The organism is Microbacterium sp. SORGH_AS_0969 (genome assembly GCF_030818255.1).
Classification (GTDB): domain Bacteria; phylum Actinomycetota; class Actinomycetes; order Actinomycetales; family Microbacteriaceae; genus Microbacterium.
Genome location: NZ_JAUTAG010000001.1, coordinates 1486293 through 1714814 on the forward strand (window position 1 = coordinate 1486293; position 228522 = coordinate 1714814).

Here is a 228522-nt window from a genome sequence, read left to right on the forward strand (position 1 = left end):
AGACCTCGACGCCGAGGGTTGTCCAGGCCATGACGTAGAGCCAGACGATGGCCGTGTGCAGGCCTTCCCAGCCCTGTATGCCCCAGGTCAACTCTTGGGGGTGCCAGCCGCCGCTGAGGAGAGGGAGGACGATGAAGACCACCAGCGGGATCATGAGGATGCCGGCGGTGATGTAGACGAACGTCATGGTCACCCGCACGCCGACGGCGTTGATGCCGTAGAGCACGAAGATGACGATGAGGCCGACGACGATGGGGAAGCTCAGGTGGATCGGTCCCCAGCTCCACGTCCATGTCTGGTCGGGGAACCACTGCGATTGGATGAGCAGACCCGTCAGGGCACCGTAGGTGGCCAGGTTGGATCCCCACGGGAGCCAGTAGCCCACTCCGGCCACGGGAGCGAGCCATGGTGCGCGGCTCTTCCATGCTTCGGCCGCGAAGCCGGCGATTCCGCCCGAGGACTCGGGGAACATCGTCGACAGCTCGATGTAGATCCAGTTGACGCCGAGCGCGATGATCATCGAGATCGCCCAGAGCGCGGCGGCACCCCATCCGCCCAGCCCCGCGATCGAAGCGCCGAGGGTGGCGAAGAGCGCGGCGGGCATGGTCATCGACATCGCGAACGCGTCGTACCACCGCAGTTTGCGCGGCAGCTTCTCCTCCGCGAGGGGCGGTTTCTCTTCGACGGACATGGCGGTTCTCCTTTGCGGGTTCGTGTGGTGCGGGAGGTCAGGGGTGGGCGGATCCGGTCTCGACCAAGAGGACGCCGCCGATGATGACGACGATTCCGACGGCGCTCATCACGGACAGGTGATCGCCGAAGAGAACGCGTCCGAGGACGGCGGTCGCGGCGACACCGATCGAGGCCCACGTGGCGTAGGCGACGGCGACCGGCATACCCAGAGCCAGGACGGCGCCGAGCAGCGTGAACGCCGTGATGTAGCCCAGGACGATCGAGGGGATCCAGCGGCGGCGGCGTCCTCCCTCGGACGCGCGTAGCGACAGTGTCGCCGTGACCTCGGCCGCGATCGCCAGGCTCAGCAGAACGATGCTCACGCGCGGCCCTCCTTTCGCGCGCCGGCGGCGGATGTCGCCCGATGGCCGAGCTCGACGAGGAGGACGCCGACGATGATGACCGCGATGCCCCCGATGCCCACGACGCTGAGCTGCTCTCCGAAGACGACGGCACCGAGGACGGCCGTGGCGGCGACCCCGATGGCCGACCAGATGCCATACGCCACTCCCACCGGCATCCGCCGATCGAGGACGACCGCCAGCAGGGCCAGCGAGCCGGCGTAGCCGGCGACGACGAGGATCAGCCACGCCGGATGCGTCAGCCCTTCGGCGGCGCGCAACGACAGCGTGGCGGTCACCTCCAAGGCCACGGCGGCGAGCAGTGGCGGCCAGGGGCTCGCGGGGTGACGTTCCATGTCGATCCTTACCGGCCGCCACGATGGCGACCGAATGAACAGCATTGTTCGCTCAGGATTGTGTAACTTGCAAGTAAGTCGCAGGATATTTAACATTCCGGTCACGTACAACCCTGAATTCTGACGATGGGAGCTTCGATGGGCACCACGGTCTTCGAACGGCGGCGGGCCGACCCCGCGCAGGTGCAGCGGTCGCTGGCCGGCTCGCGGCACGACGTGTTCTGGCTCGACGATGTCCGGCGTCCGCGGTATCCGGCCCTGGGCGCGAACGCCCGCACCGATCTCGTCGTCGTGGGTGGCGGGTACAACGGGCTGTGGACCGCGATCCGCGCGAAGGAACGCGATCCGGGCACTCGGGTCATCCTGGTGGAAGCGAACCGGATCGGCTGGGCCGCGTCCGGGCGCAACGGTGGCTTCTGTGAGGCGACCCTGACCCACGGCCGCCAGAACGGGCTCACGCGCTGGCCTGACGAGATGACGACGTTGGACCGTCTCGGCAACGAGAATCTCGCCGCGATCATCGCCACGGTGCGTCGGTACAGTCTCGACGTCGACCTGGAAGAGACCGGAGTGCTGAAGGTCGCGGTCGAGCCGCACCAGATCCCCTGGGTGCGCGACGAGCACTCCGATGCGGACCACGTGTATCTGGAGGGGGCGGAACTGCAGGCGCAGGTCGCCTCACCGACGTATCTCGCCGCGTCATGGGACCGCCGCGGGAACGTGCTCGTCCACCCGGCCAAGCTCGCGCTGGAGCTTGCACGTGTGGCGGAGAAGTTGGGCGTGGAGATCTTCGAGCACACGCCGGCTCACGACGTACGCCGCGACGGGGGCGGTGTCACCGTCCAGACCGACGGGGCGACGATCCGAGCCGATCGCGCCGCGATCGCCACCAACGTGTTTCCCTCGTTGATCCGGCGAACTCGATTGCTGACAGTGCCGGTCTACGACTATGTCCTGGCCACCGAGCCTCTCACCGCGGAGCAGCTCTCCCGGATCGGGTGGGCCGAGCGGCAGGGCATCGCCGATCTGGCCAATCAGTTCCACTACTACCGACGCGCGGCAGATGATCGGGTCGTCTTCGGTGGATACGACGCCGTCTACCATCCGGGGGGCCGTGTGCGCGCACGCTACGAAGACCGGGCAGCGTCGTTCGAGCGTCTTGCGGCGCACTTCTTCACGACGTTCCCCCAGCTCGCCGACGTGCGGTTCAGCCACCGTTGGGCGGGACCGATCGACACGTGTTCGCGCTTCTGCGCGTACTTCGGGACCGCGCGCGGCGGCCGCGTCGCGTACAGTGCCGGCTTCACCGGCCTGGGTGTCGCCGCGACGCGATTCGCCGCCGACGTCCTGCTCGATCTCTTGTCGGGCGAGCGCACCGAACGTACGGCCCTCGAGATGGTGCGGCGAAAGCCCATCCCCTTCCCGCCGGAGCCCGCGGCATCCATAGGGATCGCCGCAACGAAGTGGTCGCTCGACCGAGCCGATCACGACCGTGGTCGACGCAACCTCCTGTTGCGGGCGATGGATGCCGTCGGCATGGGCTTCGATTCGTGAGCGGCGGGGTGGTGTGGACGGACGCATCCGTGCGGGTGCCCCATGCGGCGTTGCCGGTCGGCGACGTCGTCGCCGGCGCTCCGACCTCCGGCTCTGTGGAGATCGGCCGCTTCGGTGCCGTGCGGTTCGGCGTGTGGGAGATCACGCGCGGGGTGGTCGCCGACGTCGAGGTGGACGAGGTGTTCGTTGTCTTGGCTGGGCGCGGACGCGTGGAGTTTCTCGCCCCGGCGGCACCGACGATCGAGCTGGCGGAGGGAATGGTGGTTCGGCTGTTCGCCGGTGCCCGGACACGCTGGATCGTCGACGAGACGATCCGCAAGGTCTACGCCGTCTGAGCGTGGCTCTGCACCACGGCGACGGCCGCGAGCTGGCCGGCGGCGATCGCGTTCGCGAGCGACGCCATCGGCCCCGGGAAGTGATCGGGCTGGGCCATGTCGCCCACGGCGTACACGCCGTCGACGCTCGTGCGTCCGAACGGGTCGACGCGGACGGCACCCGACTCCTGCCGCTCCAGGCCGAGCTGGTCGGCGAAGGGCGCTCGCTGCCGTGAGGTGGGTGCCACGAACGCCCCGGCGACCTCCTCGGTCGTGCCGTCGTCGAGGTGCAGCCGCAGCCCCGCCGGGAAATCGCCCACCTCCCGCACCCGAACCGGGTCGAGAACGACGATCTCGGATGCCACGGGCTCGAGCATCGCGGCGAGCATCCCCGCGTGCCCGGTGCCGTTGAGCACCGCGACGCGCTGGCCGGCGAACTCGTGGCCGTGGCAGAACGGGCAGTTCGCGACGCGGTCGCCCCAGCGGTCGGCGAGCCCGGGGATCGGCGGCAGATCGTCGGCGAGTCCGGTCGCGAGGATCACGGCTCGGGTCCGCACCGGCGCGCCGGCGACCGTGACCACCAGGTTCGCGTCGACCCGAGTGATCTCGGTGGCCGCGGCATCCTGGATCCGGACCGTCTCGTACGCGGCGATCTCCGCGCGTCCGAGTCGGCGGAGCTCGGCCGGGTCGCGCCCGTCGTTGGTGAGCAGGTTGTGGGCGTGCGGCACCGTCCCGTTGCGGTACTCGCCGGAGTCGAGCAGCAGGGTCCGCCGGTGCATGCGCCCGAGGGTGAGTGCCGCCTGCAGCCCGGCGGGGCCGCCTCCGATGATGATCGCGTCGTACACGATGAACTCCTTCGCTTGCGTTCGAGACCATCGTGTGACTTCATGTCGACATGAAGTCAAGGCCACTCTTTTCGCATAAATATACGAATGTCGAGCAAGCGTTCGCAGAGCCCTCGGCGGGGCGCGCCCCGGACATATGATCGAAGCTCGCCGCCCGAGGGGAGGTGGGACGTGCTATCGTCAAAGCATCACGATCAGCCCGCTCGCCTCACGGCTCGGGCTGATTTTCTTTTGCGGGGATTGATGCGGTACGGCAAACCCTGGCTGCCGCTGAGCGACCAGATCGACAAGCTGGAGCGTCGCGGCGTCGGCATCGACGATCGAGCACGCGCAGAACGCCTGCTGTGCGAGGTGGGCTACTACCGGCTGACGGGATACCTGCATCCGTTCCGGGCGGTCGATCCCGCGATCGGATACCTTCCCGGAACCCACATTTCCCACGCGGCGGCCCTCATCGACTTCGACCGACGACTGCGCCTGCTCGTCCTCGATGCCCTCGAACGCATCGAGGTGTCTCTACGAATGCGAGTCGGGTACGTCTTGGGTGAGGTTTCCGCCTTCGCCCATCGAGACGCATCGACGTTCATGCCCGACTTCACCCGTCGGCCCGAGCATGTGGCTGACAGGACCATCACGACGTTGCTCCCGCCGGAGATCTCGATGAGCAAGCACGACCTGTGGCTGCTGAAAGTAGCCGAACGGCAGAGTCGCTCGAGCGAGAACTTCGTGCAGCACTTCCGAGAGAAGTACGCGAACCAGATGCCGATCTGGGCGCTGACCGAGATTCTCGAGCTCGGTCAGCTCGTCACGCTCTATCGGGGTCTGAACACGCGGCTATCGCAGGCCATCGCCGACGCGTACGAGGTTCCGACGAAAAAGCTCTTCCTCAGCTGGTTGGCCACACTCAACTACGTCCGGAATGTCGCGGCGCACCACGCACGTCTGTACAACCGCAAACTCGTGACAGCGCCCAAGCGTCCCACGCCATCGCGCGTACCTCTTCTCGCTCATCTGAGTGAGAGCGCCCTACCGAAGGAGTTCGGGCTCTACAGTGCGTTGGCTGTGGTGCAGTACCTTCTGCTCGTTGTAGATCCGCTGTCGTCATGGGGCGCCGATCTCGGGGGCCTTCTGCGCGAGTTCCCCTCCGCCGGACCCGTCTCTGTCCGCTCCCTCGGCGTCCCCGATGGATGGGAGAGACTGCCCCTCTGGACAGCCACGAGGGAGGTGGCAGCGCAATGACCTCCGCGGGGGAGTCAATCGGGGAGGCCGCGGCGCGATTCGGGCTCGACACGCACGTGCTGCGCTACTGGGAGGACGAGGGGCTGTTGCATCCGGATCGGGATGCCGGCGGCCGACGCCGCTACTCGGACGACGACAGCGTCCGGATCGCGATCATCCTGCGCAACAAGGCCGCGGGAATGTCGCTCGAGCAGATCCGCATACTGCTCGAGCGGGACGCGCCGGATCGGCACCGCGTGCTCGAGGAGCACATCGCCGAGCTCGATCGTCGTGCCGCCGACATCGCGGAGGCCAGGGCGATGACCGAGCATGCGCTGCGATGTCGGTCGCACGACATCACGCAGTGCCCGCGCTTCCGCAGCCATGTCGCCGACGTCCTGTCGGGAGAGGCGCAGTGGCTGCTTGTCCACACCGAGCCGCCCCGCGAACGTCCCGCGAACTAGCATGAATCGGTGACCACCCCGCCTCTTTCCGCCGAGCAGCAGGCGCTGTTCCGGCTGATCGAAGACACGCGGGAGCACGTCTTCGTGACCGGGCGCGCGGGGACGGGCAAGTCGACTCTGCTGCAGCACCTCGCGTGGAACACGCAGAAGCAGATCGCCGTGTGCGCGCCGACGGGCGTGGCGGCGCTCAACGTCGAGGGGCAGACGATCCACTCGCTGTTCCGTCTGCCGATCGGCCTGATCGCGAACGGCGACATCGACCAGAACGACGCGACCCGCAAGATCCTGAACGCGATCGACACGCTCGTGATCGACGAGATCTCGATGGTGAACGCCGACCTCATGGATGCCATCGACCGCTCGCTCCGTCAGGCGCGGGGCCGGCGCGCCGAGCCGTTCGGCGGCACCCAGATCGTCATGTTCGGCGACCCGTACCAGCTCGCCCCCGTTCCCCCGCGCGGTGACGAGGCGCGCTACATCCGCGACCACTACCGCTCGTTCTGGTTCTTCGACGCGAAGGTGTGGTCCGGCGAAGCGGCGAGCGACGGGCTGATCGACATCGGGCGCCACGGGGCCGACCTGCACGTCAACGAGCTCGTCGAGATCCACCGGCAGTCCGACCCGGGCTTCAAGACCCTGCTCAACGCGGTGCGCTACGGGCGCGTGACGGCCGAGATGGCCGGCATCCTGAACACCGCCGGAGCCCGTACGCCCCCGCACCCGGCCGACGGCGAGCACCCGATCATCACGCTGGCGACGCGCAACGATCGCGTCAACAGCATCAACCGGCGCCATCTCGAGGAGCTCGTGGGGCGCACGCAGACCGCGAACGCCGAGATCTCGGGCGACTTCGGGCGCGGTGAGGCGAACTATCCCGCCGAGATGGAGCTCACGCTCAAGGTGGGGGCGCAGGTGATGTTCCTGCGCAACGACTCCGCGCAGTTCGGCGAGGCGCCGCGGTGGGTCAATGGCACGATCGGCACGGTGACGCGCATCGCGGGCGACAGCGTGCGGGTCGAGGTCGACGGCATCCAGCACGATGTCGAACCCGCCGTGTGGGAGAGGTACCGCTACGCATACGACCCGGGGACGAAGAACCTCTCGCGCGAGATCGTCGCGGAGTTCACGCAGTTCCCGCTCCGGCTCGCGTGGGCCGTCACGATCCACAAGTCGCAGGGCAAGACGTACGATCGCGCGGTCGTCGACCTGGGTGCCGGGGCCTTCGCCCCCGGGCAGACCTACGTCGCACTCAGCCGGTTGACGTCTCTCGACGGTCTCTACCTGTCACGGCCGCTGCGCCCGAGCGACATCCGCGTCGACGAGGACGTGCGCCGCTTCATGAAGCAGGCGTGGCTCGGACGCCAGCAGGGCGATCGTGCTCAGGCGACCTGAGCCGCCTTGGCTCGCGCGAGGTCGGCGAACAGCTCGGTGTTGAACCGGTACGCCACCAGTACCTCGTCGATGACGCGCGCCTTCTCGTCGTCATCCCACGGGACCGCGTCGAGCTGCTCGCGGTAGACGTTCTTGAACGCTCTCGGGTCGGCGATGTCGCCGAACAGGAAGAACCCGATCCCGTTGGTGTCGAATCCGAAGCGGCGCTGCATGAGGCGACCGATGAACGGTCCGCCCGACAGGTCGCCGAGGTAGCGCGTGTAGTGGTGAGCGACGAAGCCCCCCGGCCAGGTCGCGGCGACGCGGCGGATCCGCGACACGTACGCCTGCGTGGTGGGCAGGGGGCTGATCTGCCCGCGCCAGTCGGCGCCGAGGAGGAACGCGAGGTCGGCCTCCAGCGCGGGAAGGCGGGTGAGCTTGTCGCTGAGGAACACGGATGCCACCGGGTCGTGGCGCATGCGCTCGCCGGCCGTCTCGAGGGCCTCGTAGATGAACCACTGCTGCGCGATGAGGGCGATGTAGTCGTCGCGGGATCCCGTGCCGTTGAGGAGGTCAGTCATGAAGCCGTCGCACTCGCTCGTCGAATGCGCGCTGGTGGAACAGCGCTCGCGCAGAGCGGCGGAGAACGGGACGACGGCGTTCATGGGGACATCATACGCACAGGGTTAGGTGAACCTAACCCCCGATTTCCTGTGGTTTCGCCGCTGATCGACGCACCGCCGAGCGCTCGCGGCGAGATGTGATGCAGACGTGACGCCGCCCGGGCGCAAGCGGCAAGTCGCTTCGGGCGGCGTGTGTTTGAATTCTTGGAGCGCGCGATTCGTCGCGCGCGGATTCCAGGGGGTTCGATATGGGGACATGGCGTCGGTCTGCTGCGGCCGCGATCGCCGGCGCGAGCGTCCTCGCGGTGATCCTGAGCGGGTGCACCGCCGAGAACTCCGTGTCCATCGACGTCCCCGCCCAGGTCGACGCGCCGTTGCCCGACCAGACGGTCACCGAGCTGCGCGACGCCGTCACGACCGCCATGGCGGCGACCGGGTCGAGCGGCGCCATCGTCGGCGTGTGGGCGCCCTGGAGCGGGAGCTGGGTGTCGGGCGTGGGCACGCAGGGACCGGGCGGCGCCGAGGTCTCGGCCGACCTGGACTTCCGTGCCGCCGATGTCACCGGCGCGATGACCTGCGACGTGCTCTACGAGCTCGCCGCCGACGGCACGGTCAAGCTCGACGACCCGGTGACGACGTGGGTCAGCAACCTCCCCGGGTACGACGACATCACCCTGCGCATGCTCTGCAACGGCACCTCGGGGCTCGGCTCCTACTCGTCCGTGCTGCAGGGGACCGAGCTGAACAACCCCGACCGGGCGTGGAACCCGCGGGAGCTGCTCGCGTACGGCATCGCGAGCCCTCGTCTGAACCCTCCGGGGGCGGCGTTCGCCGACTCGGACACGAACTACCTGATCGCCGGGCTCGCCGCCGAGCGCGCGACCGGTGAGACGCTCTCGGACCTCATCCGCGACCGCGTCGCCGAACCCCTCGGGCTGTCGAACACGAGCCTGCCGGGGTCGGCCGCTGCCGCGCCCTCGTCGACCGCCCTCGAGGGGTTCCGCTCGCAGCAGCTCCCCGAGGGCGGATGGACCTGCGATCAGCCCCAGGACGTCACCGTGACCTCGTCGAGCTTCGGCGGTGCCGCCGCGGGAGCCGTGACCGACATCACCGACCTCGGCCGCTATACGCAGGCGCTCGCCGCCGGCTCCCTGCTGCCCGAGGGGAGTGACAGGTTCTCGTCGCCCCTCCCCGTGAGCGCCGACGACCCGACGTGGTTCACCGCGGCGGGCGGCGCGTACCAGGCCGGTTCGCTCATCGGACAGTTCGGTGCGACGGCGGGTTACATGGTCGGCTCCTTCGCCGACCCCACCACCGGCATGGCCGTCTCGGTCGTGCTGAACAACTCGGCCGGTAACCCCAAGACGGCCGCGTGGCTCAGCTGGGAGCTCGCGGCGATCGCGTCGAAGGCTCCGGCGGCTTCGGGGCAGACCGCTCCCGAGGCGGGACTGCCCTGGACGGCCCAACAGATGCGTGACGGTATCGTCGGCAACGCCATCTGCACCGTCCCCGCACAGTGACGCCGGCATGAGGGCGGCCGGCGGGCCGCGGTCGGCCGCGGCGCTGGTGCTGATCGGGCTCGCGTGCCAGGAGGTCGGTGCCTCGTTCGCCGTCATGCTGTTCCCGCAGACGGGGCCGCTCGGCATCGTGATGCTGCGTCTGCTGTTCTCGGCGACGCTCCTGCTGATCATCGCCCGACCGCGGTGGCGGGGTCACTCGCCGGCGCACTGGCGCGAGGTCGTGGCCTTCGGTCTCGTCCTCGCCACGATGAACGGACTGTTCTACCTCGCGCTCGAGCGACTCCCCCTGGGCGTGACCGTGACCATCGAGGTGCTCGGCCCTCTCGCGCTCTCGATCGTCACGGCGACGGGCCTGGCGCGCTGGCTCTGGGCGGGACTCGCGCTCGCCGGCGTCGTGGCGCTGGGCGCGGGCGGGTGGGACCGGCTCGACCCTCTCGGCGTGCTGTTCGCGCTCGGCGCGGCCGTGAGCTGGGCGCTGTACATCCTCGCGTCGGCGCGCGTCGGGCGAGCCTTTCCCCGCCTGGACGGCCTCGCGCTCGCGATGGCCATCGGGGCGATCGCGGCCCTGCCGTTCGGGATCGCGCAGGCCGGCGAGGTGCTCCTGCGCCTCGACATCCTCGCCCTCGGCGCCGCCGTCGCCGTGCTGTCGTCGACCGTGCCCTATGCGCTCGAGCTCATCGCTCTCCGACGCCTGCCGGCTTCGGCCTTCGCGATCCTCATGAGCCTCGGCCCCGCGACGGCCTCGACGGCGGGATTCCTCCTGCTCGGTCAGCACCTCTCGTGGCTCGAGGTGGGCGGCATCGCCCTGGTCATCGCGGCGAGCATCGGAGCCGTGACGGCGGCCGCCCGGCACGCGCCCGGTGCGCGGCATCCGGGATCCGACCCGAACGAGCCGCTGAGCGAGCCCGTCGGCTGAGCCCCCTCGGCTGCGCCCTGTCGGCTGTGTCGCGGATGCCACGTGCCACGGGGTCGCGCAAGGGGTCCGGCGGCACGCGGTTCGACGGTCAGCATGGGCGTATGAGCGAACGCAGCGATGACGACGAACAGACCCGCGCCGAGTTCGGGGAGGCCGTGAACATGACGGCCGGTGAGCTGTCGGATTGGCTCGACACCGACGAGTCCCGCAGCGTCGGGCAGAAGAAGGACGGCGGGGAGTCGACCGGGCACGAGAGCGGTCGGCACATCGTGCGCATCCTCAGAAAGAAGAAGGCCGACCTCACCGACGCCGACATCGCGCACATGCGGAAAGTGGTCGGGTACGTCAAGCGGCACGGAGCCCAGCGCCCGAAGGGCGAGATCACCGACACCGATTGGCGGTACTCGTTGATGAACTGGGGTCACGACCCGAAGAAGGACTGATCCCGCGGCCCCGGCGATGACTGGGGCGCTATGACTCCCGTCTGAGTCGGCGCACCACGTCATCGCCCGTCCACCTGCGGGGCGTAGAACTGATACATGCCCATCATCGACAGCGCCGTGTACGTCGACGGCCACCGCATCGAGAACCCCGCCAGCCTCGACCAGACGTTCGAGTACATGGAGGCTCACGGCGGGATGGCCTGGATCGGGCTGTTGCGCCCCTCGCCCGAAGAGCTCGAACGCGTCGCGGCGGAGTTCTCGCTGCACCCCCTCGCGGTCGAGGACGCGCTGGCCGGGCACCAGCGCTCGAAGCTCGAGCGGTACGGCGGCAATCTCTTCGCCGTCCTGCGTCCCGCCCGGTACATCGACGAGACCGAGACGGTCGAGTTCGGCGAGCTGCACGTGTTCGTCGGCGAGGACTACGTCGTGACCGTGCGCCACGCCGAGGTGCCCGACCTGGCGCGCGTGCGGCATCGGCTGGAAGAACAGCCCGAACTGCTCGCCCGCGGCCCCGAGGCGGTGCTCTACGCGATCCTCGACGAGGTCGTCGACCAGTACGACCCCGTCGCGCGCGGGCTGCAGAACGACGTCGACGAGATCGAGGACCAACTCTTCGGAACCGGCGGCGCGGAGCTGACACAGCGCATCTACGAGCTCGCTCGCGAGGTCATCCACTTCCAGCGTGCGACCGAACCCCTGCGCGACATGCTCCAGGCGCTGTTGCGCGGTGCCGAGAAGTACGGCGTCGACATCGAACTGCAGCGGTCGCTGCGCGACGTCCTCGACCACGTCCTGCGCCAGTGCGACAAGCTGACGTCGATGCGTTCGATCCTCGACAACGCCCTGACCGTCAACGCGACGCTCGTCACGCAGCGGCAGACCGAGACGTCGCTCGAGCAGAACGAGCAGGTCAAGAAGATCTCCGGATGGGCGGCGATCCTCTTCGGGCCCTCACTGATCGGCGGGATCTATGGCATGAACTTCAAGAACATGCCCGAGCTCAACTGGGAGTTCGGCTACCCGATGGCGCTCGTGCTCATGGTGCTCGTATCGGCGGGGCTGTGGCTGACGTTCAAGGTGAAGAAGTGGCTGTGAGCCGCGGCATCCGGAATCCCGACACTCGGCGCGCTTGCTGGACAGGGGCTGCGTGAAACGAATGATGGGTACGTGAACGACTCCACCCCCCGTGCCGGCGACGCTGCCGAGCAGATCCACACCTCGACCGTTCAGCTCGAGGACGCCGGGTACCACAAGCGGCTGACGTCGCGTCAGGTGCAGATGATCGCGATCGGCGGGGCCATCGGAACCGGTCTCTTCCTCGGTGCCGGCGGGCGCCTCGCTCAGGCCGGACCCGCGATCGTGCTCTCGTACGCGGTCTGCGGGCTCTTCGCGTTCTTCATCCTCCGGGCGCTCGGCGAGCTCGTGCTGCACCGCCCGACCTCGGGCTCGTTCGTCTCGTACGCCCGCGAGTTCTTCGGCGAGAAGGCGGCGTTCGTCTCGGGCTGGTTCTACTGGATCAACTGGGCGACGACGACCATGGTCGACATCACCGCCGCCGCGCTCTACATGAACTTCTTCGGCAAGTACGTGCCCTGGATCGCCGCGGTGCCGCAGTGGGCCTGGGCGCTCGCCGCGCTCGTCACGGTGCTCGCGGTCAACCTCGTGTCGGTGAAGGTGTTCGGCGAGCTGGAGTTCTGGTTCGCGCTCATCAAGGTCACGGCGCTCGTCGCGTTCCTGCTCGTGGGCATCTACTTCGTCGTGTTCGGCACCCCCAACGGCGCCCCCGTCGGGTTCTCGCTTATCGCCGACAACGGAGGCTTCTTCCCCAACGGCATCCTGCCCGCGATCATCCTGATGCAGGGCGTCGTGTTCGCGTATGCCTCGATCGAGCTCGTCGGAACCGCGGCGGGCGAGACGAAGAACCCCGAGAAGGTCATGCCGCGGGCGATCAACTCGGTCATCTTCCGCGTCGCGATCTTCTACGTCGGCTCGGTGCTCCTGCTCGCGCTGCTGCTGCCGTACACCGCGTACTCGAAGGACGAGAGCCCCTTCGTGACCTTCTTCGCCTCGATCGGGGTTCCGGGCGTCGACGTGATCATGAACCTCGTCGTGCTCACCGCCGCCCTGTCGTCGCTGAACGCGGGGCTGTACTCGACCGGTCGCATCCTGCGCTCGATGGCGGTGGCGGGATCCGCGCCGAAGTTCGCGTCTCGCATGAACAAGGCCGGCGTCCCCTACGGCGGCATCGCGATCACCGCGGTCGTGGCCCTGTTCGGTGTCGTGATCAACTACGTCAACCCCAGCGACGCGTTCGAGACGGTGCTGAACGTCGCCGCCGTCGGCATCCTGGTCACCTGGGCGACCATCATGCTCTGCCAGATGAAGTTCAAGCGCTTGGCCGATCGCGGGGAGCTGGTCCGCCCGACCTTCCGGCTGTTCTGGGCGCCCTACACGGGGTACGCGACGCTGGTGTTCCTCGCGATCGTGCTGGTGCTGGTGTTCATCGACTCGCCCGCGACGCTGGTCGTCGCGATCGTCGCGAGCCTGCTCATCACGGCCGGATGGTTCGCCTGCCGCAAGCGCATCGCCGAGCTCGCCGCCGAGCGCGAGGGCTACACGGGGACGGTGCCGGTGGTGCCGAGCCCCTTCCCCCAGCCGCGCGACAAGAACGCACGCGGCAAGAAGGACTGAGCCCCTCGCGGGGGTGACGCGGCGCTCGGGCTCCGGCTCGGGCGCCGCGCTCGTGCGGGGCTCGGGTCCGCGCGGGGCGGGGATGCCGGCAGCCCCACCGTTGAGTGTCCAGAACACGCCGTTATGCCGGGGGTGGTTACGGCGTGTCTTGGACACTCAACGGGCGGGAGCGCCGCGATGCGGCGGCGAGTCAGGCGTCGAAGGGCCAGCCGCAGTACGCCTCGGCGAGGTAGGCGCGGCCGTGCTCCGATTCCACGACGGTGCGCAGCTCGCCGAGCTGGCGGCGGCGGTCGAAGTCGGTGGCATCCGGAGCCACGTGGAGGAGGTTCGTCATCCACCACGAGAAGTGCTGAGCCTTCCAGATGCGCCGGCTCGCGGTCTCGGGGTAGGCGTCGAGCAGCCGCTCGTCGCCCTCGAGCAGCAGGGCGCCGAGGGCGGCGGCGAGCAGGCGCACGTCGGCGATCGCGAGGTTCATGCCCTTGGCTCCCGTCGGCGGAACCGTGTGTGCGGCGTCGCCCACGAGCGCGACGCGACCGCGGCGGAGCTCGTGCGCGACGAAGCTGCGGAAGCGCAGGACGTCGCGCTGGAAGATCGGGCCCTGCTTCAGCGTCGTACCGGGGACCCGCTTCTGCAGCTCGTCCCACAGCTGCTCCTCGCTGAACGCCGCGGTGTCGGTCTCGGGGTCGCACTGGAAGTACATCCGCTGCACCGTGTCGGAGCGCTGGCTGACGAGCGCGAAACCGTCGGGGGAGTTGCTGTAGATCAGCTCCTCGCTGCTCGGCGGGGCTTCGCACAGGATGCCGAACCAGGCGAAGGGGTACTCGCGGAAGTACCCGCCGGTGCTCGACCCGGTCACGGTGGCACGGGCGACGCTGCGCGAGCCGTCGGACCCGACGACGAAATCGGCCTCGATCTCGAGGGGGTTCCCTTCGGCATCGCGCGCGATCACCCGCGGGCGCTCGCCGTTCTCGATGCCTTCCGCGGTGACGCCGAAGCGCAGATCCTGCCCCGCGGCGAGGCGCGCGGCGATGAGATCCTTCAGCACCTCGTGCTGCGGGTACAGCCACACCGCGCGGCCGACGGTCGTGGCGAAGTCGATGCGGTGTCCCTCGCCCTCGAAGCGCAGCTCGATGCCGTCGTGGCGGTGGCCGACCGTGCGTGCGCGTGAGGCTTCGCCGATCGTGTCGAGCAGCTCGACGGTGCCCTGTTCCAGGATGCCGGCACGGATCGTGCTCTCGATCTCGTCGCGCGAGCGCTGGTCGATGACGACCGAGGTGATCCCCGCCTGGTCGAGCAGGTGCGACAGCAGGAGGCCGGCGGGGCCGGCGCCGACGATGGCGACACGGGTGCGGACGGTGGTGGTCATGGCGTCTCCTTCGACGGTGGCTGTGTCGATGGTGGCCTCGCGGTCGTCGTGCGACGGCGCGACTCTCGTTGAACGGGATGTGGGTCTCAGTGGTTCATTTGTAGGACCGGTCGGGGTCGGGAGTGCCGCACGCGTCACTTTGGACACCACCCGCCCCAGCGATCATGCAGATGGACGTGCCTCGTTCGCGTCGGACCTCCTCAGCGGCGATAACCCAGCGTGCGCTCGATGTCGCGGGAGGCACGGTGCAGCTCGACCAGGGCGAACTGCGTCTCGGCGTCGCGCGGGAGCACGACGGAGAGAGCGGCGATGACGGCTCCGGTCTCGTCGCGCACGGGCACGGCGACGCCGGTGGACACCTCATCGACGTACCCGGGGGCGATCACGCGGCCCAGTGTGCGGATCTCGGCGAGCGTGCGCCGGAGCGCCGCCGGGTCGACGATCGTCTCGGGGGTGACGCGGGGGAGAGGGCCGGCGAGCACCCGCTCCTGGAGGTCGCGCGGGGCGAAGGCCAGCAGCACGAGGCCGGACGACGAGGCGTGCACGGGAAGTCGCCCCGCGACGCGTGTGATGTTGGCGCCCGAGTCGGGAGCGCTCAGGCGCTCGAGGAACAGCGCCTCGTCGTGCTCGAGGATCGCGAGCTGCGTGTGCTCGCGCACGCGTTGCTGCACGCGCTCCATGTAGGGCAGCGCCGCCTGGCGCAACCGGAGCGCGTGCGATGACCGCGTCGCCAATTCCCACAGGCGCATCCCCACGCGTACACGTCGCTCATCGTCGCGCTCGAGGAGGCCGGCATCCACCAGCTCGTTCACGATCCGGTGCGCCGACGAGCTCGGCAACCCCGCACGTCGGCCGATGTCGGCGGTCGTCTGCGCGGTGCGGGTGGGCGTGAAGGTCTCGAGGATCCGCACCAGCCGGTCGGTGACCGAGTCGCCCGAGGGGGAGTTCGCCATGAGCTCAGGATGCCACGATTCCCATTGAGCGGGAACAGGTCGCCGTCCCGCAGGTCGGTGACGGACGATGGTCTGGTCGAAGGAGACCCCATGACGCACACCCCCGCCGCGGCGCCCGAAACGCTGCTCGCCGCTCCCGACCAGGCCACGCAGGACCAGATCGTCGCCGAGATGCGCACCCGTCACGCCGAGCTCGATGCGCTCGAGGCGGCAGGAGAGCGGGTCGCCGCGACCGCCCACGACTTCCCCGCCTACCGCTCGAGCGTGCTGCGGCACCCCACCAAGAACCCGAAGCTCGTCGATCCCGAGACGATCGAGCTGTTCTCGCCCGCGTTCGGACAGCGCGACGTCGCCGCGATCGAGTCCGACCTCACCCTGCAGCACGCCGGTGAGCCGCTCGGCGAACGCATGAGCGTGCAAGGGCGTCTGCTCGACTCGTGGGGGCGACCGATCGCGAACCAGCTCATCGAGATCTGGCAGGCCAACTCGGCGGGTCGCTACATCCACCAGCGCGATCAGCACCCCGCCCCCCTCGACCCCAACTTCACCGGGGCGGGCCGTGCGATCACGAACGAGAACGGCGAGTACCGCTTCACGACGATCAAGCCCGGCCCCTACCCGTGGAAGAACCACCGCAACGCCTGGCGCCCCGCGCACATCCACTTCTCGGTGTTCGGCTCGTCGTTCACGCAGCGCCTCGTGACGCAGATGTACTTCCCGGGAGACCCGCTCTTCGCGCTCGACCCGATCTACAACACCATCCACCGGCAGAAGGACCGCGACGCCCTCGTCGGCGTCTACGACCACGACCTCACCTCGCCCGAGTGGGCGACGGGCTACCGGTTCGACATCGTCGTCGACGGCCCCGACCAGACGTACTTCGAGCCAGAGGACGAGTGACATGACGACGACATCGACGAACGGCTCGGTTCCTGAGCCTGTCGGAGGACGAGCAGGAGGGCGACGAGTGATGAGCACCCCCGCCAAGACCCACCGCGCCACCCCCGGCCAGACCGTGGGCCCGTTCTTCGCGTACGGCCTCGAGTACCCGAAGCAGCACGAGGTCGTGTTCCCGCACTCGCCGGGGGCGATCGTGCTGGGCGGCACCGTGTTCGACGGGGCGGGAGCGCCTGTCCCCGACGCGCTGGTCGAGATCTTCGGGGCGGATGCCGACGGCTCGGTGCCGCGGGCGCGCGGCGCGTTCCGCCGCGACGACCACACGTTCACCGGTTTCGGGCGCGCGTTCACGAACGACGAGGGGCACTTCGAGTTCTGGACGCGCGAGCCCGGTGGCATCCAGGGCCGTCCCGGCTTCTACGCGGCGATCGTGTTCGCGCGGGGTCTGCCCGACAAGCTCCACACGCGCATCTACGTCCCCGGCGACGACGCGGCGCTCGCCGCGGACCCGCTGCTGTCTTCGCTTGACGCGGGCGAGCGCGCTAGCCTCGTGGCGACGCGAACGCCCGACGGGAACCTCCACCACGACATCCGGTTGCAGGGCGAGAAGGAGACGGTCTTCCTTGCCTTCTGATCCCCCCGTGCCCATCGATCTCGGGCTGCTGTCGCCCGTGACCGTGGGGCACGACACGTTGGTGTCGGACTCGTTCGTGCTGAGTGCGCTCGTGCGCGCGGAATGCGCTCTCGTCGCCGCGTACGAGGAGGTGGGCGTCGCCCCGCGCGAGGCCCGTCGCGACATCGACCACGCGTTCGGCATCGACGAGAAATACGGCAAACCGGCCGCGGGTCTCGACGTCGACCGTCTCATCGCGGAGTCGGTGAGCGGGGGCAACCCCGTGATCCCGCTCGTGGGCATGCTGAAGGCGCAGGTGCCGGCCGAGCATCGGGCGTGGATCCACCGCGGGGCGACCAGCCAGGACATCCTCGACACGGCCCTCATGATCGTCGCGCGGCGGGCGATGGACCAGGTGCGCTCGTCGCTGCGGATCGCGGGCGAATGGGCGCGCCACCTCGCCGTCGCTCACGTCGACGACGTCTCGGCCGCACGCACCCTCACCCAGCACGCCGTCCCCACCACCGTGGGCGCTCGCGCCGCGACCTGGGCGCGCGGCATCGAGCGGGCGTCGCGTCGGCTCGAGACCCTGGAGTACCCCGCGCAACTCGGCGGAGCGGGCGGCACGCTCGCATCGTTCGTCGAGATCACCGGCTCGAAGGACATCGCCGCGGGGCTCCCCGCCGCCTTCGCGCGGGCACTCGATCTCGACGTCCCCGACGCGCCGTGGCACGTGACGCGCTGGCCGATCACCGAGCTGGGCGATGCGCTCGTGCAGGCCATCGACGCCCTCGGCAAGGTCGCGGGCGATGTGGCGACGCTCAGCCGCACCGAGATCGGCGAGGTGTCGGAGGGCGTGGGCGGCGGGTCGTCGGCGATGCCGCAGAAGCAGAACCCCGCCGAGGCGGTGCTCATCCGCTCCGCCGCCCTGCGCGCGCCGCAGCTCGGCGCGACGCTGCACCTCGCGGCATCCCTCGCCGTCGACGAACGCCCCGACGGCGCGTGGCACGCCGAGTGGCCGACCCTGCGCGAGCTGCTGCGGCTCGCGCTCGGCACGACGCGGCATGCGGCCTCGATGCTCGCGCACCTGCGGGTCGATGCCGCGGCGGCGCAGAGCAACGCCGACCTGACCGGGGGGCGCCTCGTGAGCGAGCGTCTGCGTGGCGTTCTCGTGCCGCTCATCGGGACCGATCGCTTCGCGGAGCTGCTCGCGGGAGACGCCGACCTCGGCGATGCCCTGCGGGCGATGCCCGAGGCCGCGGGTCTCGACGTCGACGAGCTGCTGGACCCGCGCGCGTACGTGGGCCTGGCGCCGTGGTTCGCCGCGGGGGCCGAGGCCGAAACACGTCGCCGAGACCGCACGGGATCGGCCGCACATCGAGACGAGGGAGAGCAATGAGTGCAGTTTCGCTGATTTCGCTGACGGCGCCGGTCGGGCCGGAGGGCGCGCCGGTCGTCGTGCTGGGGCCGTCGCTGGGCACATCGACGATCGTCTGGGACGACGTCGTTCCGCTCTTGGTCGACGAGTACCGCGTCGTCGGCTGGGACCTGCCGGGTCATGGCGCGGGGCCGATCACCCATGAGGCCTTCACCGTCGGCGACCTCGCGGATGCCGTGGCGGCTGCCGTCCCTGACGACACGTTCTTCTACGCCGGTGTCTCCCTCGGAGCGGCGACCGGACTGGAGCTGGCGCGACGGCACGGTGACCGGGTGCGTGCCGCCGCGATCGTGGCATCCGGAGCGCAGCTCAGCGACCCCGAGGCGTGGCACGACCGCGCTGCACAGGTGCGAGCGCAAAGCACCTCGAGCCTCATCAGCGCCTCCGCCCAGCGCTGGTTCGCTCCCGGCTCGATCGAACGACGCCCCGAGCTGACCGGGCGCCTGCTGCACGCGCTGCAGGATGCCGACGACGACAGCTACGCCCGCTGCTGCGAGGCGCTCGCCGGGTACGACGTGCGTTCCTCTCTCGGCGAGATCACCGTGCCCGTCCTCGCAGCGTGGGGTGCGGCTGACGCTATCGCGCCCGAGACCAAGGCCGCCGAGATCGCCGAGGGTGTGAAGGACGGCCGCACGGCCCGGATCGACGATGCCGGACATCTGCCGCCCGCCGAGCAGCCCGAGGCTGTTGCCGCGCTTTTGCGCTCGTTCTTCGCGTCGACCTCGGGGGAGGGCTTCTGATGGCCACCGACCAGGAACGCTACGACCAGGGGATGACCGTGCGCCGCGCGGTGCTGTCCGACGCGCACGTCGACCGTGCCACCGCGGCCACGACCGACCTCACCGCCGACTGGCAGGACTTCATCACGCGCGTGGCCTGGGGCGACATCTGGTCGCGGCCGGGCCTCGACCGCCGCTCGCGCTCGGTCGCCGTGCTGTCGTCGCTCATCGCGCACGGCCACCACGAGGAGCTCGCGATGCACCTGCGCGCAGCGCTCCGCAACGGCCTCACGATCGACGAGATCCGCGAGGTCATCCTGCAGTCCGCGATCTACTCCGGCGTGCCGGCGGCGAACACGGCGTTCCGTATCGCGTCGGAGGTGTTCGAGGAGCGGGCGTGAGGTGAGGCGCTGCGGCCGGCTGGCCCATGTCCCACTGTGTGCGATCGGAGCACGTCCCCGCTGCACGTTCTGGGACTCCATCGGGCGCAATCCCGGATGAGGGCGCGAGGATGGCGGCCGGGCGGCGGCATCCGTGACGTACGCCCGCGACGATGGGCACGGCAGTGGGGCCGTGCGGCTCTCCCGGCCCGCCGACCGAAGTTCGCGCGCGCGACGACGGCCTCTGAAGCATCCCTGGGGGCGCACTCGCCTACGAATGCATCGCTCTACACATGTGGATAACTCTGTGGAGAGGTGTGCGAAACCCCGCCCGTGGTGTGCAAACCTTCTGTGGAAAACTCAGGAACCGAGGGAAGCTTCGAAACTACACGGGTGTCATTTCTGCGGGGAGTTCACGAGCTGCCCTCCGCCCGCGGCCATCCCACCGAGCTGCGGGGCACTCCGGCGGGCGCGGGCTCGCTGGTGGCTGTTGCAGCCGATTCGAGGTGGGCGCGACAAGGTGCACGGCGACGCCGCTATGGTCGTGGACCATGACGGATCACCCCGTGCCGCCCGCCGTCGAGACCGCGACCCCCGCCGATGTCGACGCGCTGCTGGCGTTCTGGGCGATCGCGGGCGAGAACGACGCACGGCCGAGCGACTCGGCTCCCGTGGTCGAGGCGCTCCTGCGTCGGGATCCCGACGCGGTGCTCGTCGTCAGGTCGGAGGGCCGGATCATCGGCACCGTCATCGCGGGCTGGGACGGGTGGCGCGCCCACCTCTATCGCCTCGCCGTGCACCCCGATTACCGCCGTCAGGGCCTCGCCCGAGTCCTCCTCGATGCGGCCGAGGCCCGTCTTCGCACGCTCGGCGCCGGACGCTTCGACGCGATGGTGCTCGAGGGCAACGACCTGGGCGCGTCCGCGTGGGCGGCTCGCGGGTATGCGCCCCAGCCCGAGTGGCGGCGGTGGGTGCGTTCCGCGCGCTGAGCCCGCGGCATCCGTGTCACGAGGACAGGGGATGCCACCGGGACAGGCCGTCTCGCCGCTGATCGCCCTGTTCTCGTGACGGAGCCTGTTCTCGTGACGGGTCAGCCCCGGTGGAACGGGCAACCCGACGGCGCGTCCGCGCGGCGCACGCGCCCGCCGGAGCGCGGCTTGGTCGGCATCCGGCGCCGGTTCACCTCGAGGCCGTGGCCCGAGATCCGCAGGCGCGGGTCGCTGAGGACGGCGATGGATGCCGCGAGCCCGGCGATCGCGAGCTTCTCGCCCGGGCAGCGGTGACCGGTCGGCACCTCGCCGCCGCCGTGCGGGACGAAGGCGTGCAGCGCTTCGTAGTCGTCGACGCCGGCGAAACGCTCCGGGTCGAACGCGGACGGTCGCTCCCACTCGCGGGCGTCGGTGTCGGTGCCGAGGATGTCGAGCACGACCCGGCCACCGGCGGAAACCCGCTCGCCGTCGAGTTCGACGTCGGTCACGGCCCACGCGGGAAGCATCGGCACGAAGGGGGCGGTCCGGCGGATCTCCTGCGCGAACGACGTGGCGAGCTCGCCGCCGACGAGCGACCCGCGCTCGGCGGTCTCGGCCGCGATGCGCTCGCGCCACTCGGGACGGTCGTGCAGCTCCTTCGCGGCGAAGGCGACGAAGCGCGAGACCGCGATCATCGGGCGGAAGCTGTTCTGCAGCTCGATGCCCGCACGTTTCGCAGGCAGCAGTCCGCCGGAGCGGTCGCGGTGCCACGCCCACGCGTGCAGCGCCGTGCCCTCGGCGGGGTCGAGGGTTCCGGCCCGCACGGCGTCGATCAGCTCGCCGGCGTGGCGGTCCGACCATCGGCGGTTGATCAGGGCGAGCGCAAACTCGGGCGAGTACGGCACGCCGAACCCGTGGACGATCTGCGCCTGCCGCCTCGCCCACCGCGTCTGTGCCGCCGCGGTGCCCGGAATGCCGGCCCACCGCATGATCGAGCGGCCCAGGGCTCCCACCGCGGCGTCGTACGCCGAGCGCTCGCCGCCGGCGACCCAGGCGTCGAGCTCGCCCTGCCACTGCCTCTCGAGCTCGGGGAGGAGCCGCTGCACCTCGTCGTCGTCGTAGAGCACGTCGACGAACGTGGCCTTGCGGTGGCGATGCTCCTCGCCGTCGAGGCTGTGCACCGAGCCGTGGCCGAAGAGAGACTCCTGGATGAAGGCCGGCATCGCGCCGTGGCGGCGGGTCAGCGACTCGTCGTAGAAGAGCCGCACGCCCTCTTCGCCGCGGACGAACAGCGCCTCGCGGCCGAGCAGCCGGAACGGAACGGCCCGCGCCCCGCGGTCGGCCCGGCGCCACAGGTGCGCGCCGAAGCCGTAGCCGCGGACCAGGAGCGAGAGCGAGTCGTCACGAAGCAGGGCGAGGGGGGATGCCATGCCCCCACGTTTCCACCGCGGTGTCGAGCGGCCGAGGGGGCGGCGCACGCCGAGACGTTGTGGTACTCGCGGCGGTGGGTCGTGGCATCCGGTCCGGCGAACGGCGGGCGTGACGCCCGCCGGGTACGCGACCAGAGCGGGGACTCGGGGTGGGTGGGGGATCGGGGTGCCTCGCGGAGTCATCGGCCTGTCGTCGAGCGTGATTCGCCTGACGGCTCGGGTGGTCGGGTGGGGGCGGGTGTGCCGTCGTGCGGAGTGCGGGGGCGACTCGCCGCGGCCGGATGCCGTAGGGCGGCGTGTCGGGAACGAACTCCGCCTAATGGCCCGGCGCCGACAGCACGCCCCGGCGTCGACGGCACGCCCGCCGAGCAGCCCCGCCGGATAATGGAACGGTGGAGGCCGGGGAGACGCGTGACTGGTTCGCCGACTTCCTCGACGCCCAGAACCGCCGTGATCTCGAGGCGGTCCGGGGCTTTCTCGACCCCGGTATGCGTCGCGCCCACCTCCCGGCCGGGGCCGAGGCCTGGATCGCCGACTACGCCGAACTGCTGCACGCCTTCCCCGACTGGCAGTGGAGGCGGATTCAGCTGATCGTCGAGGACGACCGTCTCGCGGTACACGTGCGGGGTTCCGGGACGCACACGGGCACATACCGGCACCTCTCGGCCACGCGCCGCCGCGTGAACATCGCCGCGTTCGCGATCTACCGCCTGTCGCACGGTCGCATCGTCGAGGCATCCGGTACTGACGATGCCGAACAGATCCGCGCGTTGCTCGTCTGAGATCGGACGGTTTCGGGCGCCGCTGTCAAGGAGCAGGTTCCCGGCACGCGAGCCGATACGGTCGGAGCCTGCGGATTCGCCGTGGGCAGAGGAGCGCGGAGATGACGTACACGGATCGTCCCGGGGCCGGTGTGGTCTGGGCCCGAGTCGAAGAGGGCTTTCACGTGGGCAGCCGCAACGGTGCCTTTCTGGGATACCTCGACCGCGAAGCCGACGGCAGTTACCTGGCGTACGACGGCCGTTCCCGCCTGGTCGGCCGCTTCCCGACCCTCGTCGCGGGGATGGCGGCGATCACCTCGGCACCGGTCGAGACGCGCATGTCCGCCCCACGGGATGAAGAGATCGTCTTGCACCAGGTGCGGACGGACCGCGGACTCCCCGGATCGGTCGTGCGGTGATGGCAGAGCCCCTGCGATCGGTGACGTACTCCAGCGCCGCGGTGTCGGCCTTCGGTGCGAAAGAGCTGGCCGACCTGCTGTCGTCGAGCCGGGCCGCGAACCTCGCGCGCGACCTGTCGGGCATGCTGCTGTTCCGGGGCAACAGGTTCCTCCAGGTACTCGAGGGCCCCGAGTCCCTCGTGCGAGAGCTCATCGACCGGATCCGCCGCGACCCGCGGCACCGCGACATGCGGATCCTCGTCGACGAGGAGATCGACGAGCGACGCTTCGCCGACTGGACGATGGGGTACGAGACCCTGAACGTTCCGCAGAAGGCGGCGCCCGAGGGCTTCCGCGACTCCTTCGACGACCTCGACTCCGACGACGACACGGTCACGGCGCGCGCGCTGCGCGAGCTGACGGTGTGGTTCCGCGCGCGCAGCGCGAACCCGCGCTGAGTCACCCCGCGCGCCACCGCTCCTCATCCGTGAACGGAACGACGGTCGGCGGCGCCGGCCGCGTCTCGATCTCGACGCGCGTGCCGGTGCGGGCAGATTCCTGCAGGGCCGTCATCACCTCGAGCACGTGCAGCGCGATGCCGGCATCGGTGCGATCCGAGCCCGTCCGGACCCGATCCAGGATGCCGATCCCGCGGCCCGCGTGCTCGTATCCGGCCCGCTCGGTCACGGCGTGCCACTCGTCGTGGCGGCCGGCGCGCACGCGCACCTCGCCGTCGAAGAGGTTGGGGTCCGGCACCGACAGAGTGCCCGTCTCGCCGTAGACCTCGATCGGGGCCGCATCGCTGACCGGCGCGTCGAAGCTGAAGGTCACGGTCGACGCCGCGCCGCCCACGTGCTCGAGGACCCCCGTCACATGGGTGTCGACCTCGACCGGGATGACCTCGCCCGCCCGCGGGCCGCTCGCGATGGTCCGCGTGTCCCGCGGTCGCGACGAGGCTCCCGACACCCGGGCGATGGGTCCGAGCAGATGGAACAGTGTCGTGAGGTAGTACGGTCCCATGTCGAGGAGCGGCCCGCCGCCCTCGCGGTAGTAGAAATCGGGGTGCGGATGCCACGCCTCATGGCCCGCGGACACCCAGGTCGCCGTCGCCGCCACCGGTCGCCCGATGGCACCGGCCTCGAGAGCGGCGCGCGCGGTCTGCACGCCCGTGCCGAGCACCGTGTCGGGGGCGCAGCCGAGCCACGCACGTCCGCGCGCCGCGACGACGCGCTGCGCGTCCGCGAGGGTCGCCGCGAGCGGCTTCTCCCCGAAGACGTCCTTGCCGGCGGCGAGAGCTTTCGAGGCGATCTCGGCGTGCGCGGCGGGAACGGTGAGGTTCAGGACGGTCTGCACCGCCGGGTCGGCGACGAGGTCGTCGACGCTGAGGGCTCGGCATCCGTCGATCCCGTTCGCCACCTCCTCGGCGCGCGCGTGGTCGAGGTCGGCGGTCGCGACGATCCGTACGTCGGGGTGGTCGCCGAGGGTGGCGAGGTACTGCGCCGAGATGACGCCGAGGCCGACTATTCCGATACCGTGCGGCTGGCCCACAGCAGTCCCCTTTCGATGATGGTGCGCGCCGACGGCTCCCGCAGGATGTCGGGGGTGTGACCCGGAGTGGCGACGAAGACGCGCCCCGCGCCCCATTCGCGGGTCCAGACGGCCGGCGACACGATCGGGCGATGCCACGGGTGATACGGCTGCACGGGGTGCGTGGTCGTGGCGAGGACGTCGTTCAGATCGTCGGTCAGCACCCAGTACTGCTCGGTGTCGAGGTCGAAGTCGTCGAGGCCCGCGGTGATCTCGTGCGTGCGGCCGAGGTCGGTGAGCTCGACGCGGTACGCGAGGTAGTTGTCTTCCTCGGTGCCGGGTCGCTCGTCGGGATGCCGACCCGGATGGGTGGCGAACTGCCCGCCGACGAGCTGCAGATAGTCCGACGACGCGCGGTACGAGTCGGCGATGCCCCCGTGCCATCCGGCCAGTCCCGCGCCGTTCGCGACGGCGGTGCGCAGCCCGGCGAGAGCCTCGCGAGAGATCTCCGACATCGTGACGCACTGCAGCACGAGGTCGGTCGCGGCCATCTCGTCGGCGTCGGCGTACACCTCGTTCGACTCGCTGACGCGGACGTCGAAGCCGTTGTCGCGCAGGAACGGCAGGAACAGCTCGGTCGCCTCGACCGGGTGGTGGCCGTCCCACCCTCCGCGCACGACCAGCGCTCGTCGATGGCTCATGCGTCCTCCTCGTCGTGGATGGATGCCACCCTCCCACGGCGCTCGCGGCGGGATGCGAAGCTTTGCGCAAAACTCCGCGGCATCCGGCACACTGGGACCGTGTCCCGCCCCACGCTCGCCCAGGTCGCGGACGCCGCGGGCGTGAGTATCGCGACGGCGTCGCGGGTGCTGCGCGAGCGCGGCGAGATCTCGCCGACCACGCGTGCCCGTGTGCGGGACGCGGCTGCCGCGCTCGGATACGGCGGAGGCGGACAGGGGCGTCCGCGCGCGGGGACCGCTCGGCTCATCGACCTCGTGATGGGGCGGTACGACGGTCCGTACAGCGAAGAGGTGGTCGTCGGCGCGCGCGAGGCCGCGACGCGTCTCGGGTACGACCTCGTCCTGACCGCCGAGCGGGACGACCCCGCCGATGACTGGCCCGCGCGCATCGCCGCGCGTGGCTCGGGCGGGGTCGTGCTGGGCCTGAACGTCCCGACGGCCCGCCAGTTCGCGCTGCTCGAGGCCGCGGCGATCCCGCTCGTGCTGTTCGAGCCCTCGTCGGAGTCGCGCGTTCCGCTCCCGAACGTCCGCACGACCGACCGCGCGGGCGGCGCGGACGCCGCGCGGCACCTGATCGACCGTGGCGCGCGTCGCTTCGTCGTGGTCGACGGCGCTCCCTCGTACCGGTGGGGTCGGGCGCGCGTCGAGGGCTTCGGCGCGGCGCTCGCGGAGATCGTTCCGGATGCCGTGCTGCGCCGCGTCGCGACCGGGTGGAGCGCCAGCGGCGCCCGGCGTGTGGTCCGCGCCGCCCTGACAGAACTGCCCGGTGACGGCTCCGTCGGTGTCTTCGCGTGTTCGGACGAGATGGCTGCCGGCGTGTACGCGGCGGCGGCCGATCTGGGGCTCCGTATCCCGGACGACGTGCTCGTCGTGGGCTTCGACGACGTCCGCGGCGCGCGCTGGCTCCGCCCGGCGCTGACCACGGTGCGTCAGCCGATCCGCGAGATGGCCGCGGCCGCGGTGGAACTGCTCGTGCAGCCGCCGGCGGGGGAGCCGACGACGATCGAGCTGCCGACGCGGCTGATCGTGCGGGGGTCGACGGGGTGAGGCGCGGTCGCAGCGGTCGCGGACGGTCTCGCGTCCGGGGGTGCCGTGGACGCGCAGGTAGACCGGGGGACGCCCCGGTCGCCGCGGGCATCCGTGTGACGGGCGGAGGACGGGGGTGCGCCGGAGGATCCCGTGGGGCGATTCATCCTCCGCTCGTCCCTGGACCTCCGCGCGTCACGCGCCGTCGCGCGCTAGGGTCGCGGGGTGACCTCGCGCCGTGCTCGTGCGATCACGCGGCTCGTCGCCGCGGCCATCGCGCTCATCGTCGTGCTGATCGCGTACGGACTGCGCTTCGCCGTCGGCGACGGCAATCCCTTCGACTTCTTCGGATACTTCACGAATCAGACGAGCAGTCTGACCGCTCTCGTGCTGATCGCGGTGGCCCTCCGCCAGCTCGCCGGTCGCGGGATTCCCGAGGCTCTCGCCATTGCCTGGGGCGTCGGGACCGCCTGCCTCGTCGTCGTGGCGATCGTCTATAACACGCTCGTGCCCGGAACGGGATCGGCTCCGCCGTGGGTCAGCGTCATCCTCCACATCGTGTTCCCGGTGTTCGTCGTGGTCGACTTCGCCTCGGCCCTCGATCGTCCGCGCCTGCGCTGGAGAGCGCTCTGGTGGGTGCTCCCGTACCCGTGCCTCTGGCTCGCTGTCGTGCTCGTGCGCGGGCAGACGGACGGCTGGGTGCCCTACGGATTCCTCCTGCCCGAGCGCGGCCCGGTCTCGCTCGCGGCGCACGTGATCGGCATCCTGGCTCTCCTGATGCTCGCGGCGGCGGGCGTGTGGGGGCTGAGCCGGTCGCGGGTTCGAGCTCACCCGCCCGAGCCGGTGTCGCGCTCCTGATCATCTGCGCGCCGCCTTCGCGGGCGGCTTCTGTGCGACGCGGTTCGGTGCGGGGGCCGCGAGCCCCACGTATCGGGCGGTGCGTCGATGACCTCAGCTCGTCGGATCGACGGATGCCGCGAGCCGGGCGACGTGCGCGGCGATCCGCTTCGCCCGCAGGGCGTCGCTCGTCGCGGTGACCACCGGGTGCAGCACGGAGTACCTCTCGCTCTTGTTCAACGTTTCGAAAGCACGAGCCGCTTCGGGAACGGCATCCAGAGCTGCCCGCAGGTCGGGCGGGACCTCGATCGTGGCGGACCCCGCGTACGCGCGGTCCCACCGCCCGTCGGCCTGGGCGCGGGCGATCTCGTCGGCGCCGCGCGGGCGCATGCGCCCCTCCTCGATCAGGCGCGCCACGATGTCGACGTTGCGCGTGGACCACATCGATCGCGCGCGGCGCGGAGTGAAGTGCTGGCGGAAGGTCGCGGCATCCCGGGACTGCTTGCGCCCGTCGATCCATCCGCTGCAGAGCGCCTCGTCGAGGGCCTCGGCGTAGGTGAGTGAGGTGGGCTCGGTCGTACCCTTCTTCGCCAGCACGAGCCAGACGCCGTCGCTCGCGCTCTCGTTCGCGTCGAGCCACGCACGCCAGTGCGCGGCGTCGGTGACGGTGAGTTCGGGTGGGTCGGCCACGGGCGCCTCCTCGTGCGGGGTGTGTGAGGAGGGTAGTGCGGGGGTCCGACATCACGCCGCGGCGGGGCACGATGTACCCGCGATCACCTTTGGCGGGCGCTCAAGTCGCTCGAGAATCGTTTGAACGCGAAACGGCCCCGCCCGGTGCGGGCGGGGCCGAATCATCGCGTCAGTGCTGCCCGGGTGTCCTGCCGGTGAGCTTCGCCGCCTCGCGGTCGTTGGCGGACCAGACGTAGGCGACGACGCCGAGGACCGCGGCGGGCGCGAGGGCGGACAGCAAGAACAGCCCGATCCCCGCCCACAGCCCCTCGTTCGCGAACGTGGGGCTCACGGCGAAACCGATGCCGACGAGGACGAGAGTCGCGACGAGAAGCAGCCGGTTGCGATGCGTGCGGGTCATGGTTTATCCCCCTCCGGGGTGCGAGACAGGTCGGCAGATTACCTGGCTGTACGCCGGTCCGGTAGGCCCGTCGGTGAAGTACACCCACAGTTCGTCATTACCGGGGCAGAACCCGTTGCCCGCGACGTACTCGTTGGCGATGGTCACCGCGAAACCCGCCACGATCCCCATCGGCGGGCTGAGCAGCCCGATGGCGGCCACGAGGCCGTAGGCCGTACCGTTCTTGATCGCGCGCTGGTCTGCGTTGTTGAAGGAGATGTACGTGCCCTCGCCGTCGCTACCGACCGCAAGATACGGAGAGATGGTGCCCGGTGCCGGCGGGACGACGAGACCGAAGTCGCCTTCGGCGAAGTGGTAGACGTTGACCGTTCGTCCCGCGTCGTCGATCCTGACGTCGAACGGGATGCCCGCCTCCTGGAACGCGGCGTGGGCCTCGCGAACCTGCTCCGTCGTGATGGTCGGGGCGGTGGTGTCCGCGACGACCGATGCGGGTGCAGGTTCAGTGTCCGAGGCTGTGGCCGGGGCCGCTGCCAGCGTCGACAGAGTGAGAGCGGCGACGGCCGCCGCAGCTGCTGACCACCCCAGCTTCCGCTTGGTCGGTGTGATGACCGTATTACGCATGTGAGCTTCCTCGCTTTCCATGGTTCGTGTTTCTCACGGCTTCGACGCTTCACCTCTCCAGGGAGAACATCTAGTGAGCTCAGGAAGCGTCCAGGGAATATCCATCGGGCATGCACGAGATGTCCCCCAGACGGGGGACGAACGTTTGCGTACGAGTATTTGGAGGGGTAGCCTCCGGCCTCCCCTCTCATGACCGAGCAAGCTGAGGGTGCCGCGGAGATGTTCGAGGCGGCCCAAGGCTTCGATTCGCGACAACACGAAAGCCCTCCCGAACGGCCTGCGGCCGCCCGTGAGGGCTTTGAGGGGCTGACGGGAATCGTCCCTACCGCCCCTCCACGCGCCGCTTCGCGCCGCGCGGAGCCTCGGGCGGCAGGGGCCCACCCGCCGCGGGATCGGTTCCTACGGCACCCACGCGAAAGGTCCGCCACCCCGGCTGCGCCGGAATGTCGGACCTTTGGAGGGGCTGACGGGAATCGTCCCCACCGCCCCTCCACGCGCCGCTTCGCGACGCGCGGAGCCTCCGGCGGCGTGGGCCCACCCAAGGCTTCGATTCACGGCAACACGAAAGCCCTCCCGAACGGCCTGCGGCCGCCCGTGAGGGCTTTGAGGGGCTGACGGGAATCGTCCCTACCGCCCCTCCACGCGCCGCTTCGCGACGCGCGGAGCCTCGGGCGGCAGGGGCCCACCCGCCGCGGGATCGGTTCCTACGGCACCCACGCGAAAGGCCCGCCACACCGCCTGTGGCGGTGAGTCGGGCCTTTTGAGGGGCTGACGGGAATCGAACCCGCGCTGTCTGCTTGGGAAGCAGAAGTTCTGCCATTGAACTACAGCCCCGGATGCCTTGCGGCAACCCGGCCAGCATAACAGCGTCTGCGTCGCGCGCCGGCGGCGGCGGGAGATGGCGTCCCTTGCCGAAGCCGCAGGCGATCTGCAAGACCGCGCCCAGCAGACGCGGTGTCGGCGCAGCGGGCACGTCACCCGGCGACACGGCCGGACCCCGCGCTCTAGGCTGGCCTCGTGCTGCTCTCCGATCGCGACATCCGAGCCGAACTCGCCTCCGGACGCCTGGGGCTCGACCCCTTCGACCCCGCCATGGTGCAGCCGTCGAGCGTCGACGTGCGGCTCGATCGGTACTTCCGGCTGTTCGACAACCACAAGTACCCCTTCATCGACCCGGCCGAAGACCAGCCCGAGCTGACCCGTCTGATCGAGGTCGACCCCGACGAGCCGTTCATCCTGCACCCGGGCGAGTTCGCGCTCGGCTCGACGTTCGAGCGGGTCTCGCTGCCCGACGACGTCGCGGCGCGTCTCGAGGGCAAGTCGTCGCTCGGGCGTCTCGGCCTGCTCACGCACTCGACCGCCGGGTTCATCGACCCGGGTTTCTCGGGTCACGTCACCCTCGAGCTCTCGAACGTCGCGACCCTGCCGATCAAGCTCTGGCCCGGCATGAAGATCGGGCAGGTCTGCTATTTCCGCCTGACCTCGCCCGCCGAGAGCCCCTACGGTTCCGGCCCCTACGGCAACCGCTATCAGGGGCAGCGCGGCCCGACCGCTTCGCGCTCGGCGCTGAACTTCCACCGCACCGACGTCGGCGCGACCGACGCGGGTTCCGCCGGACGCTGAGCAACACGCGAACAGCCCCATCGAGTCGAGCTCGGTGGGGCTGTTCGCTGCGCGGCGCGTGCCGCGCCATAAACGCGATCCACGCACAGAAACACGATGTGCACGTGTTTCCGGTCGCGGAGAGCGTTTATCGCTGATCATTCGGATGCCGAGGGCTCACCGGATGCCGAAGCCTCGCGGCCGCGGACGAACCCGGCGTCGAAGCCGCGCTCGAAGGCACGCTGCGCCGCGCGGTGAGCGCGGTGCGAGCCGCCGTGACGGTGCTCGCCGTCGTGGTGCGCGCCGTGGCCGTGTCGGCCGAAGCCGTGCTCGCCGCGCGCGAACCCGTCGTGGTGGCGGAGTCGACCGTGGCCGTGCTCACCGTGCTCTGCACGCTCCGACCCGGTGCGCTCGCCGCGCTCGAACCCGGCGTGGTCGCCGTGCCCGCGGAATCCGGGGCCGAAACCGCGGCCGAAGCCCCGGCCGGCGCCGGGACCGAACGCAGGCCCGAAGCCGGGGCCGAAGCCGCGTCCGCCGCGGAATCCGCGGGGCCCGGCGTCCGTGGCATCCACCCCGAGGGCGTCCGCGACGGCATCGAGCGAGGCGCTGAGCTGGGCCAGCGCGTCGGCGGGCAGGTCGGCGAGGATCGACGCGCGGTCGGCGTCCACCCGGTCGAGGATCGCGCGACCCTCGTCGGTCAGCGTCCAGGCGTCGTCGGTCCGGGCGATCCAGCCACGCTCGGCGAGAGCGGCGACGCGCTTGCCGCCGCGGGAGATGCGGTCGCTCACCCACGGGGCGTCGAGGCGACCGTCGATGACGCTGAGGATCGCGATGGTCCGCGGGTCGAGGTCGCTCGCGCGGAGCTGCTCGAACAGGCGGTGGTGCAGTGCATGGCCGACCGCGTTCAGGCGGTGGGCGAGGCTGCGGGCATCAAGAGAAGAAGAGGTGTTCATGGGGTGTCCTTTCGTGCGACGGGATATCCGTCGATGTATGTCATGTGACAACGAATGTACTGTGACATGTATTCCGAATGCTTGTCAAGCGACATGTAAAATTCCCTCGTGACCTCCGATCCCGCCGACGACATCGCCGCCGCTCTCGCGAAGCTGCGCGGGCGACGCCCGCGCCCCCCGTTCGGTCCGGACGAGCATCACCACCCGCACGGACACGGCGGACCGTGGGGTCGAGGGGCGCCGCCGTGGGCGGATCCCGCGCACGGACGCTTCGGCGGACCCGCGCGCCTGCGCCTGCTGGACGCCCTGGTCGCGGCATCCGATGCTCTATCCGTCAGCGAGATCGCCGAAGCGGTGGGTGTGGATCAGCCGCGCGCTTCGCGCCTCGTGCAGCAGGCGACGCAGATGGGGCTGGTCGCGCGCGAGCCCGACCCCGACGACGCCCGCCGCACCCGCGTGCGCCTCACCCCCGAGGGCGAGAAGCTCATCTCGAGCTTCCGCGGAAGGCGACGGGATGCCGTGCGCTCCGCGCTCGAGTCGTTCACCGACGCCGAGCGCGCCGACCTCGCCCGTTTGCTGGCCAAGTTCGCCGAGGCCTGGCCGCGCGACTGAGTCCGCGGCATCCGGAGTCGTCCGCGCGGCGCGGGCGAAACTCCTGAAGAATCGCGGGCGGCACTGACGTCTGCCGCGAGATCACACGGACATCCCCGACGGCGGTGCGGGAAAGTCAGGAGTTTCGCACGCTCCGCGCCGCGCGGCGCCCGACCGCAACGCGCCGTTCCGCACCGCGCCGCGCATAAACCGCGCGGCGGCTCAGACGATCGTGGCCGGCTTCGCCTTCACCGGGAGCAGCAGCACCAAGCCGACGGCGAGGATCAGCACGATCCCCAGGATGCCGAGGCGCGTGTCGCCCGTCAGCCCGACGAACAGGGCGAACAGGCCGGGGGCGAGGAACGACACCGCGCGTCCGGTGGTCGCGTAGAGGCCGAAGATCTCGCCCTCACGGCCCTCCGGTGCGACGCGCGCGAGGAACGACCGGCTCGCCGACTGCACCGGACCGACGAAGGCGCACAGGCCGAGGCCCACGATCCAGAACCCGGTCTGCGACGTTCCGATGAAGAGCATCGCCGCGCCGAGCACGATCAGGCAGATCAGCGAGGCGGTGATCACGCGTTTCGGTCCGAAGCGGTCGTCGAGGCGTCCCGCCGCGAACGTGCTCACCCCCGCCACGACGTTCGCCGCGACGGCGAAGTAAAGCACCTCGGTCGAGCTGAAGCCGAACACCTGCGCCGCGATGATCGCGCCGAACGTGAACACGCCCGTCAGGCCGTCGCGGAACACCGCGCTCGCGACGAGAAAGAGCAGCACCTGCCGACTGTCGCGCCAGAGCGACCGCAGCGTGTTCCACAGCACGACGTACGAGCGGAAGAATCCCACCCGCACCTCGCGTCGCTGCGCCGGGATCTCGGGCACGCGCAGAAGCACCGGGATCGCGAACACGGCGTACCAGAGGGCGGATGCCAAGATCGCGAGCCGGATGTTCAGGCCGCCGTCTTTCGACACGGCGAGGAGGCCACCGGCATCCGGATTCCCGAAGCTCTGGATGAACAGCACGAGGAGCAGGATGAGCAGCACGATTCCGCCCACGTACCCCATGCCCCAGCCGAAGCCCGAGACGCGGCCGATGTTCTCGCGCGTCGAGACCTGCGTGAGCATCGCGTAGTAGTTGACGCTGGCGAACTCGAAGAAGACGTTCCCGACGGCGATGAGCGTCGCGCCGAGGATGAGATACGCGGGCGTGCCCTCGACGAACACCATGGCGGCCATCGCCAGCACGACGAGGCCCGTGTTCACGCCGAGCCACAGCTTGCGGCGGCCGGTGCCGTCGGAGCGTTGTCCGAGCACGGGGGCCACGAGCGCGACGACGATGCCGGCGAACATCAGCGCCAGACCGACGACGCTCGCGTTCTCGGCGAGGGCGTGCACGAGCGCGGGGTCGTCGTCGTTGCCGTTCGCGGCGGCCACGATCGCCGGGTCGACGAAGAGCTCGCTCGCGAGGTAGGTGCTGAACACGAACGTCGTCACGACCGCGTTGAAGGCGGCCGAACCCCAGTCCCAGAGGGCCCAGGCGATGACCGGGCGGCGGGTCGAGACGTTCGGCGAGGCGGTCCCGGGGGAAGGCATGTCGGTCACGCTAGGGTCCTTCGGTGAACGCCCGGTGCGCCGGGAGACAGCCGCGCCGGCGTCGGCGCGCGCGTTCAGGTTATCCTCAGGCCCGCGCGGGACAGCGGAGCGGACTACCGTGGAGTCATGGCATCCGAAATCCCCGTCGACTCCGCTGAGGCTGAGACCACCCCCGAGAAGCTCACCTTCGCCGATCTGGGACTGGATGCCGCCGTGCTCAAGGCCCTGAAAGACGTCGGGTACGAGACCCCGTCCGCCATCCAGGCCGCCACGATCCCCGTGCTGCTGCAGGGGCGCGACGTCGTCGGTCTCGCCCAGACGGGCACCGGCAAGACCGCGGCCTTCGCGCTGCCGGTGCTGTCGCAGATGGAGACGGGGCACAAGAACCCGCAGGCGCTCGTCCTCGCTCCGACCCGCGAGCTCGCGCTGCAGGTATGCGAGGCGTTCGAGAAGTACGCCGCGCACATCAAGGGCGTCTCGGTGCTGCCCGTCTACGGCGGTCAGGGCTACGGCCAGCAGCTGTCGGCGCTGCGCCGCGGCGTCGACGTGATCGTCGGCACCCCCGGTCGCATCATGGACCACCTCGACAAGGGCACGCTCGACCTGAGCGAGCTGAAGTTCCTCGTGCTCGACGAGGCCGACGAGATGCTCAAGATGGGCTTCGCCGAAGACGTCGAGACGATCCTCGCCGACACCCCCTCGACCAAGCAGGTCGCGCTCTTCTCCGCGACGATGCCGGCGCAGATCCGACGCATCTCGGCGCAGTACCTCAACGACCCCGAAGAGATCACGGTCAAGACCAAGACCACGACCTCGGCGAACATCACGCAGCGCTACCTCGTGGTGTCGTACCAGCAGAAGATCGACGCGCTCACGCGCATCCTCGAAGTCGAGAACTTCGAGGGCATGATCGTCTTCACCCGCACGAAGAACGAGACCGAGACGGTCGCCGAGAAGCTGCGCGCCCGTGGCTACACCGCCGCCGCGATCAACGGCGACATCGCCCAGGTGCAGCGCGAGCGCACGGTCAACCAGCTGAAGAGCGGCAAGCTCGACATCCTCGTCGCCACCGACGTCGCCGCCCGAGGCCTCGACGTCGAGCGCATCAGCCACGTCGTCAACTACGACCTGCCGATCGACACCGAGTCGTACGTGCACCGCATCGGCCGCACGGGCCGCGCGGGCCGCACCGGAGACGCGATCAGCTTCGTCACCCCGCGCGAGCGCCGCATGCTCACCGCGATCGAGAAGGCCACGCGCCAGCCGCTGACCGAGATGTCGCTGCCGAGCGTCGACGACGTCAACGCCACGCGCCTGACCCGCTTCGACGACGCGATCACCGCGGCCCTCGAAGACACGGCGGCGATCGCGACCTTCCGCGACGTCGTCGCGCACTACGTCGCGCACCACGACGTTCCCGAGGCCGACGTGGCCGCGGCCCTCGCCGTCGTGGCGCAGGGCGATACGCCGTTGCTGCTCGAGGAGGAGACGATCCAGCAGCCGCGATTCGATCGCGACCGCGCGGACCGCCCGGCCCGCGAGCCGCGCGAGGGCGGCGACCGGCGCAGCAGCGGCGGACGCTTCGCGACGTACCGCATCGCCGTGGGCCGTCGCCAGCGAGTCGAGCCGCGCCAGATCGTCGGCGCTCTCGCGAACGAGGGGGGCCTGCGCCGCAACGACTTCGGGGCGATCCAGATCCGCCAGGACTTCTCGCTCGTCGAGCTCCCCGCCGACCTCTCGCGCGACACGATCAACCGCCTCGCCGACACCCGCATCTCGGGCCAGCTGATCGACCTGCGGCTCGACCAGGGCGGACGCTCCGCGAAGCGCAGCGACCGGCCCCAGCGTCGGGATCGCGACCGCGACTGAGCCTCCGACCGGCCGCCGCGCCGGGTCTGCGGCATCCGTTCGACGCCCCCGCTGCCCTTCTGGGCGCGGGGGCGTCGGTGTCGTGCGCCGGCAATGACCTGACCGCTGAGGGCGTGTCCCACTTTGTGCAGTTCGAAGGCCCTGCGGCCGCACATAGTGGGACATCTGAGGGTGAGGCGGGGTCGTGGCTGTTGGGCGTGTCCCACTTTGTGCAGTTCGGAGGCCCTGCGGCTGCACATAGTGGGACATCTGAATGCGCAAGTTGCGCGCCGAAGTTGAGCCAATTCATATCAAGTCTCCTTGACGCCCGGAGAGGGCTGCGATAACCTTGAGTCATCGCGGCTCAACCCGCGAGAAGACTTCATCAGAACCACGAGCTCGGCACCGGCCGGGCTCACAAGCAAGGAGACACATATGCCACGTGCAGTGGGAATCGACCTCGGTACGACCAACTCCGTCGTGAGCGTCCTCGAGGGTGGCGAGCCCAAGGTCATCGCCAACGCCGAGGGTTTCCGCACGACCCCCTCGGTCGTCGCGTTCACGAAGGACGGCGAGGTGCTCGTCGGCGAGACCGCCAAGCGCCAGGCCGTGACCAACGTCGACCGCACCATCTCGAGCGTCAAGCGCCACATGGGCACGACCTGGACCTTCGATGTCGACGGCAAGAAGTGGACGCCGCAGGAGATCTCGGCCCGCATCCTGCAGAAGCTCAAGCGCGACGCCGAGGAGTACCTGGGCGACAGCGTGACGGATGCCGTCATCACGGTGCCCGCGTACTTCAACGACGCCGAGCGTCAGGCCACCAAGGAGGCCGGTGAGATCGCGGGCCTCAACGTCCTGCGCATCATCAACGAGCCCACCGCCGCGGCCCTCGCGTACGGCCTCGACAAGGGCAAGGAAGACGAGCTCATCCTCGTGTTCGACCTCGGTGGCGGAACGTTCGACGTGTCGCTGCTCGAGGTGGGCAAGGACGACGACTTCTCGACCATCCAGGTGCGCGCCACCGCCGGTGACAACCGCCTCGGTGGTGACGACTGGGACCAGCGTCTCGTCGAGTACCTCATCAAGCAGTTCAAGGACACCACCGGTGTCGACGTCTCGGGTGACAAGATCGCCCTCCAGCGTCTGAAGGAAGCGGCCGAGCAGGCCAAGAAGGAGCTCTCGTCGTCCACGTCGACGAGCATCAACCTGCCCTACCTGTCGCTGACCGACTCCGGCCCCGTGTCGCTGAGCGAGACGATCACGCGCGCCAAGTTCGAGGACCTCACCAAGGACCTCCTCGACCGCACCCGCAAGCCCTTCTCCGACGTCATCCGCGAGGCCGGCGTCAAGGTCGACGACATCGCCCACGTGGTGCTCGTCGGCGGCTCGACCCGCATGCCCGCGGTCGCCGAGCTCGTCAAGAAGGAGACCGGTAAGGACGCCAATAAGGGCGTGAACCCCGACGAGGTCGTGGCCGTGGGCGCAGCCCTGCAGGCCGGTGTCCTCAAGGGTGAGCGCAAGGACGTGCTGCTCATCGACGTCACCCCCCTGAGCCTCGGTATCGAGACCAAGGGCGGCATCATGACCAAGCTCATCGAGCGCAACACGGCCATCCCGACCAAGCGCAGCGAGACCTTCACCACCGCCGACGACAACCAGCCGTCGGTCGCGATCCAGGTCTTCCAGGGCGAGCGCGAGTTCACCCGCGACAACAAGCCGCTGGGCACCTTCGAGCTCACCGGTATCGCCCCGGCTCCCCGTGGCATCCCGCAGGTCGAGGTCACCTTCGACATCGACGCCAACGGCATCGTGCACGTGTCCGCGAAGGACAAGGGCACCGGCAAGGAGCAGTCGATGACGATCACGGGCGGCTCGTCGCTGCCCAAGGAAGACATCGAGCGCATGGTGCGCGAGGCCGAGGAGAACGCCGCGGAGGACAAGAAGCGCCGTGAGTCCGCCGAGACCCGCAACCAGGCCGAGACGCTCTCGTACTCGATCGAGAAGCTGATCAAGGAGAACGAGGACAAGCTCCCCGCCGAGGTCAAGACCGAGGTGCAGGGCGACGTCGACGCGCTCAAGACGGCTCTCGCCGGTGACGACGACGACGCGGTCAAGACCGCGTTCGACAAGCTGAACGCCAGCCAGGGCAAGCTCGGCGAGGCCATCTACGCCTCGTCGCAGGCTGCCGGCGAGCCCGCCGACCCGAACGTGGGTCAGCCGGGCAACGGCGAGACGCCGAACCCCGAGGAAGACGTCATCGACGCCGAGGTCGTCGACGACGAGAACCCCGACGAGAAGAAGTAAGCAGAGAACATGGCACACAAGGACGACGAACAGCCCACGGGCTCGGGCGCCGGTCCTGACGAGACGGGGCCGGAGGAGAACACCTCCGGCCCCGCGCCGTCGGGCGAGCAGTCCGAGACGCCGGAACCGGACGCCGAGGGCCTGACCATCGACGACATCCTCGGGGCCGAGCAGACGCCCGAGGCCGCCGCAGAGGGGGCGGGCTCCGACAAGGAGGCCTCCCTGCTGATCGACCTCAAGCGCCTGCAGGCCGAGTACGCCAACTACCGTCGGCGGACCGAGGAGCAGCGCGAGCGCGAGATCGAGCGCGCCAAGGGCGAGGCCGTGAAGGGCCTGCTGCCCGTCATGGACGACCTCGACCGCGCCGCCAAGCACGGCGATCTCGTCGAGGGCAGCCCGCTGGCCGCGATCGGCGAGAAGGTGCGCGCCGTGGCCGAGCGCCTCGGTGTGGTCTCGTACGGCGCCGTCGGCGAGGTGTTCGACCCGCAGCAGCACGAGGCGATCTTCCAGGCTCCGACCCCGGGTGCGACCGAGACGACGATCCTCGAGGTCGTCGAGGTCGGCTACCGCCTCGGCTCGGTCGAACTGCGACCGGCGAAGGTCGTCGTCGCCGTGCCGGCCTAAGAGGAGGACACATGGCGAGTCAGGACTGGTTCGACAAGGACTTCTACAAGGTCCTCGGTGTCGACAAGGGCGTGAGCGCGGCCGATCTGAAGAAGACCTACCGCAAGCTGGCGCGCCAGTACCACCCCGACTCGAACCCGGGCGACGCGAAAGCGGAGGCCAAGTTCAAGGAGATCAGCGAGGCCTACTCGGTGCTCAACGACCCCGAGCAGCGCGAGGAGTACGACCAGATCCGGGCCATGGGCTCGGGGGCGCGCTTCTCGGCTCCGGGGACGGGCGCCGGCGGCGGTTTCGACGACGTGTTCAGCCGTTTCGGTCAGCAGCGCGGGGGGACGGCGGGTGGACCCGCCGGCTTCGAGGACTTCTTCTCGATGTTCGACCAGGGCGGAGGGGGCTTCGGCTCCGGACGCTTCGGTCAGACGACGGGCGGGTACCGCGGCTTCGGCGGTCCTCAGCGCGGGGCCGACGTCACGGCGCGCACGACGATCGACTTCGTCACCGCGGCGAAGGGCGAGACCATCACCCTGCAGGGTGAGGACAACAAGCCCTTCAAGGTGAAGATCCCGGCCGGGGTCTCGGACGGGCAGAAGATCCGCCTGCGCGGTCGCGGCCGCCCCTCGCCCGATGGGGGAGAGAGCGGCGACATCGTCGTGACGGTCGCGGTGCGTCCGCACCCGGTGTTCACGCGTGACGGCCTCAACCTGCGGCTGACGGTCCCCGTGACCTTCACCGAGGCGGCTCTCGGCGCGACCATCGAGGTTCCCACCCTCGGCGGCGACCCGGTGCGGCTTCGTGTGGCCCCGGGCACTCCGTCGGGGCGCGTGCTGCGCGTCAAGGGGCGTGGTATCCAGACCTCCAAGGGCACCGGCGACCTGCTCGCCGAAGTCCAGGTCGCGGTCCCCGCGCACCTCGACGACGCCGCCCGCGAGGCCCTCGAGCGTTTCCACGAGCTCGAACCGAAAGAGAATCCCCGCGCCGACCTGATGGCCAAGGCGCGATAACACCACCACGCCGGGGCTCGGCATCCGGAATCACGGATGCCGGGACCCCGGCGAACGGCACGAGCGAGAGGAGAAGACGTGGCCGACCGAGAGATCGATGAGGATTCCCCCATCTTCGCCATCGCCGTCGCCGCCGAGCTGTCGAACATGCACCCGCAGACCCTGCGGCAGTACGACCGGCTCGGCCTCGTCGTTCCCGCGCGGACCCAGGGCGGGTCGCGCCGGTACTCGAGCCGGCACGTGCAGCAGCTGCGCGAGGTCGCGCGCCTGTCGAGCGAGGGCATGAGCCTCCCCGCGATCGCGCGCCTGCTGACGCTCGAGCAGCAGGTGCATGACCTGTCGCGCCGCGTGAGCGACCTCGAGCGGCAGCTCATCGCCGAACGCGAGTCGCGCCCGGGTGCGCGCGTGTTCGCCGCCGGAGCGACCGGCTCGGTCGTGACGCTGCGTCACGGTGCGCGCGTGCGGCGCGCGACCGACATCGTGCTGTGGCGTCCGCGCGACGCGCACGGCGACTGACGCCGCCTCCGCGCCGCGAGCACGCTCTGTGCGGCGCGAGGCCCCTGCGCGCCGCGAGGCCTCCGCGTGCGAGGCGAGGTCCCTGAGCTCGAAGTGAGGTCCCTGAGCTCGTCGAAGGGACCGGGATGCCGCGGTCGCCCGGTGGCTTCGACAAGCTCAGCCACCTCTGCCGGGCTGCCGCGGTAGCCGTTGCGTCGACGGGCTCAGCCACCTCTGCCGGGCTGTCGCGGTAGCCCGTGGCTTCGACGCGCTCAGCCACCCCTGCCGGGTCAGGCGGGATCGAGGCGCAGAACGGCGGAGGATTCGCCGAGCTTCAAGTCGTCGACGATGCGCACCGTCCGGGCGATGGCATCCACGTCGCCGATGACCGTGCCGAAACGCTCGCGGTCGGAGCAGACCGCGGTGACCGTGACGAAGTGCGAGCCCGTGTCCCACGTGTACGTCGCGAACGGCGGCGTCTTCGGGTCGGTCGGCAGCGGCATCGCGAGCTTCTCGCCGACGCCGAGGTAGGTGCTGCGGAACGACTCGGTGTCGTCGTACTCCATCGGCATCATCGCCCGCGCGGTGCGCAGTTGCGGCGTCGCCTCCTGCAGCTGCGCCATGACGACGAGCAGCTCCGGGTCGCTCTTCCAGACCCACACGAGCACGCGGCCGGCCGCTCGGCGCATGAGCAGGGGAGCGGCCTGGCTGAGGATCCACGCGAAAGCTCCGCCGCCGGGGCGGGGTGTCGATCCCGCGGCGGTGTTCGCCTGGTTCAGCAGCATGCCGATGGCGGCCTTGCGATGGCGGCGGCCGCGGAATCCGAGAGAGCCCGTGACGGGCACCCAGCGGTCGGCGGGGGCGTCGGCCTGCAGTCGGGACATGGGTCCAGCCTAGAAGGAGCGACCGGGTGGAGTCAGTCCCCGTCCAGGCGCACCACGACGGAATCGGCCGGCAGCGGTTCGCGGGCGTCGAGCCGGATGACGTCGAAGCGCTCTGCGTCGACGATCGGTGCGCAGAGGACCGCGATCGCGGCATCCGGCAGCCGTGCACCGGCGGCGACGACAGCGAGAGTGGGCCGACTCTCGGATGCCATGAGGTTGACGGCATGACACGGGTGGTCGAGCGCCAGCAGGCGTGTCGTCGCGTCCCCGTCGAACCGCGCGATCTCACCGTGGCGGACGTCGAGCTCTTCGCCGTCGACCTCGAGGCGGACGCCGCCGCCCCACGGCACGAACGTGCGGTGCAGGTCGGGGAAGGACGAGAAGGCAGCGGGGTCGTCGAGTCGCGCGACGCTCAATCGCCAGGAGGTCTCGGTGAAGAGCGGCCACGTCTGCCCCCGCCCGTTGCGCCACGGCGTCGCGGGTGTCTCGGCGAAGCGGCGGATCACGGTGGCCATACCGGCACGGTACTCCACGCACTATTGCCATTCTGTGGCAACCGCGTTTTACTCGCTGGAAACATGAACAGCGGGACCGCGTAACAGCGGCCGCATAACGTCACTCGCAACGAAGGGAGGACGCATGGCCGAAACACCCACCCGCACCGTCGACCGGGCGCTGTCGCTGCTGGGGACCGTCTGCGATTCCGGACCGATCACCCTGGCCGACGCGGCCCGCGCCGCGGAGCTGTCCGCGAGCACCGCTCTCCGACTGCTGCGCACACTCGAGGCCCAGGAGTTCGTCCGCCGTGTCGCCGACGGCCGCTACGCCGCCGGAGCGCGCATCGTGCAGCTCGGTGCCCTCGCCCTGTCGAACGACTCGCTCGTCTCGCTCGCCGAACCCGCCCTCGCCCGCGTCGTCGCCGAGACGGGCGAGTCCTGTTACCTCGCCGTCCGCGGGGCGGGTGACACGGCCCTCTACATCGCGATCGTCGAGGGAACGCACTCCATCCGCCACGCGAGCTGGGTGGGTCGGACGATCCCGCTGCACGGGTCCGCCGCCGGTGCGGTGCTCGAGGGTCAGACCGGCGAGGCCGGCTACGTCGTCGTCATGCAGGGCGTCGAGGACGACGTCACCGCGATCGCCGCCCCCGTCGTCGTGGGCGGGAGGGTCGTGGCATCCCTCTCCGTCGTCGTCCCGAGCTACCGCACGACCGACGTCAAGAACGCGGCGATCGGACGCCTGCTCGTCGCGGAGAGCCGGTCGATCCTGGCGCACCCCGAACTTCCCGCTGCGGCTGAGGAGCGCGCTCGATGATCACCTTCCAGAACGTCACCAAGCGCTACGGCGACACGGTCGCGGTCGACGACCTGCAGCTCGTGGCGCCGTCCGGAAAGCTCACGATCCTCGTCGGCCCGTCGGGATGCGGCAAGACGACCTCGTTGCGGATGGTCAACCGGCTCATCCGGCCGACCTCCGGCGACATCCTGCTCGACGGGGAGTCGACAGCGGGCATGGATGTCGCCGCCCTCCGCCGCCGGATCGGCTACGTCATCCAGCACGCGGGACTGTTCCCGCACCGCACGATCGCCGACAACATCGCCACGACCCCGCGGCTGGCGGGCGTGCCCGCGAAGCAGGCGCGAAGCCGCGCGATCGAGCTGATGGAACGCGTCGGACTCCCGGCGTCGTTCGCCTCGCGGTATCCCTGGCAGCTGTCCGGGGGGCAGCAGCAGCGCGTCGGCGTCGCCCGTGCCCTTGCGGCCGACCCCGCCTTCATGCTGATGGACGAACCGTTCAGCGCCGTCGACCCCGTCGTCCGCGCGCAGTTGCAGGACGAGTTCCTGCGCATCCAGCGCGAAGAGGGAAAGACCATCGTCATGGTCACGCACGACATCGACGAGGCGCTCAAGCTCGGCGACTACGTCGCGGTGATGCGCACGGGCGGACGCCTCGCCCAGCTCGCCACCCCCGAAGAACTGCTGACCAGCCCGGCCGACGCCTTCGTCGCGGACTTCGTCGGGCGCGACCGCGGCTACCGCTCCCTCGGCTTCCGCTCGGTCTCCGACCTGCCGCTGACGCTCGAGCCGACCGTCGTCGTGGGCACCCCTGTGGCCGAGGCGCGGGGCGCGACCGACGACGACTGGCTCCTGGTGGTCGACGGCGAGCGGCGCCCGCTCGGTTGGGTCGAGCCGCGTCGTCTGAACGGCCCGATCGCCGTGTCCGACCTGAATCTCGCCGGCACCGTCGCTCCGCGCGAGGGAACCCTGCGGCAGGTGCTCGACGCAGCCCTCAGCGCCCCGAGCCGTCGCGGCGTGATCGTGGACGACGCCGGAGCGGTCGCGGGATCCGTGACGGCCGCAGCCGTGGTCGCGATGATCCCCGAGCTCGACGCGGGGGCGGCGGCATGAACCTCGACTGGGTGTTCCGCGAGAGCGACAACATCCTCGGACTGCTCGCGTCCCACATCGCACTCTCGGTCGTCCCGGTGATCGTCGGCCTCGTTCTCGCACTCCCGCTCGGTTGGGCGGCCCAGCGCAGCGGCGTGTTCAAGACGGGCCTGTTGAGCATCACCGGACTGCTCTACACGATCCCCTCTCTCGCTCTCTTCGTGCTGCTGCCCTCGGTGCTCGGGACCCGCATCCTCGACCCGCTCAACGTCATCGTCGCGCTGACCGTGTACACGCTGGCACTGCTGGTCCGCACGGTCTCGGACGGGCTCGACTCGGTCGCCCCCGAGACCCTGCAGGCAGCGGATGCCATGGGCTACCGGCCCCTTCACCGGCTGCTGTCGGTGGAGCTTCCGGTGGCCGTGCCGGTCATCGCGGCGGGGCTGCGCGTCGCGGTGGTCTCCAACGTCAGCGTCGTCTCGATCGCGGCTCTGATCGGCACCCCCCAGCTCGGACTGCTGTTCACGCAGGGCGCGCAGCTGCGGTTCCTCACCCCGATCATCGTCGGCATCGTGCTCTGTCTCGTGCTGGCCCTCGTGCTCGACGGACTCGTGCTGCTCCTGGCGCGCGTGATGACCCCGTGGACCCCGAGAGGAGCACACGCGTGATCGACTACCTGCTCGACCCGAACAACTGGACCGGGTCCGGCGGCATCCCGGTCCTCGTCGGACAGCACCTGATCTACACCGCCGTCGCCCTCGTCATCGCGGCAGCGATCGGGGTTCCCGCGGGCCTCTACGTCGGGCACACCGGACGCGGCGTCGTCGTCATCGCCGGCTTCGCGAACGCCCTGCGCGCCCTGCCGACGCTGGGACTGATCGTCCTGCTCGTCATGATCGTGGCACCGCTCATCGCGTCGGATCTCGCGTTCGTCATCCCCAGCATCATCGTGCTCGTGCTGTTGGCGATCCCGCCCATCATGACGAACACGTACGCCGGCATCCGAGCCGTGGATGCCGCCGCCGTCGACGCCGCCGTGGGGATGGGGTACCGGCCCCTCCGAGTGCTGTTCTCGGTGCAGGTGCCGTGCGCACTGCCGCTGATCATCTCGGGCTTCCGCGGAGCGACCCTCCAGGTCATCTCGACCGCGACCATCGCCGCCTACGTCTCGCTCGGTGGCCTCGGTCGCCTCATCATCGACGGCCGCGCGCAGAACGACTACGACAAGATGCTCGTCGGCGCGCTGCTGGTGGCGATCCTCGCGCTCGTCGTCGACCTGCTGCTCGCCCTCGCCGCGCGTGTCTTCGTCTCTCCGGGCCTCGACCGCCGGACCTCTCGCATCCCCCTGCGCGTTCGGCGCTCCGCCGTCGCCGCTTCCTGACCCGTTCCATCCGAAAGCACCACCCGACCCGCACCACCGCTTTTCTCGCTCCGTGCTCCGCACGACGAAAGGAACCCTGATGATCCGTACCCGCATCGCCGCGGCGGCCGCCCTCGCGACCGTCGCCGCCCTCGCCCTCTCCGCCTGCTCCTCGGGCGGCAACCCGCTCGCTGCGGGCGATGACCAGTCCGCTCCGGCCGACAGCATCGTCATCGGCTCGGCCGACTTCCCCGAGAGCCAGCTGCTCGCGACCATCTACGCCCAGGCGCTCACCGGGGCCGGCGTCGAGGCGACCACGCGCCTGAACATCGGCAGCCGCGAGGTGTACATGCCGGCCCTCCTCGACGGCTCGATCAACATGCTCCCCGAGTACACGGGCGCGACCCTCAGCTACCTCACGAAGGGCGACGCGGGCGTCTCGAGCTCGGCCGACGTGGCCGCCGCGCTCGAGAAGGCGCTGCCCGAGGGCATCACCATGCTGACGCCGTCACAGGCCCAGGACTCCGACGTGCTCGCCGTGAGCAAAGAGACCGCCGCGAAGTACAACCTCAAGACCATCGAGGATCTCAAGCCGTACGCGGCCGAGATGGTGCTCGGCGGCCCGCCCGAGTGGCCGACGCGCCACGAGGGCGTCCAGGGCCTCCAGGAGGTCTACGGCCTCACGTTCAAGGAGTTCAAGGCGCTCGACGTGGGCGGCCCGCTGACGATCGCGGCCCTCACGAACGGCCAGATCCAGGCGGCCGACATGTACTCGACCTCTCCCGCCATGAAGGACTTCGTCGCTCTGGAAGACAACCTGAACCTCTTCCCCGCGCAGAACATCGTGCCGATCATGGCGGCCGGCAAGAAGACCGACAAGGTGACCGAGGTGCTCGACAAGGTCTCGGCGGCGCTGACCACGCAGGACCTCATCGACATGAACGCCAAGCTCGACGACCAGCAGAGCCTCGACGACGTCGCGGCCGAGTGGATCTCCGCCCACGACCTGGGCTGATCGCGCGAACGCTCCACCAGAAAGAGAGACAAGAGATGACCGGAAGCCGCGCGGTGCGCGCGCCGCGAGGGACGACCCTGACAGCCAAGAGCTGGCAGACCGAGGCCCCGCTGCGGATGCTCATGAACAACCTCGACCCCGAGGTCGCGGAACGGCCCGAAGACCTCATCGTCTACGGAGGCACGGGGAAGGCCGCCCGCAACTGGGCGAGCTACGACGCGATCGTGGCGACCCTCGCCGACCTCGACGACGACGAGACGCTGCTGGTGCAGTCGGGCAAGCCCGTGGGGGTGTTCCGCACCAACGTGTGGGCACCGCGCGTGCTTCTGGCCAACTCCAACCTCGTCGGCGACTGGGCCACCTGGCCCGAGTTCCGCCGGCTCGAGGCCGAAGGTCTCATGATGTACGGCCAGATGACGGCCGGGTCGTGGATCTACATCGGCACGCAGGGCATTCTGCAGGGCACGTACGAGACGTTCGGCGCCGTGGCGCGCAAGCGCTTCGGCGGCACGCTGGCCGGCACCCTCACCGTCACGGGCGGCTGCGGCGGCATGGGCGGCGCGCAGCCGCTGTCGGTCACGCTCAACGGCGGCGTCGTGCTCATCGTCGACGTCGATGAGACGCGCCTTCGCCGTCGCCAGGGCAAGCGCTACCTCGACGAGGTCACCACCGACCTCGACGACGCCCTCGAGCGGGTGCTCGCGGCGAAGGCCGAGGGACGGGCCCTGTCGGTCGGTCTCGTCGGCAACAGCGCCGAGGTGTTGCCCGAGCTGCTGCGCCGCGAGGTGCCGGTCGACATCGTCACCGACCAGACCTCGGCCCACGACCCGCTCGCCTACCTTCCCGCGGGCATCGCGTTCGAGGATTGGCGCACCGAGTCGGCCCGCGACCCCGAGGGCTTCACCGTCCGTTCGCGTGAGTCCATGGCCCGCCACGTCGAGGCGATGGTGGAGTTCCAGAAGCGCGGCGCCGAGGTGTTCGACTACGGCAACTCGATTCGCGACGAGGCCCGCCAGGGCGGCTACGCCGACGCGTTCGCCTTCCCCGGCTTCGTGCCGGCGTACATCCGGCCGCTGTTCTGCGAGGGCCTCGGCCCCTTCCGCTGGGTGGCACTGTCGGGCGACCCCGCCGACATCGCCGTCACCGACCAAGCGATCCTCGAGCTCTTCCCCGAGAACGAGGGCCTGAAGCGCTGGATCACCGCAGCGCAGGAACACGTCGAGTTCGAAGGCCTTCCCGCCCGCATCTGCTGGCTGGGCTACGGCGACCGGGCGAAGGCCGCGGTCCGCTTCAACGAGCTCGTCGCCGAGGGCAAGATCTCGGCGCCCATCGTGATCGGCCGAGACCACCTCGACTCCGGCTCGGTGGCCTCGCCCTACCGCGAGACCGAGGCGATGGCGGACGGATCGGATGCCATCGCCGACTGGCCCATTCTGAACGCGCTCATCAACACCGCCTCCGGCGCCACCTGGGTGTCGCTCCACCACGGCGGCGGGGTCGGCATCGGCCGCTCCATCCACGCGGGACAGGTCTCGGTCGCCGACGGCACGCCGCTCGCCGCCGAGAAGCTCCAGCGCCTCCTGACGAACGACCCCGGCATGGGCGTCATCCGTCACGTCGACGCCGGCTACGACCGGGCCGTCGAAGTCGCGCGCGAGCGCGGAGTGCGCGTCCCGATGCTGGATGCCGAGAAGGTCGAGGCCTGAGATGAGCCGGGAGGAGGTGGTCTTCGGAATCGGCTCGACTCCCATCGACGAGCTCGTCGCCGTCGCCCACGGGGCACCGCTGCGCGTCGCTCCCGAGGCGCTCGCCGCCGTCGAGCGGACGAACCTCCTCCTGGCCGGTCTGGCTGCCTCGGGGCAGCAGATCTATGGACTTACGACGGGCGTCGGCGACCTGTACAAGGTCGCCGGTGTCCAGCCCGACGTCGCCGACGTCCAGCTCGGCATGCTGCGCAGCCACGCCAGCGGTGTGGGTGTCCCACACGACGAGCCGGCGACGCGCGCCATCGTCGCGGCGATCGTGCGAGCGCTGTCGCGCGGGCACAGCGGCATCCGCCCCGTTCTCGTGACGACCCTGGTCGAGATGCTCAACCGCGGGGTCACCCCCGTGGCCCCCTCGCAGGGATCGGTCGGGTACTTGACCGCGACGGCCCACATCGGTCTCGTCGCGTTCGGCGAGGGTGAGGCGTGGTTCGCGGGGGAGCGCCTGTCCGCGGCGACCGCGTTGGAGCGCGCCGGCATCGACCCGCTCGTCCCCGCCGCGCGCGAGGGGCACGCGATCATCAGCGGCACCTACGAGATCACCGGGATCGGCGCGCTCGCCGTGGCCGGGGCCCGCGCGCTCGTCGACGTGGCCGATCTCGCGGGCGCCATGTCACTCGAGGCGCTGCGCGGCAACACCCGCGGCTACGACCCGCGCCTTCAAGCCCTGCGCCCGCACCCCGGGCAGATCGAGACGGCGCGGCGCCTGAACGCCCTGCTCGCCGACAGCGAGATCCTCGACGCCCACCGCGACCACCGGCTGCAGGACGCCCTGAGCCTCAGGTGCATCCCGCAGGTGCACGGGTCGGTGCGAGACGCGCTCGCCTACGTCGAGTCCGCGGTGCAGACCGAGATCGATTCCGTCACCGACAACCCCGTATTCGTCGTCGACGGCGACGAGCTGCTCGCCCTCCCGGGAGGGAACGGCCACGGCGCGCCCGTCGCCCTCGCCCTCGACACCCTCGCGATCGCGGTCGCCGAGGTCAGCACGATGTCGCAGGCCCGCGCCGATCGCCTCACGCACGCCGCGCTCAGCGGATTGCCCGCGTTCTTGGCATCCGGTGCCCCCGGCATGTCGGGCTTCATGATCCCGCCCTACGTCTCGGCCGCGCTCGCCGGTGAGAACCGCGCGCTCGCCGCCCCCGCCTCGGTGCACACCGTGCCGACGTGCGCCGGGCAGGAAGACCACGTCAGCATGGGCACGACCGCGGCGATCAAGGCGCGCCAGGCCGTGGCGAACGCCGAGCGCATCGTCGCGATCGAGCTGCTCTGCGCCGCCGAAGCGCTGGACTTCCACGCGCCGCTCGCGGCGGGCGTGGGGACCGCCCGCGCGCACGCCGCGATCCGCGCGCACGTCGCCCCGCGCGACACCGACCGGATGATGGCCCCCGACATCGACGCGGTGACGACCCTCGTCACCGACGGCACGCTCGGCCGGATCGTCGCCGAGATCACCGCCGCCGCCACCGCCACCGCCCCAGAAGCCGCCACCGCCCCAGAAGGAGACCTCCGTGTCGACTGACACCCCGCCCCCGTCGGGCGCCGCCCGCCCCCTCGACGGCGTCCGCGTCCTCGACCTCTCACGGGTGCTCGCGGGGCCCCTGTGCGCCTCGATGCTCGCCGACCTCGGGGCGATCGTCACGAAGATCGAGGTGCCCGGGCGCGGTGACGACTCCCGACACTTCACCCCCCACATCGAGGGTGAGAGCAGCTACTTCATGCTGGTCAACCGCGGAAAGCGCTCGATCGCTCTCGACCTGAAGTCCGACGAGGGGCGGGCGCTGCTTCACCGCCTGATCGCGGATGCCGACGTGCTCGTCGAGAACTTCCGGCCCGGCGTCACCGCCCGCCTCGGCATCGACTTCGAGAGCGTGCGCGCGCTGAACCCCGGCCTCGTCTACGTCAGCATCTCGGGATTCGGGCAGACGGGTCCGCTCTCGCACCGCCCCGCCTACGACCACATCGTGCAGGCGATGGGCGGCATCATGTCGGCCACCGGCTGGGCAGATGGGCCGCCGACGCGCGTGGGGGACGCCGTGGGCGATGTCGTCGCGGGAATGTACGGCGCGTTCGGCGCGCTCGCGGCGCTCCTGCAGCGGGCGCAGACCGGTCAGGGCCAGCACGTCGACGTGGCGATGCTCGACGCGATGTTCTCGCTGCAGATGGTGGCGCTCTCGCAGGTGCTCGCCGGGGCGCCCGCTCCCGCGCGGCTGGGGAACGCTCACCCGATCAGCGCCCCGATGGACGCCTACGCGTGCAGCGACGGGCACCTCGTCATCGCCGTCGCGAACGATGCGCTGTTCGTGCGGCTCGCGAACGCCCTCGGCCGCGCCGAACTGCTCGACGACGCGCGCTACGCCACCGATCCCGCCCGTCTCGCGCACCAGGACGCGCTGCGCGCCGAGATCGAGGCGTGGACGAGCGCGCGCACGGTGGACGAGGCCGTCACGGAGCTCGAGACGGCGGGCGTTCCCGCCGCCCCCATCTGGGATGTCGCCCAGCTCGCCGAGAGCGACCATGCTCGGGCGCGGGGCTTGGTGCGCGAGGTCGAGCACCCCGTCGCCGGGACGGTGCCTCTCGTTCCGCAGCCGGTGCGCTTCAGCGGGACGGATGCCGCCGCCCAGGCGCCCGCACCGGTCCTCGGCCAGCACACCGACGACGTGCTCGCCGACGACCTCGGGCTCGAGGCGGATGAGATCGCGCGTCTGCGCGCCGCGGGGGTCGTGGCGTGAGCGGCCCGGTCGCCGTTCTCGGCGCCGGCACCATGGGTGCCGGCATCGCGGCCGTGCTCGCCGCGCACGGTCGCGAGGTCCGCCTGTACTCGCGCACGACCTCGACCCTGGAGGCGGCGCGGGAACTCATCGCCGCGCACGACGGTGACGCCCGCGTCACGACCACCACCGACCTCGACGAGGCGGTTCGCGGCGCGGTGCTCGTCGTGGAGAGCGTGGCCGAAGACCTGGCCCTCAAGCGCGAGATCTTCGCGCGTATCGAATCCCTGGTCGCGACCGATGCCGTGCTGACCACGAACACCTCCAGCGTGCGCATCACCGAGATCGCCGAGGCGCTCACCGACCCGGCGCGACTCGTCGGCCTGCACTGGTTCAACCCGCCCACGGTCATGCCGCTCATCGAGATCGTTCGGGGCGAGCGCACGTCCGACGCCACCGTGCAGGCCGCGCAGGATCTCTGCGCCGCGATCGGACGCGAGAGCATCGTCGTCGACCGCGACGTGCCGGGCTTCGTGGTCAACCGCCTGCAGTACGCGCTGCTGCGAGAGGCCATCGCGCTCGTCGAGGGAGGCATCGCCACCGTCGCCGACGTCGACCGCGCCGTCTCCACGACCCTGGCCCCGCGCTGGTCGTCGCTCGGCCCGCTCGGTCTGATGGATCTCGCCGGACTCGATGTGGTCGAGAAGGTCTCCGGCATCCTGATGTCCGATCTGGATGCCACGGGCACCGTGCCCCGCACCGTCGCCGCCTTGGTGGCCGAGGGGCACCTCGGCGCGAAGAGCGGTCGCGGCTTCTACCCCTGGTCTCCCGCTGACGCCGACCGGGCCCGCGCTGACCGCGACGCCCTCGTGCGTCTGATCACGGAGGAACGGCGATGAGTGGAGTGCGGCAGCACATCGACGGCGCCGTCGCGACCGTCACCCTCGACCGCGCCGAGAAGCGCAATGCGCTGGATGCCGAGACCCTCGGCGCCCTCGTCGACGCCCTCCGTCGCCTCGACGACGATCCCACCGTCCGCGCGATCGTGATCGCGGGCGACGAGCGGGCCTTCGCCGCCGGTGCCGACCTCGGCGACCTCGGCTCGGCCGGCGCCGTCGAGCTGTATCGCAGCGGCTTCAGCGAGCACTGGGACGCGGTCGCCGCGATCCGCACCCCGCTCGTCGCGGCGGTTCGGGGGTACGCCCTCGGCGGTGGCCTCGAACTGGCCCTCGCGTGCGACGTCGTGGTGATCGCCGCCGACGCCGTGCTCGGCTTCCCCGAGGTGCGCCTCGGCATCCTTCCCGGGGCGGGCGGCACTCAGCGGCTGCTGCGCGCCGTTGGAAAGACGGTCGCCCTCGATCTGCTGCTCACGGCTCGTCGCATCGACGGCGCCGAGGCCGCGCGGCTCGGCATCGCGAGTCGTGTCGTCGCCTCGGCGGAGGTTGAGGGTGCCGCGCGCGCCGCCGCCGACGAGATCGCTCAGGGCGCGCCGGTGGCTGCCGCGATGATCAAGAGCGCCGTGCTCGCAGGCTTCGAGATGCCCCTCGGTGCGGCCGTCGCGCACGAGCGCGCCCTGTCGGCCCTCATCGCCGCGAGCGCCGACCGCGCCGAGGGCATGCGCGCCTTCGGCGCCCGCGAGACCCCCACCTTCGAAGGACGCTGATCCATGACGCCCGTCACCTCCCTCCTCGACGCCATCTCGGGCATCGGCCGTGAGCCGCGCAGCGGCGGATACGCGCGCCCGGTCTTCTCGACCGCCGAGCGCGACCTCCGTGCGTGGTTCATCGGTGAGGCGGAGTCCCGCGGACTCGACGTCGAGGTCGACCGCAACGGCATCCTGTGGGCCTGGTGGGGGATGCCGGGCCCCGGCGCCGTGGTCACGGGGAGCCACCTCGACTCGGTGCCCGGCGGCGGGGCGTTCGACGGCCCGCTCGGGATCGCGGCGGCGCTCGCCGCGGTCGACGTGCTGCGCTCGCGCGGGGTGACGCCGGCGAACCCGCTCGCGATCGCGGTCTTCCCCGAAGAGGAGGGCTCGCGGTTCGGCGTCGCGTGCCTCGGTTCGCGCCTGCTGACCGGGGCGTTGTCTCCGGATGCCGCGCGCCGCCTCACCGACCGGGACGGCGACACGCTCGCCGACGTCTTCGCGGCGGGTGGCGTCGACCCGGCGGGGATCGGCCCCGACCCCGAGACGCTCGCACGCATCGGCGTCTTCGTCGAGCTGCACGTCGAGCAGGGCCGCGGCCTCATCGACCTCGACCGACCCTTCGCGGTCGCGGAGTCGATCCTCGGGCACGGCCGCTTCAAGGTCTCGGTGCGCGGCGAGGGAAACCACGCCGGAACGACCCTCATGGCCGACCGTCGCGACCCCCTCGTCGCCGCCGCCGGCATGGTCGGGCGCATCGCCGAGATGGCCGGAGCCGTCGATGACGCGCGCGCCACCGTCGGCCGGTTCGAGCCGGTCCCCGGCGGCACGAACGTCATCGCGTCGTCGGTCGACTTCTGGATCGACGCCCGGCATCCCGACGACGCCGTCACCCGCCGTCTCGTGGCCGACATCGATCGCATGTGCGTCGAGCTCGCCGCCGCGCGCGGGTGCGAGGCCGTGCTCGTCGAGGAGTCCTGGAGCCCCACGGTCGGCTTCGACCCCTCGCTCGCGCGCCGACTCGGCGCGGCGCTCGGCGATGCCCCGCATCTGCGCACGGGCGCCGGTCACGACGCCGGCATCCTCTCGGGGGTCGTGCCCACCGGCATGCTGTTCGTCCGCAATCCCTCGGGGATCTCGCATTCGCCCGAGGAGCACGTCGTCGACGCGGACGCCGACGCGTCGGCCGCCGCTCTGGCGGATGTCCTGCAGGACCTGCTCTCGTGACGTCGTTCTGGGCGCCGCGGGCGTGGATCGGCGACGCCGTGGCGCCGGGCGTGCGCATCTCGGCATCCGAGGGTCTCATCACCTCCGTGGAGACCGGGACGATCCCGGATGCCGACGACCACCGCCTCGACGGACTCGTGCTGCCGGGCGCGGTCAACGCGCACTCGCACGCCTTCCACCGGCTGCTCCGCGGGCGCACGCACGGCGACGGCGGCAGCTTCTGGACGTGGCGCGAGTTGATGTACCGCGAGGCGGGGCGCCTCGACCCGACGTCGTACGAACGCGTCGCGACCGCGGTCTACGCCGAGATGGTCGCCGCCGGTTGGACCTCGGTCGCCGAGTTCCACTACGTCCACCACGCGCCCGACGCCTCGCCGTACGCGCCTGCTCACGCGATGGAGCGCGCGCTTGCGCGCGCGGCCCGGGCCAGTGGCATCCGTCTCACGCTTCTGGACACGTGTTACCTCTCCCGCGGCTTCGGGGAACCTCTCGAACCCGCACAGCGGCGCTTCGGGGATCCGGATGCCGCCGCCTGGCTCGCACGCCTGTCGGCGCTGCGCGCGTCGTTCGCCGACGAGTTCCCCGAGGTCGTTGTCGGTGCGGCCGTGCACTCGGTGCGCGCTGTCCCGGTCGACGCTCTCGAGCGCATCGGAGCGGAGCTCGATCCGTCGATCCCGCTGCACGTGCACCTGTCGGAGCAGCCGGCAGAGAACGAGGCGTGCCTCGAGGCGACCGGTCTCACCCCCACCGCCCTCCTGGCCCGCAGCGGCCTGCTCTCGCCGCGGCTCTCGGCCGTGCACGCGACGCACCTCACCGACGACGACATCGCGGCGCTCGGCGCCGCTCGCGCGACGATCGTGATGTGCCCGACCACCGAGGCCGACCTCGGCGACGGCGTCGGTCCTGCCCGCCGCCTGGCCGAGGCGGGGGCTCGCCTCGCGCTCGGGACCGATCAGCACGCCGTCGTCGACCCGCTGCTCGAAGCCCGCGCGCTCGAGCACGGAGAGCGGCTCGCCTCGGGTCGGCGTGGACGATTCGCTCCCACCGAGCTCGTCGCCGCGCTCACCCGCGGCGGGGCCGTGGCCGTCGGGCGCTCGGTCGGGCGGATCGCGGTGGGGGAGCCCTGCGACCTCCTCGTCCTGGACGAGAACAGCGCCCGCACCGCCGGGAGCGACCCCGGTCAGCTCATCCTGAGCGCGACCGCGAGCGACGTGACGCGTGTGATCATCGGGGGACGCGAGCGTGCCGCCGGCGGCGCGCACACCGACCTGGGCCCGGTCGGCGACCTGCTGCGAAAGGCGATGACATCGTGAGCACCCTCATCACCCGCGTCGGCGAGCTGATGACCGTCGACGACGAGGACCGCGTGCTCCGCGACGCCGCCGTGGTCATCGACGGCGACCGGATCGCGTGGATCGGTGCCGCGTCAGAGGCCCCGGCGGCAGACGAGAGGGTGGATGCCGACGGCCGAGCGCTCCTGCCCGGCTGGGTCGACTCGCACACCCACCTCGTCTTCGACGGCGACCGCACCGCCGAGTTCGAGGCCCGCATGGCGGGGCAGAGCTACGCCGCGGGAGGGATCGCCGTGACGCGGGACGCCACCCGCGAGGCGTCGGATGACCGTCTCGCCGGGCTCCTCGCGGCGCGTGTCCGCGCGGCGCGCGCGCAGGGGACGACGTGGATCGAGACGAAGACCGGCTACGGGCTCGACATCTCGAGCGAGCAGCGCAGCGCGCGGATCGCCGCGGCGGGAGTCGACGACGTGACCTTCCTCGGCGCGCACCTCGTCCCGGCGGGCCGCGATGCCGACGAGTACGTGCGTGAGGTGTGCGGACCGATGCTCGAGGCGGTGCGCCCGTACGTGTCGTGGGCAGACGTGTTCTGCGAGCGCGGGGCGTTCACCCCCGAGCAGTCGCGCGAGGTGCTGACCGCCGCGCGCGCGGCGGGGCTCGGGCTGCGCGTGCACGGCAATCAGCTCGGCCACGGCGAGGGGATCCTGCTCGCGGTCGAGCTGGGGGCGGCGAGTGTCGACCACTGCAACTTCGTCTCGGATGCCGACCTCGAGGCGCTCGCGGGAGGATCGACCGTCGCGACGGTGCTCCCGGCCTGCGACCTGTCGACGCGCGCTCCTCTCGCTCCGGCTCGGCGACTGCTCGACGCCGGGGTCGAGGTCGCGATCGCGTCGAACGGCAATCCGGGCACGTCGTACACGACCTCGATGCCGTTCTGCGTCGCGACGGCCGTGCTGCAGATGGGGCTGAGCGTCGCCGAGGCGGTGCGCGCAGCCACGCGCGGAGGGGCGATCGCGCTCGGTCGCGCCTCCGGTGACGGCGCCGTCGGGTCGATCGCCGTGGGGAATCGCGCCGATCTTCACCTGCTCGACGCGCCGTCCGCGACGCACCTCGCGTATCGACCCGGGATGCCGCTGACCGCGGGCGTGTGGAAGGACGGGCGCCGGGTGGCGGCGCCGCTCGTCGCGCGCTGACGTCGTCGCGCGCTGACGTCGTGTGCGGCGGTGTCGTGGCGTCGAGCTCACGGCGGTGCGCCTGTGCCGCAGCGCCTCGCTGACGTTCGCCCTCCGGTGCCGCGGCGCCGCGCGCTGGCATCCATGTCCCGAAATGTGCGGGTTTCGCGCCCCTCGGCTGCACAAAAGGGGACATGCCGTCTGGGCCGGGTGGTTTCTCGGACCGGGGAGTGCCGATGTCGGAGGTCCGTGCCAGGCTGAGGAGGCGGTCATGGCGACCGTGATCCAGTGAATTCCGGAGGGCTCCGTGCTCGCCAAGCTCCTCATCCGCTACCTCAAGCCGTACCGCTGGCTGCTGCTCGCTCTGCTGGTCTTCCAGTTCGCCGCGGCAATGGCATCGCTGTACCTGCCGCGTCTGAACGCCGACATCATCGACCAGGGCGTGGCCCGCGGCGACACGAACTTCATCTGGTCGCGCGGAATGATCATGCTCGTCATCTCCCTCGGGCAGATCACGGCGTCGATCATCGCGACGTACTTCGCCGCCCGCGCCGCGATGGCGGCCGGTCGCGACATCCGCCGCGACGTGTTCGAGAAGGTCAGCGGGTTCAGCGAGCGCGAGCTGTCGCAGTTCGGTGCCGGCTCCCTGATCACGCGCAACACCAACGACGTGCAGCAGGTGCAGATGCTCGCGATGATGGGGGCGACCATGCTCGTCAGCGCACCCCTGCTCGCGCTCGGCGGCATCTTCATGGCGCTGCAGCAAGACGTGGGACTGAGCTGGTTGCTCGGCGTCTCGGTGCCGGTTCTGCTCATCGCCGCCGGGCTCATCATCGCCCGCATGGTCCCGCTGTTCCGCAGCTACCAGTCCAAGCTCGACGCCGTGAACCGCATCATGCGCGAGCAGTTGACGGGCGTGCGCGTCGTACGCGCGTTCGTGCGCGAAGGCATCGAAGAAGAGCGCTTCCGCAGGGCCAACACCGACATCATGATCGTCGGCCGGAAGGTCGGATCCCTCTTCGTGCTGCTGTTCCCCCTCGCGATGCTCGTGCTCAACGTCACCCTCGTCGGGGTCATCTGGTTCGGCGGCATCCAGATCGACAGCGGCACGGTCGAGATCGGTACGCTGTTCGCCTTCATGCAGTACGTCGCCCAGATCCTCATGGGCGTTCTCATGGCGAGCTTCATGACGGTGATGATCCCGCGCGCGGCCGTCTCGGCGGAGCGCATCGCCGAGGTCCTCGACAGCCACTCCACGCTCGAGCGCCCGGTCAACCCGGTCACCGCCTTCCCCGAGCCGGGGGCGGTCGAGTTCGACGACGTCGCCTTCGCCTACCCGGGGGCCGAGTCGCCGGTCGTGACGGGCGTGAGCTTCGCGGCCCGGCCGGGTGAGACCGTCGCGATCGTCGGATCCACCGGTGCGGGCAAGACCACGCTCGTGTCGTTGATCCCGCGTCTGTTCGACGTGACGGGCGGCGCGGTGCGCGTCGGCGGGGTCGATGTGCGCGAGGCCGACCTCGACGGACTGTGGAAGGGCATCGGGCTCGTCCCGCAGCGCCCGTTCCTGTTCAGCGGAACGGTCGCGTCGAACCTCCGCTTCGGGCGCGAAGACGCCACCGACGATGAGCTGTGGCGCGCGCTCGAGATCGCCCAGGGTCGTGATTTCGTCGAGGCGATGGACGGCGGCCTCGAGGGGCGTATCGCCCAGGGCGGGACGAACGTCTCCGGCGGGCAGCGGCAACGCCTGGCCATCGCGCGCGCGATCGTGCACCGTCCGTCGGTGCTCGTCTTCGACGACTCCTTCTCGGCGCTCGACCTCAGCACCGACGCGAGGTTGAGACAGGCCCTGTGGGACGAGTTGCCTGAGGTGACCAAGATCGTGGTCGCCCAGCGCGTGTCGACCATCACCGGCGCCGACCGCATCGTGGTGCTCGAAGACGGTCGCATGGTCGGTCTCGGCACGCACGAGGAACTGCTCGAGACGAGCGCCACGTACCGCGAGATCGTCGAGTCGCAGCTGGGGGTGGAAGCATGAGCACCCCCGACGCGCTCACCGAAGAAGAACGCGCCGAGCTCGAGCTCGCCGAACAGGCGCGGCTGAACTCCGGCGACTGGGACAGCGTCGCCCCCGGCAAGGCCGCGAACTTCGGGCCGAGTTTCCGTCGCTTGATCGGGCTCCTTCGTCCGCACGCCGTCGCCTTCACGTTCGTGTCGGTGCTCGGAGCCCTCGGTGTGGTCCTCGCCGTCCTCGCGCCGCGCGTTCTGGGCGACGCGACGAACATCGTCTTCGAGGGCGTCGCCTCTCGGGGTCTGGCGGCGCAGTTCCCCGCCGGAACCTCGCAGGCGGATGTCGTCGAGGCGCTCCGGGCGTCGGGCCAGAACGACTACGCGAACGTCATCGGAGCGATGAACCCGTTCCAGGTGGGCGAGGGCGTCGACTTCGACGCCCTGCGTCTCGTGATCGTCGCCGTGCTGGCGATCTACGTGGGATCGTCGCTGCTGTCGTGGATCCAGGGTTACGTCATCAACGTGATCATGGTGCGCACGATGTGGCGCCTGCGCGAAGACGTCGAGGCCAAGATCAACCGCCTGCCCCTGTCGTACTTCGACAAGGTGCAGCGCGGAGAACTGATCTCGCGCGTGACCAACGACATCGACAACATCACGCAGACGATGCAGCAGTCGCTCTCGAGCGCATTGACGTCGGTGCTGACGGTCGTGGGCGTGCTCATCATGATGTTCACGATCTCGTGGCAGCTCGCGCTCGTCGCCCTCGTCTCGCTCCCGCTCATGGCGATCATCTTCGGCGTGATCGGCCCGAAGTCGCAGAAGGCCTTCGGCACGCAGTGGAAGAAGGTCGGGCGACTGAACGCCCGCGTCGAGGAGTCGTTCTCGGGCCACGCGCTGGTCAAGGTGTACGGCCGCGAGAAAGACGCCCGCGAGAAGTTCGAGGTCGAGAACGAGGAGCTCTACCAGGCGAGCTTCAAGGCCCAGTTCCTCTCGGGCATGATCATGCCCGGCATGATGTTCGTCGGAAACCTCACCTACGTCGGCATCGCGGTGCTCGGCGGGCTCATGGTGGCGGCGGGGCAGATCCGCCTCGGCGACGTGCAGGCCTTCATCCAGTACTCGCAGCAGTTCACCCAGCCGCTGTCGCAGCTGGGCGGCATGGCCGCCGTGGTGCAGTCGGGCACCGCCTCCGCCGAACGCGTGTTCGCGCTGCTCGACGCCGACGAGCAGGAGCCCGACGCCGTCGACGCCCCCGAACCGGTCGACGGGCGCGGCGTCATCGAGTTCGAGAACGTCGCCTTCGCCTACACGCCGGAGCACCCGCTCATCAGCGACCTGTCCTTCCGCGTCGAGCCCGGGCAGACGGTCGCGATCGTCGGGCCCACCGGCGCCGGTAAGACCACGCTGGTCAACCTCATCATGCGCTTCTACGAGCTCGACGCCGGGCGTATCCTGCTCGACGGGCAGAACATCGCGGACCTGCGCCGCGACGACGTCCGTTCGCGCACGGGGATGGTGCTGCAAGATCCGTGGCTGTTCGCCGGCACGATCCGCGACAACATCCGGTACGGCCGCGAGAGCGCGACCGACGAAGAGATCGTCGAGGCTGCCGTCGCGACCCGTGTCGACCAGTTTGTGCACTCTCTCCCCGAGGGATACGACACGGTCCTCGACGAAGATGCGGCGAACGTCTCGGCCGGCGAGAAGCAGCTCATCACGATCGCGCGGGCGTTCGTCGCGCGTCCCTCCGTGCTGATCCTCGACGAGGCGACGTCATCGGTCGACACCCGCACCGAGCTTCTGCTGCAGCAGGCGATGGCGGCGCTCCGCGAGGGGCGCACGTCGTTCGTCATCGCCCACCGCCTCTCGACGATCCGTGACGCCGACCTCATCCTCGTGATGGAGCACGGCGACATCGTCGAGCAGGGAAGCCACGACGAGCTCATCGCCCAGCACGGCGCGTACTGGCGCCTGTACCAGTCGCAGTTCCAGAACGCGTCCTCGGGCCTCGACGAGGCCGAGGCCGAGGTCGCGCGCGGCGTGGAGTCCTGAGGAGCGCGTGCCGCGCGGACGGAACACCCGCCGTCCGCGCGGCGCTGTCTCGCCTGGGCGCTCCGCGACCGCTCGATGAAGCTGCCACACGCGCCACGGCGTCCGGGGAGCGCAAAACCCCCTCCGGTACAGTGGAGCAGCCCCGCGAACCCGCCCCGCGTGCCCCTTACCGCCGCACAGATAGGCCTCACCACCCGTGACCACTCCTGCGACGCCCTCCGACCCGACGCCCGACGGCAGTCCCACCGGCACGCCCACCGACGCCCCCGCCGACCGTCCGCTCACCGTCCTCATCGGAGCCGACACCTTCCTTCCTCACGTCAATGGCGCCGCTCGATTCGCCGAGCGCCTCGCTGCGGGGCTCGTCGCCCGCGGGCATGACGTGCACGTGGCGGCACCGAGCGTCGGGCACAGCCACGCCGGCACCTTCACCGAGGTGATCGAGGGCGAGCCCATGACGATGCACCGTCTGCCGGCGTATCGCTTCCTCCCGCACGACTGGCTCACCTTCGTGCTGCCGTGGCGGGCGAAGCACTACGCGCGCAAGGTGCTCGACCAGGTGAAGCCCGATGTCGTGCACATCCAGTCGCACATCGTGATCGGCCGCGGTCTCACGAGAGAGGCGCGCAAGCGCGGCATCCCGGTCGTCGCCACCAACCACGTGATGGCCGAGAACATCCTCGACTTCACGACGCTCCCCGACTTCCTCGACCGCATCTTCGTCAAGCTCGCCTGGGCCGATGCCGCCCGCACGTTCGCGATGACCCGTGCGGTGACGACCCCGACGCGCCGTGCGGCGGACTTCCTCGAGTCGACGATCGGCATCGAGGGCGTCATCCCGATCTCGTGCGGCATCGACCGGTCGAACTACACGCCCGATCTCGAGCCCCGCGACGCGAACCGCATCCTGTTCGTCGGCCGCCTCACCAGCGAGAAGGGGATCGACGTCGTCCTGCGCGCGCTCAAGCTGCTCGACCCCGCCCTCGACGTCACCTTCGACATCGTCGGAGGAGGCGACCAGCGCCGCAACCTCGAGCAGCTCGCCGAGCAGCTCGGCCTCTCCGCGCGCGTGACGTTCCACGGTCACACCTCCGAAGACGAGCTGCGCGCGCTCTATACGCGGGCGAGCGTCTTCGCGATCGCTTCGATCGCGGAACTGCAGTCGATCGCGACGATGGAGGCCATGGCATCCGGTCTCCCCATCGTCGCCGCCGACGCGGTCGCCCTCCCGCACCTCGTGCACGACGGCGAGAACGGCTACCTGTTCGAGCCCGGCAACGCCGAAGAGCTGGCGGCGCGTCTGACCGACGTCCTCACGGCCGATCCCGAAGAGCGTCGCCGCATGCAGCAGGCCTCGCTCGACGGCGTCATCGTGCACGACATCGGTCGCACGCTCGACACCTTCGAGGCGCTGTACCGCGGACGGCCGATCCCGGAGTGACCGCGTGCACGTGGTGATGTTCGCCGACCAGCACCTCGAGTCCCTCGGCGGGGCGCAGGTGTCGATGCGGCTGCAGAAGCGCTTCCTCGAGCGCGCGGGGCACGTCGTGACGGTCGTCGCGCCACGGATGCACCGGCCCGCGCCCGACGACGCGGCGTACATCGACCTCCCCTCGATCGCGATCACGCCTGACCGCGAGTACGCGCTCACCTGGCCCGGCTCCCGCACGGATCGGTTCGTGGATGCCGAGCTCGGCGCCCGACTCCCCGTCGACGTCGTGCACGTGCAGGCGGACTTCTGGGGTGCGTTCATCGGACACCGCTACGCCGCGCGGCACGGCCTCCCCGTCGTGCACACGATGCACAATCGCGTCGACGTCGGGATCGAGGCGACCGCGCCCCTCCCGACTCTCGTCCTCCGTGTGCTGAACGCGTGGGCGCGGCGTGCGTTGCGCGGTGCGCTGACGCGGAGAAGCGCGGCGATCTCGCCGTCCTCGGGCGGGGAGCTGCGGGATGTCGCGAGTTCCGCGCCCGCGTCGCCGGCCTCGCCCGCGGTGCCCGACGCACGCGCGGTCCTCGCCGCGCAGAGCGCGGGCCCGGCCGACGGCTGGGCCTATCTCCGCCGCTTCGCGCGCCTCTCGCGCGCGATCACCGCACCCTCTGGACACTTCGCGCGGCGTCTCGAAGGGCACGGTGTCGTGCCCGTCGAAGCCGGAGCCCACGCCGGCGTCGACGTCATCTGGAACGGCATCGATGACGACATCCTCGACGCCGCGCTCGCGACCGGTGCCGAGGCCCGCCGCCCCGGCCCCCCGCGCTTCGTGTGGCTCGGCCGGATGAGCCCCGAGAAGCGCCTCCTCCCGTTCCTCGAAGCGGTGGCCGAGTCGGGCATCGACGCCGAGGTCGAGATCATCGGCGGTGGTGCCCAACTCCGCGCGGCGCAGAAGCTCGTCGCGGAGCGGAAGCCCGTGGCATCCGTGGTCTTCTCCGGACGCCTCAGCTACGCCGAGACGCTCGCGCGGCTGGCGGCGGCCGATGCGGTGGTGCAGACCTCGATCGGCTTCGAGACGCAGGGGATGACCGTGTTCGAGGCGGCCTCGCTCGGAACTCCGGCGGTCGTCAGCGACCCCGACATCGCGTCGGAGCTGGGCGCCGGCGTCTGGACGGTTCCGGATGCCACGACCTCCGCACTCGCGGGGTCGCTCCGCCGCGCGGCTGACGACATCGCAGCGGGCACGCCGGTCGCGGTCGACCCGACGATCGCGGAGCGGTTCCGCCAGTCGTCGCGCACGGCGGCGATGGTCGCGGTGTACGGCCGGGCCGTTTCCGCCGGGCGCTGACGCTTCTTCTCGCGCGAGGCGGGTTCCCGACGGCGCGCGACGCGCGCGGGGTCGGTGGGGACGGGACGGTAGCCATCGGTGCGGATGAGCCACACCGACGCGACCACGCTGACGAGGGCGAGGGCGGCGAGAGCGATGAGATAAGCCATGGCAGAAAAGCTACGCATCGCGTTTTTGCGCCGCGAGTGGCATGATGGACGGTGTTCGTTCGATTTCTGCCACTCCCTGAGGTGCACATGCGTTCTGTCGCCGTCGTGATCCAGCCGGGTTTCGCTCCGTTCGAGTTCGGTCTCGCGTGCGAGGCGTTCGGTCTCGACCGCACGGATGAGGGCGTCCCCAACTTCGACTTCCGCATCGTGGCGCCCGATCCCGGCGTCGTCCCCTCGAACATCGGCTTCTCGGTCAACGTCGAGCTCGGTCTCGACGCGGCCGCCGACGCCGACATCGTCATCCTTGCGCCGATCCCCCGCGAGCAGTGGCGCGCCGTCGATGCAGGCGTGATCGACGTGGTGCGCGCCGCTCACGCGCGTGGCGCGTGGCTCCTGAGCGTGTGCAGCGGGGCGTTCGTGATCGCGGCAGCCGGTGTGCTCGACGGCCAGCGCGCCACCACGCACTGGCGCTACGCCGACGTCATGGCGCGCATGTATCCCTCGATCGACGTCGACCCCGACGTGCTCTACGTGCAGTCCGGTCGCATCATCACGAGCGCGGGAACCGCCGCCGGTCTCGACGCCTGCCTTCACCTCCTACGTCAAGAGCTCGGCGCCGAACTCACCAACCGCATCGCCCGGCGCATGGTGGTCGCCCCGCAGCGCGACGGCGGGCAGGCGCAGTTCATCGCCTCGCCGCTGCCGGTCGCTCCGTCGATGTCGCTCGCGCCGGTGACTGAGTGGATGCTACAGAACCTGGATGCCGAACTCTCGGTCGATCAGCTGGCCTCCCGCGCGCACATGTCGCCGCGGACCTTCGCCCGCCGTTTCAAAGCCGATCTCGGGGCGACGCCGGCCGCGTGGCTCGCGCGGCAGCGCCTCCTGCACGCCCAGCGCCTCCTCGAAGAGACCGAGCTCGGCCTCGACCGCATCGCCGCCGAGTGCGGCTTCGGCTCGGCAGCCGTGCTCCGCCAGAACTTCGCCCGCACACTGGGGCTGACCCCCACCGCGTACCGCGCGCGCTTCTCGTGCGCGGATGAGGTGCCCGCCGCGCCGCGCGAGGCCGTGCCCGCCTGACGTCGTCCGGGGGCCGGGTTTCGGCATCCGGGATTCGTCCTGTTGCGGCCTCGGTTGCCCCGGGGCGGCGGGCGGGCCGCGGGCCGTGCCGTCGTGCGGAGTTCGTGGGTGCCACGCCGTTTGTGCGGCGTTGTTCGTGGCGTGTCGTGGCCGGACTCCGCGTGGCGGTACGCGCGGTGGTGGGGCGGGTTTCGCCTCGGGGTGATCCCCGCCCGGCGGTCGCGTGCCGTTGGGCGGATTTCGTGGGCGACGCGCCGTTCGGCTGGTCGCCGGCGCGGCGTGTCGTGGCCGGACTCCGCATGGCGGTACGCGCGGTGGTGCGGCGGGTTTCGCCTCGGGGTGATCCCCGCCCGGCGGTCGTGCGCCGTTGGGCGGATTTCGTGGGCGACGCGCCGTTCGGCTGGTCGCCGGTGCGGCGTGTCGTGGCTGGACTCCGCATGGCGGTACGCGCGGTGGTGGGGCGGGTTTCGCCTCGGGTTGATCCCCGCCCGGCGGTCGTGTGCCGTCGTGCGGAGTCGGTGGGGGCCACGCCGTTCGGCTGACCCCGGGGGCGGCGCGTCGCAATCGAACTCCGCGTGACGGTACGCCCCCGCGCGCACCCCCACTCCGCCTGGCGGTAGGCGCCGGCCCGAACCCGGACGCCACGAGACGGCCAGGTGGGCACCGCCTGCCTTGCTCCGGTCCCGTGCGGGACGGATCCCGGATGTCGCGCCTCGACGACTCGGTCGCGTGCCGCGTCCATTGCCCCGTGCGGGCCGAACTTCGGATGCCTCGGCCCGTCACCGCCCCCATCGCCCCCAGGACGGATTCCGAATGCCGCGCCTCGACGCCGCTCGCCGTCCCCCTCGCCGCGAGGGGCGGACTCCGGATGCCGCGCCTCGACGCCGTGGCATCCTGCCGACCCCATTGCCCCGCGCGGACGCTGATGCTAAACTTGAGTCAACGCCACTCAAGTTTGAGTGAAGCGAGAAAACTTCCAGGAGACGACATGAACGCCACACAACAGCCGGGGCAGGAGGACGCGCGCAGCGCCCTCGAGCAGTTCGGCATCAACCTCACCGACAGGGCTCGCCAGGGCAAGCTCGACCCCGTGATCGGGCGCGACGGCGAGATCCGCCGCGTCAGCCAGGTGCTCACCCGGCGCACCAAGAACAACCCCGTGCTCATCGGCGAGCCCGGCGTCGGCAAGACCGCCGTCGTCGAGGGGCTCGCTCAGCGCATCGTCGCGGGCGACGTCGCCGAGAGCCTCAAGAACAAAGAGCTGGTCTCGCTCGACATCTCGGCGCTGGTCGCCGGTGCGATGTACCGCGGACAGTTCGAGGAGCGGCTGAAGAGCGTCCTCAAAGAGATCACCGAGTCCGACGGACGCATCATCACATTCATCGACGAGCTGCACGTGCTCATGGGCGCGGGCGGCGGCGAAGGGTCGGTCGCGGCCAGCAACATGCTCAAGCCCATGCTCGCCCGCGGCGAGCTGCGCCTGATCGGCGCGACCACGCTCGATGAGTACCGCGAGTTCATCGAGAAGGATGCTGCTCTCGAGCGTCGCTTCCAGCAGGTGTACGTCGGCGAGCCCACGGTGGAGGACACCGTGGCGATCCTCCGCGGCCTCAAGGAGCGGTACGAAGCGCACCACAAGGTTGCGATCGCCGACGCGGCGCTCGTGGCAGCGGCATCCCTCTCCAACCGCTACATCCCCTCGCGCCAGCTGCCCGACAAGGCCATCGACCTGATCGACGAGGCCGCGTCGCGCCTGCGCATGGAGATCGACTCGGCCCCGCTCGAGATCGACGAGCTGCGCCGCCACGTCGACCGCCTGAAGCTCGAAGAGCTCGCGCTGAAGAAGGAGAAGGACGAGGCGTCGAAAGAACGCCTGGCGACTCTTCGCGAGACGCTGGCCGCCGAACAGGCCAAGCTCGACGAGCTGCAGGCGCGGTGGGAGCGCGAGCGCGCCTCGCTGAACCGCGTCGGTGAGCTCAAGACGCGCCTCGACGCCGCCCGCGTGGATGCCGAACGTGCCCAGCGCGAGGGCAACCTCGAGCGCGCGTCGCGGTTGCTGTACGCCGAGATCCCGGCGCTCGAGCGCGAGCTGATGAAGGCCGAGCGCGAAGAGCCGGCGGGTGACCGCATGGTCAACGAGCAGGTCACCGACGAAGACATCGCGGCTGTCATCGCCGCCTGGACGGGCATCCCCGTGGGGCGCCTGCTCCAGGGCGAGACCGAGAAGCTGCTGCACCTCGAGCGCGAGCTCGGCAAGCGTCTGATCGGACAGAAGGATGCCGTGAAGGCGGTGTCCGACGCCGTCCGTCGCTCGCGGGCCGGCATCAGCGACCCCAACCGCCCGGTCGGTTCGTTCCTGTTCCTCGGCCCCACGGGTGTCGGAAAGACGGAGCTCGCGAAGTCGCTCGCCGACTTCCTCTTCGACGACGAGCACGCCATGGTCCGCATCGACATGTCGGAGTACGGCGAGAAGCACTCCGTCTCGCGCCTGGTCGGTGCCCCTCCGGGGTACGTCGGGTACGAGGCCGGTGGTCAGCTCACCGAGGCCGTGCGTCGGCGTCCCTACAGCGTCGTGCTGCTCGACGAGGTCGAGAAGGCGCACCCCGAAGTCTTCGACGTGCTGCTGCAGGTCATGGACGACGGTCGCCTGACCGACGGCCAGGGCCGCACGGTCGACTTCACGAACGTCATCCTGATCCTGACCTCCAACCTCGGCTCGCCGATCCTCATCGATCCGACGCTGTCGATGGATGCCAAGCGTGAACAGGTTCAGGCTCTCGTGCGGCAGGCCTTCAAGCCGGAGTTCGTGAACCGCCTCGACGACATCGTGATCTTCCAGGCGCTCAGCCAGGACGACCTCGCCCAGATCGTCGAACTCGCGGTCGACGCGCTGCACAAGCGCCTGCGCGAGCGCCGGCTGACCCTCGCGGTCACGCCCGACGCCCGCTCGTGGCTCGCCGAGCGCGGCTACGACCCGGTGTACGGTGCCCGGCCGCTGCGTCGACTCATCCAGTCCGAGATCCAGGACCGCCTCGCGATGGCGATCCTCGCCGGCACGGTGCGCGACGGCGACGTGGTCCGCGTCGACGTGGCCAGCGACGGCGACTCGCTCATGCTGGTGAGCACGGGCCCGGCGGCCGAGGAACCCGGCGAAGACTCCGACGACGACGTGATCGAGGCCGAGATCGTCGAGTAGGACGAACAGAGAGGGGGATGCCACGCGGTGTGCGTGGCATCCCCCTCCCGTGTGTGCGCCCCCCGTGCATAAACGCCATCCGCTCACGTAAACGCGGTGTGCTCGCGTTTCTGTGAGCGGATGGCGTTTATGGGGTGTGGCCGTCCCGGCGGGTCCTGCACCAGCCGCCCCGTTTCGTCACGGGCAGGGCGTGAGCCAGGCCTTCACGAACCCCGCGGTCTGATACACGTACTGGAACGCCCAGTCGTACAGCGACATGTTCGTGTCGACACCCATCACGGTGACGTCGCCCCCGTAGCACTTCTCGAAGATGTACCGCGTGCGGGCGACATGCGGGGTGAAGGTGATCACGACCGTCTTGTCGCTGGGATGGCTCGCAACGTAGTCGGTGAGGAGTTTGGCCTCGCCGGCGGTGGTGAACGGGTCCGGCCGCTTGCAGGTGACCCCGGGCTCGCCACACGCGTCGATCTCAGAGGCGTCGAAGGCGCGGTCCCCATGCCCCTTTGCGGAACCCGACACGGAGATCAGCATCGGCAGGTTGCCGTCGGCGTCGCGAAGGGTCTCACCGAGATCGAGCCGCTGCTGCTGGGGCGGTCCGATCACGTAGACGAGATTCGCGTCGGTCGGATCGCCCTGCGGAGGGAAGACGTAGAGGGGGAGCCCCGCCGCGACGATCGCCACGACAACGACGGCGAGTGCCAGGCTGAGCCGACGGAGGCGTCGCCACCGTATTCGTCCGCGCCGCGCCCCCGCGAGCGCGATGGGCTGTGATTCCGGTGCACCGGCTTCGGTGGGCGAAGAGGTCGTCACGGAAGCGATGGTAAGCCGCCCTTGTGAACGCCACGTTGCCGACGACAGGTGAGCGCGGTCCGCCACCGCTGCGGCGCGATCGCCTCAGGGCGGAGTCCGCGTCGGCGCCCCGCCGCTGGCCGGACCGAAGCAGGTTTGCCCCCGCACCGCGGCTTCGGGTGCGGGGGCGAACGAGTGTCGCTGGGGTGTCGTGATCAGGCGTCGACGAGCAGCGACTCCGCGATCGTGCGGCGCTCGCGCGGCGCGAGTTCGCGCTGGCGCAGTCCCTCTTCGGCCGCGTCGACGTCGCCGAGGGTGCCCACGGCGATGACCGTCACGGGCACGAAGCGGGGCTCGATGTCGAAGGCCGCGCGGAGGGCGTCGACCTCGAAGCCGCCCATCTGGTGCGTCGCGAGACCCTCGGCGTGCGCCTGCACGGTGAAGTGCGCGGCCGCTTGACCGGCGTCGTACAGAGCCCAGGGGCGTGCCTCGCCCTCGGCCGTCTCGGTCTCGGCGAGCACGACGACCAGCGCGCCGGCGGCCGGAGCCCATGCCTGGTTGAAGCCCATCAGGGCCGACACGACGAGAGCGTGCGCGTCGCCGCCGCGACGGGCGACGATCAGGCGCCACGGCTGGTGGTTCATGCCCGAGGGAGCCCAACGGGCGGCTTCCAGGGCCGAGCGCAGCGCGACTTCGTCGATCGGCGTTTCGGGGTCGAAGACGCGCGTGCTCCAGCGCTCGGCGAGGACGTCGAGGATGGGGGCTTCGGTGGGGGCGGTGCGGTCGAGAACGAGAGACATGGATACTCCTGTGAACGAGGACTGAGCCGGGACGCCGTTGACCCGAACCAGTGAACGCCACGCGCGCACGAGATGTTCCCATGTGACGTCGTGCGTCGCGCCCTCATAGAGAGATTTCAGGATGCCGCGCCCTCGGCGCGCGCGTCGATGAGCGACGGCTCGTCGCGTCGCGCCGCAACGGTGCCGCCCCGCCCCGCCGCAGGAGCCGCCGTCAGGCCTTCCAGGACGACGGCCCCGCGCTTCCCGCCGCGTACTCGTCGAGCGGCACCTTGTTCTGACGCCACGCGTCGATCACCGGCTGCACGATGCGCCAGCACTGCTCGGCCGCGTCGCCGCGGACGGCGAGCATCGCGTCGCCGTCGAGAATGCCCGAGAGCACTTCGCCGTACGCCTTGAGCGCGCCCTCGCCGAGGTCGGCGTCGAGGGTCACGCGCTCGAGCTCGAGCGGGTCGTCGGCGCCGTTGACGTTGAGCTCGAGGCTCATCGTGTCGGGGCCGAGCGAGAAGACGAGCTTCGACGGGTCGCTCTCGCCGACGAATCCGCCGGGAAGGTGCCGCACGGGCTTGAAGGTGACGGTGACGGCCGGGTCTCCGGCATCCAGAGCCTTGCCCGAACGGAGCGTGATGGGCACACCCTGCCAGCGCGCCGTACGCACCTCGACGGTCATCTCGGCGAGCGTCTCGGTGTTGCGCGACGGGTCGACGCCGGGCTCGTCGACGTACGAGACGAAGTGGCGGTCGCCCACCTCGCCCGCGGTGTACCGCGCGCGGCGGGAGTTCTTCACCGGGTCGTCGTCGAGCACGTGGGTTGCGCGCAGCACGGCCGACGTCGCGTCGCGCAGATCGAGCTGGTCGAGCGAGGACGGCGGCTCCATCGTGACGAACGCCATGACCTGCAGCAGGTGGCTCTGGATCATGTCGACCAGAGCTCCTGCGGAGTCGTAGTACCCGGCGCGGCCTTCGAGGCCGAGCTTCTCGGGGAAGTCGACCGTGATGGTCGCGATGTCGTCGGCCGACCACACGCTCTCGATGAGACGGTTGGCGAAGCGCACGCCCAGCAGGTTGAGCACCGTGGAGCGACCGAGGAAGTGGTCGATGCGGAAGACCTGGTCTTCGGGGACGAGGGTCGCCAGCTGCTCGTTGAGCTTGTGCGCGCTGGCTTCGTCGGTGCCGAAGGGCTTCTCGAGGGCGAGGATCGTGCCCGCGGGGATCGTGACGTCGGCGAGGGCGATGCACGACTTCTCGGTGACGGCCGGCGGAACGGCGAAGTACAGGGCCAGGCGCCCTTCGGCGCCGTCGAGGAGGGTCTGCAGGTCGGCGGCCTTCGTGATGTCGGCTTGCGAGTAGGTCGTCGACGAGACCTGGTCGAAGGCCGCCTCGGCATCCATCGTCTGGAAGGCCTTCTTCACGACGTCGCGCCAGTGCTCGTCGGTCCAGTCGTCCATGCCGGCGCCGTGCAGGCGGATCGAGCGCTTCGGCTCGCGGGCGAGCAACTGGCCGAGGGCCGGGAGGAGCAGTCGAGAGGTGAGGTCGCCCGAGGCGCCCAGGATGATCAGGGTCGTGTCCGCCGCCATGGGGTAACCGTAGCGCTCGGTTCCGACATCGCCGGGATGCTTGCAGCGCGCGCATGGATGCCACTATCGAGATGTTCGGCCACGATGTCGGCGGCACCTGCCATGATCCGAGGGTGACCACTCCGATCGAGGACTATGCGGTCCTCAGCAACTGCCGCTCCGCAGCCCTGGTCTCCCGCGACGGGAGCATCGATTGGCTCTGCCTGCCGCGGTACGACAGCGGGTCGATGCTCGGCGCGCTCCTCGGCGACGAGTCGCACGGGCGGTGGTCGCTGCGCCCCGCAGACCCCGAGGCCCGGGCGACCCGGCGCTACGACGGCGACACCTTCGTCCTCGTGACGCGGTGGGAGACGGCGACCGGCGTCGCCGACGTCTACGACGCGATGCCGGTCGACGAGGGCGTCGAAGCGGTGATCCGTCGCGTGGTCGGTGTGTCGGGCGAGGTCGACTTCGTCAGCGAGGTCCGTCTGCGCTTCGACTACGCGCGGGCCGTCCCGTGGGTTCAGCAGATCGGACAGGGCGGCGAACACGCGATCCTCGCCGTCGCGGGTCCCGATGCCGTCGTCATCCGGGGTCCGCGCCTGATCGCCGTCGACACCGCGCATCGCGGCCGCTGGACGGCGGCGGCGGGGCAGAGCGTCGATTCCGTCCTCTCGTGGGGCCCGTCGTGGAAGGAAGCCCCCGCGGCGTTCAATGTCGAGGCGGCCCTCGAACGCACGCGCGAATGGTGGGCCGCGTGGGCCGACCGCGTGCAGTCCGCCGGCACGCACGCGGCACTCGTCACCCGTTCGCTCATGGTGCTGCGCGCCCTCACGCACTCCGAGACCGGCGGCATCGTCGCGGCCGCGACCACCTCGCTCCCCGAGGCCTTCGGCGGCTCCCGCAACTGGGACTACCGCTACGTGTGGCTGCGCGACGCCGCGCTCACGCTGAGCGCGTACATCGACCACGGGTACCTGGATGCCGCCCAGCACTGGCGCACCTGGCTGCTCCGGGCCATCGCCGGCGATCCGGCCGACGTGCAGATCATGTACGGCATCGCGGGGGAGCGCGACCTCCCCGAGCGAGAGATCACGAGCCTTCCCGGATACGGCGGCGCCGCGCCCGTTCGCATCGGCAACGGGGCGGTCACGCAGTACCAGGCCGATGTCATCGGCGAGGTGATGGTGGCGCTCGAAGCGGCGCGGAACGCGGGCGTCGAAGAGACGACGTTCTCGTGGTCGCTCCAACGTTCCCTGCTGAATCAGCTCGCAGGAGAGGTCGACAAACCCGACCTCGGCATCTGGGAGATGCGCGGAGAACCGCACTACTTCACCCACTCCCGGGCGATGGTGTGGGCCGCGTTCGACCGTGGCATCCGGGCCGTCGAAGAGGGCGGTCGCGAGGGCGAGGTCGACACGTGGCGCGCGCTGCGCGACAGCGTGCGCGCCGACATCGATGCGCGTGGCGTGCACGAGGGCGGGTGGTTCACGCAGCACTTCGACACCGACGAGGTCGACGCGTCGCTGCTCGTGCTGCCGCAGGTGGGCTTCTGCGCCTACGACGATCCGCGCATGCTCGCCACGGTCGCGCGCATGGAAAAGACGCTCATGCCCGACGGGTGGCTTCTGCGCTATCGCACCACCGGTGTCGACGGGCTCAGCGGCGACGAGCATCCCTTCCTCGCGTGTTCGTTCTGGCTGGTCGGGCAGTACGCGCACAGCGGGCGGCGCGACGAGGCCGTGACGTTGATGAAGCGCCTCACGGCGGTCGCCAACGACCTCGGCCTGCTGTCGGAGGAGTACGACCCCACGACGAAGCGGCAGGCCGGGAACACCCCGCAGGCCCTGTCGCATCTCGCGCTGGTGGGGGCGGCCGACGCCCTGGATGCCACGGCTCCGCGCTGAGCGCCCTCCTCGGGCCGCGGCGGCGGTGGCCGCGCGCTCTGCGGGCCGCGGCGGAGGTGGCTGAGCCTGTCGAAGCCTCCGGTCCCTTCGACGGGCTCAGGGACCTCGCGCTGCGTGAGCGACCCCGCGCGGCGAGCACGACCTCACGCTGCGCACGGGGACCGCGCAGTCCGCCCCCACCCCCACCGCGCGGCCCTAGAGTCATCGCATGGACGACGACGTCGAGTTGCGCCGCCTGCGCGAGCGGGTCTACGGCGTCGACGGTGCCGCCGCCACTCCGGCGATGATCGCTCGGCTCGCCGAGCTCGAGGAGAACGCACGACGGCCGCCCATCGTGGAGGATCCGCCCGCCGACGTACCGGATGCCGAGCCCCCGACGCCCGCTGACGACGTCACCGAACCGTCCACCCGGCGCCCCGCCCTCCGCTGGGCGCTCATCGGGGTCGGCGCCGTCGCCCTCGTGAGCGTCGGCGTCGCGATCGGCTCCACGTTCGCGGCCCCTCCGTCGACCGCGGCCACCGCCGATCCCGCCGAGGCGAGCCTGCCCGAGCTCACCTTCCCGCAGACGGCCGAAGACGTCATCTCGGCCGAGATCCTCAGCGACAGCGGCATCGACCCGGCGAGCACCCGTTACATCGCGACGGTGAGCGACTTCCGCATCTACCTCGCCCGGCCCGACGACGGCGACGGACGCTGCATCGCGACCTTCACCTCCAGCGAGAACCGTCCCTGGTCCGCCGGGTGCGCGAGCGGAGCGCAGGTCGGAGCCGCCGTCTTCGGCATCGACGAGAGACTCACCGTCGCGATCGGCGAGCCGGTCTCGTCGGGGGTCGACGGCATCCCGATCCGTCTGTCCGACAGCGTCACGGCCTTCGTGGCGCGCTGAGTCCCGCCGGTGCCTTCTCGGGCTTCGCCGTCGACGACCTCGACGCCGCCCATCGCTTCTACGCGGACACGCTCGGACTCACCGTCGAGGTGCTCGCCGGCACGGGCTTCCTGTCGCTGCAGCTCGCCTCGGGTGGGAGCGTGCTCGTGTACGGCAAGCCGAACCACACGCCCGCGTCGTTCACGGTGCTGAACTTCCCCGTCGCGGATGTCGAGGCGGCCGTCGACGACCTGCGGGCGCGTGGCGTCGAGACGAAGATCTACGACGATGCGGACTTCCCCACCGACTCGCGCGGTATCATGCGCGAGGGCGGACCGCTGATCGCGTGGTTCCGCGACTCGGCGGGCAACGTCCTCGCCGTGCTCGAAGAATGACGCGCGGGGGAGGGATGCCGAAGCCCTGGCATCCCTCCCCCTCCTCCCGTCGCGGGGCCTCGCGCCTCACGCGCAACGCGAGGTCCCTGAGCCTGTCGAAGGGACCGGGGGCTTCGACAGGCTCAGCCCCCTCCGCCCCGCCGGGTCGCGCGCAACGCGAGGTCCCTGAGCCTGTCGAAGGGACCGGGGGCTTTGACGGCCTCAGCCCCCTCCGCCCGCCGGGCCTCAGCCCCCTCCGCCCAAAGGCCCCCGCGCGCTGCCCTCAGCCTTTCAGCGCCTCCGCGAGCTTCACGCGCGCGCCCATGCGCAGCAGTGAGTTCTGGTAGATGCGCGAGCCGATGCCGATCGCCACGACGCACGAGGCGACGAGGACCAGCAGAGACAGCACCGGCTCCCACCACTGCGCGTCACCGAGGTACATGCGCAGCGGCATCCCCACCGGCGCCGAGAACGGCACGTACGACATGATCGTCAGCACGACCGGGTTGTCGTTGAAGAAGATCACGAGGAAGTACGGCGCCATGATCAGCATCGTGATCGGCGTGGTGGTCGCCCCGATGTCTTCTTGACGCGAGACCATCGCGGCGGCGGCGGCGAACAGCGATGCCAGCAGCACGAAACCGAAGAGGAAGAAGATCGCGAACCAGGCGATCGGGGCGCCCAGGGCGCTGAGCACTCCGGCCTGATCCGTCACGGCGAGGCCGATCACCGCGACCGCGGCGAGCAGCACGATCTGCGCCATCGCGAGCACCGTGTTGCCGAGCACCTTGCCGGCGAGCAGTGCGCGCACGGGGATCGCCGAGATGAGGATCTCGACCACCCGCGTCTGCTTCTCTTCCACGACGCTCTGCGCGATCGTGCCACCGAAGGTCGACGCGGCGATGAGGAACACGAGCCCGAACGCGAGGGCGATGAAGTAGCGCAGCGCGCTCGCCGCGCCGGCCCCCGGCTCGAGCTCCTGAACAGGGGGCGTCTCGCTGAGCATCTGCAGAAGGGTCGAGGGCACCGAGTCCTTCACGACGACGGTGTAGTCGAACGAGGCGTCCGACGAACCCGACACCAGGGCGGCATCCACCGTCCCGTCCTCGACGAGGGCCGTGGCCGCGTCGTCGCTGTCGGCGACGGTGACCTCGAGTCCGTCGAGTCCCTCGACCGCCGCCTGCGTCTGCGCCGTGACGGCGACCGGGATGCCGCTTCCCGAGAGGTTGTTCGCGGCGAAACCGCCCCAGACGACCGAGGCGAGGGCCGCGAGCACGAGGATCACCGTCGAGATGACGAACGCTTTGCTGCGCAGCTTCGAGCCGATCTCGCGCTCGGCGACGAGCCAGATGCTCTGCAGGTCGCTGGGGGCGCGGTGCGTGGTCGGGGTCGTGGTGCTCACTGGATGACCTCCTTGAAGATCTCGGCGAGGGTAGGTCTCTGCGGAGCGAAGCTCACGACGTCGCCGCGCAAGACGGCACCCTGCAGAACGCGCTGGGCCGAGGCGTCGTCGGCGGCGTCGAACAGGGCGTAGCCGCCGTCAAAATCGAGGACCGTTACGCCGGACTCGTCGCGCAGCCACCCGGCGTCGCCGCGCGACACCAGTTCGTAGCGGTGCGTGGCGTGCTCGGCCCGGAGACCCTCGCGGGTCCCGGCCGCGCGGATGGTGCCGCCGGCGATGATGACGAGGTCGTCGCACAGCCGCTCGACGACGTCGAGCTGGTGCGACGAGAACAGCACCGCGGCGCCCGCGGCCGCCTTCTCCTGCAGCACCCCGGCGACGACGTCGACGGCGAGCGGGTCGAGGCCCGAGAACGGCTCGTCGAGGATGAGCACGTCGGGCTCGTGGACGAGGGATGCCGCGATCTGCGCGCGCTGCTGGTTGCCCAGCGAGAGCGTCTCGACGAGGTCGCCGAGGCGCTCGCCGAGTCCGAGGCGCTCGAGAAGGGCCGTCGCCTTGGCGGTCGCCTCGGCCTTGCCGAAGCCGTGCAGCCGCGCGAGGTAGGCGATGTGCTCAGCGACCTTCATCTTCGGGTACAGCCCGCGCTCCTCGGGCATGTAGCCGAAGCGGCGGCGGTCGGACGTGGTGACGGGCGAGCCGTTCAGCACGACCGAACCGGCGTCCTTTCCGAGCACGCCGAGGGCGATGCGCATGGTCGTGGTCTTGCCGGCGCCGTTGCCGCCGACGAATCCCGTCAGCCGCCCGGGGGCGACGGTGAAGCTCACGTCGTCGAGCACGCGGCGACCGCCGTAGCTCTTGGTGATGCCGTCCAACTGGAGCACGGTGCATCCCTTCTTCTCGATGCTTCTCACGCTAGGGACCCGGATGCCACGGCACCTCCGCCGCGGGTGGGGTCGTCGCCTCCGCCTCTCGGGGGAGGGCGTCGACCTGCGCATCCCCCGGTGGCTTCGACGGGCTCAGCCACCTCGGTTCGCCGGTTCTCGGCCCGTGGGGGTCCTGAGCCTGTCGAAGGTCCCTGAGCCTGTCGAAGGGACCGGCGTCCCGGCTCGCCGTGGCTTCGACGGGCTCAGCCACCTCCCGCGCGGACCCTCGGGCGTGCCGGAGAGGCCGACGGGCTCAGCCACCTCGGTTCGCCGGTTCTCGGCCCGTGGGGGTCCTGAGCCTGTCGAAGGTCCCTGAGCCTGTCGAAGGGACCGGGCGCCGTCAGGCCAGGCCGTGCCGGTGAGCGAACACCACGGCCTGCACGCGGTCGCGCGCGCCGAGCTTCTGCAGCACGTTCGACACGTGCGTCTTCACCGTCGCCTCGCCGATGAACAGTCGCGCCGCGATCTCGGCGTTGCTGAGCGCCTCGGCGACGAGTCTCAGAACCTCCGACTCGCGCTCGGTCAGAGGTTCCGCGAGCGTGAGCGGGGGAGGGACGGATGCCGCGGGCTCGGGCGACCCTCCCGAGGCGAAGCGCTCGATGACGCGGCGGGTGACCTCGGGCGCGAGCAGGGCGTCTCCGGCCCCGACGACGCGCACGGCCGAGACGAGCTCTTCGGGACCCGCATTCTTCAGCAGGAACCCGCTCGCGCCGGCCGACAGCGCGGCGAAGAGGTAGTCGTCGCGGTCGAAGGTCGTGACGATGAGGACGGCGGCATCCACCGCGGGGTCCGCCACCAGAACACGGGTGGCTTCGAGGCCGTCCATGTCGGGCATCTGCACGTCCATGCAGATCACGTCGGGGTGCAGCTCCGCCGCCGCGGCGATCGCCTCGCGACCGGTCGTGGCCTCGCCGACGACCGTGATGTCGTCTTCGAGCGAGAGGATCGTGCGGAAGCCCGCGCGCATCATCGCGTGGTCGTCGACCAGGAGGACCCGCAGCTCAGACATGAGCCACCTCGTTCTGTACGGCCGGGACACGTACGCGCACGAGGTAGCCGCCCCGCGAGCGCGGGCCGATCTCGATCGTGCCGCCCGAGACCGCCGCGCGTTCGCGCATGCCCAGCTGACCGAGCCCAGGCGTCTTCGAGCCTGCGCGTCCCGTGTTCGAGACCTCGAGCTCGATGGCATCCGGATCGAACCGCAGACGCACGTCGGCGGTGGCGCCGGGACCGGCGTGCCGACGCGCATTCGTGAGCGCTTCCTGCGCGATGCGGTACAGGTTCACCTGCACGAGAGGGGGCGGATCGTGCGCGGGTTCGCCGATCACGGTGAAGGTGGTGGGAAGACCCGCGGCGGTCGCCTCGTCGACGAGCGCCGCGATCGAGGTCAGACCGTGCGTGGTCGGCGCGGTGTCGGGGTCGGACTCGCTACCGGGGGCGCGGAGCGTCTCGAGCAGCTGGCGCAGCTCGTGGAGCGACGTCCGGGCGGAGCCCTCGATACCCGCGAGCACCTCGCGCGCTCTGTCGGGGTCCTTTGACAGCAGCGTTCGCGCGACGCCCGCTTGGACGCCCATGAGCGACACGTGGTGCGCGACCACGTCGTGCAGTTCGCGCGCGATGCGCACGCGGTCGAGCGCGACGGCCTGCGCCGCCGTCACCTCGCGCTCGGCTTCGAGCTCGGCGGTCCGCTCCTCGAGGGCGGCCCGCTCGCTCATCTGCTGATACGAGCGGTTCCCGAAGTAATAGGCGCCGCCGAAGAACAGCGCGTTCACGCCGATCATGAGCAACTGGTACGCGACGAACGGAGAGAAGGCCCCCGCGCGCGAGAACGCGCCCTCGGCGGACGGGTCGATGGGCTGGGTCGCGTCTTGGAACATCACGACGAACAACCACGTGAACATGCCGACGATGATCGCGATCCGCACGATCGTCGCGCGCCGCCGGTTCTGCTGCCACGCGCCCACGGTGTACAGCGCGATGAACATCGCGATGTTGCCGGCGTAGATCTCGGGGATCCGCAGGGTCACCGCGAGGAAGTACGCGACCGACACGACGACGGCGGTGACCGACGGCCATCGCCGCCGCACCGCGATGGGCAGGGCGAGCACGAAGACATATCCGACGGCGAGGGCGAGCGACGCCTGTTTGTCGCCGTAGAGGCCCGAGACCGCCGACAGCACGGCGCTGAGCAACCCGCCGAGCAGCAGCACGATCGCGAGCACGATGTCGTTACGTCGCTGAGTGGGGGTGAGCTCACGGGTGAACGTGCGGGTGAGCGGTGGCATCCCCTCACGCTACGGGGGACCTCAGCCACCTGCATCCCCCTCGTGACGGAGTCAAGAGGAGGGGGAATACAGGTTCACCGTCGATGCTTGCAGGTGAATGTACCCGGGCGCGCGCCGCCCTCCGTCCCCAGAGAGGATCACCGTGACCGACTACACGATCGGCTACATCGTCGGAAGCATCTCCAGCACCTCGATCAACCGCCGCCTGGCGAAGGCTCTCGAGAAGGTCGCGCCCGAGGGCGTGACGCTCAAGGAGATCCCGATCAAGGACCTCCCCTTCTACTCGCCCGACTACGACGGGAACTTCCCCGAGGTCGCCAAGGAGTTCAAGAAGGCGATCGAGGATGCCGACGGCGTCTTCGTCGTGACCCCCGAGTACAGCCGTTCGATCCCCGGCGTGCTCAAGAACGCGCTCGACTGGTCGGCGCGTCCCTACGGCGAGGCGTCGTTCAACGACAAGCCGACCGCGGTGATCGGCACCTCGCAGGGCGGCATCGCCACCGCCGCGGGCCAGCAGCACCTCCGCTCCGTGCTCCTGCACTACAACGCCCTGGTCCTGGGTCAGCCCGAGGGCTACATCCAGTCGACCCCCGGTCTCTTCGAAGAGGACGGCACCGTGACCGACGAGGGCACCGCCGCGTTCCTCCGCTCGATCATCGAGGCGCTGGTGACGCTCATTCAGCGCACCGCTCCCGCCGAGGTCCCCGCGGTCTGAAGCCCGCGCAACGGCGGGGTCGGGGTTCGCCTCGGCCCCGCCTTGGCACTCGCGTCGGAACGCACGGCCGGGTGGCGCACCGGTGTCGTGGATCCGGAGACCGGCGTCAGATTCGGATGAATCCACGCGATGCGTCCGGATCTACGACGCGTTTCCGGTTCTGTGCGCCGGATGCCACCGGTAATCGTCGAACGCGTCGGTTGCGCGCGAGCCGGTACCCGTGTCAGCCGAAGATCATCGGCAGATCGTCGTCTCCGGCATCCGTCAGGTCGAGGTCGGCGACGACCGGCACGTGGTCGCTGGGGACCTCGCCCTTCCGCTCGTTGCGGTGGATCTCGGCGCCCTGCACCGCGTCGGCGAACGCGCGCGACCCGAGGATGAAGTCGATGCGCAGCCCCTCGTTGCGGGGGAAGCGCAGCTGCTTGTAATCCCAGTACGTGTAGCCGGTGGGGACGAGCGGACGGACGACGTCGGTGAGTCCCGCGGACTCGAAGGCCGCGAAGGCAGCACGCTCGGGCGGAGAGACGTGGGTGGTCGCACCCTCGACGACCGTGGGGTCGCCGTTGTCGGCATCCGTCGGGGCGATGTTGAAGTCGCCGGTCAGCGCGAGCGGAAGATCGGGGTTCTCCGCGAGCGTCTCGGCGGTGTACTGGCGGAGTCTCTCGAGCCAGTCGAGCTTGTAGGTGTAGTGCGGGTCGTCGAGCCCGCGACCATTGGGAACGTACAGGCTCCACACCCGCACGCCGTCGACCGTGGCGCCGATCGCGCGCGCCTCCTGCGGGAGGTCGGGCCCCTCTTTGCCCTTCTCGAACCCGGGCATGCCCGGGAAGCCGATCTCGACGTCTTCGAGCGGCTCGCGGCTCGCGATCGCGACGCCGTTCCACTGGTTCAGCCCGTGCGCGGCGACGTGGTAGCCGGCTTCTTCGAACGCGGCGTAGGGGAACTGCTCCGTCTTGCACTTGATCTCCTGCATCGCCAGCACGTCGATGTGCTCGCGCACGCAGAACTCGACCGTGCGGGTGACGCGGGCGCGGATGGAGTTGACGTTCCAGGTGGCCAGGCGCATGGCATCCAGCCTACTTTCGGGCGGGGACATCGTCGGTCTCGTGGGGGTGGGTGGGGTGGGCTGTCGTGCCGTCGCGTCGGGCCCGTACCGTCGCGCGGAGTTCGTGCCCGACACGCCGCTCGAGGCGGCGCGGCCGCGGAGTGTCGCCCACGAACTCCGCCGGACGAATGCCGAACCCCCGCGCCGCGACATGCCCCGGCCGGACGGATGCCGAACCCCCGCGCGGTGACATCCCTCGGCCGCGCCGACATCGGCCAATAGAATCGATCGCGTGACCGTCGCCTCAACGCCCGAGCTCGAAGCCGACCGCCAGGCCCTCATCGGCCTCATCAAGGACGAGGCGGTGTTCCACGGCGACTTCACCCTCTCGAGCGGCAAGAAGGCGACGTACTACGTCGACATGCGCAAGCTCACGCTCGACCACCGCGCCGCTCCCGCGATCGGCCGCCTCGTGCTCGATCTCGTGAAGGATCTCGACGGTGTCGTCGCCGTGGGCGGTCTCACCCTCGGCGCCGACCCCATCGCGAACGCCGTCATGCACGAGTCGGTGCACGCCGGCCACCCGCTGGACGCGTTCGTCGTGCGCAAGGAGCCCAAGGACCACGGTCGCGGCCGCCAGATCGAGGGCGCGGACGTCGCGGGCAAGCGCGTCGTGGTCGTGGAAGACACCTCGACCACCGGCCAGTCCGCGCTCAAGGCGGTCGAGGCGTTGCGTCGCGAGGGCGCCGAGGTCGTCGCCGTCGCCGTGATCGTCGATCGCAAGACCGGCGCGCAGGCCGCGATCGAGGCCGAGGGCCTGCGGTGGCTGGCATCCATCGATCTCGACGACCTGGGCCTCCAGCCGCAGTAACGGCTCAGTCGCCGAGGCTCTCGCGCGGGACGAGCCCGTCGGGGCCGAACGCCAGGGCCGCGAAGCGCGCGCCCATCTCGCGGTACAGCGCCTCGTCGGGGTGCAGCCCGTCGGGGAGCGGGAAGCGGGCGACGTCTTCCGGGCCGTAGAGCGCCAGCCCGTCGAGGTAATGGACCGCCTCGCCCGCGGTCGCGCGGGTGCGGACGACTCCCGCGATGTGACGCCGCGACTCCGCGAGCGTGAGCGCGCCCTTCGCGATGTCGGCCGGGTCTCCTGCGGTGAAGCATCGGATGCCGTCGTCGAGGAACTCCACGTCGGAGGGGCCGGGACGTTCGTCGCTCTCGGGCCAGAGGATCGAGGATGCCACGACGATCGGCGTCTCGGGATGCCCCCGCCGCACCCGGTCGAGGAACCCGTGCAGCGCCGGCGCGAAGGTGCGTTGATCCATGGACCGGGCACCCACGATGTTCACGCCGACCTTGAGCGAGATGATGTCCGCGGGGGTCGCGGCGATGGCGTCGGCGACGAAGGGGTCGAGCATGCATTGGCCCCCGAAGCCGAGGTTGATCACGTCGAGGTCGGCTGTGCGGGCGGCGACGACGGGCCAGGTGCCGGTGGGCAGCGGCGTCTCGACGCCGTGGCTGATCGAGCTGCCGTGGTGGACCCACACCGGACGCGTCGAGGGCTCCGGAGCCTCGATCGGCCGATTCGCCCGCACGTCGAGGAGATCGACGATCATGCCCTGTGGCAGCCACACCGTCACGGTCTTCTCGCCCTCGGGGAGGTCGTCGAACACGACGACCGACGACGGCGAGAACTCCTCGGTGCGCTGCGCGTCGGCGCTGAGCGGCACGTGGAGGATGCCGTTCACCGGCGACTCGACATGAGCGTGCCGCTTCTCGTCGATCTCGGCGACGAACGCGTTGCGCGCACCGAGGAAGTCCTGCACCTGAAAGCGCGTGCACACCACGTGCAGCTCGATGCGGGTCGCCGCGGTGACGAGGGCGATGCGGACGCCGCTCGCCTGCATCGACACCGCGCGCAGGTTCTCGCCGGCGGGCGGGAAATGCGGCCAGGCCGCGACGGGGATGCGCACCGGACGGATGCCGCGGTCGCGCAGCGTGTCGAGGTGCCCGACGATCCGCACGCGGCCGCCGTCGAGAGCGACGACCTCGCCCCGGGGGGTCATCGGGCGTTCGCCGTGATGAAGGCGACGGTGCGCGCGATTAGATCGTCGCGCTGCGGAAGCTGCGCCCACCCGTGATCGGCACCGTCGACGACGACGAGTTGGCCGCGATCGCCGAAGACGTCGGCCGCGAGGTAGCGCTCGGCGTACGAGACGGGGATGAAGTCGTCCGTCCCGTGCAGCAGCAGGACCGGACCGTCGTAGCCCGCCGCTCGACCGTAGACGTCGAAGGTCACGGCGTCGTCGCGCAGCGCCGGCCCCAGCCGCATCCCCAGGAAGTCGAAGAAGCCGTCGCGGTCGAGGCCCTCGAGCGAGCGTCCCTGCAGGGTGCCGCCGCTGATCTCGTCGACGAACAGCGCCGCGGTGGACCACATCGTGAGAGAGCGGAAGGCGTGCTCGTTCGAGGCGGCGGCGACGGATGCCACGACCGAGCCGAGGCTCATCCCGACGAGGTGGAGGTTCTCGGCATCCACTCCTTCCCTCCGACGCACGGCCTCGAGCACGAGGTGGGCGTCGGCGATGTCGCCCGAGACGGTCGTGTCGAAGAAGTCGCCGTCGCTCTCGCCGTGCCCGGCGCGATCGTAGGCGATCACCCCGAGCCCGCGCGCGGTGAGGGCGCGGGCCAGGGTGACGAACACTCCGGTCGTCTCGACCCGCGAGCCTCCGAAGCCGTGGAACAGCACGACGGTGGGCGCGTCGCCGTCGCGATCGGGTCGGTAGTGCACGCCGCGCAGAGCAAGACCACGGACGGAGACGTCGAAGGGCTGCAGGCTCATCGGGGTCTTTCGGGTTCAGGCGGTCGCCGGCGTGGCGGGCGCGGGGCGGTCGGTCGCGGACGCGTCGGCGACGAGTTCACTCTCGACGTCGAAGGACGATCGCGTGGCGCGCCGGAATCCGATCCACCCGATCAGGAAGCCGAGGGCCGCGACGATCGAGACGCCGACGTACACGCCCGACGGGTTCAGGGCGAGCAGGGCGGGAGTCACGACGTTGAGTCCGGCGGTCGCGAAGCGTGCGACCGCGTAGATCGTGCCCTGGGCGGTGGAGCGCATCATCGTGGGGAACGATTCCTGCGTCCACACCTTCATGATCGTCTCGAAGCAGAACGCGCCGGCGAACGTCGACCCGACGACCGAGACGATCAGCGCGGGCAGCGTGAACCCGAACACGACCGGAACGAGGTTGGCCACGACGACGCCCACGGCGCCGATCACGAACCAGTTCATGCGGAACCGGGTGTCGGCCACGCTCATGAACCAGACGGCGCCGACGATCGCGGCGGGCATCGCGAGCAGGGTCCAGCCCTGGTACTCGTTGACCGGGATGCCGGCCACGTTGACCGCGACGAAGGTGCCGAAGCTTCCCGCGACGCTGATCGCGAGCGAGGCGAGCGTGTAGTAGACGAGCAGCGTCACGAAGGGACGGCGGTACGGCGTGCGACCGAAGTCCCGGAGGCGCGTGCGCTCGGCCCGGACGGTCTGCACTCCCGCGCGACGCTCGTCTCGGGCGGCGAGCCAGATCGCCGACTCCGGGATGGTCAGACGAAGTGCCAGCACGACGAGTCCGATCCCGCCGAAGGCGCCGAACATGATCTGTCCGCCGACGGGGCCCAGCGAGCCGTAGAAGATGCCGATCAGAACGGCCATCAGGATGCCGAAACCCCCGAGGAGGTTCGAGAAGACCAGGATCTTCCCGCGGTTTCGATCGGTTGCCGCTTCGGAGATCGTCGCGAGGGCGACCGGCAGATCGGCGCCGACTCCGAGGCCGATGAGCGCGATGCCGGGGAGGAGGATCTCGAACGAGACCCCGAAGAACGGGGTGAGCGAGCCGACGACGATGAGCGCCATGGTGACGAGGAATACGCGGCGTCGGCCGAGGCGGTCGCCCAGTCGGCCGCCGACGAGCGAACCCACCGCGACGCCCGCGGTCAGCACGCCGGTGAGCAGCCCGATCTGATCGGGCGTGAGTCCGGGCACCCCGGGCGCCATGGATTGGAACAGCACGAGCGCGACGGCGATGCCGGTGGTCGCCGCGGTGTCGACGAAGGTCGCCATTCCGCAGACGAAACCGACCCACCAGGCGTGGGGAGCCCGCGAGAGACGGGAGGGGGTGTGGGTCATGTCGCACTCCTTTGTCGATGACGCCAGCGGCCGACCCTCTGTGGCCGACAGAGGAATGCTATACCGATATAGCAGCGGGAGTAAAGCACAGAATCGTCGAGGGTTCAGCGCGTGGGGGAGCCGACCGACGCACCGAGGTGCACGGCCATGCGGACGCGCTCGACGCGCGGCGTCGCGTCGTCCGACAGGAGGAGGGTCGCGGCCCGGCGGCCGAGATCCTCGTGGGGGAGTGAGATCGAGGTGAGCGAGGGTTCCAGCATTCCGGCGAGGGGGCTGCCGTCGAATCCGATGACCGAGACGTCGTCGGGAATCCGCCATTCGGCCGCGTGCAGGGCCCGATAGGCGCCCGCGGCGACCGCGTCGTTCACGCAGATGAGGGCGGAGGGCCGCGCTCCGTCCTGCAGCAGTCGTTCCACGGCGCGCTGCCCGTTCGGGGCATCCCAGTCGTCGTCGACGGCCGCATGCCCGGCGAGCGAGAGGCCCGACGACGCGAGTTCGCGTTCGATCCCCTCGAGGCGCTCCGGAAGGGCCAGTGGGCCCCACTCGTTCCAGAGCAGGCCTCCCCGCCGTCCGGGTGGCAGGTCGCCCACGAACCAGATGCCGTCGGTGTGCCCGGCCGCGACGAGCAGGCGCGCTGCCTCGCGGCCGGCCTCGACTTCGTCGGGCACGACGGCCACGTCGTCTCCGCCGCGCGCGCGGCAGTTGAGCAGCACGGTGCGGGTCGATGCGAGGAGCGGCGGCGGGTCGACGATTCGCGTGAACATCGAGGTGTAGATGACGCCGTCGATGTCCCGCCCGAACAGGCTGTGAAGCAGGCGCTCCTCGACCTGGGGGTCGCCCTCGGTGTCGACGGTGAAGAGCAGGATGTCGCGCTCGCGCAGAGCCCGCATGGCACCGCGCACCATCGCGTTGGCGTACGACGTGCTGCTGACGAAGTCCGACACGAGCGCGATGGTCCCCGATCGGCCGGTACGCAGGGTCTTCGCCGTCTGGTTGGGGCGGTAGCCGAGCTCTTCCGCCGCACGACGTACTCGCTCGAACACGTCGGCCGACAGTCTCTGGTCGGTCCGGCCGTTCATCACGAACGACACCGCCGACCGCGAGACGCCCGCCCGTTCCGCGACCTGCGAGAGCGTCACCCGTCGGGTGCCGGACGGGGGCGAATCTGTCACGCCGGCCCGCCGCCGTGGCCGTCGCCCGGTCCGTCGAACGGGTCGCGCCGACCACCGCCATGGCGTGAGCGTCGCCATTGAACGAGGAGGGCGACGAGGCTGCCCGCCGTGATGATGAGGGCCGTGATCAGCCAGAGGGTGCGGTCGTCCATGCGTCCATCCTGACGGAGCGGGCGTGGGGTGGGTCAGAGACCCTCGGCGAGCCCGTCCTCGCCGTCGGCGAGGTCGCTCTCGATCGGCTCGTCGCGGACGAGCTCGGCGACGGAGCCGAGGATCTCGTCGGGGCGGAAGGGATAGCGCTCGATCTCGCTCTCGTCGCTGATTCCCGTCATCACCAGCACGGTGTGGAGTCCGGCCTCGATGCCCGCGACGATGTCGGTGTCCATGCGGTCGCCGATCATGCCGGTGTTCTCGCTGTGCGCGCCGATCCGGTTCAACGCCGACCGGAACATCATCGGGTTCGGCTTGCCGACGATGTAGGGCTCGCGTCCCGTCGCCTTGGTGATGAGCGCGGCGATCGCTCCGGTCGCGGGCAGCACTCCCTCGGTCGACGGGCCCGTGGCATCCGGGTTCGTCGCGATGAAACGCGAGCCGCCACGGATGAAGCGGATGGCCTTCGTGATCGCCTCGAACGAGTAGTTGCGGGTCTCGCCGACCACGACGTAGTCGGGAGCCGTCTCGGTCATGATGAACCCGGCCTCGTGCAAAGCGGTCGTCAGGCCCGCCTCGCCGATGACGAAAGCCGAGCCGCCGGGCATCTGCGACTTCAGGAAGTCGGCCGTCGCGAGCGCGGAGGTCCAGATCGACGACTCCGGGACCACGAGTCCCGACGCGCGCAACCGCGCACTCAGATCGCGCGGCGTGAAGATCGAGTTGTTCGTGAGGACGAGGAACGGCGTGCCCTCGGCGCGCCACTGCGCCAGGAGCTCGGCTGCTCCGGGAACGGGGGTGTTCTCATGGACGAGGACCCCGTCCATGTCGGTGAGCCAGCACTCGATCTCGGCACGGGTTCGCATGGGCTCAGCCTAGCCGCGACCTCCGACAGCGCCACCGGGAGAGACGACGGGAGAGCTCGGCCGCCACCGTGCTCCCCCGTCGGTCGTGCGGCTTATTTGAACGCGTCCTTGGCGTTCTCGCCGGCCTTCTTGGCGTGTGCCTCGGTCTGCTCGAGCTTGCCCTCGGCCGCGAGCCGGTCGTTGTCGGTCGCGTTGCCGATGGCTTCCTTCGCCTTGCCCACGATGTCCTGGGCGGCGTTCTTGATCTTGTCGTCGAGTCCCATGATCGATTTCCTCTCGGGGTGTGTAGGCGTCGCGGAACCCTGCGTTCTCGCGGCGGAGCGGGTGTGCTCACAGTGATGACGCAACGAGCGACGGATTCGTCACGTCCCGCGTCGAACTTTTTCTCACGCACCGGTATGCCGAATCGGGAATGCACCCGTGACGCCGCCGACTCTTCTCGTTAGGGTCGGAGGGTGACGCGCGCGGACTGGGACCCCCGGAACCTGCCCGACCTCTCGGGCCGGACCTATCTCGTCACCGGCGCCACGCGCGGCCTCGGCTTCTTCGCGTGCGAGCAGATCGCCGCGGCCGGCGCGCACGTGCTACTCACCGGGCGCAGCCCGCACAAGCTCCAGACCGCGAAAGAGGCGGTGAAGAGGGCGAATCCGGATGCCTCGATCGAGACGCTCCTGCTCGACACGAGCAACCTCGGATCCGTGCGGGCAGCCGCCGCGACCGCTCGCGCGCGAGGGCGCCTCGACGGCCTGTTGCTGAACGCGGGCATCGTGCACCCGCCGAAGACGCGCGAGACCGCCGGCGGTCACGAACTGGTCTTCGCCACGAACGTGCTCGGACACTTCGCCCTCGCCGGCGAGATGCTCAAGCCGCTCGCCGCCGCGCGCGGCCGGATGGTCTGGGTGGGGAGCATGTCGACCTCGCTGTGGAACCACGTGCCCACCGATCCCGAACTCGTCGAGGGATACTCGCCGTGGCGCGCGTACGTGCAGTCCAAGGCGGCGACGACCGCGCTCGGGCTCGAAGCGGACCGTCGCCTGCGCGCGCACAGCGTGCCGGTGGAAAGCCTCATCGCCCACCCCGGATACTCCACGAGCGGCCGGACGCGTGGCATCCGGGGTGTCAACGAACCGAGCCGCCTGTCGCGTTTCGTCGACAATCTCCAGGCACCCATCACCCAGTCGAAAGAGCAGGGCGCGTGGTCGCTGGTGCGTGCGCTCGTCGATCCGGCGGCCGAGGGCGGCACCATGTACGGCCCCACGCTCGTCGCGCGCGGGTTGCCCCGTCCCGCGACGCCGTCGCGCCGATCGCGCCGGGCCGATCTGGGCGCAGACCTCTGGCAGCACTGCGAGACGGCGACCCACGTGCGGTGGCCCTTCGACCGGGCGCGGCGCGCGGCATCCTGAATCCATCGCGATCGGAGGAGTGCGTGTCGGGGGCTACCCCTACAGTGATCGCATGGACCAGGCGACCGCCGACAGTATCGATGCCGACGACGTCCGCGGTCTGACGGCTGCCGCCGTCGCCGAACGGGTCGCCTCCGGGCAGACCAACGCGTACGCCGCCGACACGAGTCGCAGCGCGTGGAACATCGTCCGCGCGAACGTCTTCACGCTGTTCAACGGGATCGTGGCCGCGTGCTTCCTGGTGCTGCTCCTGCTCGGGCGGTGGCAGGACGCCCTGTTCGGCGTCGCGGCGCTCTCGAACGCGGTGATCGGATGCGTGCAGGAGTTCCGCGCGAAGGCGGCCCTGGACCGTCTGGCCCTGCTCAACGCGCCCCGCGCCCGCGTGCGGCGAGACGGCGTCGACGCCGAGATCGCGCCCGGCGACGTCGTCCGCGACGACCTGCTGGTGCTGCGCGCGGGCGATCAGGTCCCCGCCGACGCGACCGTCGTCGCCTCGCAGGGACTGCAGATCGACGAATCGATGCTGACCGGCGAGTCGGATGCCGTCGACAAGCGCCCCGGTGACGAGGCGCTCTCGGGCTCCATCGTCGTCGGCGGAGACGGCACCGCGCGCGCGACCCGCGTGGGCGCGGCGTCGTACGCCAACACCTTCGCGAGCGAGGCGAAGAAGTTCCAGCTCGTGTCGAGCGAGCTGCGCACCTCGATCGATCGCGTCCTGAAGTGGGTCGGGTGGGGGATCGGTCCGGTGGGGCTGCTCGTGTTGAACGCGCAGATGATGGTCGCCGGCGGGTGGGCGGAGGCGTTCCAGCAGGGCACCTGGTCGCAGGCGGTGGTCAACACGATCGCCGCGCTCACGGCGATGATCCCGCTCGGTCTCGTGCTGATGACCTCGATCGCTTTCGCGGTCGGCGCGGCGCGGCTCGCCGGCAAGAAGGTGCTCGTGAACGAGTTGCCCGCGGTCGAGGGCCTCGCGCGCGTCGACGTGATCTGCCTCGACAAGACCGGAACGCTGACCGCGGGCGAGATCCGTTTCGACGATGCGCTCACCCTTACGGAGCGCGACGGCTGGCGAGAGACCCTCGGGTGGTACGGTGCGGCCGACGACGCCAACGCGACCGCGCGGTGCCTGCGCGAGCCCTTCCCGGTCGATGCCCCGCTCGAACCGGTGCGCCGTATCCCCTTCTCGTCGGCGCGCAAGTGGAGCGCGGTGTCGTTCGCCGACCGCGCGGAGGGCACGTGGATCCTCGGCGCCCCCGAGATGGTCTTCGGCGACCGGGCGGCGGACGCCGACACCGAGCTCGGCGCCGCCGTGACCCGGCTCGCGTCGTCGGGTCGACGCACCCTCGTGCTCGCCCACACCGCGACGCCCCTCGATGACGACGACGTCGCGGCGGAGCGGTTCCGCGGCGAGCCCGTCCCGGTGGCGGTTCTGACCTTCATCGAGGCCGTCCGTCCGGATGCCGCCGGGGCGTTGGCGTTCTTCCGCGAACAGGGCGTGGGCGTCCGGGTGATCTCGGGCGACAACCCCCGCACGGTCGCCGCGATCGCGCGCGAGGTCGGCCTCGAGGTCGCAGAGGGCTACGACGCGCGCCGACTACCCGAGGACGACGTCGAACTCGGACGCGTCCTCGAGGAGCACACGGTGTTCGGTCGGGTGACTCCCGACCAGAAGAAGCGGATCGTCACGGCGCTGCAGGCGCGGGGGCACGTCGTGGCGATGACCGGTGACGGTGTCAACGACGCGCTGGCGATCAAGACCGCCGACATCGGCATCGCGATGAACTCGGGCGCGGCGGCGACGAAGGCCGTCGCGCGTCTCGTCCTCCTCGATGGGCGCTTCTCGCACCTCCCGTCGGTCGTCGCCGAGGGGCGTCAGGTGATCGCCAACATCGAGCGCGTCTCGATGCTCTTCCTCACCAAGACCGTGTACGCGACGGGCCTCGCGGTGCTCTTCGGCGTGCTGGTCATGGAGTTCCCGTTCCTGCCGCGGCAGCTGTCGATCACCGACGGCCTCACCATCGGCATCCCGGCGTTCTTCCTGGCGCTCCTCCCCAACACGCAGCGTTACGTGCCGGGGTTCCTGAAACGCTCGCTGAGCTTCGCCATCCCGGCCGGCATCGTGATCGCGGTGTCGCTGACCGTGTACACGCGGCTCGCGATGGATCTCGGTCTGTCGGTCGCGCAGCTGCGCACCGGGGCGACGATCATCCTCGCGATCGTCGCGATCTGGGTGCTCACGGTGCTGTCGCGCCCCATCACGCGTGTGAAGGTGCTCGTGGTCGGTGCGATGTTCATCGCGCTCACCGCGATCTTCACGGTCCCGGCGCTGGGTGAGTTCTTCCAGCTGCAAGACCCGGGTGAGGACGGCGCGTGGTTGGTCACGGCGGTCGTCGTCACCGCCCTTGCGGCGATCGAGGCCGTGCGCTTCGCGCACCGCCGCTTCGTGCGCCGTCTCCTGGCTCGACGAGTGCCCGCCGACGCGCTCGCGGCGTAGTGTTCGCACGACCCGCGGGTCGGAAACCTGCCGGGCTCGTGCCGGGTCAGACGATGCTGGCGGCTTCGACGGCCCTGCGGGTGAAGTAGCGGCGCGCTGCGCGCGGGATCCACAGGGCCGCGATCACCGCGAGAGCGGCGATGAGCGCCACGGTGAGGATCGGGTCGAGCTCCGTCAAGGCCATGGCCGCCGCCTGCAGCACGACGAGCACCGAGAGATACGCCGTGAGAAGGATGCGCGCCAGTCGACTGCCGCGCGAGAGCGCCGAGCCCCCCGCGACCGTGAGGAGGCCGAGCAGGATTGTTGCCGCCCCGACCAGCGACACCGGCAGGACGAGATCGGCGCTCACCTCGTAGCGCGACAGCAGCACGAGCACGCCGAGAGCGGTGTTCAGCAGACCGCCGATGTACACCAGCACGATCGCCACGGTCACCGCGACGGGGCGGCGCACCTGCGTAGGAGGGGTCATGGGTCCTCGCGTTCACCGGGCCGGCCCGGGTGCCGGTGTGGGTCAGCGTAGCGGTCGCGGATCGCCCGCGCGGGCCTCGAGTCCTCGGCATCCGTTCGTGTGGTGTCGGTGACGGCGGGCCGGTGTGCCGTCCGGCGGAGTTCGTGTCGGTGCCCGCCTCGAGGTGCTCGCGTGCTGTGCCGTGCGGCGGAGTTCGGGGGTGACACGCCGGTCCGGGGCGGCTGTGGGTCGGTGTGTCGTTACGGAGTCCGCGTGACGGCGCGGTGTGGTCGGCCGTCGTGCGCTGTGCCGTCCGGCGGAGTTCGTCGGCGACACGCCGCCCCGGGGCGTCTGCCACCCGGTGTGTCGTTACGGAGTCCGCGTGAGGGCACGGTGTGGTCGGCCGTCGTGTGCTGTGCCGTCCGGCGGAGTTCGTGGGTGACACGCCGGTCCGGGGCGTCTGCCACCCGGTGTGTCGTTACGGAGTCCGCGTGACGGCACGGTGGCTGGGGTCGGCGCTGGGCGGCCGTCCGGCGGAGTTCGTCGGCGGCACGCCGGTCCGGGGCGCCCGCTCGTCGGCGTGTCGGCACGAACTCCGAATGACGGCGCACCGCCGGGGCGAACCCGCGGCGCGGGCTTCAGCGCGTCAGCCAGACCGACTCTGCCGCTCCGGCGGGCAGCTCGACGTCGACGCCGTCCGCGCGCACCGTCGACTCCGAGACCACCTCGAGCTCGTGCCCCACGTCGATGCCGCGCTCGACGAGCGCCCGGAGCAGCTCGGGGTCGCGGTCGCTCACCCTCAGCACGCGCCCCGCGTGACCGGGCACCGCGGCCGACAGCAGCACGAAAGGTTCGCGCTCGACCGAGCCGGTGGCATCCGGGATCGCATCGCCGTGCGGGTCGAAGCGGGGTCGACCGAGGCGGGCGTCGATGCCCTCGAGCAGGCGGTCGCTCAGGGCGTGCTCGAGCACCTCGGCCTCGTCGTGCACTTCGTCCCAGGCGTATCCGAACTCGCGGACGAGCCACGTCTCGATGAGGCGGTGCCGACGGATGACACCCGCAGCCCGGCGTTGCCCGGCCGGGGTGAGCGACACGGGGCCGTAGGGGCGGTGCGTCACGAGTCCCTGCGCGGCGAGCTTCTTCACCATCTCGGTCACGCTTGAGGGGGCGAGCCCGAGGACGGCGGCGAGCTGCGACGGGGTGATCGGGTCGTTCTGCCACTCGGTGTGGTGGTAGATCGCCTTGAGATAGTCGTCGGCTACGGGCGATTCCACGCCGGCCAGCCTATCCGCCGGTGAAGACGAGCCACAGGAGCACGGCGTTCAGCGCGATGAGGAAGACCGCCGCGGCGATGCCGGCCGCGGTCGTGATCGCGCGGTTGCGATAGTCGCCGAGGAGGTCGCGTCGGGCCGTCAGGGCGACGAGCGGAACGAGGGCGAACGGGATGCCGAACGACAACACCACCTGGCTCAGCACCAGCGCGAGCGTCGGGTCGACGCCGACCGCGAGGATCGCCAGGGCCGGGACGAGCGTCACGAGACGGCGCGCGAGCAGCGAGACACGGACGCGCAGGAGGCCGTGCATGATCTCCGCTCCCGCGTAGGCGCCGACCGAGGTCGACGCCAGCCCGCTGGCGAGGAGCCCGACCGCGAACATCGTCGCCACCAGCGGACCGAGCCCGTCGCGGAGCGCCGCGTACGCGCCCTCGAGACTATCGGTGCCCTCCACCCCGGCGAGGTTCGCCGCGGCCAGCAGCAGGATCGCGAGGTTCACGGTCCCCGCGACGGCCAGGGCGATCGTGACGTCCCATCGCGTGGCACGCAGCAGGCGCCGGGTCGAGATCCCTCGGGCATCCTCGAGGCCCGCAGCCTCGGTCGGTGCGTCCGGTGCGAAGCGGTCCCGGCTGAGCGCCGAGTGCGCGTAGATCGCATGCGGCATGATCGTCGCGCCGAGGATCGACGCGGCCAGCAGCACCGAGTTCGTCCCCTCGAATCGCGGCATCAGACCGGCGACGACGCCGCTCGCGTCGGGAGGAGCGAAGAAGAGGCCGAAGGTGAAGCCGATCGCGATCATCACCAGCAGGCCGATCAGCACGGTCTCGAACGCGCGGGCGCCGCGGCGCGATTGCACGACGAGCAGGAGCATCGAGACGACGCCCGTGATCGCCCCTCCCCAGACGAGGGGGATGCCGAACAGCAGGTGCAGAGCCACGGCACCGCCGATCACCTCGGCGACATCCGTGGCCATCGCCACGAGTTCGGCTTGGAGCCAGTACGCGCGCCGCGCCCAGCGGCGGTCGAGTCGGCGCCCCAGGATCTGCGGGAGGCTCTCGCCCGTGACGATGCCGAGCTTGGCCGACAGGTACTGGATGAGCCAGGCCATCACGTTGCCGAGCACGACGACCCACACGAGCAGGTAGCCGAAGCTCGCCCCCGCGGTCATGTTGCTGGCGACGTTGCCGGGGTCGAGGTAGGCGACGCCGGCCACCATGGCGGGTCCGAGGAGCCATGCGGCCCGGCCCGGCGCGCGTCGGCGGTCGATCACCTCGGCATTTTTCGGCATCCCGAAATGTTACTTATTTTTCGGCCATCCGAAAAGGAGGTCGATGATCCAGCCCGGGTAGCCTGATGCGGTGACGGATGCCGACGAGCCCACGCCGGCGCCGGAGAGCGCGGCCGAGACCGACCCGACGGATGCCACGCGCTCCGCGCCCGAGTCGGCGGACGCTCCCACCCACGGAGTCGGTCCCTGGGCGGGGGAGTGGCCCGACGATCCGCGCTACGACCCGGAGCTCCTCGCCGAGGGCGACCGTCGCAACGTCGTCGACGAGTACCGCTACTGGTCGATGGAGGCGATCGTCGCGGACCTCGACACGAAGCGGCATCCGTTCCACGTCGCGATCGAGAACTGGCAGCACGACCTCAACATCGGCTCGATCGTCCGCAGCGCGAACGCCTTCCTCGCGGCCGAGGTCCACATCATCGGCAAGCGCCGCTGGAATCGACGCGGCGCGATGGTGACCGACCGCTACCAGCACGTGCGTCACCACGAGGACGTCGATGCGTTCACCACGTGGGCGCGGGATGCCGGACTCCCCGTGATCGCGATCGACAACGTCGACGGATCGGTTCCCGTCGACCGTGCCGACCTCCCGGAGGCCTGCGTGCTGCTCTTCGGGCAGGAGGGGCCGGGGCTTTCTGCCGAGGCGCTGGCCGCGGCATCCGCCGTCGTCGAGATCACCCAGTACGGGTCGACCCGCTCGATCAACGCGGCTTCGGCCGCCGCCGTCGTCATGTACGAGTGGTGTCGCCGCTGGGCGTGACGCGTCCTGTGGCGCCCAGCGTGTGCCGCCCAGCGCGTGACGCTCAGCGTGTGACGCTCAGCGTGTGACGACGTCCCGACACCTGGGGTCTTTGTCGGTAACAGTCTTCCGCGGGACGGTTGACGGCTGTTGACTGTCGTCGCGACGATGCGGCGAGGCGGATGCGTCCCGCCGCGCTTCTCGCAGACCTGCTCTTCTCCGGTGGCAGCCGGGGTGGAGCGCGCCGATCGAATCACACACCTGGGAAGGAACGATCATGACGATCACGGATTCAACGACGACAGGCCTCGCGGACCGCTGGCGGGACGCAACCACTCCCGACACTAGCGCCGGGTGGATCGAGCGGGCTCGCGAGGTGGCCGACATCCTCGCGGTGGATGCCGTCGAGCGCGACCGCGCCAACGCCACCCCGCGCGCCGAGGTCGATCTGCTCAAGGCGTCCGGCCTGGTCACCCTGCTCGGACCCCGCGAGCACGGCGGTGCCGGCGAGAGCTGGGACACGGCCTACAAGGTCATCCGCGCGGTGGCCCGCGGCGACGGCTCGATCGGACAGCTCCTGGGCTACCACTACCTGTGGGCGTGGGCGGCCCGGCTGGTGGCGACCGACGCGCAGATCGCCGCGGTCGAGGAGCTGTACACCACGAACACGTACTTCTTCGGTGGTGCGGTGAACCCTCGCGACTCCGACCTCACGATCCGCGAAGAGGGCGACGAGCTCGTCTTCTCGGGGCGCAAGTCGTTCTCCACCGGCGGCAGCGTCGCCGACCTCACCGTGCTGGAGGGTGTGCTCGAGGGCACGGACACGCACGTCTTCGCGATCGTGCCGACCGCGCAAGAGGGCATCGTCTTCGCGGGCGACTGGGACAACCTGGGCCAGCGTCTGACCGAATCGGGCTCGGTTGAGATCCGCGACGTGCGCGTGCCCTGGTCGGATGCCGCCGGCTTCGTCGACAAGCAGTTCCAGCCGCTCGTCTACAACACCCTCAACGTGCCGGCGATCCAGCTCGTCTTCGCCAACTTCTACCTCGGCATCGCCCAGGGCGCCCTCGAGACCGCCTCGGCCTACACGCGCGAGCGCACCCGGCCGTGGCCCTACGGAGGCGACGACAAGCAGCGCGCGACGGAGGAGTGGTACCTGCTCGAGGGCTACGGGACGCTGCAGTCGAAACTCTGGGCCGACGAAGCGCTGCTCGACGCGGTGGGTGCCGAGATCAGCGCCGTGCTGCACGCCCCGCGCGAAGAGCTGACCGAGCGGCACCGTGGCGAGATCGCGGTGCGCATCGCCGCGGGCAAGCTCCGCATCGTCGACGATGGCCTCGAAGTGGCATCCAAGATCTTCGAGCTGACCGGTGCGCGCGCCACGGCCAACTCCGTGGGCCTCGACATCTTCTGGCGGAACCTCCGCACGCACAGCCTGCACGACCCGATCGCCTACAAGAAGCGAGAGGTCGGCGAGTACGTGCTGCTGAACCAGATTCCGGTTCCCACCTGGTACACGTGAGCAGTCGGCGGCGGGCGGTTGGTCAGTCGCCCGCCGTCGTCCATGCGTGTCCGCGCACGCGGAGACCGAGCGTGACGACCCGGGCGAGCAGGTAGACACCGAAGAACGCGGCCGACAGCCACGCGAGACCCGCCGCGCCTCCGCCTGCCCACAGGGCGACCGCCGCGAGGGCCGGCGTGTACGGGACGAGGTTGAGCACGCCCGCGAGTGCGAGGTACCGCGCGTCTCCGGCGCCGATGAGCACGCCGTCGAGCACGAACACGACCGCCGCGAGCGGTTGCGCGGCGGCGAGCACGAGCAGCGCCGGCTGAATCAGCGCGCCGACCGCGGGGTCGCCGGTGAACACGATCCCGACCACGCCGGACGCGGCGGCGATCAGGATGCCGACCGCGACGCCGAACCACACTCCCCACGCGACCGTGCGCTGCAGCACGCGGCGCACGGTCGCGAGGTGACCGGCCCCGAGACCCGCACCGATCAGGGCTTGAGCGGCGATGGCCAGGGCGTCGAGAGCGAAGGCCGCCGTGGAGAAGATCGTGAACGCGATCTGCCACCCCGCGAGCTCGGCCGATCCCAGCTGCGTGGCGACGGCGACCGTCGCGAGGAAGGCCGCGCGCAGGCTCAGCGTGCGCAGGAACAGCCACCCGCCCGAGCGTGCGGTGCCACCGAGGCCGGAGCGCTCCGGACGGAGGGATGCCGTGTGCCGGCGCGCGAGCCGGCCCACCACGACCACGTACGCACCGACCATCGCCCATTGCGCGATCACGGTACCCACCGCCGAACCCGCGATCCCCCAGCCGAATCCATAGATGAAGACGGCGTTGAGAGCCGCGTTGGCCGCGAACCCGACGCCCGCGATCCACAGCGGGGTCACGGTGTTCTGCAGCCCCCGCAACAGGCCCGTCGCCGCGAAGACGATGAGCATCGCGGGGAGGCCCCACATCGAGATCGACAGGTAGACGCGGGCGTTCTCGGCGACGTCGGGAGCGGCGCCGAAGGCATCGACGACCGCCGGGGTGGACCACACGCCGGCGAGGGCCAGGACGGCACCCAGAGTGAGCGCGATCCACATGCCGTCGATCCCGACCGAGACCGCGCGCCCGACCTCGCCGGCCCCGAAGCGTCGCGCCACCGCGGGTGTGGTGGAGTACGCGAGGAACACCATCAGGCCGACGATGGTGTGCAGAACCGCCCCGGCGATCCCGAGCCCCGCGAGCGGGGCGACGCCGAGGTGCCCGACCATGGCTGCGTCGACGATGAGGAAGAGCGGCTCGGCGATGAGCGCGCCGAGCGCCGGGATGGCCAGCCGGAGGATCGACCGGTTGAGCGTCTCGGGCGGTCGCGTGGTCACGCGTCGAGCCTATGGCGACCCACCGACATCGCGCCGGGCGGGGCGTGGGCGCAAGGGCGCGCGCAGCCGCACGCGCCACGGGCGAGGCAATGTCGGCGTCCCCAGCCCGCACCGAACAACGGGGATTTATCCTGGCTGAATGACCGAGACCCCCCGTTCCGGCCTCGCGCTCGACGAACTGAGCGACGAGATCCGCCCGCAGGACGACCTGTTCCGCCACGTCAACGGCCGCTGGCTCGAGCGCACCGAGATCCCCGAAGACAAGGCGCGCTGGGGCGCCTTCCACCTGATCGCCGAGCAGGCCGAGAAGGATGTCCGCGCGATCGTCGAGGAGTCGCAGCAGGCCGAGCCGGGCACCGAGGCCCGCAAGATCGGCGATCTGTTCGCGAGCTTCATGGACACCGCCCGCATCGACGAGCTCGGCCGGACGCCGATCGAGGAGCAGCTGCGACGGGTCGACGAGGTGCACGACGTCGCCGGGCTCCTGCGGCTCACGGGCGAGTTCGAGCGCGAGGGCATGAGCGGTCTGATCGCCCTCTTCGTCGAGCCCGACCCGGGCGACCCGACGCGGTACGTCCCGGTCCTCTACCAGGGCGGCCTCTCGATGCCCGACGAGAGCTACTACCGTCTCGACAACTTCGCCGACACGCGCGACGCCTACCGCGCGCACATCGAGCGCATCCTCGACCTCGCGGGCGTCGCCGATGCTGCCGATGACGCCGCGCGGGTCTTCGCCCTCGAGACCGAGATCGCGACCCACCACTGGTCGCGCGAAGACAGCCGCGACGCGGTCAAGACCTACAACCTGAAGTCGTGGGACGACACCGTCGCGCTCGCCGGCATCGACCTTGCGGCGTGGCGGGCGGGCGTCGCCCCCGGCCGCGAGGACGCGCTCGCCGAGGTCGTCGTCTACCAGCCGAGCTTCGTCGAGTCCCTCGGCGAACTGCTCGTCGCGGAACGCCTCGACGACTGGAAGGCCTGGCTGCGCTTCAAGGTGGTGCACTCCGCGGCGGCGTTCCTGCCCGATGCCTTCGTCGCCGAGAACTTCTCGTTCTACGGCACCCAGCTCACGGGTGTTCCCGTGAACCGCGAGCGGTGGAAGCGCGGCGTGAGCCTCGCGGAGGCCGCTCTGGGCGAGGCGATCGGCAAGGTCTACGTCGAACGGCACTTCCCGCCGGCAGCGAAGGAGGCCATGGACGGTCTCGTCGCGCACCTCATCGAGGCCTACCGTCGCTCGATCCGCTCGCTCGAGTGGATGACCGCCGAAACGCGCGAGCGCGCGCTCGCGAAGCTCGACGCCTTCACGCCGAAGATCGGCTACCCCGTGCGCTGGAAGGACTACGGCGACCTCGAGATCTCCGCCGACGACCTCATCGGAAACGTCCGCCGGGCCAACGTCTGGGAGCACGACCGGCAGCTCGCGAAGGTCGGCCAGCCGATCGACCGTGACGAGTGGCACATGACGCCGCAGACGGTGAACGCCTACTACAACCCGTTGATGAACGAGATCGTCTTCCCCGCGGCGATCCTGCAGTACCCGTTCTTCGACGCCGACCGCGATTCGGCCGCCAACTTCGGCGGGATCGGTGCCGTGATCGGTCACGAGATCGGCCACGGCTTCGACGACCAGGGCAGCCGCTTCGACGGCGACGGATCGCTGCGCGACTGGTGGACGGATGCCGATCGCGCCGCGTTCGAGGAGCGAACCAAGGCCCTGATCGCCCAGTACGACGCGCTCGTGCCCGAGGGGCTGTCCGAGGAGCACCACGTCAACGGCGCCCTCACGATCGGTGAGAACATCGGCGACCTGGGCGGACTCGGCATCGCGATCTCGGCTTACCGGCTCTCGCTCGAAGCCGAGGGGCAGCACCCCGAAGGTCCGGTCGTGGACGGGCTCAGTGGCATCCAGCGTCTTCTTCTCAGCTGGGCGCAGGTGTGGCAGCAGAAGGGCCGGGATGCCGAGACCATCCGCCTCCTCACGATCGATCCGCACTCGCCCAACGAGTTCCGCTGCAATCAGATCGTGCGTAACATCGATGCTTTCTACGAGGCGTTCGAGGTGACCGAGGGCGACGCTCTCTGGCTCGACGCAGACCAGCGCGTCACCATTTGGTGAGGCGGAGTTTGTTGCTCTTCTGACCCGGAAGGAGCCACGCTCGTGGGCATGCCCCCGGTTCCCGAGCCCGCCACCCCCGAGCCCCTCGGCGGGGCCGTCGAGTCGTCGCGACGCGACGCGCCCGCTCTCCGGGGTGCCGGGAGGAAAGGGCCGAAGCGGCTTCCGCGCCGTGCGGCGGCCGGACGACGCTCGTTCACCGCGACGCTGCGCGCGCTCGACGAGCTCGCCGCGTCGGGTGCGCGCGTCTCGGTGCGAATCGACGAGCTGGACGGCGGGGCGCAGGTGCTCGGGGGCGACGATTTCCTGACCCTCCCGGTCGGGGGGCTCGGCGTCGTCCCGCTCCTCATCGAGGTCGCGGCATCCATCGAGGCGGGCACGATCGACGCGCTGGAGATCATCGACCGGTCGACCGTGCACGGCGCCGCGGTCGGCGGCATGTGGCAGCATCTCAAGGCCCCCGCGCTGCCGATCGCCGACGTCGCGGTGCTCGCCGCCTCGGCCGGCGACGCACTCGCGGTCAACGCCCTCCTGCAGCGCGTGGGTCTGCAGGCCGTGCGCGCGCGGTCGGAGCAGCTGGGGATGCGCCGGACGGCGCTCCTCGACCGCTTCCGCGACGACCGCGGCCCCGACGACGCTCCGCACGTCGCGCTCTCGACCGCCCGTGAGATGGCGGGACTCTTCGCCGGTCTCGTGAACTCGGCGGTGGTCTCGCCGGGGGTCAGCGCACAGGTCGCGGAGTGGCTGAGCCTGAACCACGACCTGTCGCTCGTGGCATCCGCCACCGGTCTCGATCCGTTCGCGCACGAGAACGACCAGCACGGGCTGCTGTTCATCAACAAGACGGGTCGCGCCGCCGGCGTGCGTGCCGAGGCGGGCGTACTCGGCGGCCCCCGCGCGGGCGTGGCCTACGCGCTGATCGTCAACTTCGACGATCTCTCCATCTCGCACCGTCTGCGCGCGCACGACGCGTTCCGGGTCCTCGGCGTCGAGCTGATGGAGTACGTGTACTGACCCTCAGTCGGCGCGGATGCTCCAGACGCTCCGCGAGCACGCCGCGATGGTGGTCGCGACGACGATGACCGTTGCGGCGTAGGTGGCAGTTCCCGCGGAGGTCGGACGACTTCCCCGAATCACGCAGCTCACGCGCGCTCTTGATCACGGATTCATCTCGCCTCTTGCGCAAACATATGACGTATGCCCTATGCTGGCATCCGGTCATCCGACCTCGTCGAAGAAGACAGGAGCTTCCGCAATGACGCAGCATGTTTCTCGCGCTCATCGTCGCCTCGCCCTCGTGGGTGGAGTCGCCGTAGCGTCCGCCCTCGCGCTTTCCGCGTGCAGCCCGAGCACCGGTGGTGGCGGAGGCGACTCTGACTCCCAGTACGGCTTCACCGCGGCAGAGCAGGACGCGTCGAGCGCCATCACCGTTTGGGTCGACTCGTCTCGCGAGCCCCTCGCCCAGGCGTTCGAGAAGGCGAACCCCGACGTCAAGATCAACATCGAGACCTACGACGGCGGCGCCGGCGGCTCGGGCTCGTTCCAGCAGAAGATCGCCCTCTTCGACCAGTCCGGTGAGGGCTGGCCCGACGTCGTCTTCTCCACCCAGCAGAACGACACCGCGTGGGCCTCGAAGGAGAACAACGGACAGCAGGCGTTCGCCGCCCCGCTGAACAAGGGCTTCTTCGATCAGAGCTTCCTCGACGGCTTCACCAAGGGCGCGCTCGGCCCCATGACCGTCGACGACACCGTTTACGGCCTCCGCAACGACCTCGCGCCGGTGCTGTTCTGGTACAATAAGCCGCTCTTCGACCAGTTCGGCTACACCATTCCCACGACGTGGGAAGAGTACAAGGCCCTCAGCGACAAGGTGGCTGCCGAGCACCCCGGATACATCCTCGGTTCGGTGGGAGACTCGTTCCAGGCCCCCTACGTGTACTACTGGGGTGCCGAGGCTCCGATCTTCCAGGTCGAGGGCAACACGTTCAGCTCGGACTTCTCTGCGCCGAACTCCGAGAAGGCCACCGACCTCATCGACCACATGCTCGCCAACGGCACCCTCGTGACCGACAGCGTGTTCGGTAACGACTTCGTCGCCAAGTACTCCGACAAGCTCCTCGGAATCCCCGGCCCCGCGTGGTACGCCGGTGCGCTGTTCGACAACGAGAAGAGCCTGAACGCCGCTCCCGGCACCATTGGTGCCGGCGCTCCGCTCACGTGGTCCGACGGCGACAAGGTCACCGGAAACGTCGGTGGTGGCGTCTGGTATGCCTCGAGCCACTCGAAGAACCTCGAGGCCGTCAAGACCTTCCTCACCTACGTCACCAGCTCGGACGACGCCGTCAAGCTCGCGTCGGGCCTGCCGGCCTACCAGTCGGCCGCAGATGCGTGGCTGAAGGAACAGGCCGCCCAGGGCTTCTTCACGGGCGATCTCGAGTCCAGCATCTCGACCGCAGCCAGCTCGGTCTGGCAGGGCTGGGGCTACCCCAGCTTCAGCATCGAGGCCGCCTACTCGAAGGTGGCGCTGCCGGTGATCTCCGCGGGTAAGCCTCTCTCGGACGCCACGCAGGCGTGGCAGACCGAGATGGACAACCAGGCGCAGGTCCAGGGCTACGACGTCAAGAAGTAACCCGAACACCATCCTGGGCTGGCCGCATTCGTCCGCGGATGCGGCCAGCCCTTCCCCCTGAGAACGGAAAAGACCATGCTCTCCCTCCGTCGAGCTCAATCGACCTTCGGCTACCTGATGGTCAGCGGATACGTCGTCCTGCTCCTGGCGTTCGGCATCTTGCCGACCCTCTATGCCGCATACCTGGCGTTCACCAAGGACGGAGCCTTCGTCGGCTTCGACAACTTCCTCAAAGCGGTTCAGGACTATCGTTTCCTCCCCGCCGTCGGCCACGTCGCCGCGTTCATCGCGATCTGGCTGACGAGCCTCATCATCATCGTCGTGTTCCTCGCGGTGATCGTCCACGCGATCCGCGTGCGCTGGCTGTCATCCGCGTCGCGGTTCATCTTCTACATCCCGGGCGCCCTCGCCGGGGCGTCAAGCGTGCTGCTCTGGCTCTTCATGCTCGACCCGACGGTGAGCCCGGTCAGCGGACTCCTCCGTGCAATGGGCTTCAACACCTTCGTCGACGTCGTCGGCAACGAGGGCAATCTCCCGGTGGTCTTCACCGTCATCGCCTTCTGGGCCGGTGCCGGTGGATGGATCGTCATCATGTACGGCGCCCTGAACAACATCAACGTCGAGGTCATGGAGGCCGCCCGCATCGACGGTGCCGGCCCGATCGCCACCGCCTGGTACATCCAGATCCCGCTGCTGCGGAAGTGGATCGCGTACATGGCCGTCATGTCGCTGGCCGCCGGCACGCAGCTCTTCGTCGAGCCCCGCGTGCTGTCGCAGGCGAGCAAGGGCGTCGTGGGCCTCGACTACTCCCTCAACCAGGTCGCCTACCTCTACGCCTTCCGTCAGAACGACTTCAACGGCTCCGCGGCCATCTCGCTGATGCTCCTGGTCGTCGCCGCCGGCCTTGCGGCCTTCTTCGTCTTCCGAGGAGGACTCTTTGAACGCGACTAAGTCGACCGCGACCAAGCGCGCCCTGACCCCCGCAGCGTTTCTGGGGCGGGCCTTCGTCACCGTCATCATCCTGTTCTTCGTCTTCGTCTTCGGGATGCCGATCGTCTGGCTGCTGCTGGCGCCGACGAAGTCCTCCACCGAGCTGACCGGTCAGCCGCCGTTCTCGTTCGGCTCGTTCGCCACGATCGCCGACAACTGGTCGCGGCTGAGCGAGTTCCAGAACGGCATCATCTGGCAGTGGACGGGCAACGCCGCGCTCTACACGGGCGTGGCTCTGGTGATCACCCTCGTCGTCACGATCCCCGCCGGCTACGCCCTCGCGATGACGAGGTTCCGCTTCCGCGGTGTCCTGCTGATCCTGACGCTCGTGGTCATGCTCATCCCGAACACGGCGCTCGTGCTCCCGGTGTTCCTCGAGATGAGTGCGCTCAAGCTCGTCGGAACGCCGTGGGCCGTCATCCTGCCGTTCTCGTTCTTCCCGTTCGGGGTGTACCTCACGTACATCTACTTCACGACGAGCGTGTCGCAGGACCTCCTGAACGCGGCGCGCATCGACGGTGCGAGCGAGCTGCGGGTCTTCCGTTCGGTGGCCCTCCCGCTCGCGACCCCCGTGATCGCGCTGGTGGGTTTCTTCAACCTCGTCGGCAACTGGAACAACTACTTCCTCCCCTTCGTCATGGAGCCCGGTCGCAAAGCCCCCATCCAGGTCGGACTCGCCGAGCTGTTGTCCAACGTGCCGTTGTTCAACCCCACCTCATCGGCATCCGTCACTCTCGATCTGCCGGTGATGGCGCTCGCCACGCTCGTCTCCATCGCGCCGATCCTCATCGTGTTCCTGTTCTCGCAGCGATTCCTCGTCGAAGGAATGACTGCGGGCGGAACGAAGGAATGACCCCGGTCGCCGGGGTGGAAGAGGTCCAGTCATGAAGATCACGGGATACCGCCTGATCAACACCACACTCGATTGGGGGCGGCCGGTCGGCGATGTCAACGGGTTCATCGCCTCGGGCATCACCGCTCTCCCGATCGTCATCGTCGAGACCGACGAGGGCATCGAGGGTGTCGGTATGGGGATGCACGATGGCATCCCCCCAGCTCTTCGAGGCCGTCGAAGGCGAGGATCCGCGCGCGACGTCGTGGCTCTACGACCGCATGATCGCCCGCATGTTCAAGAACGGTCACGCCGGTGGTGTCTTCGGAGGCATCGGTGCCCTGGACAGCGCGTTCTGGGACATCAAGGCGAAAGCGCTGGGTGAGCCGCTGTGGCGCCTGCTCGGTGGACGGGACCGGTACATCCCGGGCTACGCCTCGGGTCTCGACATCGCCCTGGACTCCGCGGGGCTCACCGAGTTCTACTCGTTCATGCGTGACCGCGGCTTCACCGCCGCCAAGCTCAAGGGCGGGCGCAACGTCCGTCACGACGCCGAGCGTCTCGCCCTCGTGCGCGACGTGCTGGGTGAGGCCACCGATGAGCCGCTCGTCATGCTCGACGCGAACGAGTCGTGGAATGTCCCGCAGGCTGCACGTTACATTCAGCACCTCGAGCAGAACGTCGAGATCGCGTGGGTCGAGGAGCCGTTGCGACGCTGGGATGCCAGCGGTCTCCGTCGCCTGCGTGACACCATCTCGCCTGCGATCGCGACGGGCGAGAACCTGACCGGCCTCGAGCAGTACCGTCAGCTCTTCGACGCGGAGGCCGTCGACATCGTCCAGGCGGCGGCGGTGTGGGGGGTCACCCATTCGCTGCGCGTGGCCGTCGCCGCGCACGCGCGGGACCTGCCGGTCAGCCCGATCGGGATGACCTCCAACCCGTCGACGATGGCCGTGGCCACGGCGATCCCCAACCACCTGCTGACCGAGGTCACCACCCCGCAGATGCCGGCGGGGGTGACCGTCGACTACGACGTCGCGGACGGCGGGCTCGTGCTCGGAGACCGCCCGGGCGGCGGGATCTCGATCGACGAGTCGGTCCACGACGGAGCGGCCGACTTCGTGTGGGGCGGGGAAGGCGGTCCCCACGTGCGCGATGGTCGGACGGGGCTCGAACTCGGCGTGCGCCGGAGCGTGGGGCGACGGGCGGAGTAGAGTGCTCTCCATGCTTCCCGCCTCCGATCCCCGTTCCGGGGCTCCGCGGCGCGGGCAGATCGATCGCATCGGCTCGCGCGTGCTCGAAGAGCTGGTCGAGCTGATCGTCACGGGAAGCATCGCAGACGGTGAGTACCTCCCGCCCGAACAAGCCCTGTGCGACGAGTTCGGCGTCAGCCGGACCGTGATCCGGGAATGCATCAAGCGCATCCAGGAGAAGGGCCTCGTCGAGGTCGCGCAGGGCCGCGGCACACGGGTTCGGCACTTCAACGACTGGAACGTCCTCGATCCGCTCGTCTTCGACTCCCTCGTGCGTCATGACGAGTCGCTCGGTGTGCTCGACGAGGTCAGCGTGGTGCGCGCAGCGCTCGAGGGCGTGATGGCGAGCGAGGTCGCGGCCACCGGAAGCGCCGAGTCGCACGAGCAGATCCGGGTCCACCTGCACGACATGCGTCGCCTGCAGCACGACAACCCCGCTTTCCTGCGCGCTGACATGCAGTTCCACCTCTCGATGATGGCCGCGTCGAAGAACCGGATCGCGGCGACCATCGCGCGGTCCTTCTTCGTTCGTCCGCTGCAGAGCGCCCGGTGGGACGGCAACAACCCGGCCGACGCCATCCCGCGCACACTGGCCGAGCACGAGCGCGTCTTCGAGGCAATCGAGGCCGGGAACGCGGTCGCGGCGCGCGTCGCGATGGAGGAGCACATCCTCGGGTCGTGGCGTCGTCGACGTCTCCCCGACGGCGTGCACCACCTCAGCCCCTGACGGACGCTGCCTCAAAGCGCCGCGAGACTGCAGCCCGCTGACATCTCCGCTGCAGCGTGCGGGGGAGATGTCAGCGCGATGCAGTCTCGGCGAGCTGGCGGGGGTGCGGGCGCGGGCGCGGGCGCGTCAGAAGACGATCGTGTGGTTGCCGTGGCGGATGACGCGGTCTTCCGCGTGCCACAGCACCGCGCGCGACAGCACCTGGCGCTCCACGTCGGCTCCTCGGCGCGCGAGCTCGGCGGCGGAGTCGGCGTGCGTGACGCGCACGGTGTCCTGCTCGATGATCGGACCCTCGTCGAGGTCGCTCGTCACGTAGTGCGAGGTGGCGCCGATGAGCTTGACCCCGCGCTCCTTGGCCTTCTTGTACGGCTCGGCACCGATGAAGGCCGGGAGGAACGAGTGATGGATGTTGATCACCGGCACCCCGATCTTCTCGAGGAAGTCGGCGGAGAGGATCTGCATGTAGCGCGCGAGCACGACGAAGTCGACGTTGCCGACCAACAGCTCGAGAATGCGAGCCTCGGATGCCGACTTGTCGGGGCCGGGCGTGGAGGGCACGTGGAAGAACGGGACGCCGAACGAGCGCACGTCTTCCGCCGCCGTGGTGTGGTTCGACACGACCATGGGGATGCTGACGGGCAGATCGCCGCGGCGGTGACGCCACAGCAGGTCGAGCAGGCAGTGGTCCTGCTTCGACGCCAGGATCGCCATGCGCTTCGGCGTGGAGAGGTCGGTGAGCGTCCACTCCAGCTCGAAGCCGTCGCCGAGGGTCTCGGCGAGGTCTGCCTCGATCTCGGGGAAGGCGGCGGCGAGGTTCGGACGGAAGAAGACGACGCGCTGGAAGTACGCGCCCCCGCGCGGGTCGTCGGAGTACTGGTCGAAGGCGACGATGTTGCCGCCCTGGCGGGCGATGAGCGCCGACACCGCGGCGATGATGCCGGGGGTGTCGCTGCCGTGGACGATGAGGCACGCGTGATCGGGCTGCAGGTGGGGGCTCGCGGAGACCATCGGACCATTCTGCCGTGCCCCGGTGACGTCGGCGGACACGCGGTGCGTCGGTTCGGGGCGTTGTCCGTGGTCCGGGGGCCACGGCCCTTGCTCCGACCGGGCTGCCACGGCACCCCGCAGCGCAGTGATCAGAGCCGGACCACGATCTTGCGCGCCGAGACGCCCGCTCGCTGCCGGTCGAGGGCGTCCTGGATGGCCGTGAGTCCCGTGCCGACGACCATCGGCTCGGGGAGCGCGCGCAGGCGCCCGTCGGCCAGGAGCTGGGGCAGCACCTCGGCCCAGAGCCGCGGCCCGAGGTCGTCGTCGCGCAGGCTGCTTCCCCAGACGAAAGCGGCCCGGATGCCACGGCGTCGCGCGCGGAGCATCGATCGCACGGTCGCCAGCCCGATGCGCGAGAAGACCGGGATCATCGCCGGGAACAGGCGGCGACGGCCGACGAGGCCGGCGAGCGAGTACGGGGTGCTGGCGAGGGCCAGTCGCGTGCCGCCGGTGCGCCCGAGGATGTCGATGCACGCGTTCGCCGATCCGGCGCCGAGCGCGACCGCGCCGACGACGGGGCGCGAACCGATCGCGGCGACGAGGTCGTCGACGGCCGTCCGAGAGCCGTGGTCGGCGACGGCGTCGGCTCCGAGCGATCGCACGAGGTCGGCATTGCGCGGCGAAGCAGTGCTGACGACGTCGTAGCCGGCAGCGCGGGCCAGTTGGATGGCGTTCATCCCGACGCTGGTCGAACCGCCCCAGACGACCACGACACCCGCCGCGTCCTTCGCGGCCTCGGTCGAGGGGAGAGGGAGCCCGAGGTGCGCGGGCTGGAACAGCGCGCAGGCCGCGGTCGAGATGCCCAGCGGGAAGACGGCGGCCTCCTCGTCGGAGAGGGACGCCGGTGTCGCCGCCGTCAGGCGCTCGCTCAGCACGGTGGCATCCTGGAACGCGCCCTCGCGGAGCGGATCGCGCCCGCGGTCGGTGCCGGTGGCGAGGCCGAAGACCCGTTCTCCGACCTGGAAACGCGAGACATCGGCGCCGACGGCGAGGACTTCCCCCGCGACGTCGGAGCCGAGGACGGCGGGGGTGCGAAGCCACCGATACGTGACCTGACTGGTTCCCTGGATCACCCAGTCGACGGGATTGATCGCGACAGCCCGCACCCGGACGAGGACCTCGTCGGGGGCGGGCGTCGGGGTGGGCAGGGTCGTCACGGTCAGGCGAGCGCGGGGTGCCGGCATGATCGCCGCAGCGTGGGTGGACATCGGGGCCTTTCCGCAGTGATGACACGAAGTGTCTTCACTATAGACCTGATGACACCAAGTGACATCACCTATGCTCGAGACATGGCGAGATGGGCTCCGGACACCAGGGAGAGGCTCCGCGTCGCCGCACTGGAGCTCTTCGAGGAGCGGGGCTTCGGCGTGACGACCGTTCCCGACATCGTCGAGCGCGCCGGAGTGACGCGGCGGACCTTCTTCCGCCATTTCAGCGACAAGCGCGAGGTGTTCTTCGGCGACGACGAGATCCCGGGCCTGGCGACGGCGATGTTGGCCGCCGCTCCGGCCGGGGTGGCCCCGTTCTCGATCGCCTGGACGGGGCTGCGTGCGCTCGCCGCAGAGAGGTTCGAGCCGCGGCGCGACCAGATGGCGGCATCGCGTCGCATCATCGAGGCCGAGCCTGCCCTCCGTGAACGCGATCTGCAGAAGCAGGCCGACCTGCGCGAGGCGATCCGCGCGGGGTGCGCCGCGCGCGGCGCCGATCCGCTCACGTCCCGCGTCGTGGCGGGTCTCACCGTCGACCTGTTGCAGACCGCTCTCGAGCGCTGGCTTGAGGATGAGAACCGGATGCCGTTGACCCGCCACCTCGAAGAGGTCCGACAGCGCATGTCCGACGTGCTCGGCGACCTCCCCTCCTGACCGCTTCGGCGGCGCCGTGTCGCGACGTGGCCACCGCAGCGCCACCCCACGACCGGATGTCGGTGCGCGCGGATAGCCTGGAACCGTGACCGAATCCCTGCGCCTCGACCGCCCCGGGTGGCGCACGTGGCTGCTGTGGGGGATCGGTCTGCTCGCCTACGTCGTGTCGATCGTGAACCGCACCTCGCTGTCGGCGGTGGGGGTCGACGCGGCGACCCGTTTCCACGCCGACGCGTCGGCGCTGTCGATGTTCGCCGTCATCCAGCTCTTCGTCTACGGCGCGATGCAGATCCCGGCCGGCCTCCTCCTCGATCGCTTCGGCGCCCGCCCGATCATCGCGATCGGCATGCTGCTGATGGCGGCCGGCCAGCTCGTCATGGCGTTCGCCGATGCGGTGGGGATCGGCATCCTGGCCCGCGTACTCATCGGCGCGGGCGACGCGGCAATCTTCCCCAGCGTGCTGCGCGTGATCGCGACGTGGTTCCCGGCCCAACGGGCGCCGCTACTGGTGCAGCTCACCGGGATCATCGGGCAGTTCGGGCAGATCATCGCCGTCGTGCCCCTCGCCGCGCTGCTGCACGCCACGAGCTGGAGTGTCGCGTTCGGCAGCGTCGCCGGGCTCGGCGTGCTGTTCGGCGTGCTGACCTACCTGATCATCCGCAACCGCCCTCCCGAACGGCGCTCCGATCCGGTCGACACGTCCGTCGACACGCAGACGGGCGCGATCCGCGTCGTGAAGTCCTCCGCCGACCTGCGTCAGGGGTTCCGCGAGTCGTGGGCGCACCCGGGCACGCGCCTCGGCTTCTGGTCGCACTTCGCCACGCCGTTCGCGGGCACCGCGTTCATGCTGCTGTGGGGCTTCCCCTTCCTCACCGCGGGTGAGGGGCTCGCGCCGGCCACCGCGTCGCTCATCATGACGACGCTCGTGTTCTTCGGCATCCTGTGCGGACCGGTGATCGGCGCGCTGTCGAGCCGCCACCCGACGCGGCGCTCGCGCTGGCTCGTCCTGCCCACGGTGGTGTTCCAGGCCGCGGTGTGGATCGTCGTCATCGGCTGGCCGGGGCCCGCACCGGTGTGGCTGCTGATCGTGCTGATGTTCGCGCTGTCGACCGGCGGTCCCGCGTCGATGATCGCGTTCGATCACGCCCGCACGTTCACCCCGAGCCACCGGCTCAGCACCGCGACGGGCATCGTGAACGGCGGCGGGTTCCTCGCGGCGCTCCTCGCGATCCTCTTCATCGGTATCGCGATGGACGTGCAGGGCGCCGGGACCCCCGACACCTACTCTCTGGATGCCTTCCGCTGGGCGTTCCTCATGCAGGTACCGCTCTGGCTCGTGGGCGGGATCGCGATCGCCGTCGAGCGCGGGCGCACCATCCGCCACGTGGGCGGGATCGACAAGCTGCCCCGCTGACGGCTCACGCGCCGCCGGTCAGCCGACCCCACAGCTCGCCGATGAGCGGAGCGACGTCGGAGGCCCGCTCCGCCGATCCGGATGCCACGGCGACGAGCGGGAACACCGTCACGGCCAGCGCGACGAGAACGGCGAGCACCACCCACACGATCGCGACGACCATGCGACGGCGGGTGAGCGCGAGAAGAAGGAGTCCCGCCGTGACCACGGCGCCGATCAGCGTCACGAGGGTCACGGTCAGCGCCGGGAAGGGGACGAGGCCCGCGGTCGATGCGGTGGTTCCGGCGAGGAACCCGACCAGCGGCAGGAAGAGCCCCAGCGCGATCAGGACGACGATCCCCGCGCCGATCGCCGTCGCGACGAAGACGCCCCGCGGTCGGCGGGCGGTGGTGATGCGTCCGGCTCTCATCGTCTCGTCCTTTCGTCGAGTCCGCGCGGTGCGGCGTCACAGGGAGGACGAGTCGACCCGGCCTTTCGTCACGCGGCGGGGTGATCGGGCTCTCCAGGCCCCGGTGCGGCATCCCTTGTCCCACTTATGGCCGGTTGAGGCGCCCTGAGGTGGCGAAATCTGGGACACGAACCGTCAGAAGGGGGACGAGGGTGAGCGGCGCAGCGCCGTCGCCGGATGCCAGACTCGGGGCATGAGCGAGATCGACATCCGTCCCCTCGAGACGGTCGAGGGCATCCACGAGGCGTCGCGCGTGTTCGACGCGGTGTGGGTCGGAGACCGGGCGACGATGCCGGCGAACATCCTGCGGGCGCTCGAGCACTCCGGCAACTACGTCGTCGGGCTCTTCGACGGGGAGCGCATGATCGGCGCCTCCGCGGCCTTCTTCGGCCCTCCCGCCGAGCGGTCGATGCACTCGCACATCACCGGCGTGCTCCCCGGCTACCAGGGCCGCGGTCTCGGCCGACAGCTGAAGAACCACCAGCGCGAGTGGGCGCTGGGGCGGGGGATCGGGCACATCACCTGGACTTTCGACCCGCTCATCGCGCGTAACGCGCACTTCAACCTCGCCGTGCTCGGCACGCGCGTGACCGACTACCTCGTCAACCAGTACGGCGAGATGCCCGACGACGTGAACCGCGGGGACGAGTCCGATCGCCTCATGGTGTCGTGGGCTCTCGCCGAACCGCCCGCCCCGACCCCGGCGGATGACACCGTCCGTGCGGTCGTCGAGGTCCCCGACGACATCGAGGCCCTTCGCCGCACCGACCCGGCGGCGGCCGCCGAGTGGCGTGTGCGCCTTCGAGACGAACTGCGGGGGCAGCTGGCATCCGGTCTCCGCATCGGCGGAGTGGACGGGCGCGGGTACCTGCTTGTCTCGCGCTGAGCTGCTCGTGTGTGGGATCTTTCCCACACACGCTGTTGTGGCTTTTATCCCACAATTTCTGTTGCGGGTTTTATCCCACTCGACGTAGAGTGGGATAAAACCCACATGGCAGGGGTCATCATGCGCGTCGCGCGTTCCGCCGATCTCGGTGCACTCGTCGCAGAGCGCCGCGCGCAACAGGGGCTGTCGCAGGAGCAGCTCGCAAAGAACGCGGGCGTGACGCGCGACTGGCTCGTGCGCTTCGAGAGGGGGAAGCCCTCCGTCACCCTGCACCGGGTGTTCTGGGTGCTCGATGCGCTCGGCCTGGCCCTCGAGGTGCACGATGACGAGTGAGCTGCACGCCTATCTCGACGGGGTGCGTGTGGGTGCCTTCACTCAATCCCGCGCGGGGGCGCTCGGCTTCGAGTACGACGACGACTACCGACGCTCGCGAGGGGCGACGCCGATGTCGCTGTCGATGCCTCTCGCCCGGCAGATGCACAAGAACGCCCCCGCCCGTGCATACCTGAGAGGCCTGCTGCCGGACAGCGCCGGCCGACTCAGGGAACTCGCGAGCGAGTACCACGTGTCCGAGAACAACCCGTTCGCGCTCCTGTCTCACATCGGTCGTGACGCGGCCGGCGCGGTGCAGCTCCTCCCGCAGGGCGAAGACAGCGATGACGCCGCCACGCGCACCGGTCGACTGCAGGTGCACTCCGACGAGGACTTCGCCGGCCTCATCCGAGACCTCATCGCCAACGCCGCCACGTGGGGCGTTCGGCGAGCGGGGCGATGGTCGCTCCCCGGCGCACAGCCGAAGACAGCGCTGTTCCGCACGGCGGAAGGGCAGTGGGCCACCCCTTTGGACTCGACCCCGACGACGCACATCATCAAGCCCGCTGTCCCCCCGTACTCCGAGCACCACATCGTGGAGTACATGACGATGGCGGCGGCGCGTCACCTGGGTCTCGTCGTCGCCGAGAGCGAGATGGCCACCACCACCGCGGGCGACAACGTCTTCATCTCCCGCCGATACGACCGTGCCTTCACCGGCGAACGCTGGGCGCGATTGCACCAAGAAGATCTGTGTCAGGCGCTGGCCGTCGAGCCCGATAAGAAGTACCAGAGCGACGGCGGCCCCGGCGTCGGCAAGATCGCGGATCTATTCCGCGGCCTCCCCAGCGGAAGCGACCGTCAAGACAACAGTCGAAGGTTCTTCGACGCTCTTGCCTTCAACCTTGCGGCCGTCGGCACCGACGCGCATGCGAAGAACTACTCGCTCCTGCTGGATGGCTCGCGCGCGACCCTCGCCCCCCTCTATGACCTCGGCACGCACGCGCCCTATCCGACGCCCGAGGGTCAGCCGATAAAACTGGCGATGTCGCTGGACGGTGAGTACGTGGTCGACCGCGTCGGCGAGAATGCCCTCCAGCTGGCCGGTCGTCGGCTGGGGCTCGACCCCGATGAGGCGCTCCTGCGGGCGCGCGAGATCCTGCGTGGCATCGTGTGGGCATTCGACCAGGCCGCCGTCGACGCGATCCGCGTCCTGGGCGACGTTCCGACCATCGCTCGAGTCCGGGATGCCATCGCGGACAACGCGCGGTCGCGCGGATGGGTGGAGCCGACCACCGACATCCCGCTCAGCGACTGAGTCAGGAGTCCGAGACCGGCTCGTCCTTCTCGGCGGCCGGGTCGCCCTGGCCCGGACCCGGGCGGACGGCGGCGTCGTCGCGCACGTCGATGCGGGTGACGCCGTCGTGCTCGGTGACGTCGAAGCGCGGGGCCGCGTCTTCTTCGGTGGCCTTCGGGGCGCTCGTCAGCTGGTCGTGACGGTTCTCTTCGAAGCTCTTGTCGTCGCTCATCGCTCTCACTTCTCTCCGGCCGAACGCCAGGCGTCCGAATCCATGTGCGAGCCCGCCTGCGGGCCCATCTGCAGCATCCCGCCGTCGACGACCCAGCTCGCGCCCGTGACGTACGAGCCCGAGGGAGACGCCAGGAAGCGGATCACGTCGGCGATCTCCTCGGGCTTGCCCGGGCGTCCGAGCGGGATACCGGGACGGTGGGTGCGTTCGGCATCCTCCGCCGACATGTCGTTGATGGGGGTCGCGATCTCTCCCGGGGCGACGGCGTTGGCGGTGATGCCGTACTGCCCGAGCTCGAGGGCCATCGTCTTGATGAGGCCGCCGACACCGTGCTTCGCCGCGACGTAGGGGGCCGAGCCGACGCGCGGCTGGTGCTCGTGCACGCTCGACACGACGATGAGCCGGCCGCCCGTGCGCGCCTCCACCATGCGGCGTGCGGCCGTGTGCAGGGCGAGGAACGCGCCGTCGAGGTTGAGCGAGATGTCGGTGCGCCACGTGTCGAAGTCGAGGTCGAGGAACGAGCCCCCGATGCCGCCGCCGGCGTTGTTGACGAAGACGTCGAGGCCGCCGAGCTCGTCGGCCATGGCGTTCACGGCATCCGGGACCGAATCGAAATCGGTCGCATCGAACTGGGCGACGATCGCGCGCGATCCGCGCGCGCGCACGGCGGCGGCGGTCTCTTCCGCGCCGTCCTTGTCGGAGTGGTAGGTGACGGCGACGTCGATCCCGGCGTCGGCGAGGGCGAGGGCGGTGGCCGCGCCGATGCCCGAGTCGGAGCCGGTGACGATCGCGTGGCGGGGGGTGAAGTCGTCGCTCATGCGCCCGACCGTACGCGCGCGGGGCCGCGCGGTCGTCGGCCTTGCCAGGCGCGGGCGCGGGCGTTACGGTCGCGTCTCCCGGCGGGGCCACCCCGGCGTATCCACTCGCGTCGCGGCCCGCTTTCCGGCACGGGCGCGAGCGAAACTCCTGAACAATCGGCGCAGGCAGGTCGTACGTCCCCCGACAGGCGGCCCGAGCGCCGATCTCTCAGGAGTTTCGCTCGCCGCGCCCGCGCCCGCGCCCGCGCCAACGGCTCGCCGCGCCCGCGCCACCGGCTCGCCGCAGCCGCGCCCCCGGTCCGCGCGGCCGCGCGGTTAGCCTGCCGTCATGCCCCTCACCCGCCCCGCCTCGCCCGTGACCCTGGATGCCGTGGAGCTCCGCGTCCTGCACCTGCCCCTCGTGTCGCCGTTCACGACGTCGTTCGGCACCGAGACCGTGCGCGAGGTGATCGTCGTCACGGCGGAGACGTCGGACGGCGTGGGGTGGGGAGAGGTCGTGACGATGGCCGAGCCGCTGTACTCGAGCGAGTACACGGCCAGCGCGTGGGATGTGCTGAGCCGCTATCTCGCGCCGGCCCTGCTCGAGCGCCGGACGCTCGCGCCCGAGGAGGTCCCCGGCATCCTGCAGCCTTTCGTCGGGCATCGCATGGCCAAGGCGGGCCTCGAGCTCGCGGTGATCGACGCCGCGCTGCGCGCCGAGGGGCGGAGCCTCGGCCAGTACCTCGGGGCCGAGAAGACCCGCGTGCCCGCGGGAGTCTCGGTCGGCATCCAGAGCGATCCCGCCGAGCTGGTCGACGTCGTGGGCGGATACCTCGACGAGGGGTACGTCCGCATCAAGATCAAGATCAAGCCCGGGCGCGACATCGCCGACACCGCCGCCGTCCGCGGGACCTTCGCCGATATCCCGTTGCAGGTCGACGCCAACTCGGCGTACACGCTTCAGGATGCCGACACCCTCGCCGAACTGGACCGCTTCGACCTCCTGCTCATCGAGCAGCCGCTGCAGGAAGACGACCTCGTCGACCACGCGCAGCTCGCGAAGAAGCTGCGGACGCCCGTGTGCCTCGACGAGTCGATCGTCTCGGCGAAGGCGGCCGCCGACGCCCTGACGCTCGGGTCCGCGGCGATCGTCAACATCAAGGCGGGTCGCGTGGGCGGCTACCTCGAGGCCGTGGCGGTGCACGACCTGTGCCGCGCGGCCGGGATCCCCGTGTGGTGCGGCGGCATGCTCGAGACGGGGATCGGCCGCGCGGCCAACGCCGCTCTCGCCGCCCTGCCCGGCTTCACGCTGCCGGGCGACATCTCGGCATCCGCCCGCTTCTACACGCGCGACATCGTCACCGAACCCGCCGTGATCGAGGACGGGCACGTTCGCGTGCCCACCGGACCCGGCCTCGGCGTCGAGATCGACCGGACTGCTCTCGACGCCGTGACCGTGCGACGCGAGCGCCTCACGCGCTGAACCGCCGCACGGACCCGGCGCACGGACCCGGCGCACGGACCCGGCGGCGATGGGCCGCTTCGGTAAACTGGGGGTCCGCGTCATCCGCGGCATCCCACAGCTTTCCCGACCATTGGAGCCACCGTGGCCGAACAGTCCCGCCTCGACAAGGTCATCGCCCTCGCCCGCCACCGCGGGTTCGTGTTCCAGGCCGGTGAGATCTACGGCGGTTCGCGCTCGGCGTGGGACTACGGCCCCCTCGGCACCGAGCTGAAAGAGAACATCCGTCGCCAGTGGTGGCAGACGTTCGTCCGCGGGCGCGGCGACATGGTGGGCCTCGACTCGAGCATCATCCTGCCCAAGCGGGTGTGGGAGGCGTCCGGCCACGTCGCGACCTTCACCGACCCGCTGGTGGAGTGCCTGCACTGCCACAAGCGCTTCCGCGCCGACAACCTCATCGAGGACTTCGAGGCCCGCAAGGGCCGTAAGGCCGAGAACGGCCTCGCCGACGTCCCGTGCCCGAACTGCGGCACGAAGGGCCAGTACACCGAGCCGAAGTCGTTCTCGGGCCTGGTCAAGACCTACCTCGGCGTCGTCGACGACGAGTCGGGCCTGTACTTCCTGCGTCCCGAGACCGCGCAGGGCATCTTCGTGAACTTCTCGAACGTGCTCACGGCATCCCGTCGCAAGCCCCCGTTCGGCGTCGGCCAGGTCGGCAAGGCGTTCCGCAACGAGATCACGCCCGGAAACTTCATCTTCCGCACGCGCGAGTTCGAGCAGATGGAGATCGAGTACTTCACGCCTCCGGCCGAGGCGCACGAGTGGTTCGAGCACTGGGTCGAGGCGTGCTGGAACTGGTTCATCGACCTCGGAATCGACCCCGAGAACATGAAGCGTTTCGACGTCCCCGAGGACGATCGCGCGCACTACTCCGCCGGCACGATCGACGTCGAGTACCGCTTCGGCTTCCCGGGCAAGGAGTGGGGCGAGCTCATGGGCGTCGCCAACCGCACCGACTACGACCTCAAGAGCCACTCCGAGGCGTCGGGCCAGTCGCTCACGTTCTTCGACCAGGCGTCGGGCGAGAAGTACACCCCGTACGTCATCGAGCCGTCGTTCGGTCTGACCCGCGCGATGATGGCGTTCCTCGTCGACTCCTACCGCGAAGAAGAGGTTCCGAACGCCAAGGGCGGCACCGACACCCGCACGGTGCTGAAGCTCGACCCGCGCCTCGCTCCCGTCAAGGTCGCCGTGCTGCCGCTCTCGCGCAACGAGCGTCTGTCGCCGCTGGCCCGCGAGGTCGCCGACACGCTGCGCGCGGCCGGGTGGAACATCGACTTCGACGACGCCGGTGCCATCGGCCGTCGCTATCGCCGTCAGGACGAGATCGGCACCCCGTACTGCGTCACCGTCGACTTCGACTCGCTCGACGACAACGCCGTGACCGTGCGCGACCGCGACACGATGGGCCAGGAGCGCATCGGCCTCGACGCGCTCCACGGCTACCTCGCCGAACGGCTGCGCGGAGCCTGAGCCGGTTATGACGGGCTCCGAGGACTTCGTCGAGATCATCCGGGCGGCCGTCGAGGCCGACCCCGGAAACATCGGTCTGCGCGTCGATCTCATCGAGCTGCTGCTGCAGGACCACCTCGACGAGGCGGCCGCGCAGATCGATCGTGTCGCCGAGCAGGGCGCGAACACGGCCACCGTGAACGTGCTGCGGGCGCGGTTGATGGCGGCGCGTCTGCGCGCGGGCCAGACTCCGGATGCCACCTCCGCGGCTTCAGCGACCGACGAGGCCGCGGTGCCCCCGGCTCCGGCCGGCCCCGCCAGCCCGGCACCGCCCTTCGTGCCACCCGCCCCGGAAACGCCGCCTTCGGCCGCGGCGGTCCCTCCGCGCGCGTCACCCGCACCGCCCGCCCCGGCCGACACCACCGCGAGCGACCCGCCCCTGCTCGGGGTCTCGGCCGATGAGGTCGAGAAGCCGGTGTGGGACGTCGAACGGCCGGCCGTGACCCTCGCCGACGTCGCGGGGCTCGACGAGGTCAAGCAGCACCTCAACGGCGCCTTCCTCCTTCCGATGCGCAACCCCGAGATGGCGCGCATGTTCGGCAAGGCCGCGCGCGGAAGCCTCTTGATGTACGGCCCGCCGGGCTGCGGCAAGACGTTCATCGCGCGGGCGATCGCGGGCGAGCTCGAGGCGAACTTCGTGCACGCGACCCTCGCCGACCTCGTGCGCCCGCACTTCGGCGAGACCGAGCAGGCGATCCACTCCCTCTTCGAGGCGGCGCGCAAGGCACGGCCGTGCGTGGTCTTCATCGACGAGTTCGACGCGATCGGCGGGCGACGGACGTCCGGCGGGTCGTCGTCCCAGTACCTGCGGATGTTCGCCAGCCAGTTGCTCGAAGAGTTCGACGGGGTGGATGCCGACAACGACGGGATCTACATCCTCGCCGCCACCAACCGCCCGTGGGATGTCGACCCGGCGCTCCGGCGTCCGGGACGCCTCGATCGCACGGTACTCGTGCTTCCGCCCGACGAGCCCGCGCGCGTCGCGATCATCGAGAACACCCTGCGGGACAAGCCCGTCGCCGCGGTCGACGCGCGCGAGGTGGCGCGACGCACCGCCGAGTTCTCGGGTGCCGACATCGCCTATGTCGTCCACCAGGCGATCGAGGCCGCATTCACCGAGTCGGTGGCATCCGGGGTCCCGCGCATGATCGGCACCGCCGATCTCGAGAGGGCGGCGGCGCGGGTCGTGCCCTCCACGCGCGAATGGTTCGAGCAGATCAAGCCCGTGCTCGAATACGGGGTCGACGACGGCACGTTCGGTCAGCTGCGGGCCTACCTCAAGCGCCACCGCCTCTGACATGGCATCCGACCCGATCGTCGAGGCGCGGCGGTATCTCCTCCTCGATGAACCGGAGAGGGCGCAACGGGTGCTCGAGCGCGTGCTCGCGGAGCAGCCCGACCACGGCCCGGCCCTGGCGCTGATGGCCTATGCCCGCCTCCAGACGGCTGCGCTCGACCTCGCCGAGCGCGACGCGCGTCTCGCGTTCGCGCACGCGGAGCTGAGACCGGATGCCGCCGCCCTGCTCGCCCGCATCACCATGACCCGCGACCCCGTCGAGGCGACGGGATGGGCCAGTGAGGCCGTCCGACTCGATCCCGCTCGCAGCGAGTTCCGCATCGTTCTCGCGAGGATCCTGCGCGAGCGTCGGCTCTTCGAACCCGCACGGGTCGAGGCGGAAGCGGCGCTCGCGAACGCCGCATCCGACGATGAGCGGACCGACGCCCTCATCACGGCCTCGTCGATCGCCGTCGTCCAGGCTCCGCGACGCGCGGAGGCGCTGCGCCTCGCCGAGGAAGCGGCCCGAATCAATCCGACCGATCCGCGGGTCGGGCAGATGCTCGCCGCCGCGCAGGTCGTCAACGGGCAGCGTGCCGCGGCGATCCGGACGGCGCGTCGGGTGCTGAGTGAGAACCCGCTCGCACGCACTCCGCCGTATCTCGCGCAGGTGGCCACGGCTCTGATGGTGCGCCAGCTGATCGGTCTCATCACGATCGTGACGGCGCTCGTGCCGTTCTTCACCTTCGCGATGTTCGCGCAGGCGCTCGGCGCGTCGACAGGCTCCCGCCTCGGGGCGGCAGTGGGGCTGGTCTGCACCGTCGTGATCGGCGTCGGGACCCTGAATCCCCTGCGCGATCGCGCGGTGGTGCGGGCGATGTGGCTGTTCGCGCGCCAGCGGGCGATCGAGGTCGTGTCGGTCGTCACCGTCGCGGTGATCGCGGTGGGCTACCTCGTCGTCGCGTTGACGGGGTTCTTCCCGCTCATCGCCGTGCTGCCCTTCCTCTCGGTCGCGGTCTGGACCGTGCACGAGGTGAAGCTCACGCAGCTGCGTCCGCCCGCGTCGTAAGGGCCGAGGGCATTTCAGCCGCCCCGCCCCGGGCGAGACCGCGGGCCGTGCCGCCCGACGCCGACAGACGCCCGCGAGCGCCCCTGACAGCGCCGTGTCAGCGCCCCCGCCGCCGTGACAGGAGCGCGACAGCGCGCCCGGCGCATCCTGTCGTCATGACCACTTCATCCACCCGCTCTCCCGCGGTCCGAGCCGAAGGGCTCGTCAAGACGTTCGGCTCCAACCGGGCCGTCGACGGCGTCGATCTCGTCGTCGAAGCCGGCACGGTCTACGGCGTGCTCGGCCCCAACGGCGCCGGCAAGACCACCACCATCAGCATGCTCACGACGCTGCTGCGCCCCGACGGCGGCCGCGCCGAGATCTTCGGCCACGACGTCGCCCGCGAACCGCACGTCGTGCGCCAGCTCATCGGCCTCACCGGGCAGTTCGCCTCGGTCGACGAGAAGCTCTCGGCCACCGAGAACCTCATGATCTTCGGGCGTCTCCTCGGCCTCTCCCGCGCCGACGCCCGGCGCAAGGCCGCGGAGCTGCTCGAGGAGTTCGGCCTCACCGAGGCGGCATCCCGGCCCCCTCGCGAAGTTCTCCGGCGGTATGCGTCGCCGGCTCGACCTCGCGGCATCCCTCATCGCCCAGCCGCCGCTCATCTTCCTCGACGAACCGACCACGGGCCTGGATCCCCGCACCCGCGGACAGATGTGGGACACGATCCGCCGGCTCGTGGCATCCGGATCCACCGTCGTGCTCACCACGCAGTACCTCGACGAGGCCGACCAGCTCGCCGACCGGATCGCGGTGATCGACCGCGGACGCGTCGTCGCCGAGGGCACGGCGCTCGAGCTCAAGGCCTCGGTCGGGCAGGCGTCGCTCGTGCTCCGCCTGCAGCCGGGTTCCGACCTCGAGACCGCCCGGGCCACGGTCGGACGGGTCCTGGATGCCACGGCCATCGTCTCTCCGGAGGCGGCGCGCCTCACGGTGCCGATGTCCGACCCCGATCAGGTCACCGACCTGCTGGTGGCCTTCCGAGAGGAGGGTGTGCACCTGAGCGAGTTCAGCGTGCAGCAGCCGACCCTCGACGAGGTCTTCCTCACCCTCACCGGCACCGGTGTGCCCACCGACGACCGCCCGGCGCACGAGAACGCCGACGCCCTGGAAGGAGTCCGCTCATGAGCGCCCTCACCCTCGAACGCGACCTGCCGCGCACCGCGAGCCTCGCGCAGACCGTCCAGAACACCCTCACCATGGCGGGCCGCGGTCTGTTGAAGATCCGGCGGACGCCCGAGCAGCTCATCGACGTGACGCTGCAGCCGATCCTGTTCACCCTGATGTTCACGTACATCTTCGGCGGCGCGATCGCGGGCGATGTGCAGAACTACCTGCCGATCATCATCCCCGGCATCCTCGTGCAGACGGTCATCACGACCTCGGTCGTGACCGGGACGCAGCTGCGCGAAGACATGGACAAGGGCGTGTTCGATCGATTCCGCTCCCTCCCGATCGCGCGCATCGCGCCGCTGTCGGGGGCGCTGCTGGCCGACACGGTCCGCTACGCGATCGCGACGACGCTGACGTTCGCGATGGGCTTCGTCATGGGCTTCCGTCCCGAGGGGGGCCTGTGGGCCGTCGTCGCGGCGGGACTGCTCGTCATCGCGTGCTCGTGGGCGATCAGCTGGATCTTCGCGTTCTTCGGGGTCATCGCCCGCAGCGCATCGAGCGTGCAGGGCATCTCGATGATCATCCTGTTCCCCCTGACGTTCCTGTCCAACGCGTTCGTCCCCGCGGACACGATGCCCTCGTGGCTGCAGTGGTTCGTCAACGTCAACCCCGTGTCGCACCTCGTGACCGCGGTCCGCGACCTGGTCAACAGCGGCACGGTCGGCTCCGACGCACTCATCTCGCTCGTCGGTGCGGCGGTGATCGTGGCGGTGTTCGCCCCGCTCACGGTGCGCGCCTACATGCGCAAGGCCTAGCCGACCGGGCTTCAGTCGAGCAGGGCCGCGAGGGCCTCGGCATCCACGTCCGACAGGGGCGTCCGGATGCCGGGGCCCTCCGTCGTGGGAGCCTCGGGCAGTTCGGCCAGGCGTTCCCGCGTCCACACGAAGAAGGGGTCGCGGACATCGGCGGCACCGCGCACGGCGGCGGCGCGGGCGAGGGCTTCTTCGGCGCGGGAGCGACGCCCGGTCGCGGCGTTCCACCCGGCGATCGCGAGCAGGACCGTCGCGACGATCGGGAAGTCCCGTGACCGGGCCGCGCAATCGAGCGCTGAGCGGAGCGCGTCGCGGGCCTCGTCGTGCCGGCCGAGCAGCAGCAGCGCCTGCGCGCGTTGCGCGTCGCGCCACGCGACGACCTGATCCGGGAATCCCGGCTCGAGAGCGATGCGCTCCACTGATCTCAGCGCCTCGGCGCCGTCCCCGGCGGCGACCGCGACGGACGAGCGGGTCATGGCCGCCTGCGCGAGAGCGCGTACCGAGCCGTCGGCGCCCGCGAGGAGCTCGATCTCCTCCGCGCGGGCGCGCGCCTCGTCGTCCCGGCCGAGGCGGAGCAGGATGCCGACGGCCTGAGCGCGCTGCTGCAGGAAGTCCGAGACCGACGTGAGCCCGCGGATCGCGTCGCTCGAGCGGTCGGTGACGAGGAGCGCCTCGTCGAGGCGGCCCTCGAGGATGAGCCACTCCGCGCGCAGCTGGCTCGCGAAGCCGGTGCCCCACGGGTCGCCGATCTCGGTGAACATCTCGAGCGCGCGGCCGCTTTCGACACCGAGCGTGACGGCGTCCCCGGCGTTCTGCGCGGCCCCGGCGTGCAGCGTGTGCAGGATCGCCCGCGACCACGGCGGGGCGGCGTGCAGCTCGGCGTCGGTCACGTCGACGTGCCAGGTGCGGGCGGCATCGCCGTCTCCCGCGGCGAGCACCGAGCCCGCGAGGCGCAGCAGCGGCGGGATCAGCGCCGTGACCTCCGAGGGGTGTCGGTGAGCGGCTTCCTCGAGCTCGAGGCGGCGGGCCAGGAAGACCTCGGGCGACAGGCCGGTCGTGCCGCCGGGTTCGGGGAAGGTGGCCGAGAACAGCGCGACCGCCTCGACCACGATGGTCGGTTCGTCGTCGAGAGGGGTCGTGGGGTCGGCGACCTCGGCGACCGCGCGCCGCAGGTCGTCGCTGCGCTCGCGGATCGCCCAGGGCCAGAGCAGGCTGCGCAGCAGTCGCGCGCCCGCGCGACGGTCTCCTGCCCGGGCAAGGGCGCGGAGCGCCGCGGTGAGGTTCTCGTCGTTCGCGTCGAACCAGGCGAGGGCAGCCGGGAGCCCCGGCCCGCGCACGTCCTGCTCCCACTGCGCGGCGAGAACCGTGAGCACGTCGGCGGCGGCGCGGCGGTACCGCTCCTCCTCGCCGTCGGTGCGCAGACGGTCGAGCCCGTACTCGCGCACCGTCTCGAGCATGCGGAAGCGCCCCTCGCGCCGGGTGAGGAGCGAGCGGTCGATCAGGGCGTCGAGAGTGTCGGCATCCACTCCGAAGGCCGTGGCGACGGCGCGGGCGTCCGAGGCGCCGATGCCGTCGGGGAAGACGGCCGCGGCGCGCAGGGCGACCCGCTCGGGGTCGGTGAGGGTGTCCCAGCTCCAGTCGATGAGCGCCCGCAGGGTGCGGTGTCGCTCCGAGCTCAGCCGCGGCCCTCGCGAGAGGAGCGCGAACCGGTCGTCGAGGCCCGCGTCGATCTCGGCGAGGGTGAGGGTGCGCGAGCGCGCGGCGGCGAGCTCGATGGCCAGGGGGAGCCCGTCGAGGCGGCGCACGATCCGGGCGGCGGCCTCGTGCTCGTCCGGCGTCGGTTCGCTCCCGCGCGCGGATCGCACGCGGCGGGCGAACAGGGCGTCCGCGTCGGCGGGGGGTAGAGGACCGAGGTCGACGAAGGCTTCGCCCGGGATGCCGAGAGGTTCTCGGCTCGTCGCGAGAATGCGCACACCGCTGCTCATGCCGAGGAGGGTCAGAGCGGCGTCGGCGGCCTCGCGCGAGACGTGCTCGCAGTTGTCGAGCACGAGGACGACGTCACGTCCCGCGACGGCTTCGGCGACGCGCTCGGCCGAGGTCGCCGGGGGGCCAGTCGTTTCGCGGACGCGCACGCCGCGGCCGACGGCGCCGGCGATCGCGGTCCACACCTCGCCGGGGGCGGCGGGGGCGAGCTCGACGACGATCGCGTCGGCGAGGGCGCGGGCGGTCTCGACGGCGAGGGTGGTCTTGCCCGCACCTCCCGGTCCGAGGATCGTGACGAGACGGTCGGTGGCCAGGCGCGAGCGGATGGCGTCGAGCTCGTCGGCCCGGCCGATCAGCGTCGTCACTGAGGCGGGAACGGCGGGGATGACGACGGGTGCGGGAGATGCGGCGGCGAGACGCTCGGCGTGGGCGCGGTCCTCCAGAAGGTCCCGGACGAGCCAGTCGAATCCCTCGCCCGGGGTCCAGACGTCACCGGTCCAGAGCGCCAGCGCTTCGCGGGCGCGGGCCGCGTCGCCGGTGGCGCGGGCCTCGGCCACCAGGTCCTGGAAGAGCGTGATGTCGACGTCGCGGCGGTCCACGTCGAGGCGGTAGCCGCCGGGCGTGGACGACACCGATCCCGCGGGGAGCGCGCGGCGCAGGCGCGACACGAGCGACTGCAGGGCCGCCCGGGGGTCGTCGGGGACGTCGAGGGGCCAGAGGTCTTCGGCCAGGGCGCGGGCGCTCACGGTGGTGCCGGCATCCACCGCGAGGCGGAGGAGCAGCGACTGCTGGCCGCGCCCGGGCACGACGGCATCCCCGTCATCCGTGGCGACGCTCAACCCGCCGAAGAACCGCACCCGCACGGATTCACTCTAGGTGGCTGGCCGTTCCCGTCCGACGGGCGCCCGTGCCCTCGCAGATTCGGAGACCGTCACCGGATTCGGAAGAATCGCGGCATCCGGTCCGAATCCGATGCATCCGTCCGAATCCGGCGCGCCTCGCCTACCGCCCGGCGGTGCTCGCGCGCTCGACCAGCCGGGGGAGCCTCACCTGCACGCGGTCGCTCGGGGGATCGGCATCCTGGATCGCGGCGAACAGCTCGAGGCAGGCCGCACCGACCGCGCGGGCCTCGAGGTCGAAAGAGGTCACCGTGGGGCTCAGGAGCGCGTGCATCGGCTCGTCGACGTACGCGGCGAGCAGGAGGTCGGTGCCGACCCGTCTCCCGGCGCGGTGGGCGGCTTCGAGGGCGGGGGCGGCCGATCCGCTCGGGCCCACGATGAGGGCGTCGACATGCTCCGTCGCCAGGATGTCGCCCACGGCCGCGTCGACTTCCTCGGCGGTGGGGATGAAGCCGATGGCGCGTGAGATCGGGATGCCGCCGCGCTCGGCGATCCACGTCTCGTAGGTCGCGGTGAGCTCGCGACTCCACGCGGTTCCCGCGGCGGGGAGCATTGCGGCGATCCGCCCGGCGCCCCGGTCGGTCAGATGGTCGAGGAGTCCGCGGAGGGCGGTCTCATGGTCGTAGACCACGCTCCCCGCGACGCGCCCCTCTCCGCCGACGAGGTGCTCGGCGCTGATCACCGGGCGGCCGGTGTCGAGGATCGCCCGGACGCCGGCATCGTCCGTCGTTCCGTCGACCACCACGTACCCGTCAACGAACGCCGTCGGCGGGGTGTCGTCGTCGGCCTCGCGATGCGGGAGCAGGATCACCGAGAGCCCGCGTCGGTCGGCGGCGTCGACCACCCCGAAGGCGAACTCCGTGTAATACGGCAGGCGCGTCGCGCCCGGCGGGAGGAGCAGCCCGATCGCGCCGTATCGGGCGGTGCGGAGGCTGCGCGCGGGCGCGTTGACCACGTAGCCCAGCGCGCGGGCGGCGGCGAGTACGCGCTCCCGCGTCTCGGGGGAGACGCCGGCCTTGTCGCGGAGCGCGAACGACGCGGCGGCGATCGAGACGCCGGCGGCGGCGGCCACGTCGTGCAGCGTCGGTTTGCGGGGCGTCACACGGCCCGACAGTACCCGACGCCGAATCGACTCTTGCGCCGACGCCAACTTAAACGTTTAATGTCCCTGAAACACCACGAGCTCCTGGGCTGAAACACCGGGCCCGTAGCCTCGGGCTCGAGCAGGGCGATCGACGACGATCCACCCCGCCGCCCCCCGCACGCCGACCCCGACTCCGACCGAAAGAGATGGCCCGCCGATGAGCTGGCGCATGCCGAGCGAGACCGCCCCGCAGACCCGTACCTGGATGGCCTTCCCCGCCGAGGGGCCCACGCTCGGCGAGACCGACGCCGAACGCGAGGCCGGTTACGCGGCGTGGACCGCGGTCGCCCACGCCGTCGCCGAGTTCGAACCCGTCACGATGGTCGTCGATCCCGCGGAGGTCGCCCGCGCACGACGCATGCTGTCGTCCGAGATCGAGATCCTCGAGGCGCCGGTCGACGAGTTCTGGATGCGCGACGCCGGGCCCTCCTTCGTCCTCGATCCCGAACGCCCCGGCGTGCTGGGGGCGGTCGCGTGGACGTTCAACGGCTGGGGCGACCACTGGTGGAGCGAGTGGCGCAAGTCCGCCGGCCTCGGACGCCTCGTCGCCGAAGCGGCGGGCGCCGAGCTCGTGTCGTCTCTCCTCGTGAACGAGGGGGGCGGCATCCACGTCGACGGCGAGGGCACGGTCTTCCTCACCGAGACCGTGCAGCTCGACCCGCGCCGGAACCCCTACGCCGACCGCGCGCGCGTCGAGGCCGAGATGCTCCGCACGATCGGAGCGACGCACGCGGTCTGGCTGCCGCGCGGACTGACGCGCGACTACGAGGACTTCGGCACGAGCGGGCACGTCGATATCGTGGCGACGATGCCCTCACCCGGAGTCGTGCTCCTGCACGACCAGCGCAACCCCGCGCACCCCGACCACACCGTCTCCGCCGAGCTCCGTGCGTTCTTCGCGGAGCAGACGGATGCCGCCGGCCGCCCGTTCGACATCGTCGATCTGCCCGCGCCCGCCACGATCCGCGACGCCGACGGCGACACCGACTGGAGCTACGTCAACCACCTCGTCGTCAACGGCGGCGTGATCGCCTGCGGCTTCGACGAGCCCGAGGCCGACGCCCGGGCGCGCGGCATCCTCGAGGAGGCGTACCCGGGGCGCCGGGTGGTCACGGTCGACGCCCGCGAACTGTACGCCCGGGGCGGCGGCATCCACTGCATCACCCAGCAGCAGCCGGAGGTGACCGCGTGATCGAGGTCACCGAAGCGACCATCGCCCAGCTCGCCGCCGCGCTCGCCGCGGGCGAGACCACCGCGGTCGAGCTCGTCGACGCGCACCTCGCGCGCATCGCCGCGTACGACGGGCCGGACTCCGAGACGAGGCTGAACTCGGTCGTCGTGCTCAACCCCGACGCCCGGGCCGAGGCCGAGGCCTCTGATGCGCGCCGCGCCGCGGGGCAGACGCGCGGGCCGCTCGACGGCATCCCGTACACCGCGAAGGACAGCTATCTCGTGCGCGGTCTCACCGCGGCATCCGGAAGCCCCGCCTTCGCCGACCTCGTGGCGCAGAGCGACGCGTTCACCATCGAGCGGCTGCGGGATGCGGGAGCCATCTGCCTCGGGCGCACGAACATGCCCCCGATGGCCAACGGCGGCATGCAGCGGGGGCTCTACGGGCGAGCCGAGAGCCCGTACGACGCCGACTACCTCACCTCGGCCTTCGCCTCGGGATCATCGAACGGTTCCGGCACGGCGACGGCCGCGTCGTTCGGCGTCTTCGGTCTCGGCGAGGAGACGTGGTCGAGCGGGCGGGCCCCGGCATCCTGCAACGGACTCTGCGCGTACACCCCGTCGCGCGGCGTGATCTCGGTGCGCGGCAACTGGCCGCTGGTGCCGACCATGGACGTCGTCGTGCCGCATACGCGGTCAATGGCCGACCTGCTCGCGGTGCTCGACGTCGTCGTCGCCGACGATCCCGACACGCGCGGGGACTTCTGGCGCGCACAGCCGTGGGTGCCGCTGCCGGCTGCGTCCGAGGTCCGGCCGGAGTCGTACGCCGCACTCGCGGCCGACGCCTCGCTGGTCGGCAAGCGGATCGGCATCCCGCGCCTCTTTCTCGGCACGGATCCGCTCGTGGGCACCGGCCCGAAGGGCGTGGGCGGGCCGACGGGGGAGCGCATCGAGCCGCGACCGTCGGTGCTCCCCCTGTGGGAGGCCGCGCGCGCCGACCTCGAGGCCGCGGGGGCGATCGTCGTCGAGACCGACTTCCCGCTGCTGAGCAACTACGAGGGCGATCGTCCCGGGGCACCGACGATCGCGACCCGCGGTCTGGTGTCGCCGGAGTTCCTCCACCGCGAGATCGTCGACTTGTCGGCGTGGGCGTGGGACGACTTCCTCCGCGCGAACGGACACCCCGGCCTCGCGGTCGTCGACGGGGCGGAGATCTTCCCGCACCCCGAGGGGGCGCTGCCCGACCGGTACACGGGCTTCGACGACGACATCGCGCTGTACCCCGCGCATGTTCGCGAGCACCCGGTGAAGGCGTTCACCGAGATCCCCGAGTTGGCTGAGGGTGTGCGAGGTCTGGAAGAGACGCGGCGTCAGGATCTGGAGGAGTGGATGGATGCCGAGGGCCTCGACGCCCTGGTCTTCCCGACGCAGACCGACGTGGCGCCCGCCGACGCCGACGTGAACCCCGCTTCGGCGGACATCGCGTGGCGCAACGGCGTCTGGGTCTCGACGGGGAACCTCGCGATCCGCCACTGCGGGGTGCCGACGGTGACGGTACCGATGGGGGTGATGGCCGACATCGGGATGCCGGTGGGGTTGACGTTCGCCGGTCGGGCCTACGACGACACGTCATTGCTGCGATTGGGTGCGGCTTTCGAGGCGCTGCGTCCGCGGCGGGTGGTGCCGCCGCGGACGCCGGCGCTGGGGGGCGAAAGCGGGTGACTTTGCGCCTCGCGGCAGATGAATCTCACTAGACCCCCCTTGATTGCGGAGTAAGGGGGGGTCTTTCCTACTCTAGTGAGAGCGCAGAAGACGCGGGTTGTGCTGCAACACCTGAGAAGCATCGGCTGGGTCTACCTGCGGGATGGACGGGGAAGTCACGAGCTGTGGGGGTTACCCGACGGTTCGCAGAAGGCGGTTGTTCCCGCGGGTCACCGCGAGGTTTCGGCCGGTGTGCTCCGGATGTTGGAGAAGGCGGGAGCGACGCTCCCCGACTCATGGAAGTGACGGGAGGAAGCATGGTTCGCAGGTTCGATGTCACCGTGGAGCGCGAAGGGCGCTGGTGGGTGTTCGAGATCCCCGAGCTCGGAACCGGTGGCCAGGCCGCTTCGCTCCGTGAGGTCGAGAGCGAAGCTCAGGGTGTGGCGGCGATGTGGCTCGACGTTCCGCTCACCGATGTTTCTGTCACGGTCACCGTCCACGGTGCGGAAGATCTTCTGGACGAATGGGCAGCAGCCGGTCGGGAAGAGGCCGAGGCGCGACGTGCCCAGGCTCGCGCGGCCGAACGCCGACGGGCCGTCATCGCGCAACTTCGTGCGCAGAGGTACTCCGCCCCAGACGTGGGGCGTGTACTGGGCATCAGCCCGCAACGCGTTCATCAGATCGAGAAGCGCAAGGCCTCCTGAGTCGGCGCGTCGCAGGGTGCGTGGAATGCCCCGTCGGTGACCTCGCCTTATCCCTCCGTCCTCCTCGTATCAGCACGTTCCGTCGACGAACGTGACCACCGTCGAGTTGCTCTTGTCGATCTCGCCGCGAGCCGACGGGACACCCGTCGCGACGGTGTTCGTGCCCTTGCGCAGGGTGCCGGAGGCGTCGAGCGTGAGGAGCGTGCCCACGGCCGTGCTGTCGGCCGGGACCGCGGCATCCACACTCCCTGCGGGGAAGGCGGAACCCGTGTCGGTCCACATCCGACGGTGCATGCCGGTCCCGTCGACCCAGGTCACACTGGTGTAGTTGCCGCTGTCGAGCTCGGCGAACACCGAGGTGACGCCGGTGGCGACGGACGTCGTGACCCTGCGCAGCACGGCGTCGGGGCCGAGCGTGAGGAGCGTGCCGACGGCGATGCTGCCCGCCGGAACGCTCGCATCGACGTTCGATGCCGGGGAGGGGCCCGTGCCCGTCCAAAGGCGTCGATGCATGCCGGTCGCGTCGGTCCAGGTGAGGGTCAGCGCATTGTTCTTGTCGAGCTCGGCGAAGGCGGACGAGACCCCGGTCGCAATGGTCGTGACGTCTTTCCGGAGCGTGCCGCCCGAGTCGATCGTGATCAACGTGCCGACGACGACGCTGTACGCGGGGACGGTGACGTCCACGCTCGCCGCGGGGTACGCCGCGCCGACGTCCGTCCACATACGGCGATGAAGGCCTGACGCGTCGACCCACGTCACCGAGAGGTAGTTGCTCTTCTCCAGCTCGGCGAACGCCGACGTGACGCCGCTGGCGATCGTCGAGGTCCCGCGCCGGAGCACGCCGCTCGGGTCGAGGGTCACGAGCGTGCCGACGGCGCGGCTCCCGGTGGGGACCGTGGCATCCGTGCTTCCGGACGATGAGGCGGCACCGGTGTCGATCCACGTGCGGCGGTGCAGACCCTGCGTGGCGGTGCTCGTCGGCGAGGTGAGGGTGGCGGCGGCCGTGGCATCCGGGGCCGTCGCCGTCAGCGTGCCTGTCGTTCCTCCTGCCTGGACGCGGATGCGCGGGAGCGTGACACGACCGGCCGCGTCGGAGACACCGGTGAACGTGCTCGACCCGTTGGCGAAGTGATAGCCGGTGGAGGTCGTGGCGGTCACGCTCTTGCCGGGCCCGGCGACTCCGTCGACTGTGACCGTGACGGACGCCCCGACGATGTCGGTGCACACCGTGCCGCTATAGGAGGTCTGGTCGAAGGTGAGGGTCGTGGTCGTGGACGCGGATGCCATGGGCGCGAGCGTTGCGGCGGCGATGGCGGGGATCGTCCATGCGGCGCCGGCCAGGACGGAGCGACGATCGACGTCGGGAGGGAGGAGCGGTGACGGATCCGCGGGCGTGATCATGGCGGGGCCTTTCATCGGGCAGCGGGAACCGCTGATTGTCGCGCGATCGGCGGCGGCGGCAGCCTGGGGTCGGTCGCGCCGCGCGAAGGTGAGGGGGCTGCCTCCGGGTGGCTCCCCTCAAGGGCCGCGGAGGTCTCCGCCAGCGGATGGTCAGTCCCTTCACCTCGACGACGCTGTGTGCTCACCTGGTGCCGGCGCGGCATCCGTGCCCCGCCTGTGGACAACCCCCTCTCGTCGCGGGCGCTTCGCTAGCCTGGAGAACGACCGACGCCGAGGGGGGACCATGACGGAAGTCGCGGGAGGGCACGGGGGCAGTCACGGGAGGGCGTGGCCGTCGCAGCCCGAACTACTGACCGATACATCGCGGTGCCCATGGTGCTTCGCGCCGATCACGGCGTCGCCCTGTGCGACGTGCGGACTCGATCTCAGCGATCCGCGGACCTTTGACGTCCTCTCGTTGTCGCAGAACATCGCCGGTCTCGTCCACGCGCGCGACGAGGCGCTGCGGCTGATTCGTGAGGATGCCGCGGCGCGGGCACGCGCGGCCGTTCCCGAGCCCACGACATCGGCAGTCCCATCTGCAGGGCCGGTTCCGGCTGCTGCCGAGACGCCCGTTCCTCCCGCTTCGGTCCCGGTCTCCGGCCCAGCGGCTCCGATCTCTCCCCCCGGCGCACTCGAGCCCGCAGAGGAGCAGGGCACGTCGGTGCCGGTTCCCGACGCCGCGCCGGTCGAGCCCGCCGCGGGCTCCGGGCCTGCGCTGCCGGTGGCCGCTCAGGCGGCGGCACCCCCGACGTTCACGGCGCCCCCGGGGTTCGCCCCTCCGGGCGAGCTGCATCCGTCCCCGGACGCCGGGGCCGTCCCGCCTGCGGGCGGTCCGAGCGAGGTCGCTCCGAGCGGGCCGGCCTTCCCTCCGCCGAAACCCGACGAGCCGGCGAAACCGCGCCGCTCGGGCGTGCAGGTCTTCCTCCTCTCGGTCGGCGTCGTCCTGCTCGCCGTGGCCGCGGCGTTCTTTCTCACGGTGGCCTGGGTCAGCGGCGGTCTCGTCCTGCGCTCGATCATCGTGGGGGCTCTGACCGCGGGTGTGATCGTCACGGCATCCGTTCTTCGCCGTCGGCGACTGACCGCGACGGCCGAAGGGATCGCGCTCCTCGGGATCGCCCTCGTCGCCCTCGACGTGTGGGCCGTGCGCGCCAACGACCTCGCCGGCGCGTCCGGGGCGGATGCGCGCGTCTACTGGGGGTGGGCGGCGGTTCTCGCCGGCATCGCGTTCGTCGTCTGGGCGCGCCTCGCAGGCCTCCGCGCTCCGCTGTCCGCGGGCGTCGCGTCGCTGGCGGTGGGTCCGCCTCTCGTCGTGGCCGGTCTGCTCTCCCGCGACATCACGCTCGGGTGGTACGCCGCCGGACTGACGGTCCTCGTCCTCACCCTCGCCGCTCCGCTCGTGCGGCGGCTGGCCCGGGCCGACATCGGATCCGTCGCGATCGAAACCACGGCCCTTCGGGCGTTCGCGGGGATCGGCGCGATCCTCGCCCTGATCTCCGCGCTCGTCCTCGACCCCGAGAGTGCGTGGACGCCGTTCGCCGCGAGCGTCCCGCTCGCCGTGCTGCTCGCCGTGCACGCGGGCGCGTTCCTCCGCACCGGTGCGGCTCCGGTCGCGACCGTGGCGGCGCCGTTCGCGGTGCTCGCTCTCGGGTCCGGCGTCACCGCCACGGTCGTCCGTCTCGCGGATGCCACGGTCACCGTCACCGTTCCCCTCCTCGTCGCGGTGGTCGTCGCGCTCGCCCTCGAGGCCGTCGCGGCACGGCTGGGGGCTGGGGCTGCCCGAACGGCCCTGCTCGCCGGCGCCCTCACCGCTGCCGCGGGCGCCGCCCTGGCCGCGGTCGCCCCCGTCCTCTGGGCGCTCGCGGCGCTGGGTGCTCCGCTGCGTCGCCTGCTCCCGCTGTTCGGCGAATCCGCGTTCGTCGTGAACGACGTGGATGCCACGAGCACGGCCGCGGTCATCTCGCTCGTCGCCGCGGTGGTGCTGGCCGCTCTCGTGTGGCGTCTCACCGGCCGCGGCGCGAGCCGCCGTGTCGTCGTGTGGTGGGTCGCCGCGGGCGTTCTGCTCCTGGTCGGTCCGCAATGGCGCGTGGGTCTCGCGATCGTCCTCTGGTACATCGCGCTGGCGATCACCGGCGTGGTGCTTCTGCGGCGACGACGGGGCGATGTCGCGGTGTCCGCCGTGGCGGGGAGCCTCGCACTCCTGACCGGTTGGGTCCTGTCGTTCTCGTCGCCGCTGGCGTGGACCGTCGCGACGCTCGGGTTCCTCGTCGTGCTCTGGATGCTGGCATCCGTCACCCCGGCGGTACGCGTGCCCTCGACCGGGGTGTTCGTCGCTTTCGCGGCAGGCAGCGCGTGGCTCGCCCCCGCCGCCGTGCTCGAGGGGCTCGGTCTCGAGGTCCTCGGTCTCGGGCCGCTCGAAGCCGTCGGGTCTGTCGCGTCGATCTGCCTGCTGCTCGCCCTGGCGCCCTGGAGTGGTCCGCTCGCGCCTCCGCGTGGATGGGACGCCGGGCAGCGCGAGGCGGCTGCCTCCGTGGGACTCGCGATCGTCTTCCTGTCGGCGGCGGTCTTCGCGGTGTTCGGCAACACCGATCGCGCCGCGTCGACGTGGTGGACCGGGATCGGGGTCGTGGCCACCGCGGCCGCCGCGTGGATCGTCCTCGGCCGTGCGTGCCGCGCCTGGGTGGCCCTGCGGCCCGGGGCGGCGGTCGTGTGGCCGCTGCTCGCGACGATGGCGGCTCTTGCGATCATCCGCCCGCTCGAGCCGGTCGAGCTGGTGGCGAGCGTCGCGGTCGCGTCCGTCGGCCTCCTCGCGGCCGCCGTCGCGCTGGTCGCCCTGCGCGGTGACGTCCGCACGCGGATCCTCACCGACGCCGGAACCGCCGCGGTCGCGCTCCTGTCGGTGACGGCGTTCGCCCCTCGCGCGGGTTTCTGGCTCCCGCTCCTGATCGTCGCGATCACCGCCCTGATCTGGTCCGTCGACGCGGACGGACTCTTCGTCTCTCGGGGTGTGCGGCGCCATCTCGTGTGGCTCGCGGTCGCGCTCGCGACGGGCGCGCTCTGGCTGCTGCTCTCGTCCGAAGGAGTCGAGACCGTCGAGGCGTACACGCTCCCGCTCGCGGGTGCTCTCGTGCTGCTGGCCGCCGCGAATGAGCGTGCGCGTCGCCGCGTCGGCGGGCGCTCGGTCGCCCCGCCCGCCGTGATCGCCTTCGCCGGGACAGCGCTGGCGCTAGTCCCCTCGGCGGTGACGGATGCCGAAGACACCGTTCGCGTGGTCGTCGCCGGTGTGTTGGGTGCGGTGATCCTCGTCGCCGGTTCCTGGGTTCGCCCGCCGCGGACGCCCGACGTGCTCCCGCTCGCGGTCGCCGCCGCGGGCGCGCTGTCGTTGCTTCTCGTGGGGGGTGCGCAGCTTCTCCACGCGGCGGAGCGCGGTGCATCCGGGGGCCCTCTCCTCGACGCGTTCGTGCTCGTGGTCGCCGCGGCCCTGACTGCCGCGGCCGTGGGCTGCGGGCGTCGTTCGGAGCCCTGGACGCTACCCCTCGGTCGAGGGGCGGTCATCGCGGCAGCGGTCGTTCTCGCGATCGGCGAGACGGTGCTCGTCGGCGTCGATGGCGGCCCGATCGTGCGAGCTGTTCTGGCGGTCCTCGTGCTCGGTGCTGCCGGCGCCGCGGTCCTGCGGGTCCGGCACGCGCTGGCGGGAATCCCGGTGGCATCCGTCCTCCTCGGTGGCGCGGCGCTCGTCGCCGTGACCGGCCTCGGCGCGGGCATCCGCCCGGTCGAGGGGATGACGCTTCCCCTCGCGGCCGTCCTCGTCGCGGCCGCAGCGGCGCTGCGCGCTCGGCCTCTCTCTCCGGCGGCCACGGGTCTCGTGAGCCTCGGGCTCGGCGTGGCGCTCCTCCCCTCGGCAGCCCTCGTCGCTGATGAGCTCCCGCGGGCGATCTCGGTCCTCGCCGCCGCTGTCGTTCTTCTGCTCGTGGCGGCGCTCGTGACGCGCGACGTGCTGCGTCCGCTGGTCCTGCCGACGCTCGGTGTGGCGGCTCTGGCTCTCGTCGTCGCGGGCGGCGTGCGCGGGGTCGTCGACCTCGACCGGCCCGCCTTCGACGCGTGGATGCTCGCGGTGGCGGTCCCCCTCGTGGTGGTCGCGGTTCTTCTGCAGCGTCGGGGCGACGCCGTCCCGGCGTTCGCTTCTCCGTCGGCCGCGCTGACGGCGCTGGGATTCGCGGGGGTCCTCTCCGCGCTGCGGCTCGCCGCGGTCGGCGACGAAAGCCTTCGCGCAGCGGTGACGATCGTCGCGATCCTCGCCGTCGCGGTTCTCTGGAACGGCGTGCATCGCGCGCTCGTGTTCTGGGCCGGTGTGGGTGTCGCGGCTGCGCTGGGAACGGTCGCTCTCGCCACAGGATCCGCCGATCCGGTCGAGCTCGTGACGGCGCCGATCGCGGCCGTGCTCGTGTGGCACGGCATCCGCTCTCTCCGCGCTCGACCCGAGCTCCACAGCTGGCCTGCCCTCGGCGTAGGACTGGCGCTGCTGCTCGTCCCGTCTCTGCTGTTCGACTTCGTCGGCGACAACGTGCTCTGGCGCGTGATCGGGCTCGGCGTGGTCGCCCTCGCCGTGCTGTTGGTCGGTGCGCGCTTCAGGTTGCAGGCCCCGGTGCTGCTCGGCGGTGTCGTGCTGATCGTGCACGCCGTCGCCCAGCTCTGGCCCTGGATCGCGTCGATCTACGAGAGCGTGTCGGGCCTGTGGTGGCTCTGGCTCGGGATCGCGGGTGTGCTCCTCATCATCGTCGCGGCCACATACGAGCGCCGCATCCGCGAGGTGAAGGCCGCGGCCCTCGCGATTCGCGCGCTGCGCTGAGGTGGCGGTGCGGCGCTGCGCTGAGGAGGCGCGGCGGCGCTGCGCTGAGGTGGCGCGGCCGCTCAGCGCCGAGGCGGCGGACCAGATTCGGAGATGAGCAGCAGATTCGGATCGATGCACCGGGCAGGTCCGAATCTGACGCTCATCTCCGATTCTGCGCGTGTCGGAGGCCCACTGACGGTAACCGAAAACTCGAAGGAGCGTCCTCGCGTTGCCCGTCAGCCCTCGTAGCCCATCGGCATGTCGATGACCTCGAAGATCGCGGGCGCGTACCATCGTTCGCGCCCGCCCCTGCCGTGCGTTCCTAGGGAGCGGAGCCAGCCTCGCTTCTCAGCGTTCTTGATGAGCAGGCGTGTTCCTTGGTTGGTCATCTGGAGCTCGTCTTCGACTGACTTGACCGTAACGAACGGGTTCCGAACGATGATGTCGACGAGCCGCGGCAGGTTCGAACGCTCCTTGATGGCTTCCGAGTGATATCGCTCGCGAATGGAAATCAGCCTGCGGGAGCGGTCGACGGCGTCGTCAGCTTGTGCGCGAACGGCCTCGAGGAAGAACGTGAGCCATCCCTCGATGTCGGCTTTCTCACGCACGGCCTGAAGCCGCTCGTAGTACTCCTCCCGGTGGGTTTCGAAGTAGTTCGAGAGGTATAGCAGCGGCAGGGGAAGGCGCTTGCGTTCCATGAGAAGGAGGTTGATGAGCAGCCGCCCGATTCGGCCGTTGCCGTCGAGGAACGGGTGGATCGTCTCGAACTGGTAGTGCATGAGCCCGGCCTGCACGAGCGCCGGCAGGGCGCGACCGTCGTCGTTGACGAACCGCTCCCAATCCGCGAGGAGGTCGCCCAGGTGTTGGGGGAGCGGCGGTACGAATGTTGCGGACGTCGGCGTAGCGCCAGCGCGGCCCACCCAGACGGGGGAGCGTCGGAACTCCCCAGGCGATTTCTCCTCGCCCCGCACCCCAGTCAAGAGGGTTTCGTGGACCTGAAGGATCAGTCTCTGGGTGATCGGCAACGTTGCTGCCAACGTGTAGGCCTGATGCGTCGCCTGAAGATAGCGGTGGACTTCGGCGGTGTCGTCGTTGCGCGCGTCGGTGTCGATCTCTGCTTGGAACACCTCGGATAGCGATGCTTGGGTGCCCTCTATTCGAGAGCTCGCGAGCGCCTCACGCCGAAGGTACGGGCCGATGAGCAGGCTCGGGTCGGTGATGAGCATGCCCAGTCCCTGCAGATGTCCGAGAGCCGCGTCCGCTTCGGAGAGTGCGGCGACGACCACGCTCGACAGGTTCAATTGGCGCGGGATGGGCCTGGGGAGGTAATAGACGAACGCATCCTTCTTGCCGGGCTCGCGCGTGGCGTATCCGAATGCGGAGTCGACAGATCGGGTTGCATCCATGCATCCACGCTACAACTAACTGGGCGTTTCAGTTGGAGCGTCATGGCGCGGTTGTAACTCGAGTTGGAGCGTGAGCCTGACGCTCCAAGTGACTTGAACGTCGGTTGGAGCGTCGGTCCTCCTCCGCGCGACGCGGTCGTTTCTCGCGTCGACCAGTTTGGAAGAAACGACGAGGCCAACTCCCGTGCGCGCAGAGGTGGGCCGCATGTCTCGCCTCCGCCGCCATCATCCGCCGGCGCCGAGGACTACGGCGCGCGGTTGGCTCTTCTGCGTCGCGTCAGCGGCGGATCCTCGGCGTCCGTCCCGGCAGGACGGGGACCGGATGCCGTGCCCTCGGCGCGCCGACCCGCGTCGGCCCGCGACTTCACCGCGGTGTCGCCGACGATCGCCTCGTCGCCGAGGTCGGCGGTGTCGCCGCCCACCGCCGCATCGTCAGCCCGCGCGGCGTCACCGCCCGCTGCCGCGTCATGAACGTCTGCTGTCTCGCAGCCCGCCGCCGCGCCGCCCGTCACCGTTGAGCCACCCGCCGCCGCCCCAGCCCCCGCGCCCGCCGCCGCCCCTGCCGTCGCATCCGCGCCCGCGCCCGCGGCCGCATCTGCCGTCCCACCCGCCGCGACACCCGCGCTCGCACCCGCCGCCGCCCCTTCCCCGGCGACGAAGTTCGCCACCTGCACCAGCGTCGGCCGCTCGCCGCGCCGCGCGAGGCGGCCGCGGCCGGCGATCATGGGCTCCGCGTAGAGCTTCGGCAGGATCGCGCCCTCGGAGCGGTCGCCCGACATGATCAGAGCCGTGCCTCCGGTGTCGCGGATGCCCTGCAGCGCCGCATCGAACATCGCGCGCGCGGCGCCGGCCACCGGCCGGCTGACCACGACGTTCAGGCGCAGATCGCGAGCCGAGGCGAGGTATGGCAGCAGGGGGCGCAGGGGCTCGGTGCCGCCGGCGGAGAGGATGTCGAAGTCGTCGGCGATCACGAGGATCCGCGGGCCCGAGTCGCGGTCGCTCTGGCGCTTCTCGAGCTCGACGGCGATCGACTCGGCGAGCAGGCGCGCCTGTCGTCCCGACGACGCGTGTCCGCCGAGGTACGCGTCCGGCACCTCCGACACCAGCTCCCCGCGCGCGTCCATGAGCGCAACGACGAGCTCTTCCGGGGTGTGCCGGTCGATCGTGCCGCGCACGATCCCGCGGAGGGCGGTGGTCTTGCCGCAGTGGCTGTCGCCCAGCACGAGCAGGTGCGGGTCGCGCGTGACGACATCGAGGAGCACGGGCTGCATCGTGTCTTGGCGGAGCCCCAGGGGCACGGCATCCGGTTCGTCGATCGCATCGGGCAGCTCGGCCGGGGACAGTTCTTCGGGCAGCAGGCGGATCGGCGCCGCCCCCTGACCGCCCCAGCGCGCCGCACTCTCTCGCGCGAGCTGTTCGAGCGCCTCGCCGGTGTCGCCGTCGTCGACCTCTTCGAGCAGGGGGAGGGCGATCTGCGCGAACAGCTTGTCGTCGGTGAGCACGCGGCCCGGCTGGTCGGCCTTGAGGGTCGTCGAGAGCTTGCGCGCGATCTGCGAGTCGGCGGGATCGTTGAGCTTCAGTTCCAGGCGCGTGCCGATGAGGCCCTGCAGGTTCATACGGAGCTCGTTCCACCGCGAGAGGGCGACGACGACATGGATGCCGAAGCTTCCGCCCCTCTCCAGGAGCTGCGCGAGCGGCGCCTCGAGGTCGTCGAAGTCTTGGCGCAGCGCCCCGAGCCCGTCGACGAGCAGAACGACGTCGGCGCTCGGCAGCTCGGGCAGACGCCCTTGCGCGTGCTGGCGGCGCATGTCGGCGAGAGAGTCGAGACCGTAGTCGCGGAAGACGCGCTCGCGCGTCGCGAGCATCGCGGTGAGCTCCTCGAGCAGTCGCGTGAGGCGCTCGCGGTGCCCGCGCGTGGCGACACCGCCGACGTGCGGGAACGGCTCGATGCGGGCGAGGCCGCCGCCGGTGAGGTCCATGCCGTAGATGCTGACCTGGCGCGGCGAGTGCGTGAACGACAGCGACGCCGCGAGGGTGCGCAGGAACATCGAGCGTCCCGACTGAGGTGCTCCGGTGATCGACACGTGTCCGCCCGAACGGGTGAGGTCGAGCATCCAGGGCGACTGCGTCTGCGTGGAGGGGTTGTCGAGGAGGCCCATCGGGGCACGGAGCGTCCCGGCGCCGTCGGCCTGCGGCAGCACACCGCCGAGTGTGAGCACGGGCGGCAGCGGCGGGAGCCAGACCGGCCGCGTGCGGGTGACGCCGCGGGCGAGACGCTGGGTCGCCGCTTGCACGAGCGTGCGGCCGGTGGTCGGGGTCTCGGGCTCGGCGCTGTCGAACTCTTCGGCCTCGACCTCGTGCGCGGGGAGGTCGTAGGCGGGAAGCGGCAGGACCGGCGGGGCATCGTCGTGCCGTGGTCCGGCCTCGACGGGGTCGGGAACCGGTCCCGAGACGTAACCGGCGCGGAAGCGGGTGTAGACCGAGGTGTCGACCTTCAGGTAGCCGAAACCGGGGATGGCGGGGAGGTGGAAGGCATCCGGGGTGTCGAGCACGACGGCCGACTCGGCCTCCGAGAAGGTGCGCAAACCGATGCGGTACGAGAGGTACGTGTCGAGGCCGCGGAGGCGTCCGCCCTCGATGCGCTGGCTCGACAGCAGCAGGTGCACGCCGATCGATCGACCGATGCGCCCGATCGTCAGCAGCAGCTCGACGAAGTCGGGTTCGGCCGTGAGCAGCTCGCCGAACTCGTCGATGACGAGGAAGAGGTGCGGCAGCGCCGGCAGGTCGGGCCGTTCCCGGCGCATCTGTCGGTAGTGGCCGATGGATGCCGCGTTCCCGGCATCCTTCAACAGGCGCTGCCGACGCACGACCTCGCCCTGGATGCTCGACCGAGCGCGCTCGGTCAGCTGCGGGTCGTCGGCGAGGTTGTCGATGATGCCCGCGACGTGCGGGAGCCGCGAGAACGGCGCGAACGCCGCGCCCCCCTTGTAGTCGACGAGGATCATGCTGAGGTCGTCGGGCGAGTGGGTCAGGGCGAGCCCGAGGATGAGCGTGCGCAGCAGTTCGCTCTTTCCCGAGCCGGTCGCGCCGATGCAGATCCCGTGCGGACCCATCCCGAGCTGCGCCGACTCCTTGAGGTCGAGCAGCACCGGGCCGCCCCGGTCGTCGACGCCGATGGGCACGCGAAGGAACTCCGCGGCGCTGCGCACCCGCCACGAGGCCTTCACGTCGATGGCATCCACCTCGTCCACGCCCAGAAGCTGCGTGACGTCGGGGGCGAGAGAGGTGCCGGCGTCTTCGGCGGAGGTGCGGGTGAGGCGGAGCCCCGCGAGCGGGCGCGCGATCACCTCGAGCGCCTCGCTCGAAACGGGGTCGATCCGGATGCCGGTGGCCGGGGCCTCACCCGAACCCGGGGTCTCGATCGTGGCGATGCCTTCCGCGACGGTCACGCGCACACCGACGGTGGGCGGTTCCTTCAGCCTGTCGTCCACCACGTGGACGACGGTGATGCCGAGGTCGGCCAGACTCAGCGCTGCGTCCAGACGGGGCATGGTGCTCGCCGAGCCGTCGCCCTCGTCGATGACGACGATCAGGCGGCCCGGCTTCGTGCGACGCCCCGCGCGCCGGGAGGCGGCGGCGGTCGCGACGCGGTCGCGGAGTTCGGCGCTCAGGAGTGAGAGGAGGTCGTCGAGACGGGGAGCGAGGCGCCGCGCGGCGACGGCTCCGGTCGGAGCAGCGTCCGACGACAGGTGGGGGACGAGGTCGAGTCCGCGCCAATCGTCCAGCCGGTGCGGCGCGACGACGGCCGCGATGTGCACGTCATCGGGCGAATGGAACGCGGCGATCTGGGCCACGAGGGTGCGCGCGACGGGCAGGGTGTCGGTTCGGTCGCCGACGATCGACACGTGTCCTCCGCCCTCCAGGTCGACGGTGGCGGGCATCCCCTGGGCGACCCCCGCGAGGCGGACCATCCGTTCCGCCGACTCGCGCATGACCGGGTCGAAGGGCTGCACCGGGTTCTGTTCGGCGGGCAGGGCCACCTCGACAGCCCGGAGGTCGCCCGTTCCGATTCGCACGCGCAGGAAGTCGGCGTCGCCGGGGCGTCGTTCCCAGCGCCGCGCCGGATCCGCTCCGATCTCGACGAGAGTGCCGGGGGCGGGGTTGAGGGCCAAGGCCGCGTCGCGTTGGCGGTCGGCCCGTTCCCGCACCGTCTCGCGCGTCTCCTCGAGGTAGTCGAGATAGCGCTCGCGCTGCACACGCCGCTGGCGCGCGGCGTTGCCCCGCTGCGTGAAGGCCAGGCCCAGACCGCCGACGAGCGCGACGACGAGGATGACGGCACCGACCACGACCATGAGCGGGTTGTTGCGCAGCAGCACGATCATGGTGATCGACGACAGACTCCCGACGATCGGCAGGAGAGACTGCAGCGGGAAGCCGGTCGGCCCTTCGCCGACCGGCGGGGGCGGCGCGAGCACGACGTCGTCGGCGGGCACCACGGGCTCGCTGATCCGCGCCGGGCGGTGCACGATCCGGACGTTCACGCGGCCGCCCCCTCGGCGCGCACCAGGGCAGCGGCCAGTCGCACGAGGGCGCGGTGTGTCAGCGAGCGGCGTGCGGCGCCACCCGCTCGCAGGCCCGGGTCGAACGGTACGGCGATCACGGGATGCGGCGTTCCTGTGGCGACGGCGCGGGCCACGGCGTCGCCCTCGCGGGCGTGGTTGACGAGCGCCAGCACGACTGTCGGCGCCTCCGGGAGGCCGGCGATCGCGGTCACCACGGACCGCGCGTGCTCGACCGGCGACCGACGTCCGTCGCTGACGAGGCACACGACGTCGCACAGCGCGGCGCACGCGGCGAGGTCGACGAGCGGATGCCGAACCCCGAAGTCCGTGATCGCGACGTCGAAGAAGCGGGTGATGGGGGCGGCCTCACCGAGCCAGGTGCCGACCGCGTCCGTGCTGTCGCGCGGGCGCAGCGCGACCACCCCGTCGGCGACCTCGAGTCCGGACAACGCCTCGGCGGTGGTGCGCGCTCCCGCGCGCGTCTCATCGGGACCGACGGGCGCGGCGCCGAGGCGTGCGCCGAGTCCGTCGTCACCGGACGAGACGTCCACCGCGAGCACGGGGGCGCTCCGCCGCGCGGCGACGGCCCGCGTGAGCTGGTGGGCGACCGTGCTCGTCCCGGCCCCGGGCGACAGGGACAGCACCCCGATGCGACGCGTGGTCGACAGACTGCCGCGGATCGCGGCATCCCAGGCGGTCAGTTCGATACGCCCGTTGGCGCCGCTGCCGAACACGGCGGCGGCGACGGCGCGGGCGTCGAGCACGGTCACGGCCGACCGCCGAACATCGCCAGCAGATCGGCGTACACGCCGAGGGCTCCGACGAGCAGGGGGAGCAGGGAGAGGACCGCGAGCGACTCGATGATGTTGCCCACTCCGCGGAGGCGTGCGCGGACGTGCGCGCGGGGGCGGACGAGCACCGCTGCCGCGATGATCGCGGCTCCCCCGACGGCCACGACGGTGCCGATCCACGCTCGATCCCCGGACAGCAGCACCAGAAGTATTGCCGCCGCGATGGCGCCGCCCGCCGCCCACAGGAGCCAGCCGTGCGAGCGGAGGGGGAAGGCGCGCGTGCGCAGCGCGGCGACGAGGAACAGGGCGAGCGCGAGCAGCTCGGTCCAGATCGTGCCGGAGAGGGCGAGGACCACGCCCGTCACGCCGATGATCGACGCGGTGGCCGCCACGCTCCACGTGAGCGCCGCGTAGGCCTCGTCGATCGCCGCGAAGGTGCGGCGGCGGCTGGGCGGCGATCCCTCGGCGGCGCGCTGATCGAGGTCGGTGAGGCCGGCTGCTCCCAGCGCGATCCAGGGCAGCGGGCCCGTCGCGAAGGCCGCCACGACGCCCGTGATCGCTGCTGCCGAGACCACGTCGACCCGCGCGAGCACCAGACCGAGGAGCAGCGAGGCAAGGACGGCGCCCACGGCGCCTCCGGCAGCCGCTCCCCGTCGACGATGAGCGACTCCCACGGCCAGTACGACGGCGGTCGAGCCGACCGCGATCGCCGCGGCGATTCCGGCGACGAGGGTGGCGGTGGCCGGGTATCCAGCGCCCGCGATCGCGGCGGAGGTCGCGGTGCCCACCGGTAGAACGAGTCCCGCGGCAGCCGCCGCCACGCACACCGACAGTCGGCGGAGACCGCCGAGACCGAGCGCGATCGTCACCCCGAGCAGGAACAGCGCGGCCCCGAGCAGGCTGAACGCGCCGACGGCCGGCGCGCTCCAGGGCGCCGTCCATCCGGCCAGGGCGAAGGCCACCGCGATCCCGACGGAGCCCGCGATCGCGCGTGAGCGGCCGTCCCACCGGTCGGGCCGCGCGTCGTGCGCGTCGGCGGCGGCGTCGGTGACGTCGATCACGACGGGAGGCGGGGGCGCGGCATCCAGTCGCACGAGGCGCACGAGCGAGCCGTCGACGAGGTCGAGCTGCTGCGGGGTCAGGGCGATATCGATCTGCTCACCGTCCGGCGCGACGACCGCGAGCGGTCGCGCCACGGTTCCCGCGGTCTCGCCGAGCAGGTCGATGAGGCGCGGGAGAGCCGCGCCGAGAGGCTCGGTGCGGGGGACGACGACCTCGACACGGCGCTGCGCGCCCGCCACGGTCACGCGGGTGTAGATGCTCACGGGGTCTGGGCTCCGGTCGGGGTGGGGACGGTCGACGGGGTCTGCACGGTCGACGAGGTCTCCGCTCGCTCGCTCAGCAGCTGAGAGACGAACGACACCCCAACGCATGCGGCGCACGCGACGGCGGCGATGACGATCGTGCCCATCAGGCGCTTCGCGTGATCGTTGACGGTGCGGCGCTCGCCGATGTGGCCGTAGAGCAGGGCCGACCCCAGACGCATGCGCTGGATCTTCGCCTGCTCGATGAGCACCGCGTCGCGTTGGTCGGGCATCAGCGGCCTGCCTCTCGGATGGTCAACACGCGATCGCCGATCTCCAGCGTCACGTTCCCGGGCACGGGCGTGCGCTGGTGCGCGAGGAGCGGCGTCGATGCTCCGGCGCCGCGTACGAGCGTGCCGTTGGTCGAACCGAGGTCGGTGACCCACACCTGCCGACCGTCCCACTCGAGGCGCACGTGCGACTTCGACAGCGTGCGGGACATGTCGGCCCACCGGTACACCTGCGCGGGGGCATCGGGCGGAGCGAGCGGATCGCGGCCGAGCACGAGCGCCGCATCGAGCGAGAGGCGTTCGCCCGAATCGAGAGCGAGGGTGGGAACCATCCCGCGTCGCGGACGGACGGATGCCGGGGCCCCACCGCCGTCGTCGGGGAACGCGAACGCGGCGATGGCGGGGGCGAACGGGTCGCGGCCGCGCCGCAGGTCGTACGCCCCGAGCGCCCCGCTGACGAGCGCGAGGAGGGTGCCGGGTCCGGCCGCAGCTCCGGTCGACCGACGGACGAAACGGACGTCGACGGTCGTCGCGCCCAGCGTGCGCCCGGTACGGCCGAGCAGCCACACAGTCGCGGCGATCAGGACGAGCGCGACGGCGACGAGGACATTGCCCACGGCGGGCAGACCGGCGATCGCGACGGCGATGCCCGCGGCCAAGACGGCGAGGGGCATTACGACGTCGAGCGCCACCGCGCCGATGAGCTGCCCCGCGTGCGCCCGCTGCGTGAACACGAGCGGGTCGACGTCGGCGAGGCGCAGCGCCTCGTTCGTGGTCATGCCGCCTCCCTGGACACCGACCAATACCTTCTTCATGCGTCTTTCCCGGCCCCGCGGGCTTGATCACGCGGGAAGTCTTCCCCTGAGGGGCGTCTTTTCTACATCTCGGGAGCGCGATCCGTGGCGCATCTCGCCCCGTTTTACGGACGGGTCCGGGAACCCCCGTGAAACGGCGGCGGCGTCGGACGCGAACGCCCGACGCCGTTCTGTCGCGTGTCAGCCGATCGACTCGACGGCGGCGCGAGCCTTGCCCAGAGCCGTCTGTGCGGCCTCATCGTTGCGCTCGAGGGACGAGCGCAGGGTCTGGATGATGCCACGCACCTCGGCGGCGGCGTTCTTCCAGCGCACCTCCTTGCCGTGGTAGTCCTCGGACACCCCGTCGGCGGCGTAGTCGGCCATCGCCGCCTGCACGTCGCGGTCGCGCTGATCGATCAGCGACTCGAGCTGGGCCGCGATGCGGTTGAAGTTGTCTTGAGCGTTCTGCGAGGCGGCGACCGAGTAGTCGCGACGATCTGCCTGGTTCACCATGCGGGCGTCTCCTTCTCTCAGCGTGCGCCGAAGCGCGCGGCGTCGAACGACGAACCGGACTCGAGGCTCGTGGTCTCGTCGACCATGGCCGCCTCGCCCTCCTGGAACGAGCGGTCCATGCCCGTGATGCCGGTGAGCACCCCGTCGAGGGAGAGTTTGAGCTCGGCCGAGATCTCGTCGGTGCGGGACTTGAAGCGATCGAAGGCCGCGCGACCGGCGCCCTGGAACTGTCCTTCGAGAGGCTCTGCGGCCTCGAAGAGCTGGCGGACGAGCAGTGAGAGCTCGTCGCTCGAGCCCGATGTTGCCTTGCTCAGCACGCCCAGCGTGCTGGAACCCATTGCGAACTTCACGAGAGACCACCCTTCGGGTCGTGAATCGGGGATGACGAACGAGTCGACATTAATCAGGTCGGCACGGCCGAGGAAGCCGATGTGGATGACTCTCCCCAAACCCTCATCTTGGGGAGGAGGAGTCAGGAAGCGTTCTCGCGCGCTGCTGCTTTGGCCGCGCGCTTGAACTCGCGCACCTTGGTCAACGACTCCGGGCTCGTGATGTCGGCGACGGAACGGAACGACCCGTCCTCGCCGTACGGAGCGGCGGCGTCGCGCCACCCCGCGCCCGTGAAGCCGCGTTGTTTGCCCAGGAGCGCGAGGAAGATCTTGGCCTTCTGCTCGCCGAATCCCGGCAGCGCCTTCAGGCGCTTCAACACCGTCGCGCCGTCGGGGTCGTCGCGTGTCCAGATCGCCGCGGCGTCCCCTTCCCAGTCCTGCTCGATCGCGGCGCACAGCGCCTGGACGCGCTTCGCCATCGACCCCGGGAAGCGGTGCACCGCGGGAGACTGCGCGAAAGCAGCCGCGAAGGTGTCGGGGTTCTCATGCGCGATGGCCGCGGCATCCATCGATCCGGTGCGCTCCTGGATCTTGAGCGGTCCGGCGAAGGCGGTCTCCATCGCGACCTGCTGGTCGAGGAGCATCCCGATCAGCAGCGCGAGGGGATTGCTCGAGAGCAGGTCGTCGGCGGCGGGGTCGTCGGTGATGTGCAGGCTCATGCGTCCATTCTCGCGCGGACCCGCCCGGCTCACTCGGGCTCGGCGATCCACTTCCGCGCGAAAGGCACGGCATCCATCGTGTCCAGGTCGGCCGTGACCTCGGTGAGCTGTTTCTCGAAGTGCTCGACGTCTCCCGGCGGAAGCCGCTTCACGAGCGAGCCGTCCGCCCGTCGGATCACGACCTCGCTCACCGACGGCGCATCGGTCCCGGCGTCGAAGAGCCCCATGACCACCGTCGCGGCCCAGCGCAGGCCGTTGCCGGAGCGCTTCTCCCCGGCGACGCGGTACACCTCGGATGCGGGAGTGCTCATGGCATTCATCCTGCCCGACGGGGTGTCTGCTTCGTCGCCGACTTTCGTGCCAGCCGGAGGATCTGGGACGACCGGAGGATGGATGCCGGGGGCCGGTCCTCCGCTTGTCCCAGATCCTCCGCCGGTCACGCCCCCGCAGCCCGCCACGGGAGGAGTTTCGGCGGCGGGAGGGCGGATGCCGCGGCGGCGGCCCTCCGCTCCCGGAACCTCCTCCGCCGGCTCGCGGAACATGCCGCAGCCCGGTGCCGGTGCCAGCCGGAGGACTGGGGACGAAGGGAGGACGGATGCCGGGGCTCGGTCCTCCGCTCGTCCCAGGTCCTCCGCCGGTCACGGCGTGGCCCGGCCACTCGGCGGAACGCGTCAGCCCGCGTCGGCCACCGGACGCTCGGCGGAGGCCGCGGAGTCGGCGACCTCGATGCCGAACAGGGCCGACAGGGCGTCGATGTACTCGTCGGCGCGCCCGGTCTCGGCGAGCTCGTGCGCGCGCGTCGTCGGGGTGTGCAGCAGAACACCGACGAGGTGACGAAGAGCCTGCTCGGTCTGGCCACCCTCGTCGCCGCGGGCACGGACGCGCGCGACCTCGGCGTCGAGAACCCCGAAGACGTGCGCGCGCAGGGCGACGACGGCGGGGGTGATGTTTTTACGCTCTCCCACCGACACGAAGCGGCGTGCGGCGTCGCGGACCAGGTCGCGCGCGGCATCCGTCGCCTGCAGCTCTTCGAGCGGGGCGTGCAGGCGGATGGTCTCGAGGTCGAGCAGGTCGACGCCGGGCACCGTGGCGACGTCGGGGTCGACGTTGCGGGGCAGACCGAGATCGATCACCAGACGGCGACCGGAGTGGTCGACCGGGCAGCCCGTCGCGGCGGGAGCGGCCGCTTCGACCGCGGTGCGGCCCGCGGCGAAGGTCGCGGCGCTGACGACGTGGTGCTCGCTCGTCGTGCACGTGATCACGAGGTCGGCGTGTGCGACGGCCATGGGGAACGTCTCGGCCGACACGGCGTGCAGGCCGTGCTTCGCGGCGAACTTCGCGGCACGGCCCGAGGGGGAGTGCACCGAGATGTTCTCGGCGCCCTGGTCGCGGAGCGCGGCGACGGTCGCTGCGGCGTAGGCGCCGGTGCCGACCAGCAGCACGCGCTGCGTCGACCAGTCGGCGATGCGGCTGCTCGCGAGCTCGAGACCGAGGCGCACGAGCGAGCGCCCGGCGCGGCCGATCGCGGTGGAGTTCTTCACGCCGCGCTGAGCCTCGGATGCCCGCTGGAAGAGCCGCTCGAGCTCGGCCGACGTGGTGCCCTGTTCGCGCGACTCGGTCAGCGCGCGGCGTACTTGGCCGGCGATCTCGCCCTCGCCGACGACGACGGATTCGAGTCCGGATGCCACGGCGAACAGGTGCTCCGCGACCTCGCTGCCGCCGAGAACGGTGTACGAGCCCTCGAGCTCGCGAGCCGGGACGCCCGTGGCGCTCTCGATCGCGGCGAGGGTTGCTTCGACGCCGAGCGCGACACCCGCGGTGACCGGCTCGTCCATGTCGACGTACGCCTCGAAGCGATTGCAGGTCGCGACGACGACCGCTCCCTGCACGCACTCGCCGCCGTGCTCGGTGATCAGGGGTGCAACGGGGCTGCTGGGTACGCTGAGTCGCTCGAGGAGCTCGAAGGACGCGGTCTTGTGACTCGCGCTGACGCACAGCAGCACCCGATCATTCTACGCCCGGGGTGCGAGGGGTGTTCCGGACGGCCGCTCGACGTCGAGGCATCCCCTCTTCGCGCGTACGCCCGATGGGAGAATGGATGCCATGGCCACCCCCGATGCCCCCCTTCTGCGCGCCCTCCGCGGCGACCGTCCCGAACGGCAGCCCGTCTGGTTCATGCGGCAGGCGGGGCGCTCGCTCCCCGAGTACCGCGAGCTGCGCGTCGGGACCCGCATGCTCGACGCGTGCCTCACCCCGCACCTCGCGGCCGAGATCACGCTGCAGCCGATCCGGCGCCACGACGTGGATGCCGCCATCTTCTTCAGTGACATCGTCGTGCCGCTTCGCCTGGCCGGTGTCGACGTCGTGATCGAGCCCGGTCGCGGCCCGGTGTTCGCCGACCCCGTGCGCACGGCCGACGACGTCGCGCGCATCACGGCGATCGACCCGGACGACGTGGCAGCAGCCGCGGAGCCGGTGCGCGAGGCAGCCCGGCTCGTGACCGCCGAGCTTGACGACGCCGTGCCCCTGATCGGCTTCGCCGGGGCGCCGTTCACTCTCGCGGCCTATCTCGTCGAGGGCGGCCCCTCGAAGGAGCACCTGCGGGCGCGCGGCATGATGCACGCCGACCCCGCGTCGTGGCACCGTCTCGCGGGGTGGCTCGCGAAAGTCTCGCGCGCGTTCCTCGACGCGCAGATCGACGGCGGTGCGCAGGCGGTACAGCTGTTCGACTCGTGGGCCGGGTCGCTGTCGCCCGCGACCTTCCGCGAGTTCATCGCTCCGCACTCGCGAGAGGCGCTCGAGGGCATCGAGGTTCCGCGCATCCACTTCGGTGTGGGCACCGGGGCGTTCCTCGACGACATGCGCCTGGGCGGCCTCGCCGACGCGGTCGGTGTGGACTGGCGGATGCCGCTCGACGAGGCCGCGGCCCTCGTCGGCCCCGACGTGACGCTCCAGGGCAACCTCGACCCGGCGCTGCTCGGAGCCCCGTGGCCCGTCCTCGAAGCCCACGTCGACGACGTGCTCGCGAGGGGACGCGCAGCTCGCGCGCACATCCTCAACCTGGGTCACGGCGTCCCGCCCGACACCGATCCCGACGTGCTGACCCGGATCGTCGCGCATGCGCACGGCGAGCTCGCGCACGACGAGCTCGAGCTCGGGGCGAACGCATGAGCGACCCGCTCGCGCGCCTCGCGCGGCAGGCGTCCGAGACGCACGTCGTCGTGGCCGGGGGCGGGATCGCGGGCCTCGTCGCGGCGTGGGAGTGCGCGAAGGTCGGGCTGCGCGTCACCGTCCTCGAGGCCTCGGAGGCCTTCGGCGGTGTCATCCGCTCCGCGGAGGTCGGGGGCCTCACCCTCGACGTCGGGGCCGAGAGCTTCGCGACGCGCGGCGGCGTGGTCCGCGCCCTCCTGGACGAGCTCGGTCTCGCCGACGCCGTGGTCTCGCCGAACCCGGCCGGAGCGTGGGTCGCGGGCGTGCCGGGGGTCGGGGCGGCTCCCCTGCCGAAGGGCGGGGTGCTCGGCATCCCGGACAATCCCTTCGCTCCCGACGTCCGCCGCATCATCGGGTGGAGCGGAACCTGGCGCGCCTACCTCGATCGCCTGCGGCCGCCGCTGACGATCGGGCATCAGCGCAGCCTCGGCACGCTCGTCCGCACCCGGATGGGCGCGCGTGTGCTCGACCGCCTCGTCGCGCCGGTCACGAGCGGGGTGTACTCCGCGCGGCCCGACGACATCGACGTCGATCTCGCCGCGCCCGGACTGAACGCCGCCCTCACCCGCACGGGCTCGCTGTCGGGCGCCGTCGCAGAGATGCGTCTCAGCCGTGCCGACGCCAAGCCCGCCGATGCTCCGGCCTCCGACGTTCCCGTCGCGGAAAGCCGCAAAGCGCCCGCTCCCGGCGGGGCCGTGCAGGGCATCGCCGGGGGGATGTCGCGCCTCGTCGACGCGCTCGTCGCCCAGCTGGTCGAGCTCGGCGTCGAGCTGCGCACGGAGGCGTCGGTCAATGCCTTCGAGCCGAACGGCACCGGGTGGCGCGTCGTGATCTCCGGGGACACCGACCCCCTCGACGCCGAAGCCGTCATCGTGGCGCTCCCCGAGGGGCCCGCCCGCGCGCTCCTCGCGCCCGTCGTGCCCGCGCTCGAGGTGGGCGACCCCGTCGCCCCGGTGGTCGAGGTCGTCACCCTCGTGCTCGACGCGCCCGTGCTCGACGCCGCTCCTCGCGGGACCGGCGTGCTCACCGTGCCCGGGAGCCACGTGGCGAAAGCCCTCACGCATTCGACGGTGAAGTGGGACTGGGTTCGGGATGCCACCGCCCCCGGCATCCATGTCGTCCGGGTGTCGTTCGGAGCCCAGGGCGAAGAGCCCGCGACCGCCGACCTCGACGACGACGCCGCGGCGCACCTCGCGCTCTCGGAGGCGGCGGCGATGTTCGGCGTCGAGCTGCCGGCATCCACCCTCCGCGCCGCGCGGCGCGTGCGCTACGTGCAGTCGCAACCCGCGGCCACCATCGGTCGCGCGGCCGAGACCGCCGCGGCCCGCGGCGCAGTGCATGCGGTGACGGGCCTCGGGGTGACCGGGGCCTGGGTCGCGGGGACGGGGCTCGCCCAGGTCATCCCCGACGCGCGCGCCGAGGCGGACCGGGTCCGCAGCGCCGCCCTGTGGCATCACTGACCGGCACTCTCCTCGCGGAGATGTCGCGGTCTGTCAAGGGCGGATGCCGGAATCGGAATACGTGACTATCGTGAGAGTCGACCAGCACTCGATCGAGCGTGAGGAGACCCCATGAGGGGCAAAGCAGCACTCGTCGTCGGACTCGTGGCGGGCTACGTGCTCGGTGCACGCGCGGGACGCGAGCGGTACGAGCAGATCAAGGCGCAGGCCGAGAAGGTCTGGGAACAGCCTGTCGTCCAGGGGCAGGTCGAGAAGGTCAAGGCCTTCGGCGTCTCGGCCCTGAAGTCCGTGCCCGGCGTGGTCTGGAAGGGCGCGAAGTCGGTCACCGGCGCCGCCGCCCAGTCCGGCACGGCCCAGGAGCGCGCGGAGCGCGCCGCGAAGGCGGCCAAGCAGTCGGCATCCGAGGTGGCCGATGTGGTCGAAGACTCGGTCGACGACGCGAAGCAGGCCGAGAAGACCGCGACCACGCGCGCTCGTGCGGCCAAGAGCGGCTCCACCTCGTCCGGGAGCTGAGGCATGACCACTCCTCGCGGGTTCCGCGATCGCTCCGACGACAGCCTGTTCGCGCTGATCGGCGACATCCCCGAGCTCGTCCGCAACCTCGTCATCGCCGAGATCAACGGGGCGAAGGCGTGGGCGCAGCGCACGGCGAAAGACGCCGGGATCGGCGCCGGCTGGTTCGTCGGCGCGTTGATCGTGGTGTTCTGGGCCGTCCCCGTGTTCTTCGCGTTCGTGATCGCTCTGCTGTCGCTCTGGCTGCAGGTGTGGGCCGCGGCGCTCATCGTGTTCGGCGTGATGATCGTCATCACCGCGGTGCTCGCGCTGCTCGGATGGCTGCGGTTCAAGAAGCTCTCGAACCGCGAGAACCCGGGCGAGGCGATCGCCGAAGACGTCCGCATCGTGAAGGAGGCCGGCAGTGAGTATTGAGCGTCCCGTCCCCGTCCCCCGCACCGCGGTGCCGCTTGGCATCACCGACCCGGTGCAGTCCGCGCGCGCGGAGCTGAAGGCGGCGCTCGCCGCCCTCGAAGAGAAGGCGAACATCCCGCGTCGCGCGAGCGAGGCGGTCGATCAGAAGATCCGCGACGTGCGCGAGAGCGCTCAGCGCAACCCGGGCGCGGCCGCAGCGGTCGTCGCCGGTGTCGCGAGCCTCGTCGGGTTCGCGGTCTGGGGCATCGTCCGCGCGTACACGCGCTGAGTTTCCCCGAAGCGGCCCGTTCCTCTGTCGGGGGCGGGCCGCTTCGTCGTGCGGTTCCGGGCGGGCGTTCCGGATACCGCGGGCGTGCCGTCGTGCGGAGTCCGGGGGCGACGCGCCGCTGGCGGCCCGAGGGTGTCGGCGTGTCGGGTACGAACTCCGCCTGATGGTCCGCGGTGGGAGGCCCGGGGCGTCGATGGTTCCGGATGCCGAGCGCGTACCGTCGTGCGGAGTCCGGCGGCGACATGCCGCTTGCGGCCCGAGGGTGTCGGCGTGTCGGCCACGAACTCCGCCTGACGGTCCGCGGTGGGAGGCCCGGGGCGTCGACGGTTCCGGATGCCGGGCGCGTGCCGTCGTGCGGAGTCCGGCGGCGACATGCCGCTTGCGGCCCGAGGGTGTCGGCGTGTCGGCCACGAACTCCGCCTGACGGTCCGCGGCACCGCCCGCCGGCTGATCCGCCTACGGTTCGTTGACGAACAACCCGTCGAGCAGGTCTTGGAAGTACTCCGGCGTCACCGCAATCGGGCCGGCGTAGGCGTGGTCGAACCCGGCTATCGCGTAGAGCAGGAGCGCGACGAACAGCGCCAGCATCCCCGACATCAGGAGGTGGATCCGCAGGTTCCGCACCTCGATGAGTCCGAGCAGCACCGCGTTCAGCAGCGCGCCGACCGCCAGCACGATCCACAGCACGCCGGGGAGGGCGAGGTGCGTCAGCGCGATGCGGTCGCGGCGGTCGTGCACGAGCTGCCGGAACTGCTCGAGCGCCTCCTGCACGTACACGACCTCGACCGCCGACGTCGGCTGCACGGCGTCGATGGCCTTCTGCATGCCGGTGATGTTGGCATCCGACTCCGACGGCAACTGGAGGCGCCGCTGTTCGGGCCAGTCTTCGTCGATCACGGCGCGCGTGTACTGCACGATCTGGTCCTGCAGTTCGTCCTGCTGCGGCTCGGGGAGCAGGGTCGCCGTGCGATAGAGCGACGCGAGCGACGACGACTCCTCGAGCACGATCCCGTCGACCTCGGTGAAGTTTCCGTAGGCCGCCGCGGCGATGAGCGCGAGCGTGACTCCGTAGAACACGCCGTAGGCGCCGACCGCGTAGCTGAGGACGCGGTCCCACTCCTCACCCTGCGGCGCGACCCGGAAGACCCACCTTCGCAGGACCAGCAGGATGCCGCACGAGATGCCGACGACGAAGATGATGAACAGCGGCAGCCCCACGGCCATGGGGAAGTCATAGAGCCACATGGGGCACCCTTTCGGCGGGCGTCCCCCGACGCCGTCGGGGCACAGTACCAATCGCTGGCCCGCCCGCGCATCTCGATGCGCGAAAAGGCTCGGGAGTGAGCCAATCGGTTTGATCGTCCGCGCGCACCGGACGAGACTGAGAGCATGTCCGACGACAGCTCCTCCATCTACACCCTCTGGGCCATCCTCCGCCGCGACCCCGAGAACCCGGTGACCGCTTCGGATGCCACCGAGCTCGCGGATCTCACCGCCCTCATCGAGGCCGACGGTGTGACCGTCCGCGGCTTCTACGACGTCAGCGGGCTCCGCGCCGACGCCGACCTCATGGTCTGGCTCCACGGCCCGGACCCGCAGGCCCTCCAGCGCGACCTGCGGCGGCTGCGCCGCACCGAGCTGCTGAAGAACCTCCTCCCGACATGGAACGCGATGGGCGTCCACCGCGACGCGGAGTTCAACCGCTCGCACGTGCCCGGCTTCCTCCGCGGTATCCCGGCGCAGCAGTGGCTGTGCCTCTACCCGTTCGTGCGCAGCTACGAGTGGTACCTCCTGCCCGAGGCCGAGCGTCGCGAGATGCTCATCGAACACGGCAAGAAGGGCTCCGCCTACAAGGGGGTCATCGCCAACACCGTGGCATCCTTCGCTCTCGGCGACTACGAGTGGCTCCTGCCGATGGAGGCCGACGTGCTCACCGACCTCGTCGACATGATGCGCGATCTCCGCTACACCGAGGCTCGCCGCCACGTCCGCGAGGAGGTGCCGTTCTACACCGGTCGCCTGGTCACGGTGGACGAGATCCCCGAGATCCTCCAGTGACCGCCCCCCTGCGTCTCGGCACCCGGCGCAGCGCGCTGGCCCTGGCGCAGTCGCAGATGGTGGCCGACGCCGTCGCTGCGGCGTCGGGCGGCGAGGTCGAGCTCGTGCCGATCGTCTCGGAGGGCGACGTCAATCGCGCGTCGCTCTCGCAGCTCGGCGGTCGCGGCGTGTTCGCGAACGGCCTTCGCGAGGCGCTCGCCGCCGGTCGCTGCGACTTCCTCGTGCACTCGCTCAAAGACCTGCCCACCGCGCAGCCCGAGGGCCTCGTCATCGCCGCGACACCGCCGCGCGAGGATGCCCGCGACGTCGTCATCACGCGCGATGCCACGCCCCTGCATGCCCTCGAATCGGGCGCGCGCGTGGGCACCGGTTCGCCGCGCCGCATCGCGCAGGCGCTCCGGCACAACCCGCGCCTCGACATCCACGACATTCGCGGCAACGTCGATTCGCGTCTCGCGCGCGTGCGCGACGGAGAGCTGGATGCCGTCATCCTGGCCGCCGCGGGCATCTCCCGGCTGGGCGGCGAGCTGGGCGGACTGCACGCCGAGGCGCTCGGTCTCGCGGAGTGGCCGACGGCCCCGGGGCAGGGCTCGCTCGCGGTCGAGACGCGCGCCGACATCGGCGCCGACACCCTCGCCGCGTTGGCTGCGCTCGACGACGAGGACACCCGCGCGGCGATCACCGCCGAGCGGACGGTGTTGTCGGTCCTGGATGCCGGATGCCACGCGCCCGTCGGAACGCACGCGTCGATCGCGGACGGCGATCTGCGCCTGCGGGCCGTCGTCTACGCGCTCGACGGCACGCATCGCATCGGCATCGACCGGACCGTGCGCGTCGAGCCCCTTCGCGGGGAGTCCGAGCCCATACACGACGGTCCGGGGCGCGTCGAGCAGGGGTATGCTCGGGAAACGGGCAGTGGCAATGGAGCGGATGCTGCCGACGACGGGGGTCTCATCGCGCGGGCAGCGCGGATAGGCCGAGAAGCCGCGCGTCGGTTGCTCGAACGTGGGGCGGCCGACCTGGTACCACGAGAGTCGACCACATGAATGAAGGCCACCGGCACACGCCGACCACCTCGACAGGCAGCGTGCCCAAACCGCTCGCCGGCCGCCGCGTGCTCGTGCCGCGCGGGGGGCCGTGGGGAGACGGTGTCGCGGCGAGCCTTCGCCAGCGCGGGGCGGTTCCGGTCATCGCGCCGCTCATCAACTTCGCCCCCACGAACGACCAGGCGACCCTCGAGCAGGCGCTCGCCGATCTGGCCGCGGGGGCGTTCGACTGGCTGACGCTGACGAGCGCGACCACCGTCGACGTGCTCTACGCCTATCGGGCCGTCATCCCCGCCGAGACGAAGGTCGCCGTCGTCGGCGAGACCACCGCCGCGGCGATGCAGGCGGTCGGCTATCGCGTCGACCTCGTCCCCGAGCGCGACAACTCGGCCCAGGGCATGGCCGAGCAGATGATCGACCTCGAATCCGAGCCGCGCAAGGTGCTGACCCTGCGCAGCGAGATCGCGAAGCCGGTGCTCACGCGCCTGCTGATCGAGGCGGGCCACGATGTCCGCAGCGTCGTGGCGTACCGCACGGTCGGTGTTCCGGTGACCGAGAAGATCGCCGGCGACGTCCACTCGGGGCGCATCAACGCGATCCTCGTGACCAGCGGCTCCGTCGCCGAACAGGTGGTTGCGCAGTTCCCCGAGATCCCGGCATCCACCGTCATCGCGGCGATCGGCCCGCGCACGGCGAAGGATGCCAAGCGCGCCGGGCTGAGCGTCGACGTGGTCGCTGAGAAGCAGACCGTCGAATCGCTCATCGAGGCCGTGGCCCGCTTCCCCCTGGCCCCCGACGAATCGACCTCATGAGTTTTCCCGAGCACCGCCCGCGTCGCCTGCGTCGCACCCCCGCCGTCCGTCGTCTCGCCCGCGAGACGCACCTCGTCCCCTCTCAGCTCGTGCTGCCGATGTTCGTGCGAGAGGGCATCACCGAGCCGAGCCCGATTGGCTCGATGCCGGGGATCGTGCAGCACTCGCTCGACTCGCTGCGCCGTGCCGTCGCCGAGGCCGCGGAAGAGCGCATCGGCGGCGTGATGCTGTTCGGCGTCCCCGAGACGCGCGACGCCGTGGGCTCGGGAGCGGACGACCCGAACGGCATCCTGAATCTCGCGACGGAGGCCGTGGTGGCCGAGGTCGGCGACGCGCTCGTCGTCCAGACCGACCTGTGCCTCGACGAGTTCACCGACCACGGGCACTGCGGCGTCCTGCAGGCCGACGGCGCTGTGGACAACGACGCCACCCTTGAGCGCTACACCGCGATGGGCCTGGCGCAGGCGCGCGCGGGCTCGGCGATGCTCGGGCTGTCCGGCATGATGGACGGCCAGGTCGGCGCGGTGCGCGAGGCGCTGGATGCCGAGGGCTTCACCGACACGCTGATCCTCGCCTACTCGGCCAAGTACGCGGGGGCCTTCTACGGTCCGTTCCGCGAGGCGGTCGACTCGCAGCTGAAGGGCGACCGCCGCTCGTACCAGCTCGATCCCGGCAACGGGCGCGAAGGCGTGCGCGAAGCGCTGCTGGACGTCGAGGAGGGCGCCGACATCGTCATGGTCAAGCCGGCGCTGCCCTACCTCGACGTGCTCGCCGACGTGAAGGCCTCGGTCGACGTTCCGGTGTGGGCGTACCAGGTGTCGGGCGAGTACGCGATGGTCGAGGCTGCCGCGGCTCACGGCTGGATCGACCGCCGCGGCGCGGTCATGGAGAGCCTGCTCGGTATCCGCCGCGCCGGCGCCGACGCGATCCTGACGTACTGGGCGCTCGAGGCCGCCCGCTGGCTCCGCGCCGAGCTCTGAGCCCCCGGCCGGCCCCGACAAGCGTCGGGGTTCGGCCTTCTCGCGCGCCCGCCCGGAAGAATGGATGCCATGACTGACCTCAACGACCAGTGGTTCGCCCGTGCCAAGGACGTCATCCCGGGCGGCGTGAACTCGCCCGTTCGCGCGTACGGCTCCGTGGGCGGGACGCCGCGCTTCGTGCAGTCGGCCTCGGGCCCTCGGATCACGGATGCCGCGGGTCGCGAGTACGTCGACCTCGTCGCCTCGTGGGGCCCGGCGCTGTTGGGTCACGCGCGCCCCGAGGTCGTCGACGCGGTGCGGGAGGCGGCATCCCGAGGCCTGTCCTTCGGCGCTCCGACCGGAGCCGAGGTCGAGCTCGCCGATCTCATCGCGAACCGCGTGCAGGTCGGCGACCTGAAGCCGGTCGAGAAGGTGCGTCTGGTCTCGACGGGTACCGAGGCGACGATGACGGCGATCCGTCTCGCGCGCGGCGTGACCGGTCGCGACCTGCTGATCAAGTTCGCCGGCCACTACCACGGGCACTCCGACGGGCTCCTGGCCGCCGCCGGTTCCGGTGTCGCCACGCTCGCGCTGCCCGGCTCGGCCGGTGTTCCCGCGCCGATCGCGGCGCAGACGCTCGTGCTGCCCTACAACGACCTCGACGCGGTGCGCGAGGCGTTCGCGGTGCACGGTGAGAACATCGCCGCGATCATCGTCGAGGCGGCATCCGCGAACATGGGTGTCGTCCCGCCGCTCCCGGGCTTCAACGCCGCGATCGCCGACATCGCGCACAGCCACGGTGCGCTCCTGATCATGGACGAGGTGCTCACCGGCTTCCGCGTGCACCCCGCCGGATTCTGGGGGCTCCAGGCGTCGCAGGGCGAGACGTACCTGCCCGACATCCTCACGTTCGGCAAGGTCGTCGGCGGGGGGATGCCGCTGGCCGCCCTCGGCGGTCGCGCCGAGGTCATGGACCACCTCGCTCCCCTCGGGCCGGTGTACCAGGCCGGAACGCTGTCGGGGAACCCGCTGTCGGTGGCGGCGGGTCTCGCGACGCTGCGGCTCGCGACGCCCGAGGTGTACGCGGCGGTCGACGCCTCGGCGGCCCGCATCGCTGACGCCCTCGACGCGGCCCTGACGGCGGAGGGCGTCGTGCACGCCGTGCCGCGCGCAGGTTCCCTCTTCGGCGTCGCGTTCCTTCCCGAGGTGCCGCGCGACTACGCCACGGCGCTCACGCAGCAGTCGTACCGGTACGCGCCGTTCTTCCACGCGATGCTGGATGCCGGCATCTCGCTGCCCCCGAGCGTGTTCGAGGCGTGGTTCCTCACGGCCGCCCACGACGAGGCCGCCCTCGGGCAGGTGCTCGACGCGCTGCCGGGTGCGGCGAAAGCGGCCGCTGAGGCGCTGGACCCCACGCTGCTCGCGCAGTAGACGCGATCTCATCCTCGCGGGGGAGGAACGTCGTCCTTTGTGCCGATGTGCCGGGCCCGCGATCTCGCGAGGCTGGACGCATGCTTCTCGCCGCCGCCCTCGTCGTCCTGTCGCTCGCGCTCGCGGTTGTGGTCGTGGCCGCCCTCGTGCTGTGGCGCCGCCCGGCGATCGTTGTTCCGCACCCGGCCGACGCTCGACGGCCGCGTCGTCGGCGCGCGACGTGGCGGCCGGTCGCGGCCGCGTCGTCCTGACCGTCGCGCCCGCCGCAGCAGTGGAAGACTGTCCTGATGGAGTCTTCCGCGCCTCGCGTCGTCGTCCTCGCTGGTGGAGTCGGAGGGTCGAAGTTCACCCTCGGCGTCCGCGCCGCTCTCCGACGGTTCGGTGCACCCGATGCCACGGTCGTCGTCAACACCGGGGACGACCTGTGGCTGTCGGGAGTCCGGCTGCAGCCCGATGTCGACTCGATCACCTACGCGCTCGCCGGGGTCAACGACACCGTGCGCGGCTGGGGACGCGCGGGCGATACCGAGCGGGTCAACGAGGAACTGCAGGCGTGGGGCGCGGGGTGGCCGTGGTTCACGCTCGGCGACCTCGATCTCGGTACCCACCTCGCGCGCACCGGGTGGCTGCGCGAGGGGCTCACCCCGACCCAGGTGCTCGCGCGCATGGCGGAGCGCTGGCCGCTCGGCATCCGGCTCCTGCCCATGACCGACAGCGAGGTCGACACGCACGTGCTGCTCGAGGACGGGCGCCGTCTGCACTTCCAAGAGTGGTGGACGCGCCACCGCGCCCAACTGCCTCCTCGCGCGTTCGAGAACCCCGGGATCTCGGATGCCACCCCTGCCCCGGGCGTCGCGGAGGCGATCGCGCAGGCCGATGCGGTGCTGCTCGCGCCGTCGAACCCCGTCGTGTCGATCGGGCCGATCCTCGCGGTCCCCGGTATCCGGGACGCTCTTCGTGCGACGTCGGCGCGCGTTGTCGGGGTCTCTCCGATCATCAGCGGGCGGGTGGTGCGCGGGATGGCCGACGTGTGCCTCACGGCGATCGGCGTCGAGACGTCTGCCGCCGCGGTCGCTCGGCACTACGGCGCCCGGTCGGCGGGCGGAGTATTGGACGCGTGGCTGCTGGCCGAGGAAGACGCCGCCGCGGCGCCCGAGGTCGAGGCCGCCGGGATCCGCGCGGTCGTGGCACCCCTGTGGATGCGCGACGAGGAAACGTCCGCGGCGATCGCGGAGGCGGCGCTCCGGGCCTGAGTCCGGGGCGCGCTTCCGGCCTCGGTCGCGCGCGCAGAATCGGAGATGCGCACCGGATCCGGATGCCAAGAGCGATCTCATCCGAATCTGTAGCGCATCTCCGAATCTGCGTGCAGGGCTAGCGGGACCGGCGTTCCGGGAACGCGAGGGCGACGGCATCCGGTTCCCCCGTCAGGATCACCACGTGCGTCGGCGGCAGCAGGAGGTCGGCGGGGCCGATGCCGGTCATCCCTCGCACAGGCTCGTCCCCTCGGGCGCCGCGTCGACCACCGTCGTGGTCACCGACGTGGAGCCGGTGGCCGTGCCCGCGGGCATGTCGGCTACGGGCTGCAGGAGCACCTGCCGCTCCCCGATGAACGCTCCGGTCTCGGGGTCGATGATGATGTCCTGACGGAAGCCGTTCTCGCCCTCGTCGCGGCCGATGGCCGTGCCGGTCCGACCGTTCAGGGTCGCCTGCTCCTCGGTGATCGTGACCCCGGGGATGAGCGCGGCCGTCTCGTAGAAGACCGAGCGCAGCTCCGCCGGCACGGTGCCCGAACGCAGCCGGTCGGCGAGCCACACGAGTGCCTCGCCGTCGCGCGAGGGACCCGCGTTGCCGTTCTCCTGGTAGATCCTCTCCAGCAACTGGTGAGGATCGCGCGGGAGGTCGGCGGCCGAGTCGGCATCGAGCATCGTGATGGGGGCGCCGTCCTCGGTCTTTCCGGCGGGGAGCACGTAGCGTCCGTCGGCCCCGGCACCTTCCCATTCGGAGGCCAACGTCTCGGAGCGGGGGCCGAAGGTCTGGACCGGGGTGCGCGCACACCGGACCTCCACCCAGTCGCCGGATCGGTCGGCGGGTACCCAGAGTGCCTGTACGTCGCTCTCGAGGAACGACGTGAAGTCGCCGTCCTCGAGGTTGCCGTCGCGCTCCCGTCGGGCCACTTCGGCATCCGCCTCGGTCGTTCCCGTCGCCGCGTAGACGGCATCCGTCCGCACCTCGAGGTACTGCCCCGGTCCGACGACCGGGTCGACGACGTCGCGCGCGGCCGTAGCGGCCGCGCCGAGGACGGCGGCGGCGGCCGGATCGGCGCCGCCCGGAGCGCCCAGGGCTCCGCCGAAGACGAACACCCCGGTGAGGGCGCACGTCGCCGCGGCGGCCGATCCTACCCAGATCCATGGGCGGTGGGGTCGACGCGAGCGCGCGGTGGCGGGTGGAGCCTCGATCGCGCGCAGCAGCGCCGCGCGACCGCGGATCACGTCGTCGGGGGTGCGCTCGGGAACGTCGGCCCGGACGCGGTTCAGCAGGGAGATCTCATCCACGGTGGTGCTCTCTTTCTCGGCCGGGGGCCGGACTGACGTGAGGGGCGATGGCGGCGCGGACCTTCCGCCGCGCGCGGCTGAGGCGCGAGCGGACGGTTCCGAGAGGGATGCCGAGGGCCTCGGCGATCCCGGCGTAGTCGAGCTCGCCGAAGGTGTGCAGGAGCAGCACGTCGCGGTCGCCGCGCGAGAGGTCCGCGAGCGCGGTGCCGAGGTGCGGTGCGAGGCCGTCGGCATCCATCCGCTCGTCGGCGGTCTCGATGTCGTCGACGTGGACGCGGGCGATGTCAGCGGCGAGCATGCCGCGCCACGCGCGGGCCTCGAGCCGGGCGTGCTTCTGCATGAGGACGGTCGCGATGCCGAGCAGCCAGGGACGCGCGTCGAGGCCGCCGGTGAAAGAGGCGCGGCGCGCGAAGGCGACGAGGAAGGTCTCGGAGGTGATGTCCTCGGCGAACGCGGTGCCGAGGCGCCGTCCGACGTAGCGGTACACGACGCGCTCGTGCCGGTCGTAGAGGTCGGCGAAGGCGGCCCCGTGTGTCAGGGACCGAACGATGATGTCGCCGTCGTGCGTGCTCACACTGGGTATTGTCCGATTCGCGGAATTGGTTCTCGGTTCGCCGAGATCCGATCGGCGCGACGAGCGTCGAGGGCTCACCGGAATCGGACGAATCGGATGCCTCAGCTGCGCGCGCAGAATCGGAGATGAGCCGCAGATCCGGATGCCGAGAGCGATTTCATCCGGATCCGTTGCGCATCTCCGAATCTGCGACGGGGCTAGCGGGTCCCGCGTGCCCGGGCCGCGTCTGGCGGAGGGCGATGCCGCGCGTCAGGCCGCGGCGGAGGCCAGCACGGCCGCGGTGCGCGGGCCGACGCCCAGGGCGACCGCCTGCGCGAGCTGCGCCGCGGTGTCGACGTCGCGGCGAAGGGTCGACTCCCGCGGGACCGTGAGGTCGGTGCAGCCCAGCAGCCGGTGACGTGCCGCGGAATCGGCGCCGAAGGCGGAGACCCACACCGCACCGGGTCGCGCGGTGACGAGGGTCGAGCCGGTGCCCTCGGCATCCGGGACCAGGCCTCGCTCGACCTCGCCGGCGAGTGCCAGCGCGGCATCGAGGTCGCGCGATGTGAGCGCCGGAAGGTCGCCCAGGAGCGCCGCCCGCGGAGCGTTCACCCCCGCGGCGTCGGCGCCGGTGGCGATCGCCGCGTCGAGTCCGCGGACGTCGCCCTCGGCGAGGACGTCGACCGCGGGCCACTGCGCGACCTGCGCACGCACCTCGGCGTCGTCGGTCACCACGAGCACCCGCCGGACGCGGGCCGTGGCCGCGACCGCGGCGATCGTGTCGAGCGCGATCGCGCGGGCGAGGGCCTCGCGGTCCGCCGTCACGGCGGTCAGCCGCGTCTTGCCCAGGGCGGCGGGCTTGACCGGCACGACGACGGTCCAGCCGTCGCGGATCTCGGGAGTGCTCATCGGATCCATTGTGTGCCGAAGGTCGGACATCCGGGGACGGGGGTAGCGGTGCGCCGGTGATTCGTGCTGCGACTTCCGCCGTGCGCGGGCAACCACCCGGATGTTCGCGTCGGCGTGCGTCGCAGGGGTGAGAGGGTCGAGCGTGCGCGGAATCGGAGCGACGTACCGGAATCGGATGCCGGGACCGCGTCGGTCCGATTCCGGCGCAACGCTCCGATTCCGGTGCGCGCGACCCGCCGCGCCTCAGCTGAAGCGCTTGCGGAGGCGCGGCAGGATCTCCTCGCCGTACATGCGCAGGAACTCCTCCTGGTCGTGGCCCGGGTCGTGGAACACGAGGTGCCGGAACCCGAGGTCGACGTACCGCGCGATGCGCTCGACGTGCTCGTCGGGGTCGGTCGAGACGATGAATCGGGATGCCGCCCGCTCGATCGGCAGCTCGTTCGCGAGGCGCTGCATCTCGATGGGGTCGTGGACGCTCATCTTCTCTTCGGCCGTGAGTGCCAGGGGAGCCCAGAAGCGCGTCTTCTCGAGAGCGGTGTCGTGGTCGGGGTGGTACGACACCTTCACCTCCATGAGGGTGTCGACGTCGTCGCGGGTACGGCCGGCCTTGGCGAGACCGTCGTCGAGCGAGGGCAGCAGCTTCTCGGTGTAAAGCTCCGGGTCTTTGCCGCTCGTGGTGATGTAGCCCTCGGCGATGCGTCCGGCCAGTCGCGTCGCCGCGGGGCCCGAGGCACCGATGTAGATCGGCACCTTCTGCTCGGGGCGGTCGTAGATCGTGGCATCCTTCACCGAGTAGTAGGTGCCCTCGTAGGTGACCCGCTCGCCGGCCCACAGCTCGTTGATGATGGTGATGGCTTCTTTCAGGCGCTGGAAGCGCTCGGGTGCCTCGGGCCACTCGAGGCCGAGCGTCACCTCGTTGAGCGCCTCGCCCGTGCCCACGCCGAGCACGACACGGCCGGGGTACATCACGCCCAGGGTCGCGAAGACCTGGGCGATGACGCCCGGGTGGTAGCGGAACGTGGGCGTGAGCACGCTCGTGCCGATGATCACGCGCTCGGTGCGCGCTCCGAGTGCGCCCAGCCACGGGAGGGCGTTCGGCGCGTGGCCGCCGTCGTGCATCCACGGCTGCAGGTGATCGGAGAGGAAGACGGAGTCGAAACCCACCTCTTCGGCCAAGACGCCGAAGTCGAGGAGCTCGTTGGGCCCGAACTGTTCGCTCGAGGCCTTGTATCCGAATCGCAGGGGAACGCTCATGAACTCTCCTAGGGGCGGGGATGGGTGGGGGTCGCTTCGGCGGGCTCGGCGGCCGGGGTCGTGGTTGCCGCGGGGGTGGGCGGTGGCTTCGGCAGGCTCGGCCACCGGGCTCGGAGCTGCCACGGCCGCCCACGCCGCGGGTTCGAACTCCGACCCGTCGGTGCCGACGAGGCGTTCGTGGAAAGCCTGCACCGTGCCCGGCCACAGCAGGGTCAACCGCCCGGATCGCTCGTCGACGTACCAGTTGCGGCATCCGCCGGTCAGCCAGGGGGTGGATGCCGCTGCCGCGGCGATCTCGTCGGTGTACGCCGCTTCGGCTTCGGGGCGGACGTGGAGCGTCCGGTCGGGGCGGCGATCGCGTTCCGTGAGGGAGCGGACCACGTACACGGCCTGCTCCTCGGCCATGAGGACGGCGGAATTGTGACCGAGGCTCGCGTTGGGCCCGTTCAGCACGAAGAGGTTCGGGAAGCCCGCGACGACCGTCGACCCGAACGAGGTCATGCCCTCCGACCAGTGGTCGGCGAGGGTGGTGTCGTCCGCGCGCACAAGGTCGGCGTAGGGCTGCCGGGTCGAGGCGAAGCCCGTCGCGAGGACGAGGATGTCGGCCTCGTACCGCTCGCCACTCGCGGCGGTGAGAGTGGAACCGTCGACCGCCAGGAGCGCTGTGGGCTCGAGGGTGACGGCATCCGACGCCACCGCGGGGTAGAACGCGTCGGACAGGAGCACGCGCTTGCACCCGAAGGCGTAGTCCGGTGTCAGGGCCTCGCGCAGGGCGGGGTCGGACACCTGGGCGTGCAGGTGGGAGAGCGCCATCGCGCGAGCGGCGGCGGATGCCGCGGCGTCACCCGAGCGCGAGGCGAAGCGTTCTTCTCCCTCGGCGTAGAGCTCGGCGCGCAGGCGGGCGAGGTCGCCGGGGTTCTCGGCGAGACGCTCGCGGTCGCTGCGGGGGATCTCGCCGCCGCCGCGCGGGACGATCCACGCGGGGGTGCGCTGGAACAGCGTCACGTGTGCGGCGCGGCGGGCGAGTTCGGGGACGAGCTGCACCGCGCTGGCGCCGGTGCCGACGACGGCGACCCGCTTGCCGGGTGAGGTCGACGTCGTGGTCCCACCGGGCGGAGTGGAACAGGGGACCGTCGAACGACTCGAGCCCGTCGATCGGGGGGACGTGCGGCTCGGTCAGGCGGCCGCACGCGAGGACGAGCGAGCGGGCGATGAGCGGCTCAGCGTCGATGCCGGTGTCGATGCGCCACACCGCGTCCGCGGCATCCCACTCGGCTCCGAGCATCGGCGTGCGCAGGCGCAGACGGTCGCCGAGTCGCTCGCGCGCCGCGACGTCGCGCAGGTACGTCTGGATCTCGCCGCCCGGGGCGAACGTCCGCGACCAGTGCGGGTTCGGGTGCGCGGCGAGGCTGTAGAGGTGCGCGGGCACGTCGCATGCGACGCCGGGGTAGGTGTTGTCGCGCCAGGTGCCGCCGACATCGGCGGCGCGCTCGAGCACGACGAAGTCGTCGCGGCCGGCTCGACGCAGTGCCCCCGCCATGGCGAGGCCGGCGAATCCCGCGCCGACGATCGCGACGTCGACGATGCGCTCGACGGAGGTCACGCGGGGGCCACCCGGTAGTCGGTCGTCCGCTGCCGGAAGGGGCGCATGAGGCTGCGGGCGAGGCGTTCGGCCGCGGCGACCGGCAGCTCGAGCCCCTGCTCGATGCCGGTGTCGGGCAGCACGCGGCCGTCGTAGAGCGTTCCGCCCAGGTCGTCGCCGCCGGAGCGCAGCAGCACCGCGGCGGTGTCGCGGCCGACGCGCGTCCAGGGAATCTGCACGTGCGGGATGCTGCCCGAGAGGAACAGCCGCGACACGGCGACCATCGCGCGGTGCTCGTCGAGCGGGGCGCGCCCGGTCACGAGCGGAACGTCGCCCCCGGGCAGCGGGATGGGCACGAACTCGGCGAAGCCGCGGGTCTCGTCCTGGATCTCGCGCAGCCGCCGCAGGTGCGCGATCCGCTCTTCGCCCGTCTCGACGTGGCCGTAGAACAGCACCGACGTCGAGCGGAACCCCGCGCGGTGCGCGGCGGTGATCCCCTCGACCCAGCGGTCGATCTCGAGGTCGCCGGGCGCGACGAGCGCGCGCACCCGCTCGCTGAGGATCTTCACGCCCGTGCCCGGCACGGTGTCGACGCCCGCGTCGCGCATCGCGGCGAGGGCACCGTCGAGCCCGAGTCCGCCGCGGTCGGCGAGGTCGCGCACGTCGGCCGGACGATAGGCGTGCACATGGATGCCGGGAGCCCCGCGCTTCACCGCCCGCACCACGTCGAGATAGCCCGAGGGGTCTTCGTCGGGGCGCAGCGAGCCCTGAATGCAGATCTCGGTGGCACCGAGGTCGGCGGCGTCGGCGGCGATGGCCGTGGCGTCATCGAGGTCGAACTCGCCCGCCCCCGTACGGCCGGCGCGCCGGAACCCCGTCGAGGTCAGATTGCGGTTCTGCACGAGAGTGATCGGCTCGCCCACGGTGTAGCGGCGTGCGTCGTCGGCGACGGCGGCGAGGGCATCGAGCTCGGCGCCGGTGGCGCGCAGCAGGCGGGTCCAGTCCGCGTCGTCGAGCCCGAGGGGATCGGATGCCGCCCGCTCGGCGAGGCGCTTCACGCCGGGGTCGGAGCTCGCGGCGCCGGAGCCCGCGGCGCCGGAGCTCGTGGTGCCGGAGCTCGCGGCGTGGTGAGCGGAGGACGAGGGACGAGCGGAGGACGGGAGGTCGGCGTCGGGTCCTCCCTGCGTCCCTGTTCCTCCCTCGGACACCGCGCGCGGGATCACATCGGCCGCGAGCCCCTCGGCATCGGCCAGGGCCCGAACGCGCGCGTGGAGGGCCGGGTCGATCCAGTGCGCGGCATCCTGAACGAACTCGGGATGCGCGGTGAGGCGTTCGCGCAGCGTGTAGCCGTGGGCGGCGGTCTGGGCGGCGAGGTCGTCGATCTGCGGCCAGGGGCGCTCGGGGTTGACGTGGTCGGCCGTGAGCGGCGAGACCCCGCCCCAGTCGTCGATGCCCGCCGCGATCAGGGCGCCCAGCTCGCGCGGGTCGGAGAGGTTCGGCGGTACCTGGATGCGCATGTCGGGTCCGAACACGAGTCGCGCGACGGCGACCGTCGCGAGGTACTCGTGCATGTCGGCATCCGGGGCGCCCTGCATGGCGGTGCGCGGCTTCGCGCGGAAGTTCTGCACGATGACCTCTTGCACGTGGCCGTGCCGGTCATCGAGCTCGCGCAGCGCCACCAGCGACTCAGCGCGGTCGCGCACGGTCTCGCCGATGCCGACGAGGATGCCGGTGGTGAACGGGATGCCGGCGGCCCCCGCGTCGTCGATGACCTTCAGGCGCAGGTCGGGGTCTTTGTCGGGGGAGCCGTAGTGCACCTGCCCGGGCTCTTCGTAGAGGCGGTGCGAGGTGGTCTCGAGCATCATGCCCATCGACGGCGACACCGGGCGCAGCGTCGCCAGTTCGTCGGGGTGCATGACGCCGGGGTTGGCGTGCACGAGCATGCCCGTCTCGGCGGTGATGAGCCGCGCGATGTGCGCGACGTAGTCGATCGTGGAGGAGAAGCCGTGCTCGTCGAGCCACGCGCGGGCTTCGGGCCAGCGTTCCTCGGGGCGGTCGCCGAGGGTGAGGAGCGCCTCTTTGCAGCCGAGCGCCTGCCCCTGTCGCACCACGGTGAGCACCTGCTCGGGGCTCATGTACGTCGGCTTGCGCAGCAGGTTCAGCTGGCCGGGGGTGTCGACGAAGACGCAGTAGTGGCAGCGGTCGCGACACAGCGTCGTGAGCGGGACGAACACCTTGCGCGAGTACGTCAGGACGTCGGGGCGCCCGGCGCGCGCCAGACCCACGTCGCGCAGTGCTCCGGCGACGCGGAACAGCTCGTCGAGAGGGGCGTGCAGCAACCGTTCGGTCTCGTCGACGTTCGGACGGTGGCCGCCCAGGACCTGCGCGAGAAGATCGTCGATCGATGCGCCTCGGGCCGGTGCGACTCGCGGCGCAACACTGCCCGTACTCATCGCTCCAGGCTATCCCTCGCCTCCGACATCCGGGCCGGGAACGGCGCCGAGCTCGGATGCGCGACCGGAAACACGATCGTTGCGCTCTCGTAAGGTCGACGCCCCGTCGCCCTCAGGGAGGGCTGGCAGGATGGATGCCATGGTGACTCTGCTGCTCGATCAGGCGCAGCTCGAAGTCGTGCTGTCGCCGACCGAGCGCGCGCTCTCGTTCCGCAAGAACAACATCGTGGTGCCCCGCGAGCACATCGATCGCGTGCAGTTGACCGACGACGCGTGGACGTGGCTCCGCGGCGTGCCGAACCCGGGCATCAACCTTCCCGTCGCCGTGGGCGCGGGCACGTGGAAGTCGGCGGGCGGCAACGATTTCGTCATCATCCGGGGCCGCAAGCCCAGCGTCGTGGTCGACCTGACCGGTCACGACGAGTTCGAGCGGCTCGTGCTGACCACCAAGCACGGCGTTGCGTTGCTCAAGGCGCTGCGTCTCGACGTGGCATCCGAGCCCGAAGACGTGGCCGACATCGTCGCGTGAGTCGACCCGACGACCGCCGGCCTCCCATCGGGCCTCGTTGAGTGTCCGAAACACCCGGACGATTTTCTGAGACGTCCGGGTTTCTCGGAGACTCAACGAGGTGAACGGACCGCAGCGGGAAACGGGCTCAGGACGTGAACTGGACCACGGTGTCCCATGCGAGCTTCACGATGAGGATCGACAGCGTCACGAGGAACACGATCCGCACGAACCCGCTCCCGCGGCGGGTCGCCATGTGCGCGCCGATGAATCCGCCCGTGACGTTCATCGCGGCCATCGCGAGGCCGAGGACCAGCAGGATCTCGCCGTGCACGCCGTACACCGCGAGGGCGGCGAGATTGGTGGTGAGGTTGGCGATCTTGGCGTTGACGCTCGCCTGCAGGAAGCCGTATCCCAGCACGCCGACGATGAGGATCACGAAGAACGACCCGGTGCCGGGGCCCAGGATGCCGTCGTAGAAGCCGACCAGCAGTCCGATCGCCCCGGCACGCCACGCGACGGCCGCAGCGCGGTCGTGACGGGGCTCGTGCTCGAGACCCATTCTCGGCTTCAGGAGCGTGTACAGCGCCACGGCGATGACGGCGACGAGGACGATCGGGGTGAGCACCTCTCGCGGGACGTATCGTGACAGCGCTGCGCCGAGCGTGGATCCGGCGTAGGCGCCCACGACGAGGGGGATCAGCAGGACGAGCTGCACCCTGATCTTGCGCAGGTACACCCAGCTCGCCGAGAGCGTGCCGAAGAACGACGACAGCTTGTTCGTGCCGAGGATGAACGGGGTCGCGACGTCTTTCGGCACGGCGATGACGAGGGCCGGCAGCTGGATCAGTCCGCCGCCACCGACCACCGCGTCGACCCATCCGGCCACGCCCGCGGCGATCAGCAGGACGACGAGGGCTGCCACCGAGACGGGGAGCCACTCGGCGATCACCGGTCCATCGAGCACGGTTGATTCTCGCCGACCCGGGAGGCCGCGCCAAATGCGCAGGGCGGAGCGGCCGCGCTGCGCAGGGCCGTGCGCAGTGTCGTCGAGGACGCGTACGGTGACGGCATGACGAACGAGACGGAGCCGGGATGGCAGACGCTGAGTCGCCGCGAGGCGTACGTCGGGCGTGTGCGCATCGTCGAGCACGAGGTCGTCCTACCGGACGGGACGTCGTCGACCTACGAGGTGGACGAGAGCGTCCCCTTCGCGGTCGCGACCCTCGTGGTCGAGGAGGCCCAAGTGGTCCTCGCGCGGCAGTACCGGTATCCGCTCGATCGGTGGATCTTCGACCTTCCCGGCGGAGCGGGCCACGCGACGGAGACGCCCGAGGACGCCGCTCGCCGTGAGCTCGAGGAAGAGCTCGGGCTGATCGCGACCGAGCTCGTGCCGCTGCAGACCTTCTTCGTCAACCCGGGTCGAGCGGCCTGGCCGGTGCACCTCTTCCTCTGCGTGACCGAGACGCGACCGGGGGTCGCCGACACGTCCGACCCGGCGGAGCAGGTGCGGCACGCGCGGCTGAGCATCGGGGACCTGGATGCCGCGATCGCGCGTGGCGACATCGTGGATCCGGCGCTGCTCATCGCGCGTGCGAGCGCCGCCGCTCGCGGTCTGCTTCCGCCGATCGCGCCCGCTCCGTGAAGCCCCGGGTCAGTCGACGTCGCGACGCCAGGTCGTGAACAGGCCGATCACGAGGAACACCACCGCGTAGGCCAGGAGCACGAGGCCGCCGACCCACCAGTCGAGTGATCCCGAGCCGCCGGACGACATGGCGCCGAAGATCGTCTTGCCCACGAGGGCGTCGCTCGCGGCGCTCGGGAACCACTTGACGACCTCGCTGAAGCCCGAGACGAGCCCGCCCAGGGTACGGACGATCGGCTCGATGAAGAGCGTGACGGCGAGCACGATGACGATCGCGGCCACCTGGTTGCGCACGACGGTTCCGACACCGATGCCGACCACGGCCCACAGGGCGAAGGCGAGCAGCATGCGGCCGACGAGTGTCCAGGTGTCGGACGAGCCCAGCTCGGCGTCGACGCCGAAGATGCTGAGTACGCCCGCGCCCGCGGCGATCGCGGCGGCGGATCCGAGGATGCCGTAGAGCAGGCCGACCACGATGCCGACGAAGAACTTGCCGCCGAGGACGACTCCGCGGCGCGGTGTGGCGAGGAACGTCGGGGTCAGCGTCTTGTGCCGGAACTCGGTGGTGACCATGAGGGTGCCGACGAGCAGCGGGAAGACGTACCCGACCCCGCTCGCCGAGCTGTAGACGAGGCCGGCGAGGCCTTCGGTCTGCGGCGCGGGGCCGTTGCCGGTCAGCCGGCCGGAGGCCACGCCGCCGAAGACGAGCGCGAGAACGCCCGCGGTGAAGGCGACGTAGACCACGAGCACGATCGCGAGCACCCACCACCCGGCGGTGGAGAACTGCTTGGTGTACTCGGAACGCGTGGCGGCGACGAGGCTCATCGGGACACCTCCGTGCTATCGGTCGCTGCGCTGTCGGTCGCTGCGCCTTCCGGGGCGGTGCCGCCGTCTTGTGCGGGGGTGGGCGGCACCACGTCGATGACACCCGTGGATGCCACCGAGTACGACGGCCGCGGATCTTCGGACCGTGACGCCTCGGACGGTGGCTCCACCCGGGCCCCGCGAGCGGGCGCCGGGATCGTGACGAGGTCGGTCGAGGTGGCCGGTTCCGCTGCGGCGACGTCGTCGACGGGCGACGCCGCGGGGTCGACCGGGGCCGCCGTGGGCAGCGACTCGGCCGCGGGCGCCGGGGTCACGGCATCCGGGATCGCCGCATCCGGCAGGCCGGGATCGGGTGTCGGCGCCGCGACGGTCGTGCCTCCCGCGCTCGCGTGGACGCGCACGCCGCTGACGAGCTCGAGGAAGATGTCTTCGAGGCTCGCGCCCTTGCTCTGCAGGTGCGACAGGGCGATGCCGGCGCCGGCGGCGAGAGCGCCGATCTCGACGGGCTCGAGGTGGCGGATCGTGAAGCCGTTGCGCAGCAACTGGTACGGGATGCCGCGCTCGTCGAGCAGCGCCGACAGCGCTGCACGGTCCGGGGCGTCGACGACCGTGGCGTACTCGTCGGGGTCGGCGAGGTCTTCGACGCCGCCCTGGAAGACGAGGCGGCCGTGGGAGATGATCAGCAGCGCGTCGACGGTCTGCTGCACCTCGGCCAGGAGGTGCGACGAGATGAGGACGGTGCGTCCCTCTTCGGCGAGGTGGCGGAGCAGGGAGCGCATCCACCGGATGCCCTCGGGGTCGAGGCCGTTCGTGGGCTCGTCGAGGACGAGGACGCCCGGGTCGCCGAGGAGGGCCGTCGCGAGGCCGAGGCGCTGGCGCATGCCGAGCGAGAAGCCGCCCACACGGCGTCCGGCGACATCGGCGAGGCCGACGAGGCCCAGCACCTCGTCGATGCGCGACGTCGGGAGCGATGCCGCGCGCGCGTAGACCTTGAGGTGGTTCGCGGCGGAGCGACCGGGGTGGAAGCTCGACGCCTCGAGCGCCGCGCCCACCGTCTGCAGGGGCGAGGCGAGGTCGGCGTAGCGCTTGCCGCCGATCGTGGCGGTGCCCGAGGTGGGACGCACGAGTCCGAGCAGCATGCGCAGCGACGTGGTCTTTCCGGCGCCGTTGGGCCCCAGGAAGCCGGTGACGAGGCCGGGCTCGACGCGCGCATCGAGGGAGTCCACGGCCGACACCGCGCCGAACCGTTTGGTCAGGCCGGCGAGTTCGAGCACCTGTCCCTCGGGCATGCGGCCCCTTTCTGTCGGCGGGCGTTCCTGCCATCTTCCCCGATCCGGGGGCGAAAACGCATCTCCGCGTGAGCGGGAGGGCGGGCAGCGGGCTCGGCGGGAGGGCAGCCAGGCGCGTGTGTAACGTGGCAGCGTGAACGCTCAGCGATCCGACGACGATGCCGTCCTGGTGCACGCCCTCCGCGGTGTCGGGCATCTGACCCTCAACCGACCGCGGGCGATCAACGCCCTCGGACTCGACATGATCCGCGACCTCGCCGCGGCCCTGGACCGGTGGAAGGACGACACCGACATCGAGCTCATCCTGCTCGACGGTGCGGGCGAGCGCGGATTCTGCGCCGGCGGCGACGTCCGCGCTCTGCACGGCCTGGTGGTGGACGGACGTGTCGACGAGGTGCACACCTACTTCCGCGAGGAGTACGCGCTCGACCACCTCATCGCGACGTACCCCAAGCCCGTCGTCGCGATCGCCGACGGCGTGACCATGGGCGGCGGCATCGGTCTCGCCGGCCACGCCGCGATTCGCATCGTCACCGAGAACTCCCGTCTGGCGATGCCTGAGACGCGCATCGGCTTCACCCCCGACGTGGGCGGTTCGTGGCTGCTGTCCCGCGCGCCGGGACGACTGGGGGAGTACCTCGGGCTCACCGGAGCGACGATGGATGCCGCGGACGCCATCTACGCGGGGTTCGCCGACCACCTGGTGCCCACGGCCCATCTGCCGGCTCTGTACGACGCCTTCCAGGTACGCGCGGATCCCGCCAGTCCGACCGAGCTCGTGCTGCTGTTCGACGAGACCGCGGGCCCCTCGCGGCTGGAGGCGGCGAGGCCGTGGATCGACGACGCCTTCGCGGCGGACGACGTGCACGGCATCCTGGAGCGGCTGCGCGCGCGTCCCGAGACCGAGGCCCACGAGACGGCCGAGCTTTTGGCCGACTCGGCGCCGACCGCCGTCGCGGTCACGCTCGCGGCCGTGCGCCGGGCGCGCACCCTGCCCGACCTGCGCGCGGCGCTGGCGCAGGAGTACGGTCTGGTCATGTGGTTCGCCCAGACCCAGCCCGACCTGGTCGAGGGCATCCGTGCGCAGCTCATCGACAAGGACCGATCGCCGACGTGGTCGCCACGGCGGCACGAGGATCTCGCGCCGGAGGTCGTGGCATCCGCCCTCGCCTTCGAGCCCGCGCTCGCGCTCTGGTGAGACGCCCATGACCCGCCGGACACGGAGATGGTCGATCGGGCGTCTGCTCGACGGGTTCTTCTTCGTGTTCGCGGGTCTCGCCGCGATCTGGCTCGCGTACCTGAGCTTCACGCAGGCGTTCCAGGTCGGCTGGGCGGGGGTGGTGCTGGCGGTGGCGTTCTGGGCGCTGCTCGCCTATCTGGTGCTGCCGCGGCTTCATCGCATCCTGACGGCGATCTACGTGCCGGACTACTTCATGGGGCGCACGCGCACCTCGGACGGGCTGCTCGGCGACCCGGTCAACCTGGCCGTGCTCGGCGAGCGAGAGCAGATCGAGCGGGCGATGGCCGAGGCCGGGTGGATCGCCGCCGACCCCGTGGGCTGGGCCTCGTCGTGGCGGATCATCACGTCGACCCTGCGGCGACGCAGCTATCCGACGGCTCCCGTGAGCCCGCTGTTCCTCTTCGGACGCATGCAGGACCTCGCCTACCAGCAGGAGGTCGCCGGTTCGCCGGCGAAACGGCATCACGTCCGCTTCTGGCAGTGCCCCGACGGGTGGTTGCTGCCGGGCGGACGTCGGGTCGACTGGCTCGCTGCCGGAACCTTCGACCGTGCGGTCGGCCTCTCGCTCTTCACTCTCCAGGTCACGCACCGCATCGACGCCGACACCGACATCGAACGCGACCACATCGTCGCCAGCCTCACGGCCGTGGCCGGGGTGGAGGTCGACGTGATCCGCGACTTCGCGACCGGGTACCACTCGCGAAACGGCGGGGGCGACAGCATCACGACCGACGGCGACCTGCCGATCCTCGACGTGCGGGCGGTGCGGATTCCGGATGCCGTGCCCCGAGGCTCGATCGACGCCGGGGCCGAGCGGTGAGCGGTCGTCGGCAGCCGCGCAAGCGGGCGGCGTTCGAGCCCCTCGCTGTGCCGGAGCCGCGGAATCCGCGGATGCGGCGACCTGCGGCGACGGTCGCCGGGGGAGTGCTCGTACTGCTGCGTGCGCTCTCGGGCGCCGTCTGGGGAGCGTCGGTGCTGTTCGGGCTGCCGCCCTGGCTGCGCGCGCTCTCGGGGTTCGCGAACGGCGACAACACGATCCCCCTCGAGGACACGATCGACGACTTCGGCTTCCCGGTCGAGGTGTTCATCGGGCTACTCGCCGTCGTGTTCCTCGTGCAGCTGGTGTTCGGCATCCTGCTCCTCCGGGGGAGCAACGCGGCGCGGGTCATCGTGATGATCGTGTCGACGTTCTCGATCACCGCGGCCTTCGTGGGCTGGTGGGAGGTGGGTGCCGAGATCACGGTGGCGACCACTCTGGTGACGCTCGCGCTCGACATCCTCGTGCTTCTCGCCCTGTCGAGCCGGGATGCCGCGGCTTACGCGCGTCGCAACGAGCGGCGCGATTGAGCGTCCTGGCGACGCGAGGCACCCGGGGCCGCGCACAGGTGCGGCGGGTTAGCCTGAGAGGCGCCGCGCACGCGCGCGGCGGAACGGATGATGCAGGTGTTCGACAGCCCGATGTCGGTCTCGGCCTACGAGGTGCTTCGCGTGACGGTCGACGTCGACGACGAAGCGCTCCGTCGCGCCTATCGCGCGCGCCTGCGCGAGACGCACCCCGACACCGGCGGCGACGCCGCGCTGTTCGTGCAGGTTCAGCGCGCGTGGGAGCTCATCGGAACGCCCGAGGCTCGCGCGGCCTACGACCGTGGCCGCGGATCGGCCCCGGGCGAGTGGAGCGGTGGGGCAGCGGCATCCGCGCCCTCCCGACCCGCTGACACGCGCCCTCGCGCGCGGTCGCACGGACAGCCCGGGGGCTGGCGGCGCGAGCGGTATCTGACGTTGATCCGCGAGTGGGTGGGGCGCGGGGTCGACATCGCCGATCCCTACGACCCGGCCCTGGTGCGCTCCGCGCCGCCGGAGATCCGGCACATCCTCGCCGACGCGCTCGCCGAGGAGGAGACGGCGCGGCTCGTGTCCGAACTCGGCATGGGCTACACCGTGTGGCACGACGTGTTCGCCGATCGCGACGGGCGTGATCCCGAGCAGAAGATCGACCACGTCGTGCTCGGCCCGAGCGGGCTGTACGCGATGCTGAGCGAGGACTTCGGCGGACCCGTGGGCGTTCGGCGCGGTGAGATCTCGGGCGCGAATGTGATCGGATCGCCCGTGACGCAGCTCGTGTCGCGCGCTCGTGTGGTCGCGCGGTCGGCCGGGGTGCGCTTCAGCGGGGCGATCGTGGTGCTGCCCGACGATGCTGTTCTCGACGCGATCACCGACCTCGGCAAGGTGCGGGGCACGCCGGTTGCGCTCGTGACGCGAAGCGCGTTGACGACCCTGCTGCGGCGTGGGATCCCGGGCGCGCGCGAGGTCGGTGGCACGGAGCTGTTCGACATCCGCACACGCCTGCAGCAGCGGGTCCGTCACGTCTGACGGCCTCGCGCGCCGTCGGGGGCATGCCTAGGGTGGGGACATGAGTACCGACGAGACCCCCTCCGACGACATGAAGCGCAAGTTCCGTGAAGCGCTGGAGAAGAAGAACGGTCAGCAGCGCGCGGGTCAGGCCCACCTCGACGGCAACTCCGCGGTCCACGGGACGCACGCCGCCGTGACCAAGCGGGAGTTCCGCCGCAAGAGCGGCTGACGCGCGTCAGCGGTCACGACCGCTGCCGGAGCGGCGCGTCGAAGAACGCGAGTTCGAGCGCCATCGAGCGGTCGTAGGCCGCGGCCATCGCGGCCCGGACGTCGGGGGTGGCCGCTGAGGCGGCGGCATCCGTGATCCGGGCGGCGGTGGCCGACGAGGCCTCGAACCGCTCGTCGCCGTAGGCGGTGAGCCAGTCGGCGTAGGGGTGGTCGGCGTCGAAGGTGCCGCGCCAGCGGACGCCGATGTCGGTGTAGAGCACGAAGCACGGCAGGATCGCGGCGACCAGGACCGCGTACGAGCCCGAGGCCGACGCGGCGTGCAGGTGCTCGGTGTAGTCGAGGGTGGATGCCGCGGGCTCGAGGCCCCTCGGATCGACGTGCGACTGGTGCAGCGCCGCCTCCTCTTCGAGGCACGACACGGACGCTGCGGCCCAGAAGCGCTGCTCGTCGATGGTGGGGGCGAGCGCGGCGGCGCGGGCGAGCACGCGCGCGTACTCGCGGAGGTACAGCAGGTCTTGACCGAGGTACCAGGTGAAGGCCCCTCGATCGAGGTTTCCGGATGCCAGTCCCCGGACGAACGCGCACGCGTCGACGTCGGCGCGGGTCGAGGCGGTGGCATCCCAGCGCTCGGCGCTCCACGAGCGGCCCAGGTCGATGTGCGGGCGGAGCTCGTGCAGGCGGTCGATCGGGCCGTTGCCCTGGCCGACGTGCAGTTCGTCGGCGTGTTCGAGGGCGCCGGTGAGCCAGCGCTTGGCGCGCACCAGGGCGTCGGGCCACGAGCGGCCGTGGGCCGCGAGGGTCGCCATGGCCGACGACAGCGAGCAGCCGGTGCCGTGGGTGTGGCGGGTGGCGACGCGCGGGCCGGTCACCGGGTACACGCCGACCGTGTCGACGATGGCATCCGGGCTCTGTTCGCCGTCGAGGTGGCCGCCCTTCAGGAGGATGGTGGTGTCGGCGCGAGCGGCCAGCGTCCGGGCCTGGACGACGGCGGCGTCCCAGGTGCGGGCGACCGGTTCGTCGACGAGGACGGCGAGCTCGGGCAGGTTGGGCGTGACGAGGTCGGCGCGTCGGCAGAGTTCGCGGACCGCCGCTTCGGCGTCGCCGTCGAGGAGGCGGTCGCCGCTGGTCGCGACCATGACGGGGTCGAGGACGACGAGCGGCGGACGCACGGCGGACAGCCACGCGTCGACGGTCGCCACGACGTCGGCGGAGCCGAGCATCCCGATCTTCACCGCGTCGATGACGACGTCGTCGCTGACCGCGCGCAACTGCGCGTCGAGGAATGCCGGGGGAGGCACGTGCACCTCGCGCACGCCGAGGGTGTTCTGGGCGACGAGCGCGGTGACGGCCGCCATGCCGTAACCGCCGAACGCGGCGATCGCGCTGAGGTCGGCCTGGACGCCGGCACCCCCGGTCGGGTCGGTGCCGGCGATGCTGAGGACGCGGGGGATCATGCGGCGGCCCCCCGGAGCGCGCGCACGACCGCGCCGGGATCGTCGGCCGCACACACGGCGGAGACGACGGCGACACCCGCTGCTCCCGCACGGCGCAGGGGGCCGACGTCGTCGACGTCGATGCCGCCGATCGCGACGCAGGGTAGGACGGTGGATGCCGCGAGCTCGGCGAATCCGTCGACGCCGAGCGGTCGCGGGTGGTCGGGTTTCGTCGCGGTGGCGCGGATGACGCCCACCCCGAGGTAGTCGATCGTGCCGTCGGGGAAGGCTGCGGCCGCGGCGAGGTGGGCCGGGGTGTTCGCGGTCCAGCCGACGAGCGCGTCCGGGCCGAGCAGGGTACGCGCGACGTCGACGGGGAGGTCGTTCTGCCCGAGGTGGATGCCGTCGACGCGGGCACCGTTCGCTCGCGCGGCCAACACAATGTCGAGGCGGTCATCGACGACGAAGGCGCATCGGCCCGCGATGACATCGGCGAGGTCGAGGGCGCGGGCGTAGAGTTCGCCGCCGGTCGCGACCTTGTCGCGCAGCTGGACGACGGTCACGCCCGCGTCGACAGACTCGTCGACGATGTCGCGCAGCCGCGAGAACGCCACGCGGTGGTCGGTCACGAGGTGCAGGGAGAGGTCGGTCATCGCGCGAGCTCCACCCGGTCGCGGAGATCTGCGGGCTCGATGGCGGCCAGCTCGTCGAGGAAGGTGACGGCGAACGATCCCGGTCCTCGGGCTCCGGATGCCGCCCGCTCCGACGCCACGGCCCAGACGGCGCTCGCCGCGACCGCAGCGTCGAACGGCTCCGCGACCGCAGCGAAGGCGGCCATCGCGGCGCCGAGCGCGCAGCCTCCGCCGGTGACCTTGGTCAGCAGGACGCTGCCGCCGGGGACGCGCGCCGTGCGGGTGGCATCCACGATCAGGTCCGTGTCGCCCGACACGGCGACCGTGCCGCCGGTGCGGGCGGCGAGGGCGCGAGCGGCGTCGAGCGCGTCGTCGGCGGCGTCGGTCGTGTCGACCCCGCGCCCGCCGCAGCCGGCGCCGGCCAGAGCGAGGATCTCGGAGGCGTTGCCGCGGATGATTGCGGGGCGCGCGTCGAGCAGCTCGTGCGCGAGCGCCGTGCGGACGGGAAGGGCTCCCACCGCGACGGGGTCGAGCACCCAGGGGGTGCCGGTGGCGACGGCTTCGCGAGCGGCGTCGCGCTGCTCGGCGGTGGGGGTGCCGAGGTTGACGAGAACGCCGCCGGCGATGCCGGCGAACATGCCCGCCTCTCCGGGGATGTCGCACATGGCGGGCGCCGCGCCGAGGGCGAGGAGTGCGTTGGCGGTGAAGTTCGTCACCACCGCGTTGGTGATGCACTGCGTGAGCGGTGATGTCTCGCGGAGGCGCGCGAGCGCGTGCGAGGGGGCCTGCGCGAGCGCTTCGGCGGGAGCGGGGGCATCCGCGGGGGTAGACGGAGACGACGACGTGCGAACGACCATTCGCGACATCCCTTCGCTAGTACGAACTAGATCAGGTTCGACGGGTGTGTTCTCAGCCCTAGCGGGCACCCCGTGTCACTGCGGGCGACGCTAGCACAGAGCTCGCGGCGCTCGGTGCGGGTGGGAGGGTGCTGACGGGTGGATGCCAGAGGCGTGGCGTAGGCGGGCGGGACGGTGCGGGCGTGCGGTTCGGACGACCCCGCTGCGCGCGGATCGGCGCGAAGCGCGATGTGGTTCACGGCGAAGGGGTGGATGGACGTGCGGAAGGGCGAAGGGGCGCATGGGCGCGGGACGCGCGCGAAGGCGCAGAGGCGCGCGGGCCGCGGCGCGGAAGCGGGCGCACGCCGACGACCGCCCGCGGGAAGCCGGTCAGAACGGGGCGTGGTCATGGTCGGGTGGGGTTGGGTCGTCGGGGAGGAACCTCACGGCGGGTGAGTACGGGAGGGGTTCGTCGCGGTAGGTGCGGCCGGTGGGGCTGGTCCATTCGAGGATTCCGTCGGGGAGTTGTCTGACGCTCCAGCGGGTGAACTGCTTTTGCGTGTGGTGTCGTTGGCAGAGGTGGCTGAGGTTGCGGACGTCGGTGGTGCCGCCGAGGGCGTAGTCGAGGGTGTGGTCGATTTCGGAGCGGATGGCGGGGACGGTGCATTCGGGCCAGCGGCAGTGGCGGTCGCGGGCGCGGAGGTATCGGTCGATCGCGGTGGTGCGCTGGTAGGTGTCGGTGTGGAGGACGGCGCCGGTGATCGGGTGCGTGATGACGCGGTCCCAGGGGACGGTGGTCGACTCGGCGAGGGTGCGGGCGGTGTCGGCGTCGATGGGGCCGTGTCCGATGAGTTCTGCGGGTTCGGTGTTCTCGTGCTGCGGGTCGAGCATGGTCAGCGCGGGCACGACGACCTGGACACGGCCGCGGATCGCGCCGAGGGTGCCGGGGCCGTCATCGGCGCGGGTGGGGTCGGCGTCGGGGGCGGCGGTGAGAAGGAGGTCGGCGAGGATGTCGGCGCGTACCTGCGCGGTGGTGCGCTCATCCGTGGCCGACGTCGGAGTATCGCCGCGCGAGTCGATCAGCGTGCGGGCCTGCTGCGTGAGGCGGTCGTAGATGCCGACGGCGAGGATCGTGGGGAGTGTCGCGATCAGATCGGACATCCCGTCTCGCCCCGTGATGACCCTTACGCAGCGGGTGTCGCGGCCCCGCTGGTGGCGTTCGGTGATCGTCGTGGGTTGCAGGCTCTCGGCGAGCGCTGCCAGGCGGGTGCGCAACCGCCCCGGGCTGAGCCCGTCGGCGGTGGCGACTGCCAGGGTGTCGAATTCGGCGCGGACCTCGGTGGGCAGGGGCGCGCCGATGTCGAGGATTGTGTGCACGTGGGCGCGGGTGATCGCGCCCTGCTCCCACGCCGAGAGGGTGATGGGGTAGTCGTCGACGAGGGTCATGGCGCGGTTGATCTGCGTCTGCAGGGACCGGTCGGAGACGTTTTCGGCCGCCGCGATCTCGGACGCAACCTCACGCAACGCCATCTCCGCAGCACGGGAGGACACGGGTCTTTCGGTCATCGCATCCCGCGCGAGATGCCCCGCCTGCGCCAGGGCGCGGGTGCGCGCCACCTCCGCGGCGGCGAACGCGGCGCCCGTGCGGAGCACCTCGCCGAGCACCGCGGACAGGGCCCGCGGGCCACTGTCCGGTGGTGTCGATGAGGCGTCGGTATGCATGTGTGCATGCTAGCGAGGGGGTCCGACATCGACGGGGGCTCGGGAGCCCCGGTGGGGATCGATCCGGATATTGCTCCGATGTGCAGAAGGGATCCCCGGGCGACGGTGTGCGCTTCACGGGATGGCGGGCGAGGGTCGCCTGTATGGCGTTGAGGTGACGGGGCCGTCGGCGCGGGCCCTCCGCGCCGCGGCGCCTGGCGGTGATCGTCCGCGTTCCGGCTCGCTCGGCGTCGGGGGCCGCGTTCGGCGCTGCCGTCCGCGGCATCCATAAACGCGATTCGCGCGCAGAAACGCGGGGAGGGCGCGTTTATGTGAGCCAATGGCGTTTATGGGTCGCGGGTCTCGGCTCGGGGTGGTCGCTCGTCTGTTGGCCCGGGGGTTCGCGGCGCGTGCCCGGAGCTGTCGGCGTGGATCGACGGAGCGTGGGCGGCCCGCGCGGGTTGTCCGCGCGTGGCGTGTTCGCCGCGGCATCCATAAACGCTGTTCGCGCGCAGAAACGCGGGGAGAGCGCGTTTGTGTGAGCCAATGGCGTTTATGGGTCGCGGGTCTCGGCTCGGGCGGCTGCTCGTCTGCCGACCCGGCGTCCGTACGGTGGCCTGCCGGGGCCGTCGATGTTCGACGTGGCAGAGGCCGCCCGCGCGCGGCCCGCACGTGGCGTATCGATCGCGGCATCTATAAACGCGATCGGCGCGCAGAAACGCGTGGAGAGCGCGTTTATGTGAGTCGACAGCGTTTATCGCCCGAGCTCGGCGCCCCGCGCCGACGCCGCAAGCACCGCCACCGCAAGCGCTAGCGCCGAAGCACCGCCACCGCAAGCACCGCCACCGCAAGCGCTAGCGCCGAAGCACCGCCACCGCAAGCGCCGCCACCGCAAGCGCCGCCACCGCAAGCGCCGCCACCGCAAGCACCGCCACCGCAAACGCCGAAGCGCCCCCGGCGGCTAACCGTCCGCCAGCGCCGCCCGCACCAGCTCCACCGCATCGGCGGGCGCGACGCCCAGTCGGCGGACGGTGTCGGCGTACGCGCGCGCCGCCTCCGCCGCGCGCGCGGACGCGGGATCCGTGCCGCGCACGATCGTGCCGGCGCGACCGCGCGTCTCGACGTAGCCCGCTTCCTCGAGCTCCTTGTACGCGCGGGCGACGGTGTTCGCCGCGAGGCCCAGGTCGCTCGCGAGCGTCCGCACCGGGGGCAGGCGTGTGCCCGCGACCGTCGACCCGTTCTCGATGCCGGCGATGATCTGCGCCCGCACCTGCTCGTAGGGCGGCGTCGGGGAGGTGGCATCCAGGCGGATCTCCACGCCGGTCACCCGTTCAGGCCGAACAGATCGAGGGGGTGCGTGAGGCGCCAGAGCGGGTCGGGCGGATCGATCGTGTCGGTCAGCTGAGCGTCGACGGTGTCGGTGTTGAGCGGGCCCGTCACGGTGAGCGTGCCGACGTCGTCGCCCGCCGCGCGGGAGTCTCCGAGGTCGAAGCGCGTGGAGGTCCCGGCGACGGCGCTGTTCCACAGCACGACGGTGGCGTCGGAGGTCGTGACGACGTTCGACTCCTGACCCCACAGCGTCTTGACGCGGCCGATCACGGTGCCCGAGGTCACCGAGGGACGCGGCTGCAGCTCCTCGGCGATGCGGGCGTAGAGGTCACGGGTCGCCTGGTTGCGCTCGTCGGGTCCCGGCTGGCCGAGCACCGCCGCGTAGGCGCGAACGGTCACCGTGCCGATCGTGAAGTCCTTCGCCGACAGGAGGTTCCACGCGTCGAGGGTTCCGGTCTTCACCCCGACCACGCCCGGGTCGGCGAGCAGCGGGTTGCCGTTCTTGAACGACCCGGCGCCGGGCAGGGTCAGCTCGGGCGTTCGCACGATCTCGGCGATCACGGGATTGGCGAGCGCCTTCTCGGCGAGCGCGATGAGCGCCGCGGGGGTCGCGGTGTTGCCGGCCTCGATCCCGGTCGGGTTCACGATCGTGATGCCCGTGATCCCGCGTTCGGCGAGATACGCGTTCGCCGCGGCGGCGAAGTCGGCGTTCGAGGGGAAGAGATCGGATGCCAGCCGCTGGGCGTAGTTGTTCGCCGAGGCGATCAGCATGCCCTGGAGCATCTGCAGCTCGGTCAGGCTGCCGTCGACGGGGACGTCGAGCGAGGACTCTCCGCGGGCGCGGTACTGCCAGTAGTCGGCGCTGTCCGCCTGCGTGAACGCGTACGACGGCCCCTGCTCGCCCGGGCTCAGCGGCAACCGGTCGAGGACGACGAGTGCCGTCACGATCTTGGTGATGCTGGCGATCGACTCGGGCGCGCTCGCCGACGATGACAGCTCGCCGGGCACTCCCTCGAGAGCGATCGCAGCCTCGCCCTGCGCCGGCCACGCGGGGTCGGCGGGCGGCGCGGCCGTGGGCTGGAGGGCGATGGGAGTGACCGTGGGCTGCACCGCGTTCAGCGGCCACAGCAGCGTCGTGGCGGTGTAGGCGCCGATCAGCAGGATCAGGAGGATCGTCGGGACCACCGTCGCGGGACGCAGGATGCGACGACGGCGTCGACCCGCGAGCAGATCGACGGGGCGTCCGGTGGCGCCGGAGACGACGAACGCGGGGGCCGGGCGGGGCGCGGCGGCGGCGTCGGGGTCGACCCACCCGAGTGCGCCGAGGGCCGCGGAGGTGGGATCCGGTTGCGGTGCGGGAGAGGGGACGGATGCCGAGGCCCCGGGCTCCGGCGGCGTCGCGGGCGCGGTGGGTGCGGGCTGCGGCGCGGCAGCCGACGCGGGCTGAGCCACGGGTACGGGGGCGGATGCCGGGGCCGCGGCATCCGGCTCGGGCGACGTCGCGCCGTCGGCGGGGGCGTCCGGGACCTCCGCCGCGGGTGCTGTACCGGAGGGAAGCGGGACGTCCGCAGCGGTCGTCGCGGGTGCCGGATTCGGAGAGGGCATGGCCTCGTCGGCCCGCAGATCAGCGGAATCTCGCGCGGCGCGCCGCGTGGCCGGGGTCTGCTCGTGCACCCGCCCACGCTACCCCGGGCGTCCCCCTATACTCGTCAGCACAACCACGGGAGTCCGGTGAGCCGGGCTGAGAGGAAGCGAATCCACGCTTCGACCGTCGAACCTGATCCGGATCATGCCGGCGCAGGGAGGAGAAGAAATGCACACGTCCACGTCTGCGCGCACGGCCCCCGCCGTGGCAACCGGGAACCGCTTCACCTGGCGGGTCGTCGACATCGTCGTCGCCGCCGTCCTCGGTGTCGCGGTCGGCCTCGTCTTCTGGGGGTGGAACACCGTCGGCGGTCTGTGGTTCACCGCGATGGACGCGTTGACTCCCGGCCTCGGCGGCATCGCGGTCGGCATCTGGCTCATCGGCGGCGTGATCGGCGGTCTGATCATCCGCAAGCCGGGCGCCGCGCTTCTCGTTGAGCTGATCGCCGCCGTCGTCTCGGCGCTCATCGGCAACGTCTGGGGTGTCACCACCATCTTCTCCGGCCTCGCCCAGGGGCTGGGCGCGGAGCTGATCTTCCTCGCCTTCCTCTACCTGCGCTTCACCCTGCCCGTTGCGATGCTCGCGGGTGCCGGCGCCGGTGTCGGCGCGTGGGTCCTGGAGCTGTTCCTGACGCCGAACCTTTCCAAGACGGTCGAGTTCAACCTCACCTACCTCGGCACGCTCGTCGTCTCGGGCGCTCTGCTGGCGGGCCTCGTCGGGTGGCTGCTCGTGCGGGCGCTCGCCGCGACCGGCGCGCTCAGCCGGTTCGCCGCCGGGCGGGAAGCACGCCGCGACGTCTGATGCCGGGCCCTGCGCGCGTCGACGTCGAGGGCTGGGGCTGGCGCTACGCCGGCAGAAAGCGCCCCGCCACGCGTGACGTCGACCTGACGATCGAACCCGGCGAGCGGGTCCTCCTGCTCGGTGCCTCGGGAGCGGGCAAGTCCACGCTGCTCGCCGGACTCGCGGGGCTCCTCGGTGGCAGCGACGAGGGAGAGGCCACGGGCCGGATCCTCGTCGACGACCGCGCCCCCGAGGGGCAGCGCGGCCGGATCGGTCTCGTCCTGCAGGATCCCGAGGCCGGGATCGTGCTGTCGAAAGTCGGCGACGACGTGGCGTTCGGCTGCGAGAACCTCGGTGTGCCCGCGGCCGACATCCCGGCGCGGGTGGCGGAGGCCGTGGCATCCGTGGGTCTGTCCGTGCCGCTCGATCGCCCGACCAAGGCGCTGTCGGGTGGGCAGAAGCAGCGTCTGGCGCTCGCGGGGGTTCTCGCGATGCGTCCGGGGCTGCTGCTGCTCGACGAACCGACCGCCAACCTCGACCCCGAGGGCGTCGCCGAGGTGCGGGCTGCGGTCGAGCACGTCGCGCGGACCGACGGGACCACCGTCGTCCTCATCGAGCACCGCACCGCGGTGTGGGTCGACCTCATGACGCGCGTCGTCGTGCTCGCCCCCGGCGGAGGCGTCCTGGCCGACGGTCCACCCGATCGCGTGTTCGCTCGGCACGGTGCCGCGCTCGCCGCCGCGGGTGTGTGGGTGCCGGGGCGTCCGGTCGATCTGCCCGTGCTCCCTCCTCTCGAGATTCCGGATGCCGCGCTCGAAACGCGCGGGCTGTCGATCGGGCGCGAGCGGCGCGCGGTCGTCGCGGCGGGACTCGACCTCGCCGTTCCGCGCGGCGCCGGCACGGTCGTCACCGGACCCAACGGCGCGGGCAAGTCGACGCTCGCGCTGACCCTCGCCGGGCTCCTGCCGGAGCTCTCGGGGGAGGTCGTCGCCGCGGAATCCCTCGCGGCCCGCGGCATCCGTCGTCCCTCGCGCTGGCGCTCGACCGAGTTGCTCACCCGCATCGGCACGGTGTTCCAGGAGCCCGAGCATCAGTTCCTCGCCCCCACGCTCCGCGACGAGCTCGCGGTCGGACCGAAAGCCCTGCGGATGCCGACGGCCCAGGTCGACGCGATCGTCGACGAGCTTCTCGAGAGGTTGGACCTGGCATCCCTCGCCCTCGCGAACCCCTTCACGCTGTCGGGAGGGCAGAAGCGGCGCCTGTCGGTGGCGACCGTGCTCGCGGCCTCGCCCGAGGTGATCGTGCTCGACGAGCCGACGTTCGGGCAGGATCGGCGCGGATGGAGCGAGCTCGTCGCGCTGCTGCAGCGCGAGATCGCGCGAGGGCGCACCGTCGTCGCCGTGACCCACGACGCCGACGTGGTGCGGCACCTCGGTCAGCACCGCATCGCGCTGGGGGACGCGGCATGACCGCGGTCGACGTCGCGCCGCGCACGGCGTGGATCGACGGGGTCAATCCCGTGACGAAGGTCGCGATGGTGGTGGTGCTCGCGCTTCCCCTGTTGATCTCCGTCGATGCGGTGAGCGCGGCCGTCGCGCTCGTGCTCGAGTTGCTGTGCGTGCCGTTCACGGGTCTGGCGTACCGCGTCGTGGCGAAGCGCCTCGTGCCGGTGCTGCTGTTCGCCCCGGTCGCGGCGGTCAGCATGCTGCTGTACGCGCGACCGGGCGGAACCGTCTACGGCACCTTCCTCTTCGCGACGATCAGCGACGACTCGCTCGCGCTGTCGTTCGCGGTGCTGCTGCGCGTCGTCGCGCTCGCGCTGCCCATGATCCTGCTGTTCGCCCGGACCGACCCGACCGAGCTCGCCGATGCCCTGGCCCAGGTCGCGAAGCTCCCGAGCCGGTTCGTGCTCGGCGTGCTCGCGGGCGCGCGCACGGTCGGGCTCTTCGTCGACGACTGGCGCACGATGACCCTCGCCCGGCGCGCCCGCGGGCTCGGCGATCGAGGGGCGCTGCGCCGGTTCTTCTCGATGGCGTTCGTGCTGCTGGTCTTCGCCGTGCGCCGCGGGACGACGCTCGCCACCGCGATGGAGGCCCGCGGCTTCGGCGCCGACGTCGAGCGGACGTGGTCGCGTCCCTCGCGTCTTCACCCGCGCGACGCCGTCGCCCTCGCCGGTTCCCTCGCCCTCGTCGCCGTGGCGTTGACCGCCGCGGTAGTGTCGGGCGCATTCCGCGTGGTGGGCACGTAGGCCTCGGCGTGGGTGCTGCGCCCGCAGGTGCTGCGGCCTCGCCGTTACGCGCGCACCGCGCCGTCACGCTGCGTTCGGAGCCTTGAGTGTCCAAGAAACCCGGACACTTTTGAAAATCGTCCGGGTGTTTTGGACACTCAACGGAGTTCGGGCTTGGGCTCGAGCCGGGGCGGGGCGCGGAGGGAAGGGGCCTCACGTCGCGTTCCACAGCGCCCGGTAGTACGCCAGGCGGGTGGCATCCGGAGTGACGCCGTAGGCCTCGAGGAGAGGCTCCTCCCAACCGGGACCGTAGTTCCAGGTCGTCGACATCGCCGCGACCGCGATGTCGGCCCAGCGATCGGCGACGCCGAGGGCTCCGAGGTCGACGTGAGCGCTCCACTCGCCGTCGTCGGCGACGAGGGTGTTCGGTACGCACGCGTCGCCGTGGCAGACGACGAGCCGATCGATCGGCGGGGCGTCACGCAGGTCGTCGGGCACCCGGATGCCACGCCCCGCGGCGTTCGTGAGACGGTCGGGCACCGCCCACGAGAACGGGCACTCGGCCACCGGCAGCGCCTCGTGCAGGGCCCGCAGCCCTCGTCCCACCGCCCGTACCGCACGAGCGGGGTCGGCGATCCACCGCGGATCGACGGCGGAGAGCCCCGGCATCGCCTCCGTCACGAGCCACTCGTGCGCGGCATCCTGTCCCTGGTCCAACACGCGCGGCACGGGGGTGAATGCGCCCGCCCAGCGCAGACGTTCCGCCTCGGCGCGCATCGAGGTCTCGGCGTTGCGCGGCCCGACCTTCACGAACCGGATGCCGTCGGCCCCCGCCGCTCGGAACGTCACACCGCCGATGGCGTTGCGCCACACCGGCTCGAGCGCCGCGTCGCCGGCGAGATCCCGCACGCGCGCCGGGACGGGCTCGGACGCCGCGGGGATGCTCATCGCTCGATCCTCGCGCGCTCCCCTCGCGGGCGCGAGCCCGCGGCGGGCTGAGCGCGGGCCGAGTGTCCGGAACACCCGGACGTTTTTGGCGGGGATCCGGATGTTGTGGACGCTCAACGGGCCGCGCCGCTCGTGGTGGCGCGCGGCGGTGCGTCTGCGGCGGGCGCGCGAGCGGTCGAGCATGTGCGGCCCCCGGCCAACCGGGGCCCTGGTGGGCGGGCAGAATGAGGACCGGGGGGTCATGGAACTGTCGCTTGGGATTTTGGCGGTGAGCGTCGCTGTCGCGGCCGCGGTGCTCTTCGCCGCTCTGCCGCGGATCGGTACTCCGGGGGCGATGACGCTGTTCCTGCGTTACGCCGCCGTGTCGGGCGTGGCCGCGGTGGGCTCGAGCGCGATGTACTTCATGTACGGCGCGGGCGGCGGCATCGTCGCTCTCGTGCTGGGTGATGTGGCGATGGTTCTTGCCCCCGCCCTGCTGCTCATCGCGCTGGAAGCCCTCGCGGGTCGGAGGGCGCGGCGCTGGGCGACCGCGAGCCTGGCCCTGGTTGCGGTGACGGCTGTCGTGACGGCTACGGTGTCGCTGCCGTGGTCTCTGGTGGTGAAGGTCCTTCTGCTGACGGTGCTGTGCACGGCGTGTGCCTTATCCGCCGCCCGTCTGCGCCTCGAGCCGCGCTGGCCGATGCGTCTGATCTTGACCGCGAACGCCGCCTACGCGACGTACTCGGCAACCCGCATCATCGTCGGGTTCATCGCCGGGGCGGACTCGCCGCTGTACGCGCTCTGGTTCTCGTTCGCTCCGGTGACCATCGCCGGAACCCTCGCCATCCTGGGGATCGGGGTCGCCGTCGTGCGGGTTCGCGTCGGGCCGCGCGCTCAGGCGGCACCGGTCGCCTGCCCGGCGGGGCGAGCGGTGGTCGTGGGCGACTGGGCCCTGGCATCCGCCGCGTACGGACCGGAACGCATGCGGGCGATGGTCGCCGAGCTGCAGAGCACGGCGCGGACGTTCGACGAGACCGCGCGAGATCTCCCTCGCGGGGTGGAGATCACGATGCCGGACGCGATCACGAGGCTCGGCGACAGTCTGCGCGACGTGTACGGCTGGAAGCCCGACGAAGTCGCGCTGCTCGTCGACGGGGCGACGACGGCCGCCATCCACACGCATCCGCAGCGCACGGGGCGGCGACGCGGGCGGGGCTCGGCGCGAACCTGAGTCCCGGGTAGGGTGATACTCAGTTTCTGCTTCGAAGGAGAACGCATGGACATCTCAGGAGCCTCCGCCCTCGTCACCGGCGGTGCCTCGGGCCTGGGCCTGGCCACCGCGCGCCGCCTCGCTGCGGCGGGCGCGCACGTCACCGTCGTCGACCTCCCGTCATCGCCCGGCGCGGACATCGCCGCGGAACTCGGCGGTACGTTCGCCCCCGCCGACGTGACGGATGCCGAACAGGTCGCCGCTGCCGCGGCCCGCGCGTCCGAGGCGGGGCCGCTCCGCGTCGTCGTCAACTGCGCCGGCATCGCTCCGCCCGCCAAGGTTCTCGACCGTGACGGCACCCCCTCTCCGCTCGGCGACTTCGAGCGCGTCATCCGGGTCAACCTCATCGGCACCTACAACGTCATCGCTCAGACGTCGGCCGTCATGGCCCGGACCGACCCGACCGAGGGAGGCGACCGCGGCGTCATCGTCAACACCGCCAGCGTCGCGGCCTTCGACGGGCAGATCGGCCAGCCCGCGTATTCGGCGAGCAAGGGCGGCGTTCACGCGATGACCCTCCCCATCGCCCGCGAGCTCGCGCGCCACGGCATCCGCGTCTGCACCATCGCCCCCGGGATCATGGAGACGCCGATGCTCAAGGGTCTGCCGCAGGCGGCGCAGGACTCGCTCGGCCAACAGGTGCCGTACCCCTCGCGCCTCGGTGCGCCCGACGAGTATGCACGGCTCGTGCTCGCGATCGTCGACAACGGTTACCTGAACGGCGAGACGATCCGCCTCGACGGCGCGATTCGGATGGCACCGAAATGAGCGACGGCATCCTGCTCCACGTTGAGGGCGGTCTCGCGCGGGTGACGTTCGACCGGCCCGCCTCGCTCAACGCGATGGACTTCCCCATGGCCGCCCGCTGGCGCGCGGTCGCGCACGAGGTCACCTCCGATCCGTCGGTCGGAGCGGTGATCCTGGATGCCAACGGCCCCGCCTTCTGCGCGGGTGGCGACGTGGTGGCCATGGCGACCACGGGCTCCTCGGGCGCCGAGGTGACCGAGACGGCGCGGGCGATCCACGACGGCATCCGTACCTTCGTCGAAGCGCCGCTGCCAATGGTCGCAGCCGTGCAGGGCGCTGTCGCGGGCGGCGGGCTCGGTCTCATGCTGACCGCTGACTACGTCGTGGCGAGCGAGAACGCGCGCTTCGTCAGCCGGTACGCGAACATCGGCCTGACGCCCGACCTCGGCGTCTCGACCCTGCTGCCCGCGGCGATCGGACAGCGGCGGGCTCTGCAGCTGCTGTTGCAGGACCGGATGCTCTCGGCCGACGAAGCCCTGGACTGGGGTCTCGTCGCCGAGGTCGTGGCATCCGGGGATCTTTCCGCTCGCGCGGAAGAGATCGCTCGCTTCTGGCTCGACGGAGCGACCGCGGCGTTCGGGCAGGCGACGCGTCTCGTGCGGGTCGGCGCCGGGCGGACGTTCGCGGAGAACCTCGCCGACGAAGCCGCCACCATCGGCGCAGCCTTCGACACCCCCGACGCGAGAGCGCGGGTCGCCGCGTTCGCCGCCGCCTCCGCGAAAGGACCACGTTCGTGACGCTCGCAGGTAAGACCATCTTGATGTCGGGCGGCAGCCGTGGCATCGGCCTCGCGATCGCGCTGCGCGCCGCGAGCGACGGCGCGAACATCGCGCTGCTCGCCAAGACCGACACCCCCCACCCCAAGCTCGAGGGCACGGTGCACACCGCGGCCGAGGCGATCCGCGCGGCGGGCGGTCGGGCGCTGCCGATCGTCGGCGACGTGCGGGACGAGGCATCCATCACCGAAGCCGTGATGCGGACGGTCGGGGAGTTCGGCGGCATCGACATCGTCGTCAACAACGCCAGCGTGATCGACCTCTCGGGCTCGCTCGACCTCGCGACCAAGAAGTACGACCTCATGCAGGACGTGAACGTCCGCGGGACGTTCCTGCTCTCGCGCGCCGCCGTTCCGCAGCTGAAGGATGCCGAGAACCCGCACATCCTGTCACTGTCGCCGCCGCTGAACGTCACACCGAAATGGCTCGGGGCGCACACGGGGTACAGCCTCGCGAAGTTCGGGATGACGATGGCGACGCTGGGTCTCGCCTCGGAGTTCCAGAGCGACGGGATAGCTGCGAACACGCTGTGGCCCCGCACGACCATCGCGACCGCCGCGGTGCAGAACGTGATCGGCGGCGACCGGCTGATGGCCGTGTCGCGCACGCCCGAGATCTACGCCGACGCCGCGTACGAGGTGCTCACCTCGCCGTCGCGCGAGCTGACCGGGCAGACGCTGATCGTCGAGGACGTGCTTCTCGCCGCCGGCGTGACCGACTTCTCGGGCTACGCCGCCGTGCCGGGGACGCCGGATGAGGCGATGTACCCGGACATCTTCCTGGACTGACGCGGGGTATCGGTCCCTTCGACAGGCTCAGGGACCTGGGTTTCCGTGGAGGTGGCTGAACTCGTCGAAGCGTCGGTCCCTTCGACGGGGACCTGGCGCGCGAGCGCAAGGTGCTGTGGTTCACCTGCATGAGGCGTGGGGCAGGAGTTACCCGCGCGGGGGGAATCGATGCGCTGAGGCGGCTGGATCATGCAAATGGGCCGCGCCCCGGGCGCGACGGGGCGTGAGGCCGTGCCCCGCGCGCGACCGGGCCGGGCAAGGGCACTGGTCCACCTGCATGACCGGTGTGGCAGATGTGGTCTGACGGGGCCTTCGAGTCGCTGCGGGAGTCATCGCTCCTGCAGATGAACCACGAAGCCCCCGCAGGTCAGATCAGCCCGAGCTCCGCGAAAGCGTTGTGCACACCGTCATCCAGCACCGACGTCGTGACCCGACCGGCGAGCTTCTGCAGCTCGGGCACCGCGTTGCCCATGGCGACGGGCGTCCCGACGACCTCGAACATCTCGACGTCGTTCCAGCTGTCGCCGATGCCGATGGCATCCGTCGCGGGCAAGCCCAGCTGCGCGAGCACCGAGGTGATCGCGGAGCCCTTGGTCACGCCCGCCTGGCCGATCTCGCCGTTCGAGCCGCCCGGCAGCGGGATCGAGCCGGGAATGACGTGGAAGGCGGCGCCGAGTTCGGCGGCCGCGTGAGCGACCGTGTCGATCGAGGGGCTCACGAACACGGCCTTGGCGACCGCGTCGCGATCGACCTCCGCGACGGGGCGCGGCTCCTTCCACAGCGGCTCCTCCGCGGTCAGGCCCTGCTCCGCGAGCTGAGCGGCGCGCTCCGCGTGACGCTCGCGGCGGTACGCCGTCATGACGGCGCCCATCCCCTCGCTCGCGAAGACACCGCCGTGCGTCTGCAGGAAGTAGTGGATGCCGTGGGCCTCGAAGTACCGCTCGAGCAGCTCGACATCGGCGCGGGGCAGCGGCTGCTCGACGAGCATCTCCTCCCCGCGCGTCGCGTACGCGCCGCCGTTGGTGATCGCGCCGTCGAAACCGATCGCGAGGACATCGGGGTGGACGTCGCCGGCGGAGCGGCCCGTGCTCAGCCACACCTGGTGGCCGTTCGCGCGGGCCTGGCGGATCGCGGTCACGGTCGAGGGGGCGATGAGCGAGCCGTGCTCGAGGATCGTGCCGTCGACGTCGAGGAAAGCGATGCGGGTCATATGCACTCCAAGGAATGGACGCCGCGGCGTGAAGCGACGGCATCGTTTTCGGTCGTGGGGAAGGGGCGGGGAGGCGCCGTTTCGGGCTCGAACGGGGCGTGTCGCAGATGGTGGCCGGTCGCCGTCTCGCTCGTGCGAGCGTCCGACTGATCATCGTCGCGGTCGTCCCGCTTCACCGTATCTCCTGCTTGGAGCGGAGGTGGCGAGTACGCGAAGAGGAGTTGACGACAGGGCGTTGGCGCGTGCTATGTTCCCTGTCGTACCGGTGTGACAGCCGATGCATGAATCTTGGATTGTTACTGCGTCAGCAGGCAAAACCTGGACCCCGTCACTTTCGTGACGCAGGGGTTCAGGTTTTTTTGTTGCCCGGAAACGGTCCGATCCCTGGCCGAGAACCCGCACGGAAGCGGGACGGAGAACCGCATCGACGCGGTGGAAAGCAGAAAACCATGGACTACTCGAAGACAGCCGCCGGTGTGCTGCGCGGCGTCGGCGGTGAGGCGAACGTGCGCTCGCTCGTGCACTGCGCGACCCGGCTGCGGTTCGTGTTGAATGACGAGTCGAAGGCCGACACCGCCGCGATCGCGGCCCTGCCGGGTGTGGTGACCGTCGCCCAGGCGGGGGGTCAGTACCAGGTCGTCATCGGCACCGACGTGCCCGACGTGTACGCCGCGATCGGCAGAATCTCGAGCTTGACGGCGGCTTCGACCGAGGCCGTCGCCACGAGCGGACCGCGCAAGAGCCTCTTCAACCGCTTCATCTCGATGATCGCCGCGCTCTTCACGCCGCTGCTGTGGGCGCTCGCGGGCACCGGACTGTTGAAGGCGTTCCTCGCCGCCGCCGTCACGTTCGGATGGATCGACCCGCAGACCACGACCTATGTCGTCTTGAACGCGTTGGCCGACGCCTTCATCCACTTCCTGCCGCTCGCTCTCGCCTTCACCGCGGCCCGGTACTTCAAGGCGAACGAGTTCACCTCCTTCGCGATCGCGGCCGCGCTGGTGTACCCGTCGCTGTCGACGCTCACCGGTGCCGCCGACGTCACGTTCTTCGGCATCCCCTTCACGATGGTCAGCTACGTCACCAGCGTGATTCCGATCATCGTGATCGTGTGGTTGCAGAGCTATGCGGAGCGCTTCCTGTACGCCGCGCTCCCCGCCGTGCTGCGCCGGTTCGTCACGCCGATGCTCGTGGTGCTCGTCGCCGTCCCGCTGGTCTTCGTGGTCATCGGGCCCCTGTCCGCGGTCGTCAGCGGCTGGCTGGGCGGCGGCATCGCGTGGATCTTCCAGGCGGCCCCGTGGGCCGGAGGCGCGATCATGGGCGGTCTGTGGCAGATCTTCGTGATGTTCGGTCTGCACTGGGGTCTGGCGCCGCTCGCCGCGCTGGAACTGCAGGAAGCCGGACGCTCGCTCATCATCGCCCCGCTGTTCGCCTCCGTCCTCGCCCAGGGTGCCGCCGCATTCGCCGTGTTCCTGCGCACACGCAACCGCACGCTGAAGTCCCTCGCCGCCCCCGCGACACTGTCGGCCGTGCTCGCCGGCATCACCGAGCCCGCCGTCTACGGCGTGAACCTTCCGCTGAAGCGCCCGTTCGCCTTCGGCATCGTCGGCGGTGCGGTCGGTGGGGCGATGATCTCGCTGGGGGACGGCTTCACGACCGCTTTCGTCACCCCCTCCGCCCTGTCTCTCCCGGCGCTGATTGGCAACGGCGATGGCGTCGCGCTCGTCATCGGCCTGCTCGCATCCCTCGTCGTGCCGTTCGTGCTGACGCTCGTCTTCGGGTTCGCGGAGCCGGCCGAGCCGGAAACGACACCGGTCGACACCACCGACGTCGTCCTCTCCAGCCCCCTGGACGGCACCGTGATTCCCCTGAGCGAGACTCCGGATGCCGCCTTCGCGGACGGCTCGTTCGGTCCCGGTGTCGCGATCGTCCCCACCAGCGGAGCCCTGTACGCGCCGATGGATGCCACGGTGATCGCCGCCTTCCCCACCGGTCACGCGATCGGTCTGCGTCACGCCGACGGTGCGGAGGTGCTCATCCATGTCGGGATCGACACCGTCCGTCTCGGGGGGAAGCACTTCACGTTGCGCGTCGCCAGTGGGCAGAGCGTGTCGCGAGGAGACCTGCTGATCGAGTTCGACCTCGCCGCCATCGCCGCTGCCGGATACGACCTGACCACCCCCGTCATCGTCACCAACGGCGACCTCTATCCCGACATCGCCGATGTGGCATCCGGCCCGCTCTCGCACGGCGAAACGCTGATGCGCGCCGTCGCGGTCGAGCAGACGGTGAGTTCCCGATGACCCCCGACACGACGCAGAAGGAGAGAGCATGACCACCACGTCATTCCCCGAGGGATTCCTCTGGGGCGGTGCCGTCGCCGCCAACCAGATCGAGGGCGCCTACGACCAGGACGGCAAGGGACTGTCCGTGCAGGACGTGCTGCCCCAGGGGCTGCGTACGCCCCGCACCCCCGGGCCCACCCCCGACAACCTCAAGCTCGAGGCCATCGACTTCTACCACCGCTACGCGCAGGACATCGCCCTGTTCGCCGAAATGGGCTTCACGGTGTTCCGGTTCTCGATCGCGTGGAGCCGCATCTTCCCGAACGGCGACGAGGCCGAGCCGAACGAGGCCGGCCTGGCGTTCTACGATCGGGTTCTCGACGAGCTCGAGAAGTACGGAATCGAGCCGCTCGTCACGATCTCGCACTACGAGACGCCGCTGCACCTGGCCGACGAGTACGGCGGTTGGACCGACCGCCGCATGATCGGGTTCTACGAGCGGTACGCCCGCACGCTCTTCGAGCGGTACGGCCGTCGCGTGAAGTACTGGCTGACCTTCAACGAGGTCAACTCGGTGCTGCACGAGCCGTTCATGTCGGCGGGCATTCCCCCGCGCGACGACCTGACCGAGCGAGACCTGTACCAGGCGATGCACCACGAGCTCGTTGCATCCGCCCGGGCCACGCGGATCGCTCGTGAGGTCGCCCCCGGCGCTCAGGTGGGGTGCATGATCATCGCGATGCCGATCTATCCGCTCACCCCCTCGCCCGCCGACGCGCTCGCCGTGATGGAGCTCGATCACTCCAACCTCGCCTTCGGCGACGTGCACACCCGAGGGGCCTACCCCGGGTACTTCCTGCGCACGCTCCGCGAGAAGGGCATCGAGCTCGACATCGCCGACGACGACCGCGCAGACCTCCGCCACACGGTCGATTTCGTGTCGTTCAGCTACTACATGTCGGTCGCGCACACCGCCGATCCCGACAAGCTCGTGCGCGGCGAGGGCAACATCATCGGCGGCATCCCCAACCCGACGCTCCCGGCGAGCGAGTGGGGGTGGCAGATCGATCCCGTCGGACTGCGCCTGGTCATCGCCCAGTTCTGGGAACGCTGGCAGAAGCCGCTCTTCGTCGTCGAGAACGGCCTCGGGGCCCGGGATGAGCTCGTCGAGATCGACGGCGTGAAGACGGTGCTCGACGACTACCGCATCGACTACCTCAACGACCACCTCGTGCAGGTGGGTGAGGCGATCGCCGACGGCGCGGAGGTGCTCGGCTACACCTCGTGGGGCTGCATCGACATCGTCAGCGCGACCACCGCGCAGATGAGCAAGCGATACGGGTACATCTACGTCGACCGCAACGACGACGGCTCCGGTTCGTTGGAGCGCTACAAGAAGAAGTCGTTCGACTGGTACGCGGAGGTCATCCGCACCAACGGCGGCTCTTTGCGCGCCTGACGATGACGCGGGGGCTCGCCGCGCTGATATCGCGACGGGCCCCCGGCACCGGCGTTCATCCCTTTCGGCGCGTGATCTCCGCCATGGCTGACCAGTCGAGCTGCGACAGTTCGGGGTCGTCGACGGTCTCTTGGAAGAGTTCGCCGAGGAGGGGAGCCGTCGGGAGAGCCGCGCCGAGTTCTCGTGCGGCGGACTGCGCGAGGGTGAGGTCTTTCAAGCCGAGCGCGGCCGAGAAACCCACGGGAAGGTAACCCCGTTCGGCGATCATCTTGCCGTAGCCGGTGTACGCGCTGCCGGTGTATGCGGCGTCGGTGAGGATCTCGATGAACGTTTCGGCGTTCACGCCGCCGCGCTCCATGAGGTTCACGGACTCCGCCAGGGCTTGGAGGGTGTGGATCAGGTTGTAATTCACGCCGATCTTCACGAGATTCGCCTGCTCGGGATCTTCTCCGAGCCACCACGTGCGCTTTCCGAGCACGCCCAAGAACGCCTCGGCGCGCTCGACCGCCGAACGGGCACCCGCGGCGACGATGTTCAGTTGGCCGCTCGCCGCGAGGTGGGGACGTCCGAGGACGGGGGCGGCGACATACTCGACACCGGTTCTGCGGTGGCGCGTTGCCAGTTCGCGCGCGGCGTCCACGCTCACGGTGGACATGTTGACGTGCACCGATCCGCTCGCCGCAGCCAGCGCCTCGTCGGTGAACACCGACAGTTCAGCGTCGTCATTGGCCAGCATTGAGAACGCCACGCCCGCGCGAAGGGCCTCGGCAGGGGTGGCCGCCGCGCGGGCGCCGGCAGCGATGAGCTGCTCGACCGCTGTCGCAGACCTGTTCCACACGAACACCGTGTGGCCGGCGTCCAAGAGCCGGTGCGCCATGGCGGCGCCCATCGTGCCGAGGCCGAGAAATCCGACGGTTGCCATGAGAACTCCAGTGAATGTGCGAGATCAGGAGGGGGAGGGGGGCGGGCAGGTGGAGCGACGTTCGACGAATTCGGGCGCGAAGGTGAGGCGTGCTGTGGGGACCTCGACACCTTCGAGGAGATCGAAAGCGATCCGGGCGCTCTGTCGTCCGACCTCGAAGCCGGGCAGGCGCACAGTCGTCAACGGCGGATCGAGGTGGTCGATGAGCGGCGCGTCGTTGTACCCGACGATCGAGATGTCTTCGGGGCAGCGCAGGCCGAGGCTGCGGACGGCATCCAGTACTCCCACGGCCATCAGGTCGTTGTGGGCGAAGATCGCGGTCGGGCGCTCAGCCTCGGGGCGGCGGAGCACGTCCTGGGCCAGACGGCGTCCCTCGTCCACCGTGCTCTCCACGGCGTACTCCCCCGTCGAGACGTCGACTACCCGGGGGTGGGCGCTCACCGCGGCGTCGAATCCGCGCGCTCGCCGGACGAACGATGAGATGCTCACGGTGCCGGGTATCTGAGCGATGCGCCGGTGACCGAGGTCGATGAGGTGGCGGGTCGCGAGACGGGCACCCTCGAAATCGTCCGGGATCACCTCGAAGTGCCCTTGATCGGCACCGTCGATGGCCTCGAAGCCACGCACCGCGAGGACGACGGGCACCTGGCTCTCGAGCTCGGTGACGAAGTCCTCGTCGTCGACCTTGACAGCGCTGAGGATGATGCAATCGACCTGGTTGCCCAGCAGGCGGGCGACGACGCCGCGCAGAATCGCAGGGTCGTCGTGCGTCTCTGCGACCAGGGGCATGTAGGTGCCCGCGCGGGCCTCATGCTCGATGCCTCGGAGGAGGGAGACGATGAAGGGGTTCGCGAGGTCGGCGACCACGACGCCGATCGTGCCCGTGCGTCCTTTACGGAGGCTCTTGGCCACGGCGTTCGTGCGGTAGCCGAGTGACCTCGCTGCGGTCCGGACGCGGAGCCTGGTCGCCTCGCTCACGAGGTGCGATTGGTCGTCGCTCAAGGCTCGTGAGGCTGTTGCGACGTGCACACCCGCCCCACGGGCCACGTCTTTCAAGGTCGGAACGCGTGAGTCGGCCATGTGCGCACTGTAATACGCCTTCATCGTGCCCTCGAGTCGCTCGGGCACGCCGCGTCGGGCACGGACGCGCTGCTCCGCGGCTTTCGTCTTGCGGCGCGCGCGGGTGAGCGTTTCGTGTCGGCTCGGCCGCGCGGCTTGGGGGTCGTCCATCAATAGGGGTTCGCGACGATGAGTTCTTCGGCGGGGTACTTCGTCAGCACCACCGGGCCGTTGTCGGTGACGACGATCTCTTCTTCGATACGTGCGGCGGAGTAGCCGTCGCTGGCGGGACAGTACGTCTCGACGGCGAACACCATTCCGGCCTTGAGCTCTACGGGTTCGCGGTAGCTGTTCAATCGCGAGATGATGGGCCGCTCGTGCAGGCCCAGTCCGAGTCCGTGGCAGAACTGCAGGCCGAACGCGGACAGCTCGTCGTCGAAGCCCAGAGACTCGGCGGTGGGGAACAACGAGGCGATCTCGTCGGAGCCGACGCCGGGCTTGATGGCCGAGATGGCGTTGTCCATCCACTCCCGAGCCCGCGAGTACGCTGCCCGCTGCGGTCCGGTCGCCCGCCCCACGCTGAACGTGCGGTAGTAGCACGTGCGGTAGCCGTTGAATGAATGGATGATGTCGAAGAACGCTTGGTCGCCGGGCCGGATGATGCGGTCCGTGAAGTTGTGCGGGTGCGGGTTGCACCGCTCGCCCGAGATGGCGTTGATCGCTTCGACCTGATCGGATCCGTACTCGTAGAGCTTCTTCGATGCCAATGCGACGATCTCGTTCTCGCGCACCCCGGGTTTGAGCGCCTCGACGATGTCGGTATAGACGCCGTCCACCATCGCCGCGGCCTGATTCAGGAGCATGATCTCGTCGGCGCTCTTGATCTCCCGAGCATCGAGCATGTGCTGCTGAGCATCGACGACGGTGAATCCCTGCCGCTGCATTTCGAACAGGAATGGCGGTTCGACGATGTCGATCCCGACCGGCGCGTTGTGCAGGCCGAGATCTCTCAGGATGCCTTTGATCTCGGTGACGGCGTCGACCATGAGGCCGGCTGTGGGTGCCACGGCGCCTCGGAAGCCGAGAAAACCGGGGTGGTTGTGATCGTGGTTGAGCCACGGAGAGTAGAGCTGGTGGTGCTTGACGGCGGACCCGAAGTCCCACAGATGCGGTTCGCCGCCGCGGGTCAGGAGGGCGTAGCGGATCATCTTGTCACCGAGGGCGCCGCCCACCCATGACGATGTCGTGTAGCGGATGTTGTAGAAGTCGAACAGCAGGAAGGCGCCGCATTCGCTCGCTTCCAGCGCGGCCTGCGCGCGCGACAGGCGGTAGTCGCGTAGGCGGGAGAAGTCGACCCGCATCTCGTAGTCGACGCCCATCTGCCCGGGGGTCAGGAGAGGTCGGGAGGTGTTCTGGGGTTCGGCCATGGGTGGCGGCCTCTCTGTTCGTACGGCGGTAGCTCTTCGACGCTACCGCAAATTCAATCGATTGCATTGCAGGCGCGAGCGGCGCCGTGCTCGCGACGAGCGCAGCTCCCACGCTCAACGCGAGAGCGGTTCACGCGGTGCGAGCACGGTTCGCCAGCGCGGGTCCCGAGCTCGCTTCACGGCCTCGGATCGGCGATGTGCGGCGGTTTCCGGAAACGACGTTCGCGCGGGACGGATGCTCGATCCGGTTCGGGTGGAGGTGTCGCGGGCACGCACGACGGGCGTGCCCGCGACGGCGGTCTCAGCGGACGGCGGCGATGCCGTCGATCTCGATGGTGGCTCCGTTGTACAGCGAGTGCACGCCGATCACCGTGCTCGCAGACGGAGTGGTGGTGTTGACGATGGCGTTGCGCGTCTCGCGCCAGGTGAACAGCTTCTCCTGGTCGAGCTCGGTGATGTACACGTTCACGCGTACGAGGTCATCGTAGGTGACGCCCGCTGCGTTCAGCGCTCGCTCGAACTCGCCGTAGGTGAGCTCGATGGCGCGCTTGAAGTCGGTCGGAACGGACCCGTCCTCTTCGAATCCCACCTGCCCGGAGATGAAGACGAGCTCGCCCGCGGTCACGCGGGTGCTGTCGGAGATTCCCGGTACGACGGGAGCGGGGATGCGAGAGATGCGTTCGTTGGTCATGTGTTTCTCCTGTTTCTTTTCGGGGGGCTATTCGTCGCGTCCGTAGACGACGCAGAAGGGCACCGTCGCGGCCGGCAGCGCGGAGCGCTCGGACAGCGTGTGCCACTGACGGTTGTGGTAGACCAGCGGTGTCGGGTCGTGCTCTTCCGTTTCGCCGCGCGGCTTCGCCTCGATGGCTTCGACCACGATAAGGGTCGACCCGCTCGCGTCGACGCGCTGAACGATGCGCCCTCGCAGCCAGTGAGCGCCCGGGTAGTACGGTTCGCCCGTCGGGAGGCGGTCCCAGTCGACATCCGATCCGAAACGATCGACTCCGCGCTGCGCGCCGAGCTTCGCGAGCGCGAGCTGATCGGCGGCGAGCATGTGCACCACGACCGTATCGGCCCTCAGGATCGTGGGAGTGCTCGAAGACAGCGCGGAGGCGGAGAAGACGAGAGTAGGCGGTGCGATCGATACCGAGGCCACCGAACTGACCGTCATCGCGACCGGACCGTCGCCGGCGTCGGCGGTGACGATCGCCACCCCGGCCGGATGGGACCGGAACGCGTAGCGGAAATCATCTGCCGTGAGGGAGAGGGGTGTATCTGTCATGGTCATTCTTCTTGCCAATCAGTCCCGCGGTCGTTGCATGACCGGATGGTTCAGACGATGGGGAGGACGAAGCGGGCGTCGTCCTCGCGGTCGACCAGCACTCGACCGAGTGCCTCGTACCCGCTCGCGGAGAGCGTGTGGCCGTGTCGCGCCGCCGCAGCCTGATCGCGCCAGATGCGCTGCAGGGCAGACGACTCGGCGAAGCCGGCGGAGCCGTGGGCCGTGACGAGCTCGCCGATCACCTGCGTGACGGCGTCGACGATCCATCCCGCTTTCGCGCGCAACGCGATGCGCGTGGAGTAAGGGTGGTAATCGCCGCGCTCGGCGGTGCGGTAGATCTCGTCGGCCACCTGTTCGGCGAGTGCCTCCGCCGCGTCCAGGTGCACGGCGGCCTTGGCGATCGTGTACTGGAAGACGGTCGAACTGGCTTGCCGGTCGTATCCCGTGAACGCGATCGACTTCTTGTCCGACTCCGCGATGACGAAATCCAGAGCCGCTCGCCCCATGCCGAGATGTGGACCCACCAGGTTCATGAACAGAGACGGGACGAACATGGTCCGGTATGAGGTCTCGGTGTTGGTACCGACGTACCCGCCCTCAATGGCCGCGGTGAGCCGGAAGATCCGGTGCGCGGGGACGAAGACGTCGTCGGCGATCTGCGTCACGCTCGCGGTCGATCTCATTCCGGCCACATGCCAGTCGTCTTCGAAGGTCAGCGCTGACGTCGGGATGAGTGCCACGCCCGCATCGACGATGTCGCCGACGGCGTTCTTGAGCGGTACGCCGAGCAACGACCAGCTCGCCTCACGGCTACCGGTGCCGTATGTCCATCGGCCCGTCACCCGGTAGCCGCCCTCCGTCGGCACGGCGTCGGAGGTCGTCGCCAGGACGATGGATACGAGAGCCCGCGGATCTCCGCCCTGTCCCCAGACATCGTCCTGTGCCTGATCGCTCATCAGGCTCAGCACCCAGGCGCCGGTGTTGTAGATGCCGGCCATCCACGCCAGGCTGCCATCGCCCCGTCCGATGGCGCGAGAGACCGCCTGGATGTCTCGGGTGCTGGCTGCGAGCCCGCCGAACCTCCGGGGGGCGGAGACGCGGAACGCACCCGTCGCCTCGACGGCGTCGAAGATGCGTTGCGGGACGCGCCGGGCATCGTCCGCTTCGCGTCCTGCCGCAGTGAGCTCGGGGCGCAGGGTGTCGAGCTGATCGATGATCGCAGCGATGTCGCCGCGGACGAGTGTGTCAGTCATGGGGTGCTCCTTCGCGAGATTTCGTCATGCGCGTGTGTGTGGGCGAGCCGGGGTGCGGGGCGACTCATGTCAGCAACACGGCCGCGCCCTGGGGCCGACGGGACTTCTCGTTCTCGCGGAGGTTGAGCTCCGTGATGGAGTTGCCGGTGGGGGAGAGCCAGGAGTTGTGACGCAGGGCGTACTCGGGGTCGTGCCCGGGGATGATGCGGCTCGTCTCGTTCTTCAATTCCTCCTGCATGGTCCGGTAAGTGCTGATGAGGTTGAACGAGTTGCCCTGTACGTAGCCGGGGGCCCACATGCTCTCGATGTTGGAGTACCAGTACACGACGTCGCCGGCGGCGACGAAGGGGCCGTTGCGGGTCTGGATCTTGAACCACTGCGAACCGAAGGTGTGCGTGTCCTTGGCGAGACGTGCGGTGACACCGGGGATGATCTCCTGGTCGCCGTGGACGAACTTGATGCGTCCCTCGGCCAATCCCTGCGCCGCCTTCGCCAGGTCTACGGGATCGAAGGAGGAGAACACCCATGCCTTCTGTTCGTCGCTCGACATGCCGTTTGCCATGTCGAGCGCCGCGGACCAGCCGGTGAACTCTTCGAACTGGACGTAGAGGGTGGCGTTGGGAAAAGCTTCGAAGTTGCCGACGTGGTCGAAGTGCATGTGCGAGACGAGGATGATCTCGACGTCCTCGGGACGGATGCCGACTTGGCCGAGCACCTGCGTGGGGTTCTCCCAGTTCCACAAGGGGTAGCGCTCGAGCCAGTAGTCGTCACGGAATCCGCAGTCGACGAGCGCGACGTGCTGCTTGCCGCCCACTTCGCCGCCGACGAGGAGTGTGTAGAGCATGGGGACGCGCACCATGCCCTTGTTGCTGAGGACGCCCGAACCGCCGAAGAAGTCGTGGGGCATCTCGCCGTGGCAGTACTCGAGGGTGTAGATCGAGTAGTCGGTGTCGAGCGTGGAGGCGAACTTGGTGGAACCGGTGCTGCTCATGAGACTCCCTTGTGTGATGAAACAGGCTGTCGGATGGAGGAGGAGGATCGTCGCGCCAGCCGTTTCTGCAAACGATTGCTAAGCGCGATGTTAGGAAGCGAATATTGCCGTGATGTTTCCGTGCCGTGCCGAAATGCGTCGGTTTCCGCTGCCTCGGAGGTCGGGCGGATCAGGGCAGGCCGGGGGCGCGCCGCGCGAGGGGATGTCGGCCTCCCGTGGCGTTGTGGCGCGGTCTACGGATCGAACACCTCCGGATGCCGGACGAGTTCCAGTCGGCTGCGACGGATGTGCCTCGTGAGCACGTGTTCGGCCTCGTCGACGTCTCGGCGGCGAAGAGCCCCGACGAGGAGATGGTGGTCGTGGTGTACCGCTCCGTCGCCTTCGAGGGAGAGCAGTCGTGTGGCCTCGCGGCGGTAACGCTGAGTGCGGTTCCAGAGACGGATCACGGTGTCGCCGAGAACCGTCGTGTCGGCAGCTTGCAGGCTCGTGAGATGGAACTCGCGGTCGAGTGCGAGGAAGCGCTCGACGTCATCGGTCGCCTGCATCTCGTGCGCAAGGCTCGTCAGGTGATCGATCACGTCGTCGGTGAGGTTCGGCGCGCTGAGGCGGAGGAGGAGCGGCTCCAGTCGCTCTCGCATCCAGTACATCTCCTCGCAGTCGGCGACCGACAGCGTCGAGACCCAGGCGCCGGTGTTGGGCACGATCGTGACGAGTCCCTCTGCTTCGAGGGTCCTGAGGGCCTCGCGCACGGGAACCCGGCTCGCGCCGAGATGATCGGCGAGATCGTCCTGGCGGAAGCGTTCCCCCGGCGCGTACTTGCCGGAGAGGATCGCGTCGCGGAGCGTCGCTGCCACGCGCGCACCGGTCACGCCGTGCGATGGCGATGTGGTGATCATCGACATGTCGGCCTCATCGATCGGGGTGGGCTGCATGCCAGAGCAGTCGCGGAGCTCCCTGCTCGTACGCCTTGCCCTCCGGGAAGCTCACCAGCTCGAACTGCAGACCCCAGGGGCTGCGGAAGTAGATCCAGCGTTGACCCCGCGCGGCCTGCGCGCTCGCGGTGGGCGCACCCATCACCTCGACGCCGTTCTCGTGCAGATAACGCACCGCTTCGTCGAGGTCATCGACGTAGAAGGCGATGTGATATCCGCCGATGTCGCTGTTGCGCGGTTGCGGGGCTTGGCCGTCGACCGCCTCGTAGAGGAAGACCTCGAAGTTGGCGCCGTGTCCGAGGCGGTAGAACCGGATTTCGCGGATGACCGTGCGCGGGTGGACGCCGAGGTGCGTGTGCATCCACTCGTCGTCGGCGCGCTTCGGCCCCAGATCGTAGACCCGGTCGCAGCCGAGGATGTCGACCAGGAAGCGCTCCGCTTCGTCGAGGTCGGGCACGGTGAAGCCGATGTGGTCGGTTCCGCGAATGCCGGGAATTCCCCGGTGCACGATCGGTGTCACGCCTCGACTCCTCTGTCGCTCGTCATTGGATACATGGCATCCGCTGGACATGCTACGCGAGGCGCATCCAGAACTGCAATCGTTTGTATTGGATACGATGTTGCACTATCGTCCTTCCACAGCGGTCCGCCGACCGCGGTGAGAGGAATGGGCGAAGATGCCAAAGAAGAAGCGCCTTCGGACCGGTGTCGACTGGTTCGAGCTGGCGACGACGACAGCCGACTGGGACGCAGCCGACCCGTCGCTGCTCGGGACGATGCTCAGCCAGCTGCACCTGATCCGCGCCTTCGAGGAGACCGTCCTCGAGATCGCGGGAGAGGGACTGGTCCACGGGCCGGCCCACTCGAGCATCGGGCAGGAGGGCGGAGCCGTAGGCTCGATCGTGGGCCTGCGCTCCACGGATGGCGTGAATGGATCCCATCGCGGACACCACCAGTTCCTCGCCAAGGCTCTGACCCACGTGACGGGGGGCGTCATCGACCCCGCCCAGGCTGTCCCGGTCGACGTGCAGACTGTCCTCCAGCGCACGCTGGCCGAGATCCTCGGGCTGGCGCAGGGCTACTGCCACGGGCGCGGCGGGTCGATGCACCTGCAATGGTTCGAAGCGGGAGCGCTCGGCACCAACGCCATCGTCGGCGGTGGCGCGCCCATGGCGACCGGCAACGCGTGGGCGCAGAAGCACTCTGGCACGACGGATCTCACCGTCAACTATTTCGGCGACGGCGCGGCGCAGATCGGCTCGGTTCTCGAGTCCATGAACCTCGCGGCGGCGTGGAAGCTGCCGGTGTGCTTCTTCGTCGAGAACAACCTGTACGCCGTGTCGACCCGTGCGGACGAGATCACCGCGGATCCCCGCTTCTCCGTGCGCGGTCAGGGCTTCGGCATCCCGTCCTGGCGCGTGGACGGCATGGATCCCCTTGCGGTGCATCTGGCTATGGAAGAAGCGTCCGAGCGGATGCGTTCCGGCGAGGGGCCGGCTGTGGTCGAGGCCGAGGTCTACCGCTTCTTCCACCAGAACGGTGCCTACCCCGGTAGTGCCTTCGGGTATCGCAGCAAAGGTGAAGAGGCCGCGTGGCGTCTTCGCGATCCGCTCGATCTCGTCGCCCGCCACATGATCCGTCGCGAACTCATCGATGACGCGGGAGTGAAGGCGCTGCGCGAACGCGTGCAGCAAGCGATGACGGATGCCGCGGCGCAGCTCCTCGAGAGCGACCCCGACCGCCCGGGCAAGCGGCGCATCCGGCCGGAGCTCTGGCCGGAACCGAGCTTCGTCAATGTCGGCGTGCGCGGCGACGCGAGTGAACTGCAAGACCTGCCGCGCCCGCCCGAGACCGGCGCTCGCCGTTCGCTGAAGTTCATCGACGCCGTGGCGCAGGTCATGGACCGCCGGATGCAGGTCGACCCCCGCATCGTTGTGATGGGAGAAGACGTGCACCGCCTCAATGGCGGAACGAACGGAGCCACGAAGGGGCTCGCGAAGAAGTACGGCGACGAGCGCATCCTCGGCACACCGATCAGCGAGAACGCCTTCGTCGGCCTCGCCGGCGGTCTGGCGCTCGACGGTCGCTACCGTCCGGTCGTGGAGTTCATGTACCCCGACTTCATGTGGGTCGCCGCCGACCAGGTGTTCAACCAGATCGGCAAGGCGCGGCACATGTTCGGAGGCGACAACCCCGTTCCTCTCGTGCTGCGGACCAAGGTCGCGATGGGCTCAGGGTACGGTTCGCAGCACCTGATGGACCCCGCCGGGATCTTCGCCACGAGCCCGGGGTGGCGGATCGTCGCGGCATCGAACGCCTCGGACTACGTCGGGCTGATGAACGCCGCTCTCGCTCTGCAGGACCCGGTCCTCGTGATCGAGCACGTCGATCTCTACGGCGCGGCGGACGAGGTGCCCGAGGGCGACCTCGACTATGTCATCCCGCCGGGATCGGCGGCCGTTGTCCGCGAGGGGGCGGACGTCACGGTTCTGTCGTATCTCTCGATGGTCGCGCACACCAAAGAGGCGATCGAGCGGACCGGCATCGACGCGGAGCTCATCGACCTGCGCTGGCTGGACCGCGCCTCCCTCGACTGGGAGACGATCGGCGAGAGCATTCGAAAGACGAACGCCGTGCTGATCGTCGAACAGGGTGCCCAGGGCACGTCGTACGGCGCGTGGCTGGCGGACGAGATCCAGCGCAGGTTCTTCGACTGGCTGGACCAGCCCGTCGCGCGGGTCACCGGAGAAGAGGCGTCCCCCAGCATCTCGCGCGTGTTGGAGAGGGCTGCGATCGCCGGCACCGAAGAGGTTGTCGCCGGTCTCGAAGCAGTCCGCCGCGGATTCGGAGGCTGATCATGGTCGAGATCATCCGGATGCCAGAGATCCTCGCCGGTGCAGAGGAAGCGGCTGTGCAGTCGTGGCTCGTCACGCCCGGTACGTCCGTCGTGCGGGAGCAACCCATCGCCGAGATCGAAACGGACAAGGCCAGCGTGGAATTGACCGCCGAGGCCGACGGCACGATCGGACGCCTCCTCGTCGCCGACGGTGACAGCGTGGCCGTGGGTGATCCCCTCTTCATTCTGCTCGGCGAAGGGGAGAGCGACGAGGACATCGACCGAGCCCTGTCCGTCCTCGGGCTGGGTGAGCTCCCCGCAGAGGTGGCCTCCGAGATCAGCGCTTCGTCTGCGACGGAGTCCGTCGAGTCGGCCGCCGCGTCGCAAACCGTCGCGCCGCAAACCGCCGCGTCTCAACCCGCGGCGGACGACGCACCCGATCCGGGACGACGGCTCATCGCCACCCCGCTGGTGCGGCGACTGGCCGTGCAGCACGCCGTGTCACTCGCGGATGTGCGGGGGACGGGGCCGAACGGTCGCATCGTTCGGCGCGACTTCGAGGCCCACCTCGCCCAGCGGGCGTCGGAGGCCGCCTCGAAGACCGAGCGTCCTGTGGCGACCACCGCTGCCGCGGCGGCGCCGATCGGCGTCACGGCGCCGCCTGCCTCGGCATCCGCCCGGCCCGGGTGGGACGACGTCCCCCTCGATCGCATGCGAAAGGCGATCGCTCGGCGTTTGACGGAGAGCAAGTCGACGGTGCCGCACTTCTACCTCGTCGCCGACTGCCGTGTCGACGCGCTGATGGACTTGCGCGCACAGGTCAACCGCAGCGCACCGCGCAAGATCTCCGTCAACGACTTGGTCGTGAAAGCGGTTGCGACGGCGCTGATGGAGGTTCCGCAGGCCAACGCGATCTGGAACGGCGACAGCATCCGTCGCTTCTCGTCAGCGGACGTTTCTGTCGCCGTCGCAACGGCGGGGGGTCTCACGACCCCTGTCGTTCGAGGGATCGAGAAGATGTCGCTCACTCAGGTCAGTGCGACCATCGCCGACCTGGCGAATCGTGCGCGCGAAGGGCGACTGAAGCAGGCGGAGATCGAGGGGGGCAGCTTCTCGGTGTCGAACCTCGGCATGTACGACATCTCCCAGTTCAGCGCGATCCTGAACCCGCCGCAATCGGGCATCCTCGCCGTCGGTGCCGCGCGCCGGATACCGCTCGTCGATGCCGACGGCCAGCTCGCTGTCGGTCAGGTCATGACCGTGACGCTCTCGGCCGATCACCGAGTGCTCGACGGCGCGGTCGCGGCCCAGTGGCTCGCGGCATTCCAACGTGCCGTCGAGAATCCGCTGGCGATCCTCATCTGACCAGACCGAACCGAAGGAAGAAGACCATGCCGACCATTCGCAGCATCGATCCCACGACGGGGCACGAACTGGCAGCATTCGACGAGGACGACGCCGACGTCGTCGAGCGCAAGCTCGCCGCAGCCCGTGCGGCGGTTCCGCTGCTGGCCGCAGCGGGGTGGGCGCGCCGCGCGGATTTCATGAACGTCGCGGCCGACCTGCTGGAGGCCGACCTCGAGAGCGTCGCCCGGCTCATCACCGACGAGATGGGCAAGCCCCTCGCGCAGTCTCGCGCGGAGGTGGGCAAGTCCGCCTACGCGATGCGGTACTACGCCGAGCACGCCGAGGAATTCCTCACCGGGCGTAGCCTCGACGCACCCTCCGCTGTGGGGGCCACGCGTGCGGGTACGCGGTTCGACCCCCTCGGCGTGGTGCTGGCTGTCATGCCGTGGAACTATCCCATCTGGCAGGTCGTGCGCTTCGCTGCACCCGCGCTGATGGCGGGCAATGCCGGCATCCTGAAGCACGCCTCCAATGTTCCTCAGGCGGCGCTTTATCTGGGCGATCTGTTCACTCGGGCGGGGTTCCCCCCGGGATCGTTCTCGACCCTCTTGATCAACTCCTCACGGGTCGCAGCCGTCATCCGCGATCCTCGGGTCGCGGCCGTCACCCTGACGGGGTCGGAGAACGCGGGACGCTCGATCGCGGCGACGGCCGGCGACGTGCTCAAGAAGGCCGTCCTCGAGCTCGGGGGCTCCGATCCCTTCGTCGTCATGCCCTCGGCCGATCTCGATGCCGCCGCTGACACCGCGGTCCGTGCCCGCACCAGCAACAACGGCCAGGCGTGCATCAACGCGAAGCGCTTCATCGTGCACACCGACGTCTACGAGGCGTTCGTCCACAGGTTCGCTGAGCGGATGGCGGCACTACGCGTCGGCGATCCGCATGAGGAGACCACGGATATCGGACCCCTGGCGACCTCGTCGGGTCGCGACGATATCGTCGGTCTCGTCGAAGACGCCCGGTCGAAGGGCGCGGAGATCATCGTGGGCGGCTCTGTCGACCCCGAGATCGAGGGGTGGTTCTACCCGCCGACCGTGATCGCGGGAGTCACCCCGCAGATGCGGCTGTTCACCGAAGAGGCGTTCGGCCCGGTGGCCAGCGTCTACGAGGCCACGTCGCTGGACCATGCGCTCGCGATCGCCAATGGGCTCGATTACGGGCTGGGCTCGGCCTTCTGGAGCACGGACGAGCACGAGATCGAGCGGGCGATCGAGGGGATCGAGTCGGGCGCGGTGTTCGTCAACGGCATGACGATCTCGTACCCCGAACTCCCCTTCGGCGGCATCAAGCGGTCAGGGTATGGGCGTGAGCTCTCGCTCGAGGGGATCCGCGAGTTCTGCAACCTGAAGACCGTCTGGGTCGCCTGAGTCTCGCCGTGGCGCGGTGAGCTGCGTCGCGACGACTCGCCATGGGTGTCGACGGGACCTTCGAGCGCAAAGGGGAGCACGACTCCTCTCGCTCGGAGGTCCTCGTCGTTCTTGCCGGAGGCCAGCGGGTCGCGCCGCTCCCGGACGCGCGTGGCGACCGTACAGCGGGTGCGCCCCGGGTCGCGTCGAGGTCGTGCTCTGCCCGTGGCAGCCGCGCGATGCGCCGCGGTGCCGCGTCGACGCTTCGTGCGCGGCCGGCGGCCTCGACGTGCCTCAGCGGTCGGGCATCCGGGCAGACCGAAGCCCCCGGGCGACGCCAGAGGCGACGACCGGGGGCTTCGGCAGACCAGTGCTCAGAAGGGCTGCACGGGATCCTCGACGCCGAAGAGCACCTTGCCGTAGACCTCGGCACCGATTTCGGGGTGCACGAGGGCGTGGCGGCTCGCGGTCTCGCTGTTACGCCAGAAGCGCTGGAGCGGGTTGATCTCGGCGAAGCTGAAGGCGCCGGTGATGCTGAGGCACCGGTTGATGGCCTTGCGAGACAGGGCAGCCGCCTGACCGTTGTCCATACGAGCACGGGCACGCTCTGCGATCGTCATCGGACGACGGTCACGTGCGGCCGCGTCGATCGCGGCGGCGGTGCGGACGGCGAGGAAGTACGCCTGATCCGCCTCCGACTGGGCCTTCGCCAGCTCGATCTGGTGCACGACGGAGTTCTTGGCGTGCTGGTAGACCGAGTACGTGACGGCCTTCTCGCCCGAGGCGATCGTCAGGTCGATCGCGCCGCGGGCCATGCCGATCTGCACCGAGCTCAGAATGATCTCGGCGACCGGTACGAACGAGGCGTGGTAGTTGTCTTCTTCGGCCCACACGCGCGGGTACTGCTCGGCGGCGAAGTTGCCGATGGGCTCGATGCGGTGGTCCGGAATGAAGACGTTCTCGACGACGAGGGTGTTCGAGCCGGTCCCGCGCATGCCCACGGTGTGCCAGGTGTCACGGATCGTCGCGTCGGACTTGGGGATGAGCACGAGCGAGTTGACGGGCAGGCCGTTCTCATCGGTGTCGGTACGCACCGGCACGATCGACCAGTCGGCGTAAAGGGAACCAGTGGAGTATCCCCACTCGCCCGACACGCGGATGCCACCCTCGACACGCTCGAACTTCTTCGTCGAGTTCGCCTGCATGAAGGGGCCGCCGGGCGAGAGCACCGCCGACACGAGGGAACGGGGGTTCGCCCCGAACACATCCTCCTGCGCCTGTTCGGAGAAGAGGGTGGCGAACCATGTCGAGGAGTTCAGCAGCGCCGACACCCAGCCCGTGGCGCCGTCGGCACGGCCGATCTCGGAGACGGCGTCGATGAATGTGCGGAAGTTCGCGCCGTACCCGCCCCACCGCTCGGGGATCGAGATGTGAAGGAGGCCGGCATCCTTCATCGCCTCGATGACCTCGTCGGCGACGCGACGGTTCTTCTCTCCCTGCTCCGCGTATTCGCGGATGAGAGGCTGCATCGCTCGCGCCTTCGCGACGATGTCATAATCAGGCCCGGGAGCGCCGAAAAATGCGTCCATGGTCTGCGCTTCTTTCAGTGAGGTGCTCACTATCACTCTCCTAACGAGGATGCGTCGACGTAGGTGTCGCGCTTGTGCAAACGATTGCTGTGCACTGATGTTATAGCGATCATCGTTACTTCGGTGTTTCGAATTCTGGACTTTTTTGGCAGCCCGTCGCCCCCTCACCCGATTCGATCCATCAGAGCCGTCGCTCTTGCGTTCTCGTCCACACCTGCTACAGTCGCGTTCGTGCGCCGACGGGGCGCACCCGGTTGGGATTGTTACGGATACACCGGCAAGACCCAAGCTCGATGAGTCGCTTCGCGGCTCGTATAGAGCTTGGGTCTCTTTTTTTTGCCCTTCGGGCGGCTGCAAAACCGTCCGCCGAAGATTCGAGGAAGAGTCATGGACACGACAACGAGGTTCGATCGTCTGGCGACGGAGGTGGTCGATGCGGTCGGCGGCGCGGGGAACATCCACTCCGTCACCAACTGCATGACCCGGCTCCGATTCGTCCTGAACGACCGTCAGCGCGCGGACAAGGACGCGGTGGAGAAGATCGACGGAGTGGTGACCGTCGTCGAGGGCGGCGGACAGTTCCAGGTCGTCATCGGCAACGACGTGGTCAAGGTCGCGGAGGCGCTCGACAAGCTGACCGACGCCCGGTCAGAGACGGCGCCCTCGCCCGCTGCGCCGGCCGCATCGAGGAACATCTTCAACCGCGTCGTCGAGCTGATCTCGTCGATCTTCCAGCCCATCCTCTGGGTGCTCGCGGGAACGGGTCTGCTCAAGGGGATTCTCTTCGCGCTCGCAGCGCTCGGCTGGCTGCCGCAGGACTCGCAGACCTCTGTCATCTTGAACGCCGGTGCCGACGCGGTCTTCTACTTCTTGCCGATGTTCCTGGCGATCACCTCCGCCCGGAGGTTCGGTGCGAGCCCCTTCACCGCACTCACTCTCGCCGGTGCGCTCATCTACCCGGCCATTACGGCCCTGGCTGCGGCCGACTCGGTGCACTTCCTCGGCATCCCTGTCATCATGACGACGTACACATCGTCGGTCATCCCCATCATCGTGATCGTCTGGGTGCAGAGTCACTACGAGAAGCTGCTGGGGCGGATCCTGCACAGCTCCATCCGCAACTTCATGACGCCGCTCATCGTCGTCGCGACCCTCTTCCCCCTCGCGCTGCTCACGATCGGCCCCGCGACCACGTGGCTCAGCGCAGCGCTGTCCGCAGGGCTCGCGCAGCTGTGGTCGTTCAGCCCGGCGCTGGCGGGCTTCATCGTCGGCGGTCTCCAGCAGCTCATCGTGGTGCTCGGCCTGCACTGGGGCGCCTCATCGCCCTCATGATCAACGACGTCGCCACCACCGGGCATACGCTCCTGCTGGCACCCTTCCCGGCGGCCGTGATGGCTCAGGGTGGTGCCGCGCTCGCGGTGTTCCTGCGCACGCGAAGCCGTCGGCTGAAGGCCGTCGCCGGACCCGCGACGGTCAGCGGCCTCGTCGCCGGCGTGACCGAGCCGATCCTCTACGGCGTCACTCTCCCCCTGAAGCGCCCCTTCGTCTTCGCCTCGATCGCCGGTGCGCTCGGCGGTGGCCTCGCGGCGTGGGGCGGCTCCGCTGCGGGAGCCGTGGTGGCGCCGTCATTCATGACCCTTCCCGTGTACCTGAACTACGGCAACTTCGCCCTGCAGGTGATCGGTACCGTCGGCGCCACCGTTCTCGCCTTCCTGCTCACGCTGGTCTTCGGCTTCAAAGACCCCATCGACGACGACAGTGCCGGAGTCGGTGCACCAAATGCCAAGGCCTCGGCATCCGTCCCCCTTGCTCCTGTCTCCGCAGGCGGCCTGCGTCGGACGGAGGCGCGCTCGGCCGGGTCGACGGCCTTCATCGACATCGCGTCACCCGTGGATGGAGAAGCGATCGACCTCGACGACGTCGCAGAGCCCGCCTTCTCCAGCGGCGCGATCGGACCGGGAGCGGCCGTGCGCCCGGCATCGGATCGGATCGTCTCACCCGCCCGCGGTCAGATCGTGAGCGTCATGCCGCATGCCTTCGGCGTCATCACCGATGAGGGCGTCGAGGTCCTCGTGCATGTCGGTATCGACACCGTCCGGCTCGAGGGGCGTCATTTCCATGCCGCTGTGGCCGCCGGCGATCGGGTCGAGGTCGGGCAGCTGCTCACGACCGCCGACATCGCGGCCATCGAGGCGGCGGGCTACGACACCACGACGCTCGTCGTCATCACGAACGAGGCCGACCCGACGAACGTCGAGGCGGCCGGCCGCGGCGTGGTCGCGGCATCCACTCCGCTGTTCCGCGTGCGCGCGTGACACTCCTCCTTCATCTCCCCTATCGAAAGGACCACGTATGACTCAGCTGCGATTCCCCGACGGCTTCCTTTGGGGCGGTGCCACCGCCGCGAATCAGATCGAGGGCGCGTTCGGCGTCGACGGAAAGGGTGCCTCCACCGCGGACTATGCCGCATTCAAACCCGAGGTGGAGAACGGCGCCGACAATTTCACGTTCAGCGTGAGCGCCGCCGACTTCGCGGCCAATCGGGCCGGTACCGACGGGGGCGTGCATCCGAAGCGATGGGGCATCGACTTCTATCACCGTTACCCCGAAGACATCGCGCTCTTCGCCGAGATGGGGTTCACCGCCCTGCGGGTCTCGATCGCCTGGACCCGAATCTTCCCCACGGGTCTGGAAACCGAGCCGAACGAAGCCGGACTGCAGTTCTACGACCGGTTGTTCGACGAAATGCTGGACAAAGGGATCACCCCCGTCGTCACGCTGTCTCACTTCGAGATGCCGGTCGAACTCGTCGATCGCTACAACGGGTGGCTGAGTCGCGAGCCGATCGCGCACTTCGTCCGCTTCGCGACCACGGTTCTCGAACGCTATGCCCACAAAGTGGGCTACTGGATGACGTTCAACGAACTCAACATGAACCTCACCGATGTCTACACGGGGGCGGGAGTACTGATCGAGCGCACGGATCGTCCTCTGCACGAAGTCGCGTATCAGGCGAGCCATCACCAGCTCGTCGCGAGCGCGCTCGTGGTCGCCGAGGCTCGTCGCATCCTGCCCGACGGAGGCCGCATCGGCATCATGGTCAATCGGATCGAGACCTACCCCGCCACCCCGAAGCCCTTGGACGCCTTCCAGGCGGTGAAGGAGGATCAGCGCAATCTCTTCTACACCGACGTGGCCGTGCGAGGGGAGTACCCCGGCTACATTCGGCGATACTTCGCCGATACGGGTATCTCGATCGAGGTGGACGACTCCGATGCCGAGGCGCTGCGAAACGGCACGATCGACTACATCGCTTTCAGCTACTACGTCTCGCACGTCTCGCTGTACCGTGACGGGGCGGACGACGAGTACGGTTCGCTGCTCGGCGCGGTCAAGAACCCCTACCTCCAGGACGGGAGCGAGTGGGGATGGCCGATCGACCCTGTCGGCCTGCGTTCGAGTTTGAACCGCATGTACGACCGCTATCAGTTGCCGCTGTTCGTGGTCGAGTGCGGCCTGGGCGCGATCGACACCGTCGAGGCCGACGGCTCGGTCCACGACCCGTACCGTATCGACTTCCTGCGCCGGCACATCGAGCAGATCCGAGAGGCCATCGCCGACGGCGTCGAGGTGGTGGGGTTCACCTCGTGGGGGCCGATCGACTTCCCCTCGTCCGGCACCTCGCAGATGAGCAAGCGTTACGGTTACATCTACGTCGACCAGGACGATTACGGGCAAGGATCCCTCACCCGGATCCGCAAGGACTCGTTCTTCTGGTATCGCGACCTCATCGCCTCACACGGCGAGAACCTCTGAGCCGAAGCGCCCGGGCCGGGGTGTCCCCTCGGCCCGGGTTCCCGACAGACCGCGGAGTCATTCACCATGCAGGTTGTGCGCGTCTTCAACAACTCGGTCGTCCTGGCGGTGGACCGCCGCGGGATCGAGCAGATCCTGATGGGTCGCGGCGTGGGGTTCCACGTGCGGGCGGGTTCCACCGTGGACATGCGTCTCGTCGAGAAGCGGTTCACCCCGGGGCCCTCCGCCAGCGTCGAGCGCATCGTCGCCCTGCTGCGGGACATCCCCTCCAAACACCTCGCTCTCGCCGACGAGGTGTTGCGCGTGGCGCGCGGCATCCTGGGCAAAGGTATCGGCGGGCACGTCCTGCTGCCCCTGGCCGACCACATCTCCTTCGCTTTGCGACGCGTTGCAGAGGGCACCACGCCGATCGACTACCCGTTGCGGTGGGAGGTGCGACAGCTGTATCCCGCAGAGGCGGCGGTGGGAAAGCGTGCGCTCGACATCATCGAGCATCGAACTGGTATGCGATTGCCCGACCAGGAAGCCATCCCCCTCGCGCTGCACTTCGTCAACGCGCAATTGGGCGACGCCGATGTGAAGGCGGCCCTGCAGATGACACAGGTGCTGAGCCAGACCCTCGACATCGTCCAGAGCACCTTCGGTCTCGCGATCGACGAGGAGTCTGCGCCGGTCGCGAGGTTCGTCACTCACCTGCGTTTTCTGTTCGCGCGCGAACAGTCAGGGCGCATCGTCGCGGGGGACGGCGACGATTCCCTTCTCGAGGCGTTGCGGGCCTCGCGTCCCGACGCGTACGCAGCGGCGCAGCGCATCGCTGATCTCTTCGCCGCTCGGTTCGATCGAGCGCTTTCGACCGACGAGGTGCTCTACCTCACACTCCACGTCAGCCGTCTGACCATGTGACCGTGACCGTGACCGTGACCGTGGCGTGTTCGGGCGTCGGAACGGTGGCGGTGGCGGTGTCGGATCAGAACTCGCGCAGGCGACCGCCCGACCACCCGAACCACTTGTCGATGGCCACCCGCACGGTGACGAGCGGGTCTTCACGGGCCGGGTAGTCGGTGCCGAGGTAGTGGCGGGCGAGGCGGTCGATTCCGGCGAAGCCCTCGTCGGGCTCGATCGAGACGACGTGGCCCTGCAGCGACAGGTGGCTGCCGAAGTCGTCGGCGGCGAAGGCGGTCAGGGCGACGTGGCCGTTCTCGCGCAGGTGCTTCAGACGGGCGCGGTCGGTGTTCATGCAGAACATGAGGTGTCCGTCGTCGTCGAGGAGGTACCACGTCGCCACCGAGACGGGCTGCCCCTTCTTGTTCACGGTCGCCATCACGGCGGGGTTGGGCTTGCGCAGGAACTCGAGCGCAGCCTCGGGCAGAGGGGATTCCGGCATGTGTTTCGCCTTTTGTTATGGGTCGGTCAGCGGGAGAGGGCTTCGTCGACGGAGTCGTCGGGGAGGGCCACCGTGACGGAAGTGTTCCACGGGTCGGTGAGGGTGACGGCGCGACCGTCCGCGGCGAAGGGGATGGCCTTCTCTCTCAGTCGCGCGACGAGCGCCTCGAGCTCGGTCGGGGTGGGCACGGTGATCGACACGTCGCCGAGCCCGAGGCTCGCCGCGCGGGGGCCGGCACCGGCACTGCGCCAGGTGTTCATGGCGACGTGGTGGTGGTATCCGCCCGCCGAGGCGAAGATCGCACCGGGGATGTCGGACTGCGTCGTTTCGAATCCGAGCGCGTCGACGTAGAACGCCCGCGCCCGGTCGACGTCGCCGACCTGGAGGTGCACGTGCCCGACGCGTCCCGCGCGGGCGGGTGTGGCATCCCCCTGCGACGGTGGCAGGTGGCGACGCAGATAGTCGTTCGGATCCAGGTACTCCGTCGTCATCCAGATCGCGCGTCCGAAGCGGCCCCACTGCGAACGGTCGCGGTCGATGTACAGCTCGACATCGTTGCCCTCGGGGTCGGTGAAGTAGAACGCCTCGCTGACGTGATGGTCGCTCGACCCGGCGAACCTGCTTCGCGGATGCTGCGCGGCGCGATAGACGGCGGATGCCAAGGAGCCCGGGTCGTCGAAGAGCAGCGCGGTGTGGAACAGGCCCGCCTCGCCGGGGCGCGCGACCGGGAGATCGGGGGTGTGGACGAGGCGGACGAGGGGGGTGTCGGCCCGCCCGAGCACGCGGTGCACCTCGCGACCGCGGGCACGCTCCTGCAGCGGCTCCATCGAGAAGGCCGAGGAGTAGTACTGCGACATCATCTCGAGGTCGGCGACGCGCAGGGTCACAGCCCCCATCGTCGTGTCGGGGTGAAGGATGCGGTCGTCGGTGGCGATGGTCACGAGGAACCTCCGGTGCTCGGGCGTCTCGGGGTCAGCGGATGACGGCGAAGCCGGCGTTCCAGCCGACCTTCTCGCTCACGGCGAGGGTGAGCTGCAGGAAGCCGATCGCCTCGAGTTCGCGGGCGCGGCTGAGGGAGCCGGCGTCGAGGGCGGCGACTCCGCCGGCGGTGACGGCCGAGATGAGCACGTTCTTGGCGGCGTCGTCGTCTCCGGCGACGAGGACGGTGGTCGCCACCCCGCCCAGCTGCGCCGCCGAGAGGGTCGCGGCGAAGTTCGTGTTGAAGGCCTTGACCACGGAGCTGTCGGGCAGCTTCGCCTGGAGCTCTGCCGCGGCGGAACTGTCGGCGGGGACCAGGAGCGAGTCGAAGGTCTCGAAGTTCAGGGGGTTGCTGATGTCGACGACGACCTTGCCGGCGAGTCGGTCGCCCACGGTCGAGAGGATCTCCGCGATGGCGCCGTAGGGGACGGCCAGGATCACGGCGTCGGTGTCGATCGCCGCTGTCGCGAGCTTGTCGTGGCTGACGTGCACGACGTCGTTACCGCCCGCGGCGAGCACTCCTCCGATCGCGCTGCCCATGTTGCCGGTTCCGATGATGGTGAAGCTCGACATCTCGTCTGTCCTCTCTGCCGGGGGCCCTCGGTCGACGGCCCGGTTTGTTGTACCTGCAACTATACGACATGTACTTGTAGGTGCAACCAAAGATAGGATCGAAGGTATGCACGCTTTGAGCCACGAGGAACGCGTCGCGATCGCGCGGCTGCGGGCACTGCTCGAGCTCCTGCCCACCGCGCTCGATCGTCACCTCGTCGACGCGGGCGTGACCGCGTTCGAGTTCTCGCTCCTCGAGGCGCTCGCCGAGGCCGACGGCAACCGGATGCGGCTCACCGCCCTCGCGGCCCGTACCAACGCCACGCTGCCGCGGCTCTCGCGCGTGGTCAGCGGGCTCGCCCAGAAGGGGCTCGTGCACAAGGCCGCGTGCGAGGAAGACGGTCGCGCCACGAATGCGCTCCTCACCGACGAGGGGGCGCGCGTGTACGCCCGCAGTCGGCCGGGCTTCGACGCGGCCGTGCGCGAAATGATCCTCGACGCGCTCGAGCCCGGCGGAGTGAAACGGCTGGCCGACATCTCGTACGCCATCCTGGGCAGGCTCGACCCCGATCGTCGGATGGCGGTGACCGCCGAGGCGGACGTGTGCGCCGCCGACCCGGCCGACGCGGAGGGGTGCCCGGCCGACCCCGCGGGCGAGCAGAGCGCCGGAGGCGCGCAGGCGTGCCCGGCGGATCCCGCGGCGTAGCCGGTCGCTCGCGGGCTACGCGGACGCGACGGGACGGGTCGTGTCGTCGGGACGCCCCATGCTCGTGGCGAGTCGCTCGATGTGCACCGTGAGGTACAGCACCTCTTCGTCGGTCAGGGTCGACCCGGTCGCCGCGAGCACGTAGGCCTTCACGCCCTCGGCGATGCCGAAGGCGCGGGGGTAGCGGTGCTTCGCGAACTCGAAGAACGACGAGTCGCCGCTGGTGAGCATCGCCCGGTTCACGAGTCGCTGCAGCAGGAACCGCACGTGCAGGATGAATCGCGCGTAGTCGGGGCTCTCGGTGTCGAGAACGACTCCGAAGCCCGTCTCGACCGTGCGGACGACGTGCTGCACGCGGCGGAACAGCAGCGCCGCGGTGCCGTTGGGCTCGTCGCGCGTGGCGTTGAGCAGGTGCATCGTGAGGAACACGCCCTCCTCGGGCGGAAGCTCACGATCGAGGGATGCCGCGATCGAGGCCGCCATGCGCTCCGCGGCGCGCGACTCGTCGGGGTGGAGGATCCGCAGCTCGGGCATCGAGGTGCCGGGGATGCGGATGCCCTGGTCGAGGCGTTCGATGACGTAGTTCACGTGATCGATCACGGCGAGCGGCAGACGCCGCCCGAGGTCGCGCCCGAGGTCGCGCTCGGCCTGGTCGACGGCGTGCAGGACCGCCTCGACGAGCGCGTACGGGGCGTCGGTGAGGAGCTTCTGCGCGTGCGCGGTGTCGCTGCCCTGCTCGAGAACGAACGTCTTCTCGACCTTGGCGGGGTCGATGCGCCCGTCGTGCTTGAGCTGGAAGCCGATGCCCCGCCCCATCAGCACGCGCTCGCGACCGTCGGCGTCGATCGCCACGACGACGTTGTTGTTCAGAAGCTTCTGGACGCCGCCGGGCGGGAGGGAGACGTCACCGGCACCGGGCATGGGATGAAGTTTAGGGCGGTGGCGTCGCGCGTGAGTTGCCGCGGTTTGTCGCTTGGTGCTGCTCGTGGTGGCGATGTGCGGCAAGTGTCCGTGCGGGCGCTCGTGAGTTGCCGTGCGTTGTCGCGTGACTCCGCGTGAGGCGACCAAGTGCGGCAACTCACGCGCCTGCGCCGCGCCCAGCCACGGCGCAGGCGCGGCCGGTACCCTGGAAACCATGACTGACCAGCCCCCCGTGCGCTCCACCACGCCCCGGCAGGCGCGCCCCGCGGGGGCGCCGGCCGACACCGGCATCCGCGAGACGCGTCCTCGGACCGCTCCGGCACGCCAGGTGCGGCCGAAGACCGAAGGCTGGCAGCAGGCAAAGGACGAGACCGGGCGTCCGCTGCTGCAGTTCGCGAGCCCCAAGCGCGGCAAGCCGCCCGTGCACCTCGCCGACATGACCGCCGCGGAGCGCGTCGAAAAGGTGAAGGAGCTCGGCCTCCCCGGCTTCCGCGCGAAGCAGCTCGAGAAGCACTACTTCACGCACTACACCTCGGATGCCGCCGACATGACCGACCTCCCGGCATCCGGTCGCGAAGAGCTCGTCGCGGGAATGCTGCCGCCGTTGCTCACCGAGGTGCGCCGGCTCGAGACCGATCGCGGCGACACGATCAAGTTCCTCTGGAAGCTGCACGACGGCGCCCTCGTCGAGTCGGTGCTCATGCGCTACCCCGGCCGCATCACCCTGTGCGTGTCGTCGCAGGCGGGCTGCGGCATGAACTGCCCGTTCTGCGCCACCGGGCAGGCGGGCCTGACGCGCAACATGTCGGCGGCCGAGATCATCGAGCAGATCGTGCGCGCCAACGCGCTCATCGCCGCCGGTGGCCTGGGCGGCAAGACCCTTCGACAGGCTCAGGGACCCGGCCAGGTGCCCGAGCGCGTGAGCAACATCGTCTTCATGGGCATGGGCGAGCCGCTCGCGAACTACGCCCGCGTGATGCAGGCCGTGCGCGTCATGGTCGACAAGGAGCACGGCCTGGGCATGAGCGCCCGCGGCATCACGGTGTCGACCGTCGGCCTGGTACCCGCGATCAAGAAGCTCGCCGACGAGGACATCCCGGTGACCTTCGCCCTCTCGCTGCACGCGCCCGACGACGGTCTGCGCGACGAGCTCATCCCGGTGAACTCCCGCTGGAAGGTCGACGAGGCACTGGATGCCGCCCGCGCCTACTTCGACAAGACCGGGCGCCGCGTCTCCATCGAATATGCCCTGATCAAGGACATGAACGACCACGCGTGGCGCGCCGACCTGCTGGCCGACAAGCTGAACGCCCGCGGTCGCGGCTGGGTGCACGTCAACCCGATTCCTCTGAACCCGACCCCGGGCTCGATCTGGACGGCATCCGAGGTCCCCGTGCAGAACGAGTTCGTGCGCCGCCTCAACGACGCCGGCATCCCGACGACCCTCCGTGACACCCGCGGCAAAGAGATCGACGGCGCGTGCGGCCAGCTGGTGGCGACCGAAGAGGACGAGGTCGCCGCCGCGGCGACGCCGGTCGGCTGAGGCTCGCGGCGGATCCTCCGGTTCGCGGGGGACGGTGTACGCCAGGATGAGGACGATGCGTACCTTCTTCACCCCGCGCCTGCTCGTGGCGGCCGCCGTCGCGGCGGTCCTGTGGATCGCCACCGCCGGAATCCGCGACGCCCTGCTGCAGATCCCGAACGGCGTCGCCCAGCTGTCGAGCATCCTGCCGGAGCTGGTTCCGACGAGCCTGACCGCGTACCAGAGCGGCGGTTTCGGCGTCGTCGCGACCATCGTCGGCGGTGTCGTCCTCTTCGTCGTCTTCGTGGCGCTCGCCGCGGTGCTCCGGCGTCACGGGGCGACGGTGCTGACATCGTGGTTCGCTCTCGTTCTCGCCGCCGCCCTCGTGGGGCTGGGTTTCGACCTCGGTGCGGGGTGGTCGTGGATCGTCTCGTTCGGCCCGCGTGGGCTGTTGTCGAGCGGCTTCGGTGTCGCGACCGCCGCGGGGGCCCTGTGGGGGCTCGCGGCGGGCTGGATCCCTGCCCTCATCGCCCGAGGGACTGCGGCGGAGTCGGCACCCGCGCGCACACCCGCGTGGTTCCTGCCCGCCGCCGCCGTCGCGCTCGTGGGTGCGGTCGTCGCGGGCGCGGTGGCCGACGCCGGCCGCGAAGCCGCGATCGAGGCCGAGGTGGCCGCGCAGCAGGAGATCGACGCCGCCTCCAGCTTCGGTGCGCTCCCCGATCCGGACGCGCCCGGGGTGCCCGTGCCCGAGACCGCCGACGCGGTCGTGCCCGACGATCCGCAGTGGTGCACCGAAGACAGGGCCACCGTCCTCAAGGGCGAGCCCGACGCGGCGACGGGGCATCGTGGCATGCCCTTGCGCCTCTTCAACTTCTCGGAAGAACCCTGCGTCATCGAGGGATACCCCGACATCGCGTTCGGCGACCAGAACGGCCACCTCCTCGACGTCACGATCGAGCACGGCGGGTCGTTCATGGCGCAGGACCCCGGCCCGCAGCGCATCGAGATCCCGGCGGGAGGCGAAGCCGTCACCGTCCTCGGCTGGGACGCGGCCTCGCCGCACGGGGCGCTCGTGACGAATACGGTGTGGGCCGCGCAGACACCGGGCATGGTGCGCGGATCGTGGCCCCTCGAACTCGACATCGTCGAGGGCTCGACCGTCGCCGTCACGGCGTGGACCGTCGACGTCGATCCGACCAGCCCGGGCTGACCCGGGACTCCCGTCGCTCCCCTTTCGCCCCGCGACTCCCGTCTCCCTCTCCCCCGGGGGATACTCGCGTCTCCTTCCCTGAAACGCTGACTTGCGTCTTGTGCTCGCGGCGCCCGCGTCTCGGCGGACATATGACGCAAGTCATCGACGGGGGCCGGCGGCGGGGCCGGCGGGGGTCGGCGGCGGGCGGCGGGGGCCGGCGGCCGGCGGGCAGCGGGCGGGCGGCGGGTGGCAGCGGGGGAGGCAGCGGGCGGCGGGCCGTGGAATCCACCGATCGATGGATGCCGAGTCCACCGGCCCGTCGTTCCCGTCGGGCGCGCGCCCGGTCAGACTGAGGGCATGAGCGAGAACGTCGTGCGGGTGGAGAACCTGCGCAAGACCTACCGCGGGGGCCTCGAGGCGCTGCGCGGGGTGAGCTTCGACATCCGCCGGGGCGAGACGTTCGCGCTGCTCGGGCCCAACGGCGCCGGGAAGAGCACCGTGATCGAGATCCTCGAGGGCTACCGTGATCGCACGAGCGGCGAGGTCAGCGTGCTCGGCGTCGACCCGCACCGCGGCGGCCTGGAGTGGAAGGCGCGCCTCGGCATCGTGCTGCAGAACACCGGCGAGGCGCCCACCGCGACCGTGCGGGAGCTGCTCGCGCACTTCGCCTCCTTCTATCCGCGGCCCCGCGACGTCGACGAGGTTATCGCCGCCGTCGGTCTGAGCGACAAGGCAAAGGTGAGCGTCCGCAAGCTCTCGGGCGGGCAGCGGCGGCGCGTCGACGTCGCCCTCGGCATCGTCGGCCGCCCCGAGCTGCTGTTCCTCGATGAGCCGACCACGGGTTTCGACCCCGAGGTGCGCCGTCAGTTCTGGGATCTCATCCGCAGCCTCCAGGCCGAGGGCACGACGATCCTGCTCACCACGCACTACCTCGACGAGGCCGCCGAGCTGGCGGAGCGCGCCGCGATCCTCGTCGCCGGGGCCGTGGCATCCGTGGGTCTCATCGACGAGCTCGGGGGTGCCGATGCGCGCGTACCCCTCGTGCGCTGGCGCGAGGGCGGAGTAATGCGTGAAGAGCGCACCGACGACCCGGGGGCGTTCGTCGCGGCGCTCTTCGCGCGCGGCGGGGAGCCCGAGCGGCTCGAGGTCGTGCGCCCGAGCCTCGAAGACGTGTACCTGTCATTCCTCGGTGCCGACCAGCGTCGCACGGCCGCTGGAGGTGTGGCGTGAGCCGCGTGCTGCGGCTGGGGGCCGCGCGCATCGCGTTCGAGGTGCGGTCGTACTTCCGTCAGGGCGACTCGGTGTTCTTCACGTTCCTGTTCCCGGTGATGATCCTGCTGATCTTCTCGGTGGCGTTCAGCGGTTCGACGTTCGGCCCGCCCGGGTCGGAGATTTCCGCGCCGGAGTTCTACCTTCCGGCCATGCTCGCCGCGGGTGTCCTGCTCTCGGGGCTGCAGAACATGTCGATCGACATCGCGATGGAGCGCAGCGACGGCACGCTCAAGCGCCTCGGCGGCACACCCCTCAGCCCCGTGTCGTACTTCATCGGCAAGCTCGGACAGGTGCTGGTCACCGGCTTCCTGCAGTCGGTCCTGCTGATCGCGGTCGCCGCGGTGTTCTTCGGCGTGCCGCTGCCGACCGAGCCCGAACGCTGGCTGACCTTCGCGTGGGTGTTCGTGCTGGGGGTGACCACGTGCGCGATCCTCGGTATCGGTTTGTCGGCGCTGCCGCGCACCGGGCGCAGCGCCACGGGCGTCGTCATCCCGATCGTGCTCCTGCTGCAGTTCATCTCGGGCGTCTACATCAACTTCGCCGCCCTGCCCGAGTGGCTACAGAACGTCGCCAGCGTCTTCCCGCTGAAGTGGCTCGCGCAGGGCTTCCGTTCGGTGTTCCTGCCCGAGGGTTTCGCCGCCGCCGAACCTTCGGGCTCGTGGGACCACCCGCTGATCCTGCTCGTGACGCTGCTGTGGCTCGTGGTCGGTCTCGCCGTGGTGCGCGCGACGTTCCGCTGGGTCCGGAAGGACGCGTGATGGCTCGCGCGACCACGCGGGATGCCGGGACCTCCGTCGTGCGGGGATGGTCGCTCGCCTACGGAGTGGCGGGTGCGGTGGGCGTGATGATCGTCGTCGTCGCGGCCCTGTGGGGGACCGTTCCGTGGTCGTCGGCGGTCATCGCGCTCGGGGCCGTTACCGCGCACGCCGCGATCGTGCTGGCGGCGCTGCCGCGCGTGCTCGACGGCGACGGGTCGCCGGCTGTGGCCACCGTCGTGGCGGTGTCGGCCGTCGTCCTGCTGCCGACGGCTGTGATGGCGGTTCCCTGGGTCGCGATGCTGCAGTTCGCCTCGTATCCGTTGCTGTGGGTGATCTCCTCGTCCCGGCGGACCGCCATCGCGTGGACCGCGGCGTCGACCGTGCTCGTGCTCGTCGCCCTGGCCTGGGGCGGCGATGCCGACACGTGGATGCGCGCCGCCCTCATCCAGGCGATGGCGTTCGCGGGCAACGTGGGCCTCGGGCTGTGGTTCACCGCCGTGTATCAGCACGGTGTCGAGACCCAGGCCTTGCTCGACAAGCTGACCGCCGCGCAAGACGAGGTCGCCGTGCTGCACCGCGACGCCGGCGTCGTCGCCGAGCGGGAACGCCTCGCCGCCGAGCTGCACGACACGATCGCCCAGACGCTTGCGGGCACCGTGCTGCTCGCCCAGCGCGGACGGCGCGACCTGGCGGCGGGCGTGCTCATGGACTCGACGCTCGCTCTGGTCGAGGAGGCCGCGCGCGAGGCGCTCGCCGAGACTCGTGCCCTCGTCGCGGCGGGTGCCCCGGTGTCGCGCGGCCAGGGGCTGGCTGAGGCGCTGAAGGTCCTCGTGTCGCGGATCGCGCGGGAGTCGGACCGTGACATCGCGGTGCGGGCGGATGCAGTCGGCCCCCTCGACCGCGAGAGCGAGGTCGCTCTGCTCCGCTGCGCACAGGAGGGGCTGTCCAACGCCCGCCGTCATTCCGGGGCTCAGCGCATCGAGGTCGCACTCGTCGAGGCCGATGAGGCCGTCGAGTTGCGCGTCGCCGACGACGGCGCGGGGTTCGACCCGGCTGCCCGGGTGGACGGGTTCGGTCTCGAGGGGCTTCGGGCGCGACTCGCGTCGCTCGGAGGCGAGCTCCACGTCGACGGCACCCCGGGTGCCGTCGTGCTGACCGCCCGCGTGCCGCGTGAGACGGTGGGTTCATGATCCGCGTCGTGATCGTGGACGATCATTCCATCGTGCGGGCCGGGCTCGCCGGCATCCTGGAGACCGCCGACGACATCGTGGTCGTGGGGGTCGCTTCCGACGGGGTCGAGGCGGTGGCGGTCGTCGAGAGCGAGCGCCCCGATGTCGTGCTGATGGACATGAGGATGCCGCGGCGCGACGGCGACGAGGCCACGGCGCTGCTGCGTGAGAGCGTGCCGTCGGCACGGGTGATCGTGCTGACGACCTACGAGAGCGACGACGTCATCGTGCGGGCGATCGCGGCCGGGGCCGCGGGGTATCTGCTGAAGGCCGCGCCCGAGGCGGAGCTGCTCGCCGGGGTCCGCGCGGTGGCCGCGGGCGAGGTCGCGCTGGCTCCGAGCGTCGCCCGAGTCTTGGTCGCTCGCGCGGGTCGCCCGGCCGAGAAGCCCGTGCTCACCGCGCGTGAGGTCGAGGTGCTGGGCCATGTCGCCCAGGGGTTGAGCAATCGCGAGATCGGGCGGCGACTGCACCTGGGCGAGGCCACCGTGAAGACGCACCTGTTGAAGGCTTTCGCGAAGCTCGACGTCGCCGACCGCACCCGTGCCGTGACGCGCGCGATGGAGCTCGGCATCCTGTGACGCACGGCTCCGCGAGCGGCGAAGAGGTGTTTCCTCGGGATTAAGTTTTCATCTCGCACTGAAACTTCTGAACGTTTCTTATTGATCATCGGTGAGCGCGGGTGTTCGCTGGGCGCAGTTCCACCTGCATCCCACCTTGGGCGCGGAACGCCGCCCTTTCCCGAGAGGCTCCTGATGAAGAGAAGAATCGCGCTCGCCGTGCTGGTCGCCGGCGCGCTCGCGCTCGCCGGCTGCTCCGGCGGCGACGGTGGTGACACCGGCTCCACCGACACATCCATCCGCGTGGCCGTCACCGACCCGCAGCAGCTCATCCCCGGCCGGCAGTCCGTCGCCTACGACTTCAACATGGCCGTCTGGTCGCCGCTGGCCTTCCTGCAGTCCGACGGCACCCTCCAGGACGTCCAGGCCGCGTCCATCGAGTCGGACGACGCCCAGACCTGGACGATCACGCTCCGCGACGGATGGACGTTCCACGACGGGACCCCCGTCACGGCCAAGAGCTACGTCGACTCCTGGAACGCCGTCGCGTACGGGCCCAACGCCTTCGAGAACTCGGGGCAGTTGGCATCCATCGTCGGATACAGCGATCTGAACCCCGCCGACGGTGCGCCCACGACCACCACGATGTCGGGCCTGACGGTCGTCGACGACCTCACCTTCACGGTGAAGCTCGTCAGCCCCGACGGCCAGTTCCCGCTGCAGGTCACGCAGGCGCAGACCGCGTTCTTCCCGATGCCCGAGTCGGCTCTTTCGGACTTCGACGCCTACAACAAGCACCCGGTGGGCAACGGCCCGTTCCAGATGACGGGTGACTACGTCGAGAACGAGCCGATCACGGTGTCGGCCTACGACGGGTTCAAGGGCGAGGCGCCGACCGTCGACCAGATCACCTTCGTGCCGTACACCGACTCGGAGACCGCCTACACCGACGTGCTGGCCGGCAACCTCGATGTCGCGGGCGTGCCCGCGAGCCGTCTCCTCCAGGCCGGAAGCGACTTCGGCGACCGGCTCTATTCGTTCGAAGCGCCCGGCATCTCGTTCCTCGGCCTTCCCCTGTGGAACGCCCAGTACCAGGACGTGCGCGTGCGTCAGGCCCTGTCGATGGCGATCGACCGCCAGACGATCATCGATCGCATCTACGGCGGCACCTACACCCCCGCCACGGCGTGGACGCCCGCGATCGAGCCCGGGACCCCGACGGGCATCTGCGGGAAGTACTGCGAGTACGACCCCGACGCGGCCAAGGCTCTGCTCGCCGAAGCCGGCGGGTTCAGCGGACCGCTCGAGATCACGTACCCCGGCGGTGGGGGACTCGATCCGCTCTACGAGGCGATCGCCAACCAGCTGCGCCAGAACCTGGGCATCGACGCGACCGCGACGCCGACCGCGGACTGGGCCGAGTTCCTGCAGAAGAGGACGGATGCCAACCTCAGCGGGCCGTTCTTCTCGCGCTGGGGTGCGCTGTACCCGAGCCAGCAGGCGACACTGCGGGTGTTCTTCATCGAGGGCGGCGGCTGCGCCAACTGCATCCCCTTCTACAGCCCTGAGGTCGCCAGCGCCATGCAGACCGCCGACGCCGACCTGACGGGCGACGGCACGGCGTACGCCGATGTGCAGAGCATCATCCAGAAGGAGTTCCCGGCGGTGCCGCTGTTCAACGAGACGTACTCGTACGTCACCTCCGAGCGCGTCGCCGATCTCGTGAGCTCCCCGGTGGGCAACCCGACCTACCGAGCGATCCAACTGCGCTGACCCCTCGGCCGGCGCGCGGGACCCCCGCCCGCGCGTCGGCCGTCGACCCACGGAATCCCGATGCCTTCACCCACCCTTCCGCAGCCCGCCCTCACCGGCTTCCCCACGGTCGACGCCCTCGAGGCGGCCTTCCTCGCCCTGTCCGAGAACGCGCCGCACCTCGTGCGGCGCCGCATCCTCGGGTGGTCGCGGCTCGGCGAGCCCATCCCCGTCTACGCGATCGGCGACGGGCGCGCGCACGCCGTCATCGCGGGGGGCGTGCACCCGAACGAGCCCATCGGCTTCCACACCGCGCTCACTCTCGCCGAGCGGCTCGTCGCCGACGAGGGGCTCCGGAGAGAACTGGGGATGACGTTCCACATCGTGCCGTGCATCGACCCGGACGGCACACGCATGAACGAGGGCTGGTTCGCCTCCCCCGGCGACCGCGGCTCCTACGGGCGGGCCTTCTACCGTCCGGCACCCGACGAGCAGGTCGAGTGGAGCTTCCCTCTCTCCTACAAACGGCTCCACTTCGATCGGGTGCTCCCCGAGACCCGCGCGCTCGCGGATCTGTTCGACGAGGTCGAGCCGGCCCTGTTCGTCGGATTGCACAATGCCGAGGTCGGCGGCGTCTACTTCTACGTGAACCGCGACGACGACGCGCTCGTCCGGGAGCTTTCGGCGATCCCTGCCCGCCACGGCCTGCCACTCGACATCGGCGAGCCCGAGTCGCCCGACCTGGTGCGCCTGGGCGACGCCGTGTTCCGCTGCCCCACCGTCGCGGAGCGGTACGACTACCTCGAGGGTCTCGGACTCGACCCGCTCGCCGAGGTGTCGGGCGGAGGCTCGGCCGACTATCTGCAGCGCCACGGCACCCTGGTCATGGTCGCCGAGCTTCCGTACTGGACGCACGACGACGTCGTAGACGAGGGATCGGGCGGGATCTCGTACCGCCGCATCGTGCAGGACCGCGCCGAGGCGCTGAGGGCGCTCGGCGAGACCCTCGGGGGCGCGCTCTCACGGGTCGACGCGCACCTGACGATCCCGAGCCCGATGCTGCGCGGTGCGAGGGCCTTCGCCCCGCTCATGACGGCGCTCGCCGATGCGGAAGACGAGCGGGCGCGGCGCCTGGCCGTCGACCGCATCGCGACGCGGGCGGAGGTGTTCTCGAACGAGGATGCCGTGAGGTCTTTCCGTCTGCGGTTCGGCGGCATGCTGCTCCGAGCACTCGAGGTGGAGTGTGCGGCGGGCGTCGCCCACGACACGGTCCGTCGCGAGCGCGATGCCTTCCGCGATGTCTACGAGGAGTGGGTCGCCGAGGCGGAACGCGTGCCGCTTCGGGCGCTGCCCCTCGCAGACCTGGTCGGTGTGCAGCTCGACGCCGTCCTCGCGGCCGCCCGCGCGGCGGTGATCGCGTGAGGTTCGCGCGCGCCGCGGGCGCCCGACTGATCGAGGTCGGCATCGTCTTCCTCGGCGTCACCTTCATCATCTACGCGATGGTCTGGGCGCTCCCGGGCGACCCGATCGCTGCTCTGGGCGGCGACCGCCCGCTTCCGGCCGCCGTGGTCGCCGAGCTGCGCCGCCAGTTCCACCTCGACGATCCGCTCCTGCTGCAGTACCTGCGCTACCTCGGCGGGCTCTTCACCGGCGACCTGGGAACCACGTTCGACGGCGTGCCCGTGGCCGATCGCATGGCCGCGCGCTGGCCGGTGACGATCACGCTCGCGATCACGGCGTGGGTGATCGAGGTCGTGCTCGGCGTGCTCCTCGGTCTGGTGGCGGGGTTGCGCAAGAACAGCTGGATCGACCGCGGCGTGCTGCTGACCACGATCCTCGCGACGTCCATCCCCATCTTCGTCGTCGCCGTGGGGGCCCAGCTGATCTTCGGACTCCAGCTGAAGTGGCTGCCCATCGCGGGTACGACGGCGGGATGGCCGACGGCCTACATCCTGCCGGCGGCCGTCATCGCGATCTTCGGTCTCGC

209 protein-coding genes, 1 tRNA gene, 1 pseudogene and 2 riboswitches (2 of these 213 running past the window's edge) are annotated in these 228522 nt (G+C 70.5%); of the genes and pseudogenes, 123 read left to right on the forward strand and 88 right to left on the reverse strand.

All coding sequences use genetic code 11. The features are described from left to right. The 3 genes in view from QE388_RS06925 to QE388_RS06935 are tightly spaced (at most 37 nt apart) and all read right to left on the reverse strand, a layout consistent with a single transcriptional unit that may run on beyond the window. On the reverse strand, positions 1-691 hold the 5' portion of the coding sequence (locus QE388_RS06925; protein WP_307384249.1) for an APC family permease. It extends 719 nt beyond the left edge of the window; only the first 691 of its 1410 coding nucleotides appear in the window; its start codon is at positions 689-691; its stop codon lies off the left edge, out of view. Between the two features lie 37 nt (positions 692-728). Continuing rightward, entirely contained in the window at positions 729-1055 is a 327-nt protein-coding gene (locus QE388_RS06930; RefSeq protein ID WP_307384252.1) for a multidrug efflux SMR transporter, read from the reverse strand. Further along, on the reverse strand, positions 1052-1429 hold the full coding sequence (locus QE388_RS06935; protein WP_307384254.1) for a multidrug efflux SMR transporter: 378 nt from the start codon (positions 1427-1429) through the stop codon (positions 1052-1054). The genes QE388_RS06930 and QE388_RS06935 overlap by 4 nt, the downstream gene beginning before the upstream one ends. Positions 1430-1567: 138 nt before the next feature. On the opposite strand from QE388_RS06935, the gene QE388_RS06940 reads away from it, so the two are divergent. Beyond that, complete coding sequence (locus QE388_RS06940; RefSeq protein ID WP_307384256.1) at positions 1568-2983, forward strand: FAD-binding oxidoreductase; 1416 nt, start codon at positions 1568-1570, stop codon at positions 2981-2983. After that, positions 2980-3318, forward strand: coding sequence for a cupin domain-containing protein (locus tag QE388_RS06945; protein ID WP_307384258.1), 339 nt, complete (start codon positions 2980-2982; stop codon positions 3316-3318). Before QE388_RS06940 ends, QE388_RS06945 begins: the two co-directional genes overlap by 4 nt. Here QE388_RS06945 and QE388_RS06950 read toward each other — a convergent pair. Further along, positions 3306-4142: an NAD(P)/FAD-dependent oxidoreductase gene (locus QE388_RS06950; protein WP_307384259.1), complete on the reverse strand. Its 837-nt coding sequence runs from the start codon at positions 4140-4142 to the stop codon at positions 3306-3308. The genes QE388_RS06945 and QE388_RS06950 overlap by 13 nt on opposite strands. Before the next feature lie 243 nt (positions 4143-4385). Here QE388_RS06950 and QE388_RS06955 point away from each other — a divergent pair, with 243 nt between their 5' ends. Genes QE388_RS06955 through QE388_RS06965 form a run of 3 tightly spaced genes read left to right on the forward strand, consistent with a single transcriptional unit; the run spans position 4386 to position 7216 of the window. Next, positions 4386-5381, forward strand: a complete 996-nt coding sequence (locus tag QE388_RS06955; RefSeq protein WP_275801660.1) for an Abi family protein — start codon at positions 4386-4388, stop codon at positions 5379-5381. Further along, positions 5378-5824: a MerR family transcriptional regulator gene (locus QE388_RS06960; RefSeq protein WP_307384261.1), complete on the forward strand. Its 447-nt coding sequence runs from the start codon at positions 5378-5380 to the stop codon at positions 5822-5824. Before QE388_RS06955 ends, QE388_RS06960 begins: the two co-directional genes overlap by 4 nt. A 9-nt stretch (positions 5825-5833) precedes the next feature. Then, on the forward strand, positions 5834-7216 hold the full coding sequence (locus QE388_RS06965; protein ID WP_058595975.1) for an ATP-dependent RecD-like DNA helicase: 1383 nt from the start codon (positions 5834-5836) through the stop codon (positions 7214-7216). On the opposite strand, the gene QE388_RS06970 is transcribed toward QE388_RS06965, so the two are convergent. Beyond that, the gene (locus QE388_RS06970; protein WP_307384265.1) at positions 7204-7860 is read right to left on the reverse strand and encodes a heme oxygenase (biliverdin-producing); all 657 of its coding nucleotides are present in this window, start codon (positions 7858-7860) and stop codon (positions 7204-7206) included. The genes QE388_RS06965 and QE388_RS06970 overlap by 13 nt on opposite strands. A 206-nt stretch (positions 7861-8066) precedes the next feature. Here QE388_RS06970 and QE388_RS06975 point away from each other — a divergent pair, with 206 nt between their 5' ends. From QE388_RS06975 to QE388_RS06995, 5 genes are all read left to right on the forward strand, one after another. Then, on the forward strand, positions 8067-9338 hold the full coding sequence (locus QE388_RS06975) for a serine hydrolase (RefSeq protein WP_275801663.1): 1272 nt from the start codon (positions 8067-8069) through the stop codon (positions 9336-9338). Positions 9339-9345: 7 nt separating this feature from the next. Further along, entirely contained in the window at positions 9346-10254 is a 909-nt protein-coding gene (locus QE388_RS06980; RefSeq protein ID WP_307384267.1) for a DMT family transporter, read from the forward strand. A 101-nt stretch (positions 10255-10355) separates the two neighbouring features. Next, the gene (locus tag QE388_RS06985; protein ID WP_275801665.1) at positions 10356-10697 is read left to right on the forward strand and encodes a DUF3140 domain-containing protein; all 342 of its coding nucleotides are present in this window, start codon (positions 10356-10358) and stop codon (positions 10695-10697) included. A 96-nt stretch (positions 10698-10793) separates the two neighbouring features. Next, positions 10794-11792: a magnesium/cobalt transporter CorA gene (gene corA / locus QE388_RS06990; protein ID WP_275801666.1), complete on the forward strand. Its 999-nt coding sequence runs from the start codon at positions 10794-10796 to the stop codon at positions 11790-11792. A gap of 114 nt (positions 11793-11906) precedes the next feature. Further along, on the forward strand, positions 11907-13388 hold the full coding sequence (locus QE388_RS06995) for an amino acid permease (RefSeq protein ID WP_307387073.1): 1482 nt from the start codon (positions 11907-11909) through the stop codon (positions 13386-13388). A 190-nt stretch (positions 13389-13578) separates the two neighbouring features. On the opposite strand, the gene QE388_RS07000 is transcribed toward QE388_RS06995, so the two are convergent. Next, a complete protein-coding gene (locus tag QE388_RS07000) occupies positions 13579-14754 on the reverse strand; it encodes a 4-hydroxybenzoate 3-monooxygenase (RefSeq protein ID WP_307384270.1) in 1176 nt (391 codons plus the stop codon). Between the two features lie 200 nt (positions 14755-14954). Next, a complete protein-coding gene (locus QE388_RS07005) occupies positions 14955-15707 on the reverse strand; it encodes an IclR family transcriptional regulator (protein WP_275801668.1) in 753 nt (250 codons plus the stop codon). Positions 15708-15797: 90 nt separating this feature from the next. Here QE388_RS07005 and pcaH point away from each other — a divergent pair, with 90 nt between their 5' ends. The 6 genes from pcaH (at position 15798) to QE388_RS07035 (ending at position 20743) form a co-directional block, all read left to right on the forward strand. Further along, positions 15798-16607 (forward strand): protocatechuate 3,4-dioxygenase subunit beta, encoded by an 810-nt coding sequence (pcaH, locus tag QE388_RS07010; protein WP_307384274.1) that lies wholly within the window; start codon positions 15798-15800, stop codon positions 16605-16607. 70 nt (positions 16608-16677) lie between these two features. Next, positions 16678-17238, forward strand: coding sequence for a protocatechuate 3,4-dioxygenase subunit alpha (gene pcaG, locus QE388_RS07015; protein ID WP_275801670.1), 561 nt, complete (start codon positions 16678-16680; stop codon positions 17236-17238). A 7-nt stretch (positions 17239-17245) separates the two neighbouring features. Beyond that, a complete protein-coding gene (locus QE388_RS07020; protein WP_307384276.1) occupies positions 17246-18616 on the forward strand; it encodes a lyase family protein in 1371 nt (456 codons plus the stop codon). After that, entirely contained in the window at positions 18613-19395 is a 783-nt protein-coding gene (locus tag QE388_RS07025) for an alpha/beta fold hydrolase (protein WP_275801672.1), read from the forward strand. The genes QE388_RS07020 and QE388_RS07025 overlap by 4 nt, the downstream gene beginning before the upstream one ends. Continuing rightward, positions 19395-19775 (forward strand): 4-carboxymuconolactone decarboxylase, encoded by a 381-nt coding sequence (gene pcaC, locus QE388_RS07030; RefSeq protein ID WP_275801673.1) that lies wholly within the window; start codon positions 19395-19397, stop codon positions 19773-19775. The genes QE388_RS07025 and pcaC overlap by 1 nt, the downstream gene beginning before the upstream one ends. A gap of 530 nt (positions 19776-20305) precedes the next feature. Beyond that, on the forward strand, positions 20306-20743 hold the full coding sequence (locus QE388_RS07035; RefSeq protein WP_307384279.1) for a GNAT family N-acetyltransferase: 438 nt from the start codon (positions 20306-20308) through the stop codon (positions 20741-20743). Positions 20744-20844: 101 nt separating this feature from the next. On the opposite strand, the gene QE388_RS07040 is transcribed toward QE388_RS07035, so the two are convergent. Beyond that, the gene (locus QE388_RS07040) at positions 20845-22152 is read right to left on the reverse strand and encodes a cytochrome P450 (protein WP_307384282.1); all 1308 of its coding nucleotides are present in this window, start codon (positions 22150-22152) and stop codon (positions 20845-20847) included. Positions 22153-22544: 392 nt separating this feature from the next. Between QE388_RS07040 and QE388_RS07045 the strand changes: the two genes are divergently transcribed. The 3 genes from QE388_RS07045 to QE388_RS07055 all read left to right on the forward strand — a co-directional run bounded on the left by QE388_RS07045 (position 22545) and on the right by QE388_RS07055 (position 23769). Continuing rightward, positions 22545-22934 (forward strand): ester cyclase, encoded by a 390-nt coding sequence (locus QE388_RS07045; RefSeq protein WP_275801677.1) that lies wholly within the window; start codon positions 22545-22547, stop codon positions 22932-22934. Between the two features lie 101 nt (positions 22935-23035). Continuing rightward, positions 23036-23332 carry a hypothetical protein gene (locus QE388_RS07050; protein ID WP_275801678.1) on the forward strand — a complete coding sequence of 99 codons (297 nt, stop codon included), beginning with the start codon at positions 23036-23038 and terminating at the stop codon, positions 23330-23332. Further along, positions 23332-23769 (forward strand): BLUF domain-containing protein, encoded by a 438-nt coding sequence (locus tag QE388_RS07055; RefSeq protein ID WP_275801679.1) that lies wholly within the window; start codon positions 23332-23334, stop codon positions 23767-23769. Before QE388_RS07050 ends, QE388_RS07055 begins: the two co-directional genes overlap by 1 nt. Before the next feature lies 1 nt (position 23770). Here QE388_RS07055 and QE388_RS07060 read toward each other — a convergent pair whose 3' ends face one another. Beyond that, positions 23771-24859 carry a Gfo/Idh/MocA family protein gene (locus QE388_RS07060; RefSeq protein WP_307384288.1) on the reverse strand — a complete coding sequence of 363 codons (1089 nt, stop codon included), beginning with the start codon at positions 24857-24859 and terminating at the stop codon, positions 23771-23773. Then, positions 24832-25539, reverse strand: coding sequence for a ThuA domain-containing protein (locus QE388_RS07065; protein WP_307384291.1), 708 nt, complete (start codon positions 25537-25539; stop codon positions 24832-24834). Before QE388_RS07065 ends, QE388_RS07060 begins: the two co-directional genes overlap by 28 nt. Positions 25540-25638: 99 nt before the next feature. Here QE388_RS07065 and QE388_RS07070 point away from each other — a divergent pair, with 99 nt between their 5' ends. Continuing rightward, positions 25639-26625: a substrate-binding domain-containing protein gene (locus QE388_RS07070; RefSeq protein WP_307384293.1), complete on the forward strand. Its 987-nt coding sequence runs from the start codon at positions 25639-25641 to the stop codon at positions 26623-26625. Positions 26626-26829: 204 nt separating this feature from the next. Beyond that, entirely contained in the window at positions 26830-27462 is a 633-nt protein-coding gene (locus QE388_RS07075) for a Pr6Pr family membrane protein (RefSeq protein ID WP_307384295.1), read from the forward strand. 93 nt (positions 27463-27555) lie between these two features. Here the strand turns inward: QE388_RS07075 and QE388_RS07080 are convergent, their stop codons facing one another. The 4 genes from QE388_RS07080 to QE388_RS07095 form a co-directional block, all read right to left on the reverse strand. Next, positions 27556-28131 (reverse strand): YdeI family protein, encoded by a 576-nt coding sequence (locus tag QE388_RS07080; protein WP_307384298.1) that lies wholly within the window; start codon positions 28129-28131, stop codon positions 27556-27558. A 169-nt stretch (positions 28132-28300) separates the two neighbouring features. Continuing rightward, entirely contained in the window at positions 28301-28531 is a 231-nt protein-coding gene (locus QE388_RS07085; RefSeq protein ID WP_275801685.1) for a hypothetical protein, read from the reverse strand. A gap of 3 nt (positions 28532-28534) precedes the next feature. Continuing rightward, positions 28535-29152, reverse strand: a complete 618-nt coding sequence (locus QE388_RS07090; RefSeq protein ID WP_307384303.1) for a hypothetical protein — start codon at positions 29150-29152, stop codon at positions 28535-28537. Positions 29153-29915: 763 nt separating this feature from the next. Continuing rightward, positions 29916-29986, reverse strand: a tRNA-Gly gene (locus QE388_RS07095). A gap of 183 nt (positions 29987-30169) precedes the next feature. Between QE388_RS07095 and dcd the strand changes: the two genes are divergently transcribed. Continuing rightward, a complete protein-coding gene (gene dcd / locus QE388_RS07100; RefSeq protein ID WP_058597005.1) occupies positions 30170-30775 on the forward strand; it encodes a dCTP deaminase in 606 nt (201 codons plus the stop codon). A 137-nt stretch (positions 30776-30912) separates the two neighbouring features. On the opposite strand, the gene QE388_RS07105 is transcribed toward dcd, so the two are convergent. Further along, the gene (locus QE388_RS07105; RefSeq protein WP_307384307.1) at positions 30913-31707 is read right to left on the reverse strand and encodes a MarR family winged helix-turn-helix transcriptional regulator; all 795 of its coding nucleotides are present in this window, start codon (positions 31705-31707) and stop codon (positions 30913-30915) included. Positions 31708-31815: 108 nt separating this feature from the next. Here QE388_RS07105 and QE388_RS07110 point away from each other — a divergent pair, with 108 nt between their 5' ends. Further along, on the forward strand, positions 31816-32319 hold the full coding sequence (locus tag QE388_RS07110) for a MarR family winged helix-turn-helix transcriptional regulator (RefSeq protein WP_307384310.1): 504 nt from the start codon (positions 31816-31818) through the stop codon (positions 32317-32319). A gap of 201 nt (positions 32320-32520) precedes the next feature. Here the strand turns inward: QE388_RS07110 and QE388_RS07115 are convergent, their stop codons facing one another. Then, the gene (locus QE388_RS07115; protein WP_307384313.1) at positions 32521-33891 is read right to left on the reverse strand and encodes an MFS transporter; all 1371 of its coding nucleotides are present in this window, start codon (positions 33889-33891) and stop codon (positions 32521-32523) included. A 126-nt stretch (positions 33892-34017) separates the two neighbouring features. Here QE388_RS07115 and QE388_RS07120 point away from each other — a divergent pair, with 126 nt between their 5' ends. From QE388_RS07120 to QE388_RS07140, 5 genes are all read left to right on the forward strand, one after another. Beyond that, complete coding sequence (locus tag QE388_RS07120; protein WP_275800794.1) at positions 34018-35760, forward strand: DEAD/DEAH box helicase; 1743 nt, start codon at positions 34018-34020, stop codon at positions 35758-35760. 414 nt (positions 35761-36174) lie between these two features. Next, a complete protein-coding gene (gene dnaK, locus QE388_RS07125; RefSeq protein WP_058597008.1) occupies positions 36175-38046 on the forward strand; it encodes a molecular chaperone DnaK in 1872 nt (623 codons plus the stop codon). Positions 38047-38055: 9 nt separating this feature from the next. Then, positions 38056-38670, forward strand: coding sequence for a nucleotide exchange factor GrpE (locus QE388_RS07130; protein WP_307384319.1), 615 nt, complete (start codon positions 38056-38058; stop codon positions 38668-38670). Between the two features lie 11 nt (positions 38671-38681). Next, positions 38682-39671, forward strand: coding sequence for a DnaJ C-terminal domain-containing protein (locus QE388_RS07135; protein ID WP_307384322.1), 990 nt, complete (start codon positions 38682-38684; stop codon positions 39669-39671). A 78-nt stretch (positions 39672-39749) separates the two neighbouring features. Next, positions 39750-40187 carry a heat shock protein transcriptional repressor HspR gene (locus tag QE388_RS07140; RefSeq protein WP_307384325.1) on the forward strand — a complete coding sequence of 146 codons (438 nt, stop codon included), beginning with the start codon at positions 39750-39752 and terminating at the stop codon, positions 40185-40187. 269 nt (positions 40188-40456) lie between these two features. Here QE388_RS07140 and QE388_RS07145 read toward each other — a convergent pair whose 3' ends face one another. Both QE388_RS07145 and QE388_RS07150 read right to left on the reverse strand, forming a co-directional pair. Continuing rightward, positions 40457-41050 carry a hypothetical protein gene (locus QE388_RS07145; RefSeq protein ID WP_307384327.1) on the reverse strand — a complete coding sequence of 198 codons (594 nt, stop codon included), beginning with the start codon at positions 41048-41050 and terminating at the stop codon, positions 40457-40459. Between the two features lie 32 nt (positions 41051-41082). Beyond that, complete coding sequence (locus QE388_RS07150; protein ID WP_307384330.1) at positions 41083-41565, reverse strand: HutD family protein; 483 nt, start codon at positions 41563-41565, stop codon at positions 41083-41085. Between the two features lie 124 nt (positions 41566-41689). Here QE388_RS07150 and QE388_RS07155 point away from each other — a divergent pair, with 124 nt between their 5' ends. From QE388_RS07155 to QE388_RS07245, 19 genes are all read left to right on the forward strand, one after another. Then, complete coding sequence (locus QE388_RS07155; protein ID WP_307384332.1) at positions 41690-42364, forward strand: IclR family transcriptional regulator; 675 nt, start codon at positions 41690-41692, stop codon at positions 42362-42364. Then, positions 42361-43458: an ABC transporter ATP-binding protein gene (locus tag QE388_RS07160; protein ID WP_307384334.1), complete on the forward strand. Its 1098-nt coding sequence runs from the start codon at positions 42361-42363 to the stop codon at positions 43456-43458. The genes QE388_RS07155 and QE388_RS07160 overlap by 4 nt, the downstream gene beginning before the upstream one ends. Next, positions 43455-44105, forward strand: a complete 651-nt coding sequence (locus QE388_RS07165; RefSeq protein WP_275800454.1) for an ABC transporter permease — start codon at positions 43455-43457, stop codon at positions 44103-44105. Before QE388_RS07160 ends, QE388_RS07165 begins: the two co-directional genes overlap by 4 nt. Further along, positions 44102-44818 (forward strand): ABC transporter permease, encoded by a 717-nt coding sequence (locus QE388_RS07170; RefSeq protein WP_307384338.1) that lies wholly within the window; start codon positions 44102-44104, stop codon positions 44816-44818. The genes QE388_RS07165 and QE388_RS07170 overlap by 4 nt, the downstream gene beginning before the upstream one ends. 79 nt (positions 44819-44897) lie before the next feature. Next, on the forward strand, positions 44898-45812 hold the full coding sequence (locus tag QE388_RS07175) for an ABC transporter substrate-binding protein (RefSeq protein ID WP_307384340.1): 915 nt from the start codon (positions 44898-44900) through the stop codon (positions 45810-45812). A gap of 35 nt (positions 45813-45847) precedes the next feature. Further along, positions 45848-47518 carry a urocanate hydratase gene (hutU, locus tag QE388_RS07180; protein ID WP_307384342.1) on the forward strand — a complete coding sequence of 557 codons (1671 nt, stop codon included), beginning with the start codon at positions 45848-45850 and terminating at the stop codon, positions 47516-47518. A 1-nt stretch (position 47519) separates the two neighbouring features. Beyond that, entirely contained in the window at positions 47520-49097 is a 1578-nt protein-coding gene (hutH, locus tag QE388_RS07185) for a histidine ammonia-lyase (RefSeq protein WP_307384344.1), read from the forward strand. Further along, positions 49087-50307, forward strand: a complete 1221-nt coding sequence (locus QE388_RS07190; RefSeq protein WP_307384345.1) for a CaiB/BaiF CoA-transferase family protein — start codon at positions 49087-49089, stop codon at positions 50305-50307. Before hutH ends, QE388_RS07190 begins: the two co-directional genes overlap by 11 nt. Next, positions 50304-51185, forward strand: coding sequence for a 3-hydroxyacyl-CoA dehydrogenase family protein (locus QE388_RS07195; RefSeq protein WP_307384346.1), 882 nt, complete (start codon positions 50304-50306; stop codon positions 51183-51185). The genes QE388_RS07190 and QE388_RS07195 overlap by 4 nt, the downstream gene beginning before the upstream one ends. Then, entirely contained in the window at positions 51182-51949 is a 768-nt protein-coding gene (locus QE388_RS07200; protein WP_307384347.1) for an enoyl-CoA hydratase-related protein, read from the forward strand. Before QE388_RS07195 ends, QE388_RS07200 begins: the two co-directional genes overlap by 4 nt. Positions 51950-51952: 3 nt before the next feature. Beyond that, positions 51953-53155 carry an allantoate amidohydrolase gene (locus QE388_RS07205; protein ID WP_307384349.1) on the forward strand — a complete coding sequence of 401 codons (1203 nt, stop codon included), beginning with the start codon at positions 51953-51955 and terminating at the stop codon, positions 53153-53155. Then, positions 53152-54468: a formimidoylglutamate deiminase gene (locus QE388_RS07210; protein ID WP_307384352.1), complete on the forward strand. Its 1317-nt coding sequence runs from the start codon at positions 53152-53154 to the stop codon at positions 54466-54468. The genes QE388_RS07205 and QE388_RS07210 overlap by 4 nt, the downstream gene beginning before the upstream one ends. A 29-nt stretch (positions 54469-54497) precedes the next feature. Next, entirely contained in the window at positions 54498-55640 is a 1143-nt protein-coding gene (gene hutI, locus QE388_RS07215) for an imidazolonepropionase (protein WP_307387075.1), read from the forward strand. A gap of 286 nt (positions 55641-55926) precedes the next feature. Beyond that, positions 55927-57654 carry an ABC transporter ATP-binding protein gene (locus QE388_RS07220; protein WP_307384355.1) on the forward strand — a complete coding sequence of 576 codons (1728 nt, stop codon included), beginning with the start codon at positions 55927-55929 and terminating at the stop codon, positions 57652-57654. Next, positions 57651-59681 carry an ABC transporter ATP-binding protein gene (locus QE388_RS07225; protein WP_307384359.1) on the forward strand — a complete coding sequence of 677 codons (2031 nt, stop codon included), beginning with the start codon at positions 57651-57653 and terminating at the stop codon, positions 59679-59681. The genes QE388_RS07220 and QE388_RS07225 overlap by 4 nt, the downstream gene beginning before the upstream one ends. A 196-nt stretch (positions 59682-59877) precedes the next feature. Continuing rightward, on the forward strand, positions 59878-61122 hold the full coding sequence (locus tag QE388_RS07230) for a glycosyltransferase (RefSeq protein ID WP_373426605.1): 1245 nt from the start codon (positions 59878-59880) through the stop codon (positions 61120-61122). A 4-nt stretch (positions 61123-61126) separates the two neighbouring features. After that, the gene (locus tag QE388_RS07235) at positions 61127-62461 is read left to right on the forward strand and encodes a glycosyltransferase (protein ID WP_307384362.1); all 1335 of its coding nucleotides are present in this window, start codon (positions 61127-61129) and stop codon (positions 62459-62461) included. 236 nt (positions 62462-62697) lie between these two features. After that, complete coding sequence (locus QE388_RS07240) at positions 62698-63687, forward strand: GlxA family transcriptional regulator (RefSeq protein ID WP_307384365.1); 990 nt, start codon at positions 62698-62700, stop codon at positions 63685-63687. 988 nt (positions 63688-64675) lie between these two features. Then, on the forward strand, positions 64676-66883 hold the full coding sequence (locus QE388_RS07245) for an ATP-dependent Clp protease ATP-binding subunit (RefSeq protein ID WP_307384368.1): 2208 nt from the start codon (positions 64676-64678) through the stop codon (positions 66881-66883). 177 nt (positions 66884-67060) lie between these two features. On the opposite strand, the gene QE388_RS07250 is transcribed toward QE388_RS07245, so the two are convergent. The 3 genes from QE388_RS07250 to QE388_RS07260 form a co-directional block, all read right to left on the reverse strand. Beyond that, positions 67061-67693 carry a YdcF family protein gene (locus tag QE388_RS07250; RefSeq protein WP_307384371.1) on the reverse strand — a complete coding sequence of 211 codons (633 nt, stop codon included), beginning with the start codon at positions 67691-67693 and terminating at the stop codon, positions 67061-67063. 194 nt (positions 67694-67887) lie between these two features. Next, positions 67888-68472 carry a nitroreductase family protein gene (locus tag QE388_RS07255; RefSeq protein WP_275800751.1) on the reverse strand — a complete coding sequence of 195 codons (585 nt, stop codon included), beginning with the start codon at positions 68470-68472 and terminating at the stop codon, positions 67888-67890. Positions 68473-68683: 211 nt separating this feature from the next. Next, a complete protein-coding gene (locus tag QE388_RS07260; protein ID WP_307384375.1) occupies positions 68684-70045 on the reverse strand; it encodes a glucose-6-phosphate dehydrogenase in 1362 nt (453 codons plus the stop codon). 113 nt (positions 70046-70158) lie between these two features. Between QE388_RS07260 and QE388_RS07265 the strand changes: the two genes are divergently transcribed. The 3 genes from QE388_RS07265 (at position 70159) to QE388_RS07275 (ending at position 73191) form a co-directional block, all read left to right on the forward strand. Next, positions 70159-71931, forward strand: coding sequence for a glycoside hydrolase family 15 protein (locus QE388_RS07265; RefSeq protein ID WP_307384377.1), 1773 nt, complete (start codon positions 70159-70161; stop codon positions 71929-71931). A gap of 208 nt (positions 71932-72139) precedes the next feature. Next, on the forward strand, positions 72140-72817 hold the full coding sequence (locus QE388_RS07270) for a hypothetical protein (RefSeq protein ID WP_307384380.1): 678 nt from the start codon (positions 72140-72142) through the stop codon (positions 72815-72817). Then, a complete protein-coding gene (locus QE388_RS07275) occupies positions 72814-73191 on the forward strand; it encodes a VOC family protein (protein WP_307387079.1) in 378 nt (125 codons plus the stop codon). Before QE388_RS07270 ends, QE388_RS07275 begins: the two co-directional genes overlap by 4 nt. A gap of 262 nt (positions 73192-73453) precedes the next feature. Here QE388_RS07275 and QE388_RS07280 read toward each other — a convergent pair whose 3' ends face one another. The 4 genes from QE388_RS07280 to QE388_RS07295 form a co-directional block, all read right to left on the reverse strand. After that, positions 73454-74572 carry an ABC transporter permease gene (locus tag QE388_RS07280; RefSeq protein WP_307384383.1) on the reverse strand — a complete coding sequence of 373 codons (1119 nt, stop codon included), beginning with the start codon at positions 74570-74572 and terminating at the stop codon, positions 73454-73456. Beyond that, complete coding sequence (locus QE388_RS07285; RefSeq protein ID WP_275796698.1) at positions 74569-75453, reverse strand: ABC transporter ATP-binding protein; 885 nt, start codon at positions 75451-75453, stop codon at positions 74569-74571. Before QE388_RS07285 ends, QE388_RS07280 begins: the two co-directional genes overlap by 4 nt. A 382-nt stretch (positions 75454-75835) precedes the next feature. Further along, on the reverse strand, positions 75836-76504 hold the full coding sequence (locus QE388_RS07290) for a response regulator transcription factor (protein ID WP_307384388.1): 669 nt from the start codon (positions 76502-76504) through the stop codon (positions 75836-75838). Further along, positions 76497-77780: a sensor histidine kinase gene (locus QE388_RS07295; protein ID WP_307384391.1), complete on the reverse strand. Its 1284-nt coding sequence runs from the start codon at positions 77778-77780 to the stop codon at positions 76497-76499. Before QE388_RS07295 ends, QE388_RS07290 begins: the two co-directional genes overlap by 8 nt. A gap of 142 nt (positions 77781-77922) precedes the next feature. Between QE388_RS07295 and QE388_RS07300 the strand changes: the two genes are divergently transcribed. Next, on the forward strand, positions 77923-78495 hold the full coding sequence (locus tag QE388_RS07300; protein WP_058595253.1) for an NADPH-dependent FMN reductase: 573 nt from the start codon (positions 77923-77925) through the stop codon (positions 78493-78495). A 223-nt stretch (positions 78496-78718) separates the two neighbouring features. Here QE388_RS07300 and QE388_RS07305 read toward each other — a convergent pair whose 3' ends face one another. Continuing rightward, positions 78719-79561 carry an exodeoxyribonuclease III gene (locus QE388_RS07305; RefSeq protein WP_307384395.1) on the reverse strand — a complete coding sequence of 281 codons (843 nt, stop codon included), beginning with the start codon at positions 79559-79561 and terminating at the stop codon, positions 78719-78721. Between the two features lie 271 nt (positions 79562-79832). On the opposite strand from QE388_RS07305, the gene pyrE reads away from it, so the two are divergent. Further along, a complete protein-coding gene (gene pyrE, locus QE388_RS07310) occupies positions 79833-80411 on the forward strand; it encodes an orotate phosphoribosyltransferase (protein ID WP_307384398.1) in 579 nt (192 codons plus the stop codon). 4 nt (positions 80412-80415) lie between these two features. On the opposite strand, the gene QE388_RS07315 is transcribed toward pyrE, so the two are convergent. From QE388_RS07315 to QE388_RS07345, 7 genes are all read right to left on the reverse strand, one after another. Continuing rightward, on the reverse strand, positions 80416-81600 hold the full coding sequence (locus QE388_RS07315) for a GDSL-type esterase/lipase family protein (protein WP_307384401.1): 1185 nt from the start codon (positions 81598-81600) through the stop codon (positions 80416-80418). After that, complete coding sequence (locus QE388_RS07320; protein WP_307384403.1) at positions 81597-82373, reverse strand: S9 family peptidase; 777 nt, start codon at positions 82371-82373, stop codon at positions 81597-81599. The genes QE388_RS07315 and QE388_RS07320 overlap by 4 nt, the downstream gene beginning before the upstream one ends. Positions 82374-82388: 15 nt before the next feature. Next, entirely contained in the window at positions 82389-83717 is a 1329-nt protein-coding gene (locus QE388_RS07325; RefSeq protein WP_307384406.1) for an MFS transporter, read from the reverse strand. Positions 83718-83821: 104 nt separating this feature from the next. Continuing rightward, positions 83822-84889, reverse strand: coding sequence for a LacI family DNA-binding transcriptional regulator (locus QE388_RS07330; RefSeq protein WP_307384408.1), 1068 nt, complete (start codon positions 84887-84889; stop codon positions 83822-83824). Continuing rightward, complete coding sequence (locus tag QE388_RS07335; protein WP_307384410.1) at positions 84886-85041, reverse strand: hypothetical protein; 156 nt, start codon at positions 85039-85041, stop codon at positions 84886-84888. Before QE388_RS07335 ends, QE388_RS07330 begins: the two co-directional genes overlap by 4 nt. A gap of 33 nt (positions 85042-85074) precedes the next feature. Further along, entirely contained in the window at positions 85075-85905 is an 831-nt protein-coding gene (locus tag QE388_RS07340; RefSeq protein WP_058595263.1) for an HAD-IIA family hydrolase, read from the reverse strand. Between the two features lie 92 nt (positions 85906-85997). Next, complete coding sequence (locus QE388_RS07345) at positions 85998-86168, reverse strand: CsbD family protein (protein WP_307384413.1); 171 nt, start codon at positions 86166-86168, stop codon at positions 85998-86000. Positions 86169-86360: 192 nt separating this feature from the next. Here QE388_RS07345 and QE388_RS07350 point away from each other — a divergent pair, with 192 nt between their 5' ends. Then, positions 86361-87308, forward strand: coding sequence for an SDR family NAD(P)-dependent oxidoreductase (locus QE388_RS07350; RefSeq protein WP_307384415.1), 948 nt, complete (start codon positions 86361-86363; stop codon positions 87306-87308). 52 nt (positions 87309-87360) lie between these two features. Next, a complete protein-coding gene (locus tag QE388_RS07355) occupies positions 87361-89802 on the forward strand; it encodes an HAD-IC family P-type ATPase (RefSeq protein ID WP_307384417.1) in 2442 nt (813 codons plus the stop codon). Positions 89803-89848: 46 nt separating this feature from the next. Here QE388_RS07355 and QE388_RS07360 read toward each other — a convergent pair whose 3' ends face one another. The 3 genes from QE388_RS07360 to QE388_RS07370 all read right to left on the reverse strand — a co-directional run bounded on the left by QE388_RS07360 (position 89849) and on the right by QE388_RS07370 (position 92812). Next, complete coding sequence (locus QE388_RS07360) at positions 89849-90271, reverse strand: hypothetical protein (protein ID WP_307384418.1); 423 nt, start codon at positions 90269-90271, stop codon at positions 89849-89851. 617 nt (positions 90272-90888) lie between these two features. Next, the gene (locus QE388_RS07365; RefSeq protein WP_307384421.1) at positions 90889-91524 is read right to left on the reverse strand and encodes a metal-dependent transcriptional regulator; all 636 of its coding nucleotides are present in this window, start codon (positions 91522-91524) and stop codon (positions 90889-90891) included. A 10-nt stretch (positions 91525-91534) separates the two neighbouring features. Beyond that, positions 91535-92812, reverse strand: a complete 1278-nt coding sequence (locus tag QE388_RS07370) for an Nramp family divalent metal transporter (RefSeq protein ID WP_307384425.1) — start codon at positions 92810-92812, stop codon at positions 91535-91537. Positions 92813-92882: 70 nt separating this feature from the next. On the opposite strand from QE388_RS07370, the gene QE388_RS07375 reads away from it, so the two are divergent. Beyond that, complete coding sequence (locus tag QE388_RS07375; RefSeq protein ID WP_307384426.1) at positions 92883-93572, forward strand: TrmH family RNA methyltransferase; 690 nt, start codon at positions 92883-92885, stop codon at positions 93570-93572. Between the two features lie 256 nt (positions 93573-93828). After that, the gene (locus tag QE388_RS07380) at positions 93829-95073 is read left to right on the forward strand and encodes an acyl-CoA dehydrogenase family protein (protein ID WP_275796652.1); all 1245 of its coding nucleotides are present in this window, start codon (positions 93829-93831) and stop codon (positions 95071-95073) included. 22 nt (positions 95074-95095) lie between these two features. Here QE388_RS07380 and QE388_RS07385 read toward each other — a convergent pair whose 3' ends face one another. After that, on the reverse strand, positions 95096-96424 hold the full coding sequence (locus QE388_RS07385; protein WP_275796650.1) for an MATE family efflux transporter: 1329 nt from the start codon (positions 96422-96424) through the stop codon (positions 95096-95098). A 139-nt stretch (positions 96425-96563) separates the two neighbouring features. On the opposite strand from QE388_RS07385, the gene QE388_RS07390 reads away from it, so the two are divergent. The 7 genes from QE388_RS07390 (at position 96564) to QE388_RS07420 (ending at position 104968) form a co-directional block, all read left to right on the forward strand. Further along, positions 96564-98540 carry a M13 family metallopeptidase gene (locus QE388_RS07390; protein ID WP_307384428.1) on the forward strand — a complete coding sequence of 659 codons (1977 nt, stop codon included), beginning with the start codon at positions 96564-96566 and terminating at the stop codon, positions 98538-98540. A 48-nt stretch (positions 98541-98588) separates the two neighbouring features. Then, the gene (locus QE388_RS07395) at positions 98589-99551 is read left to right on the forward strand and encodes a serine hydrolase (RefSeq protein ID WP_307387081.1); all 963 of its coding nucleotides are present in this window, start codon (positions 98589-98591) and stop codon (positions 99549-99551) included. 241 nt (positions 99552-99792) lie between these two features. Continuing rightward, positions 99793-101166: an ABC transporter substrate-binding protein gene (locus QE388_RS07400; protein WP_275796646.1), complete on the forward strand. Its 1374-nt coding sequence runs from the start codon at positions 99793-99795 to the stop codon at positions 101164-101166. 75 nt (positions 101167-101241) lie between these two features. Next, positions 101242-102117, forward strand: a complete 876-nt coding sequence (locus tag QE388_RS07405; RefSeq protein WP_275796644.1) for a carbohydrate ABC transporter permease — start codon at positions 101242-101244, stop codon at positions 102115-102117. Continuing rightward, positions 102104-103009: a carbohydrate ABC transporter permease gene (locus QE388_RS07410; RefSeq protein ID WP_275796643.1), complete on the forward strand. Its 906-nt coding sequence runs from the start codon at positions 102104-102106 to the stop codon at positions 103007-103009. The genes QE388_RS07405 and QE388_RS07410 overlap by 14 nt, the downstream gene beginning before the upstream one ends. Before the next feature lie 188 nt (positions 103010-103197). Then, positions 103198-104202 carry a mandelate racemase/muconate lactonizing enzyme family protein gene (locus QE388_RS07415; RefSeq protein ID WP_307384436.1) on the forward strand — a complete coding sequence of 335 codons (1005 nt, stop codon included), beginning with the start codon at positions 103198-103200 and terminating at the stop codon, positions 104200-104202. Positions 104203-104212: 10 nt separating this feature from the next. Beyond that, a complete protein-coding gene (locus QE388_RS07420; RefSeq protein WP_307384439.1) occupies positions 104213-104968 on the forward strand; it encodes a FadR/GntR family transcriptional regulator in 756 nt (251 codons plus the stop codon). Positions 104969-105094: 126 nt separating this feature from the next. Here QE388_RS07420 and purU read toward each other — a convergent pair whose 3' ends face one another. After that, the gene (gene purU / locus QE388_RS07425) at positions 105095-105976 is read right to left on the reverse strand and encodes a formyltetrahydrofolate deformylase (RefSeq protein WP_307384442.1); all 882 of its coding nucleotides are present in this window, start codon (positions 105974-105976) and stop codon (positions 105095-105097) included. A gap of 128 nt (positions 105977-106104) precedes the next feature. Then, positions 106105-107223 (reverse strand): zinc-binding alcohol dehydrogenase family protein, encoded by a 1119-nt coding sequence (locus QE388_RS07430; protein ID WP_307384445.1) that lies wholly within the window; start codon positions 107221-107223, stop codon positions 106105-106107. Positions 107224-107304: 81 nt separating this feature from the next. Here QE388_RS07430 and QE388_RS07435 point away from each other — a divergent pair, with 81 nt between their 5' ends. Further along, positions 107305-107877, forward strand: coding sequence for a TetR family transcriptional regulator (locus QE388_RS07435; protein WP_275796634.1), 573 nt, complete (start codon positions 107305-107307; stop codon positions 107875-107877). Between the two features lie 85 nt (positions 107878-107962). Continuing rightward, on the forward strand, positions 107963-109291 hold the full coding sequence (locus QE388_RS07440) for a nitrate/nitrite transporter (RefSeq protein ID WP_307384448.1): 1329 nt from the start codon (positions 107963-107965) through the stop codon (positions 109289-109291). A gap of 4 nt (positions 109292-109295) precedes the next feature. On the opposite strand, the gene QE388_RS07445 is transcribed toward QE388_RS07440, so the two are convergent. Then, positions 109296-109700, reverse strand: a complete 405-nt coding sequence (locus QE388_RS07445) for an MFS transporter permease (RefSeq protein WP_275796630.1) — start codon at positions 109698-109700, stop codon at positions 109296-109298. Between the two features lie 232 nt (positions 109701-109932). Here QE388_RS07445 and QE388_RS07450 point away from each other — a divergent pair, with 232 nt between their 5' ends. From QE388_RS07450 to QE388_RS07460, 3 genes are all read left to right on the forward strand, one after another. Further along, complete coding sequence (locus QE388_RS07450) at positions 109933-110625, forward strand: GNAT family N-acetyltransferase (RefSeq protein WP_307384453.1); 693 nt, start codon at positions 109933-109935, stop codon at positions 110623-110625. A 105-nt stretch (positions 110626-110730) separates the two neighbouring features. Then, positions 110731-110958, forward strand: a complete 228-nt coding sequence (locus QE388_RS07455) for a helix-turn-helix domain-containing protein (RefSeq protein WP_307384457.1) — start codon at positions 110731-110733, stop codon at positions 110956-110958. Next, positions 110948-112255: a HipA domain-containing protein gene (locus tag QE388_RS07460; RefSeq protein WP_275801389.1), complete on the forward strand. Its 1308-nt coding sequence runs from the start codon at positions 110948-110950 to the stop codon at positions 112253-112255. Before QE388_RS07455 ends, QE388_RS07460 begins: the two co-directional genes overlap by 11 nt. Before the next feature lies 1 nt (position 112256). Here QE388_RS07460 and QE388_RS07465 read toward each other — a convergent pair whose 3' ends face one another. Both QE388_RS07465 and QE388_RS07470 read right to left on the reverse strand, forming a co-directional pair. Then, positions 112257-112466, reverse strand: coding sequence for a multidrug transporter (locus QE388_RS07465; protein WP_275801390.1), 210 nt, complete (start codon positions 112464-112466; stop codon positions 112257-112259). 5 nt (positions 112467-112471) lie between these two features. Further along, complete coding sequence (locus tag QE388_RS07470; RefSeq protein WP_307384460.1) at positions 112472-113284, reverse strand: SDR family oxidoreductase; 813 nt, start codon at positions 113282-113284, stop codon at positions 112472-112474. 328 nt (positions 113285-113612) lie between these two features. Here QE388_RS07470 and menC point away from each other — a divergent pair, with 328 nt between their 5' ends. The 6 genes and pseudogenes from menC (at position 113613) to QE388_RS07500 (ending at position 120609) form a co-directional block, all read left to right on the forward strand. After that, positions 113613-114746 (forward strand): o-succinylbenzoate synthase, encoded by a 1134-nt coding sequence (gene menC / locus QE388_RS07475; protein ID WP_307384461.1) that lies wholly within the window; start codon positions 113613-113615, stop codon positions 114744-114746. Between the two features lie 123 nt (positions 114747-114869). Beyond that, a complete protein-coding gene (locus QE388_RS07480) occupies positions 114870-116258 on the forward strand; it encodes a glycine--tRNA ligase (protein WP_307384464.1) in 1389 nt (462 codons plus the stop codon). 7 nt (positions 116259-116265) lie between these two features. Next, a complete protein-coding gene (locus tag QE388_RS07485; protein ID WP_307384466.1) occupies positions 116266-117594 on the forward strand; it encodes an AAA family ATPase in 1329 nt (442 codons plus the stop codon). Position 117595: 1 nt separating this feature from the next. Then, positions 117596-118642, forward strand: coding sequence for a lipopolysaccharide assembly protein LapB (locus QE388_RS07490; protein WP_307384469.1), 1047 nt, complete (start codon positions 117596-117598; stop codon positions 118640-118642). Between the two features lie 155 nt (positions 118643-118797). After that, positions 118798-119809 (forward strand): annotated as a pseudogene (locus QE388_RS07495) (ATP-binding cassette domain-containing protein). After that, positions 119806-120609, forward strand: coding sequence for an ABC transporter permease (locus QE388_RS07500; protein WP_275801485.1), 804 nt, complete (start codon positions 119806-119808; stop codon positions 120607-120609). The pseudogene QE388_RS07495 and the gene QE388_RS07500 overlap by 4 nt, the downstream one beginning before the upstream one ends. Positions 120610-120620: 11 nt before the next feature. Here the strand turns inward: QE388_RS07500 and QE388_RS07505 are convergent, their stop codons facing one another. Beyond that, complete coding sequence (locus QE388_RS07505) at positions 120621-123452, reverse strand: AAA family ATPase (protein WP_307384472.1); 2832 nt, start codon at positions 123450-123452, stop codon at positions 120621-120623. Positions 123453-123591: 139 nt separating this feature from the next. Next, positions 123592-124590, reverse strand: a complete 999-nt coding sequence (locus QE388_RS07510; RefSeq protein WP_307384476.1) for a LacI family DNA-binding transcriptional regulator — start codon at positions 124588-124590, stop codon at positions 123592-123594. A 199-nt stretch (positions 124591-124789) separates the two neighbouring features. Here QE388_RS07510 and QE388_RS07515 point away from each other — a divergent pair, with 199 nt between their 5' ends. From QE388_RS07515 to QE388_RS07525, 3 genes are all read left to right on the forward strand, one after another. Next, the gene (locus tag QE388_RS07515) at positions 124790-125824 is read left to right on the forward strand and encodes an agmatine/peptidylarginine deiminase (RefSeq protein WP_307384479.1); all 1035 of its coding nucleotides are present in this window, start codon (positions 124790-124792) and stop codon (positions 125822-125824) included. Beyond that, on the forward strand, positions 125821-127524 hold the full coding sequence (locus QE388_RS07520; RefSeq protein WP_307384482.1) for an amidase: 1704 nt from the start codon (positions 125821-125823) through the stop codon (positions 127522-127524). Before QE388_RS07515 ends, QE388_RS07520 begins: the two co-directional genes overlap by 4 nt. A gap of 296 nt (positions 127525-127820) precedes the next feature. Then, a complete protein-coding gene (locus QE388_RS07525; RefSeq protein ID WP_275800835.1) occupies positions 127821-128207 on the forward strand; it encodes a helix-turn-helix domain-containing protein in 387 nt (128 codons plus the stop codon). A gap of 69 nt (positions 128208-128276) precedes the next feature. On the opposite strand, the gene QE388_RS07530 is transcribed toward QE388_RS07525, so the two are convergent. Beyond that, complete coding sequence (locus tag QE388_RS07530; protein WP_307384485.1) at positions 128277-129608, reverse strand: hypothetical protein; 1332 nt, start codon at positions 129606-129608, stop codon at positions 128277-128279. Between the two features lie 457 nt (positions 129609-130065). Here QE388_RS07530 and QE388_RS07535 point away from each other — a divergent pair, with 457 nt between their 5' ends. Next, positions 130066-134496 (forward strand): SCO7613 C-terminal domain-containing membrane protein, encoded by a 4431-nt coding sequence (locus tag QE388_RS07535; protein WP_307384487.1) that lies wholly within the window; start codon positions 130066-130068, stop codon positions 134494-134496. 218 nt (positions 134497-134714) lie between these two features. On the opposite strand, the gene QE388_RS07540 is transcribed toward QE388_RS07535, so the two are convergent. From QE388_RS07540 to QE388_RS07590, 11 genes are all read right to left on the reverse strand, one after another. After that, the gene (locus QE388_RS07540; RefSeq protein ID WP_307384489.1) at positions 134715-135884 is read right to left on the reverse strand and encodes a Fic family protein; all 1170 of its coding nucleotides are present in this window, start codon (positions 135882-135884) and stop codon (positions 134715-134717) included. Between the two features lie 245 nt (positions 135885-136129). After that, a complete protein-coding gene (gene eccCa, locus QE388_RS07545; protein ID WP_307384493.1) occupies positions 136130-140425 on the reverse strand; it encodes a type VII secretion protein EccCa in 4296 nt (1431 codons plus the stop codon). Further along, on the reverse strand, positions 140422-141216 hold the full coding sequence (locus QE388_RS07550; RefSeq protein WP_307384495.1) for a hypothetical protein: 795 nt from the start codon (positions 141214-141216) through the stop codon (positions 140422-140424). Before QE388_RS07550 ends, eccCa begins: the two co-directional genes overlap by 4 nt. Beyond that, positions 141213-142562 (reverse strand): EsaB/YukD family protein, encoded by a 1350-nt coding sequence (locus QE388_RS07555; RefSeq protein ID WP_275800841.1) that lies wholly within the window; start codon positions 142560-142562, stop codon positions 141213-141215. Before QE388_RS07555 ends, QE388_RS07550 begins: the two co-directional genes overlap by 4 nt. After that, a complete protein-coding gene (locus QE388_RS07560) occupies positions 142559-142834 on the reverse strand; it encodes a hypothetical protein (protein WP_275800842.1) in 276 nt (91 codons plus the stop codon). The genes QE388_RS07555 and QE388_RS07560 overlap by 4 nt, the downstream gene beginning before the upstream one ends. After that, positions 142834-143610: an FHA domain-containing protein gene (locus QE388_RS07565; protein ID WP_307384498.1), complete on the reverse strand. Its 777-nt coding sequence runs from the start codon at positions 143608-143610 to the stop codon at positions 142834-142836. Before QE388_RS07565 ends, QE388_RS07560 begins: the two co-directional genes overlap by 1 nt. A gap of 216 nt (positions 143611-143826) precedes the next feature. Continuing rightward, positions 143827-144138 (reverse strand): pore-forming ESAT-6 family protein, encoded by a 312-nt coding sequence (locus tag QE388_RS07570; protein ID WP_058614903.1) that lies wholly within the window; start codon positions 144136-144138, stop codon positions 143827-143829. 17 nt (positions 144139-144155) lie between these two features. Then, entirely contained in the window at positions 144156-144587 is a 432-nt protein-coding gene (locus QE388_RS07575; RefSeq protein ID WP_307384501.1) for a hypothetical protein, read from the reverse strand. A gap of 23 nt (positions 144588-144610) precedes the next feature. Further along, entirely contained in the window at positions 144611-145186 is a 576-nt protein-coding gene (locus QE388_RS07580) for an HhH-GPD-type base excision DNA repair protein (protein WP_275796111.1), read from the reverse strand. A gap of 29 nt (positions 145187-145215) precedes the next feature. Further along, a complete protein-coding gene (locus QE388_RS07585) occupies positions 145216-145497 on the reverse strand; it encodes a hypothetical protein (RefSeq protein ID WP_275796109.1) in 282 nt (93 codons plus the stop codon). Between the two features lie 360 nt (positions 145498-145857). Further along, positions 145858-147189: a glutamyl-tRNA reductase gene (locus QE388_RS07590; protein WP_307384505.1), complete on the reverse strand. Its 1332-nt coding sequence runs from the start codon at positions 147187-147189 to the stop codon at positions 145858-145860. A 100-nt stretch (positions 147190-147289) separates the two neighbouring features. On the opposite strand from QE388_RS07590, the gene hemE reads away from it, so the two are divergent. From hemE to QE388_RS07615, 5 genes are all read left to right on the forward strand, one after another. Next, the gene (gene hemE / locus QE388_RS07595; RefSeq protein ID WP_307384506.1) at positions 147290-148357 is read left to right on the forward strand and encodes a uroporphyrinogen decarboxylase; all 1068 of its coding nucleotides are present in this window, start codon (positions 147290-147292) and stop codon (positions 148355-148357) included. After that, positions 148354-149856: a protoporphyrinogen oxidase gene (gene hemG / locus QE388_RS07600; RefSeq protein ID WP_307384508.1), complete on the forward strand. Its 1503-nt coding sequence runs from the start codon at positions 148354-148356 to the stop codon at positions 149854-149856. Before hemE ends, hemG begins: the two co-directional genes overlap by 4 nt. 111 nt (positions 149857-149967) lie before the next feature. Continuing rightward, positions 149968-150369: a hypothetical protein gene (locus tag QE388_RS07605; protein WP_058596533.1), complete on the forward strand. Its 402-nt coding sequence runs from the start codon at positions 149968-149970 to the stop codon at positions 150367-150369. A 3-nt stretch (positions 150370-150372) separates the two neighbouring features. Continuing rightward, a complete protein-coding gene (locus QE388_RS07610; RefSeq protein WP_307384511.1) occupies positions 150373-150783 on the forward strand; it encodes a phage holin family protein in 411 nt (136 codons plus the stop codon). Further along, complete coding sequence (locus tag QE388_RS07615; protein WP_081319221.1) at positions 150773-151051, forward strand: hypothetical protein; 279 nt, start codon at positions 150773-150775, stop codon at positions 151049-151051. Before QE388_RS07610 ends, QE388_RS07615 begins: the two co-directional genes overlap by 11 nt. Before the next feature lie 456 nt (positions 151052-151507). On the opposite strand, the gene QE388_RS07620 is transcribed toward QE388_RS07615, so the two are convergent. Next, on the reverse strand, positions 151508-152296 hold the full coding sequence (locus QE388_RS07620) for a DUF4239 domain-containing protein (RefSeq protein WP_275796478.1): 789 nt from the start codon (positions 152294-152296) through the stop codon (positions 151508-151510). A 144-nt stretch (positions 152297-152440) separates the two neighbouring features. Here QE388_RS07620 and hemQ point away from each other — a divergent pair, with 144 nt between their 5' ends. From hemQ to cofD, 7 genes are all read left to right on the forward strand, one after another. Further along, positions 152441-153109 carry a hydrogen peroxide-dependent heme synthase gene (gene hemQ, locus QE388_RS07625; protein WP_307384513.1) on the forward strand — a complete coding sequence of 223 codons (669 nt, stop codon included), beginning with the start codon at positions 152441-152443 and terminating at the stop codon, positions 153107-153109. Next, positions 153106-154155 (forward strand): hydroxymethylbilane synthase, encoded by a 1050-nt coding sequence (gene hemC / locus QE388_RS07630; protein WP_307384516.1) that lies wholly within the window; start codon positions 153106-153108, stop codon positions 154153-154155. The genes hemQ and hemC overlap by 4 nt, the downstream gene beginning before the upstream one ends. Further along, complete coding sequence (locus tag QE388_RS07635) at positions 154152-154967, forward strand: uroporphyrinogen-III synthase (RefSeq protein ID WP_058596528.1); 816 nt, start codon at positions 154152-154154, stop codon at positions 154965-154967. Before hemC ends, QE388_RS07635 begins: the two co-directional genes overlap by 4 nt. After that, on the forward strand, positions 154964-155947 hold the full coding sequence (gene hemB / locus QE388_RS07640) for a porphobilinogen synthase (protein ID WP_307384520.1): 984 nt from the start codon (positions 154964-154966) through the stop codon (positions 155945-155947). The genes QE388_RS07635 and hemB overlap by 4 nt, the downstream gene beginning before the upstream one ends. A 69-nt stretch (positions 155948-156016) precedes the next feature. Next, positions 156017-157357 (forward strand): glutamate-1-semialdehyde 2,1-aminomutase, encoded by a 1341-nt coding sequence (hemL, locus tag QE388_RS07645; RefSeq protein WP_307384522.1) that lies wholly within the window; start codon positions 156017-156019, stop codon positions 157355-157357. 80 nt (positions 157358-157437) lie between these two features. After that, the gene (locus QE388_RS07650) at positions 157438-157608 is read left to right on the forward strand and encodes a hypothetical protein (protein ID WP_275796468.1); all 171 of its coding nucleotides are present in this window, start codon (positions 157438-157440) and stop codon (positions 157606-157608) included. Positions 157609-157644: 36 nt separating this feature from the next. After that, positions 157645-158610 (forward strand): 2-phospho-L-lactate transferase, encoded by a 966-nt coding sequence (gene cofD / locus QE388_RS07655; protein ID WP_307384523.1) that lies wholly within the window; start codon positions 157645-157647, stop codon positions 158608-158610. A gap of 225 nt (positions 158611-158835) precedes the next feature. Here the strand turns inward: cofD and QE388_RS07660 are convergent, their stop codons facing one another. The 6 genes from QE388_RS07660 to cofG form a co-directional block, all read right to left on the reverse strand. Then, positions 158836-159909, reverse strand: coding sequence for a CU044_5270 family protein (locus QE388_RS07660; RefSeq protein ID WP_307384525.1), 1074 nt, complete (start codon positions 159907-159909; stop codon positions 158836-158838). Further along, on the reverse strand, positions 159902-160483 hold the full coding sequence (locus QE388_RS07665; RefSeq protein WP_307384527.1) for an RNA polymerase sigma factor: 582 nt from the start codon (positions 160481-160483) through the stop codon (positions 159902-159904). The genes QE388_RS07660 and QE388_RS07665 overlap by 8 nt, the downstream gene beginning before the upstream one ends. Positions 160484-160732: 249 nt before the next feature. Beyond that, positions 160733-161371: a 2-phospho-L-lactate guanylyltransferase gene (gene cofC / locus QE388_RS07670; RefSeq protein ID WP_307384529.1), complete on the reverse strand. Its 639-nt coding sequence runs from the start codon at positions 161369-161371 to the stop codon at positions 160733-160735. A 243-nt stretch (positions 161372-161614) separates the two neighbouring features. Beyond that, positions 161615-162625 carry a glucose-6-phosphate dehydrogenase (coenzyme-F420) gene (gene fgd / locus QE388_RS07675; protein WP_307387083.1) on the reverse strand — a complete coding sequence of 337 codons (1011 nt, stop codon included), beginning with the start codon at positions 162623-162625 and terminating at the stop codon, positions 161615-161617. Between the two features lie 841 nt (positions 162626-163466). Beyond that, on the reverse strand, positions 163467-164228 hold the full coding sequence (locus tag QE388_RS07680) for an NAD(P)/FAD-dependent oxidoreductase (protein ID WP_307384530.1): 762 nt from the start codon (positions 164226-164228) through the stop codon (positions 163467-163469). Then, positions 164225-166660 (reverse strand): 7,8-didemethyl-8-hydroxy-5-deazariboflavin synthase CofG, encoded by a 2436-nt coding sequence (cofG, locus tag QE388_RS07685; protein ID WP_307384532.1) that lies wholly within the window; start codon positions 166658-166660, stop codon positions 164225-164227. Before cofG ends, QE388_RS07680 begins: the two co-directional genes overlap by 4 nt. A 139-nt stretch (positions 166661-166799) precedes the next feature. On the opposite strand from cofG, the gene QE388_RS07690 reads away from it, so the two are divergent. Next, complete coding sequence (locus tag QE388_RS07690; protein ID WP_275800823.1) at positions 166800-167189, forward strand: hypothetical protein; 390 nt, start codon at positions 166800-166802, stop codon at positions 167187-167189. A gap of 127 nt (positions 167190-167316) precedes the next feature. Here the strand turns inward: QE388_RS07690 and QE388_RS07695 are convergent, their stop codons facing one another. Further along, positions 167317-168135: a TSUP family transporter gene (locus QE388_RS07695; protein ID WP_058596521.1), complete on the reverse strand. Its 819-nt coding sequence runs from the start codon at positions 168133-168135 to the stop codon at positions 167317-167319. 105 nt (positions 168136-168240) lie between these two features. Between QE388_RS07695 and QE388_RS07700 the strand changes: the two genes are divergently transcribed. After that, positions 168241-168813: an NUDIX hydrolase gene (locus QE388_RS07700; RefSeq protein WP_307384533.1), complete on the forward strand. Its 573-nt coding sequence runs from the start codon at positions 168241-168243 to the stop codon at positions 168811-168813. Between the two features lie 9 nt (positions 168814-168822). Here the strand turns inward: QE388_RS07700 and QE388_RS07705 are convergent, their stop codons facing one another. Both QE388_RS07705 and QE388_RS07710 read right to left on the reverse strand, forming a co-directional pair. After that, the gene (locus QE388_RS07705; protein ID WP_307384535.1) at positions 168823-169638 is read right to left on the reverse strand and encodes an ABC transporter permease; all 816 of its coding nucleotides are present in this window, start codon (positions 169636-169638) and stop codon (positions 168823-168825) included. After that, positions 169635-170927, reverse strand: coding sequence for an ABC transporter ATP-binding protein (locus QE388_RS07710; RefSeq protein ID WP_307384537.1), 1293 nt, complete (start codon positions 170925-170927; stop codon positions 169635-169637). Before QE388_RS07710 ends, QE388_RS07705 begins: the two co-directional genes overlap by 4 nt. A 133-nt stretch (positions 170928-171060) precedes the next feature. On the opposite strand from QE388_RS07710, the gene QE388_RS07715 reads away from it, so the two are divergent. From QE388_RS07715 to QE388_RS07735, 5 genes are all read left to right on the forward strand, one after another. Beyond that, a complete protein-coding gene (locus tag QE388_RS07715; protein ID WP_307384539.1) occupies positions 171061-172125 on the forward strand; it encodes an enoyl-CoA hydratase/isomerase family protein in 1065 nt (354 codons plus the stop codon). A gap of 7 nt (positions 172126-172132) precedes the next feature. Next, entirely contained in the window at positions 172133-172987 is an 855-nt protein-coding gene (locus tag QE388_RS07720) for an LssY C-terminal domain-containing protein (RefSeq protein WP_307384540.1), read from the forward strand. 71 nt (positions 172988-173058) lie between these two features. Beyond that, a complete protein-coding gene (locus QE388_RS07725) occupies positions 173059-173514 on the forward strand; it encodes a hypothetical protein (RefSeq protein ID WP_307384541.1) in 456 nt (151 codons plus the stop codon). Positions 173515-173610: 96 nt separating this feature from the next. Beyond that, a complete protein-coding gene (locus tag QE388_RS07730; protein ID WP_275800834.1) occupies positions 173611-174537 on the forward strand; it encodes a DnaJ domain-containing protein in 927 nt (308 codons plus the stop codon). 40 nt (positions 174538-174577) lie between these two features. Continuing rightward, a complete protein-coding gene (locus QE388_RS07735) occupies positions 174578-174748 on the forward strand; it encodes a DUF5302 domain-containing protein (protein WP_193753669.1) in 171 nt (56 codons plus the stop codon). Between the two features lie 13 nt (positions 174749-174761). On the opposite strand, the gene thiD is transcribed toward QE388_RS07735, so the two are convergent. The 6 genes from thiD to QE388_RS07765 form a co-directional block, all read right to left on the reverse strand. Beyond that, positions 174762-176201 carry a bifunctional hydroxymethylpyrimidine kinase/phosphomethylpyrimidine kinase gene (thiD, locus tag QE388_RS07740; protein ID WP_307384543.1) on the reverse strand — a complete coding sequence of 480 codons (1440 nt, stop codon included), beginning with the start codon at positions 176199-176201 and terminating at the stop codon, positions 174762-174764. Then, positions 176198-176833: a thiamine phosphate synthase gene (gene thiE, locus QE388_RS07745; RefSeq protein ID WP_307384545.1), complete on the reverse strand. Its 636-nt coding sequence runs from the start codon at positions 176831-176833 to the stop codon at positions 176198-176200. Before thiE ends, thiD begins: the two co-directional genes overlap by 4 nt. Beyond that, positions 176830-177669, reverse strand: coding sequence for a hydroxyethylthiazole kinase (gene thiM, locus QE388_RS07750; RefSeq protein WP_307384547.1), 840 nt, complete (start codon positions 177667-177669; stop codon positions 176830-176832). The genes thiE and thiM overlap by 4 nt, the downstream gene beginning before the upstream one ends. Continuing rightward, a riboswitch (TPP riboswitch) is annotated at positions 177661-177752 on the reverse strand. Its footprint overlaps the gene before it by 9 nt. A 286-nt stretch (positions 177753-178038) precedes the next feature. Further along, the gene (locus QE388_RS07755; protein ID WP_307384549.1) at positions 178039-179370 is read right to left on the reverse strand and encodes an HNH endonuclease signature motif containing protein; all 1332 of its coding nucleotides are present in this window, start codon (positions 179368-179370) and stop codon (positions 178039-178041) included. Between the two features lie 940 nt (positions 179371-180310). Continuing rightward, on the reverse strand, positions 180311-180676 hold the full coding sequence (locus QE388_RS07760; RefSeq protein ID WP_307384551.1) for a GntR family transcriptional regulator: 366 nt from the start codon (positions 180674-180676) through the stop codon (positions 180311-180313). Continuing rightward, complete coding sequence (locus QE388_RS07765) at positions 180673-182352, reverse strand: D-alanyl-D-alanine carboxypeptidase family protein (protein ID WP_307384552.1); 1680 nt, start codon at positions 182350-182352, stop codon at positions 180673-180675. Before QE388_RS07765 ends, QE388_RS07760 begins: the two co-directional genes overlap by 4 nt. Positions 182353-182388: 36 nt before the next feature. After that, positions 182389-182499: riboswitch (TPP riboswitch) on the forward strand. Here QE388_RS07765 and QE388_RS07770 point away from each other — a divergent pair. The 3 genes from QE388_RS07770 (at position 182492) to QE388_RS07780 (ending at position 185351) form a co-directional block, all read left to right on the forward strand. Continuing rightward, positions 182492-183124 (forward strand): ECF transporter S component, encoded by a 633-nt coding sequence (locus QE388_RS07770; RefSeq protein WP_275796089.1) that lies wholly within the window; start codon positions 182492-182494, stop codon positions 183122-183124. (Overlaps the previous riboswitch by 8 nt.) Next, positions 183124-184572 carry an ABC transporter ATP-binding protein gene (locus tag QE388_RS07775; protein ID WP_307384554.1) on the forward strand — a complete coding sequence of 483 codons (1449 nt, stop codon included), beginning with the start codon at positions 183124-183126 and terminating at the stop codon, positions 184570-184572. Before QE388_RS07770 ends, QE388_RS07775 begins: the two co-directional genes overlap by 1 nt. After that, complete coding sequence (locus QE388_RS07780; protein WP_307384556.1) at positions 184569-185351, forward strand: energy-coupling factor transporter transmembrane protein EcfT; 783 nt, start codon at positions 184569-184571, stop codon at positions 185349-185351. Before QE388_RS07775 ends, QE388_RS07780 begins: the two co-directional genes overlap by 4 nt. Before the next feature lie 192 nt (positions 185352-185543). Here QE388_RS07780 and QE388_RS07785 read toward each other — a convergent pair whose 3' ends face one another. After that, on the reverse strand, positions 185544-186278 hold the full coding sequence (locus QE388_RS07785) for an aminoglycoside 3'-phosphotransferase (protein WP_307384558.1): 735 nt from the start codon (positions 186276-186278) through the stop codon (positions 185544-185546). 268 nt (positions 186279-186546) lie between these two features. Between QE388_RS07785 and QE388_RS07790 the strand changes: the two genes are divergently transcribed. Genes QE388_RS07790 through QE388_RS07805 form a run of 4 tightly spaced genes read left to right on the forward strand, consistent with a single transcriptional unit; the run spans position 186547 to position 189898 of the window. Then, positions 186547-187488, forward strand: coding sequence for a hypothetical protein (locus QE388_RS07790; protein WP_307384559.1), 942 nt, complete (start codon positions 186547-186549; stop codon positions 187486-187488). Positions 187489-187533: 45 nt separating this feature from the next. After that, positions 187534-188295, forward strand: a complete 762-nt coding sequence (locus QE388_RS07795; RefSeq protein ID WP_307384561.1) for an SDR family NAD(P)-dependent oxidoreductase — start codon at positions 187534-187536, stop codon at positions 188293-188295. Then, complete coding sequence (locus QE388_RS07800) at positions 188292-189071, forward strand: enoyl-CoA hydratase/isomerase family protein (protein ID WP_307384562.1); 780 nt, start codon at positions 188292-188294, stop codon at positions 189069-189071. Before QE388_RS07795 ends, QE388_RS07800 begins: the two co-directional genes overlap by 4 nt. Beyond that, on the forward strand, positions 189068-189898 hold the full coding sequence (locus QE388_RS07805; protein WP_307384563.1) for an NAD(P)-dependent oxidoreductase: 831 nt from the start codon (positions 189068-189070) through the stop codon (positions 189896-189898). The genes QE388_RS07800 and QE388_RS07805 overlap by 4 nt, the downstream gene beginning before the upstream one ends. A 367-nt stretch (positions 189899-190265) precedes the next feature. On the opposite strand, the gene QE388_RS07810 is transcribed toward QE388_RS07805, so the two are convergent. Next, positions 190266-191108, reverse strand: a complete 843-nt coding sequence (locus QE388_RS07810) for a Cof-type HAD-IIB family hydrolase (RefSeq protein ID WP_307384565.1) — start codon at positions 191106-191108, stop codon at positions 190266-190268. Between the two features lie 449 nt (positions 191109-191557). Between QE388_RS07810 and QE388_RS07815 the strand changes: the two genes are divergently transcribed. After that, complete coding sequence (locus QE388_RS07815) at positions 191558-193411, forward strand: beta-glucoside-specific PTS transporter subunit IIABC (protein ID WP_307384566.1); 1854 nt, start codon at positions 191558-191560, stop codon at positions 193409-193411. Between the two features lie 28 nt (positions 193412-193439). Further along, positions 193440-194852 (forward strand): glycoside hydrolase family 1 protein, encoded by a 1413-nt coding sequence (locus tag QE388_RS07820; protein WP_307384568.1) that lies wholly within the window; start codon positions 193440-193442, stop codon positions 194850-194852. Positions 194853-194907: 55 nt separating this feature from the next. Here QE388_RS07820 and QE388_RS07825 read toward each other — a convergent pair whose 3' ends face one another. From QE388_RS07825 to QE388_RS07865, 9 genes are all read right to left on the reverse strand, one after another. Continuing rightward, complete coding sequence (locus QE388_RS07825) at positions 194908-195774, reverse strand: NAD(P)-dependent oxidoreductase (protein WP_307384570.1); 867 nt, start codon at positions 195772-195774, stop codon at positions 194908-194910. A gap of 24 nt (positions 195775-195798) precedes the next feature. Next, positions 195799-196854, reverse strand: a complete 1056-nt coding sequence (locus tag QE388_RS07830) for a LacI family DNA-binding transcriptional regulator (protein ID WP_275796064.1) — start codon at positions 196852-196854, stop codon at positions 195799-195801. A gap of 149 nt (positions 196855-197003) precedes the next feature. Next, the gene (locus QE388_RS07835; RefSeq protein ID WP_275796062.1) at positions 197004-198260 is read right to left on the reverse strand and encodes a Xaa-Pro peptidase family protein; all 1257 of its coding nucleotides are present in this window, start codon (positions 198258-198260) and stop codon (positions 197004-197006) included. A 301-nt stretch (positions 198261-198561) separates the two neighbouring features. After that, positions 198562-198951 carry a RidA family protein gene (locus tag QE388_RS07840; protein ID WP_307384572.1) on the reverse strand — a complete coding sequence of 130 codons (390 nt, stop codon included), beginning with the start codon at positions 198949-198951 and terminating at the stop codon, positions 198562-198564. A 27-nt stretch (positions 198952-198978) separates the two neighbouring features. Then, the gene (locus QE388_RS07845; RefSeq protein ID WP_275800241.1) at positions 198979-199542 is read right to left on the reverse strand and encodes a flavin reductase family protein; all 564 of its coding nucleotides are present in this window, start codon (positions 199540-199542) and stop codon (positions 198979-198981) included. Between the two features lie 50 nt (positions 199543-199592). Continuing rightward, positions 199593-200795, reverse strand: coding sequence for an acyl-CoA dehydrogenase family protein (locus QE388_RS07850; protein WP_275800239.1), 1203 nt, complete (start codon positions 200793-200795; stop codon positions 199593-199595). A gap of 64 nt (positions 200796-200859) precedes the next feature. Continuing rightward, entirely contained in the window at positions 200860-201786 is a 927-nt protein-coding gene (locus tag QE388_RS07855; RefSeq protein ID WP_307384575.1) for an N-acyl homoserine lactonase family protein, read from the reverse strand. A 233-nt stretch (positions 201787-202019) separates the two neighbouring features. Then, entirely contained in the window at positions 202020-202718 is a 699-nt protein-coding gene (locus tag QE388_RS07860) for a GntR family transcriptional regulator (RefSeq protein ID WP_307384578.1), read from the reverse strand. Further along, the gene (locus QE388_RS07865; RefSeq protein ID WP_307384579.1) at positions 202696-203238 is read right to left on the reverse strand and encodes a VOC family protein; all 543 of its coding nucleotides are present in this window, start codon (positions 203236-203238) and stop codon (positions 202696-202698) included. The genes QE388_RS07860 and QE388_RS07865 overlap by 23 nt, the downstream gene beginning before the upstream one ends. 157 nt (positions 203239-203395) lie before the next feature. Here QE388_RS07865 and QE388_RS07870 point away from each other — a divergent pair, with 157 nt between their 5' ends. The 3 genes from QE388_RS07870 to QE388_RS07880 are packed head-to-tail and all read left to right on the forward strand — an operon-like array spanning position 203396 to position 208328. Further along, positions 203396-205573 (forward strand): thiamine pyrophosphate-dependent enzyme, encoded by a 2178-nt coding sequence (locus QE388_RS07870; RefSeq protein ID WP_275800231.1) that lies wholly within the window; start codon positions 203396-203398, stop codon positions 205571-205573. 2 nt (positions 205574-205575) lie between these two features. Beyond that, positions 205576-206919: a dihydrolipoamide acetyltransferase family protein gene (locus tag QE388_RS07875; protein WP_275800230.1), complete on the forward strand. Its 1344-nt coding sequence runs from the start codon at positions 205576-205578 to the stop codon at positions 206917-206919. 26 nt (positions 206920-206945) lie between these two features. Next, the gene (locus QE388_RS07880; protein ID WP_275800228.1) at positions 206946-208328 is read left to right on the forward strand and encodes an aldehyde dehydrogenase family protein; all 1383 of its coding nucleotides are present in this window, start codon (positions 206946-206948) and stop codon (positions 208326-208328) included. 353 nt (positions 208329-208681) lie between these two features. Here QE388_RS07880 and QE388_RS07885 read toward each other — a convergent pair whose 3' ends face one another. Further along, a complete protein-coding gene (locus tag QE388_RS07885; protein WP_307384582.1) occupies positions 208682-209926 on the reverse strand; it encodes an acyl-CoA dehydrogenase family protein in 1245 nt (414 codons plus the stop codon). Between the two features lie 357 nt (positions 209927-210283). Here QE388_RS07885 and QE388_RS07890 point away from each other — a divergent pair, with 357 nt between their 5' ends. The 4 genes from QE388_RS07890 (at position 210284) to QE388_RS07905 (ending at position 214615) form a co-directional block, all read left to right on the forward strand. After that, on the forward strand, positions 210284-211228 hold the full coding sequence (locus QE388_RS07890; RefSeq protein WP_307384583.1) for a PTS transporter subunit EIIC: 945 nt from the start codon (positions 210284-210286) through the stop codon (positions 211226-211228). Next, positions 211225-212211: a glucose PTS transporter subunit IIA gene (locus tag QE388_RS07895; protein ID WP_307384584.1), complete on the forward strand. Its 987-nt coding sequence runs from the start codon at positions 211225-211227 to the stop codon at positions 212209-212211. The genes QE388_RS07890 and QE388_RS07895 overlap by 4 nt, the downstream gene beginning before the upstream one ends. A gap of 37 nt (positions 212212-212248) precedes the next feature. Beyond that, entirely contained in the window at positions 212249-213712 is a 1464-nt protein-coding gene (locus QE388_RS07900; RefSeq protein ID WP_275800222.1) for a glycoside hydrolase family 1 protein, read from the forward strand. Between the two features lie 66 nt (positions 213713-213778). After that, positions 213779-214615, forward strand: a complete 837-nt coding sequence (locus QE388_RS07905; RefSeq protein WP_275800220.1) for a PRD domain-containing protein — start codon at positions 213779-213781, stop codon at positions 214613-214615. Positions 214616-214679: 64 nt separating this feature from the next. On the opposite strand, the gene QE388_RS07910 is transcribed toward QE388_RS07905, so the two are convergent. From QE388_RS07910 to QE388_RS07920, 3 genes are all read right to left on the reverse strand, one after another. Continuing rightward, complete coding sequence (locus QE388_RS07910; protein ID WP_275800218.1) at positions 214680-215096, reverse strand: pyridoxamine 5'-phosphate oxidase family protein; 417 nt, start codon at positions 215094-215096, stop codon at positions 214680-214682. Between the two features lie 26 nt (positions 215097-215122). After that, positions 215123-215992, reverse strand: coding sequence for a VOC family protein (locus QE388_RS07915; RefSeq protein ID WP_307387085.1), 870 nt, complete (start codon positions 215990-215992; stop codon positions 215123-215125). 76 nt (positions 215993-216068) lie between these two features. Then, positions 216069-216647 carry an NADPH-dependent F420 reductase gene (locus QE388_RS07920; RefSeq protein WP_307384586.1) on the reverse strand — a complete coding sequence of 193 codons (579 nt, stop codon included), beginning with the start codon at positions 216645-216647 and terminating at the stop codon, positions 216069-216071. Positions 216648-216753: 106 nt separating this feature from the next. Between QE388_RS07920 and QE388_RS07925 the strand changes: the two genes are divergently transcribed. Beyond that, entirely contained in the window at positions 216754-217332 is a 579-nt protein-coding gene (locus tag QE388_RS07925) for a MarR family winged helix-turn-helix transcriptional regulator (protein WP_307384587.1), read from the forward strand. Between the two features lie 15 nt (positions 217333-217347). Here QE388_RS07925 and QE388_RS07930 read toward each other — a convergent pair whose 3' ends face one another. Beyond that, positions 217348-218253 carry a PRD domain-containing protein gene (locus QE388_RS07930; protein WP_307384589.1) on the reverse strand — a complete coding sequence of 302 codons (906 nt, stop codon included), beginning with the start codon at positions 218251-218253 and terminating at the stop codon, positions 217348-217350. Positions 218254-218467: 214 nt separating this feature from the next. Between QE388_RS07930 and rlmN the strand changes: the two genes are divergently transcribed. The 9 genes from rlmN to QE388_RS07975 form a co-directional block, all read left to right on the forward strand. Next, entirely contained in the window at positions 218468-219796 is a 1329-nt protein-coding gene (gene rlmN, locus QE388_RS07935; protein WP_307384591.1) for a 23S rRNA (adenine(2503)-C(2))-methyltransferase RlmN, read from the forward strand. Between the two features lie 55 nt (positions 219797-219851). Continuing rightward, entirely contained in the window at positions 219852-220985 is a 1134-nt protein-coding gene (locus QE388_RS07940; protein ID WP_307384592.1) for a DUF4232 domain-containing protein, read from the forward strand. Between the two features lie 339 nt (positions 220986-221324). Further along, the gene (locus QE388_RS07945; protein WP_275800863.1) at positions 221325-222197 is read left to right on the forward strand and encodes an ABC transporter ATP-binding protein; all 873 of its coding nucleotides are present in this window, start codon (positions 221325-221327) and stop codon (positions 222195-222197) included. Then, the gene (locus QE388_RS07950) at positions 222194-222997 is read left to right on the forward strand and encodes an ABC transporter permease (RefSeq protein WP_275800862.1); all 804 of its coding nucleotides are present in this window, start codon (positions 222194-222196) and stop codon (positions 222995-222997) included. Before QE388_RS07945 ends, QE388_RS07950 begins: the two co-directional genes overlap by 4 nt. Continuing rightward, positions 222997-224187, forward strand: a complete 1191-nt coding sequence (locus tag QE388_RS07955; protein WP_275800861.1) for a sensor histidine kinase — start codon at positions 222997-222999, stop codon at positions 224185-224187. The genes QE388_RS07950 and QE388_RS07955 overlap by 1 nt, the downstream gene beginning before the upstream one ends. Beyond that, on the forward strand, positions 224184-224804 hold the full coding sequence (locus QE388_RS07960) for a response regulator transcription factor (RefSeq protein ID WP_275800860.1): 621 nt from the start codon (positions 224184-224186) through the stop codon (positions 224802-224804). The genes QE388_RS07955 and QE388_RS07960 overlap by 4 nt, the downstream gene beginning before the upstream one ends. Positions 224805-224978: 174 nt before the next feature. Beyond that, the gene (locus QE388_RS07965) at positions 224979-226556 is read left to right on the forward strand and encodes an ABC transporter substrate-binding protein (protein ID WP_275800859.1); all 1578 of its coding nucleotides are present in this window, start codon (positions 224979-224981) and stop codon (positions 226554-226556) included. Between the two features lie 60 nt (positions 226557-226616). Then, complete coding sequence (locus QE388_RS07970) at positions 226617-227957, forward strand: M14 family zinc carboxypeptidase (RefSeq protein ID WP_307384596.1); 1341 nt, start codon at positions 226617-226619, stop codon at positions 227955-227957. Next, positions 227954-228522: the 5' portion of an ABC transporter permease gene (locus tag QE388_RS07975; protein ID WP_058595434.1), read on the forward strand. The gene runs 364 nt beyond the window's last position; the window shows 569 of its 933 coding nt (coding positions 1-569); the start codon lies at positions 227954-227956; the stop codon falls past the right edge of the window. The genes QE388_RS07970 and QE388_RS07975 overlap by 4 nt, the downstream gene beginning before the upstream one ends.

What these genes read in the sequence shown, in the direction of transcription:
- QE388_RS06935 (WP_307384254.1), bottom strand. Translation starts at nt 1,429, where the DNA reads ATGGAACGTCACCCCGCGAGCCCCTGGCCGCCACTGCTCGCCGCCGTG.
- QE388_RS06940 (WP_307384256.1), top strand. Translation starts at nt 1,568, where the DNA reads ATGGGCACCACGGTCTTCGAACGGCGGCGGGCCGACCCCGCGCAGGTG.
- QE388_RS06955 (WP_275801660.1), top strand. Translation starts at nt 4,386, where the DNA reads ATGCGGTACGGCAAACCCTGGCTGCCGCTGAGCGACCAGATCGACAAG.
- QE388_RS06960 (WP_307384261.1), top strand. Translation starts at nt 5,378, where the DNA reads ATGACCTCCGCGGGGGAGTCAATCGGGGAGGCCGCGGCGCGATTCGGG.
- QE388_RS06970 (WP_307384265.1), bottom strand. Translation starts at nt 7,860, where the DNA reads ATGAACGCCGTCGTCCCGTTCTCCGCCGCTCTGCGCGAGCGCTGTTCC.
- QE388_RS06975 (WP_275801663.1), top strand. Translation starts at nt 8,067, where the DNA reads ATGGGGACATGGCGTCGGTCTGCTGCGGCCGCGATCGCCGGCGCGAGC.
- QE388_RS06980 (WP_307384267.1), top strand. Translation starts at nt 9,346, where the DNA reads ATGAGGGCGGCCGGCGGGCCGCGGTCGGCCGCGGCGCTGGTGCTGATC.
- QE388_RS06985 (WP_275801665.1), top strand. Translation starts at nt 10,356, where the DNA reads ATGAGCGAACGCAGCGATGACGACGAACAGACCCGCGCCGAGTTCGGG.
- corA (WP_275801666.1), top strand. Translation starts at nt 10,794, where the DNA reads ATGCCCATCATCGACAGCGCCGTGTACGTCGACGGCCACCGCATCGAG.
- QE388_RS07000 (WP_307384270.1), bottom strand. Translation starts at nt 14,754, where the DNA reads ATGACCACCACCGTCCGCACCCGTGTCGCCATCGTCGGCGCCGGCCCC.
- QE388_RS07005 (WP_275801668.1), bottom strand. Translation starts at nt 15,707, where the DNA reads ATGGCGAACTCCCCCTCGGGCGACTCGGTCACCGACCGGCTGGTGCGG.
- pcaH (WP_307384274.1), top strand. Translation starts at nt 15,798, where the DNA reads ATGACGCACACCCCCGCCGCGGCGCCCGAAACGCTGCTCGCCGCTCCC.
- pcaG (WP_275801670.1), top strand. Translation starts at nt 16,678, where the DNA reads ATGAGCACCCCCGCCAAGACCCACCGCGCCACCCCCGGCCAGACCGTG.
- QE388_RS07025 (WP_275801672.1), top strand. Translation starts at nt 18,613, where the DNA reads ATGAGTGCAGTTTCGCTGATTTCGCTGACGGCGCCGGTCGGGCCGGAG.
- pcaC (WP_275801673.1), top strand. Translation starts at nt 19,395, where the DNA reads ATGGCCACCGACCAGGAACGCTACGACCAGGGGATGACCGTGCGCCGC.
- QE388_RS07035 (WP_307384279.1), top strand. Translation starts at nt 20,306, where the DNA reads ATGACGGATCACCCCGTGCCGCCCGCCGTCGAGACCGCGACCCCCGCC.
- QE388_RS07040 (WP_307384282.1), bottom strand. Translation starts at nt 22,152, where the DNA reads ATGGCATCCCCCCTCGCCCTGCTTCGTGACGACTCGCTCTCGCTCCTG.
- QE388_RS07050 (WP_275801678.1), top strand. Translation starts at nt 23,036, where the DNA reads ATGACGTACACGGATCGTCCCGGGGCCGGTGTGGTCTGGGCCCGAGTC.
- QE388_RS07055 (WP_275801679.1), top strand. Translation starts at nt 23,332, where the DNA reads ATGGCAGAGCCCCTGCGATCGGTGACGTACTCCAGCGCCGCGGTGTCG.
- QE388_RS07065 (WP_307384291.1), bottom strand. Translation starts at nt 25,539, where the DNA reads ATGAGCCATCGACGAGCGCTGGTCGTGCGCGGAGGGTGGGACGGCCAC.
- QE388_RS07085 (WP_275801685.1), bottom strand. Translation starts at nt 28,531, where the DNA reads ATGACCCGCACGCATCGCAACCGGCTGCTTCTCGTCGCGACTCTCGTC.
- QE388_RS07090 (WP_307384303.1), bottom strand. Translation starts at nt 29,152, where the DNA reads ATGCGTAATACGGTCATCACACCGACCAAGCGGAAGCTGGGGTGGTCA.
- QE388_RS07105 (WP_307384307.1), bottom strand. Translation starts at nt 31,707, where the DNA reads ATGAACACCTCTTCTTCTCTTGATGCCCGCAGCCTCGCCCACCGCCTG.
- QE388_RS07115 (WP_307384313.1), bottom strand. Translation starts at nt 33,891, where the DNA reads ATGCCTTCCCCCGGGACCGCCTCGCCGAACGTCTCGACCCGCCGCCCG.
- QE388_RS07120 (WP_275800794.1), top strand. Translation starts at nt 34,018, where the DNA reads ATGGCATCCGAAATCCCCGTCGACTCCGCTGAGGCTGAGACCACCCCC.
- dnaK (WP_058597008.1), top strand. Translation starts at nt 36,175, where the DNA reads ATGCCACGTGCAGTGGGAATCGACCTCGGTACGACCAACTCCGTCGTG.
- QE388_RS07130 (WP_307384319.1), top strand. Translation starts at nt 38,056, where the DNA reads ATGGCACACAAGGACGACGAACAGCCCACGGGCTCGGGCGCCGGTCCT.
- QE388_RS07135 (WP_307384322.1), top strand. Translation starts at nt 38,682, where the DNA reads ATGGCGAGTCAGGACTGGTTCGACAAGGACTTCTACAAGGTCCTCGGT.
- QE388_RS07145 (WP_307384327.1), bottom strand. Translation starts at nt 41,050, where the DNA reads ATGTCCCGACTGCAGGCCGACGCCCCCGCCGACCGCTGGGTGCCCGTC.
- QE388_RS07150 (WP_307384330.1), bottom strand. Translation starts at nt 41,565, where the DNA reads ATGGCCACCGTGATCCGCCGCTTCGCCGAGACACCCGCGACGCCGTGG.
- QE388_RS07155 (WP_307384332.1), top strand. Translation starts at nt 41,690, where the DNA reads ATGGCCGAAACACCCACCCGCACCGTCGACCGGGCGCTGTCGCTGCTG.
- QE388_RS07160 (WP_307384334.1), top strand. Translation starts at nt 42,361, where the DNA reads ATGATCACCTTCCAGAACGTCACCAAGCGCTACGGCGACACGGTCGCG.
- QE388_RS07165 (WP_275800454.1), top strand. Translation starts at nt 43,455, where the DNA reads ATGAACCTCGACTGGGTGTTCCGCGAGAGCGACAACATCCTCGGACTG.
- QE388_RS07175 (WP_307384340.1), top strand. Translation starts at nt 44,898, where the DNA reads ATGATCCGTACCCGCATCGCCGCGGCGGCCGCCCTCGCGACCGTCGCC.
- hutU (WP_307384342.1), top strand. Translation starts at nt 45,848, where the DNA reads ATGACCGGAAGCCGCGCGGTGCGCGCGCCGCGAGGGACGACCCTGACA.
- hutH (WP_307384344.1), top strand. Translation starts at nt 47,520, where the DNA reads ATGAGCCGGGAGGAGGTGGTCTTCGGAATCGGCTCGACTCCCATCGAC.
- QE388_RS07200 (WP_307384347.1), top strand. Translation starts at nt 51,182, where the DNA reads ATGAGTGGAGTGCGGCAGCACATCGACGGCGCCGTCGCGACCGTCACC.
- QE388_RS07205 (WP_307384349.1), top strand. Translation starts at nt 51,953, where the DNA reads ATGACGCCCGTCACCTCCCTCCTCGACGCCATCTCGGGCATCGGCCGT.
- hutI (WP_307387075.1), top strand. Translation starts at nt 54,498, where the DNA reads ATGACCGTCGACGACGAGGACCGCGTGCTCCGCGACGCCGCCGTGGTC.
- QE388_RS07225 (WP_307384359.1), top strand. Translation starts at nt 57,651, where the DNA reads ATGAGCACCCCCGACGCGCTCACCGAAGAAGAACGCGCCGAGCTCGAG.
- QE388_RS07240 (WP_307384365.1), top strand. Translation starts at nt 62,698, where the DNA reads ATGCGTTCTGTCGCCGTCGTGATCCAGCCGGGTTTCGCTCCGTTCGAG.
- QE388_RS07245 (WP_307384368.1), top strand. Translation starts at nt 64,676, where the DNA reads ATGAACGCCACACAACAGCCGGGGCAGGAGGACGCGCGCAGCGCCCTC.
- QE388_RS07255 (WP_275800751.1), bottom strand. Translation starts at nt 68,472, where the DNA reads ATGTCTCTCGTTCTCGACCGCACCGCCCCCACCGAAGCCCCCATCCTC.
- QE388_RS07260 (WP_307384375.1), bottom strand. Translation starts at nt 70,045, where the DNA reads ATGGCGGCGGACACGACCCTGATCATCCTGGGCGCCTCGGGCGACCTC.
- QE388_RS07270 (WP_307384380.1), top strand. Translation starts at nt 72,140, where the DNA reads ATGGACGACGACGTCGAGTTGCGCCGCCTGCGCGAGCGGGTCTACGGC.
- QE388_RS07290 (WP_307384388.1), bottom strand. Translation starts at nt 76,504, where the DNA reads ATGTCTGAGCTGCGGGTCCTCCTGGTCGACGACCACGCGATGATGCGC.
- QE388_RS07295 (WP_307384391.1), bottom strand. Translation starts at nt 77,780, where the DNA reads ATGCCACCGCTCACCCGCACGTTCACCCGTGAGCTCACCCCCACTCAG.
- QE388_RS07305 (WP_307384395.1), bottom strand. Translation starts at nt 79,561, where the DNA reads ATGCGCCTGGCCACCTGGAACGTCAACTCCATCCGCGCCCGCGTCACC.
- QE388_RS07315 (WP_307384401.1), bottom strand. Translation starts at nt 81,600, where the DNA reads ATGACCCCCCGGGGCGAGGTCGTCGCTCTCGACGGCGGCCGCGTGCGG.
- QE388_RS07320 (WP_307384403.1), bottom strand. Translation starts at nt 82,373, where the DNA reads ATGAGCCTGCAGCCCTTCGACGTCTCCGTCCGTGGTCTTGCTCTGCGC.
- QE388_RS07325 (WP_307384406.1), bottom strand. Translation starts at nt 83,717, where the DNA reads ATGACCCACACCCCCTCCCGTCTCTCGCGGGCTCCCCACGCCTGGTGG.
- QE388_RS07335 (WP_307384410.1), bottom strand. Translation starts at nt 85,041, where the DNA reads ATGGACGACCGCACCCTCTGGCTGATCACGGCCCTCATCATCACGGCG.
- QE388_RS07340 (WP_058595263.1), bottom strand. Translation starts at nt 85,905, where the DNA reads ATGCGAACCCGTGCCGAGATCGAGTGCTGGCTCACCGACATGGACGGG.
- QE388_RS07345 (WP_307384413.1), bottom strand. Translation starts at nt 86,168, where the DNA reads ATGGGACTCGACGACAAGATCAAGAACGCCGCCCAGGACATCGTGGGC.
- QE388_RS07355 (WP_307384417.1), top strand. Translation starts at nt 87,361, where the DNA reads ATGGACCAGGCGACCGCCGACAGTATCGATGCCGACGACGTCCGCGGT.
- QE388_RS07360 (WP_307384418.1), bottom strand. Translation starts at nt 90,271, where the DNA reads ATGACCCCTCCTACGCAGGTGCGCCGCCCCGTCGCGGTGACCGTGGCG.
- QE388_RS07370 (WP_307384425.1), bottom strand. Translation starts at nt 92,812, where the DNA reads ATGCCGAAAAATGCCGAGGTGATCGACCGCCGACGCGCGCCGGGCCGG.
- QE388_RS07380 (WP_275796652.1), top strand. Translation starts at nt 93,829, where the DNA reads ATGACGATCACGGATTCAACGACGACAGGCCTCGCGGACCGCTGGCGG.
- QE388_RS07390 (WP_307384428.1), top strand. Translation starts at nt 96,564, where the DNA reads ATGACCGAGACCCCCCGTTCCGGCCTCGCGCTCGACGAACTGAGCGAC.
- QE388_RS07395 (WP_307387081.1), top strand. Translation starts at nt 98,589, where the DNA reads ATGCCCCCGGTTCCCGAGCCCGCCACCCCCGAGCCCCTCGGCGGGGCC.
- QE388_RS07400 (WP_275796646.1), top strand. Translation starts at nt 99,793, where the DNA reads ATGACGCAGCATGTTTCTCGCGCTCATCGTCGCCTCGCCCTCGTGGGT.
- QE388_RS07405 (WP_275796644.1), top strand. Translation starts at nt 101,242, where the DNA reads ATGCTCTCCCTCCGTCGAGCTCAATCGACCTTCGGCTACCTGATGGTC.
- QE388_RS07415 (WP_307384436.1), top strand. Translation starts at nt 103,198, where the DNA reads ATGGCATCCCCCCAGCTCTTCGAGGCCGTCGAAGGCGAGGATCCGCGC.
- QE388_RS07420 (WP_307384439.1), top strand. Translation starts at nt 104,213, where the DNA reads ATGCTTCCCGCCTCCGATCCCCGTTCCGGGGCTCCGCGGCGCGGGCAG.
- purU (WP_307384442.1), bottom strand. Translation starts at nt 105,976, where the DNA reads ATGGTCTCCGCGAGCCCCCACCTGCAGCCCGATCACGCGTGCCTCATC.
- QE388_RS07430 (WP_307384445.1), bottom strand. Translation starts at nt 107,223, where the DNA reads ATGTCCACCCACGCTGCGGCGATCATGCCGGCACCCCGCGCTCGCCTG.
- QE388_RS07435 (WP_275796634.1), top strand. Translation starts at nt 107,305, where the DNA reads ATGGCGAGATGGGCTCCGGACACCAGGGAGAGGCTCCGCGTCGCCGCA.
- QE388_RS07445 (WP_275796630.1), bottom strand. Translation starts at nt 109,700, where the DNA reads ATGAGAGCCGGACGCATCACCACCGCCCGCCGACCGCGGGGCGTCTTC.
- QE388_RS07450 (WP_307384453.1), top strand. Translation starts at nt 109,933, where the DNA reads ATGAGCGAGATCGACATCCGTCCCCTCGAGACGGTCGAGGGCATCCAC.
- QE388_RS07455 (WP_307384457.1), top strand. Translation starts at nt 110,731, where the DNA reads ATGGCAGGGGTCATCATGCGCGTCGCGCGTTCCGCCGATCTCGGTGCA.
- QE388_RS07460 (WP_275801389.1), top strand. Translation starts at nt 110,948, where the DNA reads ATGACGAGTGAGCTGCACGCCTATCTCGACGGGGTGCGTGTGGGTGCC.
- QE388_RS07465 (WP_275801390.1), bottom strand. Translation starts at nt 112,466, where the DNA reads ATGAGCGACGACAAGAGCTTCGAAGAGAACCGTCACGACCAGCTGACG.
- QE388_RS07470 (WP_307384460.1), bottom strand. Translation starts at nt 113,284, where the DNA reads ATGAGCGACGACTTCACCCCCCGCCACGCGATCGTCACCGGCTCCGAC.
- menC (WP_307384461.1), top strand. Translation starts at nt 113,613, where the DNA reads ATGCCCCTCACCCGCCCCGCCTCGCCCGTGACCCTGGATGCCGTGGAG.
- QE388_RS07485 (WP_307384466.1), top strand. Translation starts at nt 116,266, where the DNA reads ATGACGGGCTCCGAGGACTTCGTCGAGATCATCCGGGCGGCCGTCGAG.
- QE388_RS07490 (WP_307384469.1), top strand. Translation starts at nt 117,596, where the DNA reads ATGGCATCCGACCCGATCGTCGAGGCGCGGCGGTATCTCCTCCTCGAT.
- QE388_RS07500 (WP_275801485.1), top strand. Translation starts at nt 119,806, where the DNA reads ATGAGCGCCCTCACCCTCGAACGCGACCTGCCGCGCACCGCGAGCCTC.
- QE388_RS07515 (WP_307384479.1), top strand. Translation starts at nt 124,790, where the DNA reads ATGAGCTGGCGCATGCCGAGCGAGACCGCCCCGCAGACCCGTACCTGG.
- QE388_RS07525 (WP_275800835.1), top strand. Translation starts at nt 127,821, where the DNA reads ATGGTTCGCAGGTTCGATGTCACCGTGGAGCGCGAAGGGCGCTGGTGG.
- QE388_RS07530 (WP_307384485.1), bottom strand. Translation starts at nt 129,608, where the DNA reads ATGATCACGCCCGCGGATCCGTCACCGCTCCTCCCTCCCGACGTCGAT.
- QE388_RS07540 (WP_307384489.1), bottom strand. Translation starts at nt 135,884, where the DNA reads ATGGATGCAACCCGATCTGTCGACTCCGCATTCGGATACGCCACGCGC.
- QE388_RS07560 (WP_275800842.1), bottom strand. Translation starts at nt 142,834, where the DNA reads ATGCCCGACCAACGCGACGCGGTGCTCATCGAGCAGGCGAAGATCCAG.
- QE388_RS07565 (WP_307384498.1), bottom strand. Translation starts at nt 143,610, where the DNA reads ATGACCACGAACGAGGCGCTGCGCCTCGCCGACGTCGACCCGCTCGTG.
- QE388_RS07570 (WP_058614903.1), bottom strand. Translation starts at nt 144,138, where the DNA reads ATGGTGAACCAGGCAGATCGTCGCGACTACTCGGTCGCCGCCTCGCAG.
- QE388_RS07580 (WP_275796111.1), bottom strand. Translation starts at nt 145,186, where the DNA reads ATGAGCCTGCACATCACCGACGACCCCGCCGCCGACGACCTGCTCTCG.
- QE388_RS07585 (WP_275796109.1), bottom strand. Translation starts at nt 145,497, where the DNA reads ATGAGCACTCCCGCATCCGAGGTGTACCGCGTCGCCGGGGAGAAGCGC.
- hemE (WP_307384506.1), top strand. Translation starts at nt 147,290, where the DNA reads ATGGCCACCCCCGATGCCCCCCTTCTGCGCGCCCTCCGCGGCGACCGT.
- hemG (WP_307384508.1), top strand. Translation starts at nt 148,354, where the DNA reads ATGAGCGACCCGCTCGCGCGCCTCGCGCGGCAGGCGTCCGAGACGCAC.
- QE388_RS07605 (WP_058596533.1), top strand. Translation starts at nt 149,968, where the DNA reads ATGAGGGGCAAAGCAGCACTCGTCGTCGGACTCGTGGCGGGCTACGTG.
- QE388_RS07610 (WP_307384511.1), top strand. Translation starts at nt 150,373, where the DNA reads ATGACCACTCCTCGCGGGTTCCGCGATCGCTCCGACGACAGCCTGTTC.
- QE388_RS07620 (WP_275796478.1), bottom strand. Translation starts at nt 152,296, where the DNA reads ATGTGGCTCTATGACTTCCCCATGGCCGTGGGGCTGCCGCTGTTCATC.
- hemQ (WP_307384513.1), top strand. Translation starts at nt 152,441, where the DNA reads ATGTCCGACGACAGCTCCTCCATCTACACCCTCTGGGCCATCCTCCGC.
- QE388_RS07635 (WP_058596528.1), top strand. Translation starts at nt 154,152, where the DNA reads ATGAATGAAGGCCACCGGCACACGCCGACCACCTCGACAGGCAGCGTG.
- hemB (WP_307384520.1), top strand. Translation starts at nt 154,964, where the DNA reads ATGAGTTTTCCCGAGCACCGCCCGCGTCGCCTGCGTCGCACCCCCGCC.
- hemL (WP_307384522.1), top strand. Translation starts at nt 156,017, where the DNA reads ATGACTGACCTCAACGACCAGTGGTTCGCCCGTGCCAAGGACGTCATC.
- QE388_RS07650 (WP_275796468.1), top strand. Translation starts at nt 157,438, where the DNA reads ATGCTTCTCGCCGCCGCCCTCGTCGTCCTGTCGCTCGCGCTCGCGGTT.
- cofD (WP_307384523.1), top strand. Translation starts at nt 157,645, where the DNA reads ATGGAGTCTTCCGCGCCTCGCGTCGTCGTCCTCGCTGGTGGAGTCGGA.
- cofC (WP_307384529.1), bottom strand. Translation starts at nt 161,371, where the DNA reads ATGAGCACTCCCGAGATCCGCGACGGCTGGACCGTCGTCGTGCCGGTC.
- fgd (WP_307387083.1), bottom strand. Translation starts at nt 162,625, where the DNA reads ATGAGCGTTCCCCTGCGATTCGGATACAAGGCCTCGAGCGAACAGTTC.
- cofG (WP_307384532.1), bottom strand. Translation starts at nt 166,660, where the DNA reads ATGAGTACGGGCAGTGTTGCGCCGCGAGTCGCACCGGCCCGAGGCGCA.
- QE388_RS07690 (WP_275800823.1), top strand. Translation starts at nt 166,800, where the DNA reads ATGGTGACTCTGCTGCTCGATCAGGCGCAGCTCGAAGTCGTGCTGTCG.
- QE388_RS07700 (WP_307384533.1), top strand. Translation starts at nt 168,241, where the DNA reads ATGACGAACGAGACGGAGCCGGGATGGCAGACGCTGAGTCGCCGCGAG.
- QE388_RS07705 (WP_307384535.1), bottom strand. Translation starts at nt 169,638, where the DNA reads ATGAGCCTCGTCGCCGCCACGCGTTCCGAGTACACCAAGCAGTTCTCC.
- QE388_RS07710 (WP_307384537.1), bottom strand. Translation starts at nt 170,927, where the DNA reads ATGCCCGAGGGACAGGTGCTCGAACTCGCCGGCCTGACCAAACGGTTC.
- QE388_RS07720 (WP_307384540.1), top strand. Translation starts at nt 172,133, where the DNA reads ATGACCCGCCGGACACGGAGATGGTCGATCGGGCGTCTGCTCGACGGG.
- QE388_RS07725 (WP_307384541.1), top strand. Translation starts at nt 173,059, where the DNA reads ATGCGGCGACCTGCGGCGACGGTCGCCGGGGGAGTGCTCGTACTGCTG.
- QE388_RS07735 (WP_193753669.1), top strand. Translation starts at nt 174,578, where the DNA reads ATGAGTACCGACGAGACCCCCTCCGACGACATGAAGCGCAAGTTCCGT.
- thiD (WP_307384543.1), bottom strand. Translation starts at nt 176,201, where the DNA reads ATGATCCCCCGCGTCCTCAGCATCGCCGGCACCGACCCGACCGGGGGT.
- thiE (WP_307384545.1), bottom strand. Translation starts at nt 176,833, where the DNA reads ATGACCGACCTCTCCCTGCACCTCGTGACCGACCACCGCGTGGCGTTC.
- thiM (WP_307384547.1), bottom strand. Translation starts at nt 177,669, where the DNA reads ATGGTCGTTCGCACGTCGTCGTCTCCGTCTACCCCCGCGGATGCCCCC.
- QE388_RS07755 (WP_307384549.1), bottom strand. Translation starts at nt 179,370, where the DNA reads ATGCATACCGACGCCTCATCGACACCACCGGACAGTGGCCCGCGGGCC.
- QE388_RS07770 (WP_275796089.1), top strand. Translation starts at nt 182,492, where the DNA reads ATGCACACGTCCACGTCTGCGCGCACGGCCCCCGCCGTGGCAACCGGG.
- QE388_RS07775 (WP_307384554.1), top strand. Translation starts at nt 183,124, where the DNA reads ATGCCGGGCCCTGCGCGCGTCGACGTCGAGGGCTGGGGCTGGCGCTAC.
- QE388_RS07780 (WP_307384556.1), top strand. Translation starts at nt 184,569, where the DNA reads ATGACCGCGGTCGACGTCGCGCCGCGCACGGCGTGGATCGACGGGGTC.
- QE388_RS07785 (WP_307384558.1), bottom strand. Translation starts at nt 186,278, where the DNA reads ATGAGCATCCCCGCGGCGTCCGAGCCCGTCCCGGCGCGCGTGCGGGAT.
- QE388_RS07795 (WP_307384561.1), top strand. Translation starts at nt 187,534, where the DNA reads ATGGACATCTCAGGAGCCTCCGCCCTCGTCACCGGCGGTGCCTCGGGC.
- QE388_RS07800 (WP_307384562.1), top strand. Translation starts at nt 188,292, where the DNA reads ATGAGCGACGGCATCCTGCTCCACGTTGAGGGCGGTCTCGCGCGGGTG.
- QE388_RS07810 (WP_307384565.1), bottom strand. Translation starts at nt 191,108, where the DNA reads ATGACCCGCATCGCTTTCCTCGACGTCGACGGCACGATCCTCGAGCAC.
- QE388_RS07815 (WP_307384566.1), top strand. Translation starts at nt 191,558, where the DNA reads ATGGACTACTCGAAGACAGCCGCCGGTGTGCTGCGCGGCGTCGGCGGT.
- QE388_RS07820 (WP_307384568.1), top strand. Translation starts at nt 193,440, where the DNA reads ATGACCACCACGTCATTCCCCGAGGGATTCCTCTGGGGCGGTGCCGTC.
- QE388_RS07825 (WP_307384570.1), bottom strand. Translation starts at nt 195,774, where the DNA reads ATGGCAACCGTCGGATTTCTCGGCCTCGGCACGATGGGCGCCGCCATG.
- QE388_RS07830 (WP_275796064.1), bottom strand. Translation starts at nt 196,854, where the DNA reads ATGGCCGACTCACGCGTTCCGACCTTGAAAGACGTGGCCCGTGGGGCG.
- QE388_RS07835 (WP_275796062.1), bottom strand. Translation starts at nt 198,260, where the DNA reads ATGGCCGAACCCCAGAACACCTCCCGACCTCTCCTGACCCCCGGGCAG.
- QE388_RS07840 (WP_307384572.1), bottom strand. Translation starts at nt 198,951, where the DNA reads ATGACCAACGAACGCATCTCTCGCATCCCCGCTCCCGTCGTACCGGGA.
- QE388_RS07845 (WP_275800241.1), bottom strand. Translation starts at nt 199,542, where the DNA reads ATGACAGATACACCCCTCTCCCTCACGGCAGATGATTTCCGCTACGCG.
- QE388_RS07850 (WP_275800239.1), bottom strand. Translation starts at nt 200,795, where the DNA reads ATGACTGACACACTCGTCCGCGGCGACATCGCTGCGATCATCGATCAG.
- QE388_RS07855 (WP_307384575.1), bottom strand. Translation starts at nt 201,786, where the DNA reads ATGAGCAGCACCGGTTCCACCAAGTTCGCCTCCACGCTCGACACCGAC.
- QE388_RS07860 (WP_307384578.1), bottom strand. Translation starts at nt 202,718, where the DNA reads ATGCAGCCCACCCCGATCGATGAGGCCGACATGTCGATGATCACCACA.
- QE388_RS07870 (WP_275800231.1), top strand. Translation starts at nt 203,396, where the DNA reads ATGCCAAAGAAGAAGCGCCTTCGGACCGGTGTCGACTGGTTCGAGCTG.
- QE388_RS07875 (WP_275800230.1), top strand. Translation starts at nt 205,576, where the DNA reads ATGGTCGAGATCATCCGGATGCCAGAGATCCTCGCCGGTGCAGAGGAA.
- QE388_RS07880 (WP_275800228.1), top strand. Translation starts at nt 206,946, where the DNA reads ATGCCGACCATTCGCAGCATCGATCCCACGACGGGGCACGAACTGGCA.
- QE388_RS07890 (WP_307384583.1), top strand. Translation starts at nt 210,284, where the DNA reads ATGGACACGACAACGAGGTTCGATCGTCTGGCGACGGAGGTGGTCGAT.
- QE388_RS07895 (WP_307384584.1), top strand. Translation starts at nt 211,225, where the DNA reads ATGATCAACGACGTCGCCACCACCGGGCATACGCTCCTGCTGGCACCC.
- QE388_RS07900 (WP_275800222.1), top strand. Translation starts at nt 212,249, where the DNA reads ATGACTCAGCTGCGATTCCCCGACGGCTTCCTTTGGGGCGGTGCCACC.
- QE388_RS07905 (WP_275800220.1), top strand. Translation starts at nt 213,779, where the DNA reads ATGCAGGTTGTGCGCGTCTTCAACAACTCGGTCGTCCTGGCGGTGGAC.
- QE388_RS07910 (WP_275800218.1), bottom strand. Translation starts at nt 215,096, where the DNA reads ATGCCGGAATCCCCTCTGCCCGAGGCTGCGCTCGAGTTCCTGCGCAAG.
- QE388_RS07915 (WP_307387085.1), bottom strand. Translation starts at nt 215,992, where the DNA reads ATGGGGGCTGTGACCCTGCGCGTCGCCGACCTCGAGATGATGTCGCAG.
- QE388_RS07920 (WP_307384586.1), bottom strand. Translation starts at nt 216,647, where the DNA reads ATGTCGAGCTTCACCATCATCGGAACCGGCAACATGGGCAGCGCGATC.
- QE388_RS07925 (WP_307384587.1), top strand. Translation starts at nt 216,754, where the DNA reads ATGCACGCTTTGAGCCACGAGGAACGCGTCGCGATCGCGCGGCTGCGG.
- QE388_RS07930 (WP_307384589.1), bottom strand. Translation starts at nt 218,253, where the DNA reads ATGCCCGGTGCCGGTGACGTCTCCCTCCCGCCCGGCGGCGTCCAGAAG.
- rlmN (WP_307384591.1), top strand. Translation starts at nt 218,468, where the DNA reads ATGACTGACCAGCCCCCCGTGCGCTCCACCACGCCCCGGCAGGCGCGC.
- QE388_RS07940 (WP_307384592.1), top strand. Translation starts at nt 219,852, where the DNA reads ATGCGTACCTTCTTCACCCCGCGCCTGCTCGTGGCGGCCGCCGTCGCG.
- QE388_RS07945 (WP_275800863.1), top strand. Translation starts at nt 221,325, where the DNA reads ATGAGCGAGAACGTCGTGCGGGTGGAGAACCTGCGCAAGACCTACCGC.
- QE388_RS07955 (WP_275800861.1), top strand. Translation starts at nt 222,997, where the DNA reads ATGGCTCGCGCGACCACGCGGGATGCCGGGACCTCCGTCGTGCGGGGA.
- QE388_RS07960 (WP_275800860.1), top strand. Translation starts at nt 224,184, where the DNA reads ATGATCCGCGTCGTGATCGTGGACGATCATTCCATCGTGCGGGCCGGG.
- QE388_RS07965 (WP_275800859.1), top strand. Translation starts at nt 224,979, where the DNA reads ATGAAGAGAAGAATCGCGCTCGCCGTGCTGGTCGCCGGCGCGCTCGCG.
- QE388_RS07970 (WP_307384596.1), top strand. Translation starts at nt 226,617, where the DNA reads ATGCCTTCACCCACCCTTCCGCAGCCCGCCCTCACCGGCTTCCCCACG.